The sequence below is a fragment of the Neorhizobium sp. DAR64860/K0K1 genome, assembly GCF_050500205.1.
Taxonomy (GTDB): Bacteria; Pseudomonadota; Alphaproteobacteria; order Rhizobiales; family Rhizobiaceae; genus Neorhizobium; species Neorhizobium soli.
Window position 1 is genome coordinate 3,292,501 of sequence record NZ_CP191459.1, and the last position, 215,814, is coordinate 3,508,314.

A 215,814-nucleotide genomic window follows, 5' to 3' on the forward strand; every position below is an offset into this window, starting at 1 on the left:
GGCGCTTGCGCTCGATGTCCAGTCGGCGCTGCGGGAAGACCTTCGCATCCTCGTGATGTCGGCAACGCTCGATGTGGAGCGCGTTGCCGGGCTTCTTTCCGATCCGCCTGTCATCGTCAGCGAGGGACGAGGCCATCCGATCGAGATTCGCCATCAGGACAGGCCTAGCGGCGAGCGGATCGAGGATACGGTCTCGCGCGCGATCATCGAAGCGCACCGTTCGGAAACCGGATCCATCCTTGCGTTTCTGCCGGGCCAGGCGGAAATCCTGCGCACGGCTGAGCGACTGCAAGGACGTTTCGGGCCTGAAACGCGGGTGGTGCCGCTTTACGGCAATCTTTCGCAGCGGGATCAGGATCTGGCGATCCGGCCCTGCCCGGCCGGACAGCGCAAGATCGTGCTTGCGACCTCGATCGCTGAAACGTCGATCACCATCGACGGGGTGCGTCTCGTGATCGACAGCGGTTTGCAGCGGCTGCCGGTGTTCGAGGCCTCGACGGGCATTACCAGACTGGAGAACGTGCGGGCCTCGCGCGCTTCGGCGGATCAGCGGGCCGGACGTGCCGGGCGAACCGAACCGGGTATCGCCATCCGTCTGTGGCATCCCGGCCAGACCGCGGCCCTGCCGGCATTCACGCCACCGCAGATCCTCGCGAGCGATCTCTCTAGCCTCGTCCTCGACCTTGCCCATTGGGGCGTGGAGGATCCGGCATCGCTGGCGTTTCTCGATCCGCCGCCTGCGGCCGCCTTCAAGGAAGCGAAAAGCCTTCTCACCCAGCTCGGGGCCTTCGATGAGCAGGGTCGGCTGACAGCGCGCGGCAAGACCATGCGCGACATGGCGCTGCCGCCGCGGCTTGCGGCGATGACGATTTCGGCGGCAGACGACGGCCATGGCCGTCAGGCTTGCCTGCTGGCAGTGCTCCTGACCGAACAGGGGCTTGGCGGATCGGATGTGGACCTCGACGAGAGGCTGCGACGTTTCCGCAATGAGAAAGGCGAGCGCGCCGACGCGGCAAGGCGGCTTGCGGACCGCATCGCTTCCGGCCTTCCCCGCAATGCGCAACCGGGTTTGCCAGCGACAGCCGGCCAGCTTCTGCTGCACGCCTATCCGGACCGGGTGGCGATCCAGCGCGGCGGGCGTGGCCGGTTCGTGATGGCAAACGGCCGCGGGGCGGAACTGCCCGAAACCGAGCGGCTTGCCGGTGCATCCATGCTTGTTATCGCCGATCTTTCCGGGCGGGCCGTCAAAGCGCGGATCCTTGCAGCAGCAGAAACCAGTCGTGCCGAGATCGAGGCCGAGCTCGACGATCTGATCGTGCGCCAGGATGAGACGGTATTTGACCGCCAGAGCCTGAAGCTGCGGGCCCGCAAGGTGACGCGGCTCGGTGCGATCGTGTTCGAGGAAAAGCCGCTGCCACGCAAGACGGGCGAAGCCGCAGCCTTGGCACTTGCCGAGGGTGTGCGGGAGCTGGGCCTTCAGGTCCTGCCGTTTTCCAAGGACGGCGCGCAGCTGCGCGAGAGGCTGGGCTTTCTTTACCGGACGATCGGGGCGCCCTGGCCTGACATGGATGACGCAGCACTCCTTGATCGGCTTGCCGAATGGTTCGTTCCGTTTCAGGGCCAGGCCTCCGGCATCGACGCGATCCAGCCCGGCAGTCTTTCAGAAGGGCTGCGCTCGCTTGTTCCCTACGACATCCTGCAGGATCTGGGACGCCTGGCGCCGACGCATTTCGAAGCGCCGACCGGGCAGCGCCATCCGATCCGCTATGATGGAGACGAGCCGACCCTGTCGATCCGGGTTCAGGAACTGTTCGGACTGAAGACCCATCCGGCCGTGGCCGGCGGGCGCCTGCCGCTGCTGCTCGAACTTACATCGCCGGCGCACCGGCCGATCCAGACGACAAGAGACCTGCCCGGTTTCTGGTCAGGATCGTGGAAGGATGTGCGCGCCGACATGCGCGGACGCTATCCGAAACATCCGTGGCCGGAAGATCCGGCAGAAGCTCTGCCGACGGCGCGGGCGAAACCGCGCGGGACATGATAGGCAGACGTGACAGAATGCCGCCTGCGACCAGGAGATGCGGCGCGCTATGAAAAGCGTCGTGACAGTCGAAGCGGAAAGCGGGACATAGAAGAGATGGCGACCAGAGACATGTCCGGCGACGAGATGGCGACCAGCGAAAGCGGCGTCATCGCCCTTTCCGATGCGGTGCGCAGCCGATCCAGCCGGCGGATGCGCCTGCAGACGCTGGTGCGGCTGCGCTGGCTTGCTGTTGCCGGACAGACGGCAACGGTGGTGATCGTCGCCTTCGTGCTGCAGTTCCCGCTGCCCCTGATGGAGGCGGCAATCCTGATCGCGGCGCTTGCCGTGGCAAACCTCACCCTCTCGGCCTGGTTTCCCGCGACGCATCGGCTCGGACCGCGGTCCGTCATTGCGCTTCTGGGCTTCGATCTTCTGCAGATGGCCTCGCTCCTGTTTATCACCGGTGGCCTTGCCAATCCCTTTGCGCCGCTGATCTGCGTGCCGGTGATCATTTCGTTTGCCTCGCAACCCTTGCGCCATTCGATCATGCTGATCGTGTTTGCCCTGATCTGCACCACCACCATCGCCTTTTCGCCGTTCGACGTGCCCTGGTATGCGGGCCAGACGCTGGAGACGCAGCCGGTGATGCAGATCGGCGTCTGGTGCGCGATCGCCTCGATGATGATGTTTGCCGCCTTTTATGCCTACCGCGTCTCGAGCGAGGCGGCGCTGCTGGCGGATGCGCTGGCCGCGACCGAACTGGTGCTGGAGCGGGAAAAGCACCTCTCGCAGCTCGACGGACTGGCGGCAGCGGCCGCGCACGAGCTTGGAACGCCGCTTGCCACGATCAGCGTCGTTGCCAAGGAAATGCTGCGCGACCTGCGCGAAGACGACCGGTTTCGCGAGGACGTGCTTTTGCTGCGCAGCCAGAGCGAGCGCTGCCGCGATATCCTGCGCCGGCTGACATCGCTGTCGACCGAAAGCGAGGAGCATATGCGCCGTCTGCCGCTGTCGTCGCTAATCGAAGAAGTGATTGCGCCGCATCGGCAATTCGGCATCGATGTGGAACTCGTCGAAAAAAGCGACATTGCCGGCGAGCCGGTCGGCAATCGCAACCCGGCAATTCTCTATGGTCTCGGCAACCTCGTCGAGAATGCCGTCGATTATGCCAGAGAGAAGGTCACGGTGACCACCGAACACACGGCGTCGCGGGTTGCCATCACGATCGAGGATGACGGGCCGGGTTACGCGCCGGATATTCTCGCCCATATCGGCGAGCCCTATATGACCACGCGGTCTCGCGAAGACGAAAGCGCGGGTGGGCTCGGGCTCGGGCTCTTCATCGCCAAGACGCTGCTGGAGCGATCGGGGGCATCGCTCAAGTTCGGCAACCGCGATGCCGGCAAGGCAGGCGCCCGGATCCGGATCGAATGGCCGCGCAGCCTGATGGACCGGCCGGCGATAAAATGAGTGGCCGCTTTGCCAACGCGACCCATATTGAAGTGCAGCAACGGACCGTTGTCCGTGGAGACAGACGATGGATACGAATTCTGAAAACATGCCCGCCCTCGACGATCCCCAGCTCGGAGACGATCCGTTCCTGCTGCTCGTCGATGACGATGGCCCGTTCCTGCGGCGTCTGGCGCGCGCCATGGAAAGCCGCGGCTTTATCGTGGATGCAGCGGAATCGGTCGCCGAAGGGATCGCCAAGGCCGAAGCCCGGCCGCCGAAATATGCCGTGGTCGATTTGCGGCTGGGTGACGGCAACGGTCTCGACGTGATCGAAGCCATCCAGAAGTCCGGTTCGGACACCAAGATCGTGGTGCTGACCGGCTATGGCAATATCGCGACCGCGGTGACAGCGGTTAAGCTTGGAGCGCTCGACTATCTGTCCAAGCCTGCGGATGCGGACGATGTGTTCAACGCCTTGATGCAGCGCCCGGGCGAAAAGGCGGATGTGCCCGAGAACCCGATGTCTGCCGATCGGGTGCGCTGGGAACATATCCAGCGCGTCTACGAGGCCTGCGAGCGCAATGTTTCGGAAACCGCAAGGCGGCTGAACATGCACCGGCGCACGCTGCAGCGGATACTTGCCAAGCGCGCACCGAAGTAAGTCTCGCCGGTCAGATGTCGTCGAAGCTTTTGCCGGTCGCCCATTCGGCCAGCATCAGCCTTCGCGCGGCGAGGCGGGAGAAATTCAGCATGATCGATTTGCGCGATGCGGGCGCCAGCTTGTGTTCCGGTGCCTCGCGCATCTGGTGGGCGCCGTAGCCATCGGACAGGAACAGGCCGCAATCTTCCGGAAAGATCTCGAGCGGAACGTCCTTGTGGGTGGCGAAGAACAGCCGGTCGCAGGAGGCGCGGTAATCAGGCCATTTGCGATCCACCCGGAAGTCCTCGATGGAAGTCTTGATCTCGATGATCCAGATCTCGCCCTTCTCCGACACTGTAATCAGATCGGCGCGGCGACCATTGGAAAGCGCCATTTCCGGAAGAATGGCATGCCGCATGTCATGGAGCAGGATCTGCATGCCGCGGCGGACCATCATGGCCCGCGACGACTGACGGCCGTCGACGAGCGGGTTATTATTGGCAATGTTCAATATCGTCATGCACTTGACCTGTCACAGCCCCTCCGGGGGGTTACGGATGTTGCAAAAAGGACATTGCCTTTTGCATTCGTGGAAGCGCGATCCCCTGGCTCACTGCTATCGCTTGCCAAGCGCTGCGCTATGGAAAATAACGGGTCCGAAGGCGCCTGAGCGCCCATTTCAATCGATTCGTACATCAAGAGAAATCCATGCGCTTTCGCAACAGCATGCTCGCACTCGGCCTGTTGGCAACCTCTGCCCTGGCCGGCTGCTCCACCACGTCCGACACACCCCGGACGGTCGCCCAGGCCGATGCTCCGGTCCGTATCGAGACGGCGCAGATCTTTACCGATTCGTATGGGTCGATCACCGATGCAGGTTACACCCTGCCGGCGATCCCAATCAACCGGGTGAAGCCTCAGTTCGTTCGCCAGGTCGTCAATTACGAGACGAATGAGCGGCCGGGAACGGTCATCGTCAACACCCGCGAGCGCCACCTCTATTTCATTCTGCCGGGTGGTCGTGCGATGCGCTACGGCATCGGCGTCGGCAAGCAGGGCTTTGCATGGTCGGGCACAGCCTATGTTGCCTGGAAGCAGGAATGGCCGAACTGGCATCCGCCGAAGGAGATGGCAGTGCGCAAGCCGGACATCGCCCGTTATGTCGAAAACGGCATGGGCCCCGGTCTGTCGAACCCGCTTGGTGCACGCGCCATGTATCTGTTCAACGAAAAGGGCCAGGACACACTGTTCCGCCTGCATGGAACGCCGGAATGGGCCTCGATCGGCACCGCCGCTTCGTCGGGCTGCATCCGTCTGATGAACCAGGACGTGATCGACCTCTACAGCCGCGTCCGTCCGGGCCGCAACACCAAGGTCGTCGTGATCCAGTAACGGTTCAACGCCTGCAAATGCAAAAGCCGCCGAGGATTTCCCGGCGGCTTTTTTGTTGTCTGAGCGACGGGCTGGATCAGCCGGCTTGCGCTTTCAGTTCCAGTCTGCGGCGATGGAGCACCGGTTCGGTATAACCGTTCGGCTGTTCGCGGCCCTTGAGGACCAGTTCGAGCGCTGCCTGGAAGGCGACCGAGGCTTCGAAGTCACGGGCCATCGGCGTATAGAGCGGATCGCCTTCGTTCTGGCCATCGACCACAGCCGCCATCCGCTTCAGCGTCTCGACGATCTGCTCTTCGGTGACGAGCTTGTGGTGCAGCCAGTTGGCCATATGCTGTGACGAGATGCGCAGCGTCGCCCGGTCTTCCATCAGTGCGATGTCGTTGATATCCGGCACCTTGGAGCAGCCGACGCCCTGGTCGATCCAGCGCACGACGTAGCCCAGAATGCCCTGCGCATTGTTGTCGAGTTCGCGCTGGATTTCTTCCGGCGTCCAGTTCGGCCGCGAGGCGACCGGCACCGACAGGATATCGGAGAGTTTGGCCCGGGTGCGGGTCTTCAACCCCTTCTGGACCTCGGCCACATCGACCTTGTGATAATGGGTGGCATGCAGGGTGGCGGCCGTCGGCGACGGGACCCAGGCGGTGTTGGCGCCCGCTTTCGGGTGACCGATCTTCTGCTCCAGCATCGCCGCCATCAGATCCGGCATGGCCCACATGCCCTTGCCGATCTGTGCATGGCCGGACAGCCCGCAGGCGAGACCGATATCGACATTCCAGTTCTCATAGGCCGCAATCCAAGCCGCCTGCTTCATGTCGCCCTTGCGGATCATCGGGCCGGCTTCCATCGAGGTGTGGATCTCGTCGCCGGTGCGGTCGAGGAAGCCGGTGTTGATGAAGACGACGCGCTCCTTCGCGGCGCGGATCGCCTCCTTGAGGTTGATCGTGGTGCGGCGCTCTTCGTCCATGATGCCCATCTTCATGGCATTGTCGGCAAGGCCGAGCGCCTGTTCGACACGGGTGAAGATCTCGGCTGCAAAGGCCACTTCCTCAGGACCGTGCATCTTCGGTTTGACCACATACATGGACCCAAGCTTCGAATTCTTGCGGCGGCCGGTGATGCCGCCATCCTTGCGACCGATGTCGTGGATGGCGATCAGCGCCGTGACGACAGCATCCATGATGCCTTCGGGCACTTCATGGCCGTCGCGGTCGAGAATGGCCGGGTTGGTCATGAGGTGGCCGACATTGCGGATGAGCATCAGCGAGCGGGCTTTGACCTCGACGGTTGCACCGTTCGGCGCCGTATAGTCGAAATCCGGGTTGAGCGTGCGCAGGAAGCTCTTGCCACCCTTGGCAACCTCTTCCGAGAGATCGCCCTTCATCAGGCCAAGCCAGTTGCGATAGACGGCGACCTTATCCTCGGCGTCGACAGCCGCGACCGAATCTTCGCAGTCCATGATTGTGGTGATCGCCGATTCGATTCGCACATCGGAAATATGGGCCGGATCGTCCTTGCCGATCGCCGTTGCCGGATCGATGACGATTTCGACATGCAGGTTGTTGCGGACGAGCAGGATCCGGTTCGGTTCGCCCAGGTAGCCGGCAAACTGGGTCGGATCGGTCAGGCCGGTCACCTCACCGTTCGACAGCGTCACGAACAGGGCGGCATCTTCCACCTTGAAGGAGGCTGCATCCTTCCAGCTGGCGCCGGAAAGCGGAGCCGACTGATCGAGGAAGTCGCGCACCCAGGTGATCACCTGCTTGCCGCGGACCGGATTGTAGCCCTTGCCCTTGTCGGCGCCGTCGTCTTCCGGGATGGCATCGGTGCCGTAGAGAGCATCGTAGAGCGAACCCCAGCGGGCATTGGCGGCATTCAATGCGTAGCGTGCATTCATCACGGGGACGACGAGCTGCGGGCCGGCGATCGCAGCGATCTCAGGATCGACGTTTTCCGTCGAGACGTGAAAGTCGGGACCTTCGGGCAAAAGATAGCCGATCTCCCGGAGGAAGGCCTCATAGGCGGCAAGGTCGTTCGGCGCGCCGTTCTTGCGGTACCACTCGTCGATCTCAAGCTGAAACGCATCGCGCTTGGAGAGAAGCGCCCGGTTCTTCGGCGCGAGGTCATGGACGATCGCGGAAAACTCGGCGAAGAAATGCTCGGCATCGACACCGGTCTCGGGAAGCGCTTCCGTGACCAGAAAGTCGTGCAGCTTCTGATCGATCTGCAGTCCATTTTTTTCGATGCGAGTCATGCCGCGCCTCCCGTATGATTTTTTGGTGACATGCAGATTGCCCGCAAGACCTTGTCTGTCAATCGCAGACGATGCCATCGACCAGGAAATCATTGACCGATATGGACCACCCTCAAGCGGTGTTTCACGTGGAGCGACGGACCACCTTCATCGGTATTCCGTCCTGCGGCTGGGTGGTGAGCTTCTGTACCGGCCAGACTTTGGTGCCCGGCACCACATCGAACCGGTAGCGCTTCATCAGCACGGCAAGCGCGATCACCGCTTCCTGCATGGCAAAGACGGCACCGATGCAGGTGCGTGGGCCCGCCCCGAACGGCAGGTACTGGAAGCGATTGATGGTGCCGCGGTTTTCCGGAAGGAAGCGTTCGGGCATGAAGGCACGCGGCTTTTCCCAGTAGAGTTCATGCCGATGCAGCGTCCATGGCATGACGAGAACTGTCACGCCGGCATCGATGGTCACGGTTTCGCCCGTTGGGCTGGTCCAGCGATCGTTCCGGATTGCCGCGCGGTTGATGGAAGGCGCCGGAGGATAGAGCCGCAACGCTTCCTCGAAAGCCGCCCTCACCCAGGGCATCCTGTCCAGCCAGTCCACCGGTTCGGCTCCTTCGCCGAGGACCAGGTCGATTTCGGCTTCCATCGCTTCGCGCACATGCGGCGACTGGCCAACGCAATACAGCGTCCAGGCGAGCGCCCTCGCCGTCGTTTCATGGCCGGCGCCGATGAAGGTCAGGATATTGTCTTCGATTTCGGCCATCGTCAGGCCTTCCGGCCCTTCAAGCTGCAGCAGCAGCGTCAGGAAATCCTGCGGTACGGCATCCGGCGTCTCGCGGATCCGCTTTTGCCGCTGGAGCATGGTATCGGAAACAACCTTGCGGAACTTGTCGAGCACCCGCTGGCCACCGACCCGCGTCAGGCGCGGCACCCATGGCGGGGCGCGCAGAAGATCCATCGGATCGACGCGGCCCATGCGATGCAGGAGGCTGTCGACGTCATCGGAGAATTTCGCGCTCTCGGTGACAATCTCACCGGAGAACAGCGTTTCGGAAAGGATCGCGAATGCAAGCTCCGTCATGTCGACGGAGATGTCGTGGACCCTGCCCGAAGGACCATCCGCCTCATACTTCTCGACATATTCTTCAGACTTCGCCAGCATCTGGCCGGCAAAGCCGCGGGAGTGGCGCGGTGTGAACACCGGCGCCATCGCCTTGCGCGAGCGCTTCCACACAGGGCCTTCCGCCGTCAGCAACCCGTCACGCAGGATCGGCCGCAGGATGAGCTGGCGGATCTCCGACATCTCGTAATTGGCGGAATTATCGACAAGAATGTGCCGGATAAGGCCCGGATCGTTGACGATGAGGGTGCGTTCCTTGAGGAACTTCGTCTCTATCCACGGAAGCGTGTAGGACGGCTTTCCCCACAGTTCGAGGGGATTGCGCATCACGGTGCGGATGACTTCCAGCCGCGACGGCGGGACGGTGCGCGGCTCCGGTGCCGGTGGCACGAAAGGTTCGGGGCGCATGTCCATATGAAGAGTCCTCATCTTTAAGAGATGAAGAACATATCAGAACTCAGAAGAGCGATTTCAACTCGGCGATCTTGTCGTTGACCAGCCAGCCGTAATAATTCTCTTCCGGCAAACCGCCGCGCGCCCTCAAGGCTGCCGCCCGTTGTGCCGAGCCGCCGGTGTTATAGAGAGTGGCTGTGATGCCGGGATTGCGGGAGATATCGACATTCGCAATCGTCTTGTAGTCGTCGATCGAACGGCGGATGTTCGCCGCCATGTAGGCGAGCGATTTGTCCGGGTCCATGATCGCGTCATAGACTTCCGATGCCTTGTTCTCGTCCAGCTTCGGGTAACCGGAAACGCGGGCGACGGTGTCTGAAAACATCATCGCCGTCAGCGGATTGAGCTGGCCGAGGCCGAAGGTCTGGCCGGCATAGAAGGGCTGGAAGAAGACCGCGCTGAAACGATTGTCCGGAAACGCCTTGCCATCGACCTTGCGGCCACGGAAAGCGTCTTCCCAGACATTTTCCCGGCAGGTCCAGAGACGGTAGGAGTCGAGCCCCGTGCTGCATTTTGCAAATTGCGGGCGGTCGAGAAAATCCTTGATCGATTCGTCGTCGTAGCCGAAGCGGAAACTGTTGCCGGCATAGGCGGCAGCCTTGATGTAATAGGTCTGCAACCGGTCATAGGCATCGACATTATAGGTGTGCTCGCCAACGATCGCGCCGACGATATGGATCGGATCGAAGCCGTAGGCCGCTGCCGCAGATCTGATCTTGCCGATCAGTTTCTTGTCGGTTGCGAGCAGATCGCGGATCTTTTCATACTTGTCGTCGAACGTGGTGCGACCGGCGCGGGTTCGGCGCACGGAGGCACCCGGCACTTTCGGCTGCACCGTATTGCGGTTGCCTTCCGGCACGATGGTCACCGCGGCCGCGTAGGTCGTGGAAGCGGCCGTCCATGCGACGGTCATCAGAAATGCAAGCAGGAGGCGTTTCAAAATTGTCGTGTCCCAATTACGGTCTGCACCGATAACGCTCCAGACGCCGAAACAGTCAGGCGGGGGAGAGCGGCGCATCACGAAAGCGCGTCACCCTTACGTGAAGAGATGCTGTAATGTCGAGAGAGTGGCATTCAAAATAGCGTCACTGCCAAGGCGAGCAGCAGCCGGTCGTTGCCCGGCTGCCACGAATTCAAGGTCAGAGGATGTAACGCGACAGGTCGGTATCGTTGGCGAGATCGCCGACATGCTTGCGGACATATTCGGCATCGATCGTGATCGCCGTGCCGCCCTGATCGGGCGCGGTGAAGGAAATCTCGTCCAGCACGCGCTCCATCACCGTCTGCAACCGGCGGGCACCGATATTTTCGACGGTGGAATTCAGATGCACCGCGACATCGGCGAGCGCGTCGAGCGCGTCATCGGTAAAGTCGAGAGCAAGATCTTCCGTGCCCATCAGCGCCTTGTACTGCCGGATCAAGCTTGCCTCGGTTTCCGTCAGGATGCGGCGGAAGTCTTCCTTGGTCAGCGGCTTCAGCTCGACGCGGATCGGCAGACGGCCCTGGAGTTCCGGCAAAAGGTCCGATGGCTTCGACACATGGAAGGCACCTGATGCGATGAACAGGATATGATCGGTCTTTACCGGTCCGTATTTGGTCGAGACCGTGGTGCCTTCGACGAGCGGCAACAGGTCGCGCTGCACGCCTTCACGTGAAACACCGGCACCCATGCCGCCGTCGCGGGCAGCGATCTTGTCGATCTCGTCGAGGAACACGATGCCGTCATTCTCGACCGAACGCACCGCTTCGCGCTGAATCACCTCGTTGTCGATCAGCTTGTCGGATTCGTCGCGCACCAGTTCGCCGTAGGACTTGGCAACCGTGGTTTTGACCTTCTTGGTGCGCCCACCCATCGCCTTGCCGAACATGTCGGAGAGGTTGAGAACGCCGATATTGCCGCCCGGCATGCCGGGAATGTCAAAGCCGGGCATGCCCGAACTGGTATCGGCCACCTCGATCTCGATTTCCTTCTCGTCAAGCTCGCCGCTGCGCAGGCGCTTGCGGAAACTGTCGCGGGTGGCAGGAGAGGCCGTCGATCCAACGAGCGCATCGAGCACGCGCTCCTCGGCGCTCGCCTGCGCCTTCGCCTGCACTTCGGTGCGTTTCTTCTCACGGATCAGGCCGATGCCGATCTCGACGAGATCGCGGATGATCTGTTCGACGTCACGCCCGACATAGCCGACCTCGGTGAACTTGGTGGCTTCCACCTTGATGAAGGGAGCGCCCGCGAGCTTTGCGAGGCGACGGGAAATTTCCGTCTTGCCGACGCCGGTCGGCCCGATCATCAGGATGTTCTTTGGCATGACTTCGTCGCGCAGGCTCTCATCGAGCTGGTGACGGCGCCAGCGGTTTCGAAGCGCGATGGCCACGGCGCGCTTGGCGTCGTGCTGGCCAATGATGTGGCGGTCGAGCTCGGAAACGATTTCCCGGGGAGAAAAATTGGTCATGAGTTCCTCTTGGCGTCCCTCGTCAACCGTCCTGTCAGGCCCGGCCCGTGAGAGATCCTCTGGCTTGGATGGCGTTATTCGGCGTCGAGCGTTTCGACGACGAGATTGTGATTGGTGTAGACGCAGATATCGGCCGCGATATCGAGCCCCTTGCGGGCAACCTCTTCGGCCGACATGTCCGTGTCCATCAGCGCGCGGGCAGCCGCATAGGCGTAGTTTCCGCCGGAGCCGATGGCGATCGTGCCGTGTTCGGGCTCCAGCACATCGCCGTTGCCGGTGACGGCGAGCGTGATCGACTTGTCGGCAACCAGCATCATCGCTTCGAGATTGCGCAGATACTTGTCGGTGCGCCAATCCTTGGCAAGTTCGACGGCGGCGCGCATCAGCTGGCCGGGATACTGCTCGAGCTTCTTTTCGAGGCGGTCGAGAAGCGTGAAGGCATCTGCCGTGGCGCCTGCGAAACCGGCAATCACATCGCCGGTCTTACCGATGCGGCGCACCTTGCGGGCATTGCCCTTCATCACCGTCTGGCCGAGGCTCACCTGACCGTCACCGGCCATTACCACCTTGCCGCCCTTTCGGACCGTAATAATCGTTGTCATTTCATCTACCTCTAAAAGCCCCTGGAGGGCGCCTTCGATTGCGAGCCCCAGCGACGTTCATGGCGGCTCCGTTGAGCCCTATGTAAGTGGGCATCCGCCGAATACAATCTTGCCGAAACGGCACAGCGTACCGGCCGCGCTTCGGCCGTGCTTTTGCTGGATATTTGATCTGCCGCCTGATATGGAGCGCGCAGAATAAGCATGGGTGACATGATGGTCGATACGACAGCCACACGCACGGGAAGCGTTTCCCGCAAGACCAACGAGACTTCCGTTTCGGTTTCCGTGAATCTCGACGGCACCGGCACGTCAAAGATTTCGACGGGCGTCGGGTTTTTCGACCATATGCTGGACCAGCTGTCGCGCCATTCGTTGATCGACATGGAAATCGACGTGAAGGGCGACCTGCATGTCGACGATCACCATACGGTGGAAGACACCGGCATCGCGATTGGCCAGGCCATTTCCAAGGCGCTCGGCGACCGGCGCGGCATTGCCCGCTATGCTTCGCTCGATCTCGCCATGGACGAAACGATGACGAAGGCTGCGGTCGACGTGTCGGGCCGGCCGTTCCTGGTCTGGAACGTTTCGTTCTCGGCCCCGAAGATCGGCACGTTCGATACGGAACTGGTGCGGGAATTCTTCAACGCGCTGGCCCAGAATGCCGGGATCACGCTGCATATCCTCAACCATTACGGCGCCAACAACCATCATATCGCCGAGACCTGCTTCAAATCCGTGGCGCGCGTGTTGCGCATCGCGACAGAAATCGATCCGCGGCAGGCCAATCGCGTTCCTTCGACCAAGGGTACGCTTGCCTGACGCTTCCAGGAGTTTCATCCTTGAGAAGCTATCTCGTTCTGACGCCGAAAAATGGCCCCGACAGGGAGCACCGTTCCACCATCATCATGCCGGACGGCTTTTCCTGGCCGGCATTCCTGCTTTCCTGGATCTGGCTGTTCTGGCACCGGATGTGGATCGCCGGCGCGGTCGCACTCGCCATCCAGACCGGCAGCGGCGTTCTTTCGACCATGCCGGGTTTCGCGATCGGCGGCTGGCTGCTCGGCTTTGCGATGAACCTCATCGTTGCGCTGGAAGGCCGGCATCTCTATTCGCAGTCGCTGCAGCGCCGGGGCTACACGCTCGAAACTGTCGTGTTTGCGCAGGACAGAAGCACGGCCGAGCAGATGTATTTCTCCAATCTGCCGCAGCCTGAACCGAGCGCAATGCCTACTCTTTCCGAATGGGCGCCACAGACGAACACCCCTTCCCCCGCCGCTGCCGGATGGCAGAGTTCCGGCGCCGGACTTTTCGATCACGGAGCACGCTGATGCGCGTCGCAATCATCGACTACGGATCGGGCAATCTCCGATCCGCCACCAAGGCTTTCGAACGCGCCGCCCGCGAGGCCGGCATCGACGCTGAAATCGACCTTACCGACAAGCCTGACGCCGTCGCCTCGGCTGACCGCGTCGTTCTTCCAGGCGTTGGCGCCTATGCCGATTGCCGGGCGGGGCTTGATGCCGTTTCGGGGATGCACGAGGCGCTGATCGAAGCCGTCGAGACAAAGGCGCGGCCCTTCCTCGGGGTCTGCGTCGGCATGCAGTTGATGTCCTCGCGCGGGCTCGAAAAGACCACCAGCGAAGGGTTCGGCTGGATCAAGGGCGACGTCGTCGAGATGACGCCGTCCGATCCCGGCTTGAAGATCCCGCAGATCGGCTGGAACACGCTGGAGCTCGTCAACCCGCATCCTCTGTTCGATGGCATTCCGACCGGACCGGACGGGCTGCACGCCTATTTCGTGCACTCCTACCATCTGGCCGCCGCCAACCCTTCCGACGTGATTGCCACAACCGAATACGGTGGCGCGATGACGGCATTCGTCGGACGCGACAACATGGTGGGGGCGCAATTCCATCCGGAAAAGAGCCAGACACTTGGCCTCGCCCTGATTTCCAACTTCCTGCGCTGGAAGCCCTGAACATGATTCTTTTCCCGGCTATCGATCTCAAGGACGGCCAGTGCGTGCGCCTCAAGCTTGGCGACATGGAGCAGGCAACCGTCTACAATCCGGACCCTGCGGACCAGGCCAAGGCCTTTGAGGACCAGGGTTTCGAGTGGCTGCACGTAGTGGACCTCAACGGCGCCTTTGCCGGCGAAAGCGTCAATGGCGCGGCCGTCGATGCGATCCTGAAGGCAACGAAGAACCCGGTGCAGCTCGGCGGCGGCATCCGGACGCTCGAGCATATCGAAGCGTGGCTTAGCCGCGGATTGGCGCGTGTCATTCTCGGCACTGTTGCGGTGCGCGATCCTGCCCTCGTCATCGAGGCATGCGAGAAGTTTCCGGGCCAGGTCGCCGTCGGCATCGATGCCAAGGGTGGCAAAGTGGCGGTGGAAGGCTGGGCTGAAGCGTCCGAGCTCGGTGTCATCGAGCTTGCCAAAAAATTCGAAGGCGCTGGTGTTTCGGCAATCATCTATACCGACATCGACCGCGACGGGATCCTCGCCGGCATCAACTGGTCCTCGACGCTGGAACTGGCAGATGCAGTTTCCATTCCCGTCATTGCGTCGGGCGGTCTCGCCTCGATGGACGATATCCACCGCATGCTGCAGGCGGACGCAACCCGCCTTGAGGGCGCGATTTCCGGGCGGGCGCTTTATGACGGCCGTATCGATCCTGACGAAGCGCTGTCGCTGATTCGTGCCGCGAGAGGAGAAGCCGCATGACGCTCAAGGCCCGTGTCATTCCCTGCCTCGACGTGAAGGACGGCCGTGTCGTCAAGGGCGTCAATTTCGTCGATCTGATCGATGCCGGCGATCCGGTCGAGGCCGCAAAGGCCTATGATGCTGCCGGTGCCGACGAACTCTGCTTCCTCGACATCACCGCTTCGTCAGACAACCGCGACACGATCTTCGATGTCGTCGCGCGCACCGCCGAACACTGCTTCATGCCGCTTACCGTTGGCGGCGGCGTTCGCGCCATTGCCGATATCCGCAAGCTGTTGCTGGCCGGGGCCGACAAGGTCTCGATCAACTCCGCTGCAGTGAACAATCCGGATTTCGTCTACGAAGCTGCCAACAAGTTCGGCAACCAGTGCATCGTCGTGTCGATCGATGCCAAGCGGGTGTCCGCATCAGGCGAGAGCGATCGCTGGGAGATCTTCACCCATGGCGGACGCACTGCGACCGGGATCGATGCTGTCGAGTTTGCGCGAAAGATGGTCGAGCGCGGCGCCGGCGAGTTGCTCGTGACCTCGATGGACCGCGACGGCACGAAGATCGGCTACGATCTGGCGCTGACCCGCACGATTGCCGATTCGGTTCGCGTTCCCGTCATCGCCTCGGGCGGCGTCGGCACGCTGGACGATCTCGTTGCGGGCGTGAAAGAGGGCCATGCGACCGCCGTTCTCGCCGCCTCGATTTTCCACTTCGGGACCTATTCGATTGGCGAGGCAAAGCGCTATATGGCCGACCATGGCATTGCCATGCGGCTCGACTGATATTCGGGACGGGAGGAGACGGTTTTGAGTGAATTCACCCTCGGCGATCTCGAGAAGATCGTTGCGCAGCGCGCGAAAGCCCCGCCTGAGGAATCCTGGACCGCCAAGCTCGTGGCGGCCGGGCAGACCAAGGCTGCCAAGAAGCTAGGCGAAGAGGCGGTGGAAACCGTGATCGCCGCGGTGGCGCAGGACCGGCACGATCTCGTGTCTGAAAGTGCGGACCTTCTCTATCATCTTATGGTCGTATTGAACATTGCCGACATCCCGTTGCAGGATGTGCTCGCCGAACTTCAGCGCAGGACAGGCCAGACAGGCCTGCAGGAAAAGGCGAGCCGAGCTCCTTCATGAACATCGTTTCGACGCCTGAAAAGCATGATGTGGATATCCCGGAGAGCGGTGTGAACGCGGAATACTACTCGCCCTACCACCACTTCACCGCCGAGGAATGGGCGAAGTTTCGGGCCGACACGCCACTGACGCTGAAGGCCGAGGAAATCGCCCGGCTGCGCTCGCTGGACGATCCGATCAACATCGACGAGGTCCGGCGCATCTATCTGTCGCTGTCGCGCCTTCTTTCGACCCATGTCGAGGCCTCGCAACGGCTTTACCGGCAGCGCAACCGCTTTTTGACCCTTCCGGATGTGTCAAAGACCCCGTTCATCATCGGCGTTGCCGGCTCGGTCGCGGTCGGCAAGTCGACCACCGCACGCGTGCTGAAGGAACTGCTTGCGCGCTGGCCGGCAAGTCCGAAGGTCGATCTCATCACGACCGACGGATTTCTTTATCCCAACGCGGTTCTCCAACGTGAAAACCTGATGCAGCGCAAGGGTTTTCCGGAGAGCTACGATATCGGCCAGATCCTGCGGTTTCTTTCGGCGATCAAGGCCGGCGAGAAAAACGTCAAGGCGCCGCGCTACTCGCATCTGACCTATGACGTGCTGCCCGGCGAATATACGCTGGTCGACCGTCCCGACATCCTAATCTTCGAAGGCATCAATGTGCTGCAGTCGCGCGCATTGCCTGTTGACGGCAAGATCGTGCCGATCGTGTCTGACTTCTTCGACTTCTCGATCTATATCGACGCCGACGAGGAGCAGATCCACCAGTGGTATGTCCAGCGGTTCATGAAACTGCGGCAGACGGCCTTTCGTGAGCCGACATCCTTCTTCAACAAGTATGCGGCGATCAGCGAAGCGGAGGCGATGGCCGTCGCAGAAGGGCTTTGGGAAAACATCAACCTCAAGAACCTGCGCCAGAACATCATCCCGACCCGGCCCCGCGCCGATATCATTCTGCGCAAGGGTCGCGACCACTTCATCGAGACGGTGGCTTTGAGAAAACTGTAGGCTGTCGATCGATACCCATTACACGATGGATCTTCAATCGTCAGCTATTGACCCTTCGCAGTGTCAGATTGATGCGACCACCGTTCTTGAGAAGCGTCGACGTGCCGGGATAGATCCGGTCGACCCCGTGAAACGCCAGCCGCCCTTCCCCACCCAGCACCACGATATCGCCGCTCGAGAGCTTGAAGGAGCCTGTCGGATCCTTCCGATCGACCCCACCGACCCGGAACAGGCAGGTATTGCCGAGCGAGATGGAAAGGACCGGCGCCTTCAGGTCTGATTCGTCCTTGTCCTGATGCAGGCCCATTTTCGCGTCGTCTGAATAGAAATTGACAAGGCATGCCTCCGGCGGCTTGTCGTAGCCGGCAAGGTTTTCCCAGAGATCCATCAGTTCTGACGGAATGGCTGGCCATGGTCGGCCGGTCTGCGGATGGACATCCTGGTAGCGGTAGCCACGCTCCTTGTCCGTTACCCAGCCGAGCGCGCCGCAATTCGTCATCCTGACTGACATCTGTTTGCCCGTGCCGGGCATAGCCGGGATATAGAGCGGTGCATCGGCAACAATGCCGCGGATGACCTCGACGAGCCGCTCCTGTGCGCTCCGGTCCAGATAGTCGGGCAGATGCCGGATGCCGTTTGCCAAAGTCGCCATATGATTCCCTCCGTGGACCTGCGCGGTCAGTCGCCGCTGGGCTTACCACGCATCTTCTTCACATCGGAGCGGCCGGCTTTTGCTTTCAGTCGCCGCTCGACCGAGCCTTTGGTGGGCTTGGTTTTCCTGCGCGGTGGTGGTGGCGGCTCGGCGGCCTTGAGGATGAGTTCCTTCAGCCGCTCGCGCGCATCCTCGCGGTTGCGCTCTTGGCTGCGAAACCGGTTGGCCTCGATCATCAGCACGCCGTCCTTGGATACCTTCCGGCCGGCGAGCTTGATCGCGGCTTCCTTGATCCGTTCGGGCAGCGACGGGGAATTGACGAGATCGAAGAACAGCTGGACCGCCGTCGAGACCTTGTTGACGTTCTGGCCGCCCGGACCGCCCGCCAGCACGAACTGCTCGGTGAGCTCCCATCCGGCGATGGTGATGCGGGTGTTGATCTCGAGAGGATTACTGGCCATGGCCGTATTTCCCACAAACCGGAGCAAAAGAAAACCGCCGGCTCAAGGAGAGCCGACGGCTATAATGTTCCACGTGAATCCTTAAGGTCCAGCTGGGACCAAAGGATTACTCGGCGGCGATCTTCAGGCCAGGTGCTGCGTCGCGGACCTTGCTATCGACATGGTCTTCGAACTTCTCAAAGCTCTTGATGAACATCGAGACCAGCTTGGCTGCCTGGTTGTCGTAGGCCTGGCCATCGGACCAGGTCGAACGCGGATCGAGAATGGACGTTTCGACGCCGTCGACGGCGACCGGAACGGCAAAGCCAAAATTGGCATCCGTGCGGAACTCGGCATCCTTGAGGCTGCCGTTCAGGGCTGCGGCCAGAAGCGCGCGCGTGGCCTTGATCGGCATACGACGACCGGTGCCGTATGCGCCGCCCGTCCAGCCGGTGTTGACCAGCCAGCAATCGACGCCGTGCTTGGCGATCAGGTCCTTCAGGAGGTTGCCGTATTCAGCCGGATGACGCGGCATGAACGGTGCGCCGAAGCAGGTCGAGAACGTGGCTTCCGGTTCCGTCACACCCTTTTCCGTACCGGCCACCTTGGCGGTGTAACCGGACAGGAAGTGGTACATGGCCTGTTCCGGGGTCAGCCTGGCAATCGGCGGCATCACGCCAAACGCATCTGCCGTCAGCATGATGATCGTCTTCGGATGCGGCGCAAGGCCGGTTTCCGACGCGTTCGGAATGAAATGCAGCGGATAGGCACTGCGGGTGTTTTCCGTCAGCGAATTGTCGTCGAAATCGGGAACGCGGTTGTCGTCGAGCACGACGTTTTCCAGGACCGTGCCGAAACGACGGGTTGCCGCGTAGATTTCGGGCTCAGCTTCGGCGGAAAGCTTGATCGCCTTGGCGTAGCAGCCGCCTTCGAAGTTGAAGACGCCGTTTTCGCCCCAGCCGTGCTCGTCGTCGCCGATCAGCGTGCGGCTCGGGTCGGCCGAAAGCGTGGTCTTGCCGGTGCCCGAGAGACCGAAGAACACAGCGGTATCGCCTTCGCTGCCAACATTGGCGGAGCAATGCATCGGCATCACGCCCTTGGCCGGCAGGAGATAGTTGAGAACGGTAAAGACCGACTTCTTGTTTTCGCCGGCATAGGACGTGCCGCCGATCAGCACGAGGCCGTTTTCCAGATCGCAGGCGATCACGGTTTCGGAGCGGCAGCCGTGACGGGCCGGATCGGCCTTGAAGCTCGGCAGGTTGATGATCGTCAGCTTCTGTTCGAAACCTTCCAACGTATCGCGCTTGGGGCGGATGAGGAGGTTGCGGATGAACAGCGCATGCCAGGCAAGCTCTGTGACGACGCGGGTCGGAAGCGCGTTTGCTTCATCGGCGCCGCCGATCAGATCCTGGACGAACAGGGTCTTGCCGCTGGCATGGGCCAGCATGTCAGCCTTCAGCACGGCAAAGTGCTCGGGCGACATCGGCTTGTTGTTGTCCCACCAGATCTTGTCTTCGGTACCCGCGTCGCGGACGACGAATTTGTCCTTGGGCGACCGTCCGGTATGCTGTCCGGTGCGAGCCCTCAACGCGCCGTCGATCGTCAGATCGGCTTCGCCCCGGCGAATCGCTTCTTCGTAAAGCTCGACTTCGCTGAGATTGTAATTCACACGCGATGCATTGCCGAGACCGATGTCTGCGAGCCCGTTCGATGGGTTGTGAAGTCCAAACTGCTCCATACGCGCGCTCCTTTTTGTGGATTGAACCTGCGCGGAACCTAGAGCGGGTTTTTAAAAAGGGCAAGATAATTCTGAAATAGCGTAATAATATCAGTTATTTAATCGATTTAAAAAATTTTATTCTCGATTAAATCGGTTTACGAGGGTTTTCTGTTCGCCGTTTCTGGGGGTCTTTCACGACCTGCATACTGTGTTTGGCTCATTGGGACAAAGGTCCCTACCGACCGTGCGCCTCTTGGCGTTGCCACAATTTGTTCCACCTTTATACTGAAGAAGCGCATGGCTTTCGCCAATTCTGGCTGGGGACATCCAGGAGATGCGCCTATATGACGATGGAGACGGAGAGAATGCAGACAATCGCGCTCGTAGATGACGACCGCAATATCCTGACTTCAGTGTCGATTGCACTGGAAGCCGAAGGGTATAAGGTCGAAACCTATACCGATGGCGCCTCCGCGCTCGACGGGCTGATCGCCCGCCCCCCGCACCTGGCCATCTTCGATATCAAAATGCCGCGCATGGACGGAATGGAGCTGTTGCGACGCCTGCGACAGAAATCCGATCTGCCTGTGATCTTCCTCACCTCCAAGGACGAAGAGATCGACGAGCTGTTCGGGCTCAAGATGGGCGCAGACGATTTCATCACCAAGCCGTTCTCGCAGCGATTGCTCGTCGAGCGCGTGAAGGCGATCCTGCGCCGCTCCAGCGCACGAGAAGCCCAGCAGGCAAGTGGCGGCGTCAAGCCGACCCCGGACCAGTTGGCGGCCCGCACACTGGAACGCGGCCAGCTGGCGATGGACCAGGAACGCCACACCTGCACCTGGAAGGGCGAAGCGGTAACCCTGACGGTCACGGAATTCCTGATCCTGCATTCGCTGGCGCAGCGCCCGGGCGTGGTGAAAAGCCGCGACGCGCTGATGGATGCCGCCTATGACGAACAGGTCTATGTGGACGACCGCACCATCGACAGCCACATCAAACGCCTGCGCAAGAAGTTCAAGATGGTTGACACGGATTTCGACATGATCGAGACGCTGTACGGCGTTGGCTACCGATTCCGCGAGGCTGCGTAACGGTTGCCAGCTCCGAGACCCGGGAGCCTCTAAAAATTCGATCGTGCGGATGCGTAACTTGAAGCCACCGCGGCACAGGGCTTAGACTGTAAGCTCTCTGGAAGGACTGCACGTGGCAGACCGATTGCATGAAACCGGAACGACCAGACCCGCGAGTGCCGGAATACGCCGCGCCTCACGGCGCTTCTGGTCGCGACCGTTCACGCTCATTCGCCGGGTGTTCGGCCACGCGGTGTTTTCCAGCCTCACCCGCCGCATCCTGTTCTTCAACATCGCGGCGACCGTCGTTCTCGTCGCCGGCATCCTCTATCTCAACCAGTTTCGCGAGGGGTTGATCGATGCCCGCGTCGAGAGCCTGCTGACCCAGGGTGAAATCATTGCCGGCGCAATCTCTGCCTCGGCCTCCGTCGATACCAATTCGATCACCATCGATCCGCAGAAGCTTCTCGAACTGCAGGCAGGCCAGAGCATCACGCCGGTGCCGAACGACGAGGACCTCGATTTCCCGATCGACCCCGAGCGGGTCGCGCCCGTGCTGCGGCGGCTGATCTCGCCGACCCGCACCCGCGCCCGACTGTTCGATGCAGACGCAAACCTGCTGCTGGACTCGCGCCACCTCTATTCGCGCGGCCAGGTGCTGCGCTTCGATCTGCCGCCGGTTGAAGATCAGTCGCAGACATGGAGCGAATGGGTTGCCGGCCTCTTCAACCGCATGCTGCAGCCCGGCAACCTGCCGACCTACAAGGAAGCGCCCGGCGGCGATGGCTCGATCTATCCGGAAGTGATGAACGCGCTGACCGGCGTGCGCGGGGCGGTGGTGCGCATTACCGAGCGCGGCGAACTGATCGTGTCCGTCGCGGTTCCGGTCCAGAGGTTCCGCGCCGTCCTGGGCGTCCTGCTTCTCTCGACCCAGGCCGGCGACATCGACAAGATCGTGCATGCGGAGCGGCTTGCGATCATGCGCGTCTTCGGCGTGGCGACCCTCGTCAACATTCTGCTATCGCTGCTTCTGTCGTCCACAATCGCCAATCCGCTGCGCCGGCTCGCTGCCGCTGCCGTTCGGGTGCGTCGCGGTGCCAAGCAGCGTGAAGAGATCCCGGATTTCTCCTATCGTCAGGACGAGATCGGCAACCTGTCGATCGCCGTTCGCGACATGACCAACGCGCTCTACGACCGGATCGACGCGATCGAAAGTTTTGCAGCCGACGTGAGCCATGAGCTGAAGAACCCGCTGACGTCGTTGCGCAGCGCCGTCGAGACGCTGCCGCTCGCCAAGTCCGAGGCCTCGAAACAGAAACTGACCGATATCATTTTCCACGACGTCCGCCGCCTCGACCGGCTGATCAGCGATATCTCCGATGCATCCCGGCTCGACGCGGAGCTTGCCCGGACCGATTCGGCACCTGTCGGCATGGATACGCTGCTCGGCAACCTCGTCGATATTTCCAGACAGATCCGCACCGGCCGCAAACCGGTCGAGATCGATCTGGTCATCGACGCGAAGGGCGGGCAGAAACCAAACTACCTCGTCAACGGCCACGATCTGCGGCTTGGCCAGATCATCACCAACCTTATCGAAAATGCCCGCTCCTTCGTGCCTGAAAAAGGTGGTCGCATTGCCATCCGCCTCGCCCGGGTCAAGGACAAGGTGGTCGTCACCGTGGATGACAACGGTCCGGGCATTCAGGCCGAAAACATCGATCGCATCTTCGAGCGGTTCTACACCGATCGCCCCGATGGCGAGAGCTTCGGCCAGAATTCGGGCCTGGGACTGTCGATCAGCCGTCAGATCGCCGTGGCGCATGGCGGCTCGCTGCAGGCGGAAAACCTTGTCGATCCCCAGACGGAGACGCTCAAGGGCGCGCGCTTCACGCTGTCGCTTCCTTCAGGCGAAGAGCCATGAGCGACACGCAACGGGTCAATATCCATGCAACGGCGATCGTCGTCGGGACCCGCGGCATCCTCTTCACCGGTCCTTCCGGCAGCGGTAAATCCATGCTGGCGTTTGCCTGTCTGAGTGCCGCCAGACGCCAGGGCGTCTTTTCGGCGCTGGTGGCCGACGACCAGGTGTTTGTCTCGCGCGAGAATGATCGCCTCGTCGCACACCGGCCGCAGACGATCGCCGGCCTCATCGAATTGCGCGGCAGTGGCATTATCGAAGTAGACTCCGCCCCGTCAGCTGCCCTCGATCTTGCCGTGCGCGTCCTGTCGTCTCCGAACGACGAACGGTATCCGCCGGACAACGAACGCTTCGCGCTTTCGGGTCTCGGAGACATTCCACTGGTGAGATTATGGTCGCTCTTTCCGGAGCCACTTTCCGCGCTTTCCGGCCTTTTCCCGGCATTTCGAGGGGAGCGACCCTTCTGACCCGATCCGGCTCGCGATTTTTTAACTTGAACTTGATGCGGACATGGCGAAGATGGCTCCCCACCGCTGGACGCCTTTATTGCGTTGCGATATTGGCCGCAAGTTTCCATAGCAGGGGGCAGTTTTCATGATCGGAATTGTGCTTGTCACTCATGGCAAGCTGGCTGAGGAATTTCGACAGGCCGTCGAGCACGTCGTCGGACCTCAGAAATTCATCGAAACCATTTGCATCGGCCCCGAAGACGATATGGACCAGCGGAGGCAGGATATCGTCGATGCGGTCGCCAAGGCCGATGACGGATACGGCGTCATCATCCTCACCGACATGTTCGGCGGTACGCCGTCGAACCTTTCGATCTCAGTGATGGAAAGCGGCAAGACGGAGGTCATCGCCGGCATGAACCTGCCGATGCTGATCAAGCTTGCCGGCGTCCGAAGCGACAACAACATGGAGCGCTCGCTGGTCGAGTCCTCCGAGGCCGGCCGCAAATATATCAACGTCGCAAGCCGCGTGCTCAGCGGAAAATAAGAAAGCACTGCAAACGTATGTCTCCCCTTGCCCCACGGCATTTCACAATCGTCAACAAGCGTGGTCTCCACGCGCGAGCATCGGCCAAGTTCGTGCAGATGGTGGAAAGTTTCGAAGCCGATGTGAGGGTTTCAAGGGATGGATCGACAGTCGGCGGCAATTCCATCATGGGCCTGATGATGCTAGCCGCCAGCACCGGCTGTTCGATCGAGGTTTCCGCAAGCGGCCCGCAGGCTGTTGAAGCGCTCGACGCTCTGGAGGCGCTGGTTGCCAACAAGTTCGGCGAAGAAGCTTGATAACCATAGCAACCGAACGGACATAAACATATAAAGACGTCTTTATGTGTTGGTTGCAAGTTAGCCCTAAGCCTGTTACACCGCTGGCGAGATTTTTCGTCGACGCCCGGATGAACGGAAATCCGTTCCCCTGCCTTCGACACACCACGCGGAGAGCTTTATGAGCACTGACAAGGATTACATCGTCGCGGATATCGAACTTGCTGCCTACGGCCGCAAGGAGCTCGACATCGCCGAAACCGAAATGCCGGGCCTGATGTCGTGCCGCGAGGAATTCGGTGCATCGCAGCCGCTCAAGGGCGCCCGCATCTCCGGTTCGCTGCACATGACGATCCAGACGGCGGTTCTGATCGAGACGCTGAAGGAACTCGGCGCCGACATTCGCTGGGCCTCCTGCAACATCTTCTCGACCCAGGATCATGCCGCTGCTGCCATTGCAGCGTCCGGCATCCCGGTATTTGCCGTGAAGGGTGAATCGCTCACCGAGTACTGGGAATACACCGACAAGATCTTTCAGTGGACGGATGGCGGCTTCTCCAACATGATCCTCGATGATGGTGGCGACGCCACCATGTACATCCTGCTCGGCGCCCGCGCCGAAGCCGGTGAGGACGTTCTTTCCGTGCCCACATCGGAAGAAGAAGAGATCCTGTTCGCGCAGATTAAGAAGCGTCTTGCCGCTTCGCCAGGCTGGTTCACCAAGCAGCGCGATGCGATCAAGGGTGTGACCGAAGAGACCACCACAGGCGTTCACCGCCTTTATGATCTTTCCAAGAAGGGCCTGCTGCCCTTCCCGGCCATCAACGTCAACGACTCCGTCACCAAGTCGAAGTTCGACAACAAGTACGGCTGCAAGGAATCGCTGGTCGACGGCATTCGCCGCGGCACCGACGTGATGATGGCCGGCAAGGTCGCCGTCGTCTGCGGTTACGGCGATGTCGGCAAGGGTTCGGCTGCTTCGCTCCAGGGCGCCGGTGCTCGCGTCAAGGTCACGGAAGTCGATCCGATCTGCGCCCTGCAGGCTGCCATGGACGGGTTTGAAGTTGTCGTGCTCGAAGACGTCGTTGCCTCGGCCGATATCTTCATCACCACTACCGGCAACAAGGACGTCATCCGCATCGAGCATATGCGCGAGATGAAGGATATGGCGATCGTCGGCAATATCGGCCATTTCGATAACGAGATCCAGGTTGCGGCGCTGAAGAACCTGAAGTGGACCAACGTGAAGCCGCAGGTCGACATGATCGAGTTCCCGAAGGGCAACCGGATGATCCTTCTGTCGGAAGGTCGCCTTCTCAACCTCGGAAATGCTACCGGCCATCCGTCCTTCGTCATGTCCGCCTCGTTCACCAACCAGACGCTGGCCCAGATCGAGCTGTTCACGAAGCAGGGCGAGTACAAGAACGAGGTCTATATCCTGCCCAAGCACCTCGACGAAAAAGTTGCCCGTCTTCACCTCGGAAGGCTCGGCGTGACGCTGACCAAACTTTCTGACGAACAGGCTGCTTATATCGGCGTCTCGTCGCAGGGTCCGTTCAAGGCTGAACACTACCGCTACTGATCCGTAGCCGAACAATCCACAACATCTTGTGGCCGCAGCCTTGACAAAGGCTGCGGCTTCTTTTTTGGCCCCGCGCCTTCCCGCTCTCTGCCGCGGCAGGTATTGTTACAGCTCTTGATTCGTACTCGTTCGAGCCTCCGGCTTCGGGCAAGGTGCGATGTGGTATGTCTTGTCGATAAGCGGCAATTGGACGGAGACAGACCGGTCATGTCGGTAAGAAAAACGAGCCTGCGAAAGCAGGCCGATCTCATTTGTGGCGTGGCGATGAGCTGCGGCCTGGACGCTTGTAAAGAGGCGGCAAATGGGCGGTGGAAGAAAGACCTTGCCCGGCTTGCGCCGGTGAGCTTGGCACGTTCGGCTGCAGCGTTCCTGGCGGGGACGGTGCTCTCAGGCGTGGCTGGGATGGCGCATGCACAGGAGGCCGGCACGGTCGGTCCGCACATGTTCTCGTCGACCCAGGTGATCTGGTCGTCGCTGCTGCTTGGCGCGCTGGGGGCTGCCCTGCTGTCGGCCGTCTGGCTGGTTCGCCAGCGCGGCAACATGGAAGCCGAAACCCAGGATATGCGCAGCGCGCTTTCGGATGCGCAGCAGCGGATTTCCAAGTACGAAGCGCTGATCGCCGACAAGAACCGCCGCATCGTGGTGTGGGAAAGCGGCTACTCCAAACCTGAGTTCCTGGGCCAGTTGCCGGCTGAAACCGGTGCGCCGCAGCAGGATCGCGATTTTCTCGCCTTCGGCCGCTGGCTGCGCTCTTCCTCGGCAATCGAGCTGGAAAAGGCGATCGACGCTCTGCGCGGCGAAGCCCGCAGCTTCGATCTGGTTCTTGAAACCAACCGCGACGAAATCCTTGAGGTGCAGGGCCGCGTTTCGGGCGGAAAGGCGTTTGTCCGCTTTATCGCGCTCAACAACCTGCGCGCCGAGCTTGCCGAACTGAAGATCGAACGCGAACGGCTGACCCACTCCATCTCGCTTTTCCACTCGCTGCTTGACACGATCGAACAGCCGGTCTGGCAGCGCGACGCACAGGGCAGGCTTGCCTGGGTCAACCACGCCTATAGCGATGCCGTGGAAGCCAAGGTTCCGACGCAGGCCGTTGACGAAAGCCGCGAATTCCTGGGCACGATCGCGCGTGAGAAAATCCGCGCCGTCGCAACAGCCAACTCGCCTTTCCACGACCGCATCTCCACTGTCGTGCGCGGCAATCGTACCGTGTTCGACGTTGTCGATGTCGTAGCAACGAACGGTTCCGTCGGCATTGCGATCGATGTGTCGGAAGCCGAATCGGTGCGCGAAGAGCTGAAGCGGACGCTCAACAGCCACGCCGAAACGCTGGACCATCTCGCGACACCCGTCGCCATCTTTGACGGCGAACGGCGGCTGCAATTCTACAACCAGGCTTTCGTCCAGCTGTGGGGCCTTTCCCTGCCCTTCCTCGAATCGCGGCCGGATAATTCCGAACTGCTCGACAAGCTGCGGGCCAACGGCAAGCTGCCGGAAGAGCTGAGCTGGCGCAACTGGAAGGAATCGGCGCTGTCGATCTACCAGGCGCTCGATACCAAGACCGATACCTGGCATCTGCCGAACGGCCAGACGCTGCGCGTCATCGCCACCGCGCACCCTCGCGGCGGCGCCACCTGGGTGTTCGAAAACCTCACCGAACAGGTCGATCTCGAAACCCGTTACAACACGCTGGTCAAGGTTCAGGGCGAAACGATCGACCACCTTGCAGAAGGCGTGGCCGTGTTCGGCCCGGACGGCCGAATCACACTGTCCAACCCCGCTTTCCGTGCGCTCTGGGGCGTGACCGCCGACGAGACAAAGCCGGGCACCCATATCAAGGCGATCGAGAAAGCCTGCGCGCCATCCTATGACGAGCCGGACGGCTGGCGTCATTTCGGGCAGATGCTGACCAATTTCGATGACGAACGGGCCTCGATACAGGGAACGTTCGAGCTCTATTCCGGCCTGATCCTTGATTATGCCGCGACGCCTTTGCCCAATGCCCAGACGATGTTCACCTTCGTCGACATGACGGCCAGCGCGCGCGCCGAGCGGGCACTCAAGGAAAAGAACGAGGCGCTGCAGAAGGCAGACGAGCTGAAGAACGATTTCGTCCAGCATGTTTCCTACGAGCTGCGCTCGCCGCTGACCAACATCATTGGCTTCACGGATCTCCTGAAGACGCCCGGCATGGGCGAATTGAACGAGCGGCAGGCCGAATATATCGACCACATCTCCACGTCCTCGTCGGTGCTTCTCACCATCGTCAACGATATCCTTGATCTCGCGACCGTCGATGCCGGCATCATGCAGCTGAACTATTCGCAGCTGGCCGTGGACGAGCTTTTGGACGACGTAGCGATGCAGATCGCCGACCGGCTCCACGAAAATACGGTGACGCTGGAAATCATCGCGCCGACGGCACTCGGAACCGTGTTTGCCGACGAGCAGCGGCTGAAGCAGATCCTGATCAAGCTTCTGATGAACGCCACAAATTTTGCGCCCGAGGGGTCCGCGATCTCGCTGAATTGCTGGCGCGACGAGAGCAACGTGTTCTTCTCGGTAACTGACAGAGGCCCCGGCATTCCTCCTGACATGCTGAAAACGGTGTTCGACCGGTTCAAGGCGAACGCCAAGGGCGGCAAGCGCAGCGGTGCAGGCCTTGGTCTTTCGATCGTCGAAAGCTTCGTCACCCTCCACAACGGCGACGTCTCGATCGACAGCCGGGCCGGACAGGGAACGGTGGTCACCTGCCGCATTCCGGTTGGATCGCGGGCTCGTTCGGTCGCTGCCGAATGATCGCTGCGCCTGGCGATAGCATTGTCGTGACACTGGCCGACGAGGCCGAGACAATTCTGTTCGGCGAGGATCTGGTGCTGGCGCTGAAGGCCGGCGACTGCCTGGCCCTTTCCGGCGATCTCGGCGCCGGCAAATCGACGCTGGCGCGTGCCTTCCTTCGGGCTATGGCAGACCAGGACGATCTGGAAGTACCGAGCCCCACCTTCACGCTGGCCCAGATATACGACCTGCGCGTTCCCGTGGTGCATTTCGATCTCTACCGGCTGGCCGATCCATCCGAGCTCGACGAGCTTGGTTTCGACGAAGCGCTTTCCTCCGGCATCTGCCTTGTCGAATGGCCGGAAATGGGCGGCGATCTCCTGCCCGCAGATCGCATCACGCTCACGCTCGAGCATGAGACCATTGGCCGGCGGGCGACGATCACGGCACCGGAAGCAGCCTTGGCCCGCATTCGCCGGGTGATCGCCATCCGCGAGTTTCTTCGCGCAAACGGCCACGCCAATGGCCGACGCCGGTTCCTGACCGGCGATGCCTCGATGCGGGCCTATGAAACGGTTCTGAGCGAATCAGGCGAAACGGTGATCCTGATGGACTGGCCGAAGCGGCCCGAGGGTCCGCCGGTTCTCGACGGCAAGCCGTATCCGAAAGTGGCGCATATCGCCGAGGATGCCTATCCGTTCGTGGCGATCTCCGATTACCTGCGCGGCATCGGCCTTTGCGCGCCTGAAGTTCTTGCCGTGGATTACGACCAGGGCATTCTTCTCATCGAGAACCTCGGTCAGGATGGCGTGCTCGACGAGGACGGACAGCCGATCGGCGAACGTTACCGCGAAAGCGTCGTGGCGCTGGCCTATCTGCATGGCCATGAGATCCTCCAGGATCTTCCCGTCGCCGGGTCCAGCACGCATCACATTCCGGATTTCGATCCGGTTGCGATGAAGATGGAAGCGCGGCTTCTGCTCGACTGGTATCTGCCGTGGAAGCGGGGCGGACAGGCTGGAGAGGACGAGCGAGAAGAGTATCTCTCGATCTGGGACGGGCTGATCGCAGAGCTCGGCTCTGCAGAGAAGAACCTGCTGCTGCGCGATTTCCATTCGCCCAACATCATCTGGCGTTCACAGGCGTCGGGCGTGCATCAGGTGGGCCTGATCGATTTTCAGGATGCGATGATCGGCCCGACGGCTTACGACCTCGCGTCGCTGGTCCAGGACGCCCGCGTCGATATTCCCAAGGTTCTGGCCGATCAGATGATGATCGACTACCTGACGCTGCGCCGCGCACTGGGCGGATTTGACGAAGCGGGTTTCCTGAAATCCTGGGCGATCATGGCGGCACAGCGCAACTGCAAGCTTGCCGGGCTCTGGGTTCGACTGCGGGAACGCGACGGCAAGCCGCACTATATGAAGCATATGTCGCGAACATTGCGCCATCTTTCGACGGCACTCGCGCATGAAGCACTCGCGCCCTTGCGCGATTGGTGCCACAGAGCTGGTATAGAGCTTCCCGAATCATAAATACGGTTGCATGGACATGACCAACGCCCCGATCACGCAGGCTATGGTGCTGGCGGCAGGGCTCGGTACCCGGCTTCGCCCGATCACCGATACGATGCCGAAGCCACTGGTATCCGTTTCCGGAAAGCCGATGATCGATTACGGGCTCGATGCCCTGGCAGACGTCGGCGTGACGCATGCGGTCGTCAACGTCCATCACTTCGCCGACCGGATGGAAGCGCATCTCGCCGCCTATCCGCGCCTTGAGATCATCGTGTCCGACGAGCGGGCGCAGCTGATGAATTCGGGTGGCGGACTGAAGCAGGGTCTGTCTCTGCTCATCCCCGGCTTTGTCTTCGTCATGAATGCCGACCTGTTCTGGATCGGCGAAAAGCCTGGCGAGCCCACCAATCTTGAGCGCCTGGCCGGGTTTTTCGATCCGCAATGCATGGATATGGCGCTGCTCTGCGTGCCGCTGGAGCGCACCACCGGACACAACGGCAAGAAGGATTTTCAGCTGTCCTCCGACGGCCGGCTTTCGCGTTACGTTGAAGGCGAAGATAACCCGGTCGTCTATGCGGGCGCGATCGTTATGCACACGTCCCTTCTCCACGACGCGCCTGACGATGCCTTCAATCTCAACATCTATTTCGACCGCGCGATCCAGAACGATCGGCTGTTCGGCCATGTGATGGATGGCGAATGGATCACCGTCGGCACGCCGGAAGCGCTTCCTGAAGCCGAAGCCGTGATCGCCCGCCACAAAGCGGGGGCCTGATCGATGTCGGATGTATCGCCGAACCACCTCTTCTCCATCCCGTCAGGTGGGCCTTTCCTGAAGACGCTAGCCGCAGCACTCTGCGACGGGCGGCTGAACGAGACGTTTCGCTACGATCCCCAAAATCCGCTGTCGCTGGCTGACGTCACAATTTTTGTGCCGACCCGCCGTTCGGCGCGTGTGCTGCGCTCGGAATTCGTCGATCTTCTCGGCGGTCGCGCCGCGATCCTGCCGGTCATCCGGCCGCTTGGCGAAACCGACGACGATCAGGGGTTTTTCGATCTCGTGGCGCCCGAGGAAATGGATCTGGCCCTCCCGATCGGCGGCACGGCGCGACTTCTCGAACTTGGCCGGCTGATCCTTGCCTGGCGCAACCAGCTGCCGAAGATCGTGCTGGATGTGCATTCGGAATCGCCGCTGGTGGCGCCCGCAAGCCCTGCGGATGCGATCTGGCTTGCCCGGGCGCTGGCGGAACTGATCGATGCGATCGAGACCGAGGAACGCGACTGGAAGGATCTCGACAATCTCCAGACCGGCGAACATGCGCTGTGGTGGCAGCTGACGGCCGAATTCCTGAAGATCGCCAGCGGTTTCTGGCCGACGCGGCTTGAAGAGCTGAAACGCTCTTCGCCGGCAAAGCATCGTGCTTCAATCCTGCGCGGAGAGGCGCGTCGGATTACCGAGCGGGAGCACAAGGGGCCCGTGATTGTTGCAGGATCCACAGGCTCTGTTCCGGCAGCGGCCGAGCTGATCGCGGCGATCTCCAGGCTTGCCGAAGGCACGGTTGTCCTGCCGGGCCTCGACATGACGATGCCGCAGGACCAGTGGGACATGGTCGGCGAGGAAACCTTCGACGGCAAGCCCGACCCTTCGAGCCGCAGCCATCCGCAATTCGGTTTGTCCCGCCTGTTGAAGAAGATCGGTGCCACGCGCGAGGATGTCACTGTCATCGGCGAGACGCAGGCCGATCTTGCCTTTCGCGCCGAGGCGATCTCGCAGGCGCTGGTGCCTGCAAAGGCGACGGATCGCTGGAGTACGTGGCGCCAGGACGCCGATGCTGAAAGACTGCGCGGCGCCTTTGCCGATGTGGCACTGATCGAAGCTGCAAACGAGCGCGAGGAAGCGGTGGCGATTGCCATCGCCTTGCGGCTGGCGCTGGAAAAACCCGGACGAAACGGTGGCGAGGCCCAGGCAGCGCTGATCACGCCCGACCGCGCGCTTGGCCGCCGCGTCACCGCAGAACTTGCCCGTTTCGGCATCCTCGCCGACGATTCGGCAGGTTCCGCCCTTTCCGGCACGCCGCAGGGCACGCTGACCCAGCTTCTGCTCGAAGCGACGCTTCGCCCGGGCGACCCTGTGGCAATCGTCGGCCTGCTCAAACATCCGCTGATCCGGCTCGGCCTTCCTCCGGCGGAGTTGCGCGCCGCGATCGATGCGCTGGAAGTGCTGGCACTCCGCGGTGGCGTCGGCGACATGGATATTTCAGCACTCGAGCCGCTTCTCGATGCGCAGCTGACCCTGATCCTTGAAGACCGGCACATGCCGCATTGGCGCAGCTCGTTGCCCGAAGGCGCGGTCGGTCAGGCAAAGGATATCGCAAAGCGGATATCGACAGCGGTCGAACCGCTGGTCAGCGCCTTTATCCGCCGCCGTCCCGATGGGCGCGGGCTGACGGCAAGACTGACGCTGTCTGATTGGGCGACCCGCACCGGGCGCGCGCTCGAAGCGCTGTGCATCGATGAGCGCGGTGATCTCTCGGCACTGTGGTCCGGAGAGCCGGGCGAACGTCTCTCGGGCCTGCTCGGCGAAGTCATCGAGACGGAAGGCCAGATCGAGGCCGACGGACCGCAGTGGATCGACATCGTCATGGCGCTGACGACAGGCGAAGCGGTGAAGCCGCGTTCGCTGGCGCATCCGCGCGTGTTTATCTTCGGCACGCTGGAAGCACGGTTGCAGAGCGTCGATACAATGATCCTCGGCGGTCTCAACGAGGGCTCCTGGCCGGGACAGACGGTCAACAATCCGTTCCTGTCGCGCTCGATGAAGACCGACATGGGGCTGGAACCGCCCGAGCGGCGGATCGGCCAGCTTGCGCACGATTTCGAAATGGCCTGCGGCACCCGCAACCTGATCTTTTCCCGCTCCACACGACAGGGATCGACGCCGACGGTTGCCTCCCGCTGGCTGCAGAGATTGTTGGCGCTGGGCGGCAAAAGCTTTGCCGACGAATTGAAGGCGCGCGGCAAGGATGTTCTGCATTGGGCGTCGCTGATCGATCGTGGCGACAACCAGCAGCAGGCCAGGCGCCCTGCCCCCAAACCGCCGGCGGAGCTGCAGCCGGTCAAATATTCGTTCAGCGAAGTCGGACGGCTGCGTCGCGACCCCTATTCGATCTATGCACGGCGTATCCTCAAACTCGATCCGCTGGCGCCGTTCAACGAAGATCCGGGTGCGGCACAGCGCGGCACGCTCTACCACGCCATTATCGACCGCTATACGCGCGAAAGCCACAAGCCCGGCACGCCGGTTTCACGTGAAGCAATGCAGCGCATCACGCGGGAGCTGTTCGACGCCGAACAGCTCCCGCCGCATATCGACCGGGTCTGGCGGCCGCGCTTCGTCGAGGTCGCGCGGGCGTTTCTCGACTGGGAAGAGCGTCGCGCACCGGAAGTCCGCAGCAGCGTTACGGAAGCCGGTGCCGGTTTCGAGGTTGAGAGTGCCGGCATCCGTGTCACCGGCATTGCGGACCGGATCGACATCAAGCGCTCCGGCGAGGCTGACATCATCGACTACAAGACCGGCCTCAACCCTTCCGTCCTACAGGCGCGGTCGCTGCTCGACCCGCAACTTGCCTTGGAGGCAGCGGCGCTGCAGGCAGGCGCCTTCAAGACGATGGGCATCCAGCGGCCCGGCGATCTTCTTTATGTCCGGCTTCGACCCGGCGACCGGTTCAAGGAAGACCGGATCAACAATGAGGGCGCAACCGCGAATGCCAAACGCCAGCCGAAATCGGCGATCGATCTGGCGCAGGAATCGATCGACCAGCTGACCAAGTTCGTCGTCAAGCTGCGTCAGGGCGATGCGGGGTTCGCCTCGCGGCTGGTCCCGTTTGCTCAGGGTGATTTCGGAGGTGAATACGATCACCTCGCCCGCGTTGCCGAGTGGTCGACCGCGGATGACGACGGAGAGGCAGACGCCGATGAGTGATCTTTTCACCGACCTTCCGGATAACCCGGCTTCGGACCTGCCGGATGGTGACGACCCGATCCACTGGATCGATTGGACCACGGTTCAGCAATCGCGTGCCTCGGACCCGGCCAGTTCCGCCTGGGTGTCGGCCAATGCCGGCTCCGGCAAGACGCATGTGCTAACCCAGCGGGTAATCCGGCTTCTGCTTGCCGGCTGCCGTCCCTCAGCCATCCTATGCCTCACTTATACAAAGGCCGCGGCATCGGAAATGTCGAACCGTGTGTTTCAGCGGTTGTCCGAGTGGACGGTTCTGTCCGACGCGGAGTTGCGGGCGAGGATTGCGGCTATCGAAGGTCGTGAGCCGGATTCCTCGACGATTTCCGAGGCGCGGCGCCTGTTTGCGAAGGCGCTGGAAACGCCGGGTGGTCTCAAAATCCAGACGATCCACGCCTTCTGCGAAGCTCTGCTGCACCAGTTTCCGCTGGAGGCCAATGTGGCAGGCCATTTTTCCGTGCTCGACGACCGCGCTGCCACCGCCCTTCTCTCCGAAGCGCGTCGTTCGCTGCTGACGGCCACATCCGCCGAAGATGATCCGGATCTGGCGGAAGCCTTTGCGCATGTTCTCGATCTCGGCGACGAGTTCGGGCTGGAAGCGCTGCTGTCCGACATCGTTGCAAGACGCACGGCGATCCGCAAATTTACGGCGCAGGCGGAGAAGAACGGCGGCATCGGCCCGGAACTGAAGCGGGTCCTGGGGCTCGATCCTGCCGATAGCGAAGACAGCATTGCCGCCACCTATTGGCCGCTGCCCCAGCTTTCCGGCATCACGCTCGACCTCTATCTGTCGCTTGCCGACCAGAAGGGCGGCTCGACCGTGCATGAGGTGGCCTATGGTTTGCGCCTGGTCGCCAAGGAGACGGATGTCTTCAAGCGTGCCGCCTATCTCGATTCCATCTTCCTCACGGCCAAGGGCACGGTGAAGGCGGATCGCAGCCTGATCGCCAGCGCCATGACCAAGATCGCGCCGGAGCTTGCCGGCGCGATCGATGCGGCGCGAGAGCATGTTCTGAGCTGCCGGAACCGTTTGCGGCTGTTTCGCCTGTTTGCCGCCACCAAGGCGGCGCTGACGCTCGCCGCACGTCTCACCGACGACTACGAGGACCTGAAACGGGGCCGCAGCCTTCTCGATTTCGAGGATCTGATTGCCCGCACCGCCGATCTCCTCACCCGCGATGGCGTCGGCGCCTGGGTGCACTACAAGCTCGACCAGGGCATCGACCACATCCTGGTCGACGAGGCGCAGGATACCAGCCCGATCCAGTGGACCGTGATCAAGTCGCTGGCGGAGGACTTTTATTCCGGCAACAGCGCGCGCGATACGCGCCGGACGATGTTTGCGGTCGGTGACGAGAAACAGTCGATCTACTCGTTCCAGGGCGCGCGGCCGGAGCGGTTTGCCGAGGAACGCAGCGCGACGCAGAGACAGGTCGCGGCCAGCGGTCAGCCGTTCCACGCCATTCGCCTGCCGCTGTCCTTCCGGTCGACAGCCGACATTCTTTCTGCCGTCGATCAGGTGTTCTCGATCGAGGAAAATGCCAAAGGACTGTCCGCGATCGGCGATCCGGTTCAGCACCGTTCCAACCGCATGGGTCATCCCGGCGCGGTCGATCTGTGGGACGTGGTGGCGCCCGAAGTGTCCGAACAGGAAGACGACTGGACCGCGCCGTTCGATTCGACCCCGGACAAGGCAACGGCCGCTATCCTTGCGTCGCGCATTGCCGCCCGGATCGGCGAGATGATCGGCCGCGAGACGGTCATCGAAAAGGGCGTGGAACGGCCGATCGAGCCGGGCGACATTCTCGTTCTCGTGAGAAAACGCGACGCCTTCGTCAACGCGCTGACGCGGGCGCTGAAACGCCGCGACAACATTCCCGTCGCCGGTGCCGACCGGTTGAAGCTGACGAGCCATATCGCGGTGCAGGATCTGCTGGCGCTCGGTCGTTTCCTGCTCCTACCGCAGGATGACTTGTCGCTCGCAGCGCTTCTCAAAAGCCCGCTATTCGATCTGGCCGAAGACGACGTGTTCGAGGTTGCGGCGCTCAGAGCCGAAAATGACAGCGCCTGGACACAGCTAAAGCGTCTTGCCGAAGAACAGCCACTACGGTTTAACGATGCCGCCGAGCGCCTGCAGCATCTGCTGATGCTGTCCCGTATGCTCAGCCCGCATGATCTCTATGCCCGCATTCTGGGACAATATGGCGGACGGCGGAAGTTTCTCGGACGGCTCGGCACCGAGGCTGGCGACATTCTGGACGAGTTCCTGACGTTCGCGCTCGATCACGAGACATCCGGCCTGCCCGGCCTGCAGGCTTTCGTATCCACGCTGGAGCTGGAAAGCCCCGAGGTGAAGCGCGAACAGGATGGTGGCCGCAACGAGGTGCGGATCATGACCGTACATGCTTCCAAGGGCCTCGAAGCGCCGGTCGTGTTCCTCGTCGACAGCAACTCGAAATCCTTCATTCCGTCGCATGTGCCGAAATTCCGGTTGCTGAAGACCGTCCATGGCGATGTTCCGGCCTGGCTTGCGGGCAAGACGCTGTCTAATCCGCTGACGGCGGCCGACGACGAACGGCTGAAGACCTCTGCCGAAGAAGAGTACCGGCGGCTTCTCTATGTGGGCATGACCCGCGCTGCCGATCATCTGGTGATTTGCGGCTATCGTGGCAGCCGCGACAACCCTGACAGCTGGCAGGCGATGATCGCGCGGGCCTTGTCGGCGAGCGGTCAGCATTGCAGCCCGACTACATTCTCCGGACCCGAGGGCGAGTGGAACGGCCTGTCCTGGCGTTTGCCCCAGGCGCCCGGCAAGGCTGCTGCCAAAGCGGACCACGCAGGTGCAGGCGGCTCGGAACGGGAGGCATTCGCCCCTACCCTGCCCACTGCCCTCTCCCGGCCGCTTCCCCCACGAAAAATCCTGCCGAGGCCACTTAGCCCGTCTGGTGCCGGCACGATGATCGATGACGACGATGATGATCTGATCGTCACATCGCCCCTGTTTGGAGAAAAGGCGACCGGCAGCCTGGCACTGCAAAAAGGCAAGCTGGTGCATCGGATGCTGCAGATGCTGACCGACTTTCCGGACGGTGAGCGCGAGGGTGCAGCCCGGCGTTATGCCGACCGCGCCGCCCGCTTCTGGCCGCCGGCTGAGCGACAGAAGCTAGTTGAGAGCGTCATGTCTGTTCTGTCCCTTCCCGAGCTCGCGCCGGTATTTTCTGCGCGCAGCCAGTCGGAGGTCTCGATCATGGGGACGCTGACGCTGGAGGGGCAGGACTATGCGATTTCCGGCCGGATTGACCGGCTGGTCGAGATGGAGGACCGCGTCATCATCCTCGATTACAAGACGAACCGCTTTCCGCCGGGCACTGCGGAAGACGTGCCATTGACCCACAGGGCACAGCTCTCCATCTACCGCGAAATCCTCACGCCTCTTTATCCGGGCAAAGCGATCGACTGCGTGCTCGTCTACACCGAGACAGCAAAGGTAATCCCGCTGGGTGTGGAGCTGATGTCCCGTTCGCTTGCAGAACTTAAGACAAAGTGACATGACGGACATTGAAAATAGTGAGTGCCGATCTCACATCTGGGTCAACAAGAATCGAAGGAGAGCCCAATGGCTACCGTGAAAGTCGATACAAACAATTTTCAGGCTGAAGTTCTGGACGCCGTAGAGCCGGTCGTCGTCGATTTCTGGGCTGAATGGTGCGGCCCGTGCAAGATGATCGCTCCGAGCCTTGAAGAGATTTCGACGGAACTCGCCGGCAAGGTGAAGGTCGTTAAGCTGAACATCGATGAGAACCCGGAACTGGCTGCCCAGTTTGGTGTGCGCTCGATCCCGACCCTTGCCATGTTCAAGGGCGGCGAAGTGGCCGACATCAAGGTTGGCGCTGCGCCAAAGACGGCTCTAGCAGCCTGGATCTCCAGCGCCGCTTAAGCTTCTGTTTCACGTGAATCCAAAAACCCGGCTGATCGATCAGCCGGGTTTTTTGTTATCTGCTGTTGATAGATCCTGTCCGTCATCAGACCGGTGGCGTGCCATTGTCGGCGAGTACATTGCCGGCGAAATAGAGCGAGCCGCCGATCAGGATACGGGGCGGCGGACTGCCGGGCAGCTGGCGGCGGGTGATTTCCTGCAAGGCTTCGATGGTGGAACCCGCGGGCTCGGCCACCAGACCAGCGTCGAACGCAGCATTGGCCAGCACAACTGGATCAAGGCCTGCCTCGCTATCGCGGATGCGGACGGTAAAGACGTGTTCGCCGAGATCCGCAAAGGCCCGGAAATAGCCGACGGGATCCTTCGTATTGATCATGCCAGTGACGAGATAGAGCGGCCGGGGCTGGCGTTCCTCGAAGGCGGCCATGGCTTCGGCAATCACTTCGCCTCCGGCCGGGTTGTGCCCGCCGTCCAGCCAGATTTCCGAACCCGGGGGCGCGAATTCGAGCAGTTTCCCTTCGACCAGCTTTTGCAGGCGGGCCGGCCATTCAACCATGCCCATCGCCTTTTCCATGGTCGCATCCGTTACCGTGAAACCGGCGGCCTTGACGGCGCGGATTGCAGCAGCGGCGTTGGCGAACTGGTGGCGGCCCGGAAGGCGCGGCAGCGGCAGGTCTTGCAGGCCGTCTTCGTCCTGGTAGATCAGCCGGCCGAATTCCTCATGAGCGGAGAAATCCTGGCCATAGATGGAGAGCTGACAGCCCAGCCGTTCGGCAGTCGCAACCAGAACCTCGCGGGCCGCGTCGAATTCCTGGGCGCCGACCACGACCGGGCGACGGCGCTTCATGATGCCGGCCTTTTCCGCTGCGATCAGTTCGACCTTGTCGCCCAGATAGGCCTGGTGATCGAGCGCGATCGGCATGATCACCGAGACGGCGGGGTCGGTGATGACGTTGGTCGCATCGAAGCGACCGCCCAAGCCCACTTCCAGCACTACGGCATCGGCGGGCTGTTCGGAAAAGATCAGGAAGGTTGCCGCTGTCAGGATCTCGAACACGGTGATCATCTGGCCGGCATTGGCATCGCCGACGCGGCGCAGCGCATCCGCCAGCAGGGCATCGTCGACAAGCTGGCCCCGGCCGCCCTTCACGCCGATGCGAAAGCGTTCGTGCCAGCGCACCAGATGCGGCGATGTGTGGACGTGCACGGCATAGCCACCCGCTTCGAGAAGCGCGCGGCAAAAGGCGGTGCAGGACCCCTTGCCGTTGGTGCCGGCCACATGAATGACCGGCGGCAGTTTCAGATGTGGATTGCCGAGCATCTCAAGGAGGCGGGTAATGCGCTCGAGCGACAGATCGAAACCCTTCGGGTGAAGGGTCATCAGCCGCTCGATTTCCTGCTCGGCCGCACTTGCCACGGGCTGGTTCATCGTCGTCATCCCGAAGCTCCGGCTCCGATCACGTTAGGTCAGAACCGGTGTTCAGGCGCTGACGGCGACAGGGGCGGGAAGGAATTCCTGATCAGGCTGTCTCATCAGCATCTTCAGGATCCGCGCCAGCGTTGCCGGGATATCGTGGCGCTTGACGACCATATCTACCATGCCATGCTCAAGCAGGTATTCTGCGGTCTGGAAGCCTTCCGGCAGCTTTTCGCGCAGGGTCTGTTCGATCACGCGCTTGCCGGCAAAGCCGATCTCGGCGCCCGGTTCGGCGATATGGACATCACCCAGCATGGCATAGGAAGCGGTCACGCCGCCGGTGGTCGGGTTGGTCAGCACACAAATATAGGGAAGGCCTGCTTCCTTCAGCATGTCGACGGCAACCGTGGTGCGGGGCAGCTGCATCAGCGACAGGATGCCTTCCTGCATGCGGGCGCCGCCAGAAGCCGGGAAGATCACCAGCGGGCACTTTTCCTTCAAGGCGCGCTCGGCCGCCTTGACGATCGCTTCGCCGGCCGCCATGCCGAGCGAACCGCCGATGAAGTTGAATTCGTGCACGACGGCGACGAGTTTAACGCCATGGACGGAACCGAGACCGGCGAGGATCGTGTCCTCCTGATCGGTCTTGATGCGGCTGTCCTTCAAGCGGTCAGCGTATTTCTTGGAATCGCGGAACTTGAGCGGATCCTGGGCGACCTTCGGCTGCACCAGCGATTCGAACTCGCCGTCGTCGAACAGGTCTCTCAGACGCGCCTTGGCCGGCATCTTCATGTGGAAGCCGGAGGCGGGGATGACCCACTTGTTCTCTTCGAGATCCTTGTGGAAGACCATTTCCCCGGTTTCCGGGCATTTGATCCAGAGATTTTCCGGAACGTCCCGATCGGGACGGCCGAGCATGGAGTTGATGCGCGGCCGGACGTAATTGGTGATCCAGTTCACTGGGCGTACTCCGAGTTTGGACTTGTCAGGCCTTATCTGGGCCAGTTATTCGGCGGCAACAAGGCGGGCGGAACGCACACCGGTGGCCAGGCCGCGGACGAAGGTGGAAACGGCAGATACCGTATCTGGCGTCGCAGCGCCATCCTTGGTGAGACTGCCGGCAACCTGCGCAACGATCGCGCTGCCGACGACGACACCGTCAGCCGCAGCGCCGATAGCTTGCGCATGGTCGGCAGTCTTGACGCCGAAGCCGACGCAGACCGGCAGGTCGGTATGACCCTTGATGCGGGAGACAGCGCCCGAGATCAGCGACAGATCCGGCAGAGCGGATCCGGTAATGCCGTTCATCGAAACGTAATAGACGAAGCCCGACGTGTTGTGCAAAACCGTCGGAAGGCGCTTTTCGTCCGTGGTCGGCGTGGTCAGCCGGATGAAGTTCAGCCCCTTGTCGATTGCCGGAATGCAGAGTTCGTCATCCATTTCCGGCGGCAGGTCGACGATGATCAGACCGTCGATACCGGCTTCCAACGCGTCATCGACGAACCTGTCGACGCCGTAGATATAGATCGGATTGTAGTAGCCCATCATGACGATCGGCGTTGCGGCATCGCTCTTGCGGAATTCGCGAGCGAGATCCAACGTCTTAGCAAGTGTCTGGCCGCCTTTCAGCGCGCGCTGCCCCGCCATCTGGATTGCCGGACCATCGGCCATCGGGTCGGAAAAGGGCATGCCGAGTTCGATCACGTCGGCGCCGGCATCCGGCAGGGCCTTCATGATGGCCAGCGACGTGGCAAAATCGGGATCGCCGCCCATGAAATAGGTGATCAGTGCCGGGCGGCCTTCAGCCTTCAGATCGGCAAAACGCTTGTCCATCCGTGCGGTCATGTTCAGAGCCCCATTCCAAGGATTTTGCCGACAGTGAAGATGTCCTTGTCGCCGCGACCGCACAGGTTCATGACGATGATTTCGTCCTTGGACATCTTTGGTGCGCGCTTCATGACTTCGGCCAGTGCGTGCGAGGGTTCGAGTGCGGGGATGATGCCCTCGGTGCGCGTCAGGAACTGGAAGGCTTCTAGCGCTTCGGTATCCATGATCGGGACGTATTCGACACGTCCCATGTCTTTCAGCCAGGAATGCTCCGGGCCGATGCCGGGATAATCGAGACCGGCCGAGATCGAATGACCTTCCTTGATCTGGCCGTCGCCATCCTGCAGCAGATAGGTGCGGTTGCCATGCAGAACGCCAGGCGATCCTGCCGTCAGCGAGGCGCAATGCTCCTCGCCGTTCAGGCCCTTGCCGCCGGCTTCGACGCCGACGATCCTGACGCTGGCATCATCGAGGAACGGATGGAATAGGCCGATCGCATTCGATCCACCGCCAACGGCTGCTACCAGCATGTCGGGCAGACGTCCCTCGGCTTCCAGCATCTGTTCCTTGGTTTCGCGACCGATGACCGACTGGAAGTCGCGGACCATTTCCGGATAGGGATGCGGACCGGCAGCGGTGCCGATCATGTAATAGGTGTCATCGACATTGGTGACCCAGTCGCGCAATGCCTCGTTCATGGCATCCTTGAGCGTGCCGTGGCCTGACGTGACCGGGATCACCTCGGCGCCCAAAAGCTTCATGCGGAAGACATTGGGTGCCTGGCGCTCGACATCTGTCGCGCCCATGTAGACGACGCAGGGCAGGCCGAAGCGGGCAGCGACCGTGGCCGAAGCGACGCCATGCTGGCCAGCACCGGTTTCAGCGATGATGCGGGTCTTGCCCATGCGCTTGGCAAGCAGGATCTGGCCAATGCAGTTGTTGATCTTGTGGGAGCCGGTATGATTGAGCTCGTCGCGCTTGAAATAGATCTTGGCGCCACCGAGTTCTGCCGTCATGCGCTCGGCGAAATAGAGCGGGCTGGGGCGGCCGACATAGTGTTTGCCGAGATCGGTGAGCTGCTTTTGAAATGCGGGATCGGTCTTCGCCTTTTCCCATTCGCCCTGCAGATCCAGGATCAGGGGCATCAGGGTTTCCGCGACAAAGCGGCCGCCGAAAATACCGAAGAGGCCGTCCTCGTCGGGACCGGAACGGAACGAATTCAGTTTTGGGGTCTCGTTCACTTTCAACTCCTTCAGCGTTTCGTAGCGGCGTCTGCCGCATCGAAGAACGCATCGATCATGCCCAGATCCTTGGCGCCTGGCGCGCTTTCGACACCGGACGATACATCTATGCCGCTTGCCCGCGTCGATGAGAGCGCAGTCGCGACATTATCCTTGTTCAGGCCCCCGGAAAGCATGTAATCCACGCTCTGGTCAAGCGACGCCATGGCCTTCCAGTCGAAGGAAATGCCGTTACCGCCCGGAAGATCGGAGCCAGCCGGTGCCTTCGCGTCGAACAGAAAACGGTCAGCCACACCTATATAGGCATCGACCCCTGCAAGATCATCCGCGGACTTGACAGAAAACGCCTTCATGACAGGCAGACCGTAAAGCGCCTTGACGTGCAAAATCCGTTCCGGGCTCTCGTGACCGTGAAGCTGAAGCATGTCCGGGCGAAGCAGCGAGACGATATCGTCCAGTTCCTCGTCATCGGCATCCACCGTGACCGCAACGATCTTAGCTCTGCCACGCACCCGGTCCGCCAGGTCTCCGGCGATCTCGGGCGCGATGTTACGCGGGCTCTTGGGGAAGAAGATAAAGCCGATATGGGTTGCGCCGCGCGTCACCGCACGATCGACCGCTTCTTCAGTCTTGAGGCCGCAGATCTTGATATCCGGTTTCATGTGCGCGGATTGGCACGAAACGCGCCCGGAGTCGAGCCCTTCAGCGGTTTGGTGGCGTGACAGTTCGGCACGGACTCCTCTTCTGCAGACCTCAGGCAATCTTCCGGGGTGTGATTCGGTTCTCCACCACGATCCTGCACGCGCAAGGACATGCTCGCCGACATCATCACAACCAGAACCTCTGGCAAAAGAGCAGGTTTTTCCGGGAAAATAGACGTTCTCGATTCAGGTTTGATTTATTAGGGTTTTGCCAGTAACTTATTCCACAGCAAATTGTTTCTTGAAATGTTTTCGCAGGGGGTAGTCATGGCGGCAAGAGGTGCGAACTTTGTGCGCGCTGCAATGTGCCTTGCCGCGGTGAGCGCTCTTTCAGCCTGCACTCAGACGACTGCGTCGCTCAATTCCAAGTCTTCGAAGACACGAACTGCCCAAGTCAATATGGGTTCGGCAAAGCAGGTCTACACCTATTCGTCCAGCGACCGCGAATGCCTCAAGCGCGCGATGTATTTCGAATCAAGGCGCAGCAGCCCCGATGGTTTCATGGCTGTCGGCAGCGTCATCATGAACCGCCTGACCTCAGGTCTTTACCCTGAGACGATCTGTGGTGTCGTGGGGCAGGAAAAGCAGTTCGCGCCGGGGGTGATGACCCGCAAGATGGACGAAAACACTGCGCCGCAGCTGAATGAAGCAGCGGAAGCCGTGCTGAAGGGCAAGCGCCACCCCGATGTGAAGGAAGCGATGTTCTTCCACACGAAGGGCCTGCGCTTCCCCTACAAGAACATGCATTACGTGGCTGATGCCGGCGGCAACGTGTTTTACGAAAAGCGCGACGAGGACGGCAACTTGCAGACGCCAGAGCCGAAGCCTGCCGGGGCCTATGTCATGATGGCTGAAGGGACGATCGTACCAACGCCGGGAGCGATGAGCATGATCGCACGGGCCGAGCCTGTTCGTGAACAGACACCAAGCCCCGTTGCGGTTGCGTCCGCAGCAACGCAGCAGCCCTTGCCGGGCGTTGCCTCGGTCACAACGGTTGCCGACACATCTTCCGCCGCTGTCGCAACAGTGCAGCCTGTTTCCCATTCGCCCAGCATGATGCAGGCCTACCAGGCCGGCGCTGGCATGGATGCGGCAAGTGCCGCCATTCTTTCGACTGAAGCCTTGCCCAATAGCGGGCCTCTGCCGAAACGGCGCCCGGCGGGTGCCAAGACCGACACAGCCGGCGACATGGTAATGGTCGCGCCGACTCCGCGTCAGTTCCCGGCTCGCACAGCTACACCTTGATCTCTTCGTCCAGTTTCCGTTTGTTTTAGCTGGGCTTCAGCTGAAATCCAGCGCGTGAAGCTGCGAGCCATTCTGCTTCAGCCATTTGCGCGCCTCTTCCATCCTCGGGCAAAGCTGGTGGCAGAGAGCCCAGAACTTTGGCCCGTGGTTCATCTCCTTCAGATGCGCCACTTCGTGGGCTGCGAGGTAATCGATCACCAGCGGCGGCGCCATGACGATGCGCCAGGAAAAGCTCAGATTTCCATCCCAGGAACAGGATCCCCACCGGCTTCTCGTGTCTTTCAGCGTGACTGATGCGACCGGCTTGCGGATCGATGCGGCATGGCGAAAGGCCAGCAGCTCCATATCTCGACGTGCTTCTTTTTTCAGAAATGTCGCGACCCGACGGCCGAGATGATCCTCCAGCCCGCTTACCCTTACCACCGGCACGCCATCGACCATGGCGATTTCCGTCAGGCCGCGAAGCGTTCCGGTATGGTCGATGCGGTGCTGAACGCCGCGAATCGGCACGAAGCCGCCTGAGCGGATGGGATTGTCGGTGGAGAATTTCGAGAGCTTCGTGAGCAGCCAACCCTGATGGCGCTCGAGAAATTCCTCGATCTCGCTTTTCCGAAGGCCTGCCGGCACAGTGAGATTAAGCGCGCGGCCGCCGGGCTCGATGCGCAGCGTGATACGAGTGGCGCGACTGTTTTCCTTGATCGTCAGCGGCAAAGCGCGGTTTCCAACTTCAAGCGTGCGCTTCACGGTTTCGAGCGGTTTCGAGCGGGCGCGAAGGGGCTTTTTGAGGAGCGCGAACATGTAGCCTTTCTAGCCGATTCGAGAGAACCGTTCTCATGAAAAAGCCGGCGTCGCAAGGACGCCGGCTCGTTACGCTTCCAGAAGATCCGTTTGACCGATCAGACGTCGACGACCGGGTTCTGGCCGGAAGCGTTGCTGTTACGGCGCTCGCGCATGAAACGATCGAACTCTTCCTGATCTTTGGCACGGCGAAGCTCGCGGGAATAGCTGTCGAACTCATCGCGCATTTCGTCGAGCTTGCGGCGTTCTTCATCCATGCGGTTGAGTTCGGCCTTGCGCCAATCGTCGAAGGCAACGTTGCCTGTCGAGAAATGCGTGTTGTAGCCAGCGGCGCGGCTTCTGGAAAACCATCGGCTGGTCTTGCCGGCCCATTCGTCGGCGCGATTATTGGCATCGCGCTTGAAGCCGCGAAGCCGATCCCCGAAGATGATATAGGCAAGCATGGCCAAGCCAAGAGGCCAGAAGACCACGAAACCGAGCACCATTAAACCAATGGTGGCCGGCGTCCATTCCGGACGAATCAATGCAGACTGGTTCATGGGTTACACCCTTCAGTTCGATGCGGAGTGGCCTGATGCCAGCCCGATGATATCCGATTTGGTGAGCCTCAGACCCGCCTTCAAGAAGACAGGTCGCTAAATCCAAGAACATGCTGAAATACCTTGGAGAAATCCAGATACCGGCATCGAACCGGATCCACTCTCAGGTCGGCGAATCACCCTTGGTATTACGCTTCCGGGATGCGGGCTTGGCAGTCTTGGTATCGGCAATGGCATGCTTGCGGGTGAATTCGATGATGCGGGGGGCGATTTCACTGCGGAAACGCGAGCCGTTGAAGACGCCGTAATGCCCGACATCGGGCTGCATGTAATGCTGGCGCTTGTCATCCGGGATATTCGGACAAATCGTGTGTGCCGCCTTTGTCTGGCCGACGCCGGAAATATCGTCGTTTTCGCCTTCCACCGTCAAAAGAGCGACGGAGCGGATCGCCTTCGTATCGACAGGCATCGCGCGATGCATCATCTCGCCCTTGGGCAAGGAATGACGGATAAAGACGGCATCGACGGTTTGCAGATAGAATTCTTCCGTCAGATCCATCACCGCGAGATATTCGTCGTAGAATTCGCGGTGTTTTTCGGCGGGCTCGCCATCGTTTTTGACGAGGTGCTCGTAGAACTCCTTGTGAGCGGTGACGTGGCGGTCAAGGTTCATCGACATGAAGCCTGACAGCTGCAGGAAGCCCGGATAGACGCGCCGCATGAAGCCCGGCTGCGGAAACGGCACGCTCATGATGACATTGTCGCGAAACCATTCGAGTGGGTGATCTCCGGCAAGTTTGTTGACGGCTGTCGGATTACTGCGGGTATCGATCGGTCCGCCCATCAGCGTCATCGAGGCGGGCGCCATCCGATCACCGCGGGTTTCCATCACCGCAACGGCGGCAAGCACAGGCACCGACGGCTGGCAGACGCCGACCACGTGGGTGCCGGGACCGATCTGATGCAGCATCTCGATCAGGTAGTCGATGTAATCGTCGAGATCGAAGCTGCCCTCGGTGACCGGAACCATGCGGGCATCGATCCAGTCGGTGATGTAGAGATCCGCATGCGGAAGCAACGCCTCGACCGTGCCACGCAGCAAGGTGGCATAGTGACCGGACATCGGCGCGACGAGCAGGATCTTCTGGTCGGCCGGGCGCGCGGCGGGCAGATCGCGGCGAAAATGCAGGAGATTGCAAAAGGGCTTTGCCCAGACGATCTCTTCGGTGACCATGACCGGCTTACCGTCGACCACCGTTTTCGGAAGATTGAAGCTTGGCTTTTCATAGCGTCGCGTCATCCGCTCGAACACTTCGAGACTGGCCGACATGGAGCGGCCAAGTGCTGTCTGGGCGAACGGGTTCATCGGATTGTCGGACATGAAGCGCATGGCATCCGCGGCGGCCCGGAACGGCGCCATGGCGGCATGGTTCAACTCATAGAGCTGGTAGAACATGAAATCGGGCTCTCCTCATCCCTGGTCCGATATCCGTCAAAGCGGTGGCGGGCAAAACGTTCCGCCATCGGAATGCAGCAAGGCTAGCACTTGTGGAGGGAGTTATGAAAGGGCGGCGGTTTACCACCGCCCTTCCCTCGCTGCAGCACGCCTTGCCGATGCCAGCGATCGATCAGATATCGGCGACGAATGTCTGTTTCTGGGTGCCGAGACCATCGATGCCGAGTTCGACAACGTCGCCGGCTTTCAGGAAGCGCGGGGGCTTGAGGCCAAGGCCGACGCCCGGAGGCGTACCCGTGGAGATGACGTCTCCCGGATGCAGCGACATGAACTGGCTGAGATAGGAGACGAGGAAGGCGACGCCGTAAACCATCGTCTTGGATGAGCCGTTCTGCATCTTTTTGCCGTTGACCGTCAGCCACATTCCAAGGTTCTGCGGATCCGCGACCTCGTCCTTGGTGACAAGCCATGGGCCAATCGGTCCGAACGTGTCGCAGGACTTGCCCTTGGTCCACTGGCCCGCGCGTTCTGTCTGGAAGGCGCGCTCGGAGACGTCGTTGGTGAGGCAGTAACCGGCAACGTATTCCAGCGCCTCGGCTTCCGACACGTATTTCGCGGTCTTTCCAATCACGACACCGAGTTCAACTTCCCAGTCGGTCTTTTCCGATGTGCGCGGAATGACGACGTCGTCGTTGGGTCCGACGATGGCGGAGGTGGCCTTCATGAAGATGATCGGTTCCGGCGGCACGGTGGCGCCGGTTTCGGCCGCGTGGTCGGAATAGTTGAGGCCGATGCAGATGAACTTGCCGGTGCCCGTCACGCAGGCGCCGATCCGATCGGCAGACAGTTCCGGCAATGTCGACGCGTCGATCGCGGCAATCTTCGTCAAACCCTCGGGCGAAATCGCCTCCCCGCCGATATCCGCGACATGGCCAGACAGATCACGGATCTTGCCATCCTGATCGAGCAATGCCGGCTTCTCCTGGCCCACAGGTCCTACACGCATCAATTTCAAGGTCTTATTCCTCCAGTTGTCAGACAAGTGTTTATGCAAAAAAGAGGCGCGATTGTCACCCCTCTTTCTGCCATCTGCGGTTCATTGCAAAGCAGCCCTAACTGCCTAGATTGGGTAAGACCCAAACTTGTGAGGACACTATGACGACCAGCAACAGCCGGACCTCGGAATTTCCAATCGACGCTTTCTTTCTCGATCGCTGGTCGCCGCGGGCCTTCGAGAAGGAAGCCATCGATCGGGAAACGATGCTGACCATTCTGGATGCCGCGCATTGGGCACCCTCTTCCGGCAACAGCCAGCCTTGGCGCTTTGTCTACGCGTTACATGGCACCGAGGATTTCACCAGACTTGCGGATCTACTCGTTCCGGGCAATCGGCGCTGGGCACAAAACGCGGGTGCGCTGGTCTTCTTCGTGTCGAAAACCTATCGCGTTTCCAAGGATGGCGAACGTCGTGAGGGCTATACGCATTCTTTCGACACGGGCGCCGCGTGGTTCTCAATCATCTGCCAGGCGATGAAGCTTGGGTATCATGCGCATGGCATGGAAGGGTTCGACAAGGAAAAGGCTGTTGGCGAACTTGGTTTGCCTGAGGGTTTCAGGGTGGAAGCCGCAGCGGCGATCGGGCGCATGGCAGCCAAGGACACGCTGCCGGAGGACTTGCGCGAGCGTGAGGTTCCAAGCCAGCGCAAGCCTGTATCGGAAGTCGCTTTCGAAGGAAGGTTTGCCGGCGAAGAATAATTGTTTCACGTGAATCGTCCATCCTCAGGTTAGATTCACGTGAAACAGATTTCTGCTGGACAAACAAAAACGGCGGCCGGGAGGCCGCCATTTTTGCACGATGAAAAGATTGCTAGATATCGAGGTTGGCGACATTCAGCGCGTTCTCTTGAATGAACTCGCGCCGAGGCTCGACCTCGTCGCCCATCAAACGCGAGAACAGGCCGTCTGCATCCGTCGCATCGGGAACCTTGACCTGAAGCAGCGAGCGAACGTTGGGATCAAGCGTTGTTTCCCACAGCTGCTCGGCATTCATTTCACCAAGTCCCTTATAGCGCTGCATGGACAGGCCCTTGCGTCCCGCCGCAAAGATCGTGTCGAGAAGGGCGCGTGGACCTGAAATATCCTGCTCGCTATCCTTGCGAGCGAGGACTGGCGACGTGCTGTAGATCTCCTGCAGACGCGACGACATCTGGTCGATATGGCGGGCATCGGCAGAGCCGATCAGGGCCACATCGATCACGGCGACTTCCTTGACGCCACGAACCATCCGCTCGAAGCGCATGCCGCCTTCGTCGGTGACGTGACCCGACCAGCCACGCTCGGTTTCCTCGGCGATCATATCGAGACGCTTGGCGACTTCGTTAGCCGTCTGCTGGGCCCGTTCGGGGTTATCCGTCAGATCTGGATGAAGCGCGCCGGCAATGGCTGCCTGCTCGATGATCGAGCGGTTGTAGCGAGAATGCAGTCCCTCGATGATCGAGCGGATGCGCAATGCATCCTGGATGACTTCGCGCATATCCTGGCCTGCACGGACTTCACCGGAGCCGAGGGTCAGGGTCGTATCTTCCAGCCCCATGCCGATCAGATACTCTTCCAGAGCCTGCTCGTTCTTCAGGTACTGGATCGACTTGCCTCGCGTCACCTTATAAAGCGGCGGCTGGGCAATGTAGATGTGGCCACGCTCGATCAGTTCCGGCATCTGACGGAAGAAGAAGGTCAGCAGCAGGGTTCTGATATGGGCGCCATCGACATCGGCGTCCGTCATGATGATGATCTTGTGATAACGCAGCTTATCAGCGTTGAACTCATCCTTGCCGATCGATGTACCCAGAGCGGTAATCAGCGTGCCGATTTCCTGGCTGGACAGCATCTTGTCGAAACGGGCGCGCTCGACGTTCAGAATCTTGCCGCGGAGCGGTAGGATAGCCTGGGTATCACGCGAACGGCCCTGCTTGGCGGAACCGCCGGCGGAGTCACCCTCGACGAGGAAAACTTCGGACTTGGCCGGATCGCGTTCGGAGCAATCGGCGAGCTTGCCGGGAAGCGAGGCGATATCGAGCACGCCCTTGCGGCGGGTGAGTTCACGAGCCTTGCGGGCCGCTTCGCGGGCAACGGCAGCTTCCACCACCTTGCCGACCAGGATCTTCGCTTCAGCCGGATGTTCTTCAAGCCAGGAGCTCAGCGCTTCGTTGACGAGGCTTTCGACAACCGGGCGCACTTCCGAGGACACGAGTTTGTCCTTGGTCTGCGACGAGAACTTCGGATCCGGCACCTTCACGGAAAGAACTGCGGTCAGGCCTTCTCGGCAGTCGTCACCCGTGAGCGAAACCTTTTCCTTTTTCATGATGCCGGACGAGTCCGCATAGGACGTGATCTGGCGAGTCAGCGCACCACGGAAGCCCGCCATATGAGTGCCTCCATCGCGCTGCGGAATGTTGTTGGTGAAGCAGAGAACGTTCTCGTGGTAGCTGTCATTCCACCACATCGCGACTTCAACCGTCATGCCATCCTTCTCGCCCTTGATGGCGACAGGCTTTTCGACGAGCGGCTTCTTGGAACGGTCGAGATATTTGACGAAAGCCTCGAGGCCGCCGTCATACAGCATTTCCTCTTCCTTCACGTCCGGCTTGCGCCGATCCGTGAGCCGGATTCGAACCCCGGAGTTGAGGAAGGCGAGTTCGCGAAGGCGGTGCTCGAGTGTGCCGTAATCGAACTCGGTCATAGTGAAGGTTTCGGTGCTGGCGAGGAAGGTAACTTCCGTGCCGGAGCGACCTTCATAATCCCCGATGACCTTCAGCGGCGCGTCGGCGACGCCGTGCGTGAACGATATCTCGTGAACCTTGCCTGAGCGACGGATCTTCAGCTTGAGCCAGACCGAAAGTGCATTGACGACCGAGACGCCAACGCCGTGCAGTCCGCCGGAGACCTTGTAGGAATTCTGGTCGAACTTACCGCCGGCGTGGAGCTGGGTCATGATGACCTCGGCTGCCGAGACGCCTTCGCCGGTATGGATATCCGTCGGAATGCCGCGACCGTTGTCGGTGACGCTGACCGAGCCATCCGCATTGAGCGTGACCGTGACGATATCGGCATGGCCGGCCAAGGCTTCGTCGATCGCGTTGTCGACGACTTCGTAGACCATGTGATGCAGACCCGAGCCGTCGTCTGTGTCGCCGATATACATGCCTGGGCGCTTTCGCACCGCATCCAGGCCCTTTAGAACCTTGATGGAATCGGCACCGTATTCGGCACTCGCGCCGTGATCGCTGACGGGTGTGTCGGTCATTCAGTCTCTTCCAGTTGGTTAAAATACCGGCGAGCGAATCACCGGAGTCTCCGCCTTGAATATAGGGAATTCAGGGCGGTTTCTAAAGGTTGGTGCCTCGCAAAATGCCTGGAAAGGCGTGGATGCGCAGAGATTTCCAGGGCAATTCAAGCCTTTTGCAGAAGTCTTCGCATTTCCTCTAGCACGTCCGGCGGCAAAGAGCGAATCCGTGCCGCCAAGGCGTTGGCAAATGCGGTGTATGCAGGCGCCAGGCCTGTCGTGTCGAGGACCACTTTCGGGCGCGAGGCTTCTGCGACCCGAAACAATTCTTCCGCTTCATCCCAGATGATGTTGAAATAGCCGGTGATACGCTGGAGCAGCTCGAATGTGGGCCGGCCCCGTTTGCCATGTTCCAAGGCCGACAGATAGGCAGGCGTAACCCCGATCGCCTCTGCCAGTTGCCTCTGGGTAACTCCCTTTTTGGCGCGCAGCTGTCGAAGCGCTTCACCAAAGGGCGTCACAGGACCGATCCCCGATAATCCGCACGGCTCTTTGAAAGCCGCACGTACATGGCGCCCTCGCCACCATGGTTTTGGGCTGCCCATTCGTAGGACGAGATCAGGAAACGAAATTCGGCCTTCGAGAACCACAGCGGCACCGCACGGCGCAGAACCCCCTCGCCGCCCACCGAGCGGCCCTTGCCGGTGATGACGAGAACATGGCGCAGACCGCGATCATGAGCACTGTAGAGAAAATCGAGCAGCAGATCGTGGGCGGCGTCCTGGTAGAGACCATGAAGATCGAGCCGCGCATCGATCGCAAGGCGACCCTTGGCGAGCTTCTTCCGGGTGGGTTTTTCCAGCGGATGATGAATGCCGGCAGGCTTTTTTACCTTCGGCGCGACTGCCGCGAAGGCATCGCTGACACGCTGGGTTGGCGGTACCGGGGGCTTGGAGACTTCATCCTCTGCCGCCAGTCGTGCCGCCATTTCCTCTTCGAAGGCAGCGATCTCTTTCATGCGCCCAGGCAGAGCACGGGCGGATTTCGCCACCTTGCCCCACAGGATGCGTTCATCTGAACTGAGTTTTCGATCCTTCATGCGCCATATCCTACCCGGCATAACGGCCGGCGGCCGCATTTGGGACAAGGATATAGAAATCCGCATCGTTTCGCACCGTGCCGGCAAGCTCGCCTGCGTGATAGCCGGAACCGGTGAAGATATCGCCCCTTGCAGGCCCAATAATGGCTGAACCCGTATCGAGCGCCAGCATCAGCCGCGCGAACGGCTTGCCGTCGTCGAGATGTGTCAGCCGTTCCGCATGGATGAAGAAGGGGTAGCCGAATGTGTGAATGGAGCGATCCACGGCGAGCGAGCGTCCCGCGATCAGCGGCACCTTGGCGGCAGCGATAGGACCGAGGTCAGGGTCGCTGACATCGGCCTCACGGAAGAAGATGTAGGACTTGTTGTGCCATAAGACTTCATCAACCTTAGCCGGATTCAACACTAGAGCTTCGGCAAGCCACGCCCGTATGCTCTGCATGGAAATATCTTCGCGAGCGATTTCGCCACGATCGATCAGAAGCTTGCCGATCGGCGAAAACGGATGGCCTGCCTTTGCTGCGTAGGTGATGCGACGGACGCGGCCATCGGGATAGACCAGCCGAGCTGCGCCCTGAACATGGGCAAAGAAAACGTCGATCCGCGACCGTGCGAAGGCTATCTCCAGCCCCCGCCCGTCGAGACAGCCGCGATCGATTTCACCGCGATCCGGATAAGCGACGATACCATCCGGCGTCTGACGGCCGAACATGTAGCCGGAGTCGAGATCCGCAGGGCGATTGCTTTCCTCGAGATCGACGAGATCGTCAGGCCGGAAATAGAAGGGATATTTGAAAAGACCTTCACTCACATCGGAGACGTCGACTTCCGGTTCGTAGAAGGCGGTGACGAATCCTTGTTCGTCATTGTGCTTCAGGATCCGGAAGGGTGTGCAGCGTTGCTCGAAGAAAGTGCGAGCCGCAGAGGCATCGGCAAATGGTGCGGCCTGCTCGAAGAGGTCCGCCAGTTCCATGGCCTCAAGGCCGAGAGAACCCTTGCGATAGGGCTTAACGTTGCGGATATGGGCCGCGCAAGCGCGCATCGCCTCATACAGCGGGCTCGGATCGTCGGCAGCCCAACCGGGGAGATCCGCGAAGTCGACCCTCTCGAGGCGGAAGTCAGAGAGGGTGGGAGACGCGGAAATCATTGTTCGGATTCGGTAGCGACCAGCTTCCAGTTCGGGTCGCGGGAGCCGATGTCGCGGGCAAAGGTCCAGATGTCGATGACGTCGGCTACGGTTTCCTGATCGCCGTCGATCAGCGTGCCGGCCTTGTCGAAGGTTGCGGAGATCAACTGGCTGACAATGCGGACGGTAACCTGGGATTCGCCATCCTTGATCGAAACCTGTGTCATGTCGCATTTGTCGATGCCGACAAATGTGGACTTGATCACCTCGCCCTTGGCCTCGCGCTCGGCGATTGCCGCTTCGAAACCGTCATAGACTTCATTGGAGAGAAGCCCTTTCAAGGTCTTCCGATCACCGTCGGCAAAAGCCATGACGATCATCTCGTACGCCATCCGCACGCCGTTGAGGAATTCCTTCGGGCGGAACGACGGATCTTCCTTCACGAGGGCACGAAGCGATGCGTTGAGCGGCGTATCAGGCTTTGCGACGGCATCGATATCGGCATTGCGTTGTTCCTCATCGACATTGTCGCGGCGAGGAAGCGTCACTACCTTGCTATCGTCCTCGACGGGACCGCGGGCAACATCGCGAGGGCTGACTGTCTCAGTCGGCGGCTTCTCATGTCCCGTGCGCCGGCCGAGAACGCTGCGCAATTGCAGGAATATCAGCACTGCTGCGACGAGGAAAAACAGTGTTATCAAGTCGTTCGAGCCCATTTTATCCCGCAATTGTCGTTTAAAAGTTCTATGCAGCTTTTCATATAGTCTCCTACCGCCCATCTTCAAATAGCAACGGCGTGAGATGAACCCATATCCGCCAATTAGATACAGGCAATGATTATGCGCTTACCATTTCTTCCGGTTGTTCTCCTGGCTTGGCCGCTGGCCGAAATCGCTGGTTTTGTTCTGGTCGGAAGAGCGATCGGACTCTGGGGAACGCTTGGCCTCGTCCTCGGAACGGGCCTCCTGGGCGCATTGATGATCCGCGGCCAGGGGATGACTATGCTGCGGCGGCTTTCGACAGAAGGGCGCGAAGGTCGGATGCCTGCAGCCGAACTGGTAAGCGGAGCGATGGTCGTGGTGGCTGGCATCCTGCTGATGCTGCCCGGGTTTCTGACCGACATCATTGGTCTCGCGCTGCTTGTGCCCTTTATCCGCAAGCTGATCTGGTCGGCCATCGGCAGCCGCGTGGTTGTCGTGAATTCGGGCGATCGCAGAAGCCCGGGCGGTTTTCGCGCCGGTCCCGGCCCTGGCCCCGGCCCTGCGCCTGTTCATCCGGTTGGATCCGGCCCGGTGGTCGATCTCGATGACGACGATTATCGCCGCGAACCGAACCCGTCCTCGCCTTGGGCGGACAAGGATAAGCGGATCGAACCTTAAGGCTAAGATCTCGCAGGGTTGTAAGCCCCGGAGCGAAATGTTAAGTGCCCCCAACGCTTTTCAGCCACCCTTTCCAGCCTTGAGGAATTTTTATGGCAGACGATAACGAACAGGCTTCCGCACCCTCGCTCAATATCCTGGCGCAGTACACCAAGGATCTTTCGTTCGAAAACCCCGGCGCGCCACGCTCGCTGCAGTCGCGCGACAAGGCTCCAGCGATCAACATCAGCGTCAACGTCAACGCCAATCCGCTTTCCGAAAACGACTTCGACGTCGTTCTGTCGCTGAGTGCCGAAGCCCGTGAAGACGACAAGATCGTGTTTGCGGCCGAGCTGGTTTACGGCGGCGTTTTCCGCATCACCGGTTTCCCGCAGGAGCACATGCTGCCGCTTCTGTTTATCGAATGCCCGCGTCTTCTCTTCCCGTTCGCACGCCAGATCATTTCCGACGTGACCCGCAACGGTGGCTTCCCGCCGCTGATGATCGATCCGATCGATTTCGGTCAGATGTTCTCGCAGCGTATGGCCGAAGAACAGACCAAGTCGCAGGTTCAGCCGCTCAACAGCTGAGCGAGCAACGGATAGAATATAAAAAGCCCGGTCACAGCCGGGCTTTTTTCATGTCTGGACTCAGCAGGAATCAGTCGGCTGCATATTTCAGCCAGACGGCCTTATCCTTAAGGCCGCTGACCATCGCGGCATGGGCGGCGATGTCGTCTTCGCTAATGCGCGGCGGCAGAGGGCGTGGCCGTGCGGCGATCGCGGTGACCACCACATCCTCGATCTCGATGACATTTCTCGGCTGATCAGCACCGACCAGACCAAGAGCCGCCTGCCGGCCGCCGGTCATCTCGATATAGACTTCCGCCAGGAGTTCGGAGTCGAGCAGCGCGCCGTGCTTGGTGCGATGGCCATTGTCGATGCCGTAGCGACGGCACAGTGCGTCGAGGGAGTTAGGACCCATCGGATGCTTTCGGCGGGCCATCGAAAGCGTATCGACCACGTTTTCCGGTGGGACCGGCGGCAGGCCTATGCGTTCAAATTCGGCATTTATAAAGCCGATATCGAAATTGGCATTGTGGGCGATCCACCGGGCGCCATCGAAGAAGTCGATGATCTGCTGCGCCACCTGGGCGAACGGCGGCTTGTCCTTCAGCGACTCATCGGTAATGCCATGGACAGCCAGCGCATCCGGATGAACCTTGCGATCGCCCGGGTTGATATAGAGGTGCAACGTTCTCCCCGTCGGGAAGTTGTTGATGAGCTCTATGCCGCCGATTTCGATAATCCGGTCGGCCTTGGATTCAAGGCCGGTGGTTTCGGTATCGAAGATGATTTCACGCATGGGTATTTCCGTTCCTGCTGCCGGCTTTGAGCGTGGCGATGATCTCGCGCACGCTTGATCTGGCTGTCTCCCGTCCGGCGCCGGTGTCGATGACGAAATCGGCACGCGCCCGCTTTTCGGCATCCGGAACCTGCCGCGCCAAGATCATCGACAACTTCTCCTCCGTCATGCCGGGCCGCGCAAGTACCCTCTGGCGCTGCACCTGTGGATCGCAGCTGACGACGACGACAAAATCGACCCTTTTCTCGCCGCCGGTCTCGAACAGCAAGGGAATGTCGAGCACGACGAGCGCTGCGCCGGCGCTTTTGTGTTTATCGAGAAATTCTGCTTCGCGTTTGCGCACCAGCGGGTGGACGATGGATTCCAGCAGTTTGAATTTTTCAGGTGCTACCGAAAGCTGGCGCGACAGTTCCTGTCGGTCGACGACACCGTCTCTGACCGCATTCGGGAACGCCTCCGCGATCGGATCGACCGCTTCACCGTGATAGAGATCGTGGACCACCTGGTCGGCATCGTTGACCGGGATACCCTCTTGCGCAAACATTTCTGCGGTGGTGGATTTCCCCATGCCGATGGAGCCGGTGAGGCCGATAACGATCATCCGTGAATATCCATATCTGCGATGACAAGATCCCGCAGCGTCTGATCGACGACAGGGCGGAGGCCGAACCATTTCTCGAAACCCGGCACGGCCTGATGCAGAAGCATGCCGAGACCATCCACGGTCACGAAGCCCTGCTCCTCCGCCTGTTTCAGAATGTCCGTTTGCAGCGGGATATAAACGATATCGGTAACGACTGCGTTCGTGAGCATGGTCGAGAAGTCGAACTGCGGTATCGGCGCGCCGTCCATGCCGAGCGATGTTGTATTCACAAAGAGACCTGCGCCGGACATGACCTCGCCCAGTGCTTCCATCGCATGCGCGTGCACGTTTTGTCCGAACCGGTCGGCAAGTTCCTGCGCACGCGCCACCGTCCGGTTGACGACGTGGATTTCTCCGACGCCCTGATCCCTGACGGCTTGAATGATAGCTCGGCTGGCACCGCCGGCACCGAGAATGACGGCGCGATCGACATTTCCCCAACCAGGCGATCGTTCGTCGAGGTTGGCGGTAAAGCCGTAGACATCGGAGTTCGAGGCGTGAAGAACACCGTCCTCCATCCACAGCGTGTTGGCGGCACCGAGTTCTTCGGCGATCGCATCTGGACGATCAGCGAGCGCAAAAGCCATTTCCTTGTGGGGAATGGTGACATTGCCGCCGCGATAGCCCGATGATCCGTCTTTGAGCTTGCTGATGAAAGCTGGAAAATCCCCAGGTGCCACCGCTTCACGTGTGTAGCGGCCAGCAATACCGAACTTAGCCAGCCAATGACCGTGGATGATCGGCGAACGCGAGTGCTTGATCGGCCACCCCGTTACGAAAGCGTTAACCAAAAGTGTTTCACGTGAATCAGCCATCGATCGCTCCGATCGCGCGCAAGGTGTCGAGAAGCGGCAGCATGGGGAGGCCGAGAATGGTGAAGTAATCTCCCTTGATCCGCGAGAAGAGCTGAATGCCCTCACCTTCCAACTGGTAGGCGCCGACGCTTCCGAACACCGTTTCGCCCACCCTATCCAGATAGCGATCCACGAATATCTCGCTGAGCGGTCTGACGGTAAGATCGGCGTGTGCAACATGCTCCCAAAGGGTTTCGCCATCGCGCATAAGAGCGACGGCGCTGTTCAGCCTATGCGTCCTGTCCGACAGAGAGAGCAGGCTTTCGCGCGCCTCTTCCCGTGATTTCGGCTTGTGATAAACGCGATGATCGAGCGACATGGTCTGATCCGACCCGATGACGATGGCGGAAGGATAGTGTCTGCTGACATCGAGCGCCTTGGCCTTTGCCAAGGTCAGCGCGACGATATCTGGGCTGGCGCCCACCAGTCCCGCCTCGATCTGACGTTCATCGATATCGGCGGCCCGGCTTTCGAAACTCAGCCCCGCATTTTCCATCAACATGCGTCTGAACTTGCTGGATGAGGCCAATATGAGTGGCCTTGAGTGAGACATTGTCACGGCAGATCTCCGGATGGAATTAGTGCCGAATTACCGTAGCTTCGGGCGGAGCGCAACGATGGCCGCCGCCGTCTCCTCGATCGACCGGCGGGTGACGTCGATGACCGGCCAGCCGTGGCGCGAGCAGAGCGCTCGTGCATATTTCAGTTCCTCGTTGATCGTTGCCCGATCCGTATAATGACCGCGATCGAAATTTTGCGTGGTTCCGAGTTCGCGGTGTTCGCGCACCTGTGAAATGCGGTCCGTCGTCGCGACCAGCCCGACGATCAGGGGCCGGGTTGCAGACAGAAGTGCATATGGAAGGTCGACGCCCGGCACGATCGGGATATTGGCCGTCTTGATACCGCGGTTGGCGAGATAGATGCTGGTCGGCGTTTTCGAGGTGCGGCTGATCCCGACCAGTACGACATCGGCCTCGTCGTACCCTTCGGGCATCTGGCCATCGTCATGATCCATGGTGAAGTTCAGCGCTTCGATGCGGGCGAAATATTCCGCGTTGAGCGCATGCTGCGCGCCGACGCGGTATTTAGACGGTGCTCCGAGATAGGTCTGGAATGTCGCCATAACCGGTTCCAGCACGTTGACGCACGGTGTTCCTATCTGACGGCAGCGGTCGTCCAGCAGTTTCGCAAGCTCGCGATCAACGATCGTATAGAGGACGATCCCCGGTTCACGATCGATCGCCTCCAGCACGGCGAGAACCTGCTTGCGGTTTCGCACCAGCGGATAGACGTGCTCGACGGCGAGCGAGGTCTGGAACTGGGCTGCCGCCGCGCGTCCTGTCGAGATCAGGGTCTCGCCGGTGGAGTCAGATATGAGGTGGAGATGGAAGAAGTTTTTTCTGTTCTCCACGTTGTTCTTCGTCCTCTGTTGATAACCGGGGAGAGACTGACCGCCTTTCGAGGGCCGAGCCAGACCCCTGGGATAACCTCCGAGTTGTCCACAATCGCGTATTTCGAGGAAGCCGTTTCAGGCCCCCTGTTCAAAGCGGGGATAACCGGATGAACCTATCGCTGGATTCACAAGATATCCACAAGAGAGCTTCACCAAGCGCCAGGCACAAGCAATTGATATCCCTGATCGAAATATGGTTATCCAGAAGCTCTGCCAAGAATGCCCGGAAGTTTTCCTTTTCAACGGTACGGAGCGGCAGATCGTCGCGTCTTCTGTGCAGGAGTTTTAATCCTTGCTACTCACCGACTCTAAGAAATAGAAGATCTTGAGAATCTTATTTTCTTTATTTGGAGAACCCATTGGCCGGTCCGACCAGGAAGATCGTTGAGGTGCTGAACGGCAGGACGATCACCCCACCGCCGATATGGCTTATGAGGCAGGCAGGTCGATATCTGCCCGAGTACCGCGAAGTCCGTGCGGCAGCCGGTTCGTTTCTCGATCTCTGTTATACGCCGGATCTGGCTGTCGAAGTGACGCTTCAGCCTATCCGGCGCTACCAGTTCGACGCAGCCATCCTGTTTTCCGATATCCTCGTCATTCCCGATGCCTTGAAGCGCAATGTTCGCTTCGTGCAGGGAGAGGGTCCAAGGATGGATCCGATCGACGAAGCAGGGATTGCAGCGCTCGATGGCAGTACGATGCTTTCCCACCTTGCACCGGTGCTGGAGACGGTTCGGAGGCTTCGGCTGGAGCTACCCCCTGAAACTGCCCTGATCGGCTTCTGCGGGGCTCCCTGGACCGTTGCGACCTATATGATCGCGGGTCAGGGAACACCGGACCAAGCGCCGGCACGTCTGTTCGCCTACCGCTACCCCGAGGCCTTTGAAAAACTGCTGGCTCTGCTGGCGGAGATGTCTGCCGAATATCTGATCGGTCAGATCGATGCGGGCGCAGATGTCGTCCAGATCTTCGATTCCTGGGCCGGCGTGCTCGGGGAGAAGGAATTCGAGGAATTCTCGATCAAGCCCGTGCGGCGGATCATCGATATCATCAAGGCAGCGCGACCTAACGCGAAGGTGATTGCTTTCGCCAAGGGTGCAGGCATGAACCTCAAACACTACCGGGCCCGGACGGGCGCAGATGCAATCGGGCTCGATTGGTCGGTGCCGATGTCGTTTGCGCAGGAGCTGCAGAAGGACGGGCCCGTCCAGGGCAATCTCGATCCAATGCGCGTGGTGGCAGGCGGAAAGTCCCTAGACGACGGGATCGACGCGATCCTGCAGGGGCTTGGACAAGGTCCGCTTATCTTCAACCTCGGCCACGGTATCACGCCACAAGCGGATCCGCAGACCGTTGCGCATCTTGTGAAACGGGTCAGAGGATCGGGCGTATGACGCCGGACGACCGCACCGGTGCCGGAAATGGGCGGCGTGTCGCGTTCCGGGCGGCGACGGCGCTTTCGGTTTTCGTCGTCGTGCTGTTTTTTATCTACTGGCTGCGGCCGGATGATTTCCTGCTCTACATCAAGGCGTTTCACGTCATCGCCGTGATTTCCTGGATGGCCGGGCTGCTCTACCTGCCCAGGCTTTTCATCTATCACACGGAAGCCGAGCCGGGTTCTGCCCAGTCGGAAACCTTCAAAGTGATGGAGGGGCGGCTCCTCAAAATCATCATGAACCCGGCGATGATGATCAGCTGGGCGCTTGGGCTTTATCTCGCCTGGGCGGTCTACGGTTTCCAGGGTGGCTGGCTTCATGCCAAGATCCTGTTTGTCCTGCTGCTCACCATGGCGCATATGCGGTTCAGTGCCGAAGTTCGGGCTTTTGCCATAGACGGGCCGCGCAAAACCGCCCGCTACTGGCGGTTGATGAACGAGATCCCGACGGTTTTGATGATTGCCATCGTAATCATGGTCATCGTTAAGCCATTTTGATGGTGTCTTGAGCTTTTTCTTAACTCCGCCTGCCCCTCCCCCTTGCAGGCGTGCTCGTGAACAGCTATTTTCCCAGCCATCTCATCTCGTGGCATGTGTGTAATCGTCTGTCCTACCCCGGTGTCTTCCGCGGTAGCGAATTTCACCGACACGCCTGTTTCCCCAAAAAATTCTGAATATGGTCCCCTCTTCATGGCTGAAATGAAGCTTCAAGAACTCAAGAGCAAATCGCCGACCGATTTGCTGACATTCGCCGAATCGCTGGAGGTGGAAAACGCCAGCACCATGCGCAAGCAGGAATTGATGTTTGCGATTCTCAAGATCCTGGCCAGCCAGGATGTCGAGATCATCGGCGAAGGTGTCGTTGAAGTTCTGCAGGATGGCTTCGGCTTTCTCCGTTCGGCCAACGCCAATTACCTGCCTGGCCCCGATGATATCTACATCTCTCCCTCGCAGATCCGCCGCTTCTCGCTGAAGACCGGCGACACCGTCGAGGGACCGATCCGCGGGCCGAAGGAAGGCGAGCGCTATTTCGCGCTGCTGAAGGTCAACACGATCAACTTCGACGACCCGGAAAAAATCCGCCACAAGGTGCATTTCGACAATCTGACACCGCTTTACCCGAATGAGCGCTTCAAGATGGAACTTGACGTCCCGACGTCGAAGGACAATTCGGCGCGCGTCATCGATCTCGTCGCACCACTCGGCAAGGGCCAGCGCGGCCTGATCGTCGCGCCGCCGCGTACGGGTAAGACCGTTCTCTTGCAGAACATCGCGCATTCGATCACGGCAAACCACCCCGAGTGCTATCTCATCGTTCTCCTGATCGACGAGCGGCCGGAAGAAGTGACGGACATGCAACGCTCGGTGAAGGGCGAAGTTGTTTCCTCGACCTTCGACGAACCCGCCATCCGCCACGTTCAGGTGGCTGAAATGGTCATCGAGAAGGCGAAGCGCCTCGTCGAACACGGCCGCGATGTCGTCATTCTGCTCGACTCTATCACCCGTCTTGGCCGCGCCTACAACACGGTCGTTCCGTCATCCGGCAAGGTTCTGACCGGTGGTGTGGATGCCAACGCCCTGCAGCGCCCGAAGCGCTTCTTCGGTGCCGCCCGTAATATTGAAGAAGGCGGATCGCTGACCATCATCGCTACGGCGCTGATCGATACGGGCAGCCGTATGGACGAAGTCATCTTTGAAGAGTTCAAGGGTACCGGCAACTCGGAAATCGTGCTCGACCGCAAGGTTGCAGACAAGCGCATCTTCCCGGCCATGGATATTCTGAAATCCGGCACGCGCAAGGAAGATCTTCTCGTCCAGCGCCAGGACCTGCAGAAGATCTTTGTTCTCCGTCGCATTCTCGCGCCGATGGGAACGACCGATGCAATCGAGTTCTTGATCGACAAGCTGAAGCAGACCAAGAGCAACAGCGACTTCTTCGACTCGATGAACACCTGATCCTTAGCCGGATTCACTGCTACCGAGAGGCGCTCGTCGTAAAGACGGGCGCTTTCGAGTTTCTGGGACACAGTCGGAAAGCCGCACCATGAACCCTGATACGATCTTTGCCCTTTCGAGTGGAGCACTGCCCGCAGGTCTCGCCGTTATCAGGCTAAGCGGCAACCAAGCCTTCACCGCGGCTGAGACGCTTGCTGGTCGTTTAGCGACAAACCGTAAAGCATCGCTCAGAACGATTCGCGGCCGAAACGGCGCGATCATCGATCAGGGACTGGTAGTCGGCTTCCCGGGGCCAAACTCGTTTACGGGTGAAGACTGCGTCGAACTGCATGTGCATGGCAGCCGCGCCGTTGTTGCAGCTCTCATCCTGGAGCTCGAGCAAATCGACGGACTGAGGTTGGCCGAGGCGGGAGAGTTTTCAAGGCGAGCGTTTGAGAACGGCAAGTTGGATCTCGTCGAGATTGAAGGTCTTGCGGATCTCATCTCTGCCGAAACGGAAATGCAGCGCCGTCTTGCGGTCGAGCAAAGCTTTGGCGGCCAGTCAGCGCTCTATATCGACTGGGCTGAGCGTCTGACGCGGTCGCGTGCTCTGATCGAGGCCGAGCTGGATTTCGCTGACGAGGACGACGTGCCGGGTTCCGTATCGGAGCGGGTCTGGAGCGAGGTGGGACAGATTTATCTGGAACTTCTCCAGCATCTGGAAACCGCAAAGTCTGGCGAGATCATCCGAGACGGCTACAAGATCGTCATCGCCGGGCCTCCGAATGCGGGCAAAAGCAGCCTTTTGAACGCGCTTGCGAACCGGGATGTTGCGATTGTGACGGAACGTGCTGGAACGACCCGGGATATCCTGCACGTCGATCTCGATATGTCGGGTTATCTCGTCCGGTTCTTCGATACGGCTGGCCTGCGGGAAAGCGACGATATTGTCGAAGTCGAAGGGATCCGTCGGGCCCGTGTTGCGATCGAGCAAGCCGACATGATCCTCTCTCTCAACGAGATCGATTCGCCGGCGTTACAAAACCATGAGTTTAGTCACGCTAACGTTCTAACTGTCGGAACGAAGCTGGATGCGCACGCACCTTCGGACGAATTCGACCTTTGCATCTCCACAAGGACCGGCGACGGGCTCGAGCTCCTCAGGGAGACCATCCTCCGAAAGATCACAGCGCTGTGGACCGGTTCGCTGGTTCCGAACAGAGCTCGCCAGGTCGACGCACTGAAAGATGCTTCCAATTTTATCGCAGAGGCGTTAAACGGCACGGAACTTGACTTGAGAGCCGAGAGCCTCCGAGCAGCCGCATCCGCCTTGGGGCGCATTACGGGCCGGGTCGATGTCGAGCAGTTGCTGGATGTTATCTTCTCGCAGTTCTGTATCGGAAAATGATTCACGTGAAACACTCGGCTGACGTGGGACAATGAATATGGACCAAAATTTCGATGTCATCGTCATTGGTGGTGGTCACGCGGGTTGCGAGGCCGCGAGCGCTGCAGCGCGGATGGGCGCGAGGACGGCCTTAATTACCCACAAACGTGAAACGATTGGTGTCATGTCCTGCAATCCCGCGATTGGCGGGCTGGGCAAAGGTCACCTCGTGCGCGAGGTCGATGCACTTGACGGTTTGATGGGCCGGGTCGCAGACGTTTCCGGAATCCAGTTCCGTTTGCTCAACCGGAAAAAGGGTCCCGCCGTTCGTGGTCCCCGTACGCAGGCCGACCGGCGCCTTTACCGTAAAGCGATGCAGAAGGAAATCTTCAATCACCTGAACCTCACTGTCATCGAGGGTGACGCATTCGACCTCATCACGGACACTGGTCGAGTGTCAGCTGTCATCATGAGGGATGGCCGTCGATTCGGATGCGGAACGGCTGTACTCACGACCGGTACGTTCCTGCGCGGGCTTATTCATATTGGGCATGAAAAGATACCAGCCGGTCGGGTGGGTGAGGAACCATCGCTCGGGCTATCAGCGACGCTTCTTGGACTTGGCGTTGCCTTGGGGCGCCTGAAAACCGGCACACCGGCACGGCTTGATGGGCGGACCATCGCCTGGGACAAGCTTGACAAGCAGGAAGCCGATGAGCAGCCAGTTCCATTCTCGTTCATGACCGATAAAATCGTAACGCCGCAAATCAGCTGTGGAGTGACCCGCACGAACGAGGCGACCCATCGGATCATCTCCGACAACATCCACCTGTCCGCAATGTATTCCGGCCAGATCGAGGGCGTGGGCCCGCGTTATTGTCCGTCAATCGAAGACAAGATCGTGCGGTTCGGTGAGCGCGACGGGCACCAGATCTTCCTAGAGCCCGAAGGGCTTGATGATCCAACTGTTTACCCAAACGGAATATCCACGTCCCTGCCCGCATCAGTCCAGGAGGCTTTTATCCGGACGATCTCGGGCCTCGAGCAGGTCGAGATTATTCAGCCCGGCTATGCGATCGAGTATGACTATGTTGATCCGCGGGAATTGACGCCCACGCTGGAAGTCAAGAAATTGCCAGGACTGTTCCTGGCTGGCCAGATCAACGGCACGACGGGTTACGAGGAAGCTGCCGCGCAAGGAATGGTCGCCGGCCTCTCAGCAGCGATCACGGCTTCGGGAGGCCAGCCGGAGCCGTTCAGCCGAGCCGAATCCTATATCGGTGTCATGGTCGATGACCTCACGTCGAAGGGCGTGACGGAACCTTATCGGATGTTTACATCACGTGCAGAATACCGCCTTTCGCTACGAGCCGACAACGCCGATGTCAGGCTCACTCAGAAGGGCATCGAACTGGGCTGCGTGGACGCTGATCGTGCAGCGAAGTTCGCGGCCTACTCCAAAGCAGTCGACGAAACCCGTGCGATGCTAAAATCCCTCTCGCTGACACCTAAACAGGGTGCAGCTCACGGATTGTCCCTCAACCAGGACGGCCAGCGGCGTACGGCGTACGAGCTGCTCGCCTACCCCAACCAATCGATGGCTGGTCTGGCCGGTGTCTGGGGAGAACTCCATGGGGTCAGTGCGAAGATAGCGGAAGCTCTCGAGATCGAGTCCACCTACTCTGTCTACATGAATAGACAGGCTGCAGATATTGGCTCAACGATCCGCGATGAGTCAAAAACCATCCCCCTGTCCTTCGATTATTCTACAGTGCCCGGTCTCTCAAACGAGCTACGAATAAAGCTCGCGAAGCATCAGCCCAGCAATATGGCGCAGGCCGCAAAAGTTGACGGTATGACGCCGGCAGCGTTGGCACTTATTCTTGCGCTTGTAAAAAAAGAAGCCGCGGTCGTGGATCGCGTAAAACGAGTCTCGGCATGATGTTGAACGGCAGAAGTGTTTCACGTGAAACGCAGGAGAGGCTTGAGCATTTTGCTACGCTCTTCTCCAAGTGGGCGAAAACAATCAACCTTGTCGCTCCCTCGACCCTGAACGAGATTTGGCAGCGTCATATCGCCGATAGCGCGCAGATCTTTCAACTATCCCCGGGGCCATCAAAATGGATCGATCTTGGCTCGGGCGGTGGCTTTCCAGGAATCGTGACTTCGATTTTCCTCGCCGAGCTTGAAGATGGTTGGGTTCACTTGGTCGAAAGCAACCATAAAAAGGCTGCTTTCCTCCGCGTCGCTCTAAACGAAACCGGAGCTCGGGGTTCGGTTCACCCGCTCCGGATCGAGCAGGCGGCACATGAATTGCCTGAATGCCAGCGCGTTTCCGCTCGCGCTCTGGCTGATCTCGACCAACTTCTATCCTATTCCTCCGATTGGATGGTCGAGACGGAAGCTAGAGGCTTCTTCCACAAAGGCCGGGATTATCGCCGTGAAGTCAGCGAAGCCCGTAGTCGCTGGGATTTCGATCTGCTAGAACACCAAAGCGTTGTCGAGCAGGACTCGGTTATTCTTGAGATCAGCAACCTCCGACGCAAGGACCCGTAAAGTCAGGTGCGATATGTTCGAAAAGAACCGTATTATTACCATCGCTAATCAAAAAGGCGGCGTCGGTAAGACGACGACAGCAATCAACCTTGCAACGGCGCTCGCCGCAATCGGCGAAAACGTCCTCATCATCGACCTTGATCCCCAGGGAAACGCCAGCACTGGCCTCGGTATTAACCGCAAGGATCGCGTTCATTCGTCTTATGACGTGCTGATGGGTGAAAGCGATATTGGCGAAACTGCCGTTCCGACTGCTGTTCCGAACCTGTCCATCGTTCCCTCCACCATGGATCTTCTCGGTTTCGAGATGGAGATTTCGCAGGCCACGGACCGCGCTTTCCGGTTAAAGCGGGCGCTGGATACTGATGTCGCGCGTGCATACACTTATATCCTCGTCGATTGCCCACCCTCTTTCAATCTCCTGACGATGAATGCGATGGCCGCAGCGCATTCGGTGCTCGTACCTCTGCAGTGCGAGTTCTTTGCGCTCGAGGGTTTGAGCCAGCTCCTCGAAACGGTTGACCAGGTCCGCCGGACGGTCAATCCGCTGCTCGATATCCAGGGCATCGTTCTGACGATGTTCGATGCGCGCAACAATCTGGCCCAACAGGTCGTCAGCGACGTCAGGACATATCTCGGTGATAAGGTGTACCACACGCTGATTCCGCGCAACGTTCGGGTATCCGAAGCGCCTTCATATGGTAAGCCGGCTATTCTTTACGATCTGAAATGCGCCGGGAGCCAGGCCTACCTTCAGCTCGCCTCCGAGGTGATCCAGCGGGAACGTCGGCGCAAGGCAGCTTGAAACCCTTCTTTGATTACACGAAATAACAGGTGACAGGATGAACGAAGATCCCTCGAAAAGGCGGCTGGGCCGCGGGCTTGCTGCGCTTATCGGTGAGATGGATCAGCCTGTGCAGGTCAATGCACCTGCGAAAAACGTCAATCCAGACCGTATGGTGCCGATCGAGCATGTTTCGCGCAGTCCGAAAAACCCCAGGCGCCATTTCGATGAGGCGGAGCTGCAGGATCTCGCCAGCTCGATCAGGCAGCATGGCATTGTCCAGCCGGTCGTTGTTCGGACAGTCGACGGTCGCCTTGAGATCATTGCCGGTGAGCGGCGGTGGCGTGCAGCGCAACTGGCGGGACTGACTGAGATCCCAGTCATCGTCCGCGACGTAGACGATCGGACCGCACTTGAAATCGCAATCGTTGAAAACGTTCAGCGGTCCGACCTCAATCCGCTCGAAGAGGCGCTCGGTTACGAGCAGTTGATTGCCGAACATGGCTATACCCAAAACGATCTGGGTGAAATCATCGGCAAGAGCCGCAGTCACGTCGCAAACAGCCTTCGCCTTCTGAAATTGCCGGACCCGGTTCGCGACATGCTGTCTGCCGGAAGCCTTTCGGCTGGTCACGCGCGTGCCTTGATCACCACGTCTGATCCCTCGTCCCTCGCGCGCACGATCGTGTCCAAAGGCATGTCGGTGCGCGATGCAGAGCGGCTTGCGCAAAACGATATCAAGTCCCAGGGGATGCCCCAGCTTGAAACCAAGTCGGTCGAAAAAGATTCCGATACGCTGGCCTTGGAGCGCACGTTGACCGATGCTCTCGGATTGGATGTGAAGATCAATCACCGCGGGGGCAGCGGCCAGGTTCGGATCAACTACCGCAATCTCGAGCAGCTTGAAGAGGTTTGCCGGTTGCTGGAGCGCCGCGGTTAGCGCCTTCCCAGATCGTCATCAGCGATATCGCGAAGACTGTATCGCGATTGCCATCAGGCTGTGGAAGGCGATGCTGGGCTCGAGACTTTGTCTTTGCCGGGACTGAAGGACGGCCGCCTGCAGGCGCTCGGTTTCCCGGGCAAGTGCCGGCGCGGTCCAGGATCGCAGCGCCTTTTCGATAATCGGCTTGCGCTTGAAATGGATATGCCGACCGAGCGTCATCATGACCTGTGCGGCCTGCAGCTTCTTGTCGTCCATTTCCGCCCGCATCACATCCAGCAACTGGAACTGTCTGAGGCAGGATTGCAGGATCAGGAAGATCGGCGTCTTGGATACAAGCACCTTCTGGAAAGCGCGCTGAAGAGACGCCACGTCTCCGGAGAGAATGGCGTCGACGGCCTCGTCCGCGGAGACGCTGCTCGCATCGCCGATGATTTCATCGACGTGATCTTCGGTAACAGTCCCCGCACCGCGACAATAGAGCGCAAGCTTCTTCACCTCATTGCGGGATGCGATTCGATCGCCGCCGAGAAGCTCCATCAGGCGCTGGCGGGCAGCGCCGCTGATGGTGAGGCCTTCGGCCGACAGTTCGGTATCGATCAGGCCGGCAAGCGCGCGTGCATCGTCCGCATAGCAGGGAATGACGGCGATGGAGCGGACCGGCTCCACCACCTTGCGAAGGCCGCTGCCCTTCTTCAGGTCACCAGCCTCGATGATTAAGATATTGGCGGGAGGCTCATCCTTGGCGAGCGCCTGCATGGTATCCAGCAGCGGCTTCTCGTTCATTGCGCCACGGAGCCAAACCAGTTTGGCGCCGCCGAAAAGGCCAAGTGAGTTGACCTCATCGAGAAGACGGCCGGGATCTCCCTGGAGATCGGACACATCAAGTTTGAGCATCGCGAATGGGTCGTCCTGCGCGACACCGGTCTTGGCTGCGATCTGCGCAGCCCGCTCGGAAACGAGCCCGCGATCGGGTCCATAGATGACGAAGATCTTGTAGAGGCCGACCGACTTGTCAAGAAACCGGTCGAACTCGTGGGATTTTATTTCTGCCATACGGGAGGCGACTGGGGCTCGCGGGCAAGGGCAATGGCGATCTCACCACGCAGGAACTCGGCTGTCTCGCGGGCAGCACGGTTTTCAGCGTCGCGGATTGCCCGCAGTTTTGCAAAGCTCTGTCCCGGGACATCGATCAAGGCGACGACTTCGCGCTTGGCCGTTTTCAGGATCTTGCTGTCGCTGATACGGGTCAGCGTATAGGTGACATCCACCTGAACGCGGCCGGCAACAGGGATGTTGCTGACAGAAACGGTGTCATCGTCGCTGGTAAGGTCGAGAATGCTCGAGGCGGAGCTCGTGGCCGTCATCTTGACTTCATAGAGCGGATGCGCCGTCTCGCCTGCACCGTGACCGGTGAGGAAGACGAGATTGTTGCGGATCACCTGCTCAATACGGGTCTTCGGATCCGCAAACTCCACGGATGCGAGCTTCTGACCGGTGCCTTCCTGTTCGGAATAGAGAGGCCGTGCCTGGCATCCCGCCAGAAGGGCAAGTCCGGCGATGCCAAGTGCGATGCCAAAGCGGCGGAATGAGCGATCAGGCAACAATGTTCACGATCCTCTGTGGGACGACGATGATCTTCTTCGGTGGCTTGCCACCGAGAGCGGCTTTTACCACGTCGAGTGCGAGGGCTGCAGCCTCGACGGCAGTTTGATCCGCGTCGCGCGCGATTGTCAATTCGGCGCGCTTCTTGCCGTTGATCTGGACCGGCATCGTGACGTCGTTTTCGACGACGAGTGCCTGGTCGAACTGTGGCCATGCGGTTCTCGATACCATCTCGCCATTGCCGAGCACGGCCCAGCATTCCTCGGCCAGATGCGGCGTCATTGGCGCGACGATCTGGATCAGGATTTCCGAGGCGTTGCGAACAGCGGCACGGTAGGCGGCGTCGCCCTTGCCGGCGGCAACATCGGTCAGCGGCGCGGCCAGCGCGTTGACCAGTTCGTAGATGCGAGCCACGGCCTTGTTGAAGGACAGCTTGTCGAGATCGCCCTGCACGGCCTGCAGCGTCTTGTGGGCCAGCTGCGAGATTGCCAGTCCATCGCCGTCCTTAGCCGGAGTCGGATCGACCGTCTTCAGGTTTTCGGCAGCTTCCGAGATCAGGCGCCACAGTCGCTGGGTAAAGCGGTAGGCACCTTCGACACCCGCTTCCGACCAGATCACGTCGCGATCCGGCGGGCTATCGGACAGAACGAAGAAGCGGGCCGTATCGGCGCCGTAGGATGCGATAATGTCATCGGGATCGACGACGTTCTTTTTCGACTTCGACATTTTTTCGATCGAGCCGATGGTGACGCCGGCGCCGCTTGTCAGCAGCGTCGCGGTACGCTTGCCGTCGACTTCCTCGATACGGATATCGGCAGGAGCAACCCATTCACCGTTTTGGCCGGACTCGCCGAGACGGTAGGTTTCGTGCACGACCATGCCCTGCGTGAACAGGCCCTTGAACGGTTCCTTCACCGCCACATGGCCGGTCTCGCGCATGGCACGGGTGAAGAAGCGCGAATAGAGCAGATGCAGGATGGCGTGCTCGATGCCGCCGATATACTGATCGACCGGCAGCCAGTGATCGGCAACGGCCGGGTTGGTCGGCTCGTTCAGCCAAGGGGCTGTGAAGCGCGTGAAATACCAGCTGGAATCGACAAACGTATCCATCGTGTCCGTCTCGCGACGGGCATCGTGGCCGCATTTCGGGCAGCTGACATGGCGCCAGGTCGGGTGGCGGTCGAGCGGGTTGCCCGGCAGGTCGAAGGTGACGTCGTCGGGCAACTGCACCGGCAGGTCCTTCTTCGGCACCGGCACGACGCCGCAGACTTCGCAATGGATGACAGGGATCGGGCAACCCCAGTAGCGCTGGCGGGAAATGCCCCAATCGCGCAGGCGGAAGTTCACCTTGCGCTCGCCCTGCGGTGCATTGCCGAGCGTCTGTTCGGACAGCCTATCGGCAATGATCTGAAACGCTTCGTCCGTGGACTTGCCGTCCAGGAAGCGGGAATTGATCATCACGCCGTCGTCGACGAAAGCGGTATCGCCGATCTCAAACGTGGCGGCATCACCATCCCTGGGCATCACCACGGCAACGACTGGAAGATTGTATTTGCGGGCAAAATCCAGGTCGCGCTGGTCGCCGGCCGGGCAGCCGAAGATTGCGCCTGTGCCGTATTCCATCAGCACGAAGTTCGCGACATAGACCGGCAGTTCCCACGAGGGATCGAGCGGATGCTTGACGCGGACGCCTGTGTCGATGCCCTTTTTCTCGGCCGTTTCCAGCGCAGCGAGAGACGTGCCCTGCCGCCGGCATTCCTCGGCGAAGGATTCGATCTCAGGGTTGTTCGCAGCCGCGGCCTTCGCCAGCGGATGGTCGGCAGCGATCGCCAGGAACGAGGCGCCGAACAGCGTGTCGGGACGGGTCGTATAGACCGTCACGTCCTTATCGACGCCGGCGGGTGCGGTGTCCGCGACGATTTCCCAGCGCAGGCTCATGCCTTCGGAGCGGCCGATCCAGTTCTTCTGCATCAGGCGGACCTTTTCAGGCCACTGATCCAGGTTGTCGAGTTCGTCGAGCAGATCCTGGCTGAAATCAGTGATCTTGAAGAACCACTGCACGAGCTCGCGCTGCTCGACGAGAGCGCCCGAACGCCAGCCGCGACCGTCGATTACCTGCTCGTTGGCCAGAACCGTCTGGTCGACCGGATCCCAGTTGACCTTGGATTGCTTGCGATAGACCAGGCCCTTTTCCATCATGTCGAGGAAGAGGTGCTGCTGCTGCTGGTAATATTCCACGTCGCAGGTGGCGAACTCGCGCGACCAGTCCAGCGAAAGGCCCATCGCCTTCAGCTGCTTCTTCATGGATTCGATGTTCTGGTAGGTCCAGGCCTTGGGATGGGTCTTGTTGTCACGCGCGGCGTTTTCGGCCGGCATGCCGAACGCGTCCCAGCCCATGGGATGCAGAACGTTGAAGCCGCGGGCGCGCTTGTAGCGGGCAACCACGTCACCCATCGCATAATTGCGCACGTGACCCATGTGAATGCGGCCGGACGGATAGGGGAACATCTCGAGGACGTAATACTTTTCCCGCGGATCGGCATTGTCGGTTTCGAAAACCTTCGCCTCGTTCCAGGTCTGCTGCCAACGGGGCTCGGCATCGCGCGGGTTGTAACGTTCAGTCGCCATCTGGATGATATTCCGGGAAATCAGGATATAGGAGTCGGGCAGACCTTCACCATGAATGGCCGCAATCGTCAAGTTTTTGAGGCCTGACACGTGCCAAACTTTGATGGGACATGCCCTTGGCAGAGCCTCATATGGGCTTTAATCGCTTGCATCACAAGAATAGCGAAAGGTGACGGACAATGAGCGTCGAACAACGGCTCCAGGAAGTCAGGACAAGGATCGGCAAGGCGGAAGAGACGGCCAATCGCTCCGCGGGCTCTGTCTCGCTCGTCGCTGTCTCCAAGACATTCGATGCCGGTGACATTAGGCCGGTCATCGCGTCGGGCCAGCGTGTGTTCGGCGAAAACCGGGTGCAGGAGAGCCAGGGCAAGTGGCCGGAGCTCAAGGCGGAGACGCCGGGCATCACGCTGCATCTGATCGGTCCGCTGCAATCCAACAAGGCGGCCGATGCGGTGGCTCTGTTCGACGTAATCGAGACGGTGGACCGCGAGAAGATTGCACGAGCCCTGGCAGACGAAATGGCCAAGCAGGGCAAGTCGCCGAAGCTCTATGTGCAGGTGAATACCGGACTCGAACCGCAAAAGGCAGGCATCGAGCCGAAAGAGACGGTGGCGTTCGTCGCGCTTTGCCGAAACGAACTGGGGCTCGCCGTCGAAGGGCTGATGTGCATTCCGCCCGCGGATGAAAATCCGGGACCGCATTTCGCGCTGCTGGCCAAGCTTGCCAAAGAATGCGGCGTGGAGAAGCTTTCCATGGGCATGTCCGGCGATTTCGAGACGGCGGTGGAATTTGGCGCCACCAGCGTGCGAGTCGGTTCGGCAATCTTCGGCGCGCGCTGAAGTCTAACCCGTTGGTCGGGCTTCCCGCCCGATCGTCCCTCCCCTACACTCGCCCGATCAGGCTATGCGGTTGTGTTGGGAGGTACAGATGCAAAGCCAATATTTCGAAGTCTACAGCAGCTGGGAAAACAACCCAGAGGCCTTCTGGAAGTCCGCGTCAGAGGCGATCGACTGGTTCAAAGAACCGGACGCGGTCTTTGATGCCAATGCCGGTGTCTATGGTCGGTGGTTCGTGGGGGGTGAAACCAACACCTGCTACAATTGCCTCGACCGCCATGTCGCGGCGGGTAACGGCGATCGGCTCGCCTTCATCCACGACAGCGCGATGACCGGTGCGCAACGGTCCTTCACCTATGCCGAGGTTCTGGCGGAGGTGAAGGCGATTGCAACTGTCATGCGCGATCTCGGCATCGGTCAGGGCGACCGGGTCGTCATCTACATGCCGATGGTGCCGGAAGCGATCTTCTCGATGCTCGCCTGCGCGCGGATCGGTGCTGTGCATTCCGTGGTGTTCGGCGGTTTCGCGGCACAGGAACTGGCAGCACGTCTCAACGATTCACAGGCGAAACTGGTTATCTCCGCGAGCTGCGGACTGGAGCCCGGTCGGGTCGTCGCCTACAAGCCGCTGCTCGACAAGGCAATCGAGCTCGCAACCGTGAAGCCGGAGCACTGCCTCATCGTGCAGAGGCCGGAATTGCAAGCCCAGCTCAGGCCGGAGAAGGGCGAGCTAGACTTTGCCGATCTGGTCGGCAAGGCGCTTGGGCGGGATATCGAATGCGTGGCGGTCAAATCAACCGATCCGCTCTACATTCTCTACACATCCGGTACGACGGGAAAGCCAAAGGGCGTGGTGCGCGACAACGGCGGTTACATGGTGGCGCTCGCCTGGAGCATGCCGAATATTTTCGGGATCAAGCCGGGCGAGGTGTTCTGGACCGCGTCCGATATCGGCTGGGTGGTCGGTCACTCCTATATCGTCTACGCGCCGCTGCTTGCCGGCAATACCAGCGTCATCTTCGAGGGAAAGCCCGTCGGAACACCGGATGCAGGGACCTTCTGGCGCGTCATCGCCGACCATGACGTCAAGGTCTTCTTCACGGCGCCAACGGCGTTCCGCGCTATCCGTCGGGAAGACCCGGACGGCGAGCTCATGGCGCATTACGATCTCAAGGGGCTGCGTGCTCTTTTTCTGGCCGGCGAAAGGGCGGATCCGGAAACGCTGAAATGGGCGGAACAGAAGCTGAAAGTGCCTGTGATCGACCACTGGTGGCAGACCGAGACCGGCTGGCCGATCGCCGCCAATCCGATGGGGCTGGGGCTGATGCCGTTCAAGCACGGATCTCCCACACGACCGATGCCCGGCTACGCCATCGATGTTCTTGATGATTCCGGACTGCCGGTGCCGGCGGGGACGCTCGGCAACCTCGCCATCCGGCTGCCGCTGCCGCCCGGATGCCTGCCGACCTTCTGGAGCGCAGATGAGCGTTTCCGCGAGACCTGTCTCAGCACCTTCCCTGGGTACTATACGACCGCAGATGCAGGCGTGATCGACGAGGACGGCTACGTCTTCGTGATGGCGCGCACGGATGACATCATCAACTGCGCCGGGCATCGCCTTTCGACCGGTTCGATGGAAGAGGTCTGTGCGAAACATCCTGATGTGGCGGAATGCGCCGTGATCGGCATCAGCGATACGGTGAAGGGGCAGATCCCCTGCGGCTTCCTTGTCCTGAAGCACAATGTTTCACGGGAAACGGATAAGATCTCGTCGGAAGTCGCAGAAATGGTGCGCTCGGAGATCGGCCCGGTTGCGGCGTTCAAGACGGTCATGATTGTGCCGAAACTGCCCAAAACACGCTCGGGCAAAATCCTGCGGGGCACGATGCAGAAAATCGCGGACGGGATGCCCTGGACCATGCCGGCAACGATCGAGGATCCGGGCGCACTGGATGCGGTGACAGCCGCGCTCACCGCGAAAGGCTATGGAGGAGGCATGCGGGCTGTATCGCGCACAGGCGACACCTAGGCTGGCGACTGAGCGCCCAAATAAAAAGCCCCGGGCTGTGGCCCAGGGCTTTCGTAAAATCGTATCTCGAAGATCGCGGCTTAGAAGCGGCCGTCGTCTTCTTCGTCGTCGTCCTTGCGGGTCGACTTGAGGGAGGAAAGCTTGGCGAACACGGCGTTCGCATCGATTTCCTTTTCCTTCTCTTCTTCGCGTTCGCTGCGGAAACCGCCGAAGCCGATGTTTTCGGCTTCTGCAGCCGGCTGCAGGGATGCACCGAGTTCGGCAGCGGTGGGCAGCGGGCGACCCTTCGAGGCCTTCTCGACTTCAAGGTCGAGATCGATCTGGCTGCAAAGGCCGAGCGTGACCGGGTCCATCGGCGCCAGGTTTGCGGCGTTCCAGTGGGTGCGCTCGCGGATCTGTTCGATGGTCGACTTGGTGGTGCCGACGAGGCGCGAAATCTGCGCGTCCTTCAGTTCTGCGTGATTGCGCACCAGCCAGAGAATGGCGTTGGGGCGATCCTGGCGCTTGGAGACCGGCGTGTAACGCGGGCCGCGGCGCTTGGATTCGGGAACGCGAACCTTCGGCTCGGAAAGCTTGAGCTTGTAGTTGATGTCTTTTTCAGCGCGCTCGATCTCGTCGCGCGACAGCTGGCCGGTGGCGATCGGGTCGAGGCCCTTGATACCCTGCGCTGCTTCGCCGTCTGCAATCGCCTTCACCTCGAGCGGGTGAAGTTTGCAGAACTGGGCGATCTGGTCGAACGAAAGCGCGGTGTTGTCGACGAGCCAGACGGCTGTCGCTTTCGGCATGAGCAGTGTTTGAGCCATAGATATAGTTCCTCTGTCCGTCCGCGCCGGTGTCGCGGGCGTGGGTATCAACCACAATTTCCGGGAATTTATTGCCCTATATTCGATTTGCGTCGGAATTGCAAATCGTCCAGCACCTTACCCTTTGTCTAATTGCGGCCCATGTTCCAGGTGTTAGATATGGGTCAAAGCAGGGAGGAGCACATGTCCGAAAAAATTTATCCGGTCGAGAAAGCCACCAAGGCAAAGGCGCTCATCGACAAGGACAAGTATGACAAGTGGTATGAGGAAAGCATCGAAAACCCGGACAAGTTCTGGGGCAAGCACGGCAAGCGGATCGACTGGTTCAAGCCTTTCACCAAGGTGAAAAACACGTCGTTCAAGGGCAAGGTTTCGATCAAGTGGTTCGAAGATGGCCAGACCAACGTTTCCTACAATTGCATCGATCGGCACCTGAAGACGCATGGCGAGCGCACTGCGATCATCTGGGAAGGCGACAACCCGTATATCGACAAGAAGATCACCTACAATCAGCTCTACGATCAGGTCTGCCGCATGGCGAACGTGCTGAAGAAGCACGGCGTCAAGAAGGGCGACCGTGTCACGATCTACATGCCGATGATCCCGGAGGCAGCCTATGCAATGCTGGCCTGCGCCCGCATCGGCGCGGTGCATTCCGTCGTGTTCGGCGGATTTTCGCCGGAAGCGCTGGCCGGCCGCATCATCGACTGCCAGTCGACATTCGTGATCACCTGTGACGAGGGCGTGCGCGGCGGCAAACCGGTGCCGCTCAAGGAAAATACCGATACCGCTATCCGCATCGCGGCCAAGCAGTATGTCACGGTCAACAAGGTTCTGGTTGTCCGCCGTACCGGCGGCAAGACGAACTGGGCGCCCGGTCGCGACCTCTGGTATCACCAGGAAATCGCCACCGTGAAAGAGCATTGCGAACCGGTGAAGATTAAGGCGGAAGACCCGCTGTTCATCCTCTACACGTCAGGTTCCACCGGAAAGCCGAAAGGCGTTCTGCACACGACCGGCGGCTATCTCGTCTATGCGGCCATGACGCACGAATACACGTTCGATTACCATGATGGCGACGTCTATTGGTGCACGGCCGATGTGGGCTGGGTGACCGGGCATTCCTATCTGGTCTACGGGCCGCTCGCGAACTGCGCGACAACGCTGATGTTCGAAGGCGTGCCGAATTTCCCCGATCAGGGCCGGTTCTGGGAAATCGTCGACAAGCACAAGGTCAACATCTTTTATACCGCGCCGACAGCGATCCGTTCGCTGATGGGCGCCGGCGACGAGTTCGTGACGCGGTCGTCGCGGGCCAGCCTGCGGTTACTCGGAACGGTCGGCGAGCCGATCAATCCGGAGGCCTGGAACTGGTATCACGAAGTGGTCGGCAACAAGCGCTGCCCGATCGTCGATACGTGGTGGCAGACGGAAACCGGCGGCCACATGATCACGCCGCTGCCGGGCGCCACGGCGCTCAAGCCGGGTTCGGCGACCAAACCCTTCTTCGGCGTGCAGCCGCAGCTGGTGGACAATGAAGGCAATGTTCTGGAAGGGGCTGCCGACGGCAATCTCTGCATCATCGACAGCTGGCCGGGCCAGATGCGCACGCTCTACGGCGATCACGACCGCTTCGTCGAGGCCTACTTCACCACCTACAAGGGCAAGTACTTCACCGGCGACGGCTGCCGGCGTGACGAGGACGGCTATTACTGGATCACGGGCCGCGTCGACGACGTGCTTAACGTCTCCGGCCATCGTCTCGGTACGGCGGAAGTGGAATCGGCGCTGGTGTCGCACAATCTCGTGTCGGAGGCTGCCGTGGTCGGCTATCCGCACAACATCAAGGGCCAGGGCATCTATTGCTACGTGACGCTGATGGCGGGCAACGAGGGGACGGAGGAGCTTCGCCAGCAGCTGGTCAAGCATGTGCGCCAGGAGATCGGCCCGATCGCGGCACCGGACAAGATCCAGTTCTCTCCGGGCCTGCCCAAGACCCGATCCGGCAAGATCATGCGACGCATTCTGCGCAAGATTGCCGAGGATGATTTCGGGGCACTGGGAGATACGTCGACACTCGCCGATCCAGGCGTTGTGGACGATCTGATCGCCAACCGCCAGAACAGGGCGGACTGATCCGATAACCCAGGTGGGATGTCAGCGTAGCCGGCATCCCACCTGGGACTGGATTTCTTGAACGTCTCTCAGCGAATGGCAGACGGTTTCGCACGGAATGCCGTCGCGATCCGCATCCGCCCGGCTATACCCCTCGCACCAGAGGATGACGGCCTCCTCGCAGCTTGAAACGTCCTTGCAGGTTTTCGCCTGCGCTGCTCCGGCAAGCAAAACCATCGCAACCAGTATTACAAATCTCTTCATTTCCACCCCCGAATGCGAGGGTATATCTGCATCCGTGCCCAATTCAACCGGGCGATGCAGGCTCAGTCATCACAGACCTGCGCCATTTTGCGGCCGCCGTCATAGGGCTGGACCAATCCGGCCAGAAGCAGGTCCGAGCCGGCGCTGCGGCCATCTGGCAGCACGACATCGGCGACGATGCGGCCGAAATACTTGTCTCCGGTAATGTTGACGAGCTGGATCGTGGCGGACGCCGCCGTCAGTGCCTCCAGCGCCTGTCGCGCGTTGCCACCGGCTTGACGGACGGATCCGCACTTCGACTTCAGCTCCGGCGCATCGATCCCGCGGATGCGGACATAGACCTCCACCGTCTGCTGTGGCCAGGGACGGGCCGCGACCAGGATCGTGTCGCCATCGATGACGCGCAGGATTTGGGCAGTAACCGGACCGGAGATTTCCTCGCGCGCTGTCGCCTCAGCCGCAGAGGCCGTGAAGAGAACAGCAATTAGCGCGAGATATCTGACCATGAAAGGAATAAATTCCGATCACGGCGCGAAGTCAATAGGAATATTTGCTTACGGCTTGCCGCTCAGAAATCGATGGCGCGGCCGTTGATTTCCCAGTCGCCGAAACGGGCCGGATCGGCGCCGCCGCGGCCGCCGAATTCTTCCGGCGTGGCCGTCTGGGCTGCTGCCTGCCGGCGCTCCTCGGCTTCCTTCAGCGCGCGCTGGGCAGCCGGCGACAGCGGTTTGCTTGGCGCTGCGGTCTCGATCTGCGTTTCGCTGTTGTCGTTGTCGGGCGTCTGCATTTCATTCACCGGATGGTTTATTGAAAGTCTGAGCGAATTCACCACATTATAGGGCGTTCTGAAGATTTCGAAAACCCTTACACGGGTTGAATTGGCAACGGGAGATATGACGATGAATGTGATGCGCACCGCCATGCTTCTGGCCTTCATGACGGCGTTGTTCATGGGCATAGGCTTCCTGATCGGCGGCAAGGGCGGGATGATGATCGCGCTGGTGATCGCGGCCGGCATGAACCTGTTTTCCTACTGGAACTCCGACAAGATGGTGCTGTCGGCCTATCATGCGCAGGAAGTGGATGCGCAGTCGGCGCCGGAATTTTACCTGATGGTGCAATCGCTTGCGGCCAATGCGGGCCTGCCGATGCCGAAGGTCTATATCTACGATAACCCGCAGCCGAATGCGTTTGCGACCGGCCGGAATCCGGAAAATGCTGCCGTGGCCGCCTCGACGGGTCTGTTGCAAAGCCTGACGCATGACGAAGTCGCCGGCGTCATGGCGCATGAGCTGGCGCATGTGCAAAACCGCGACACGCTGATCATGACAATCACCGCGACACTTGCCGGTGCAATTTCCATGCTCGGCAATTTTGCGTTTCTGTTCGGCGGAAATCGCGGTAACAACAGCAATCCGTTCGGTTTTATCGGTGTGATAGTCGCCATGGTTGTTGCGCCGTTTGCGGCGATGCTGGTGCAGATGGCGATCAGCAGGACGCGCGAATATTCGGCCGACCGTCGCGGCGCCGAGATCTGCGGCAAACCGCTGGCGCTTGCTTCCGCGCTCTCCAAGATTGCCGGCACGGCGCGGCAGGTTCCGAATTACGAAGCGGAGCGCAACCCGGCGACGGCGCATATGTTCATTATCAACCCGCTTTCGGGCGAGCGGATGGATAACCTGTTTTCGACCCATCCGAATACGGACAACCGGATCGCAGCACTTCAGCAGATGGCTGGTGAGTTCCGGGGGGACATCGGCGGCGGTGGCTCGACGGGGCAGTCTTCGGCTGCTAGACCGCAGCGAAGCGCGCGCTCCGTTCCGAATTCCGGCTCCGACAGCCGGTGGGGCCGCAGTTCGAACGAACCGCCCAAGGGTCCATGGTCTTGAACGACAAGAAAAACAACAAGCCTTCCAGATCAACTGGCGCGCGGGAAAACCCGACATCCCATGCGCCAGGCTCACGCCGTGAAGCCGGACCGGGAAAGCCTGGGCTCGAAGTCCGCATGACGGCCGCAAAGCTTTTGTCGGCGGCCATCGACAAGAAAATTTCGCTCGACGGGATGCTCGACCTGTCCCACGGCAACCCGGCCTACAAGGCATTGGGCGATGCCGACCGGGCGCTGACGCGTGCCATCCTGACCACCGCCCTTCGCCATCTGACCCGGCTCGAAGCAGCGATCTCCTCGATGATCGATACGCCGCTGCCGCATGGCGCGAAATCCCTGCATCACGTTCTGGTGGTTGCCGCTGCACAGATCCTGCATCTCGATGTCCCCTCGCATGCGGCAGTCGACTTGGCCGTCGAGCAGGCCAATCGCGATCCGCGCAACCGGCGCTTCGCCAAGCTGGTGAATGCCGTACTGCGCCGGATGGTGCGCGAAAAGGAAGAGATCCTCGCGGCGACCGCTTCGGTGTCGCCGGTGCCGGACTGGTTCCGTAAGCGTCTGGTTGCCGCCTATGGCGAGACCGAGGCAGACAAGATTGCCGAAGCGCAGCTGACGCCGGCCGCGATTGATCTGACAGTGAAAAGCGATGCCAAGGGCTGGGCGGAAAAGCTCGGCGGCAAGCTGTTGCCAACAGGCAGCATCCGCCTCCAGGCTTTCCAGGGATCGGTGACCGGTCTCGAGGGCTTCGAGGACGGTGAATGGTGGGTGCAGGACGTTGCCGCATCCATTCCGGCACAGTTGTTCGGTGACCTCACCGGCAAGCGCATCGCGGATCTGTGTGCCGCCCCCGGCGGCAAGACGGCGCAGCTGGTTGTGGCCGGCGCGCACGTGATTGCCGTCGAGCAATCCGCCAACCGGCTGGCGCGGCTGAAGGAAAACCTGGCACGGCTCGGTCTCGAAGCGGAGCTTTCGAGCGGCGATCTGTTCGAATTCAAACCGGACGAATTGCTTGATGGCGTGCTGCTTGATGCACCCTGCTCGTCCACCGGCACCACCCGCCGCCATCCCGATGTGCTCTGGACCAAGGGACCCGAGGATATCGGCAAGCTTGCCGTGCTGCAGGAACGCATGCTGCGGCATGCGGTGACGCTGGTAAAACCGGGCGGGCTCATCGTGTTTTCGAACTGCTCGCTCGATCCGCTGGAGGGCGAGAAGCTGGTGGCCAAGGTTCTGGCGGATACGCCGACACTGGAACGCCAGCCGGTCAGCCCGACCGATTGGCCGGGTCTGGAATCCGCGATTTCAGATCTCGGTGAATTCCGGACCACGCCGGCCATGCTGCCGGGGGATGAGACCTTTGCCGGTGGCATGGATGGCTTCTTCGCGAGCGTGCTTCGCGTCAGGTAAGTCTTTATTCACTATAACCTTACATAGTTTCGGTTGATCCATAATCGATTCCGGGCGCTCGGGGAGAGCACCCGGCCCTGCGGAGAATATCTCAAGTGACGATGCGGCTTGCCGATCGCCGAAGGATTCTTGCCTTCGGCATGCGGGAGATCTGGCGACGCATGTGTCGCCGGTCCGCCGGCATGCGCCTTGCTCTGACACCGCTGCCGGTGCCGGACAGGTTGATCGTGGCGCCCACCGACCTGCGATCGATCGATCCCTTCATTGCCGAGGAAATTCTCGAAGGACGCTATCCGCTGGCCGGCCGCGTTCTCGAAACCTTCGGTCATTCGCCGTTCCAGGTCGAGCTTCCGTCCAAGGCGTTTGCCGAGCGGCTGCATTCGTTTGCCTGGTTGCGGCATGTTCGCGCCAACAAGACGGAAGAGGCCTGCGACCACGCCCGTGACGTGGTGGCGGACTGGATCACGCTGCATGGCCGTCGGCAGAGGGGCATCGGCTGGGAACCGAGCGTGGTGGCCGAGCGCGTGGTCGCATGGCTGTCCCACTCGACCGTCCTCTTGCAGGGCGCGGAGGCCGGCTTCTACCGCCGCTTCATGAAGAGCCTGGCGTTTCAGGTTCGTTACCTGCGCAAGATCGCCGGCTGCATTCCCGCCGACGAGACCCGCCTTCGCATCCGCATCGCGCTCGCCATGGCGTCGGTTTCCATGCCCACACGGGCGGCCTTTATCCGCCGCGAAGGTGCGCGGCTCGACCGTGAACTGGAATTCCAGATCCTGGCCGATGGCGGCCATCTCTCGCGCAATCCGCGCTCGATGCTGGATGCGCTGCTCGATCTTCTGCCGCTGCGGCAGACCTATATCAATCTCGGCCATGATCTGCCGCAAAAGCTGATCCCGACGATCGACCGCATCTATCCGGCACTGCGCTTCTTCCGCCACCAGGATGGTGATCTGGCGCTGTTCAACGGTGCGACGGCGACACCGGCAAGCGAGCTGATGTCGGTGCTTCGGTATGACGAGAGCGGTGGCAAGCCGTTCAAGGCGCTCCCGCATATGAACTATCACCGGCTGACGGCCGAGGACACGACGCTGATCGTCGATACGGGCTGGTCGGAGCCGGAATTCTCGCGCACGGCGCATGCCGGTTGCCTCGCCTTCGAGCTCTCGTCGGGCCGCAACAGGTTTATCGTCAACTCGGGCTCACCGAAATTTTCAGGGCGCGGCCACCGCAAGATGGCGCGCTCGACGGCGGCGCATTCGACGCTGACGCTGTCTGAGACGTCATCGAGCCGGATCGCCAAGTCGAAGCTTGCCGGCCCCATCCTGCTTCCCGGCGTCTCAGATGTCACGATCGACCGACGCGACGATGCGCATGGCAACGACTGGCTGCGGGCGACCCATGACGGGTATCTCAAGGAGTTCGGCTATCTCTACCACCGCGAGATCGGCCTCAACACGACCGGCAACAAGATCAAGGGCCATGACCGGCTGTTCGTGCCCGATGGCGAGGAGCCGGGAGACGAGAGACTGGTGGCTGTGGTTCGCTTTCACATCCACCCGGCCATCCGGCTGGTGCGGCGCGACCCGGAAAGCGTCGTGATGCAGGCGAGTGACGGCGAGAAATGGCTGTTTTCGGCGCCGGGTCTCGATGTCATGATCGACGAGGACATCTTCTTTGCGGATGTTTCCGGCCCTCGCCCGAGCCAGCAGCTGGCGATCGAATTCATCCTGCCCGAGGTGACCGAAATCCGCTGGATGCTGCGTCGCGCCGACTAGCCTGGTTGGAATAGGGTTTCCCTGAAGGGGTAGCTGTGCTAACCGGCGGCCAATCCCTTTTAGCCCTTTCGGGGCACCCTCTTTCAGGAGAGACCGATGGCCGTCGCATCCAAGAAAATCCCAGCGCCCGACCGCGTCAAGATCCGCACAGCGCTTCTTTCCGTGTCCGACAAGGCCGGCATCATCGAGCTCGCCAAGGCGCTGACCGAACAGGGTGTAAAGCTTCTGTCCACCGGCGGCACGCACAAGGCGATCGCGGCCGCCGGTCTTGCCGTCACCGACGTCTCCGAAGTCACGGGTTTTCCTGAAATCATGGACGGTCGCGTCAAGACGCTGCATCCGACCGTGCATGGCGGCCTTCTCGCCATCCGCGACGACGAGGAGCATGTCGCCGCGATGCAGAAACACGGCATCGAGAGTATCGATCTTTCGGTCATCAACCTCTATCCGTTCGAGGAAGTGCGCGCGGCAGGCGGCGACTATCCGACGACGGTCGAGAATATCGATATCGGCGGCCCGGCGATGATCCGTGCGTCTGCCAAGAACCATGCCTATGTCACGATCGTCACCGATCCCTCTGATTACACTGCCCTGATCGAGGCGCTGCAGGCCAATGGCGGCGAGACGGACTATGCGTTTCGCCAGAAGCTTGCCGCCAAGGCCTATGCCCGCACCGCAGCCTATGACACGGCGATCTCCAACTGGTTTGCCGAAGCGCTCGAGATCGAGACGCCGAGCTATCGGACGATCGGCGGCTTGCTGAAGGAAGCCATGCGCTACGGCGAGAACCCGCACCAGAGCGCCGGCTTCTACGTGACTGGCGAGAACCGCCCCGGCGTTGCCACGGCGGTGCTGCTGCAGGGTAAGCAGCTGTCCTACAACAACATCAACGATACCGATGGCGCCTTCGAGCTGATCGGTGAATTTGCGGCCGATCAGGGACCGGCTTGTGCCATCATCAAGCACGCCAACCCCTGCGGCGTCGCAACCGGCTCGACGCTGAAGGACGCCTATCTGCGGGCGCTGGCCTGCGACAGCACATCAGCTTTCGGCGGCATCATCGCGCTCAACCAGCTGCTCGATGCCGAGACGGCGGAAGAGATCGTCAAGCTGTTTACCGAAGTGATCATCGCGCCCGAGGTTTCCGACGAGGCAAAGGCGATCATCGCGTCCAAGAAGAACCTGCGGCTGCTGGTGACGGGCGGCCTGCCGGACCCGCGTTCGCGCGGCATTACGGCAAAGACCGTTGCCGGCGGCCTTCTGGTGCAGAGCCGCGACAGCGGCGTCATTGAGGATGTCGATCTGAAGGTCGTGACCAAGCGTGCACCGACGCCGACCGAGCTTGAAGACATGAAGTTTGCCTACAAGGTGGCAAAGCACGTCAAGTCCAACGCCATCGTCTATGCCAAGGACGGCCAGACGGCGGGCATCGGCGCCGGCCAGATGAGCCGGATCGATTCCGCCCGAATCGCTGGTCTCAAGGCCGAAGATGCGGCAAAGGCGATGGGCTGGGCCGAGCCGATGACCAAGGGGTCAGCGGTCGCTTCGGAAGCCTTCTTCCCGTTTGCCGACGGTCTGCTTTCGGCGATCGCTGCCGGTGCCACCGCTGTCATCCAGCCCGGCGGGTCGATGCGCGATGCGGAAGTGATTGCGGCCGCCGACGAGCATGGTGTGGCGATGGTGTTTACCGGCATGCGTCACTTCCGGCACTAATCCAAGCCGAAAAGCTTCTATCCGGCCGGTCTATCGGCCGGATAGGGCACGGTCAGAAGCAGGATCAGGCCGGTGCCGAGAAAGACTGTCAGCGTCGCCATGCCGAGATGGGCCGAGCCCGTTGCATAGGTGACGATGGAAAACGACAGCGTGGCGAGGAAGCTCGTGGCGCGTCCCGACAGCGCGTAGATCCCGAAATAGCGGCCGGCCTCCGACACATCGATGCTGCGGGCAAGGTATGACCGCGACGAGGCCTGGACCGGGCCGAAGGCGGCACCGATCAGAAGCCCGAACAGAATGTAGGCCTTTTCCGCCGCGGTGCCGAACATACCGCCTGAATCCTCCATGGAAAGCGGCATCAGGCCGAAGAAGACCTCGCCCGGGCTGGTGGAAACGATGCCGACGGTTGCGATCAGCAGCAGGACAAGACTTGTGACCACCACCGTCTTTGATCCGAGCACCCGGTCGAGATGCCCGGCCGCAATGCAGCCAAAGATCGCCACGACATTCAGGATGATGCCGTAGATGCCGATCTCGATGGTCGCCCAGCCGAACATGGCCGCCGCAAACGTGCCGCCGAGAATGATGAGGCCGTTGACGCCATCCTGATAGAGCATGCGGGCAATCAGGAAGCGGACGATGTCGGGGCGATGCTTAAGTTCACGCAGCGTGCCTGCAAGTTCGCGGAAGCCGGAGCCGACGGCCTTTGCGAGAGGCAGGCCTTTCGGGGCGTCCGGCGTGAAGAAGAACATCGGCAGGATGAATAGAAGATACCAGATCGCCGCGATCGGGCCGGTGATGCGCGCGTCCTCGCCGAGCGCCGGATCAAGCCCGAAGAGCGGCGGAATGCCGAGGAGCGTCAGACCCGTTTCCGGATTGGCGGCAAGCAGCGCGACGACCGCGATCAGCACGGTCATGCCGCCGAGATAACCCAGACCCCAGGCGATGTTCGAAACCTTGCCGATATCGGCCTTGGATACGAGGCGCGGCATCATGGAATCGTTGAAGACGATGGAAAACTCCGCCGCGATCGAGGCAAGGATGATGCAGGTCACCGGCAGGGTGAGTGGCGAGCCGGGGGCGGCCTGCCAGAGCATGACGAGGCTTGCGACCTTGATCAGTGCAAAGCTTGCGATCCATGGCTTTCTGGCCCCCGACTGATCGGCGATCGATCCCAGGATCGGAGACAGGATGGCGATGACGACGGAGGATGCCGTCGCCATGTTGCTCCAGGTGGTCTGGGCGGAGATCGGGTCGTCGGTGAGGCGCGCGACGAAATACGGGCCGAAGATGAAGGTGATGACAACCGTGAAGAACGGCTGTGCCGCCCAGTCGAACAGCATCCAGCCCCAAATGCCGCGCCGGCCTGGTTTAGCCGGCGCCTCGTCAATTCCTGTCTCGGCCATCTTCTTTTCCCCGGAGCCCCTGCCCTCAAGTCGACCGTGCGTGTGCCAGATCTCCCAGCAGGCCGGCGGCGACGGAAATCTTCGAGAGGGTCAGATCGCCGCTTTCGCTGAGGCTCATCAGTTCAGCGCCGATGCGATTGACGCGCAGTCGATCGCCAGCGATCCAGGCCTCCACCGGCTTCTTGTCCTTGCGGTGCTCGGTCAGGACGGCAATGACGATGTCGCGGCGTGCCGATGCGAGCTGTTGCAGGCTGCGTGACAGTGCCAGGCTTTCGTAATGGTCGCTTGTGCCAATCCGCTCGCCGGCCACGATCAGCCGGTTGACGCGGAACGTTTCGGTGACGGCGAAATAGCTCTCGATGGCGCGCGCCATGCTTTCGCCGGTCCGGTCGGCAATCCGCATGATCTCCGGCACGATGACGAGGGCCGATAGCAGGCGTATTTCTTTCACGAGACCGGACGGCGCACCTTCGGCCTCAAGTTCTGCGGCAAGCGGGCCCGTTTCGGCGATGATATCGTCGGTCACGGTGGCGCGCAGCCCCTTGATGGCGGCCCTGAGCCTGGCGATGGCATCAGTCAGTTCCGTCGTGCCGATCTGCGTCTGGAGCGCGAGATAGGTGCCGATGCCGATGATGCGGGTAACCTGGGCGTAGAGATCATTCTGGACCCTGCCCGAGATCTTGCCATCCAGCTGGTCGATTTCGGCCCAGATGTTTTCGAGATCGAAGCCGTCGCGAACGAGGAAGAGCGCCTTTACGACATTGGCCGAGGTGGCCCCCGTCATGTCGCTCATCATGTGGATAAAGCCCGGACCGCCGCGGTTGATGGCTTCGTTTGCCAGCGCCGTCGCGACGATTTCGCGGTGCAGGCGGTGGCCGGCAATATCGGCGGCATAAGCCTTCTGCATCTTCGCCGGGAAATAGGCTTTCAGCACCGATGCGAAATACGGGTCGTCGGGGATGGTGCTGTCGATGAGTGCGTCAAACAGGACGATCTTCGAGTAGGAGACGAGCACGCCGATCTCCGGTCGTGTCAGCGGTCTCCCGCTGGCGTAGCGATCGGCAAGTTCGGCATCGTCGGGCAGAGTCTCGACCTTGCGGTTCAGCCGCCCTTCGGTTTCGAGCACCGACATCAGACGGGCGAGCTGCTCGCGATTGGCCGCACCCCTGCGCTCCACGAGCGAAATTGCGAGTGGCTGCAGGTAGTTGTTGCGCAAGACGAGATGCCCCACGTCTTCCGTCATGGATGCGAGCAGCGTGTTGCGCTTGGCGCGGGTCAGCCTGCCATCCTGCATGGCGGGATTGAGCGCGATCTTGATATTGACCTCGACGTCGGAAGAATTAACGCCCGCGGAATTGTCGATCGCGTCGGAATTGCAGCGCCCACCGGCCAGCGAATACGCGATGCGGCCCTTCTGGGTGACGCCGAGATTGGCGCCCTCGCCGATGACGCTAGCACCGACTTCTGCGGCCGTGATGCGGATCGGGTCATTGGCGCGGTCGCCCACTTCGGTGTCGGTTTCGGATGCGGCCTTGATATAGGTGCCGATGCCGCCGAACCAGAGAAGGTCGACCTTGCTTTTCAGGATCGCCGTCAGGATCTCGAAGGGCGAGGCCGTCATCTTGTCCAGGCCGATCGCCGCTGCCGCCTGCTTGGTCAGCTTCACGGATTTTTCCGTGCGCGAAATGATCATCGCGCCTTCAGACAGCGTCGAGCGGTCGTAATCCTGCCAGCTGGAGCGGGGAAGGGCGAACATGCGGCTGCGCTCGGCGAAGGATTTTTCGATATCCGGATCCGGATCGATAAAGATGTCGCGATGGTCGAAGGCGGCGATCAGGCGGATCTTTTCAGACAGCAGCATGCCGTTGCCGAAGACGTCGCCCGACATGTCGCCGACACCGGCGACGGAGAACGGCGTCGTCTGGATGTCGATGTCCTTTTCGCGGAAATGCCGCTTGACCGCTTCCCACGCGCCGCGGGCGGTAATGCCCATCTTCTTGTGGTCGTAGCCGGCCGAGCCGCCCGATGCGAAGGCATCATCCAGCCAGAAGCCGGCTTCCTGCGCCAGACCGTTCGCGGTGTCGGAGAAGGTTGCTGTGCCCTTGTCGGCGGCGACGACAAAGTAAGGATCGTCCTCATCGATGCGCAGCGTGTTTTCGGGCGGGACCACCTCTCCTTCGATGATGTTGTCGGTGACGGACAGAAGCGTGCGGATATAGGTCTTGTAAGCTTCCTTGCCGGCGTTGAAGAACGCGTCGCGCGAGGCGGCGGGGGGAAGCATTTTCGGGAAGAAGCCGCCCTTTGCGCCGACGGGAACGATGACGGCGTTCTTGACCTGCTGCGCCTTCACAAGGCCCAGTACCTCGGTGCGATAATCCTCGCCGCGGTCCGACCAGCGGATGCCGCCTCTAGCGACCTTGCCGAAGCGCAGGTGAACACCTTCGACTTCGGTGCCGTAGACGAAGATCTCGCGTAACGGGCGCGGCTCCGGCAGGCCGTCGAGTAAATCAGGATCGAGCTTGAACGCCAGCATCGGCTTTGCGCCGCCGTTCTCGTCCACCTGGAAGTAATTGGTGCGAAGCGTTGCGTCGATCGCGTTGACGAACCGGCGAAGCGTGCGGTCCTCGTCGAGGTTCGGGACGTTGCCGAGCGCTTCCTCGATCGTCTCGTGCAGCTCGGTCAGCTTCTTGATGCGGGTCTTTTCGGCAATCTTCGGATCGAACCCGTCGCGGAACAGGCGGAAGACGGCGGCGGAAATTTCCGGGTACTTGTTGAGCGTATCGGCGATGTAGGTCTGCGAGTAGACGATGCCGGCTTGGCGCAGATAGCGCGCATAGGCGCGCAGCACGGTCACTTCGCGGGCGGAAAGTCCGGCGAGCAGAACGAGGCGGTTGAAGCCGTCATTGTCGGTCAATCCCTCGAAGGCTTTGAGGAACGCGTCTTCGAGCCGCTGTCCCTCACGCGCAAGATCGATCTCGCGGGCACCGTCGAGCTGCAGTTCCATGTCGTGCAGGACGATGAGGTCCGCCTGCGGGCCGGCGTGGATTTCGAATGTCTGCTCGCTGACCACGTGAAAGCCGAGATTTTCGAGAAGCGGCACGCGGCGCGACAGGGAAAGATGCTGGTCGCGGTGGAAGATCTTTAGCGAAACGGTGTTCGCATCGTCACCGGGGCGCCGGTAGAAGTCGATGCGGATGGTCTCGCCGGCAGCGCAGGCGGCAATATCGGGCAGGTCGGCAAAGGTTTCTTCCGGAGAGAACGCTTCCTGGAAAGCGCGGGTGACGGAAAGGCGGGGGCCGTCTTCCGCAAGCAATGCGAACCTGTCTTCCCACGGCGTCGCGATAAGGCGCACAGCCTCCTCGAGCTTTGCCTGCGCGACGCGCGGCGTCTTGCCGCCGCTGCGGCCGATGATCATGTGGACGCGGGCAACGCGGGCTTCCGGAAACGCCGGGTAATAGGCCGAGACGTGGCCGTCGAAGATTTCGCAGAGATACGCGCCGACCTTTTCGCGGACGATCGAATTATAATCCTCGCGCGGCACGTAGACGATGACCGAAACGAAACGGTCGAAATGGTCGATACGCGGCAGCACGCGCACGCGCGGCCTCTCGCTCAGCTCCATGATCTGTTCGCAGAAGCTCGAGAGCACGTCGAGATCGATCTGGAAGAGATCGTCGCGCGGGTAGGATTCCAGCGTGTTTTCGAGCATGCGGCCCGAATGGCTTTCCGGATCGAACCCGAAATTCTTTTCAATACGGGCGATCTTTGCGCGCAGCAGCGGCACGTCGCGGACGGACTGGGTATAGGCAGTGGAGGTGAACAGGCCGACGATGCGCAGTTCTCCGACCACATTACCCTTTTCGTCGAAGCGCTTTACCCCGACGTAATCCATATAGGCGCGACGGTGCACGACGGATTTGACGTTGGCCTTGGCGACGATGAGGAAATCCGGGCCGTCGAGAAATTCGAGGATTTCTGGCGTCGTCGTGACCTGATCCTTGCCCTGTCGCAGCACGAGAACGTCCGGATCGGACAGGATGCCGAGGCCCCTGCCCTTGCCGCGCTCCACCTTGGCATCGGCGCCCTTGCCCGAATAGGTGTATTCGCGCATGCCGAGGAAGGTGAAATTGTCGTTCCTGAGCCAGTCGAGAAAAGCATACGCCTCGTCGGCATCGGCCTTCTTGCCTTTTTTCGCGTTGACGAGTTGGGCCTGGGCGTCTTTGAGAACGCCGAGCATCGCGGACCAGCCGGTAATGGCCTGGTGCACCTGGTTAAGAACAAAGCGGATTCGCTCGACCAGCCCGTCGGCTTGCTCGTCGTTGAGCTGGGGCACATGGATCTGGATCAGGCTGACATGATGGGCCGGGTCGCCGGGTCGCTCGCTCGAGTGAAGCGTCGGCTGCTTGCCCGGTTCGATGACGAGGATCGGATGGACGGCCATCGTGAGGTCGCGATAGGCCGTCGTCACTTCACCCATGACCGAATCGAACAGAAACGGCATGTTGCGATCAATCACCGTAATGATCGAAACCGGCATTCCATCGGGCTCGACACCATCAAGGGTTTCGATTGTGATGTCGGCCTTGATTCGCGTCCAGGCTTTCAGCCGTCTTGCGGCATGTCCCGCGCACAGGGCGAGCATTTCTGGGGTGTAGTTTTCGAGATCGTCACTGCTGGCGCGGCTGAAGATAAGGAAGGGATCGAGATGGTCCTCCATGCCGGAAGCGGCCGCAATCTTGCCAGCCTTCTCGATCTGCTTGTCCCGCTTTGGGTTTTGCCGGCCTGCCATCTGTCTCTCCCTAAATTTTTTCTCAACGTGCGATAAAACGCAGCCAATGTCATTATGCTTTGCCGCGGTGTCTCACCGGTGCTTGCGGCTGGAATTTGTCATAGGCGTGTCACGTCTTGTTGACATGCCGACACAGAGATCCGATCAACGGTTCGATAACGTCGAAAGCAAGCATCATGCAGGGTAATTCAGGCGCGGTCATCGTCATTTCCAGCCATGTGATCCGTGGCTCGGTCGGTAACCGGGCCGCCGTCTTCGCGCTCGAGACCCTGGGATATCCCGTCTGGGCCATGCCGACCGTCGTGCTGCCCTGGCATCCCGGGCACGGTCCTTCGACGCGCCTGACGTTTCCCGAATCGGATTTCGACAAGGCTATAGACGATCTCATCCGGGCGCCATGGCTCGGCGAAGTGAAGGCGGTGCTGACCGGGTATTTCGGAAATGCCGCGCAGCCGCGCGCCGTGGCACGACTGATCGAGGCGCTGCGGAAAAACAACTCGGACCTTATCTATGTCTGCGATCCCGTGATGGGCGATCTCGGCGGGCTCTATATCCCGCAACCGACAGCCGAAGCGATCCGCGACGAGCTTCTGCCGCTCGCCACCATCGCCACGCCGAACCGATACGAGCTTGCCTGGCTCTCCGGTGCGCCGCTTGATGACAACAATGCGATCATGGAAGCGGCGATCGCGCTCGGGCCGCCGCGGATGCTGGTGACCTCGGCCGTGCCGATGATGACGGGCAGTACCGGCAATCTCTATCTCACCGGCAATCATGCGCTGCTGGCTGAACACCGGCTGATCGACCACGCCCCGAACGGGCTCGGAGACCTGCTCTCAGCGGTTTTTCTCGCCCGCGTCATGTCCGGCATGGATGAAGAGAAAGCCCTGCAAACAACGACTGCCAGCGTGTTCGAAGTGCTGGCGCGTTCGGTAAAGCGCGGGGCCAACGAGCTGACGCTGGAAATGGATGCCGCCAGCCTCTCGACGCCGATGGCGATGGTCCAGATGCGCCGGCTCGTGCATCCCCTTAAGAGGCGCAAGCCGTAAGCTCAAAGAGCATGCGCATCCACACAATGGCCGTTGATTCTCGTCTGGCTGCACGATAATCGTGAGCCATGAGCGAATTTCCAGAAAAACTGCTTTCGGGCTACCGTAACTTCATGAGTGGTCGCTACAGCGACGAGCGGGAGCGCTACCGCGCGCTCGCCGATACCGGCCAGAAGCCGCATACGCTCCTGGTTGCCTGTTGCGACAGTCGCGCGGCGCCCGAGACGATCTTTGACTGCGGTCCGGGAGAACTCTTTGTGGTCCGCAACGTCGCCAACATGGTACCGCGCTACGAGCCCGACAGCCAGTTTCACGGGACATCGGCTGCGGTTGAATACGCGGTGCAGGTGCTCGAGATCCGCAATATCGTTGTCATGGGCCACGGCCGCTGCGGCGGTATCCAGGCAGCGCTCGACGCTTCCATGAAGCCGCTGTCGGAGGGGGATTTCATCGGCAAGTGGATGGGTTTGGTCAGGCCTGCGGCCACGCAGATCCAGAGCAACGACCTGATGACCCAGAGCGAGCGTCAGACAGCGCTCGAACGGGTGTCGATCCGCAATTCGATCGCCAATCTGCAGACCTTCCCCTTCGTCCGCAATCTCACGGAAAAGGGAGAACTCGACATTCACGGCGCCTGGTTCGATATCTCGACCGGCGAGTTGTGGGTGATGAACGAGAAGGGCGATTTCACCCGGCCAGACATCAGTGTACCGGCGATCGAGGCCGAGCAGAGCCCGGCCTGATCATTTCAACGGTGTAACGGCTCAGCCGCCGTCGATCTGGGCGCCCATGTATGCGATCGCCTGCTGGTAGACGGTTGCCGCGTTCCAGCCCTGGATGGCGACGAAATTCGGCTCACCCTGCTGGTAGCCGGCACCGGTCCGCCAGCCATGACCCTTGAGGAAGTTGGCGGTCGATGCCAGCGCATCGGCGCGCGAACGGACCATGTCGATATGGCCGTCACCGTCGCCATCGGCGCCGTAGCGGATGACGTTGAGCGGCAGGAACTGGGTCTGGCCGATTTCGCCATGCGCTGCACCCTTTGCAGTGGTGCTGAGATCACCGCGGGCAACGAGCTGCAGGGCTGCGTAAAGCTGTTCGGTAAAGTAGGCCGAGCGGCGGCAGTCATAGGAAAGCGTTGCGACGGCCGACAGCGTATGCTGGTCGCCCATGTAATTGCCGAAACCGGTTTCCATGCCCCAGATCGCCAGGATCGGACCGGCCGGAACGCCGTAGCGGCGCTCAATCGACGCAAACAGCGCTGCGTTGGATTTCTTCATGGACTTGCCGCGCGAGATGATCGTTGCGCCACCGCGCTTCTTCATGAACTCGTCGAAGGAAAGCTTGAAGCTTTTCTGGCCGCGGTCGGCGCGAATGGTCGGGCGGTTGTAGACGACGTTAGCAAAGGCGCGGTCGAGAACTGCAGGGCTGATACCCTTGGACGGTGCCTGCTGCTTGAAATCGGCGACCCAGCGGTCGAAACCGGCTCCATCATTGCCGCAGGCGGCGGCAAAGGCCGGGGCTGCGGTTGCAAGCGTTGCTGCTGCGATCAATCCTGCCAGAATAGTCTTCATCATGCGGTCAAACCCGTCGAAAGTCCGGATTGCTTGGCCGAAAGCTTCCGGAAGAATTGCGCTATATTCGGCCTTATGACCCCAGTGGCGGATAATCGCAATTCATCTTCCCATGAATAGTTCGTGAAGAGAGACGAATCGAAAAAACCCCGTCATTTCTGACGGGGCTTTCTAAGCGGATTTGCTTAATAAAGTACGTTACTTATCAAGCAGCAACCTTGCGTGGCTTGATGAGACCGCGATTGACCAGAAGTTCGGCGATCTGGATCGCGTTCAGCGCGGCACCCTTGCGCAGGTTGTCGGAGACGACCCAGATGTTGAGTCCGTTTTCGACGGTTGCGTCTTCGCGGATACGCGAAATGTAGGTCGCATCTTCACCGGCGCATTCGAGAGGCGTGATGTAACCGCCGTCTTCGTGCTTGTCGATGACAAGGCAACCCGGCGCTTCGCGCAGAATATCGCGGGCCTGATCGGCCGTGATCTCGTTTTCGAACTCGATGTTGACGGATTCGGAGTGGCCGATAAAGACCGGAACGCGCACGGCCGTGCAGGTAACGCGGATCTTCGGGTCGAGCATCTTCTTGGTCTCGGCCAGAACCTTCCACTCTTCCTTCGTGTAGCCGTCTTCCATGAAGCTATCGATATGCGGGATGACGTTGAAGGCAATACGCTTGGTGAACTTCTTCGATTCGACCGGATCGGCCACGAACACGGCGCGCGTCTGGGTGAAGAGTTCGTCCATGCCTTCCTTGCCGGCACCGGACACCGACTGGTAGGTGGAAACGACGACGCGCTTGATCTTGGCAAAGTCGTGCAGCGGCTTCAGCGCGACGACGAGCTGGGCCGTCGAGCAGTTCGGATTGGCAATGATGTTCTTCTTGGAGAATCCGACGATGGCGTCGGGGTTCACTTCCGGAACGATCAGCGGCACTTCCGAATCGTAGCGCCAGGCGGACGAGTTGTCGATGACGACGCAGCCCTGCGCACCGATCTTCGGCGACCACTTCTTGGAGGCATCGCCGCCGGCTGACATCAGGCAGATGTCGGTATCGGAGAAATCGTAGTTCTCGAGGTTGGACACCTTGAGCGTCTTGTCACCGAAGGAGACTTCCGTGCCCTGGCTGCGGGCGGAGGCGAGTGCGACGACTTCATCAGCCGGAAAACCACGTTCGGCCAGAATGTTCAGCATTTCCCTGCCGACATTGCCGGTTGCTCCGGCGACTGCGATCTTGAAACCCATTTCTTTGCTCTCTTTCTGTCTCTCCTCGGTTTTCTGAGGGGGAAGCCCGTGTCGTGCGCGACGCGGTGTTCCTTGTCCCCGGCCGTACCGGGGAGAGAGCGGTGGCCAGAGACGTCAGACGATAATTTTCGTCGTCGTTTTGGCCGTGGTTTTGTCGGAAACCGAAAGGGCAACATCCAGCCGCCCGGCAGATACTGCCAGGTCATAGCACGCAGCAAAGCGAAAGTCGCGGCGAAGCATGGACACTCCTTTTCCAACGCTGCTCATAAAAGATTTTGCCACAGAGTCAAGGTTGATGCGATCGGACATCGGCGCCGTTATCACGTTTCTGTCATTGCACTGTCATCGCATGGGGCTATCCCCGAACCTCTATGCGACGCAACGACGGGGGTTTTCCATGCGTATGCTTCTTGCTGCCTTTGCAGCCACCACAATTCTTTCCGGCGGCATTCAAGCCGCCCACGCCGCGAACGTCTTTCCGCTTGATCGGGCGACGATCCTGACCGGCTCTCCATTCGATTTCAAGGTCGAGTTCAGCTCGGTCGTGAAGCCTGAGGACGTCAAGATCACCGTCAACGGCCAGGACTACAAGTCTGTGTTCGGCAAGGATGTCGAGTTCGTTGCAGAAGAGAAGAACAAGGACAAGGTCCTCGGTTCCGCCGTCGTGCTGCGTGGCATGACGATCGCGAATGCCGGCGAATACAAGGTTGAAGTCTCTGCTGGTCCGGAAACCAAGAGCGTGACCTGGAACGTTTATGGCACCGCGGCGCAGCCAAAAGCCAAGAACGTGATCTTCCTGATCGGTGACGGTCTTTCCGTGGCGCATCGCACCGCTGCCCGCATCATGGCCAAGGGCATGACCGAGGGCAAAGCGAACGGTCGTCTCGCGATGGACGACATCCCGCCGGCAGCCTTTATCGGTACGTCCGCGACGGACGCTGTCGCCACCGACAGCGCCAACACGATGTCGGCCTATATGACCGGCCACAAGACAGCCGTGAACGCAATCGGCGTCTATGCCGACCGCACGCCTGACTCGATGGACGATCCGAAGGTTGAAACATACGCGGAAGCGGTCCGCCGCCAGACGAAGAAGTCGATCGGCATCGTCACGACCGCAGAAGTTCAGGACGCAACACCCGCAGCCGTCGTCGCCCATACCCGCAAGCGTGGCGACAAGGCGGAGATCAACGGCATGCTGTTCGACGTCAAGCCGGACGTCCTGCTCGGCGGCGGTTCCGCCTACTTCCTGCCCCAGGCGACGCCCGGATCCAAGCGCAAGGACGACAAGGACTATATCGCCCTGTTCAAGGATGCAGGCTACATGCTTGCGACCAGCAAGGCTGAACTGGCGACGGCCGCCGGCACCAATACCGGCAAGATCCTTGGCCTGTTCCACACCGGCAACATGGACACGACGCTTGACCGCGAATTCCTGAAAAAGGGCACGACGGCGAAGTTCCCGGATCAGCCGGGCCTCGTCGACATGACCAAGGTCGCGCTCGACTCGCTGTCGAAGAACCCGAACGGCTTCTTCCTGATGGTCGAAGCTGCTAATATCGACAAGATGTCCCATCCGCTGGACTGGGACCGCGCCGTCGTCGATACGATCGAATTCGACAAGGCAATCGCCGCAGCCCGCGAATTTGCCGACAAGAACCCCGACACGCTGATCATCGTCACCGGCGATCATACCCACGGTGTTTCGATCATCGGTACGGTCAACGATGAAAAGCCGGGCGACGACATGCGCGAAAAGGTCGGGACCTATGCCGAGGCAGGCTTCCCGAACTATATGGACGAGAACAAGGACGGTTATCCTGACAAGGTCGATGTTACCAAGCGCCTGTTCCTGAACGCCAATAACGGCCCTGATCATTACGAGACATTCCGTCCGAAGCTCGACAATCCCTTCGTTCCCGCCATCCAGAACGAGAAGAAGGAATATGTCGCCAACGAAGCCTACAAGGATATCCCGGGCGCTGTTCTCGTGACCGGCATCATTCCGAAAAGCGCCGACAGTGGCGTCCATGCGGTTGACGATGTCGTGCTTCAGGCTGCCGGCCCAGGTTCGGAAGGCTTCCGCGGCTACATGGAGCAGAGCGACGTCTACAAGGTTCTCGCGGAGACTTTCGCGCTGGGCGCCAAGCAGACCAACTGATCAGACCGACTGGGTCTGAACGACCATGGTTAAAGAGGGGGCATGTCCTGAGGCGTGCCCCTATCTACTTCAGATATCGCGGGACTTGAAGATATGCCTCAGCTGCAGGATGATGACGGCGCTCGACAAGGGAGAGCGATCATGGGAGCGCTCGAGATGGTCGACCGTCGCCAGATGCTCAAGACCTCGCTTGGCATCATTGCCGGCCTGCCGCTGCTGATATCAGGCGCAACCGCCCGCGCAGAAAATGGGCTTTCCTTCGACGAACTCTATGGCAAGGTCAGCGTTCTCGGTCTGGAATTTTCCGACAAGGTTAAGCGGCTGAACGGTCAGGAGATCGCCATGCGCGGTTTCATGGCGCCACCGCTGAAGGCGGAAGCCTCGTTCTTCGTTCTGACCGAAGTGCCGATGTCGATCTGCCCGTTCTGCTCCACCGATGCGGACTGGCCGGACAATATCGTCGTTGTCTATCTCGATGAGAAGCAGACATTCACCCAGCCAAGCCAGACGATCGAGGTGCGCGGCACGCTCGAGATGGGCTCGTGGACCGATCCGGACACCGGCTTCGTCAGCCTGCTGCGGATCCGACAGGCGGAATACGGTACGGTCTGAAGACATGATGCCTCTGAAGGTGCAATCTCTCGCCGTCTCGTTTCCCGGTCTGGCGACACCGGTTCTTTCCATCGCGAACCTTGAGATCGCCGCCGGTAGCCGCGTTGCGCTGACGGGCGGGTCGGGATCGGGCAAGAGCACGCTTCTCAATATCATTGCGGGGCTGGAGCGTGTCGGTAGCGGCCATGTGGTCTGGGGCGGGCATGATATCGCCAGACTGTCGGAAGGCCGGCGAGACCGTTGGCGGGCCGAAAATGTGGGCCTCGTAATGCAGGATTTCCATCTCTTTGCGGGTCTTTCGGCGCTGGATAACGTGCTGCTGCCGGCACGGCTTTCGCGGGTCTCGACCCCGAATCTGGTGAAAAGAGCGCATGAGCTGATCGAGACCGTGGGGTTGAAGCGACCCGGTCAGTCCGTCGAGACCATGTCGCGCGGCGAGATGCAGCGGGTGGCGATCGCCCGGGCGCTGCTGCGCAAGCCGGGTATCATCATTGCCGACGAGCCGACGGCAAGCCTCGATGTGGAAAACGGCGAGGCGGTGGGGGATCTGCTTTTGTCAGTCGCGGCCGGTGCCGGCAGCACGCTCGTTGTGGCGACGCACGACCAACGCATGATCGAACGCCTCGACCGGCGCATCGTGCTCAGGGGCGGGTGCATCGTCGGCGATGATGTTGTCGGGAAGGTGCCGGTATGATCCGTTTTATCATCGCCGACCTGCGGCGTCTCTGGCTGGGCTGCGCCGTCGTGGTGCTTCTGGTTGCCTTAGCTACGGCGCTCGGGGTTGCCGTGACCCTGCAGGAACGGTCGCTGCGTCTCGGCAGTGCCCGCGCCGCCGACAAGTTCGATCTGGTGATCGGCGCCTCCGGCAGCGAAACGCAGCTGATCCTCTCCTCGATCTTTCTCCAGCCCGCGCCGCTGCCGCTGGTCGATGGAGAGCTACTTTCGAAACTTGCCGCCGATCCGCGTGTCGCCTGGGCAGCTCCCGTCGGTTTCGGCGATTCCTTTGCCGGCTATCCGATCGTGGGAACGACGACGACGCTTGTGACCAGCACGACGCCGGGCTTTGGCGAGGGGCGTACGTTTGCCGCGGAAGGCGAAGCGGTTCTCGGCGCTTCCGTCATTCTTACGGTCGGCGCCGTCGTCAAGCCGATGCATGGAACAGCCGAAACCGGTGGTCCAACCCATACGGAGATCGCATACAAGGTCGTGGGTAAGCTGAAACCGACCGGCACGCCATGGGACCGCGCCATTCTCGTGCCGATCCAGGCCGTATGGCACGTTCATGGTTTAGGCGCTGAGCATGAGCACGAGGACGCAAGCACGGAGCCTGCGGCAGCTGTCGCCTCTACCACCCATGACGAAGACCATCATCACGGCGGCATCGATCCGGATGCGCCGCTCGTCGAGGATTTCGGGGCTGATACCCCCGGCCTTCCAGCGATTCTGGTCAAACCGAAGTCGATTGCCGATGCCTATCGCCTGCGTCAGGCCTATCGCGGCAATGGCACGGTGGCGGTCTTTCCCGGCGAGGTGCTGACCGGCCTTTATGCGACGCTTGGCGATGCGAAAATGGTGTTGAGCGCGGTCGCTGCGGGATCGCAGGCTCTTGTCGCGGCGGCACTGGTGCTGGTGACGGTGATCCATGTGGGGCAACGGCGCCGGCAGATCGGCGCGCTGCGCGCGTTCGGGGCACCGCGCGGCGCCGTCTTCCTGATCGTGTGGCTGGAGCTGCTTCTCCTGGTTGCGCTTGGCATCGGGCTCGGCTTCGTCTGCGGGCTACTGGCGGCGCAGTTCGGCGCCCATCTGTTTACCGCGAAAAGCGGGGTCATCCTGCCGGTCGGGTTCACGAGAGACGACGTACGTCTGGCACTTTTTCTGCTGGGCTTTGCAGCGGTCCTTTCGGCCGTGCCGGCACTTCTTGCCTATCGGCAGTCGCCCGCCCAGGCGCTTCGCTCCTGACCACTCCGGACTACGTCATTAGACGAAAGTCATAAGCCGAAAGCATGTCTCATCCGGCGTGCCAAATTCTGTCACTCTGCAACGATTGCGCTAACCTGTCTGGCCGAGGAGGAGAATGGCCGGACAGGAAGGCACGGAGTTCATCTTGTTGGGAGGACGACAATGGCACACGTCGCAACGGCAGCCCGGACGAAGGCTAGCCCCATGACGCGCGAGGAAAAGAAGGTCATCTTCGCCTCGTCGCTGGGTACCATTTTCGAATGGTATGATTTCTATCTCTACGGAACGCTTGCCGTCATCATCGGCCGGCAGTTCTTTTCGGCGTTTCCGCCCGCCACGCAGGCCATCTTTGCACTGCTGGCCTTTGCTGCAGGCTTTCTCGTCCGCCCCTTCGGCGCACTGGTCTTCGGACGGCTCGGCGATCTTGTCGGACGCAAATATACCTTCCTGGTCACGATCGTGATCATGGGCCTATCGACATTCTTTGTCGGTCTTCTGCCGAGCTACGAGCAGATTGGTGCAACGGCGCCCATCCTTCTCATCGCGCTGCGCATGTTGCAGGGCCTGGCGCTCGGTGGCGAATACGGTGGTGCTGCTGTCTATGTGGCGGAGCACGCCCCGCCCGGTCGCCGCGGATTTTACACGGCCTGGATTCAGACGACGGCGACGCTTGGCCTGTTGCTGTCGCTCGCCGTCATCGTGACGCTGCGCGTCAACATGGGTGAAGAAGCCTTTGCCACAAGCTATCCGGTCATATTCGGTCTGCTGGGCGGCTGGCGCATTCCGTTCCTCGGATCGGCACTGCTGCTTGCGGTCTCCATCTACATCCGCTTGCAGATGAACGAGTCCCCCGTCTTCCAGAAGATGAAGGAAGAAGGCACCCGTTCGAAGGCACCGCTGACGGAAGCCTTCGGCACCTGGAAGAACGGCAAGATCGTGCTGATAGCACTGTTCGGCCTTGTCGTCGGCCAGGCCGTCGTCTGGTATACCGGCCAGTTCTACGCGCTGTTCTTCCTGCAGAGCATCCTGAAAGTCGACCTTCTGACGGCGAACGTACTGATTGCCTGGTCGCTTCTTCTCGGCACACCATTCTTCCTCGTCTTCGGTGCGCTGTCTGACCGCGTGGGCCGCAAATGGGTCATTCTGGCAGGCTGCGCGCTCGCAGCGGTCACGTACTTCCCGCTGTTCCACGCATTGACCAATACCGCCAATCCGACCTACGCGGCAGCGATCAAAAACGTCCAGATCCAGGTTTCGGCGGATCCGGCCACATGCGGATCCCTGTTCGACCCTGTTGGTATCAGAACCTTCACGCAGCCATGCGACGTCGCGCGACGCACGCTGTCGCAGCAGGCGTTTACCTACACGCTGGTGCCAGCAGCCGCCGGTGCGCCAACCACGGTCAGCGTAGCGGGCACGGACGTTCCCGTTGCCAATGTGACGTTGCCGGACGGCAAGACCGAAACCTTCGCCCAGCGTCTCGGCCCGGCCAGCGTGGCAGCCGGCTACCCTGCCGCCAACGATGCTGCCAAGGTGCGTGTGGATGGCTTCTTCGCGGTGTTCGGCAATGCCCAGGCTTTGACTGTCATCGCCATTCTCTGGGTCATGGTCGTCTATGTGACGATCGTCTACGGCCCGATCGCCGCGGCGCTGGTGGAGTTTTTCCCGACACGCATCCGCTATACCGCCATGTCGCTGCCGTATCACATCGGCAACGGCTGGTTCGGCGGGCTGCTGCCGGCCACCTCCTTCGCGATCGTTGCCTCGACCGGGGATATCTATGCCGGCCTCTGGTACCCGGTCGGCTTTGCCGTTCTCACGATCATCATCGGCGCGGTCTTCGTGAAGGACCGGCGCAATATCGATCTCAACGACTGATCAGTCAGCAAAAAGAAGGGCCCGGCGGAAACGCCGGGCCCTTTTTCGTTTCAGGGAAGTGGTCCCCTCGCGGGATCCCTCAGGCCGAAAGACCGGAAAATTCCTTGAGGATGGCGTCGCCCATGTCGCCGGTGCCGACCTGGCGGCAGCCGTCAGCCATGATGTCGCCGGTGCGGATGCCCTGGTCGAGAACGTTGGCGATCGCCTTTTCCAGGTTGTCGGCTTCGGTGATCATGTTGAACGAATAACGCAGGCACATGGCAAAGGACGCGATCATGGCGATCGGGTTGGCGATGCCCTTGCCGGCAATATCCGGTGCCGAACCATGGACCGGCTCATAAAGCGCCTTGCGCTTGCCGGTCTTGCCATCGGGGGCGCCGAGGGACGCGGACGGCAGCATGCCGAGCGAACCCGTAAGCATGGCCGCAACGTCGGACAGCATGTCGCCGAACAGGTTGTCGGTGACGATGACGTCAAACTGTTTCGGGGCGCGAACCAGCTGCATGCCGCCGGCATCGGCCAGCATGTGGTCCAGCTTCACATCGGAATATTTCGCCTTGTGGATTTCGGTGACGACCTGGTTCCACAGCACGCCGGATTTCATCACGTTGCGCTTTTCCATCGAGCACACGGCATTCTTGCGGGTGCGCGCCAGTTCGAAAGCAACGCCTGCGATGCGTTCGATCTCGTAGGTGTCGTAGATCTGGGTATCGATGCCGCGCTTCTGGCCGTTGCCGAGATCGATGATTTCCTTCGGCTCACCGAAATAGACGCCGCCGGTCAGTTCGCGGATGATCAGGATGTCGAGCCCGTCCACCAGTTCGGGTTTCAGCGAAGAGGCGGCGGCAAGCGCCGGATAGCAGATGGCCGGACGCAGATTTGCGAAAAGCTCCATATCCTTGCGCAGACGCAGCAGGCCGGCTTCCGGGCGCACCTCATAGGGCACACTATCCCATTTCGGACCGCCGACGGCGCCGAACAGGACGGCATCGGCCGCCATCGCTTTTTCCATATCCGCGTCGGAAATGGCGGCGCCATGCGCATCATAGGCGCAGCCGCCGACCAGACCTTCGTCGGTGACGAAATCGGCACTCATGGCGTCGTTCATATGGGCGATGATCTTGCGCACTTCGCCCATGGCCTCTGGACCGATGCCATCACCGGGAAGCAGGAAAAGGTGTTTTGCCATTGTGCAGATGTCCTTGATTGTTCAGGCGGCGGTTGGGCAGCTGTTTCAGGAAGCGCCGGCACCGATGCGTGCGGTCACTTCGATCTCGATTTTCATTTCAGGGGTGGTGAGGCCGCAGACGATCATGGTCGCTGCCGGCCGAATCTGGGCAAATACCGATCCGACGACCTCGACCACGGCATCGTAGTCGGCCATGTCGACGAGATAATAGCGCACGCGGACCACGTCCTTCAGGCTGCTGCCGGCTTCGCCAAGCGCTTTTGCGATAGTGGCGAGCGCGTTGCGGGTCTGGTCAGCGACATCGTCAGGCATCACCATCAGGGCATAGTCATAGCCCGTCGTGCCCGAGACATAGACCATGTCACGGTCAACAACTGCGCGGGAATAGCCGATCCGCGCTTCGAAGGGTGATCCCGAGGAGATATGCGTGACCATCTGATGACCCTCAGAGCCAGGGGCGTTCCGTGCTGTTCTTGTCCTCGAAACTCGAGATCACGGCGTCGCTCTTTAATGTCGAAGCAATATCGTCGAGACCTTCCAAGAGGATCTGGCGTCGGCCGGGATCGATGTCAAAATGCAGCGAGCCGCCATCCGGACCTGTGATCTTCTGCGCTTCGAGATCGATCGAAATGACGGCATTGGAGCCGCGATCCGCATCGTCGAGCAGCTTTTCGAGATCTTCTGGAGACACGATGATCGGCAGGATGCCGTTCTTGAAACAGTTATTGTAGAAAATATCGGCAAAGCTGGTCGAGATCACGCAACGGATGCCGAAATCGAGAAGTGCCCAAGGCGCGTGCTCACGCGACGAGCCGCAGCCGAAATTGTCGCCAGCCACCAGGATCTTGGAATTGCGATAGGCCGGCTTGTTCAGGATGAAATTCGGGTTTTCCGAGCCATCCTGGTTGTAGCGGGATTCCGCAAACAATCCCTTGCCGAGACCGGTTCGCTTGATGGTCTTCAGGTAGTCCTTGGGAATGATCATGTCGGTGTCGATGTTGACGACCGGAAGCGGCGCTGCGACGCCTGTGAGTTGCGTGAACTTGTCCATGATCTGCCTCCAAGGGAGTTGTCGTGAAGGCCAAATAAAGCAATTTGCCGCCGATTTGAAGGGCATTATGCCTTCAACCGGTACTCCGCTGCGCCAGAGCGCGCAGGCGGAGCGAACATGATGACGCTAGAGGTCGATGATGGTACCGCGGCCGTCGTTCCACACACGGATATCGCGGCTGGCCGGCTTTGGTCCGAACGATTTCGCTCGCACGGGTACAGGGTTCAACCTGGTCGAGATCGCCCTACCAATTGAAAGAAGGACGAGGATTCCGGCAAATGCGACGGTCAGAGACGCTGTAAACAGCGCCGCCATGGCAAGCACCGCAATAGCTGAGGCGACGACGAAAAATGCACGAATGTTTTGCATGGATCATACCTTTCAACGTCTGAAATGTGGGACCGGCCGGCCCCGCTTACAAGTGGTTTCACGACCTCCTGTCTTGCCGAGGACCAAAAAGCTTGTCACAACCACGTTATGACTTTTCCCAATGATTACATGGTCCCGAAGCGATGGCCGCTTTGATCCGGCGCTCGCTCCTGAGCGTTCCCCCAAGCAACACCCGTGCGCTTTCGAAAATCCCGCAGCTCGACTGCGACGGCGTGATTTTCGATCTGGAGGATTCCGTGGCCTCCGGACAGAAGGCGGAAGCGCGGGATAACCTCCGCAGAAGCTTTGCCGAGCTGAATTCCGATGGTCTCGAGACGGCTATCCGGATCAATCCACTCACAAGCGAATTCGGTCCTGCGGATCTCGAGCTCATCGTCGAACTTCTGCCGGATGCGGTGGTCATTCCCAAGGTTGAGCATGCGGACGACGTTCGGGTGATCGCCGAGCGTCTTTCTCAGTCGGGCGTGCCGGAGAGGGTCTCTATCTGGGCGATGATCGAAACGCCCCTCGGCGTCCTCAACGCCGCCGAAATCTCGAGCGTGGGCGGACGGATCAAATGCCTCGTCGTGGGGCTCAACGATCTTCGCAAGGCAACGGGTGTTTTGCCGCAACCGGGGCGGGCCAATCTCATACCCTGGTTGATGCAGGTCGTGCTGGCGGGCAGGGCCTATGGTGTCGATGTGATCGACAGCGTGTTTAACGATTTCAAGGACGAAGCCGCGTTCGAAGCCGAGTGCGCCCAGGGCCGCGCCATGGGATTTTCAGGCAAGATGCTGATCCATCCGGCGCAGATCGACGCGGCCAACCGTCATTTCGGTCCTGATGATGATGCGCTTGAAGAGGCGCGCGCCATCATCGAGGCCTTCCGCCAGCCGGGAGCCGAAACGCTCAACGTCATCAACCTCGACGGTCGCATGGTCGAGCGTCTGCATCTCGAAGATGCGGAAAAGCTCGTCGCCAGCGCGGCGGTCATCGCCAACAGAAAGAGAAAGCCATGAAAGTATATCGTTTCATCACCGGTCCTGACGATGCCGCCTTTTGTCACCGGGTGACGGCGGCGCTGAACAAGGGCTGGGAACTCTCCGGTTCGCCAAGCTACGCCTTCAACGGCAAGACGGGCGAGATGCATTGCGGCCAGGCCGTGATGAAGACCGTAGAAGGCAAGGAATACAGCCCCGACATGAAGCTCGGCGAGCAGTAAAAAGCTAGGCCGAGGTGTGTCGGCCAGCGCTGGATCAGCGCTGGCTTGCTTCCTCGGCGCTCGCCTCGATGCGCTCCATGTCGTCGTCACTCAGGCCGAAGTGATGGCCGATCTCGTGGATAAGGACGTGGGTGATGATATCGCCCAGCGTTTCCTCATTCTCCGCCCAGTAATCGAGGATAGGCCGGCGATAGAGCCGGATGCGATTGGGCAGTTCGCCGGTTTCGACCGTAAACCGTTCCGAAATGCCACGTCCTTCGAACAGGCCCAGAAGGTCGAACGGCGTTTCCAGCGCCATGTCTTCGAAAACGTCGTCGTCCGGAAATTCTTCGACCTCAATGGTGAGGTTCGTTGTAAGTTTGCGGAATTCGTCCGGAAGGTGGCTGTAGGCTTCTAATGCCAGCGACTCGAACGTGCTGATCGTCGGCGCATGGCGATCCTGCCAATCATCGGTCTGGTCAATGCGGGCCATGGGATCTCCTTCCAACTCAGGCACATATAATACCTGAAGCAGCTATTTCGAGAAAAGAATCATTGCGATAGCTTTTAGAGGAAAAGATTCCTGATCGGCAGCTGTTGACTCTTTGCCACTTGTCTGGAATCCATAAGAACATAAAGCGAACATTATCGATGGAGTTAACGCCATGGCCAAAGGTGCCTGGGCGCGGGAGAGACTTTTGCCCTGCGCAAGCCGATCTCGGAGACGGAAAGCGGTTGGCGAGCTTGCTCCTGATGCTCTTGTCTGGTCTCGATTGGAACCCGCGTGACCGCCTGTTTTCGATCCCCTCTGGCGCATGGACAGAGGCGTATTCTGACACTCGTGTTCCCGCGTCTGTCAACAGACAGAATCGCGCGCCGCCGCTGGGGTATGGACTGGCGGTCTTCCCGCCATCACGACCATCCACCGATCGTCTTTGCCGGGCGCCACGCCAACAGGATGTGCCTGACAGTGCTCGACGCGGCCGCCGAACGCCTTAACCTGAAGCTGGGGCAGGGCGTTTCAGAAGCGCGAGCGATCTTTCCGGAGCTCGACGTGATGGACGAAGACGATGATGCCGACGCGGCGCTTCTGATGGCGCTCTCCGACTGGTGCGACCGATATACGCCACTGGTGACGCTAGAAGGGCGCAACGGGCTCTCTCTGGATATCACGGGCTGTGCGGATTACGGTGGCGGAGAGCAGGGCTTGCTCGGCAATGCCTCCCACAGACTCCGTCAGATGGGTTTCGACGTCAAAGGGACACTCGCATCTTTTCCGGGCGTGTGGAGCGATTCTGCTTCTGCCGCGGACGGAACTTATGGCGGCGCGTTGTTTCGATCGAGTGACGTCCGAGCCTTTTCAGAGATATCGCAGCGACACAGCAGCCGGTTAGGCATCACTGCCTCCGATCACGGATCGTTGATAAGGGGGTTATGATATGTCAATTACCGGGCTGGATTCTTTCTTGACATCGCTTGTCCTCTTTTGCAAAAAGTCTGTATCGAGGTCAATGTTCTCCAGGTCGATCCAAAATGCTGGTTTGCAGTTGCAATTACATCACCGAAAGGGAGATCAAGGATACGATCATCCAACTCCTCACTGAGGACTGTTGGCAGCTTATCGTTCCCGTCAAGGTCTACCATGCGATGGAAAAACGCGGCCGTTGCTGCGGTTGCTTTCCCAATGTCGTCGATCTGATCATCAAGACCACTGAGGAATATCACGCCCAGCGGCACTCGACGGAAGCTGACGTGATCGTCTATATGTCGCGCTTGAAACAACTCCACGAAGAAAACAGGAGAGCGGACATTGAAAGGCGACTTACAGGTCATCGAGCGGCTTAACGAGGCACTCTTCCTCGAACTTGGCGCTGTGAACCAATACTGGCTGCACTATCGTCTCCTGCATGATTGGGGTTTTACCAAGCTTGCCAAGAAGGAGAGGGCCGAATCCATCGAAGAGATGCAGCATGCCGATCGCCTGATCGACCGCATCATCTTTCTCGAGGGTCATCCGAACCTTCAGACGCTGGCACCGCTTCGCATCGGCCAGAACGTCAAGGAAGTTCTCGAAGCCGATCTGGCTGGCGAATACGATGCCCGCACCGCCTACAAGGCGTCGCGTGATATCTGTCACGCCGCCGGCGACTATGTCTCCATGAAGCTTTTCGAACAGCTGCTGATGGATGAGGAAGGTCATATCGACTTCCTGGAAACGCAGCTCGAACTTCTCTCGAAGATCGGCGAAGAGAGATACGGGCAGCTCAACGCGGAATCAGCCGACTCCGCTGAGTAAAGCTCAAATCATCGACACTCTATCGCTCGAGCCCGGTGGAAGATGCTTTCACCGGGCTTTGCTTTATCCGACCAGCGCTAACCGGACGTGCAATCAGCCTGCCGGCGCGAGGTGGGCAAATTCGGCGACGACCCTGTCATAGACCGCGCGCTTGAACGGCACGATCAGGCCGGGCAGATCCTGCATCGGCTTCCATTCCCAGGCATCGAATTCAGCCGTATGGCCGCCCGGCGGCGGGTTGATGGCGATCTCGCTTTCATCGCCGTCAAAGCGGAAGGCAAACCAGCGCTGCGTCTGGCCGCGATACTTTCCCTTCAGTCCGATACCGATCAGGTGTTCCGGAAGATCGTAATTGATCCACTCGCCGGCTTCGGCAAGCAGCGCGACGGAACGCATGCCCGTTTCTTCGTACAGTTCACGATAGGCGGCGGGCAGGGGATCTTCGCCCTTGTCGATCCCGCCCTGCGGCATCTGCCACAGTTGCGGAGACCCGTCGAATTCGCTGTTGCCGGCAGCAATGCGGCGTCCCGCCCAAACGAGGCCCTCGCTGTTGAGCACCATGACCCCGACGCAGGGACGATAGGGAAGATCGTCCGCTTTCACCGGTTTCTTGTGATCCTTGGCCATATCATTCCCCTTGCTTCAAGGTGCCACGCTCTCGCGGGCAAGCGTCGATACACCGACGATTTCAACACCGCGTTGCGAGGCTTCGTCGGCCCATTTGCGGATCGCCGCGATGCTCTCGTCGAAGGCGGAGGCGATGCCGATTGCCGTTCCCTTGCGTTGGGCTATCCGCTCCAGTTCGTCAAGTTTCTTGAGGATCGCGTCGGATTGAAGCTGACCGTCCAGGGTCAGGTCACCGAAGGCGTGCGGCAGTTGCATCGCCTTTGCCAGCACCTCCGTCTTCGACTGGGCCGAGGTGCCGTCATCGAGGAACAGCAGGCCGCGGGAGGCCATGTCGCGCAGGACAGGCTCAAGCGCCTTGACGTCGGAGAGATAGCGGCCGCCCTGGTAGTTTATGATCCCCGTATAGTTGGTGATCTCGCCCATCGCCACATGCAGTCGCTCAAGGTTCTTTGCCGCCGGATCCTTGACGAGAAGCGTGCCGGGTCCGGGGTCGTTGGCCGGGTAGTCGTAAGGCTCGAACGGGACCTGGATGAGGATTTCATGGCCCGCGCGGCGCGCTTCCTGCATCCAGCGCTGCAGACTGTTGCCGCTTGCGGCAAGGCCGAGCGTCACGCCTGATGGCAGTTGCTGGATGGCGCGCTGGGTGCCTGTCTGGCTGAGACCGAGGCCGCCGACCACGATTGCGATCCTTGTGCCGCGGGCACCGGACCAGGGACGTGCATACTGGTCCATGGGCCGGCTGCCGTCCTCGCCGAGGATCGGCAGTTTGCCGTATTCCGTGTCTTCCAGAAGAGACGTATTCGGCTCTGCCGCAAATCGCGGGTCCTGGCCAATTCTCTGGGCATTGATAAGGACGGGACCGTTTCCATCCCTTGCGCGCGGCGTGTATTTTGTCACGACCGAGCCGTCCGCCATCCGGTTCTGCTCAATGGTCGCGCCGGAATTCGGATTGGACCGGGGCATGCCGTTGGGGTTGGCATTTTCGGGAGAAACTGCATCATCGGCAGGTGTCTTGGGGGCGATCGCCGTGGAGGAGGGGGGCTCGCTCGAGGCGATGCGCTCAAGCTGAGGGTCGTTTCGCATCGCATAGATCGACAAGCCGACGACGGCAATCACGCCGATGCTTCCTAAAACGGCAACGGCCGACAGGCGACGCGCCGTTCGTCGCTTCGGCGGCCGGTTTTGACCGAGCGGTGCATGGAGATCGCTGCCCAAGGGATATGCCCGCGTCTGCGCTGCCGAAATGAATGCGGTCAGGCGGCTGTGATGAAACAGCCGCCTGACCGGTTTGCCTGATTAGTTCTTGACGGCGGCCGCAGCCTTGTCGGGGCTTGCCGGGAAGGACGGGTCTGTCTTTGTCCCATGCAGCAGGTCCATGGCATAGTTCAGCTGCAGGTCGTCCTTGGTTTCCGGCGGCACATAGGCAGCCGAACCGGAACCTTCGTCTGTTTCGGCCGCGCCCTGGATATGGCCCTTGAGGCTCGACTCGCCCTCGGCGCGGACCTTGCCCTGCAGTTCCGGCGGCAGCGGCTGTTCGACCTTGATGTCAGGCGTGATGCCCGTTCCCTGGATCGACTTGCCCGATGGCGTGTAATAGAGCGCCGTTGTCAGACGCAGCGCACCGGATTCGCCGAGCGGAATGATCGTCTGGACGGAGCCCTTGCCGAACGAGCGGGTCCCGACAACAGTCGCGCGCTTAAGGTCCTGAAGGGCACCGGCGACGATTTCAGACGCTGAAGCCGAGCCGCCGTTGACGAGCACAACCACCGGCTTGCCATCGGTCAGGTCGCCAGGGCCGGCATTGAAGCGGCGTGTCTCATCCGCATTGCGGCCGCGGGTGGAAACCACTTCGCCGCGTTCCAGGAAGGCGTCGGAGACGTTGATCGCCTGATCCAGCAGACCGCCCGGGTTGAGGCGCAGGTCAAGCACGAAGCCCTTCAGCTTGTCCGCAGGCACGTCGGCCTTGATCTTCTTGATCGCCTTTTCGAGATCGTCATAGGTCTTCTCGGTAAAGGAGATGACGCGCACATATCCGATGTCGCCGCCTTCGACGCGGGATTTCACGGCGCGCACGGCAATGATGTCGCGCATGACGGTGATGTCGAGTGGCTTGTCGGCACCCTGTCGGATGACCGTCAGCTTGATCGGCGTATTGACGGCGCCGCGCATCTTTTCGACGGCGTCCTCAAGTTTCAGGCCGCGAACAGCCTGGCCATCGATTTCAGTAATGAAGTCGCCGGCAAGAATGCCAGCCTTGGATGCCGGCGTGTCGTCGATCGGAGTGATGACCTTGACGAGCTCGTTCTCCATCGTCACTTCGATGCCAAGACCGCCGAATTCACCGCGCGTCTGGGTGCGCATGTCTTCGGCATCTTTGGAATTCATGAAGCTCGAATGCGGATCCAGCGAGCTCAGCATGCCATTGATGGCATTTTCGACCAGCTTGTTTTCATCCGGTGGCGTCACATACTGGGCGCGAACCCGCTCGAACACGTCGCCGAAGATCGACAGTTCCTTATAGGTGGAAGCCCCGGCGGCCTGAGCCGGGACACCGGCCGAATAAATGACGCTCATCGCGGTCGCACCCAACAGTGCTCCGACGATGACAAGAGAAGCCCTACGAATCATTTCGCGCCCTTCCAGTTTCTTTGCTGGCCCACCACGGTTTAGAATCAACCGGAGTGCCGTCTTTTCGGAATTCAATGTAAAGCGTCGGGCGATCCGTTTCCAGCGCCAACGCGGTCGCACTTGCTACTCTTTTCTCACCCATGGCAGCGATCGGTTCGCCAGCAAAGACAAACTTGCCCTGCCGCGCGTTGACCATGTCCATTCCTGCCAGAACAACATGATAGCCGTCGCCGGCGTTCAGGATGATCATCTGGCCATAGCTCCGGAATGCACCGGCAAACACGACCAGCCCATCGGCCGGTGCCGTCACCACTGCGCCGGGGTTGGAGGCCACGGTCATACCGCGTGCCGGGTGTCCCGTTCCGTCTGCATCGCCGAACGCACGCAATATTTCGCCGGCAACTGGAAGCTCCAGTTTTTGCCTGAGGCTTGAAAACGCGTATGCGGGCGCAATGCGGTTTTTGTCGGGCACGCCGCTTTCGGCCAATTGCCGGGCTTTCTCGCGTTCCTCTTCGGACATCTGCCGCCGACGCTCTTCCTCGGCACGGGCCAGATCCATGCCTTCGCGCACGGATGCGATCTGTCCCTCAAGCCCCTGAATAAGATCCTGAAGCGAGGTGGCGCGGCCGACAAGTTCTTGAGAACGCGCGCGTTCTGCGGCGAGCTGTCTTTCGTTCTCGGCGTTCAGCTTGGCGTTTTCAGCCAGCAGCAGGTTCATCCGCCGTTCTTCCTCGACGCCTGCCGTGATGGTTTGCGAAACGGTTTCCTTTTCCTTGGCCGCCTCTGCCTGAAGGCTCGCGAGATTTTGAAGATCCGTGACCAGCCTTTCGGCCTCCGCCCGCATGCCGGGCACGACGGCGCCGAGCAGGATGGCGCTTCTGACGGAACCCAGCGCATCATCGGGCGACACCAGCAGCGCCGGCGGCGGGCTACGGCCCATGCGTTCCAGAGCACCCAGCACCTCGGCGAGGATCGAGCGACGCCCCCTCAGGGCCACGCGGATCTTGTCTTCCTGCACTTTCAGCGAAGCGAGCTTGTCTTCGCTCACCTGGATCTTCGACTGCAGATCCTTGCGCCGCGCGGCTGAATCGATCAGCGCCTGGCGCATATCCGCAGACGTCTTCTTGATGCCGGAAATGCTGTGCTCGATCTGAGCGACCTTTTCCGACGAAAGGCTCATGCTTTTGGCCAGCACTTCCAGCTCGCCGCGGGTCTCATTGCGTCTCTTCTGAAGATCGGCGGTCGGATCCGCCAAGGCTTCGGTCGCGGGCGGGGAGGGTTGTGCCGCAGGCGGTGCCGCTTCCTGTGCTAAGGCAATCCAGTGAAAGGGCGGCAGACGGAGAGGCGCGAAGGCAAGCGCCGATGCCATCGCTGGCAGCGCAAGGCCCAGGGCTATGGCTCTCCTGATCGTCATTGCGTTCTCGAATCTGCAGCGGACCTGCGAAGGCTAGGCTGATTCGCCGGGGCCAGCCATAAACAACATCGTGTTTCGCAACATCGGCGCGGAAGGTAAACGAAGTCTAAACGCGGTGGTAGGGATGGCCTGAAAGGATGGTGACGGCGCGATACAGCTGTTCGGCGATGAGAATGCGGACCAGCTGATGCGGCCATGTCATAGAGCCGAGATTGAGGACGACATCAGCGCGTGCCCGAAGATCCGGGTCCAGCCCGTCGGCGCCGCCGATCGCGAGCATCATGTCGCGCTTGCCGCCGTCCTTGTACTTGTCGATCAGACCGGCAAACGCCTCGCTATCGAGCGCCTTGCCGCGTTCATCGAGCAGAACGAGGATGGCACCATCGGGAAGGGCCTTTTCGAGTGCGGCGGCCTCCTCGCGCTTTCGCGTTTCGGCATTGGAGGCGCGGCTTTCCGGCACTTCGATCATCCTGGCAAGTTCGAGCCCGATCGCGGGCCCGGCCTTTGAGAAACGGTCGAGATAACGGGACGCAAGATCCTTCTCCGGTCCGGCTTTGAGCCGTCCCACGGCAAAAAGGCTGATGCGCATGTCCTGATCCGTTGTTTTCAGAGCTCTCGGCTGCCACTGCGCCGCCACGTCGTCAACGCGCCGCCGTCAGCATGCAATCGTCGCCCCTTGTCGGCTCAGGAACGCCCCGGCCTGTTAGTGAAGCACTGTGCCTTCCTCGACATCCGGAGCGGCCCACATCTTTTCGATGTTGTAGAACTCACGGATTTCGGGACGGAACACATGGATGATGATATCACCAGTGTCAATCAGCACCCAATCACCCGTCTCCATGCCTTCGACACGGGCCCCGCCGAGGCCCTCTGCTTTCAGGTCGGTGATGAGGTGATCGCAGATCGCCATGACATGCCGGCTCGATCGTCCGGAGACGACGACCATGTAGTCTCCGAGAGCGGATTTTCCGGCAATATTGATGGTGACGATATCTTCTGCTTTGGAGTCCTCGAGGCTCGTGAGGACCTGATCGAGGGCATGGGCGGCGGCATCATCGCCACGTTCCAGGCTCTGCGGAATGACGGAGGCCGTCCTTCCCTTGGCGTGTACTGTTGTCAGGGTCGTTCCTTTCGTCCGGTAACAGCAACATCCTCTTCGCGCGAATCCCGTCTGATGACCGGCCGCATAAGGAAGGTGGCATTGAATGCTTTATCTTTCAAGTGATCGGAATGTTCCAGTTTTAGGAATCGGAAGTCTTTCCCGATGCCCGGATTGCCGTTGAACTGAGGGCCGAACGCGGACCGTGGATGAAGGTCCAAGCGGGCGGACGGCGCTTCCACAGCGTACCGGCATCTGTCTCGTCGACACGGGCATGCTGGAATGTGCGGGCCATCTTTGATGACAGTAAGGAAAGGGTGGCACCCGGCCGGTCTATCACGGCGATCGGGAAGGTAGAGACGATCTCCTGCCACTTCTGCCAATGGTGGAAGGTCCTGAGGCTGTCTGCACCCATGATCCAGATGAAATGGATATGCGGATTGCGCGCCTTGACGAAGGAGAGCGTATCGGCGGTATAGGCGCCGCCGAGTGCTTTCTCGAATGCGGTGACCTTGATGCGCGGATCCTGGATCAGCCGCTCGCTCATGGCGATGCGGTCGGGGAGGGACGCGAGTTCCGACCGGCTTTTCAGCGGATTGCCAGGTGTCACCATCCACCACAGCTGATCGAGTCCGAGCCGGCGAAGGGCGATTTCGGCGACCAGAAGGTGACCTTCATGTGGAGGGTTGAACGAACCGCCAAAAAGGCCGACGGCCATGCCCCGTTCCACATGCGGCATGGCGAGATGGCGTCTTTCGATCCGTTCTATCGTCACGTCAGGGCCGGATCTGGCCGGTGCCGTGCACCTTGTATTTGAACGAGGTCAGCTGTTCGACGCCAACAGGGCCGCGCGCATGCATCTTGCCCGTGGAAATGCCGATCTCGCCGCCCATGCCGAATTCACCGCCATCGGCAAACTGGGTAGACGCGTTGTGGAGCAGGATCGCCGAATCGATCTCGTTGAAGAAGCGCGCGACCACGGCCGGATCTTGCGCAATCACCGCTTCGGTGTGGTTGGACGAATAGGTGTTGATGTGGCGGATCGCACCGGAAATGCCATCGACGATCGCCACCGAAATGACGGCATCGAGATATTCCGTGCGCCAGTCTTCCTCGTTCGCAGGCTTGAAGCCCGGGTGAACCTTGAGCACGGCCGCCGAAGCGCGGATTTCGCAACCGGCTTGCGTCAGCGCCTCCAGCACCGGCATCAGGTGGGTCCCGATGGCAGCGCTGTCGACCAGCAGTGTTTCGGCCGCACCGCAGACGCCGGTGCGGCGCATCTTGGCGTTGACGACGATCGCCTTTGCCATTTCCAGATCCGCGGAGGCATCGACATAGATGTGGCAAAGGCCTTCCAGATGCGCAAAGACCGGCACGCGGGCTTCGGACTGGACGCGGGCGACCAGGCTTTTTCCGCCGCGGGGAACGATGACGTCGATAGCGCCGGAGAGGCCCGACAGCATGGCGCCGACGGCCGCCCGATCGGTCGTCGGCACGAGCTGGATCGCATGTTCGGGTAGACCCGCCTGCTTGAGGCCCGCCACCAGGCAGTGATGGATTGCCTGCGATGAATGGATTGAATCCGAGCCGCCGCGCAGGATCACCGCATTGCCGGCCTTGAGGCAAAGCGCGCCGGCGTCGGCCGTCACGTTCGGCCGGCTCTCGTAGATGACGCCGATCACGCCGAGCGGCGTGCGGACACGTTCGATATGAAGCCCGTTCGGGCGATCCCAGGCGGCGATCACTTCACCGACCGGATCCTTGATCGCGGCGATTTCCCGAAGAGCCTCCGCCATGCCGGCGATCGACTTTTCGGTGAGCGTCAGACGATCGATGAAGGAGGGAAGGAGCCCCTTGCCCTCGATGTTGCGGAGATCTTCGGCATTGGCGCTCAGGATCTCGGCGCTGTTGGCGAGAACCAGATCGGCCATGGCATTGAGCGCATCATTCTTCTGCTCGGTCGATGCCGTCGCCAATGCGCCGGCCGCAGCCTTTGCGTTGACGCCGATCGCATCCATGATTGCGGCAACGTCGGTCATCTGGACCTTATCCAACATGGACGGCATCCTCCTTGCGGGTGGTCGTGCGCCTGATCGCGCCTGTCATGACAAGGTCGTCGCGATGAACCATGGCGGCACGGCCGGCATAGCCCAGAATGGCTTCGATTTCCGTCGATTTGCGGCCTGTGATCTGGCGCGCTTCGTCGGCATCGTAGCTGACAAGACCGCGGGCGATCTCGCGGCCTTCCGCGCCGATGATCGCGACCGTATCACCCCGGTGGAAATTGCCCTCGATGCGGCGCACGCCGGCTGGTAGCAGACTTTTGCCAGATCCCAGCGCGCGTTCGGCCCCTTCGTCGACGACGAGTTCGCCAGCCGCCTGCAACTGTCCGGCAATCCAGGTCTTTCTTGCCGTCACCGGTGTGCCAGATGGGGCAAACCAGGAGGATCGCGCGCCGTGTTCGATGGCGCGCAGCGGATGATCCGGCTTGCCCGATGCGATGATCATGGCGCAGCCCGCAGTCGTCGCGATCTTGCCGGCGTCGATCTTGGTGCGCATGCCGCCGCGCGACAATTCAGATGCCGCACCGCCGGCCATCGCCTCGATCTCGGGTGTGATGACATTGATGATATCCAGAAACTGCGCATCCGGATCGAGATGCGGCGGTGCCGTGTAAAGACCGTCGATATCCGACAGCAGAACCAGAAGGTCGGCGCCAGTCATGGTGGCGACGCGCGCGGCAAGCCGGTCGTTGTCGCCGTAGCGGATTTCGGATGTGGCGACGGTGTCGTTTTCGTTGATGATCGGGACCGCGCCGATCTTCAGAAGCTGATTGATCGTGGCGCGGGCGTTGAGATAGCGGCGACGCTCTTCCGTATCGCCCAGCGTCAGCAGGATCTGTCCGGCGACGATCCCGTCATGCGACAGGCTTTCCGACCAGGCGCGGGCCAGCGCGATCTGGCCGACGGCTGCCGCTGCCTGGCTTTCCTCGAGCTTGAGGGCGCCGTGGGCCAAGTCGAGCACGGTGCGGCCGAGCGCGATTGCGCCTGACGAGACCACCAGAACCTCGATACCCTTGGCCCGAAGCTCTGCGATATCGGCGCAGATCGCGCCGAGCCACTGAGATTTCAGGCCGGTCTTGCGATCGACCAGCAGGGCTGAACCGATCTTGATGACGATCCGGCGATGGCCGGCGAGCGGCTTGCAGCCGCCATCACCTTGCCCGGCTAAGGACTGCTTTTGACCGATCTCGTGGCCTGGCGTCATTCGTCGACGTCCTCATCGGACTCCTGAACAGGAACGGAGCGGTTCGGCAGGGCCGTGTCTTCGCCGACGCTTGCCGCGACGATGACATCGCGGAGCGCGCGCAGAACATCGGTCATGCCCGTGCCGGTGATGGCGGAGATCAGGAAAGGTTTTTGGCCGCAGGCTTTCTCAAGCTCCTTGGCCTTCTTCTTCAGTTCCTTCTCGTCGAGCACATCGATCTGCGACAGCGCAACGATTTCGCGCTTGTCGGTCAGACCGCCACCATAGGCCTGAAGCTCGGTCTTGACCGTCTTGTAGGCCTTGCCGACTTCTTCCTCGATGGAAGACACGAGGTGCAGCAGAACGCGGGTGCGTTCCACATGGCCAAGAAAGCGATCGCCGATGCCAACGCCTTCATGAGCGCCTTCGATCAGGCCCGGAATATCGGCGAGAACAAACTCGCGGCCGTCGATCGTGGCGACACCGAGGTTCGGGTGCAGCGTGGTGAAGGGATAGTTTGCGATCTTCGGGCGGGCGCGGGTAACCGAGGCCAGGAAGGTGGATTTTCCGGCATTCGGAAGGCCGACAAGTCCTGCATCGGCAATCAGCTTCAGCCGCAGCCAGATGGTGGCTTCCTCGCCCTCAAGGCCAGGGTTTGCCCAGTTCGGTGCCTGGTTGGTGGCGTTCTTGAAATGCGTGTTGCCGAAGCCGCCATTGCCGCCCTTGGCAAGCCTGAACCGCTGACCCTCCTTGGTCATGTCGATGATCAGCGTTTCGTTGTCTTCCTCGAAGATCTGCGTGCCGACCGGAACCTTGAGCGTGACACTGTCGCCATTGGCGCCGGTGCGGTTGCGGCCCATGCCGTGGATGCCGACCTTTGCCTTGTAATGCTGCTGGAAACGGAAATCGATCAGCGTGTTGAGGCCATTGACGGCTTCGACCCACACGTCGCCACCACGGCCGCCATCGCCACCATCAGGTCCACCGAATTCGACGAACTTTTCCCGTCGGAACGAAACTGCGCCCGCGCCGCCGTCACCGGAGCGGATATAGACTTTTGCTTCGTCGAGAAATTTCATCGGTCTGGTAGTCCTGTTCTTGGTCGCTCCCGCTCTCCGGCGGGACGTACTTAAGGTTTTCGATACCGTCCGACAGGCTTTAGGTCAAAGCCTATCGACAGAATGCGCTGAAAACGGCCCCGGCGGACAAGGCATCCGCCGGGGCCGATCGTGATCAAGGCATGATCAGGCGCGATCATGCCGGGGAGCGGGGGCCAGAAGCCGGAAATCCTCCGGGGCAAGCTCCGTCTCGATATGCGGCACCATGACATTGCGGGCGCGGTTGAACACATCGCTTGCGCCTGTGATGCGGAAGCCGAGCTTTGTCTGCACATTGAGCGAACCGAGATTGTCGGCAAACGCGCCCGAATGGACGACAGTGTCCGGCATGCGGCGGAAGAAGCGGTCGAGGACCCCCGACGCTGCCTCGCTCATATAGCCGCGATCCCAATAGAGGCGGTTCAGCCAGTAACCGAGATGCCAGCGGCCGTGCCTGAGTTCCAGGCCGACAACGCCGATATGCACATCGTCGCCGGTGGTGATCGCCAGCTGCCAGTTCGGCAGGATGCCCGAAGTTTGCGGCACCAGCCAGTCGAGCGCATCCTGACGGTCATAAGGCTGCGGAACACGCGACAGCATGCGGCTGACCTTGAAATCGGAAAGCGTTTCGGCAATCGCTGACGCATCCGACAGGCGGTGCGGGCGAAGCGTCAGGCGCTGCGTGACGATTTCAGGGCAGGGGCCAGGCTGAGTGCGGACCGCCTTCGTCTTTTCCAGTACGGCGGCGTTCATCTCAGTTCTCCCCAGCTTCTGAGCGACATCCATGTCTTGCGGTCCAGCCGGAACCATTCGACGGCAACCATTCCGCTCAAGGCCAGGCATTCGATCATGCCTGTGCCCTGGAACTGGAAGCCACATTTCTGGATCACCCGCTTCGACGCGATGTTGGTGACCCGGCAACGGGCATCGATGTGATCGATATGGCTGCGGGTGCGGAAGGCCATGTCGATCAGTGCATGCGCCGCTTCCGTGGCATAGCCCTTGTTCCAGTGGGGTTCGCCCAGCCAGTAGCCGATTTCGAGGGTTCGTTCGTCGATCTGGGGTTCGAGTGCGCAGCAGCCGAGAAACTGGCCGTTGTCAGCTCGGGTCACGGCATAAACGCATTTGCCAATCTCGCCCGCATTCGTGCGTCGCACGAAATCGGCCGCGTCTTTAGACGTGTAGGGATGCGGCATGCGCGACACCATGGTCGCAATGTTCGCATTGTTGGCGAGATGGGCAAGTGCGTCAATATCGTCTTCGTGCGGTGCGCGCAGAACAAGGCTCTGCGACAGTAAGACGGGGCAATCGCTTCTCAGCCGGTCCGGCCTGAGCCGTTCCTCTGGTCTGGTTTCCGGCGGCCGTAATTGGCCAGCCCTTACTAATTCGCCTTGCATGGTTCAGTCTCCTTTGAGGGATAAAAGAAAAAGGGAAGATGGGTAGCGCCCCATCTCCCCTTTTTTTTGACTGAACCTTCAAACGTTCAACCGGGTCGATGAGACGCCGGTTGCTTAACGCTTGCCGGCTTTATTCTGCGGCTTCGGCTTTCGGCATAACGGACACGTATACGCGGCCATTAGCGCGCGTACGGTAATTCACGTTGCCTGCCGTCAGTGCGAAGATCGTGTGGTCTGTGCCGATGCCGACATTGGCGCCCGGATGCCACTGCGTGCCGCGCTGACGCACGATAATGTTGCCCGGAATGACGACTTCGCCACCGAACTTCTTCACGCCAAGGCGCTTGGACTGAGAATCGCGACCGTTACGCGACGAGCCGCCAGCTTTTTTATGTGCCATTGGTGTTCTCCTTTAACTTTCGAAAACCTGGATTAGCCGAGGATGTCCGTGATGCGGACGACCGTGTGATGCTGGCGATGACCGCGAATACGCTTGGAATTCTGGCGGCGACGCTTCTTGAAGGACAGAACCTTCTTGCCACGGTTATGCTCTACAACTTCAGCCTTGACCGTCGCACCCGAAACGAAGGGAGCGCCGAACTTGGCATCGGCGCCGACGCCGATAACCAGGATTTCGTTGAATTCTACGATTGCGCCAGCGTCTGCTTCCAGCTTTTCGATGGTGAGCACGTCGTTGGCGGCCACGCGGTACTGTTTACCGCCGGTCTTGATGACTGCGAACATTGGTTATCCTTTCATGTTCGTTCCGGCTCTATCCCCAAAAGGACGGCCGTCTTTTTCTCAGTCGGGCTTTAGCAGGGTTGCGAAAGAAGGATCTTCCAGAACGCATCTGCCGGTGATTTTCTGCGCGCCTTGGCGCGCAACGTCTGATCTGGACATTTTTCCACACTTCGACGCGTCCGGCCTTACGCGAGGCCCTAAAAACTGTCAAGGCGAAAGGATATGAAGACTTGCATTTCACCCCTTGCCAGCCCGATTTTTCGCCGCTATGAGACAGCCGCGCATCAAATGCGCCGACCAGCAAAGCGGAGAGGTGGCTGAGTGGTCGAAAGCACCGCACTCGAAATGCGGCATACGGGCAACCGTATCGTGGGTTCGAATCCCACCCTCTCCGCCATGGCCATTTTTAAGCTTTTGTTTTTACGAAATTTTTGCCGGCGCGAAAGTGGTCAGCCCACAACTCAACCCACATTTAGGCGTTGATGCTTTTAACGCTGCCCGGCCGTGACTGCGTCATGCACGATTTTCATGACTCGTCACGCACCACGCTTTTAGGTAGCAAGGCGTGTTCGCCGAGGGATTTAATCAAGATCGTCTGGATTTTTAGTCGTAGATCTGGGTCCTGGACCGCCAGGAACGAACCGCACGACCAGTGGTGCCTTAAATCAAAACCTCGTTTGATGATCCTTGACCCGAATGCGAACGTTCTTGCTCGACTTGCCCACGTAAACGGGCTGCTCGGTGATGTTCTAGAAGACATACACTCCGCTTGCATGTGGGACTGTTTCCAGATCGGTAGGGATGAAATCAACCCATTCGAAACCCGGTAGCGGCGTGGCGCTTTGTTAGGCGGCATAAATTTTTTGACAGATGTTTCTCGACAGTCACCATGCACGTTGAGAACGAGCAGCCAGCCCTAAGCTCCGGATTCGGTGCTATGCGGAGGGCGAGCGCGAAGCGTCTCATAGAGCTGCCCAGGACCTAACAGAACGTCCCTAAGGCCGTCTTGGACACGCTTCGATCCCAGCGCCTGCTGGCTCATGAGCTGGTGGGCATCCATTGCGTCGATCACAGCGTCCATTATGGCCCTGGCGAGGTCAGGGGAGCTTGAGAACTGCTGCTTGGTGTTGTTCGCGGCTTGCTGCGCCAGGGTGTCGGACTGCAGCAGCTTTCCCTTAAGGACGTTGTTCACATAGATGAGCTGGTCGCTATCAGAGACTTGACCCTGGAACAAATCGTTAACCTTCGCGATGATCTCGGCCAGCAGCGCCCGCTCCTTCTCCTGCACGCTACCCGAGCCGACCTCATAAATGGCCTGAAGCTTCTCTCCCATGCCGCCTAGGACAAGCGGGGTCTTACCCATGCTGGAGAGCTTATGATGGGTCAGCACGATCTTGGACGTGTCCACCGTCTCCCGCTGCCGACCGAACTCCAGCAGGGGAATGAGGCGGCGGAAGAAGATCGAACGCGCTTCGATGTCTGTGTTGCCGTAATCGAAAATCTGGGACAGGAAGGTGTAGAGCCGGACATAGGCGCCCATGTCGTTGCGGAACAGCAGGAGTGCGTCGAGTTCGTCCTGAGCGTCCTTGGCTGCCTTCTTGTCTTCGCGTCCCTTAGCATCCGCATGGCGCTTCTGGGCATCCCGATAGCTTCGCAGCAGGCGGTCTGCCACGGGCATGATGGCAGCCACCAGCTCGCTCTGCTTCGCGTTCGGGTTGAGTTCGGCGGTCACTACGCGGTTGACCTCATGGTCATCGTAGTAGCCCAGGGCGTCGAGCTTGGACCTGAGGTTGAAGACGAGATGCGGATCGGTGACATTCTCCAGCTCAGCGGTCTCATGATAGGTCTTGAAGGCCGCGAGGATGTCTTCGCCGCTATTGACGAAGTCGAGCACGAAGGTGGTGTCCTTGCCGGGGTGCGCCCGGTTGAGCCGCGAAAGCGTCTGGACGGCCTGGATACCCGCGAGACGCTTGTCCACGTACATGCCGCAAAGCAACGGCTGGTCGAAGCCGGTCTGGAACTTATTGGCCACCAGCAGGATGTGGTAGTCGGGCAGCTTGAAGGCCTCGCGGATGTCCCGCCCCTTCAGGTCCGGGTTCAGCTCCTTGCTGGCCTCCGAGAATGGCTCCTCTCCGCTCTCGGGGTCGGTAACGTCGCCTGAGAAGGCCACCAGCGTCCCAAGCTTGTAGCCCTGCTCGTTGATGTACTTCTGGATGGCCAGTTGCCAACGGACGGCCTCGACACGGCTGCCGACCACAACCATAGCCTTGGCCCTACCGTCGAGCAGCGGCTGGACGTTGGCGCGGTAGTGCTCAACGACGATTTGGACCTTCTGGGAAATGTTGTAGGGATGCAGCCGGACCCAGCGCATCAGCGTCTTGACCGCCTCGGAACGCTCGACCTCAGTGTCGTCCAGCTCCACGCCATCATTGGCCAGCTTGAAGGCCAGGCCGTAGGGCGTGTAGTTCTGCAGCACGTCGAGGATGAAGCTCTCCTCGATGGCCTGCCGCATGGAATAGACGTGGAAGGCCGTTGGGAGGTTCGTGGCGCTGGCGGGCTGGCTTCGGTCAGGTCGCCGCCCGAACAGCTCCAGGGTCTTGCCCTTGGGCGTTGCTGTGAAGGCGACGTAGGTCACCCCGGTGTCGGCAGCACGAGCTGCCATCTGGGCCGCCATGATGTCCTCGGCGCCCACCTCACCCCCATCGCCCAAGGTCGCCATTTCCTCTGGTGACAGAACGGCCTTGAGCTGGGCAGCGGTCGCGCCGGTCTGGCTGGAATGCGCCTCGTCCGCAATGACCGCGAACCGCTTGCCCTGGGTTGCGGTGAGCTCTTGGACCTCCTTCAGGGCGAAGGGAAAGGTCTGGATGGTGCAGACCACGATCTTCTTGCCATCAGCCAGCGCCTGGGCAAGTTGCCCGCTCTTGGCGCCTGCGTCGCTCTTAATGGTGGCCACCACCCCGGCGTTACGCTCGAAGCTAAAGATGGCCTCTTGGAGTTGGCTGTCGATGACGTTGCGGTCGGACACGACAAGCACGCTGTCGAAGACCTTGCGGTCCTGGTCGTCATGCAGATCAGCGAGGAAGTGGGCAGACCAGGCGATGGAATTGGTCTTGCCGGAGCCTGCCGAGTGCTGGATGAGATACTTGCCCCCAGCGCCTTCGGCAAGCACGGCTGCCCGGAGCTTGCGGGTCGCATCGAGCTGGTGGTAGCGCGGGAAGATGTAGCCGCTCAGGGCCTTCTTGGCATCGCGGACGCCAACGGTGTAGCGCCCCAGGATTTCAAGCCAGCTATCGCGCTGCCACACCTCTTCCCAGAGATAGGACGTCGGGTGCCCACTAGGGTTCGGTGGGTTACCCTTGCCCCCGTCATTGCCCTTGTTGAAGGGCAGAAAGGTGGTTAGCGGACCAATGAGCTTGGTCGCCATCATCACCTCGGCATTGCTTGCGGCGAAGTGCACCAGCGCGCCACCAGGGAAGGCCAGCAGCGGCTCTGGCGATTGCCCCTTGGGGGTGGGGTTCCGGTCATGCCTGTACTGGTCCACAGCGTCCTGAACGGACTGGGTGAAGTCGGTCTTGAGCTCGACAGTGGCCATCGGCAGACCATTGAGGAACAAGACGAGGTCGATGCTGTTCTCGTTGGCCAGCGAGTAGCGCACCTGGCGCACCACGCGGAGCCGATTGGCAGCGTAGCGGGCGAGGATGTCGCCATTCATCCCCAGCGCAGGCTTGAACTGGGCCAGGCTGAGGGGTGCCCGCAGGCCGAGCAGTTCTACACCATAGCGCAGCACATCCAGCGTCCCGCGCTCATCGAGCTGCTTGCGCACCCTGTCCAGCAGCATCACCTCGGCAGCGGTGCCATGGTTCTTGGCGAGCGTTGCCCAGGCTTGCGGCTGGGTGGCCTGGACCCAGGCAATGAGATCGGCGGGGAACAGGGCGCGGGCGCGGTCGTAGCCAGCGGCATCGCCATGGGCATGGAGCCAGCCATGGGCTGCCAGATGGTCGCAGACCTCGGTCTCGAAGCTGACTTCCTTGTGCAGGCTCATGATGACGCCCCCAGCTGTTCGGCTTCCCAGGCCTTATAGGTCTGCCCGCTGCCAACTACATGCCACTCGATGGTGCCGTTGGCTGGTCTACCGTTGACCACCGCCGCTGCCGCGCTGGTGCTCTTGAAGGCATAGGACTGGCTGAACACCGCGTGACCGTCCTGCGGTACCAATACGCCCATCCGCAGCAACTCAGCATGTAATTGCGCATACCCGCTGTCCTCGCTGCCTTGCCCTGACCACTGCGCTCGCGCCAGCGACCCGACATCTACGATAAAGTCCCCGTCCACCAAGCGCGCCTTCGCCTCAAGGCCATGACGCCTGTTGACCAGCTCGAAAACTGGCGAAGCGACCACGACTGGTGCTGCCGTTGCCACGTCCGGACGCGTGCTAGCTAGGAACATGTCAATGCGCAGCGCAGGCAAGACCATGAAGAGGTAATCGAGGAACGTCTCCATGTTCGACTGTGCGGCCTCGGATAGCGTGGGGCGCCCAGGCGCGGTGGCATTGTCCAACACCACGCGACCGACCGATCTCGCGACCTCGATCAACCGGGCTTCCAGGTATTGGACATGAGCCTTGTGCAGGTTGTTCGCAGCGGAAGTGACCAGTACGACGGTGGTCCACCAGTCCTTGTTGATGTCGTGGTTCTTGATGCGGTGGCTGATGTCGTCGCCTTCACCCAGGTAGGCCACCGGCTGGCCATCGCGCTCCCCCATCAACAGATAGACCCCGGTATGGCGGGCTTCTTTCCTGGTCAAAGCAGCGCTGATCTGCGTGCGAGGTGCCATGAGAATGTGGCCAGTCCAGTTGAAGACCTCCGCGGTCAACATGCCGTCCGGGCGCCCATCGATGAAGTATAGCTCCAGAGAGCGCCCCTCCGGCCTACCTGTCATTCTGCGTCCTCCTGGTTCGTCACCACTGCGCGAACGTCGATCTTGCAGGTGATGGCAGCGGCGATCAGAGCCGAGCGGCGCTCCTGAAGGAGATCAACGAGAACGCTACTTTCTGACATTAGCGCCTCTGCCTGCGCGTCCGCTGCGGCCATCACACGGGTGATATCGTTCTGCTCCTCCGGCGGCGGAAGGGCCACGGACATATCCTTGAACTCGTCCCAGTAAAGGCGAAGACGGAAGTCCGTAATCCCGCGTGACCGCCGTCGCATTTCTTCGACTGCCCTCGGTGTCCTGAGGAGCGCTTCGATGTAGATGGTGGAAAGTACCGTTTTGGGCCGGGCAACAACGTAGGCGGGGCTGACCATCCCGACTGCCTGGACTGAACCGAAACCGCCCTGCCAGGCTCGCATCATGTTGTAGACGAGGTCGCTAGGCTGGACCCGCTTGTACTTGGACCTATCGTCACTACGGCTGACCTTTCGATCAAGTTCTTCGTCATTGAGTTCTGTGTCGGACACGCCATGGTGGATGGACACACTGAAGATTGGCATGTCCCCATCTCCAGGCTCTGCGATCTCGCTGAATATGGCGCCAAGCCTGCGCACCTGCCAATGCTCCGGCACGTCCCCAAGCCACTCCACACCCGATGGCTTCATCCTGGCATGCGGGTCGAGGCCCTTGGTGACCGCGCGGGAGATGAGGGCCTGGCGCTGCTCCTTGAGCAGCTCGATCAGCCGCCGTTGCTCCTCCACCAGCGCGTCGATCTTGCGCGTCTCGCGGTCGAGGAATGCGGCTATGGCCCTAGCCTCACGTTCCGGAGGAACCGGTAGGGCAGTCTTCCCGAGACGTTCCGAGTTAAGTATTCGCAGCACGTTTCCTGTGGAAGCGACCTCCAGCTCAGTCCTTGCCGCGCTCAAAGCAAAGAACATGAACCTCTGGTTCCTGTAAAAGCTGGCGGCCGTGATCTGCTGGTTCGTGGCCACCTGCTCGGCCACAAAACCGATTTTGCCAATCGAACCGATACAACACACTAGTGACGAGCCAGCAGGGACTGGACGCACCAACGACCATCCGAGCGCAGACAAAGACCTTGATGCTGTTGTCGGCGCGCCTTTTTCGTCAAGGTCTTCTGGTCGGACCCAGGGATATCCCTCAGCGTCGTCAGCGTAGTTCTCTGGGCTGTCGGTGGGCGGAGTGATGCCCGTCGTTAGCCTTGCCAGGTGCTTTAGTGGCCTGCAGACCCAGTCAGCCGGAAGGTCGCCGATCCAGTCGACACCTGTCATTCGGACTTCGCGGTCGGGTGGGCTCACGAGAGCTCACCGATCATCGTCAAGATGCGCCTGGTGACCGCCTTCAAGTCGGAGTCGATCTCCTCCAGAGCGCGTGGCGGCTCAAACACATAAAAGTGCCGGTTGAATGGGATTTCGTAGCCCACCTTGGTCTTCTGGTGATCAATCCAGGCATCGGGCGCATGGGGCAGCACCTCGCGGGCAAAATAGGCGTGCACCTCTTCACCAAGCGGCACGTTCTCAGTGTCTCTGAGGGAACTGTCGGCCTGGGGCTTGCCCTTGGCCTTGCCGCGTTCACCCAGGACGAGCTTGCCGTTCTCGTCCCGCAGGGGACGTTCAACGGTGATGGTACGGTAGCCGAAGGCCTCGTTGGGGAAGATGCGCGAAAGCGGCGCCTGCTTGACCTTGCCACCCTCGGGTGCTGCTGGGGGCTGTTCACCGGCGCGAACGACAACCAGATCAACCTCTTTGCCAGCACCATCTAGCACGGTGGCGAGTTGGGCCTCGGCAAAGTCCCCGAATAGCCGTGTCACCGTCTGGATGTCGGCCTGCCCCATCTCCTTGCGCTTGGAACCCAGGCTTTTGCGCATCTTCTGCCAGAAGCCGGACGCATCGATGAGCTGGACCTTGCCCTTTCGATGGGCTGGCTTGCGGTTGGTCAGGACCCAGACATAGGTGGAGATGCCGGTGTTGTAGAACATATCTGTAGGCAGGGCGATGATCGCCTCCACCAGGTCGTTTTCCAGCACGTAGCGCCTGATCTCGCTCTCACCACTGCCTGCCCCGCCTGTGAACAGCGGCGAGCCGTTGAGCACGATGCCGAAGCGGCTGCCGCCATCCTTGGCAGGGCGCATCTTAGAGATGAGGTGCATGAGGAACAGCAGCGAGCCATCCGACACCCTGGGCAGCCCTGGGCCGAACCGACCGTTGTAGCCCTGCTGCTCAGCTTCCCGCCGGACTTCCTTCTCGACCTTTTTCCACTCCACCCCGAAGGGCGGGTTGGAAAGCATGTAGTCGAACTTCTCGTCCGCATGTCCATCCGCCGACAGGGTGTTGCCTGGGACGATCTTGGACACATCCTGACCCTTGATCAGCATGTCCGCCTTGCAGATGGCGTAGCTCTCGTCGTTCAGTTCCTGTCCGTGCATGACCAGCCGGGCTTGGTCATTGTGCTCGATGAGATACTCGCCAGCCACCGAAAGCATGCCGCCCGTGCCTGCAGTGGGGTCATAGATGGAACGCACCACGCCGGGCTTGGTCAGCACGTCGTCGTCTTCCACGAACAGCAGGTTGACCATGAGGCTGATCACCTCACGCGGGGTGAAGTGCTCCCCTGCGGTCTCGTTGCTCAGTTCGGCGAACTTACGGATGAGCTCCTCGAAGATCAGCCCCATCTGGTGGTTGTCCACCTTGTTGGGGTGGAGATCAACGCGAGCGAACTTCTCGGTCACCTGGTAGAGCAGCCCAGCCTTGGCCAAACGGTCCACCTGAGCGGCGAACTCGAACCGCTCGAAGATGTCCCGCACCTCCAGGGAGAAGGCCTGGATGTAGGTGTAGAGGTTCTGGGCAATGTTGTCCTGGTCACCGATCAACGTGGGCAGGTCGAGCTTGGCGGTGTTGTAGAAGGTCTGTCCGGCCTTGCGCAGGAGGAACGGCTCGACGTTGATGCCCTTGCCGTCCCGGGCCGCGAACTCGTCCAGCACGGCCTGCTTGGTCGGCTCCAGCACGCAATCGAGGCGCCGCAGCACGGTGAAGGGCAGGATGATCTTGCCGTAGTCCGCCTGCTTGAAGTCGCCTCGCAGCAGGTCCGCAACTGACCAGATGAGCGATGATAGTGCCTGCTGGTTCACCCGCAGTGTCCCCCCTTAAGTCTTTGGCGGACTTGAGCCTATCGCGGTATGGTTGGCAAGCGCTATTGCCGGACTGTCTGGCAGAAAATGCGAGGCGGAAACATCATAGGCAAAAATGAACGGTTAGCCGATGATCAGCAGTGCGAGATGTCGGTCGATGGCGCGCAGGAGCTAGTCGGCAGGGACATGATCATCAAGGCAGAGGTCGTAAAAAAAGCTGCACCGGAGCTGCCTGACATATCGTCGTGAATCATGGCGTCTGAGGGCCGACAACGCCAAGTTGCCCAACGGCATCGGCGGACAGCCGCCATTCACGGGACCACTGGTGGTGGTATGTCGACAGCGCTTAATCAGCCCTTTGCCTCTCTAATCTTCCTTGCCAGCCTTGAGAGCGTCGATGTTGAGACACCGGTAGCGGCGACGATACTACTCCACGTCTGGCCTTGCTCAAGCATGCTTATAAGGGCAGCGTTCCTTTCTTTGTTCTCAGGGCGGCCCCGGTACGTTCCCGCAGCCTTGGCTTTCTCAATCCCTTGTGACTGTCGTCTGCGTCGGTCCTCGTAGTCCTTGCGAGCAATGGCGGCCAGCATGTCGAGCATCATGCCGTTAATGGCGTCTAGCATGCGGGTCGAAAATTCATCTCCGCTTGTCTGGATCAACTGATGGGATGTCGGAAGATCGAGTGCAACCACTCGAACGCGCTTTGCACCTATCGAAGCCTTAAGCTTTTCCCAGTCGGTTGCATTGAGTCGGCTGAGGCGATCAACCTGCTCGACCAGCAGTACGTCTCCGGGGTGGCAATCATCGAGCAGGCGAAAGAGCTCAGGGCGCTGCAGAGACGCGCCACTTTCGTTTTCAATGTAAGATGCAGCAATCCGCAAATCGCGCTCGCCAACAAACCGGCCTAGGTCCGCCCTCGCTCGGCCTGCGTCTTGCTGCTTAGTGGAAGCGCGCAAATAGGCGCGTACATACATTAGGTGGCCTCGCTTCGCTTTGGGTAGCTTCGACAATATGACTTCGATTTAAGTTGTCAATATGGATTATCGAAGTGCGACCTAATGCGCGCCTGAATGCTTCGCCTAAGGTGTACCTTATTAAAGTGCCCTGAAAAAATTTGTTTGCGGCTGATCGTGGTGGGACCGTCCGCGACCGACCCTCTTGCCCCCTAGCGTTCTGGCATGAGGTATAGGCACCTTGCCACGGAGAAAGCTGCTCCATTTTCGCTGACGGAATTGAGATCACTTTCTTCATAGGAAATTCGGTTAACTGAATGACTTGTGGATTAGCGGCTAAGATTGTTGAAAAGCAGATGATGAAGGGCTGCCACGTAAATAGAGGCGTACGAGAGGACTTGCGCTCGAATCTGTGCCCGGTACAGCCAATTCTTGGCCTCCATCCCTTCAACTATCTTGGATATGTGACGTGCAGGAATGAACTCGTCAGCAAGCCGCTGGGCAAGCTAGGCGTCGTCAATAAGTCGAAGAAATCTAGATGCCATGCTTCATCTGCTATGTGTGCTCTCACGTACGCGTCTATTTTTGACGATCATTTTCCTCGAAAGCCATTGCTGTTCCTCTGATCAATTCCATGCCGGCAACCGGTTGTTCCGGTGTACGAGCCTGCCTTTATAAGTCACTGGGAGTCACTATTGGCTGAAAGGGGATCTCCTCATCAAGGTCTCGTGAAAACTCTCTTTTCGTCCTGGTAGAGCCCGGGACTGGCTTCGGTCCATTCTGTGCAGGCTTTGCCTCGTCGACGAACGGTGACGTCAGGCCACTCGCTGTCGTAATTTTTGCCGCCGGATCATAAGTCGCCTCCTTGCGCCGAAGATCGGCAATGCATTTGTTGAGTGCAGTCTTTATCGCATAGGCCTCATAACGATCTGGCGTAGAGAGCGGCCATGCTGCTTGAGGACGATGCAGTGGTGGGGTGACCTCCCCGACGAACTTCGGAAGCCAGTTGAATCTGTGGATGAAACATAAATCCATGACTAGCGGCTCACGTCATCGTTGATAAGCTGGCTGGGTGCACTTGACGGTTATGCCCGGAGAAGTTCAGTCTTGCTTACATTCGGGAGGCGAGATTCAGTATGGCAGTCGGTGAAGGCATAATACTTGGAGTAATCAGCTCAATTGTTTACGACGGACTAAAACGACCGTTCAAGGGAATGGCTGATCTGCTAAGCCGCCGCCGGCAGATTACGCGTGCACTTCAAACTGGAGGAGGGGTCGAGCCCCCTGAGCCTAGAGATGATAACCAAGCTACTTCTGATCTTATTCGTATAATTGCAAATGAGTACGGTCAATATACAGAGAATGTGGCGCGCTTTCTTACCGAGGTCGAGCGCAGCGTTGTGCCTGATGCGTTAAAGCAATTTATACTTTGCGGTAAGGAGCCGGTCGACGCGTTCCCGGCCTTTGATCTTATATACAAGGCGCATGCGCCTCTTCATTTCGAGAGCCAAACTTTGTTTGATGCGCTCACCGCTGCGGTGAGAGCCCGCATTGAGCAGGCAATCGACGAAAAGATGCTTTTCGAGGCGATTAAAGCACAAAATGGGGATTTAGCGGCACGTATCGACGGACTAGCGGCGTCGCTTCGTAGCGCAGCTGCGATCAATGATCTTCTATCGTCCGAGGCCATAAGCGAAATTCGATTGAAGATTGCCCGTGGCGTCGAGCAATCTAATAGGCAGGTAAACGTAGAGACTACGCAGGGAACAAGAAAGGTTAACGTCAAGAAGTTAGTAATTCCTGCGAGGTTGAAGCCTCTAGGAAGTAAGGACAAGATTCCGGCTCCACATCGAGATAGCGTCGGTGAAAAGCAGACTACAGTCGGCTATCTGCCTTTCCGAAGATCGTTTGACCGCGCGGTTATCTTGGGTGATCCGGGCGGTGGGAAATCCACGCTTACGCAGCTTCTTTGTTACGATCTAGCCAATCAAATAGTTCTGCAGGCAGCGAATCCTCAAGCATCCGGCTTTGATTCGCGCGATCAAAAACTGCCGATTCGCGTTATACTCAGGGCGCTTGAGAAGAGGCAGCGACAGGATCCTTCCTATCAGATCTTTGATTATCTGGTCGACGAAATCCGCGTCTATTGTGACAATGATTCTCAACTGGCGACGGCCTTTCTCCGTCAAACGCTTACGCTCGGGCAAGTTGTCATCTTATTCGATGGTCTCGACGAAATACTAGACGTCGGATCCCGTCGCACAATGACAGTACTCATTGAGCAATTTTCGAATGCCTATGCTTCTTGCCCATCGCTGGTAACATCTCGGATCGTCGGCTACGCGGATGCTCCGTTGACCGAAGACTATCAAATATTCACACTTTCAAGATTTAATAAAGACGAAGTAAGGAAATTTTCTGAATTCCTAATAAGAGCCGTTACGGGGACGAAAGTGCAAGAGGCCAAGGTAAAGGCCGATTTGTTTATTTCGCAAACAGAGAACGCTGCCGGAGATCTTCGAGAGAATCCACTTTTGCTCGGATTAATGGTTTACATATTTAACGTAAGGGGCGACGTTCCTAATAATCGCCCTGAAATTTATAAAGAGTGTTCGCTTCTTATGTTCGAGAAGTGGGATCAGCGACGCGATATCCTTTTCGAGTTGCCTACCGACTTTGACATGCTTGACCTTTTCGGCTTCTTGGCATCCGAGATCTTTGGAGAAGCCGAAACAGAAGATGGAGTTTCTGAAGAGTGGCTTGTGCAGCGGTTACGTACGTTCTTTAATAGCTGGTACGAGGATAAGGCGCGGTCGGTGGCGGCGGCACGCATCCTTGTAGACTTCATCACTGGGCGCGCCTGGGTTATGTGCGAGGTCGGTCCCGGTGTCTTCAAGTTCACCCACAGAACTTTCCTAGAATATTTCTTTGCGCGCCGATTAGAAGAAGAGGCCGGTAGCGTTACGGCGCTCATTCAAAACCATTTGCTCGCGAAGATCTCTCAGGCTCAGTGGGACGTTGTAAGTCACCTCGCCCTACAAATTGCGACGTTTCGAAGTGGACCAAAATCCATTCAAGCTATTGATGCGCTCTCTCGGTCCGCGGGGGAAATGAAATTGGCCCCCAATGAGGAGGTCAATTTCCTCAACTTTTGGGCCAAATCCCTCGAATATCTTACTATGCCTGAGGCAAGATTAAGGGAGGCGATAGAACACATTTTCCATCGTATAGTTCATTTGGGTGCGGTATATAGCCTTGATGCTGCTGACATTCTTCATGAGTTGATCGAGGCATGTGAGCGTAGGCAGGAATATGTGCAGAAGCTGATAAATTCTGTGTCTATGCCAATACTATCCGGACCGGCGAATGCAGAGCGAGATTTCCTAAACTACCTCCTTGGAATACGATTTTCTGGATATAGAACGAGGCGCGGGTCTAGTTATGTATTTCAGCACATTTGGCGTACTCTCGAGCAGAGTAGATCGTCAGTACGGAGCGATCAATGGAGCAGAGCTTGCGAAGACATTCACGAAGCAAGAATCTATATTTATGTTTACCGCGAAAAAATCGTAGAGCTTTATCGTCTTTACGGTGTTCAACTCATCTTTACGCCTTACTCCGCGCTGATTCCTGTTGAGATATACCGACTCCCATTTTATCTTTTATCCGAAGGGCTGCGAGTGGCTAGTGGCCGGGTAGGGCCACGTTTTTCTGATCTCCAGCTAAGCCGAGGTGACGCGGATGCGATTATCACGCTACTCTCTGACGACTTGCTGCAGATGCAGGGAGACGGGACAGTGGACACCGCGATATTTTCGGGCAATGAAGAAATGAGGCGAGTTTTTGCGTCTGAGATGATGCGCTATCTTGAGCACGTCCTGAGACGTTCACGCTTGCGACAGGCTGAGACTGTTTCCCGTTGTTTCTACATATTTATGCTGATGTTCTGGCAGGAGAACAAAGGAGATTGGCATGATAGGGACGGGGCACGGCGCGGCTCAAGTGTTTCTCAACGACTCGCGGACATGATTTCCATGGTAAGAGATGATAAGTTCTTAGAAGCCGCGCGCGGGATTTTAGGCATTGCTGAATCTCGCGCCTGATCGGTATCTTTATCACTCGAATGAAGATGCTTTTTGGTCAATGTTGCTCAGGTTTGTCTAAGGATGCGGTAAATTTGCATCCTTACACATCTGACTGTCTTTGCTATTCCCGATACAGTTGATCCTGCTGCGTGGATTAATCAAACCGAATCGTAGTCGAGTTGCTTTTTCCCGCCGACGTATGCTCCACGAAGCTTGGCAGCGACTATCCCGTCGCGTTGCCGTCCTTTGATGAATCGTTGCTCCATCTGCGCGACCATTCCCCGCGTGCTGTGAGTGACTGAGCTTCGTTCAAAATCGTTGCCGCTTACGCGCTGAACCAACCACTCCCCGAAAGCTGGTGAACACTGCAGCTCCTCAACTAGTAGAAGATCTATATCGCGGTTGGTCGCGTGGGTGAGCGTCAAGATGGTGTCGTCCGCCATACCTTAGTGCATTCGTCATTGGCACCGAGGCTTCGGTGCCGCCGATGCGGAAATAGGGTTGGCGACAAGTTGATTTTGGGGAAGATGCCGAGAAATTGAGGGCAGCTTCAAAACGGTAATGCAATTACAAGAAGCTGAACAGCCAACTAGCACCAGCAATCACACTGGAGATCGCAGTAACGACCGCCGTGACAGATACGATGAGCGTGATGATCGTGCTGTTCTCGATCCTTTTCGCAAGTTCCGTAGTTTTCTTGATTGCTAATAGAATTCTTGAGAGCCGTCCTGTCACACGAACGATTTCATCGTGGCCGTAGCCGTCTCTCCTGCTGACTTCGACGAGCTGTCCGCTGTAGTCTGTGAGGACAGCTATGTCCTCACGCATCTGCTCTTGTAGCGCACCTTCGGTGATGGCTTCGATAACAGGTGCGGCGTCCTGAATCGTCTGAATGACTTCAGGAGAAAGCTCAGGAACGTTCGTAGCCTGCAGAATTCGCCTGTTCTCAGCGATATCTGGATCCGTTCCTCGTATTCCTCGTGCGGCGTCTCGTAGGGCATCCAGAAGATTATGGATTTCGCCAGAACGTGGAAGCTCCTCGGTGCCGATTTTCGTCAGAATGCTATTGTGGACGGACGTAGCGTCCATCTCGATCATCTGAGGGTCATTCGCATACTTTGACAGCATACGACGAAGCTTTCGGACCTCGAGATCTTCTTCCCGCAGCCCATTTGAAGCTGACGCAAGGCAGTCTTCGAGAGCGTCCTCAACCTGACTCAGGGTAGATCGCAAGAAATTTGGCTTAACGGCGAGCTTTGCAACGATGTTGAAAGCGCCCGTTTCCTTATTCGAAACGATCCGTTCTGCGAGGGGAAGATGCCTGTCGAGCCGCTCTGCCAATCGGATGATGCGGTCATCAGACGGCTCCTCGCGATCCCGAGGTGACCATTCGTACGTGCCGTCTTCGTCCTCTATCGACTTAGCCACCACTTCGATGGCTTCGAAGCTATAGGTTCTGTCGAATTCCTCTTGTAGGGCTTCCAGGGGAGTGTAAGGGCCGCCGTTGATCCATTGGTACCCGCCGTCGCCAGACGAGTAAGGCAGGGAGTTTGCAGGATCCTCGTAGTTTTCAAAGAACCATTGGCGCATCTCATCGGCATCACCATTGGTGATAGATGCAGGCAGGGGGGCGACGACGTCATCCTCATCGGGCTCTTCTGGATCGACGTCAGGCGCGGAATAATCGATCTGGAAGTCGAAATCAGTCTCCAGTTCATGTCCGTTTACATCTGCTTCAGGTGTGCCTGAGATTGCGCCCTCTGGATACTCGGTAACCGACCATTCCAGTTCTCCCAGCACCGGATGATAGACGCGGGCAGTCCAGAGAACCTCGGGGCCCATGTCACGCTCATGACGGGAGACATCTTCCCAATCGAGCTCGTTGCTGGAGATCTGATAGACTTCGCGGGTATCGCGATGGCGGATAACGGCCGTTCCTGATGTCTGAATCATAAGTCACCGAAATGAATGCAATATCGGTGCTCGTATAGCCGCAGTTGCATCCTGACGAAAGCTGGATTCGCCTCTCGTAGCTAGTCTCATCATTTATTTGGCGGTGATATCGTCTGCACAAGCTCTTCGTAGAAGATGTCCATCATTTGGACTGCCTCTCGCTCCGCAATTTTTGGATATTCCTCCCTTGCGGCGAACATGCGTTTGAGCGCCTCCTTGGGGTCATCAGTGGGCGTACCTGGCAGTCGTTGAGAGACGTTAAACATGACTTTCATTAGCTGCTTGGTCATTTCCTCCGAGTTGTCTTTGTCAGCACCGACCATCATGAACATCCGTGCCGAAAACGCGTTCGAACAGGACAATATCGAGAAGGTGAGTGCGACGATGCGCGAGCTTTGCCGAACGCCGGTCGTGCGTGCAGCCGCGATCATGCCCGACGCCTGTCCCGCCGGCCCGGTCGGCACGATACCGGTTGGCGGCGTGGTGGCGTCGGAAGCGATCCACCCTGGTATGCATTCGGCCGATATCTGCTGCTCGATGGCGATCTCGATCTTCCCGGGTATCGAGCCTAAGGCCTTGCTTGATGCCGTCCACGCGGTGACCCATTTCGGTCCGGGCGGACGTCCGCGTGGCGCCCAGATTAAGCCTTCCGAGGCGACATTGTCGGCGTTCCAGGCAAACCCTTTGCTGAGGGAGATCCTCAGTGTGGGCATCGATCAATTCGCCACGCAGGGCGACGGCAATCATTTCGCCTATGTCGGCCAGATGAAATCAACCGGCGAGACGGCGCTCGTTACGCATCACGGATCGCGCGCTCCCGGCGCACGACTGTATGATCGCGGCATGAAGATCGCCAACCGGTTCAGGGAAGTGCTTTCGCCCGAAACGCATCGGGAGAATGCCTGGATTCCGGCCGAGAGCGAAGAGGGGGAAATGTACTGGTCGGCATTGCAGACGATCCGCCAGTGGACGAAGGAAAACCACTACGCCATCCATGACATGACGGCAGAAAAGCTGGCGGCGAAGGTGAGCGACCGTTTTTGGAACGAGCATAACTTCGTATTCCGCAAGTCCGACGGTTTGTTCTACCATGGTAAGGGTGCCACGCCAGCTTTCGACAACTGGGCGGACGACGCGACCGATCTGACGATCATCCCGCTCAACATGGCCGAACCGATCCTGATCGTGCGCGGCTCGAATGCGCCCCATGGCCTCGGCTTTTCGCCGCATGGCGCCGGCCGCAATTTCTCGCGTACGGCGCATATACGTCGCCTCGGCGAGGAATTCGGCGCCGATAACCGGGGTCTCAGCCCGAATAACATCGCGGCTGTCATGGAGAGGGAGACGTCGGGCCTCGACGCCCGCTTCTTCTCCGGCACGCCCGATATTTCGGAGCTGGCGAGCGCCTACAAGAACGCCGCCAATGTCCGGTCGCAGATCGAACATTACGGCCTTGCCGAAATTGTCGACGAGGTCATCCCATACGGGAGCATCATGGCCGGCGACTGGCAGAAGGACGCGCCATGGCGCAAGAAGCGCCGATAGTTGGAAAGTGAGGGCGGGATTTTCCGGCGGCCGACCGGCACGGACCGGCGCGCTTGTCTCCATGGCTCCGTCACATCACTCGATATACTCGCAGCCGGCTTCCTTCAGTACCTTGTCAACCCAGTCGCGGTTGACTGTACCAGCTTCGGTCTCGGCCATCTGCTTGGTTTCGGCGTCGTGCTTCTTGATCGTGGCCGTCAAAATATCATGCGCATCGACCTTCGGCACGCTGACGACGCCGTCGAGATCGCCAAGGATTAGGTCGCCCGGTTCGATGACGGTGCCGTTGATCGCAATCGGAAGACCGATTTCTCCAGGGCCGGTGCGATAGGGGCCTCGATGGGTCACGCCGACGGCGAAAGTTGGAATGTTCCGTTCCAAAAAGGCTTCGGCGTCGCGGATGGCGCCGTTCAGCACGAAGCCGGCCACGCCGCGCCGGATGGCATGGGCAAGCATCAGCTCGCCCATCAACGAATTGGCCAAATCCGCGGCAGCATCAACGACGATTACGTCGCCTGGCTGAGCCATGTCGATTGCCTTGTGCAGCATCAGGTTGTCACCCGGCCGGGTCCGGACGGTCAGCGCCGGACCTACAAGGTTGCCCGACTTATGCATCGGCCGCATTCCTGTGCCGAGCGCACAGATGCGCGACATAGAATCGCTTACATTGGCAACGGGAAGGCTTCGGAAGGACTGGACAAGAGCCGGCTCGATGCGATTCCAGTTCAGTTTGATGCGAAATCCGTACGTCATGAATACCTCAGGCAGAGAGTTCGGTTGGACGTGCAATCGAGCGTTCGTCCGGCGCATTGCCGTCGAGAACGCTGATAATGTGATGCGCGGCGATGATTGCCATCGCATCGGCGGAGCCGTATGTGACACCGCCAATGTGTGGCGTTGCAATCAGCGTGTTGAAGGCCCAAAGCGAGTTGTCGGCCGCCGGCGGCTCGGTGGCGAAACTGTCGAGAGCTGCCCCTGCGACAGTCCCAGCGCCGAGAGCCTCTGCAAGTGCCGCTTCGTTGACAATACCGCCGCGTGCGGTGTTCACCAGAACCGCGGAATTCTTCATCATCGCGAGCCTCCTCGCGTCGATCAGATCGCGTGTTGCCGCGGTCAGCGGGCAGTGAATGCTGAGAATGTCGAGCGCCGGCAGCATGGCGTCGATATCGTCTGAAGTTGCGAAACCATCGGCTTCTGCTGCGTCCGGCGCGAAGGGGTCATAGACCACGACTTCCATGCCAAGAGATTCGGCCATGCGTGCCGTCTCGCGACCGATCCCGCCGTAACCGACAAGACCTATTGTGGCGCCTAGGAAATCCTTGCCGATAAATGTCGGCTTCGGCCATTCACCGCTTTTCACGGCGCGATCGAGCGGCAGTATTTCCTTGATCAGACTGAGCACCAGCGCGATCGTGTGCTCGGCGACGGCACGCGAATTCGAGCCCATCGCCCGAAGCACGGGGATGCCGAGCTTGGCGGCTGCGGCGATATCGACATTGTCGACACCGACGCCATGCTTGGCGATGACCTTGAGATTGGGAGAAGCGGAAATCACCGCTTCGTCGATGCGGCCTTGGCGCACCATCAGTCCGTCAATCTTGAGATCGGCGGCGCGCTTGGCCACCACATCGGACGGATCGTAGGGTGGCGAGAAGAACACGTCGATATCATGCGCATTCAACAGTCTGATCGCCTTTTCAGCGATCTGGTTGTGGCTCACAAGGATGCGTCGGCCACGCATGCCGTGCTCGACCCCTTGGATGATGTCATGGATCATCAGCTAGCGCGTCCTTTCTGCGATTTGCGAATTAGATTTTCGGCGCGCGTGACGATCGGCGCGTCGATAAACTTGCCGTCCAGCATGAAGGCGCCTCGTCCAGCGGTCGCCTCTCTCTCGTTAGCGGCAACGACTTTCAGCGCCCAGGCGACCTCCTGCGGACTTGGCGCGAAACCTTCGTTGAGGATAGGAACGACGGAAGGGTGGATGCAGCTTGCCCCGTCAAAACCGAAGTCACGCGCCTCCAGTACGGCGGCGCGAAGGGCCTCCTTGTCGGCGAAATCCGCGATGGTTCTGAGAAGCCCGAGAGACAGCACGCCGGCCTCCTTGGCCGCGTAATGGATCATGAGCTTGGGATAACGCAGCACCTCCGGCGTCGGCTTCGCATTCATGGCGGTCGCAAGATCCTCGCCGCCGCAGGCAAGGGCCATGACGCGCGGCCCCTTGGCAATGGACCGAACCTCGAACAGGCCCCGCATGTCCTCTATCAGCGGCACAAAGGCGATCGGCGAGCGATCTTTTTCGTGGTTTTCGAGGCTCTTCGCCAAACGGACGAGAACATCGGGGCTGCAGACCTTCGGGACGTAAAGTCCGTCGGCACCGGCTTGCGTCGCGGCGATCGCGTCCTCGATCAGCCGCTCAGAGTGGTTGACGCGCACGAACACCCGGCCGCCGGCCTTCTTGATCGCCGGTACCCATCTCGCCAATCCATCTCGGGCTTCGGTCTTGGCTGCCTCGGGTAAGGCATCTTCAAGATCGACGATAACGGCATCGGCCCCGCGCTGACCGGCCTTTTCCAGAAAACGGGGCGCGTTGCCCGGTACGTAGAGGAGTGACGAGATCATGCCTTGTCCTCCAGGTCAGCCAAGGTCATGCCGATCTCGGCAAGGATTTCTTCGGTCTGTTCTCCGATGCCCGGTGCCGGATGACGAAAGCCCCCTGGAGTCGTCGAGAAGCGCGGAAAAATGTTGTGTTGCGGAATGCTGCCGAGATCGGCATCTTCCACATCCACGACGATTTCCCGCTCGGCAAAATGCGGGTCTGTGCTGATATCGGCAATGTCATAGACCGGACCAACGGTTGCGCCAGCGGCACGCATGGCTTTCAACGCATCGTCGCGGGTGCGGGTGACGAACCACGCGCCGAGTGCTTCATCCACCAGCTCGCGATGGCGGACACGTTCGACATTGGTCGAAAACCGCGGATCGTCCTTCATCTCCGGTCGGCCGACAATGTCGAAAATCCGCATCGCGATCACCTGGGTCGATCCCGAAAGCGCCACATATTTGCCGTCGCTGCACAGATAGACGTTGCGCGGTGAGACCGTATTGGAGCCTGAGCCGGAGCGCTGCTTGACCTTGCCAGTGACGCTATAGATCGATGCTTCCGGCCCGAGCGAGGCGAAGATCGGCTCCAGCAGGGAAAGATCGATCACCTGACCCTCGGCGTCACCGCGTTCGCGGGCAAACAGCGCCATCATTACGGCATTGGCACCCGTCAGTCCTGAGATCATGTCCGCCAGCGCCAGAGGTGGCAGTACCGGTTCGCGATCCGGAAAACCGGTGCGCGAGGCAAAGCCGCTCATCGCCTCGACCAACGTGCCGAAGCCGGGCAGCTTGGCATAGGGGCCGGTCTGGCCAAAGCCCGAGATCCGCACGATGATAAGCCCCGGGTTGATTTCCAGAAGGCTCTGCGGCGAAAGCCCTATTTCCTCCAGCGTGCCCGGCCGAAAGTTTTCGATGAAAACATCCGCCGTTTCCAGCAGCTTCTTCAGGGTTTTCAGCGCCTGCGGCTGACGCAGGTTGAGCGCGATCGAGCGCTTGTTGCGGCCATAGGTTTTCCAGTGAAGCGAATGGCCATGGTCGCGCCATTCGCGCAGCGCATCACCCTGTGGCGGCTCCACCTTGACGACGTCGGCGCCGAAATCGCCGAGCTGCAGCGACAGCATGTTTCCGGCAACCACGCGGCTGAGGTCAATGACCCGGATACCGTGCAGCGGGCCCTTTTGTTCCGGCTGAAACCGGACGGTTGTTTTCGTCTCTGCCATGAAAACCTCAATTCGCGCCGGGCTTGTCGGGGAAGACGGCGCAATGTTCCTGAGGAATGCGCACGAGGATCGAATCCTGCTTCAGCTCTGAAGGCGTCTGAACCCGGAACTCGATCGGGCCCGACCGGACCGCATATTGCCAGACCGAGCCGAGATAGGTCCGCTGATCGATCGACACCCGCATCGTGTTCGGGCCAGTCTCGTTCGTGAGCTCGATCTTTTCAGGGCGGATGGCAACGACGACGGAACCGTCCTTGCCTGCGGCACCGGGGGGCGTGACGAGCTCGCTGCCATCGGCCAAGCGGATGCGGGCTTTGTCGGCACCGTTCTCGACCATCGTTCCTTCGAAAAAGTTAGACGAGCCAATAAAGTCCGCGACAAAGCTGTCGGCTGGTCGCTCGTAGATTTCGCGCGGCGTGCCGAGCTGGCGCATCCGTCCCATGCTCATCACCGCAATCCGGTCGGAAACGGCCAGTGCCTCTGCCTGGTCGTGGGTGACGTAGATGGTGGTGACCTTCAATCGTTCCTGCAGCTCTCGGAGCCAGACGCGGGCACGCTCGCGCAGTTTGGCATCGAGGTTGGAAAGCGGCTCGTCGAGGAGCAGAAGCGGCGGGCGGTAGACGAGGGCTCGAGCAAGTGCGACGCGCTGCTGCTGGCCACCGGAAAGTTCGAACGGAAAGCGGTCCGCATAGGGAAGCATTTCCACGAGGCCGAGCGATTCCCGGATGCGCTCGTCACGCTCGGCTCTTCCAATCTTTCGGAGCGTCAGAGGAAAAGCGAGGTTCTCGGCAACGGTCTTGTGTGGCCACAGTGCGTAGGACTGGAATACCAGACCGATATTGCGCTTCTCCGGCGGTACCGTGTTTTTGGCGTTGCCATCGAACAGGATTCGGTCGCCGATGCGGATCGTTCCCGACGTAGCATGGTTGAGACCGGCGACCGCGAACAGCGAGGTCGACTTGCCGCAGCCGGACGGCCCGAGCAACGTCAGAAACTCTCCGGATTGAACATGGATGTTGAGGTTGTCGACAGCCGTGACGGCGCCGTACTTGATGGTCAGGTTCTGAAGGACGAGATCAGCCATAGATTTTGGCTCCCATGACGCGGCGAGCGATGATCACGAACGCGGCGGTAATGACGACTTGTATGGTTGCGAGGGCGGAGACCGGGCCGTTGTCACCTTGAGCGACAAGCTGCAGCATGGTGGTGCCGATGATTTCGGACCCCGGTTGATAGAGGAAGGCCGCCGTCACGTATTCCTTGAAGAAGTGGATGAACAGCAACGCATAGCAGCTGAACAGCGCGGGCTTGAGGATCGGCACAATGATGCGTGTCACGGTCGTCCACCAGTCGGCGCCGGAAATGCGCGCACCGCGGTCGAGTTCCTCACCGACCTGAGCAAGCGCCGGCGCGATGGCACCAAAGCCGACCGGAATATAGCGGATCATGAAAGCAAGGATCAGCACCGCGATCGTGCCGCGGATGACGTCTGCTCCGGGCAGCCAGATAACTGCGTAGAAGAACCCGAGGCCAGCGATGATGCCGGGAAGCGCGCGCGGGAAAAGCGCGATATATTCTAGCGCCCGGCTATGCTTGAAATCCGACCGGCGGGCGACCAACGCGATGACCAGAATGAAGAATGTGCCGATCGCAGCACCGATCGTCGCGACCAGAACGGAATTGACGATCGAGCGCACGTAGGTGGCCGAGCCAAGAACCTGCTCGAAATTGGCGGTCGTCATCACCTTCCAGACTGGTATGAGCGGTGTGAGGAAGCTCACCGCCGAGCGCAGAAAAATGCCTCCGAAGATTGAAATGATCGTCAGGAATGCGAATGCGAAGACGAACAGGAACGCCGGCCAGCGCCAGGCACCGAGATCGAGCGTCGAGGGACGGCTTGCCTTGCCGCGCACGGTGACGAAGCGGCCAGCGCCTTTCATCAGAAAGCCCTGTAACCAGACAAGCAAGGCAACGACGACCAGTAGGATGACGGCAGCCGCGCCCACAATTCCGTATTCTGGCCGTACCGCAGCGTTGATGCCGGCGTTATAGAGAAAGGTCGTGACCGTCTGAATTCCAGACGGACCGCCGAACAGCAGCGGGATGGCCAACATCTCGATGCCAACGACGAAGTTCAGCACGGCCGAATAGATGATCGCGGGACGGATCATTGGGATGGTGACCGAAAACAGGGCTCGGAAGGGACCAGCTCCGGTCGAGCGCGCCGCATCTTCGAGCAGCGGGTCGGCCTTTGTGACGGCGGCAAGACACATGAGATAGGTGAGCGGCGCCTGGCTGAGACCTGCGACGATACCCATGCCAGTGACACTGTAGAGATTCCAAGGCGCACCGCCGAGATAGGTTTTCGCCGCCAGCGTCATGAAGCCTGACGGTCCGTACATGGTGAACCAGCCGAAGGCGATGACGAGGTTCGAGACGAACAGCGGCCAGATAAAGATCTCGCCCAGCCACTTGCGACCCGGCAGGTTGGTACGACCGACGAGCACCGCCATGACAGCACCGAAGACCTGCGCGACGACCATCGTCAACGCACCGAAATAAAGGGTGTTGAAGAAGACGCCGGCTATGCCCGGTTCGCTAAACAGGCGGCTGAAATTGCCGACCGTCATGACAGCCGTATCGTCGTAGAGCGGCTTGTCGAGGAAGGCCTGGAAGACAATCGGGGTGATCGGACCGAATACGAGGATCGTCGTCAGCGCCGCAACGCCCCAGTAGATCGCACGCGATCGGTCTATCCCCCGTCCGGCCGTGCCGGGGTGGCTGATATCCGTCATCGATATTTCCTGTCAGGGTTGATGGAAGGGCCGACGACCAGTCGGCCCTTTGGCTCGGCTTACTTGCCGGCGATCGCAGCGTTCCACTTTGCGACGAAGGGACCGGCTTCCGTAATCAAGCGCTGGTCGAAACCGGCCGTGATCACATTATCCTTGCCGACGATTTCGCTTATCTTCTGAAACGTGTAGCGAACCTGGTCCTCTGGAACGTCCTCGCGATAAGGCACAAGACCGCCCTTGCCGACCTGAGTCTGGCCATCCTGGCTCAGCGCATAATCGACGAAGAGTTTTGCTGAGTTCGGATTAGCCGCGCCCTTCGGAATACCCATGCCGCGCAGCATCATGATCGTGCCGTCGTCTGGAAAGGCAAAGCCGAGGATTTCGCCACCCGGCTGTTCGAGGCGCGGGAAGATGGTGATGCCGGAAACGGCAATGCCCATGAGATATTCGCCGGTGGCGATCTTCTCGTTCATCGGACCGCCCGAGGTTTCGCCGCGGATCATCGGACCGATCTTGCGAAGTCCGGCCCAGCCGGCTTCACCTTTCTTGTCCATATAGGCCCACCATGCGGTAAGGCCGAAGCTGTTGCGGGCCGCATCGTAGGTGGTAATCTTTTCCTTGAACGTATCCGGATCGGCAACGGCGTCTTCAACCAGTGAGGCGAAACCTTTCGGGCGCTGATCTTCCGGCAGAAGAGCGGCATTGTACGTGATGACCAGCGGATCGGTGGAAAGCACATTCACGCCGGGATAGGGGTGGGCGAATTCCGGGAGCTTGGCGATCTCGGGGCTCTTGTAATCCTCCATCAGGCCGTCTTTGCCGTAGGATGCCCAGCGGTCGTTGGCGCCAGAGACCAGCACGTCGGCGGTGCGGGCGCTCGAGCCTTTTTCGGCTTCCCAGCGCGAATGGACAGTGCCTGACCCCAGATCGACAGTCTCGATCTTCACCCAAGGATACTTTGCGTTAAAGCCCTTGATGAGCGGCTGCCAGTTGTTGTCGGCCATGTTGGAATAGATCATCAGGCCCTTTTCGGAGCGCGAGCCTTCGATGATCTTCGAGTAATCAGCGGGATAACCGGCTGGGGCATCCTGAGCCTGCGCGAAACCGGCAATGCCGGCCAAAAGCCCGGCCACGGCCGAAAATGTTACGAATTTCATTCCTTACCTCCCTTTGGATAAACGACGACTGCGGCGCGCCAACTCCTCGGTAATCGCGACTGCAGTTTCCCTGACCACGTGACTGATGCGGTCGGAATTTTGAATGAAGCGCCCTTGCGGGCCAGATATATTGAAAGCAGCGATGGCTTTGCCATTTGCAGCAATGATCGGCGCTGCAGCACCGGCAGCACCTTCAACGACACCCATCGCATTGACGTAAAAACCTGATGCGCGCGCACTGGCGATGGCTTCTTGAAGTTTCGACTGCTCATCCTCGGACAGGGACGACGCTTCCGCATAGGCTTCCACATCCGCATCGCTGCCCGATGCCAAGAGAACGACGCCGCTCGCAACCTTGTGTGCTGGACGCGTCGGCACGATGTCGCGATCGTAAAGGATCTCTCGCTTGGGTAGCACTTTGTTGAGATAGCGGATCGATGGACCTTCCAGCACGGCGATGAACCCGCTCTCCCCCGTCTCTTGGACGGCATTCAAGAGATAAGGTGACACAAGCGCAATCAGCGCCCCGTAGTTTGGACCGTCTGCAGAGATCTCACCCGGGAGCCTGATGAGTTGGTACTCACCGCTGCCCAGTCGGTGTATGTAGCCGCGCTCGGCCAGCGATTGCAGCATGAGAAGCGCGCTCGATTTGGGCATGGCAAGTGCAGCCGCGATCTCTGAAAGGCTCGCGCCCTCCGGTGAAGCCGCAAACCACTCGATCATATCCAAAACACGCTCGACACCACGACCGCTCACGATAACCTCTATCTTCAAAAGTTCAGCATAATGAACAGATACAGAATAGTGAAAATTGACGAGGTAGTCAACACGCGACCATTTTGTTGCGTCTCTCCGTCTCGTGCTGCGGCATGCTGAGAGGCTTGAGTATCAGAGCCGGATACAGCAGCGGCGTGAAGGTTGGCGGCTCATTGACCAAAGCCGCAGTCCTGCGAATGGACGCGATCCAAGCCTGGCCTTGATCTGGCGATCCAGCGCGACAAATAGCTGTCTGATCGATGGGGAAATGCATCCGATGAAGACGCTCGCAAAGGCGGTTACCGCCTCGGTTCTGGTCCTGATCCTTCAGGGTTCGGTCCCATATCTTTTGGGGACATCCCCCGTACAGGCCCAGTCGCCACCCGATGCCACCGTATCTGACGCGGCGATGGGCAAGATGAACACGTACGTCGAGTTTCTCAACCAAACCCTGCGCGCGTCCGAGTCGCTACAGCGTTACGACAGTTGGGTCGACATGAAGAAGGGCCCGACCGGCAAGGAGCGCATCATCTATGGCATGTACTCTCTATACGACGTGAGAGAGTTGGCGGGCAAAGCCTTGGCTTCCGCTCAGGAAGAGCCAAAGCTGCCGGAGCTTGACGCTGCCATGACAGCCTATGTCGAGACCTACCAGCAACTGGCTCCCGTCATCGAGCGGGCGAACAAGTATTACGAGCGCCAGGACTATAAGTCGGACAAGATGGCAGACGGTAAGGCGTTCCATAAGGACATTGCTGCCCTATCGCCCGTCTATGAAGAACGCCGGAAGACAGTGGACGCCGCAATGAGGACCGAAAAGGTCAAGCTCGACCGCGCATCGCTACTCGCGCTCGAAAAGGCCGAGGGCAAGAAATCGCGCTGGCATGTGCGAAACGTCATGTTCCGGGCAGAGGCCGTGATGGACGTGATGCCGACAAACGAAAAGCCCGTGGTCGCCATGCCTGCATTCAGATCAGTGCTTGCCGACTACGCTCAGGCTGTCCGGGAGTTCGACGACTACGCTCTCCAGCATCCCAACTCATTCCACGTGTTTGAGTCCAGCCCGGCGTCGCTCCTGTCCAAGCTTCGCAATTTCGACGAAAAACTCGAAATGGCCAAAGGCGACGCCCGCAAAGGCGCGGGCGACGATCTCGAATGGCTTGTCTCTGACTACAACACGATGGTCTCTACCTCAGAGTCCGCTACGGTGTTTGCCAAGGACTGATATGCGTATGGCGATGATGGCGAAGGAGTGGCTGCATAGATGAGAACCCATCTCGAGAACGGAACCTAGGTCAACGAGCCTGCGAACTGGGAGGTCTCGGCCGATCGTCTTACCATGACGACCGACCAGAAGACCGACTTCTGGCAGAAGACGCATTACGGGTTCGAGCGGGATAGTGGACATTTTCTTGGAGTTTCGGTCAGCGAAGGATTCACAGCGCGGGTCCGGGTCCAGGGAGTTCCGATCCCTGTATGACCAGGCGGGTTTGATGTTGCGGATTGACGAGACACGCTGGATCAAGACCGGTGTCGAGTTTACGGACGGCGAGCGCTTTCTGTCAACGGTTGTCACCACCGGAAGCTCGGACTGGTCCGTCTCGCAGCCGTTTCAAGGATTGGAAGACTTCATCATACGGATCACGCTCAAAAACGGAGCGGCAAGGATACAGGCCTCGTCGGACGGCAAGGTATGGCCGCTTCTCCGCCTGGCGCCGTTCCCTTCCGCGGATCGCTATCTCATTGGACCGACCGCCTGTACGCCGGAGCGCGGCGGGCTGAACGTGCGCTTTTCAGACTTTGATGTGGGTGAGGCCATAAGGAGCGATCTCCACGATCTGTCGGTATGAGGCCAGCTTGGAGTGGTGAAAGACTGATGAGCGCTGCGTGGTTCAACCGCCACGGCTCTCTGCCCTCAGAACCAGTTCTTCAACTCAACGCCAGAAAGGCGGCAATCAGCGCCCTTAAGAATACAATAGGGATGCGAGAGAGGCTGTCCGTAAGCCGACGTTCGAAACCTTACAGACCAGAAAACCCGGGCTTTTTCGTACCTCGAAACGGCCAGCGGCATCGCGACGGCTCCTGCTATCAGGCTGGACACCGATAGAGCTGATCCTCAACGTCCTGCACTCAGTCCGGTGAGTCCGCGGGCGAGCCACCCGTTCGATCTTTCCGAAGGGGTTACCGGACGTTACGCCGAGCGACGCGAGGGGAGCACCGCATGCACGGCCGTTACGCCAATGACGACGATGGCGCCAAGGATGATGCCCAGCAAAGCCTGAAGCGAGGATGTCGTAAGCCACCCGACCACAGCCGGAGCAACCCCGATGGTAGTCGTCATGAAATGGGATGCCCCTTCTATGACATGCTCGGGTGTTGACAGCCCGAGCCCATCCAGCCCGTGGACGACGATACTGCCGCCGACCCAGAGCATGGCCGCAGTGCCCACGGCCGCCAGGATCTGTAGAAACACCGGCACACCCTTGACCAGGCTGCGGCCGATCACCCGTGCCGTGCCAGATCCCGCCTTTGCCATGTGCAATCCGATGTCATCGGCCTTTACGATGAAAGCCACGACGCCATAGACGGCAACCGTTATCAGCACTCCTACGGCAGCGAGCACCATAGCCTGGGTATAGATGCTGGAATCCGCAACATCGGCAAGCGTCAGGGCCATGATCTCTGCGGATAGGATGAAGTCCGTGCGGATAGCCCCGGCGACCTTCTGTTCTTCGAGCGCGACCGGGTCAACCGGTGTCGACGAGTCACCCACATCGTGCGCGTGGGGGGCCAGCAGACCGTATATTTTCTCAGCGCCTTCGAAGCACAGGTACAGGCCGCCGATCATCAACAGCGGGGTGATCAGCCAGTTGGCGAAGTAGCCGAGCAGGAGGCAGATGGGCAGGAGGAAGACCAGCTTGTTGCGCAGCGAGCCCAGAGCGATGCGCAAAATTATCGGCAGCTCCCGGGCCGGTGATAGCCCAACGACATAGGTCGGGGTTACAGCCGTGTCGTCGATAACAACGCCTGCAGCCTTGACGCTTGCTTTTGCAGTCTGGGCCGCAACATCGTCCAGCGACGTAGCAGCCAGCTTCGCTATTGCAGCGATATCGTCGAGTAGTGCTATCAGGCCTGTCGCCAACGAAATGCTCCGTTAATTTCCGATTGGACACTCACAACAGATCAATAGCACGTCAAGTTCCGTCATCTCTTTCCCTAGCTTTTTGAAGGTAGGGCACGCCTTTACCCCGCATTTTCGAAGCTAGGAACTAAGCTTAAACCCCCGTACTTCAATCACTCCAACCAGGGCAGGGTGCCCTTCGGCATGCTTGAGCCAATCAATGTCGCTCCCCCGGCAAGGCTCAACACGAGGAGGGTTGAGAGAACTGCGACTGCCGCTGCGCCAGTCGAGTTTCCTTCATACTGCAGGGCAAAAATCATCACACCTATGGTTTCCTTTCCCGACGACCAGAGCAGTGTCGAAAGCGTCAGCTCGTTGAGCGCCGTCATCACGACCAGAATCGCCCCGGCAGCCGCGGCCGGTAGCACGCCGGGCAAGAAGATGGACAGGATGCGGCGATTAAGACCGGCGCCGGTAATGCGAGCCGCCTCGTCCAGTGCGGGGTCGGCTGATTGCGCGGCGGCGGCCACGGGCCGGAGCACCAGCGGCAGGAAGCGCGAGAGATAGGCGATGACGAGGATCGCCATGGTCCCGTAGAGCGACAGCCCGATCAGCGGCAGCGGCTTGAGGAACGCGAGGATCATGCCGAGCGCGACAACAGTGCCGGGAACGACCCAGGGCCCCTCGATGACGAAATCAAGCAGCCGGAGCACAGGATTTGTACGGCGTTGAGAAAGAAAGGCCAGCGGTACGGCCACCAGCATCGAAATTGCGGCCGTGATCACGGCGAGCAGCAGCGAATTGGCAAAAGCCCTTCGCACGGTCGGATTGTCGAGCACGGCGCGGAACTGGTCGAGGCTTATCTTGTCGGGTCCGAAGGCCACCCCGATGGCCGGCAAGAGCGCAGTCATGGTCAGCGCCGCGAGCGGCACGAGCGACAGGATGAGCACCACGATCCACAGCAGGAACTCGATTACAGGCGCGCGGCGGGTAGGCACGAAGGGTGTCCCGGCCGGAAGCGGCACGGCGATGCGGGTCGTGACGATGTTGCGCAGGACGATGGCAAGCGCCGCCATGGCAGCGAGCATCAGCGCCAGTGTCGCCACTTGGCCGGCGGCGGCCGGGCCGAAGCCGTTCAGCCGTTGGTAGATCAACGTTGTCAGGACCGAGATGCGGCCCGGAATGCCAAGAAGTGCCGGCACGCCGAAATTGCCAATCGCCGCGGTGAACGCGATCAAGCTTCCAGCCAGCACCGAAGGCATGACGATGGGTAAGACGATTCCGAGGCCGATCCTGCCTGGCGAAATACCGAGGATGCGCGCGGCCTCGACAAGGTCGGCCGGCAGTGCCCGCAGCGCCGCCCGGACAGCAATGAAAACCAGCGGCATGTGTTCGATGCCCATCACAAGCGCGATCCCGCCAGTTGAATAAAGCGGGTTGGTGGAGCCCGGCGGTGGCGCAAGGCCGAGCGGTTTCAGGATCGGCGACTGCGCGCCAAAGAGTTCAATCCAGGCAAGCGCCATGGTTTGCGACGGCACGATCAGCGGGATCAGGATGAGAAAGGTCAGTGCGGCGCGGGTGCGGAGTTTCAAAAGGCTGACTGCAAAGGCGAGCGCCACGCCGATGACAGTCGACACGGCAACGGACAGAAGCGCGGTCTGCAGCGTTCCCGAGAGCGCCCTGAGTGCCGAGCGACTGGCGAGCGTGGTCAGCATCAGCCCGAGCGGCGTGCCGTCCTCGCCGGGTTGGAAGGCGGCGGAAAAGAGCCGCGCGAGCGGCCATAGCGTCGTGAAGGACACGTATAAAACGAGAAGGGAGACGAGCAGATGCTCGCCTCCCAAACGATGCGGCCGGCCCATAACGGGTCTGCGGATCATAGGGTCAACCGCCAAACAGTTCCGCGAACTTTTCCTTGGTTTCCTTGTCGGCCTTGAGCATGGCATCGCTATCGGCGGGCAGGATGTTCAGTGTGGTAAGCGCCGGGTACCCTTCCGGCTGCGCGACACCGGGCAGGATCGGGAAATAGCCCTGGGCGGCGGCCTGTACCTGGGCTGCCTTGGAGAGCTGCCAGGCGACGAAGGTCTTGGCTGCCTCGACCTGATCGGACCCCTTGAGCACGGCGACTGGCTGGGTGATCGAGCTTACACCTTCTGCGGGAAAGACGAAGTCGACGGGTGAACCCTTCTTCTTGGCGTTGAGGGCCATGTATTCGATGATGATGCCGTAGGCCTTTTCGCCGCGCGCAACGGCTTCGACAACCGTGCCATTGCCCTGGCCGGCAACGGCGCCGGCCTCGGCCAGCTTTTCGTAATACGCCCAGCCGAATTCAGGCTGCTGCGTTACCGTGCCGACATGGATGACGGCCGCACCGGAATAGAGCGGGCTTGGCATGATAAGGCTCTTGGCCGCATCGGCGGCAAGCAGGTCGTTCCAGCTCTTCGGGGCGGTCTTCACGAGGTTCGTGTTGTAGATGATCCCTGTGGTGATCACCTTGGTGCCGAAAAAGGTCTTGTCGGCATCGATGAAGGCCGGGTTTATGCCCGCAACCGGAGCGTCGGTAAAGGCCAGAATGCGGTCGTCGTTCTTCAACTGCGTCATCGCGACGGTATCAGCGATCAGGATGACGTCGGCCGGGCTGTTGCCAGCGGCATATTCAGCCTGCAGCTTGGCCATGACCTCGGTCGTGCCGGAACGGAAGAGTTCAACCTTGATCTCTGGATGGTCGGCGTTGAACGCCTCGATGACCTTGGTCATCTGATCCTGCGGCTGCGAGGTGTAAACGGTGATCGTGTCTGCGGCCGCGGCCTGGAAGGCGAGGCCGGCAAGAATGGTTGTGGCGACGAGCGTGCGGAAGAACATGAGAACCTCGTTGATAGGGCAGATTGTTTTGAACGCGGCCCCGCCCGGGCGATGGGGAGACGGCCACCGGTTCGGCAGGTGCTGTTTCGCCTAGCTCACAGAGATGACGGCAGAACGACAGGTTGACGATCGACCAGTGACACGGCCGGCCCAGGTTTGGCCTGTTCCGCCGTCGCCGATCACCCAGCCGCCCGTAAGGACGAGTTCGATCGATGTGCCGGGCGCTAACCGCTCCTCGAGCGGCAGGCTGACGACGTCGCCGTCAATCTCAGTCGGCAGACAGTGGCTGAGGAAGACGCCGTTCTGAAAGACCTGACCCAGGAGCTCGACCTTCAGGTGGCCGCCCTCAGGCACGCGCTTGAAATCGGAGGCATGACAGCACAGCCAGCCATAGCCTGTCGGGGCCTCGCCCGGCATGTCGAGGAGCTGCTGGCCGAGCATGACCTTCGTTCGACCCGCTCCGGACTCAACCACTTGCACCGGCAGCGTCCGTCCCCGACCGATGAAACGGGCAACCATGCTCGAAGACGGCTGGCGGTAAAGCTCTTCCGGCGTACCGAGCTGCTGTAGCCGGCCCCGGTCCAAGACGGCGACATGCGTCGCAACCGCCATCGCCTCGTCCTGATCATGGGTGACGAATACGAATGTGGCGCCGGTCAGACTATGGATACGGCGGAATTCCGCGAGCATGGCCTCACGCAAGTGAGAATCGAGATTGGCAAGCGGTTCATCGAGCAGGATGAGTTGCGGTCTGGTTGCGAGCGAGCGAGCAAGCGCTACCCTTTGACGCTGTCCACCCGACAGTTCGTGCGGTCGGCGGCCATCCAGCCCCCGAAGCCCGACGACGTCCAGAACCTCATCGATGCGTTGGTTTCGCTCCTGAACCGTGAGCCCGGCGACTTTCAAGCCGAACTCGATATTTTTTCGTACGGTCATCGTCGGCCAGAGCGCATACGACTGAAAGACCATGCCAACGCGACGCTTTTCCGGTGGGACAAAGACGGCATCACCGGCGACTAACTGATCGTCGAAACGGATCTCTCCTTGATCGGGATGCTCAAGCCCGGCGATCAGGCGCAGAAGAGTGGTCTTGCCGCAGCCTGAAGGTCCAAGCAAGGCGAGAAACGCTCCGTCGGGTATCGCGAGCGAGACGCTATCCAGCGCTGTGAACTGGTCGAAGTGCTTCGATATCGCGTTGAGGCATAGATACGGCACGTAATCGCCCTCCGATCGTCAAGATCAGATTCCACGAATATGTGACGTGTGGATGACGGTCAGGTGCGAGGCATAGCCAGTTCCGACTGGGTAGGGCAGTAGAACGAGGTCGATATTCTCGCTATCGAATTCGTACTGAAGGCCATCAAGCCCTTGGAAATTGCTGTGACGGACGTGCCCGATGGACGCTGAGTGCGTCGGATTGAGCGGTGCCTATCTGCACTCAATGGATGCCTTTAGACGGTTCCGGTAATGTCGCGTCCTCTCGAATGGCCGGAATAATCGAGACCGTGCTTTCGAGCCTGTTTCTCAGTTCCTGTGAAACAAGTGGAGCCGGACTGTTTTCGTCATCTGTCTCCTGAGTTTCTTCATCGACCCCCAGCGAGGACAGGCGATAGTCGATAGCAAGCGCGTAGATTGCCTCCAGCAGACCCCTCTCCTTGATGTCCGGGTCGGACAACGCAAACAGGGAGGCTTTGACAATGCGTTTGCTCGATGTCTTCGGGCATTCGTCTACGACATGAGCATAGAGTTCTTTGCCGGTTAGACCGTCGGCTGCGCCACTGACGAGCGCCTCGTAGACCTTGTTCAGTTTCTTGCCCATGAGGATGATTCCTTTTTCGGATGAAAGTTCGGTTCCGATGACGACGGTGTGCGAATGTCGTTCAGGGCAAATTGATCCTGACGACTGCCCGGCCTGGTGTCAAACTGGATCGGACAGACCTCGTGTCAGGATCGCACTCAATGCAGCCATCAGGACTCTTAAGCCCATCAGGTAACGCCCACGCAGGATTACGCAGACGACTGCTTGGCCAAGGCCATCTTATTCCTCAAGCCGCGTCACAAAACTGAAATAGACCAGGGATAGCTGGAGACAGCATTGTCGCTTCGGCGCGTGTTGCGTTGATCGAGAGTGTTACCTGGAGACCCGGTCGTTGAGAACCCATCTCGAAGTTGTGCATGCTCTATCGGATCTATTGCGACGATTGCGGCTGAGGCCGCCGTCGCAGATCCGGTTTCGCACGATCGCAAACACGCCGACGACAGTGAAGTTTTCCAGGCACGAGCTACTCAACGCTCTCTATGCCCTTGAATACGAGGGTGTTATCGCACTCCACAATGATCACAGCTTCAGTGTGCTGAAGCCCTCTTCCGCAATCTAGCCGAGGGGGCAAGTGAGCTGCGCCGCACCGGCACGCACGCGGTTATGTCACAGTAAATTCACACTCCGTAGACATTTGCTTAAGAGCCGAAGGGCATTGATGCCGCTGTTTTCTTGCCTTTGAGGTCTAAGCCTTTGCTCTTCGCCAATCTTCGAATCTCGCAGCGCGTCATGCTCCTGGCGGCGATGGCGCTCGTCGGTATCATCACGATCTGCGCCATCTTTATCGGTCAGCGCCACGTCGAGCACGGATATCGTGCCGCTGCAGATGCGCTTGCCGAGAGCAAAGCCGACGTTGCAAGCCTGTCGGCCAGCGTGAGCGCCAGCTACATGTTCCAGCAGGCATTCCTGCTCGAAAAAGAGATGGCCAGCACGGACAAGTTCAAGGCAGCCGTTTCCGAAGGTCGTGGCGTGCTGGCGAGCCTTCGTCGTTCCGCCACTCCTGAACTCGCAGCCCAACTCGACCAACTGAGCATTGGCCTGACTGCCTACGAAGCAGCGTTTGATACGCTTGTGAAGAACAATCAGGACCTTGGTCTCGATCAGGACAATGGCTTGCAGGGCGCCATGCGCTCGGCGGTTCATTCGATCGAGGGACGTCTGGACTCCGTCGACGATACCGCTATTCGCGCCAGCATGTTGATGCTGCGGCGTCATGAGAAAGACTTCATACTGCGTGGCGATGCCTCATATCTGCAAAAACACACAGAGGAGGCTGAGACATTCGCGACGCTTGTGAAGAACGCCTTCCGCCCAGGCGCGCAGCGCAGCCGGGTGCTCGATGGCCTGGAAATTTACCGATCGGCATTTCGCTTTTACGCCGAAGCCAGCATTGGGGAAGCAGAGACCCGCAAGGATGTTGCAGCTGCCTACCTTGCGTTAGAGCCGCAGGTGCAGGCTGTCAGCACAGCTTACGAAACGGAGCGCGAGACTATCCTCGTGGAAAATGAAAGAGTCGCGTCTCGCAACCTTACCGTCGTCGCCGGCCTGGTTCTGCTGGCGATCGTCGGGCTTGGTGGCGGCGTCTGGATTATCGGCCGGTCCATTACGCGGCCAGTCGCGGCGATGACCGGTGCCATGGGTAAACTCGCCGAGGGACAGACGGATCTTGCGATCCCGTCGTTTGGATCTCGCAGCGAATTCGGTGCCATGGCCGGCGCGCTGCACACGTTTCGGGAGGCGGCGATCGCCAACCGTCGTTTGGAAGAAGAAGCAGCGACCGTACGGGCCAACGCGGAAGGTGAACGCGTCCGCCTGCAACGGGAAGCAGAGACCGAGGCAAGGGCACGATTGAGCCATGCAACCGGAGGTCTCGCCGAAGGGCTGCGGCGTTTGGCAAGCGGCGATCTCGCTTTCGAACTGACCGAGCCATTTGCGCCGGACTTCGAAAATCTACGCCGCGATCTCAATGCAACAGTCGCCCAGTTGGCCGATGTCATGAGCTCGATCGCCCATGCAAGCATTTCCATCGAGGGGGGAAGCCGCGAGATCGCCTCGAGCGCTGACGATCTGTCCCGCCGTACCGAGCAGCAGGCCGCATCGCTCGAAGAGACCGCGGCAGCGCTCGAACAGATCACTGCCAATGTCGGCAACGCGTCGCGCCGATCGCAAGACGCCCATCGTATTGCCAGCGAAACCAATGCCGCGAGTGAAAGCACAGCTGTGCTCGTTTCAAATGCGTTGAAAGCCATGGCACGCATCGAGATCTCGTCGACCAAAATCGGCGGAATCATCGGCGTGATCGACGAGATCGCCTTCCAGACCAATCTTCTGGCTCTCAACGCCGGGGTCGAGGCGGCAAGAGCGGGGGAGGCAGGACGAGGATTTGCGGTGGTTGCCCAGGAGGTCCGCGCTCTGGCAGGACGGTCGGCGGAAGCCGCACGAGAAATCAAGCAACTGATCCAGACGTCTGACCGAGAAGTTCTAGACGGCGTTCGCTGCGTCCGTGAGACCGGCGAAGGACTGACCGAAATCACCGGCCGCGTGAAAGCGATCACCACGCAAGTCGAAGCGATTGCCCTTTCGGCTCGCGAACAATCCGTCGGCCTCAACGAGATCAACACGGCCGTCAACATGCTCGATCACGGAACACAGCAAAATGCCGCGATGGTCGAGGAAAATAATGCGGCAAGCGCACTGCTCATGAACGAGGCGCAACGCCTACGCGGTCTTGTGGGCATGTTCCAGCTCGCGCAGGGACCATCAACATGCGACACTCACGCGAGTGGAGTGGACCACGCTGCTTAATTTCAGCGAGGTTTCTGGAGCTGGCCCCTCGATAAACGGAGAGCAGCAGCTTCACATTGAGATGACTACGTGTCGGTGACGGGCGACGATCAAAGCGACCGCTCTCGTGGGAGACCCGGACCTCGCGACCGCGAGGAAGGTTGCGCGTCGTTGCGAAACCGTAATTAGTCCCGAACAACGCGTCTGAATGCACCGGACGAATCGAAGCGGCACTCGAACGTGGTGACCCGCGATCCCTCGGGTGGGAACTGGCCGTAGACAGTAAACCCGCCCCCCGTGCGCTCCACCGGGAGAGTAAGGATTTCCTGAGGCCTGCGGCCGAACGTGGCTGATGCTTCTCCCTGGCAGAATTTACCCATGCTTCCGATGGAGACCCTCTGCCGCGACTTCGTTTCGATGTCGCGTTCCGGCGGCGGTGAATACGTGTTGCCGCGGAACGGGAAGTCCGGCTTGTCGCCACGGGAGTTCGGACATTCGTAGCTCATGGAGTACCAGGTCACCGGTCCTGGAACGCTGTCGCCGAGGAGCCCTCCGGCGTGGCTTTCACTGAAAAGAACGTGGTATTCACCACCGCAGACGCGCTGGGCTTCCTGGATGCATGCTCCGCTGTTGCCCTTGCACTTCGTCTGGTGAACGTCGTTTGCGGACGCGGGGAGGGCCGACAGCAGGACCATGCCCATGAGAGATTTCGCTACGAGACGCATTCCAAGTCCTTTCGTTCGAACGTTGCGGCACGAAGGCCATGAGGTGGATTTCTTAGCGACCACTGGCCTTCGAGGTTCACTCCACTGCGTTGATCGGCACGTGGCCGAACTCCAACATGAAGACAAATCCAGTCCAGTCATTGATGATATGGGCGCCCGCGGAGACCCAGAGATTTCTCGTGACGATATAGGCGAGCGTGAGTATCAGGCGGGCAAAACCGATGCCGATGAGAGACTGTGCAAAGTGCCAGTCATAGGTCGGCAGATGCGCCGCGCCGAAGAGCAGAGACGAAACGACAACGGCGATAACGATCCCCAACCTTCGTGACAGGTGCAAACGCTGTACGCACAGCCACAAAACAGCGAGGAAAGGCAGTATTCCGAAAAGCTCTTCCCCTACCAACTGGATGCCGGTCACGAGAAGCGTGGCACTCACCTGGGTTGCCGACATCGCGGCGATCGCATCCGCGACGGGATTGGAGTAAAGTTCGAAAAACTGTTGCAGGACCAAGCCCATCGCCATGGATCCCAGCAGCGTAGCAACCCCGAACAGCACCATCAGCCCCACGGATCGAAATCCGACAGGACGGAACAGGCAGTTCCAGTGTGGCCCGGCTACCTTGCGAAGCGCCAACACGGGGACTGCGACGAACAGCAGCGCCGGAATGAGATTGTAGGGGAAGGTGCGAAGGGGAACGAGGGTGAGCACAAGCAGAGCGCTCGCCAACGATACAATGACAAGGAGCCAGCCCGGTCCATCAATTTCGACGGGCTTGCCGTTGTAGAACGGGAAATCGCGATCGGTTGAAATCACCCTTCGAACCTCGACATTTCCGGACGACCGTGTCGCACGCGGTTCGGATGACTACTCGACGTAGAGCGTGAGATCGTAACTCGCGGTCTCATTGCGCCTTGCGGCATTGCGCATCAGATAGACGTCGATGAGGTACTTGCCGCTGGACGGAATCGTGATGCTGGTGCCGTTTCCATCGATCGAGCTGTTGTACATCGCCGCATCGGCGCCCGGAGCGGTCACATTGAAGTAGAGGCTTGTATTGCGGGAATCGAGCTGGACGCTCATCTTCTGGCCGGCCGTAACCGACAGCGCGTACTGAACCGTCTGGTAGCCTTTGACCGACGATTTGATGGTTGAGCTCGAGGATCCCGTAGCAAAACGAACCGTCTCGCGCCGCATTTCGTCGGCGACAGAGGGCACGGCTGCCATCATGACGACCCCGAATATCAGGCTTTTCATCATCTTCATCGACTGGCTCCTCCCGTTCGATCTACGAGCAAAGTCTCTCGCACGGCTTGGCGCCTTGGCGAAGTTGTTCGGGTTCATGCGACGACCTCACGGTGTCTATGTCAAAAATCTACATTAGCTGAAATGGCATGGGAAGCCTGTTCGGCCAAGTCCTTCACGGTGGCAGCTGCCCGCCTGCGCGCAGAGACAGGGCACTGCACAGTGACGTCTGGTGCCGACGCTGGTAAGAGGGTGCAACCTCACGCAGGCATCAACGGGAAGGACTGGCACGTGGACTTCATGAAACTGCTGAAGTCGCTCGAAGAGCTCCTCTACGAGCTCGTGTCGTGGCTGGTCTTTTATCCCGTTACTATGTGGCGTGCCGTCGTCAGGCCACTCAGCATGATGCGCTACGCAGACATCGAACTCGCCGACGAGCCGGAAGAACAGTATCAGGACACGCTTAGCCCGCCCCTGTTCCTGCTCATTACGCTGCTTCTCTCACAGGCGCTGTCCGGAGCACTGCCATCGGTCTACGATCCGACGGAAGCTGCCCGCGAGCTCGGATCGGGCTCCAATCTTCTGATCGCAAGAGGGGTGATCTTCGGTATCTTTCCGCTCTGCATGGCGGTGACGCTGCTGCGATCGAAAAGGGTCAGGATCACCCGAAATTCTCTCCGCCCGCCCTTCTTCAGCCAGTGCTATGTCGCGGCACCCTTCGCCTTCTTTCTCGTGCTGGGCCTCGATTTCTTCAGCATGCCGCAGGAGCAAGGAAACCTTGCCGGCGTCGTCGCAATGGCGGTTGCCACCATCTGGTACGCGCAGGCGCAGGTCCGCTGGTTCAGGCACGACCTTGGAGTGGGCGCGCTGAAAGCCATCGCTATTTTCGTTGGAGCATTCCTGTTTGCCACCATCGCGGCGTTTACCGTTGCAGCGGTGATCACTCTCGACGCCAAGAGCATCGCTCCCGGCCCTGGTTGATTAACTGGCGGAGAAGAGCGACCGGTGGTGCCATGACGTCATTTTCGTCCGTGACGGATGATCAGCCACATGGGGATGAAAACTTCGATGACGGCCCAGAGAACTACGGAGGCACCGAAGTGAAGTCTTCCTGTTTCGGCAAGTGATATGCCGAGGACAATGGCCGCTACGGTTGTCACAAAGACTGTGACGGACATGATGATCCAGAAAAGCATAGTCATTCCATGATGATGTGGTCGGCACGGTACTTCACAGGACCATCCCAGCCGACGGGGGTCACGCCGGCCTCGGCGCAGATAGAATCTCAGACGGGCTCTCGCGATCAAAACGCGTGCGCCGTTTTGACGGCCTTGCAGCCTCAGGGCCTCTGTGTGACGATCCAACACTCAGGAGGGACCTCATGAACCGCGGCGAAGATTTTGCCCACATCGTCTACACGCTTCTCGTGGTGGAGAAGCAGATGTCGGTTGAGGAAGCGGCGGCCGCCTTGGGGATGAGCTACGCCTCGCTTCACTCGCGACTGATTGCTCGCAGCCCTTTTTCCGCCGACGAGATCCAGGCTCTGATCAGACTGTTACCGGACCCGAGACTGGTGTCTTATCTTCTGGACGGAAGCGTCTTTGTGGCAGCAGAGCGTATAATGCCTCCGGTCGAGGGACGCCTTGCCAACGAAGCGGTACAAAGGGGAGCGACAAAGGTCGTTGTCGAAGCGGCCGATATCCTTGAGCTTGTGGACGCTGTGTTGGCAGGCGGCGGGCTGGACCACCGTCACAAGAGGCTTCTACTGAAGGATATCGTTGAGGCCGAACGAGCGCTTGCAACACTTCGGTTGCAGATTTCGGAGGACTGATGGGATGCTGTTGCGTTTGAGAAATCTGCTTTGCGGAACTCAAGCTCGATCGCCGCGTCGTCCAGTACTGCTATAAGCTCGTAGTGCCTGTCAGACTCTTCAATCGCAAAATGACGGGCGGCTGCTTCGTTGACGAAGATGCCACCGACCAGCCCGAGGCGGTCGTTTACGATCCAACCACCCCGACGATTTCTGCCAATCAGGAATCTTGGTCCAGCGAAAGCTGTGTTGCCCGGGAGGGGAATCTTCTCATTCGCGGACTGTTTTTCGATCATCATTTGTTTCTCCTTTTGCTCAAGACGCATTCAAAAGCGGCAAAAGAAAAATAAGTCTGAGGGCATGTCGAAATCGATGTGGCTTCGCGACAAAGAAATATAGACGGCGTAGTTTTCAGGCTGGGGCGTGGTCAACGGTCGCTCCTCAAGAACTCCGCGCATACGGTGCGAAGGACGATTTCTTCGTCCCGCTCGAGCGGCATCAACGGCAACCGAACGTCGGTGGGAAAGGGGCGATCCAACGAGACGGCAACCTTCAGCCCCGCGACATCACACGTATCCAGTTGCGGTGTGGACCTTGCATCAAAGGACCAGTTCGGTGACGTTACCGGTGCTGGGCGGATGTTGTTCAGCGCAGATATCACGCCCGATCCACCAAGTGCGAGGAAGGAAGACAGGGAGTGGTCGTCCCGGGACAAGTGCTTGAACCGGTTGCGCAACGAGGCCCTGATATTGGCGAAGTGGGCAAGACGTGCGGGGCCGTGGCAAATACCGACGACCTGAGCGAGGTCAGCAAGCTCGACAAGCATCTCTTCCCCGAAATCTCGCGCCGTCCTTGACGGATCGTCGTCGATCAGGATGGGAAGCCGGACCGCAGCGTCGATCTGTCGGAAATGATCGACTACGCCTTTCAGGGTTGGCTTCGTGTAATAGGGCACCGTCAGCAGCAAGGCCTTTGCCCCCAGTTCCTGCGCCCTCAGCGAACGTTCAATCGTCTTCGCCGTACAGTTCGATCCTGTCGCGGCGATGACAGTCAGTTGGCTATCCGCACAGCGGACGGCCGTTCTCAAAAGCAGGTCCTGTTCCCTCTGCTCAAGCGCGCAGCTCTCCCCGATGACATCGTGGACGACGATACCGTCGATTCCCGCCGCGACTTGGTGGCGGACTTCAGCCTCGAAGACTGCGATATCGACGCTGGTGGCTGAGAACGGCGTCAGCATCGCTGTGATAGAAAAAGGCCCTGGCCCCCGAAAGAACGTCATGGTGATTTCCCGTTGAGACGAGACCGACGTCGAACTGATCGCCGATCTTCCAGATGTCGATGGGTCGGACGAACTCGTCAGCTTTCCGTGTGCAAGGATGGCGTCACGCTGTCAGGATTGCATAAACCTGGTCACCGGTCCTGGCCGCCCGTAGCCCTCGAACAGCGTCGCCCTCTCTAAAGCGCCTGGCGACGCATGACAGGACATTGAGGGCTTCCGTCCGTGCGGAAGCGGGTGTCAGAAGCAGAATGACGATGTCGACGGGCTCGCCGTCCACGGCCTCGAAGTCGATCGGGTGCGCCAGAAGAACCACAAGGCAAAATACGGATTCCAGTCCAGCGACTGCAGCATGCGGAAGGGCCACACCGCCCCCGATACCCGTAGAGCCCAGGACCTCGCGGTCGGATAGTGCTTTGGCGATTATACGGTAAGGAACCGAGGTCGCTTCGCCAGCCTTCTCAGATATCTGCCGCAGGAGGTGTTGTTTTGACGATGAACTCAACCCAACGAAGACGTTCTCCGCCAGGAGAAAATCGTGGACCAACATTTTCTCTCCTCCGTTAAATTCCGAAGCCTGGTTCGTCTCTGAACGAGCTGCACCACCAGCTGCGGGGTTTGCCCTTGTTCGGAAGTCGTACTGCGTCATCGTGCCCAACACGATGACGCAGCACGACGGGCTTGCCCTGTTGTTTCCGACATTTCAGTTGACGGATGCAATGTTGGTGATGACCTTCGCCACGAACATGACCGAGCCAAGTGCGCAAACAATTCCGAAGATAACGTTGGAGCCACAACATGCCATCCTTGCGTTCCGGCGGGGAAAGACGGCGTTGCGAACAAAGCGGGCGAACATCACGAAACGCACTGAAGCCGCTCCTGACACCACTGCATGTGGGCAAGACAAGCCTCGAAAAGGATCGTCGAAGCTCCGAACAATCTGTAGTCGAACATCATGTCGCACCTTTTTCGGGTCGATGCCCAGGCGCAGGTTGGCGTGGGTCTCCGTCTTTATGGATCGGATACGCATAGGGATTCGAGACGGGGAGCAGGACTAGAATATAGAAAATGCATAGTGATTTTTGACACTTCGCGCCAGGTCACTAGCCCGCCCAACACACCTCCATCTGCCTTAACGCAGTCACAGCGTTTCCACGTCGGAGCGGCGTTCCTGAATGACGTCTTGTCTGTTCTTCGGGCGCTCTGACCTGTGCGCTATTCGGAAGTCTTCCTCGCCAAATCGCCACTCGTCGCCATTGCATCTCCGCATGTCGTTGTCGCGGCAGTCGAATGGGAATGATGGTGGTCTGCTGCTGGGGTTGAGGTACATTGTTTTGCTCGCCTGATCTTTTCGAGGAGGAAGAGATCAGGGAATGCGGCGGAAGTGCCGCTTCTAGCGAACTGCCGGCGAGCAGCATTGGCTTTCCGTCTAACCCAGAGGAGGAATGGGCATGAGCAGGAACAGAGGTGTCGTGTATTTGCGGCCGGGCAAGGTCGAGGTGAGGGATATCGACGACGCCAAGCTTGAGGCGCCGGATGGACGCCGGATCGAGCATGGCGTTATCCTGAAAGTGATTTCCACCAATATCTGCGGGTCAGACCAGCATATGGTGCGCGGGCGCACGACGGCCTTGCCGGGTCTCGTGCTTGGCCACGAAATTACCGGCGAGGTCATCGAAAAGGGCGTCGATGTCGAGATGCTTGAGATCGGTGATATCGTTTCCGTGCCCTTCAACGTCGCCTGTGGCCGCTGCCGCTGCTGCAAGTCGCAGGATACGGGCGTCTGCCTCACCGTCAATCCGTCGCGCGCGGGCGGCGCCTATGGTTATGTCGATATGGGCGGCTGGATCGGCGGCCAGGCGCGTTATGTCACTGTTCCCTATGCCGATTTCAATCTTTTGAAATTCCCGGATCGCGACCGGGCGATGTCGAAGGTCCGCGATCTGACGATGCTGTCGGATATCCTGCCGACCGGTTTTCACGGCGCGGTCAAGGCAGGCGTCGGGGTCGGATCGACGGTCTATGTTGCGGGCGCCGGTCCGGTCGGTCTTGCGGCTGCTGCGTCGGCGCGCATTCTCGGTGCAGCGGTCGTGATGATCGGAGACTTCAACAAGGATCGTCTTGCCCACGCCGCCAAGGTCGGCTTCGAGCCGATCGATCTGTCGAAAAGCGACCGGCTCGGGGACATGATCGCCGAGGTGGTTGGCACCGACGAGGTCGATAGCGCCATCGATGCCGTCGGTTTCGAAGCGCGCGGACATTCGGGTGGCGAACAGCCGGCTATCGTTTTGAACCAGATGATGGAGATTACCCGCGCGGCGGGCTCGATCGGTATTCCCGGCCTTTACGTGACGGAAGATCCCGGTGCGGTGGATGACGCCGCCAAACAGGGCAGCCTGTCGCTTCGGCTGGGTCTCGGCTGGGCGAAGGCCCAGTCCTTCCACACGGGCCAGACGCCGGTGCTGAAATACAATCGTCAGCTCATGCAAGCCATCCTTCACGACCGACTGCCGATCGCCGACATCGTCAACGCCAAGATCATTTCGCTTGATGAAGCGGCGCAAGGCTATGAAAGCTTCGACCAGGGGGCTGCGGTCAAATACGTGCTGGATCCTCATGGAGACCTGACGAAAGCCGCGTGATCACGCCGGCCGAGTTGCAGCCCGCTACCCTTGTCCGGCGCCGTATTGGTGCCGGACAAGCAGTTCGCCGCCTCAACGCTGCCAAGTCCTCACGCCACATGCTTCCAGAAGCCGCGCTTGTTTGCGTGCAGGCGCTTCAGGGTTGCGACATAGGCGTCGTGGGATTTCAGGGTGCCTTGATCGAGGATGTGGGGTGAAAGCGCTTGCGCTGTGGCCAGGTGCCGGGCTGCGTGCTTGTAGCGGCTGGCTTTTCCATGATCGAGCGAGAAGTCGATCATGCTGCGCAGGATCAGCGTTGCGGCGAGCGGATGATGGGGGGCGAGCATCTCGGCAGCTGATGTCATCAGTTCGTAGAGATCGCCATTCAGTTCTGCCGTCCTGGTTGTCACGAGTCGTGCTGCCTGGGTGAGTGCCGGCCAGCGCAGGAAGAAGGCGAGGGCCTGGTGAACATCCGGGGAAGTCTGGGCATAGGCAAACGCTCTTTCCTCGGCGTCCATATCGTCGAAGTCCGGCAGGCGTTTCAAGAATGCGCGCAGGTGAATGTCGCTGAGCGACTGTTCGAACCATCGCCAGCGATCGGCCTGGGCTTCCTCGGTGCGTCCCAGGGTTTCCAGCGTCTCGGCGCGGGCGAGCTGCCATTCGATCTCGCGGTCTGGCGAACCGGTTATTTCGGCGCCATCGAGCGCCTGCAGCGCTTCTTCGGCGCGCCCTGCGGAGAGGAGACGGCGAGCTATTTCGGCAGCGATTGCCGGTATTCGTCGGGTTTTCTCCGGCTGTTCGCCAATGTAGGCATCCACATCTCCTGTGGCATCGGCGATTGCCTGAAGCGCGATACGCACTGTCGTCTCATCATGCCGGTCGTGCCTCGGTGAGGTGGTGCCGATGCTTTCCCGGGCGCTTTCGTCGGGCTCGTTCAACCACTGCACAAGCAGCGATTTCAGGCGGTCGAGGCCTTGAGTGCCGAGGGCCGGGGCCATGGCTGGAATGAACGGGTCGAATTGGCCGTGGCCATTGTTCTGAACCGCCGCCAGAACCCTGTCGGCAAGAATATCGGGGTCGATGCCTGATGCGCTGGCGATGATGCCAGCATCGCTGCAGGCCTGATGGAAACTCGCAAGCAGCACGCCGCTCGCATCGTCCGTTCTTTCGAAAATCGGCTCACCGAGGGAAAGGAACTGACAGATCAGCTCGAAGCCTTCGCCTGGATCGTCCGGTGCCACGGTCTCGACGATCGTCTTGCGCTGGGTTTCGAGGTCGGCCTTCGTCGATTTTACCCGTCTCCAGCTGATGACGGTTCGGGCGCGAGCGATGCTGCCGAGCCGTTTGCGAACTTCGCGCGCCACTTCTTCGCTGCTGTGGCTGCCGGCCAGTTCCATGCGAAGCTTGCGCTTGTTTGCGGCGCTGCCCATGCTGATCTCAATCAGCAACTCGGCAAGTCGTTGCGAGCCGAGCGCTTCCAGGTTCTTCGCGTTGAGGGTCGTCTTCGTGGCCATGGCGATGTCGATACGGTCTTGCGTGAGGTGTCGGGAGCGACAGTTCAGAACCGGACCGGGATTTGCAAGTGTTTCGGCCCGCATTTCGCCATCGGGTTGCTGCCGAGCGCTGTCGAGGACCTTTCACCCTAACGGAATCATTGGTAGATGGTCGCCATGAACGCGCTTTCCGATGCCGATCCGATCTATAACCCGCCGCAGGATCCCTATCTTTCGCTGCTGCATCGCGATGCGCATCTGCTTGTGTTCAACAAGCCGAGCGGCTTGCTGTCGGTGCCTGGGCGGCATCCGGCGCTCTCGGACAGTCTTTTGACGCGGGTGCAGAAAGAGTATCCGGAGGCGCTGATCGTGCACCGTCTGGACAAGGATACATCCGGTGTCGTGGTGATGTCGCTCAACCGCCAGGCACATGCGCTTATCGCTGCGCAGTTCGAAGGTCGCACCACGCGAAAATCCTATGTGGCCGAGGTCTGGGGAAGGCTCGAGCAGGCGGAAGGCTTGGTCGACCTGCCGTTGGCGATCGATCCTGACAACAAGCCGCGCCACCGCGTCGATCCTGACCATGGCAAGCCGGCCCAGACGCGTTGGCAGGTGATGGGATACGGCGAGAACAGGACGCGGCTGCGATTGTTTCCGCTGACGGGCCGCACCCATCAGCTGCGTGTTCATATGAAAGCGCTGGGCCACGTTATTCTCGGGGACGAGTTCTATGCGGATGGCGATGCGCTTCTGGCCGCGAACCGTTTGCTTCTCCATGCCGAAGAACTAAGCTTCCGTCATCCTGCCGGTTCGGACGTCACGTTCACCGCACCAACTCCCTTCTGAGATCGGACATTGGCACAAAACCTCGAGAAAACGCCGCTGATCGTCGATTTTGTCGGCGGCGCGGTCGGCCACCGTTTCCGCTCCGGCGAGGGCCGCAAACAAGACCTGCCGAAGGCCGTTGGGTTTTCGAGCGGCACGATCCCTGACGTCGTCGATGCGACGGCAGGCCTCGGCCGGGATGCGTTTCTGCTGGCATCGCTCGGCGCGCGGGTCACGCTGATCGAGCGATCCGAGACGATGCATGAGCTACTTCTGGAAGGGCTCGAACGGGCGCGGGCGGAAGGCGGGCGGCATGCGGAGACGGTCTCCCGGATGACGCTGGTGCACGGGGATTCCTGTGTTCTCCTTCCGCAGATGAAGCCGCAGGTGATCCTGATCGATCCCATGCATCCGCCACGCGACAAAACGGCTCTCGTCAAGAAAGAGATGCGGCTGATCCGGGATATCGTCGGGACCGATGCGGATTCCGTACAGCTCATGCAAGTCGCGCTGGAGGCGGCCCAAAACCGGGTCGTGCTGAAATGGCCGTTGCGCGCCGAGCCGATGGCGGGCGTGCGCAAACCGTCCCACCAGATATTGGGGAAGAGCACGCGGTACGATGTCTTCGTGAAGGCGAAGATCACCGGCGAGTAGTTGGGTGACGGTACTGCCATTGTTGCCCTGTGGCGGAGATTGCGCATAGTATCCCGCATTCTTTGGGAGTGCCTTGCCGATGTCAGAGAGTGACCAGAAGTCCGGCCCGTTTCCGGAAGAGCCCGGGATCCTCGAATTTCTCGATATCTGCGATCGCTTTTATCCCGCCGACGCCGTGGATGCGCCGATCGCGCAGCAGCGGGACTGGTATGATGCGCTCTGCGCCCGCTTCGACCAGCCGCTGCCGCAGGGCCTGACGTTTCAGGAAGAGATGCTCGTCGTGCCGATCCGGCGTTACCGACCCGCGACGATCAGCAGCGAAACCGTTCTTCTTTACCTGCATGGCGGCGGGTTCGTCGTCGGGTCGCTGGATAGCCACCACGCTATCTGTGCGGAGATTGCCGATTTCGCGCAGGCGGAACTGGTCTCGGTCGATTACCGGCTTGCGCCCGAACATCTCTGGCCGGCCCAGACGGACGATTGTTTCGGTGTGATGAAGCAGCTTTTAGGGGAGGGCCGAAAGGTCGTGCTGATCGGCGACAGCGCCGGCGGCAATCTTGCGGCGGGGCTTGCGTTACGGGCGCGGGACGAAAGACTTTCGGGGATTGCCGGCCAGGTACTGATCTATCCAGCACTTGGCGGCGATCTTGTGTCTGGCTCTTACCGTGAGATGGCCTATGCGCCGGGGCTTACCACGGCCGATGTCGCTTATTACCGGGCAGTCCTCAAGGCGCCAGAAATTGAACCCGTCGCGCATCCGCTTCTGGCCCGCGACCTATCCGGCCTGCCGCCGGCCTATATCACCGTTGCGCATTTCGATCCATTGCGAGACGATGGCGAACTCTATGCGCGACGGTTGCGAGAGGCGGGCGTCGAGGCGACGTTCCGCGAGGAGCCGCAGATGGTGCATGCCTGGCTGCGTGCCCGCCACATGAGTGCTGGCGCGCGCAGCGGTTTCGAGGCGCTTTGCGAGGCTGTGCGGCGGATGGCAGTTAGCGACTGACCTAGCTCTTAGCCTTGGACACCAGAACCGGATCGGCGCGGAAGGCAGTCGGGAAGATCGCCTTCAGATTATCGATCTTCGGCATGTCGTTATAGACGATATAGGGATAGCTGGGGTTCAGCGTCAGAAAGTCCTGGTGATACTTCTCGGCCGGATAAAAGGCGGAAAGCCTGGAGATTTTCGTGACGATAGCGGCTGGATAGAGTTTCGTCGCATCAAGCTGGGCGATATAGGCCTCGGCCACCTTCTTCTGCTCGTCGCTCGTGGTGAAGATCGCGGATCGGTACTGCGGGCCGCGGTCAGGACCCTGGTAGTTCAGCTGGGTCGGATTGTGGGCGACGGAAAAGAAGATCTGCAGCAGTTTGCCGTAGCTTACCTGCTTCGGATCGAAGGTGATCTCGACGGCCTCCGCATGGCCCGATCTGCCCGAGCTGACCGTCTCATAGGTAGCAGTTTTCTGGTCGCCGCCGGAATAGCCGGAAACGGCGTTGCTCACGCCCTTCACATGCTGGAAGACGCCCTGAACGCCCCAGAAGCAGCCGCCGGCGAAGATGGCCTTCTCGACATTGCCCTTCGCGGCTTCGTCGATCGTCGGTGCAGGAATGGCAACGGCCGCCTCCTGCGCACGCAGCGCCGATGCGGGGAACGCCATCACGACGGCGGTCAGCATTGCCGCCGCCAGACGATTTGCGAAGACTGCCATGAGAACTCCTCCTGTTCGCATGTACTGTCTCAGGGATCCAGGCTCGCCGTCAAATCACATCGGCGTACACAGCCGGCCACGGCACCGCTTACATGTGATCGCGCGGGATGGCCTTCTCGAAAGTCTTTTCGAAGATCTTTCTGTCGCCGTCATAGGTAAGGACTGAGGCGCTGATCAGCCAGTCGGTCGCCGTGCAGGCGAGTTTTGCCGTGGAGACGGTGCGGACGGACCACCGGTCACGCTTCATATCGCAGGTCCAGACCGAAGTGCCCGTCATCGACAGCGGATCGGTCGGGTCGATCGCCCAGGTCTCCTCGCGCAACTGCCGTGTGGAAAGGCCGGTGCCGGGATGTTCGAAAAGGCCGGTGTCTTCGGCCACCTCGTAGCGCGTCTGGTTGGCACTGAGGTCACGGGTGACGGTGCGGCGCGTGGAGGACGGCGCGTGCTCGATATACTTCGGCAGCGGATCCGGGTTCGCCGGCTGCTTCATCTCGAATGTCTCGTGATCGCCGAGAAGCGGCATGGCAAGGCCAAGCGAAGCGATATCGATCGTCAGGCCGGGATCGACCGGCGGCGGCAGGATCATCGGCCAGTAGGCGGTCGAGAGCGATAGCCGGATTCGGTGACCCTCGCCGAACCGGTAGCCGCAGGCATCGAGATCAAGACGGATCTCGACCGGCTGGCCGGGAGTAAGCGGCTGCGGATCCTCGTTGCCGTCGCGATGAGCAAGGTTGATCACGCCGAAGGAGACGCGGGTCGCCGTGCCATCGGGATGGATATCGACGATCCGGGCGCAAAGATTGGCGAGCTCGGCATCGGCGCGCAGCGTCAAGGTGATGCTCGGACGTCCGAGAAAGGTTTTGGCCTCGGCAAGCGGCGGTGTCTGGAAGGTCAGCGATCCCGCATCGTCGCTGCGCTGGTCGCCGGCAAGTTCCCCGTCGGGCTTCAATGTAAACCATTCGCCGGCCGCGGTTCCGGTGTCGAGCGGCGACTTGAGGTAGAGCTCGTGAGCCGGTGCATGCGGGATCGGAATCCCCTCCAGCAGCGTGCCGAACTGGTCGACATAGAAGCACTCGCTTTCCGGCGCGCTCCAGTGAGGCTTGGATACCCAGAAGCCCGGATCGACATCGCGCCGTACCGCCGGTTTCGGGCCGTCGAGAATATAGGCGCGAACCTGGGCTAGGTTTTCGATCCCGTTCTCCTCGCCCCGCAGCCAGCGGTTCCAGAAGGCGATTGCCTCGCCATGAAAATCGGCGCGCGGTTTCGGCCAGGCGAAATGCGGATATTTGTGTACCCAAGGCCCGAGCAAAGCCTTCGCCTTGTCGCCCAGGCCTTCGACGGCCAGCAGCGGCGTGTTGCGATACCCGTCCGCCCAGCCGGCAATGACGAGCGCCGGAATTTCGATAGCCGCATAATCTTCGCAGATGGAGCCGTGTTTCCAGAACCCGTCGCGGCGCTGGTGGGAAAGCCATTCCTCCAGGAAGAAGGGTTCGTTTTCCAGCCGCTCCATCCACATCTCAAGCCAGCGATCGCCGACGATATCGGGATCCGGCGAGCGCGACTGGTAGGCGAGCATGGTGGCGGCCCAGGAGAGCTGGGCCGACAGGTGGCAGCCATTCTTGTAATGGATGTCGTCATTGTAGCGGTCGGTGGTCGAGGCGATCGAGATCACGGCCTTGAGCGCTGGTGGTCGAAGCGCCGCCACCTGCAGGCAGTTGAAGCCGCCCCAGGAAATGCCCATCATGCCAACGCTGCCGTTCGACCAGGGCTGTTCTGCGATCCAGGCGATCAGCTCGCAGGCATTGGCAAGCTCCAGCTCGGTATATTCACCGTCGATGACGCCGTCGGATTCCCCGGAGCCGCGAATATCGACGCGAACGCCGGCGATGCCTGCTGCCGCAAACACCGGATAGGTGGATTCGTCGCGCGGGCTGGTTCCATCCCGTTTGCGATAGGGCAGGAATTCGAACACGGCCGGCACCGGATCGGCGTCCGCATTGTCAGGCATCCAGATGCGGGCGGCAAGACGCGTTCCGTCCTTCAGCCTGATCCACTGGTTTTCGATGACGGTGAAGGAACGGTCAGTCATGCTCATGCGCTCTCAAATATCGATCTTCAATTCCCGGCACTCGCCATCCGCCGCGTTGCAAGCACCTTCTCCAGCCAGCCGAGCTGCATCTCGGGCACGGATTTGAGGAGAAGGTCGGTATAGTCGTCGAACGGAGGCGACAGCGCCTGGGATTTCGGGCCGAAGCGGACGAGTTTGCCGCGATGCATGACGGCGACGGAGTCGGCGATTGCCTTCACGATGGCGATGTCATGGGTGATGAACAGATAAGACAGCTGCTGTTCTTCCTGCAGCTTCATCAGCAGCTTCAGGATCCCTTCCGCCACCAGCGGATCGAGCGCCGATGTGGGTTCGTCGCACAAGATGAGCTCGGGCCTTGCGGCAAGGGCGCGGGCAATTGCCACGCGCTGCTTCTGGCCGCCGGAAAGCTCAGCCGGATAGCGATCGATAAAGCCGGTGCCCATCTCGATCTGGTCGAGCAGTTCCTTGACGCGTGCGGTCTTGGCCGAGCCACGCAGGCCGTCATAGAAGGTCAGCGGACGGCCGATGATGTCGCGCACCGTCTGGCGCGGGTTCATGGCCGTATCGGCCATCTGGTAGATCAGCTGGATGCGGCGCAGGTCGTCTCTCGGCCGGCTTTTCAGCAACGGCGTCAGCGGCCGGCCCTCGAAGGTGATCGCGCCGCTGCTAGGCGCCAACAGGCCGGTGATGACGCGCGCCAGCGTCGACTTACCCGAGCCGGATTCGCCGACGACCGCAAGCGTCTGGCCCTTGCACAGATGCAGGGAAACATCGTGCAGCACCTTGAACCCGTTCGAATACTGGGCGCTGACATGATCGACCCTGAGAACCGCTTCGGTCTGGTCAACTGCCTCCTCGCGGGCTGCCTGGCGCACATTGACCAGCGCACGGGTGTAATCCTGTCTCGGTGCCTCGATGATCTGCTGCACGGGACCGTATTCGACCATCTTGCCGTGGCGCAGCACCATGATGTCGTCGGAGATCTGCGCGACGACGGCCAGATCGTGGGTGATGTAGAGCGCTGCCGTATCGGTTTCCTCGATCGCGTGCTTGATCGCCGCGAGAACGTCGATCTGGGTCGTCACGTCGAGCGCGGTCGTCGGTTCGTCGAACACGATCAGGTCGGGTTTGGAGCAAAGCGCCATCGCCGTCATGGCGCGTTGCAACTGGCCGCCGGAAACCTGGTGCGGAAAGCGATCGCCGAAAGTTTCGGGGTTCGGCAGACCGAGAACCTGGAACAGGTAGAGAGCGCGCTCGCGAGCATCTTCCTTGCTCATCAGGCGATGCTTGACAGTCGCCTCGATAACCTGGTCGCCGAGCTTGTGGGCGGGGTTGAATGCGGCAGCTGCCGATTGCGCGACATAGCAGACGCGGGCGCCGCGCAGCTTGCGGATGCCACTCTTCCCCAGTTGCAGGATGTCGGTGCCGTCAAGTTTCACTTCGCCGCCGGTGATTTCGGCGCCGCCGCGGCCGTAGCCGAGCGCCGCGAGCCCGATCGTTGACTTGCCGGCACCGGATTCGCCGATCAGGCCTAAAACCTTGCCCTTGGCGAGATCGAAGGAGACGTCGTCGACAATGGTGATCCGCTTTGGCTGCTCGCCGGGCGGATAGCTTGTCGCCTCGATCTTGAGGTTACGGACGGACAGGAGATGGGATGAAGCTTCACGCATCGCCGCGGCCTCCCTTCAGGCTGGAGGTTCGCTTCAGGAGCCAGTCGACCACAAGGTTGACGCAGACGGCGAGAGCCGCAATCGCCGTTCCAGGCACAAGCGCTGCGGGAATGCCGAAGATGATGCCGTCCTTGTTGTCCTTCACCATGCCGCCCCAGTCGGCGGTCGGCGGCTGGATGCCGAGCCCAAGGAAGGAGAGGGTGGAGAGAAATAGGATCGCAAACGCGAAACGCAGGCCGAATTCGGCCAGCAGCGGCGAGAGCGTATTGGGCAGAATTTCGCGAAAGATGATCCAGATCTTGCCTTCACCGCGGAGCTTCGCAGCTTCCACGAATTCCATCACGGCGACATCCAGCGCCACGGCCCGGCCAAGCCGGTAGACGCGGGTGGAATCAAGGATCGCCATCACCAGGATCAGCACGATCAGGTGTTGCGGCAGAACGGCCAGCACCACGAGCGCGAAGATCAGCGTCGGAATCGACATCATCAGGTCGTTGAAGCGGGAAAACACCGTATCGACGAGGCCACCTGAAACGGCGGCGGTAAAGCTCAGGATGATCCCGAGCGAAAAGGAAATCACGGTTGCCGCCAAAGCGACAATCAGCGTCGTGCGCGCACCGAAGATCAGGCGCGACAGGATATCGCGGCCGAGATTGTCGAGGCCGAAGAAGAATTGCGCATCGGCCTCCTGCCAGACATTGCCGACGACTTCGGTCTCGCCGTAAGGGGAAATCCAGGGCGCGAACAGGGCGCAGAAAACAGCGAGCGCGATGCCGAACAGGCCGACCCAGGCGGTGATGGGGATTTCTCTCAATCTCATCGTGGATGCCTCAGACGGGGGTTGGCGATGATCGCGAGAATGTCCGCCACCATGTTGAGGAGGATGTAGACGGCCGCAAAGATCAGGCCGCAGGCCTGGACGACCGGCATGTCGCGCACCGTTACCGCGTCGACCATGTACTGGCCCATGCCGGGATAGACGAACACGACCTCGACTACCACGACGCCAACCACGAGATAGGCAAGGTTGAGCGCCACGACGTTGATGATCGGGGCGAGCGCATTGGGTGCCGCATGCTTGACGATCGCGCGCCAGCCGGACAGGCCCTTGAGCTCGGCGGTTTCCATATAGGCCGAGGACATGACGGAGAGGATCGCCGCCCGCGTCATGCGCATCATGTGGGCGAGCACGACGAGAACGAGTGTCGCGGTCGGCAGGGCGATCGTCTGGAGGCGCTCCAGAAAGCCCATGCCCTGATAAACGGTGGCCGGAAAGGTGGCGATGCCGAAATTGACGGCGAAATAGAGGATCAGCAGGTAGCCGACGAAGAATTCCGGAAGCGAGATGGCCGCGAGCGAGATCACGTTGATGATCTTGTCGGGAATACGATCGCGGAAATGCACCGAGAGCATGCCGAGACAGATCGCCAGCGGCACGGCGATGACGGCCGCAAAGGCCGCGAGGAAAAGCGAATTGCCCAACCGGTTGCCGACCTGTTCGGAGACCGAATTGCGGCTTGCCCAGGATGTGCCGAAATCGCCCTGCAGGACGCCGCCCAGCCAGTCGAAATAGCGGGTGACAAGGGGCCGGTCGAGGCCGAGTTCCGCGGTGATGTTGGCCACAGCCTCCGGCGTCGCGGACTGGCCGAGATAGGTGGAGGCGAAATCGCCGGGCAGCGCTTCGACGCCGCCGAAAATCAGGGCCGACACTGCCAGAAGCAGAATCAGCGAAAGCACCATGCGCTGGGCGATAATGCTCAGCAGCGGAAAGCGCTCTCTCAAGCTGCGGGCCGGCGAGCCGCCAGCCTCTGTGGAATTGGACATGTGGCGCGATCCCGTATCCGAAATGAAGGGTTCAGACCGCAGGTTTTCCTGCGGTCCATATTCATCGGCGGGGCTGGACAAGCCCCTGTCGGGTATCAGGCGTCGAGCCAGACGCGGGTCGCGACATAGCCGTTCGACATGTCGTTGCCGATGTCCTTGACGTAACCCTGAAGCTTCTTCGACGCCGCGTTCACGAAGTCGTTGAACATCGGCAGGATCGTGCCGCCTTCGTCGCGCACCAGCACCGCCATCTCGCGGTACATTTCACGGCGTTTGGCTTCATCCAGTTCACCGCGGGCGGTGATCAGCAGCTTGTCGAACTTCTCGTTCTTGAAACGGGTGTCGTTCCAGTCTGCAGACGACAGATAGGCGCCGGAATAGAACTGGTCCTGCGTGGCGCGGCTGCCCCAATAGGAGGCCGAGAACGGTTGCACGTTCCAGACGTTCGACCAGTAGCCGTCACCCGGCTCGCGCTTGATCTCGATATCGATACCGGCCTTCTTCGCGCTCTGCTGGAAGAGAACCGATGCATCGACAGCGCCCGGGAAGGCAACTTCCGACGTGCGCAGAAGCACCGAGCCGCTATGGCCTGATTTCTTGAAGTGGAACTTCGCCTTGTCCGGATCGTAGGAGCGTTGCTCGATGCCCTCGGGGAAGAGCGCATAGGTATCGTTGATCGGGAAGTCGTTGCCGACCTTGCCGTAGCCGCCCAAGATGCGCTTGACCATTTCCTCGCGGTCGATGGACAGTTTCAGGGCCATGCGCAGATCGTTGTTGTCGAACGGCGCCTTGTCGCAATGCATGATGAAAACGTAGTGGCCGCCGCCGGACGTGGTCAGAAGCTGCACCGTCGGGGCGCGGGTCAGAAGCGGCACGGTCTTTGGATCGACGCGGTTGATGAACTGCACCTGGCCGGACGACAAGGCCGCGATGCGGGCGGTTGCGTCGTTCATGGTGATGATTTCGACTGTCTCGACATGACCGCGGTCGGAACGCCAGTCGCTAGTGTTCTTCTCGAAGGTCATGCGAACGCCAGGCTCGAAGCTCTTGACCTTGTAGGCACCGGTGCCGATGCCGGCATTCGGCGCGTCGACACCGCCGTTCGGCTGGATGACGAGATGGTAGTCGGTGAAGATCGCGGGAAGGTCGGCGTTGCCGCTGTCGAGCGTCACGACCAGATCGCCGCTCTTGTTTTCGATCGACTTGATGGATTTCAGAACGCCGGCTGCACCGGATTCGGTCTTGCTATCGCTATGGCGCTTCAGGGTCGCGACCACGTCGTCGGTGGTCATCTCCTTGCCGTCGTGGAACTGCACGCCCTTGCGGATCTTGAAGGTCCAGGTCTTGGCGTCCGGCGATGGCGACCAGGATTCGGCAAGCGATGGAACCGGTGCGCGGGTTTCAGGATGGGTTTCGACCAGCGTATCGCCCCAGGTGCGGACCGCGGTGAACATCACCTGCGAGGTTGCCTTGGCGGGATCGATGCTGTCGGTCGCTGCACCGCCCTCGAGGCCGAGCTTTAGGTTGCCGCCCTTCTTGGGGGCCTGCGCAGAGGCGCTGGTTGCGTAAAGCTGGCTTGCTGCAGCCAGTGTCACGCCCGCTGCCATGGCGCGGCCCATGAATTCGCGGCGGTTCATGCCACCTGTCGTGACACGGCCAGCGAGGTATTTCGTAATATCGTTCATTTCCCTGTTCCCTTTTATTCGATGCAGTTTTCTGCGTTCTTTATCTGCGCTGTCTCGCCGGGTTTCCTCTTCCACAGCGGTTTGCGCATTATTCCGTCGATCGTGGGAAATGGTTCGGTTGCGGCCGACATAACTTCCTTTCTGATGCAGTCCCCGGCTCTTATCGTGCGAGCTCTATGCCTCGGGAAATAGTCTGCTTAGCGATCGAAGGCCCGTTGAGGCGTGATGGAGATTACGGTCGCGTTGCCGCGTGGGTGAGCCTTCGCTACGACATTAAGTGCCTTCGATGCGACACATTTAGCAACCCCCCATGGGTTGCGAAAATTAGGCGCCTGTCGAAAGGGATGCAAATCCTGCTAATCGCGCGCTATCGCATGGAAAAACGCGCCGGTCACCCTTCCCCGGAAACCGCCCGACGGACCTATTTCGTCGCCTCGACCATCTGCAATCATAGCGAGAGGTTGGTCGGTTCCGGCTTCGATCACTCGAGCATAATGGAATTCGTGGCCCCGCACCACGTCGCCTATTTTACCAATGGCACTTTCTCTCATCAGGCGCGCCTGGCGGTAGCCAAGGTTCATCTTACGCTTGGAAAAGCTCGTGGAATGGGAAAGCAGGCCGGTCATGGTGTGGCTGACGCCGTCGGCATCCTCCAGCCTTTCGCCAAGCACCATGTAACCACCGCATTCGCCGTGAACCGGCTTGGTCTGCGAGAAGGTCTTCAGCCCCGTCTTGAACGTGTCAGCCGCTGCAAGCCGCCCCGCGTGCAGTTCGGGATAACCGCCCGGCAGCCAGCAGACGTCGCAGTCGGCAGGCGGTGCCTCGTCGGCAAGCGGCGAGAAGCGGATGATCTCTGCCCCCATCGCCTGCCATTCCCGCTTGATATGCGGGTAGAGAAAGGTAAAGGCGGCGTCTTCGGCGAGAGCGATCCGCTGTCCCGGCGGAGGCAATGCCTTTTCGGTCGTACCGGATGGGATATCGAACGGACGTGCTGCCTCGAAAATCGCGTCGAGATCCAGCGACTGTTCCATCGCATCGGCCAGCCGATCGATATGCGCGTCCATCTGCGGATGTTCGCTTGCCTGCACGAGGCCGAGATGGCGCTCGGGCAGCGTCAGCGTGGGGTTGCGCAAAATCGTGCCGACAACCGGAAGCCCGATCGCGGAGATGGCGTCGCCCGAGAGTTTTCTGTGGCGCTCGCTTCCGGCCCGGTTGAGCACGCAGGCCGCCATTTTCACGGTCGGATCATAATGCATGAAGCCGCAGGCGACGGCCGCCGCCGTCTGGCTCTGTCCCGACACGTCGAGCACCAGCAGAACCGGCAGGCCGAAAAGGCGCGCGAGATCGGACGCGGCACCTGAGCGACCGGGTTCGCCTAGAATGCCGTCGAAAAGACCCATGGCGCTTTCGATCAGAATCAGGTCCGCATCCTCTGCCTGGCCGCGTGCCAGATGCCGCAGAAGATCGGGGGCCATGGCCCAGCTGTCGAGATTGAGCCCGGGCAGGCGGGTTGCCGCTTCGTGGAAACCCGGATCGATATAATCAGGCCCGGTCTTGATGCCGCGCACCCTGATGCCCCGCCGCTGGAAGGCGCGCAACAGGCCGATGGTGACGCTGGTCTTGCCGGAGCCGGAGCGCGGTGCGCCGATGATCAGGGCGCGGGCCGTCATGATGCAGGTCCCGAAAGGACGGCCTGCATATCGACGATCCTGCCGATCACGATCAGCGCCGGCGCCTGGAAATCCTGGCGCTGCACTTCTGCTTCAACGGTTGCAAGCGTCGCAGTCATCGACCTCTCCTGGGGTGTGGTTGCCGCCATCAGAACCGCGACGGGTGTATCGCCTGCCAATCCGCCCTCCATCAGAAGCCGCGCGATCGTGCCGATCGTGCTTACACCCATATAGACGACGATCGGTTCGCCCGTCTTTGCCAAAGCTTTCCAGTCGAGATCGCCAGGCGTGCCGGCGGCATGTCCGGTTGCAAGCGTGATCGAGCGGCTGATGCCGCGCGTCGTCGCCGGAATGTTGGCACAGGCGAGTGCCGCAAGGGCAGAGGTCATGCCGGGCAGAATCCGGAAGGGGATATCGGCCTTCACCAACGCCTCCGCCTCTTCGCCACCGCGACCGAAGATAAACGGGTCTCCGCCCTTCAGACGCAGCACGCGTTTGGCCGATCTGGCGAGTTCGATCAGCCGTGCGGTAATATCGTCCTGCGCCACCGAAGGCTTGCCGCCCCGCTTTCCGACAAAGATCATGTCGTGTGTCTGCGCCAATGCCAGCACGGCGTCGGAGACCAGCGCGTCATGCACGATCACGTCGGCCTTTTGCAGCGCATCGGCGACTTCCAGCGTCAGATAGCGCGGATGACCGGGGCCGGAGCCGGCCAGCCAGACATGGCCGGGCTCGAATTCCGGTGCTTCGACGATGGTTTCGATCAACTCATTCATGGGCATGGAGTGCAAACCTTTTGCCGGCCGGTGAAGGCCGGGCTATAGAAACGACCATGGAAGCCGCCATCGATATTGACAGCAAGACCCTGCGACGTGGCTGGACCACGGGAACCTGCGCTGCGGCGGCCACGAAGGCTGCCTGTCTGGCGCTGATGACAGGCGAATTTCCGGCGCTGGTGGAGGTGACCCTGCCCGGCGGCCAACGGCCGGGTTTTGCGCTGGCCATCGAAGAGGTGGGCGAGGGTTTCGCCAAGGCTGGCATCATCAAGGATGCCGGCGACGACCCAGATGTCACCCATGGCGCGCTGATCATCAGCACGGTGCGGCGCGGCGCGGCGAAAAGCGGCATCACGTTCAGGGCAGGACCTGGCGTCGGTACGGTGACGCGGCCCGGTCTGCCGCTGCCACCCGGCGAACCCTCGATCAACCCGGTGCCACGGCAGATGATTGCGCAGGCGATAACAGAGGTTGCCGGCGAGGGCGCCGATTTCGAGGTGGAGATCTCGGTGCCCGACGGCGAAAAGATCGCCGAGAAGACGCTTAACGGTCGGCTCGGCATCGTCGGCGGAATATCGATCCTCGGCACGACCGGGATCGTCATTCCGTATTCCTGCTCGGCCTGGATCCATTCCATATGGCGCGGCATAGATGTGGCCCGCGCGGCCGGCCTCGATCACATTTCCGGCGCCACCGGCAATACGTCCGAAAAGGCGGCGCAGGCCTATCATGACCTCTGCGATGTCGCGCTGATCGACATGGGTGATTTCGTCGGCGGCATGCTGAAATATATCCGCAGCCATCCGGTGCCGAAGGTAACCGTTGCCGGCGGTGTCGCCAAGATGACCAAGCTCGCCCAGGGCATGCTCGACGTGCATTCCAAGCGCGGGCTTGCCGATCTCGAAGCCCTTGCCAAGGTGGCTGAAGACGCTGGCGCCGATGCCGATCTCGTAGCGCGAATCATCGCTGCAAACACCGTCGCGCAGGCGTTCGAGATGGCCGGCGCGCGTGGTCTGAAGCTCGGTGACCGCATTGCCGCGCTTGCCTGGAAGACCGCCGCAAAGTCGCTCGGCGACCCTAAGATCGCGCTGGAGATCCTGGTGTTCGACCGGCACGGCCAGCTTGCCGGACGAACGGAATTCACGCCGTCCGATCATTCCGGGTCCTTGGCGCCGGAGAGCTGATCCCAGCCGGGGCGGAAGCGCCGTACATAGTCTGCATTGTATAGCTGGCTCTCGACGAAATCCGTCGCTCCCAGCCCTTTGCCGACGAAGATAAGCGCGGTGCGCTCCGCCGGTTCTGCGGCAAGCTTTGCTACGATATCGGCAAGCGTGCCGGTGATGATGCGCTCCTCCGGCCATGAGGCGCGCACGACGATCGCGACCGGGCATTCGGGGCCGTAAAGCGGTGTCAGTTCCTCGACGATCCTGTCCAGTGCATGGATAGCAAGATGGATAGCAAGCGTTGCACCTGTTGCGCCAAAGGCTTTCAGCGTTTCTCCCTCGGGCATTTTCGAGGCGCGACCGGAGACGCGTGTGAGGACCAGACTTTGCGCCACTTCGGGAATTGTCAGCTCCCGCCGCAACGCAGCTGCGGCGGCGGCAAACGATGGAACGCCAGGGGTCAGCGTATAGTCGATCCCGTGCTTTTCCAGCCGGCGGATCTGCTCGGCCACAGCGCTCCAGACCGAAAGATCGCCCGAATGCAGGCGGGCGACATCCTTGCCGGCCCGGTGAGCGGCAACATATTCGGCCTCGATATCATCGAGCGACAGGGAACCGGTATCGACGATCCTTGCATCGGCCGGGCAATAGTCCAGTAGTTCCTTCGGCATGATCGAGCCTGCATAAAGGCAGACCGGCGAGTGGCTGAGGATATCGCGGCCGCGGACGGTGATCAGATCCGCGGCACCGGGGCCGGCGCCGATGAAGTGGACGGTCATGAATAGTCTTTCGTTTGCGCCAAGGCGCAGGTGGCGCCCTGGGATATCAACCGCGGTACGATGATTTCGGACCATTCTCCCGCAGCCGCAAGCGCCGCACCTTCGGAGAGGCTTGATGACGACGTCTGGGCAAGGCTGTGGCGGGAAACGGTCTTGGTTCTCGGCTCGGCCGCCAGCAACGCCTGGTCGCTGACGATGTGAAGCGGAATGCCCAGCGTTTCGGCCAGTTGCAGAATCCCCGGTTCTTTCCGCTTGATCTCTCCGGTGGCCAGCGCCCCAATCGATCCCCTGATGATACCGGCCTCCGTGCAGGCCGCATCGAGAGCGGAAAGAAGGTCTGCGCGCGTGGTGCCCTTGCGGCAACCCAAACCGGCGACGATCATGGTTCTGTTCCTTTTGTCCACGTCCACTGCGTGACCGGCATGGCCGGCTTCCAGCCCTGCATCGACCCTACGGGCGAGGCCCGCGAGACATCCATTCGGATGAGGCTGCCGCCGAGCGTGGCTTTTGCGGTCAGCAGCACCGCTTCCATCTCCAGCGTCACGGCGTTGGCAACGAGCCTGCCGCCTGATTTCAGCGCTGCAGCGGCCGTCTCGAAGACACCAGGTTCGCTGCCGCCGCCGCCGATAAAGATCGCATCCGGTGGGGGGAGGCCATTGAGCGCCGACGGTGCTTCGCCCTCGACCACGACGAGGCCCGGCACGCCGAAGCGTGCGGCATTGCGCTTGATGCGAGCGGCGCGCTCGGGATGGGCTTCAACGCCGATCGCCTTCATCGACGGATCGGCCAGCATCCATTCGATGCCGATCGAACCGGAGCCGGCTCCGATATCCCAGAGCAGCTCGCCGCGCCGGGGCGACAGAGCCGACAGCGTCAAGGCCCGGATCTCGCGTTTGGTGATCTGACCGTCATGCTCGAACAGGGCATCATCAAGGCCGAAGCCCAGCGGCAGAATGCGCGCCGGACCGTTTGCAGCAACGTCGATCGCGACGACGTTCAGCACGTTGATATCCTGCAATGCAAATCCGTCCGCCTGCACCACGCGGATTCGCTCCGCTTGGCCGCCGAGCGCTTCCAGCACGGTCAGCTGCGACTTCCCGAAACCGCTCTCCGTCACGAGAGCCGCCAGTTCCGCGGGGCCCCGCTCATCCGAGGTCAGCGCGATCACGCGCCGGCCTGGGTGCAGAAGCGGGCGGATGAGATCCAGAGGACGGCCATGCAGCGAGACCGTCTCGATCTCCTGCAGCGGCCAGCCGAGACGCGATGCTGCGAGCGAAAATGCAGACGAGGACGGATAGGCGATGAATTCATCCGCCGGGACATGGCGTGACAGCGTTGCACCGACGCCGAACAGGAAGGGATCGCCGGAGGCAAGCACACAGACGTTGCGTCCACGCAGCGCGACGACATCGCGCATCGCTGGATCGAAGGGCGTCGGCCATGGCCGCGCTTCGCCAGTGATGAGGGGTGCGGCGAGCTCCAGATGTCGCCTTCCGCCGAAAACAACGGCGGCGGCGGCGATCGCGTCGCGGGCATTATCGCCGAGACCGTTCACGCCATCCTCGCCGATGCCGACGATGGACAGCCAGCGGCTTTGGTTTAAAGCTCTCACTTCTGATTCAGGAGGCAACTTGACTTACTCCATCCTCATTCTGGGCGGTACGACCGAGGCGAAGGCCTTGGCCGGCCGGTTGGCGACCGATCCGGAATACCAGATCCTTGTTTCGCTTGCAGGCCGCACCAAAGCGCCGGCGGAACAGCCAGTGCCCGTGCGGATCGGCGGGTTCGGCGGTGCTGTCGGCCTCGATGCCTTCATCCGTGAGAAGGGCGTGGATCTGCTGATCGACGCGACGCATCCGTTCGCGGCGCAGATTTCCCGCAATGCGGCCGAGGCCGCGGCGTCCTCGGGTGTGGAGATCCTGGCTTTGCGACGGCCCGCCTGGTTGCGTCAGGACGGAGATCGGTGGCAGGAGGTCGGCAGTATCGAGGCCGCGGTTGCCGCGCTTGATATCGCCCCGCGCAAGGTTTTCCTGACGCTCGGCCGGCAGGAACTTCTGCCTTTCGAAGTGAGAAAACAGCATCGATACCTGGTGCGCAGCGTCGATCCGGTCGATCCGCCGCTGGACCTGCCGGATGTGACCTACATCACTGCCCGTGGGCCGTTTTCCGAGGGTGACGAGATCCGGCTGCTCGAGGAGCACGGCATCGACCTGATCGTCTCGAAAAACAGTGGCGGTCGCGCCAGTGTGGCCAAGATCAGCGCTGCACGGCGCCTCGGAATCGACGTCATCCTGATCGAACGGCCCGAGCTGCCGGATGTGCCGTCTGCCACAAGCGTGGACGTGCTGGTCGACCGGGTGCGTCACTGGACGCTCTCCCGCAGGAAACGCGGCGAATAGACGATCGGTCGGTTGCCGGTTCTTTCGATCAGCTTGGTCTCTGTCGTGCCGACGATCACGCAGGTCGCCATGTCGGCCATGTCGCCCTGAGCTTCCGCCAAGGGCACGATCCGGATCGCCTCGTCAGGCCGGCCGGCGGCGCGGCCGAAGATCACCGGCACCGTGCCCGGCAGGTTGGCGCGCAGGATCTCGAAGGCTTCATCCAGCTGATGCGGCCGCGCCTTGCTGATCGGATTGTAAAAGGCCATGACGAAGCCGGCCGTTGCCGCGGCGACGAGACGCTTTTCGATGATGGCCCAGGGTTTCAGGTTGTTCGACAGCGAAATCGCGCAGAAATCATGGCCGAGAGGTGCTCCAGCCTTTGCCGCAACCGCCAGCATGGCGGTGACGCCTGGCACGATGGAAAGATCGATATCGCGCCATTCTGCCGGACCTTCGTCGATCGCTTCACAGACGGCTGCCGCCATCGCGAAGACGCCGGGATCTCCACCCGAGACGACGCAGACTTTGCCGCCTCTCGCTGCCATGTCGATCGCCGCCTTGGCGCGTGCCAGCTCCTCGCGATTGTCAGAGGCATGGCGGCGCTGGTCCGGTCGCAGGTTCAGCCTGTCGATATAGGGAAAGTAGCCGAAGAAATCGGTTGCCGACGCAACCGCCGACAGTGCTTCCGGGGTGATCTGGTCCGGACTTCCGGGGCCAAGCCCGACGACCGTCAGCGATCCCGTCATTCTGCCGCTCCATGATCGGGCCCCGGACGATTGGTCCATCCGGGAACGAGCACGAGGGAGAAATAGGGCGCCGGGCTTTCGTCGCGGGTTTCCAGCCGCTCCGAGGCGCCGTTGGCCATGGTGCCGCGTTCGACATAGAGCGCGCCTGAAAGCTTGCCGACTGCAGCCAGCGCCCGGCGGATCTTCGGCAGGTTGCGCCCGACCTTCATGATCACGGCGCCATCGGTATCGGCGAGACGCTCGATCAGCTTTTCTTCGGACAGTGTGCCGGGAAGCACGCTCAGGATATCGTCTCCCTGCACCAGCGGCAGGCCGGTCATCGACCAGCAGCCGGACATCGCGGTGACACCGGCAATCACATCCACCTCGTAGCGATCCTTCAGCCGGACATGCAGATGCATGTAGGACCCGTAAAACAGCGGGTCTCCTTCGCTCAGAACCGCGACGGTCTTTCCGGCATCGAGGTAAGCTGCGACTTCTTCGGCCGACCGATCGAAGAAATCGTTGATCGGCGTCTTGTAGTCGGCTTCGTCCTTGTGGGTCTCGACCGTGACCGGATAGACGAGCGGCAGCTCGATCGTGCCCGGGCGGATATGCGCGTCGACGATGGTGCGGCCGTTGCCGGAGGAGCCCTTCTTGCAGAAGAAAGCCAGCACATCCGCTTCATGGATGGCACGCACGGCCTTCAGCGTCATCAGTTCCGGATCACCCGGCCCGGTGCCGACGCCGATCAGTCTGCCCTTTATACTTTTGGGGTTCAAAGGCCTGTCCTCGCCAGCGCGTTGACGGCGGCCGCCGTCATGGCCGAGCCGCCCATGCGGCCGCGCACCACGGCATAGGGAATGCCATGCGTCGATTCCATCAGGGCTTCCTTGGATTCGGCTGCACCGACGAAGCCGACCGGCATGCCGATGATCGCGGCGGGGCGTGGTGCACCGGCATCCAGCAGTTCCAGCAGGTGAAACAGGGCCGTCGGCGCATTGCCGATGGCGACCACCGAACCTTCCATCGCGTCCCACAGATCCAGTGCCGCTGCCGATCTCGTGTTGCCGATCGTTTTGGCGAGTTCAATCGTGCGGCTGTCGCGCAACGTGCAGATCACCTCGTTGTCGGCCGGAAGCCTTGCCCGGGTTACCCCCTGCGCCACCATGAACGCGTCGCAATAGATGGGCTTGCCGGCCAGCAGCGCATTGCGGGCTGCAGAAACGAAGTCGTCGGAGAAGCGGAAATGTTCGGCCGCCTCGACCAGGCCGCAGGCGTGGATCATGCGGACTGCGACATCCGCCTGCTCTTCCGAAAATGCGGAAAGGTCGGCTTCCTCGCGTATGATCGCAAAGGACTTCAGATAGATCGCATCGCCTTCGTGGATATAGTCGTAACTGGTCATGGTCATCCTGGTATGGCCGCCTGGCAAAGCCGGTCCGGACCGATCCGGGCAAGGCAGGCAGCGGAATTTTCCCCCGAGCGCCGTTCCGATCGAACGAGAGCGGCAAGGCGGCGAAGCGTGGCGTTGGTATCGGCAAACGCGATGGAAGCAAAGGGTTGGCCGCTCGCTTTCGCCGAGGCAAGCAGCGAAACGTGATCCGGCATACCGCACAGCGTCAGTGCCGTTGCTTGCGGATGGGCGCAGCCCTTAGGGCAGCCGCTCACATGCAGCTTGAACGAGCCGTCCAGCAGATCGGCGCATTCTGTGGCAGCGCGCGTGGCGATCTCGTGGGTGGCAATGGTGCCGGAACGGCAGGCCGGGCGTCCGGTGCAGGCAGCGATATGACCGCGCGGATCGGCAGCCGACGTCACGAAACCGGTGTCTGCGGCAAATGCCGTCAATGTGCGGCACGCGGTCTCGCTGCCGAAGAACAGGAGCGAATGATCGAGCGCCGGTTTGACGGTGCGGATGTCCAGGCGTGTGGCTTCCGTGCAGAGGGCAATCATGTTTCCGGCATGGGTCTGGCCGAATGCCGGGCCTAGGCCGGTCGCGAACGTGCCGTTTGAAAGGGCATGCAGCGTGAAAGGGGAGATGGTTGCGGCAGTAAAATCGTTGGCAGGTAGACCTGAAGCGAGGTCACGACCGCGGGCATCGCTTCCAAGCGAGGCGAGCTTTTCGAGAAGAGAGACGGTCGCCTCGATGGCCTCTGTTTCACGTAAAACGTTGAAAACACGCCCGGAAGCTTCGGTGCCGCCGAGCAGGATCTTCCAGAGGATTTCGCTATCCGCCTCCACGGCGACCAGCCTTATATCAGCGATCAGCCCGGACAGTGTCAGGCGACCCGTACCATCGACGATGACAGATGTCTTTGGCGCAAGGCCTTGGATGTCGCGGTCGCGGTCTCTGATTGCGTCTGCCAGCGGGCGCGGATCGGCGATCTCGGTGGCGTCCTCACCGGCAAGCGGCGGCACGTCGACGGCAAGGCCATCGCGCAGCGGCAGGTCCAGCGCCCGGACCTCGGCCTCGAGCTGCGGCGCGGAGGTTTCGCTCAAGCCGCGGATCTGCAGGTTGCCACGGGCGGAAATGTCGATCATGCCGTTGCCGTGGCGCATTGCCAGGCGGCAGAGATCTGCCAGTTGTTCCGGCGCAATTGCAGCGGTCAGCGGCACGCGCGCAAGCAGGCCGTCGCCCGTCATCATCGGCGCAGACAGGGCAGGGCAGGCGCCGCGTCTCATGTCCAGATCGGCCCGGTCGCGTGCGAATACTGTCATGCGACCAGCCTTTCGCAGTCTTCGGCCAGCATTTCCAGCTCGGCATTCACCGCGTTGCGGCGCGGATGCCAGAGACCGCGATCGAGCGCCGCGCGGAACCGCAGGCCCATGTAGCGGGCGCCTTCGGGGTTCTGGGACAGCAGGAAGTCGCGGACTTTCTCGTCGCCCAGATAGGCGTCATAGGTCGCGTCGATCAGCGATTGCGGAACGGCATGGGTGGTCTCGGCAAAGCCGATCAAGCGGTCGACGGCTTCGACCAGTTCGGCTGCACCGCGGGGACCGTGGCGCATCTGGCCGGCAATGAAGCGCGGATTGACGGCACGGGCGCGCACGACGCGGGTCAGGGCCTCGGAAATGGAGCGGGCTTTCGGCTTTTGCGGATCGGTCGTATCGAGCGCGATCACATCCGCCTTGCCGCCAAGTGCCGCGACGGCTGCGGAAAAGCCGCCGATGAAGGCAACGTCGGCGGACCCGTCGAGAAGATCGCGGCCGGGATCGTCGCCGGTATGGACAAGCAGGTTGGCGCTGCCGATCCGCTCGGCAAACCCGCCGGGAACGTGGACGCCGTCGCCATCAGCGCCGCCGAACGCGTGGCTGGTGGCTTCGAGATAGAGACGGCCGAGTTCCTCGCGTTCGCCCCAGCTGCCGTCGGCAAGCTTTTCCTCGATGCCGGAACCGTAGGTACCGGGGGCCGAGCCGAAGATGCGCGGGGGCACATGGCCGAGCGTCTGCGCATCCTCTGCCAGCGGATTGTCGCCCGGTGCTTCCTCGCGCGCGGCAATCGCCCGCATGGCGGCATCAAGAAGCGCGATCAGTGCCGGAAACATGTCGCGGAACAGGCCTGAAATTCGAAGGCTCACATCGATACGCGGGCGTCCGAGTGTGGCAGGCGCCAGAACCTCGATACCGGTGACGCGGCCGGTTGCGGCGTCCTGGACGGGTCTGGCACCCATCAGCGCCAGAACCTGCGCCACTTCCTCGCCGCCGCTTCGAAGCGAAGCGCTGCCCCAGAGATCGAAGACGAGGCTTTTCGGCCAGTCGCCATGGTCCTGCAGGTATCGGCGCAAAATCTCGTCGGCGGCGCGCTTGCCCAGTTCGAACGCGGTCGGTGTCGGCAGGGTGCGCGGATCGCTGGCGTAGAGATTGCGGCCGGTCGGCATCACGTCGCGGCGGCCCCGTGCCGGCGCGCCCGATGGTCCGGGGCGGATATGCTGGCCATCGAGAGCATCGAGCAGTGCCTGCATTTCGGTGCCGGCACTGGCGATGCGCAGCGGATCGTCATCGCCGGCGGCGATTTCGCCGAACACGTGCTGGCCGTCCTTGATGGCGAAGTCCTTGAGGTCGCAGAGAAACGCGTCGATTCGGCTGAGCGCGGTATCGGGGTCGTCGTCCCCTGTGATCCCGGCCTCGGATGCCAATCCGCAGTCGCTCGCGGTCTCGACGATCAGTTTCGCCAGCCGGTCGCGTCGGCGCCGGTCCAGCCCGTCGGCCTGCGCGTATTCGTCAACCAGCAGCTCGAGTTTCGTCTGCTCAACCGAAAGGCCTGCACCGGCCAGAACCGGCGGCAGGTGACCGATGGTGACTGCGGAAATGCGCCGCTTGGCAACCGCCGCCTCGCCGGGATTGGAGACGATGAAGGGATAGATGACCGGCAGGCCGCCGGTCACAAGCTCCGGAAAGCAGTCTTTCGACAGCGCCACTGTCTTTCCCGGCAGCCATTCCAGCGTGCCATGGGCGCCGACATGAACGATCGCATGGGCGCCAACGCCATCACGCATCCATTGACCGAAGGCATTCAGGGCGTGGCGCGGCGGCAGGTCGGGGCTGTGATAGTCAGTGCGCCGGTCGGCATCGCGACCACGTTCCGGGGCAAGCGCCACCGTGACGTTCCCAAATTGCGCGGCACGGAAACGGTAGGCGCCGTCTTCCAGATCCGCGTCCATCGCGGGTTCGCCCCAGGCGGAATCAATGCCAGCTGAAGGGCTGTAGGTTGCCAGCGGATATTGCGCCGTCCTGGCGGCAAGGAGATCCAGTAGCGCGCGCGGGGTTTGCGGGATATCCGAAATAGAATAGCCGGCTGTCAATAGCGTGCTGAGGATCGTCAGAACGCTTTGCGGCACATCGAGACCGACGGCATAACCGGTGCGGCCCGGCGCACTCGGATAATCCGGCATCAGGATCACGAGCTTTCGCTCGGCCCGGGACACGGTCTTCATCGCCAGGAAGGCGGCGATCCGGTCTGCGACGTGTTCGATACGGTCCGGTTCGGGCTGGTTGACGAGGTCGGCCGTCTTGTCGCCCGCCTTGAACGAGATCGCGCCGGCAAGGATGCGGCCGTCCAGTTCCGGCAGCACGACATGCATGGCAAGGTCGGAAGGGTTGAGGCCGCGGCGGCCTTCCATCCATCCGTCCCGCCGTGTCGTTGCGGTGACCAGCTGGAAGACGGGAATCCCTGAGCGGTCGAAAATCGTGTCGCCGTTGTCGTCGGTCGCACTTGCAAAGGCGGTCGTGGTGAGAATGGCGGCCGGATCGAGCTCTGCGATCGCTTGTTCGACAAAGCCGATGGTGTCCGCATCCTTCAGGCCGCCGACGAACATCGGCATCGGTGCGAACCCGCGGGCGGCCAGCGCCTCGTACATCGCGTCGATCGGGGCCGCATCATTGGCAAGCAAGGTGGAGCGGTAGAACAGGATCGGCAGCCGCTGCGCATCGGGCGGGAAGCCAGCAGTAAGCTCATCTGCGGTCGAGATGCCGTGGCCGGGCTTGTAGAAGCCCCGTTTCGGCATCGGCGTCGCGGTTGGCAAGCTTTGCGTATCGCCGCTTGCCAGCGCATCCAGGCGGCGCGCCAGAAGCTGCATATTGTCCGGCCCGCCTTCGCGGAAGAAGGCGAGAACGTCCATCAGCGTTGCATCGGGCACGGTCGAGGCAGCGGCCAGGCGGTCATCGCTGATGCTGCATTCGCCCGGCAGCATTGCGAGCGGGATCTTCTTGCGCTTCGCCAGCCGCGACAACTGATCGGCGCCATAGGCCCAGCGATCATAGCCGCCGAGAATGCGCACCAGGATAAAGCGCGCGTGGGCGGCGGTCTTTTCGAGCCACAGATCGACGGACATCGGATGGCGCAGGTCGGAGATATTGGTGAGGCAGAGGCTCGCCTTGCCATCGCTCCAACCCGCTGCAATGCCGTTCAGGTCACTGCCGGAAAAAGACAGCACCACCACATCCGCCGGCGACTGGTTAAGGTCGACCGGCTCGATCAGGTCGTCGAGCGACGACGAAGTGGTGGCGAGAATATGCATCCTTTTCCTTCTACAGCCCTCTTATGCTGCCAGCATCTTTTCGATCGCCGCCCGGTCCATCCCCTTTTCACCGATCACGACGAGGCGGCTCTGGCGGGTCTCGCCGGGGCCCCAGGCGCGGTCAAAGTAATGATTCACGCGCGAACCGACCGCCTGGACCTGAAGGCGCATAGGCTTGTTGGCAACGTCGACAAAACCCTTGATGCGCAGCACGTTTTCCGCTTCCGCCGTGGCGGAAATGCGGGCAGCGAGTTCGTCCGCATCGGCAACGGCTGGAATATCGATGACGAAACTGTCGAAATCGTCGTGATCGTGATCCAGCTCGTCGTCATGATGGGTCTTGCGGTTTTCAATATCGTCCTCGACGGCAAGGCCGAGACCGATCAGCACGCTCGGATCGACGGCGCCGTTTGCAGCCGGCACGATCTTGACCGCGCGCGGCAAATGCGCCTGGACGCGGCCCTTGGCTGCGGCAAGCGAAGCCTGGTCGAGAAGGTCGGTCTTGGTCAGCACAATCATGTCGGCGCAGGCGATCTGGTCCTCGAACACTTCCTCGACCGGGTCGTCGTGGTCGATCGAGCTGTCCTCGATGCGCTGGGCTTCCAACGCTTCGTGATCGTCGGCAACGCGACCTTGTGCAAGCGCCAGACCGTCCACCACGGCAATGACGGCATCCACGGTGACGCGGGCCTTCACATCCGGCCACTGGAAGGCCTGGACGAGCGGCTTCGGCAGGGCAAGGCCGGAGGTTTCGATCAGGATATGGTCGACGCGCGGTTCGCGGGCCAGGATCTGGTCGATCGCCGGAACGAAATCGTCGGCGACGGTGCAGCAGATGCAGCCGTTGGCAAGCTCGATAATGTTATCGTCAGGGCAGCTTTCGATGCCGCAGCTCTTCAACACGTCGCCATCGATGCCGACATCGCCGAACTCGTTGACGATGATCGCGAGCCGCTTGCCCTTGAGGTTTTCGATCAGGTGACGGATCAGCGTTGTCTTGCCGGCACCGAGAAACCCGGTGATCACGGTGCAGGGAACGCGGTCGAATGAAACGCTCATGAAGGCAGGTCCTCGTGGTGCTGGAATGGGGGAATGCGGGCCGTCATGCCCTTGCCGCGAAGGCAGGTGGGTCGGCCGCGAAGGGGAAGTAGGCCGCGCTCGTCGTCAGCCAGCATCATCGCGCCGATCACGATGTCCTCGACCGTGTCGAGCGACAGATGACCAAAGACATAGGACCAGCCGGAGCGATGGTTGAAGGCAGCACTTGGGCCTTTTTCGCAGTTGGCAAGGCAGGTTACGGGTTTGACGGAAAGCGGCTTGCCGACGGCAGCTTTGCGGAGGGCGTCCATCAGGCCGATGCCCGGGCGCGCCTGGCTATCGGATGCCTCGCGACAATTGGTGCAGACGAAAATCGTCACATCCGGCTCGCCGGCAAGGCCGTCTGCGGACGCGTCGCGCTCGTCTTTTCGTTCGTCAATCGCCATCGTGTCGCACTACCGCCCAAGTCAATAACATCGGGGTGCACGACAGGAAGGCAAGCCTATCCTGCAGAGTGAAAGAAGCGTTACCGGAGCACCCCGCCCGGAAAGGCATGTTTTCGAACGGCAGGTCTCCTGGCTCGCGGGTCGTCACCATCCGCCTGCCTTCCCGGATTTCTCCAGTGGCTCTCGTGGCAGGATGGCTCGCCGCTTACAGTTGCGGGGGCAGCCGCGGCATTGAACCATGGGATCTCAAAGACGATCCCGGGCTCGCACCGCATTCTCTCTTAGCCCCTACCGTTGCCGGCAAGGGACCGTATCGCAGTCACCTAAGCCTTGTCGCAGGGCAGTGTCAATGTCGCAAAGGCGATTGCCCGTATGGGGAAACCGTCTATAGTGATCACGTCTTTGGTGCCCGAGAGGGCTCATCGAAGGGAATGCGGTGCGACGACATCTTGGCGTCAAACCCGCGGCTGCCCCCGCAACTGTAAGCGGAAAGTCTCTGCTCAACATGCCACTGGAGACATCCGGGAAGGCGGGTCAGAGGCGTTCGATCCGCGAGCCAGGAGACCTGCCGGAGACGATAGGCACAGTGAAAGCCCTCGGGTGGAGGGCAGAAAGACGACGTCCATGGTTACGAACTCTGCTGCCGGTGCAGCCAGCGTTTCCGCATCGAAAATCATTCCTCTTGGCATGACGGCCATACTCGGCCTGTTCATCGTCGGCTTTGTCGGCTTTTCGCATATCGAGGCCGTGCATAACGCAGCCCACGATACGCGCCACTCGCTGGCCTTTCCCTGCCACTAAGAGGAATTTCCCCAATGTCGCTGTTTCGTAACATCGTCCTCACGGCGGTGATCGCAGGGCTTTTGTCCGGGATCCTGATGACCGTGATGCAGAGCTTTTCGGTCGTGCCGCTTATCATCGCGGCAGAGACGTATGAACATGCCGGCAGCAACGGTGCCGGACATAGCCATGCTGCCGCTCCAACCGCCAGCGTTCCAGCACCAACTGCCGCTCAGCATAATCATGCCGAAGAGGCATGGGCGCCGGCTGACGGGATCGAGCGCTTTGCCTACACGGCTGCGGCCAATGCGCTTTCTGCCATCGGTTTTGCGCTGGTTGCCATCGCCATTGCCGAAGCACTCGGCGGGTTTGGCGGATGGCGCGGCGGGTTGATGTTCGGCATTGCCGGCTTCCTCACCGTCAGTCTCGCACCCGGCCTCGGCCTGCCGCCGGAACTTCCCGGGATGCCTGTCGCCGAACTCGGACCGCGGCAGATCTGGTGGATCGCGACGGCCGTCTGCACCGCCCTGGCCCTCGGCCTGCTTGCCTATACCCGTTCCGCTCTTCTTGCGGCTCTGGCGGTCGTCCTGCTGGTTGCTCCGCACATCATCGGCGCACCGCTGCCGCCGACCCATGAAACCGCGGTGCCGATGGAACTGCATGCGCGGTTCGTCAACGCCGTCTACGCGACGAACCTCGTCTTCTGGGCCGTTCTCGGCGCGCTTTCCGGCGTCATCCGCGAGCGTTTCCGTGCCGGTGAGGAAATCTCGACCACGTCCAAGGAGCTTTCAGTCCGTTGAAGGAAATCGATCAGACCACCGAGCAGCGCCACCGCGCCAAGATGGAAAACCGCAAGGCGGTTCAGGATGCCGAAGTCGCGGAGAAGACCGTCGAGAAGGGGCTCCTCATGGTTCATACCGGCTCCGGCAAGGGCAAGTCTACGGCGGCCTTCGGGCTGGCCTTGCGGACGCTCGGCCACAACCGCCGCGTCGGCATCGTGCAGTTCATCAAGGGCGCATGGTCAACCGGCGAGCAGCCGGCGCTTGCTGTGTTCGGTGACCGCATTGCCTGGCACACGATGGGCGAGGGCTTTACCTGGGAAACCCAGGATCTCAAACGCGACATCGCCGCTGCCGAGAAGGCCTGGGGCATGGCACTCGAACTGATGGCGGATGAAACGATCGGCCTCGTCATTCTCGACGAACTCAATATCGCGTTGCGTTACGATTATCTCGATCTCGAAACGGTCGTTGCCCAGTTACAGGCGCGCCGGGCGGATCTGCACGTGGTCGTCACCGGCCGTAATGCAAAACCGGCTCTGATCGAGGCGGCGGATCTGGTGACCGAGATGACGCTCGTCAAGCATCACTTCAAGGCCGGCGTCAAAGCCCAGGCCGGCATCGAGTTCTGACGGGTGGTGGCGCGCGCTCTCATGTTTCAGGGGACAGGCTCGGATGTGGGCAAGTCGCTGGTCGTTGCCGGGCTTGCCCGCGTCTTCACGCTGCGGGGCTTGAGTGTCCTGCCCTTCAAGCCGCAGAACATGTCCAACAATGCTGCGGTCACTGCCGATGGCGGCGAGATCGGCCGGGCGCAAGCCCTGCAGGCGAGGGCGGCCAGCGTGCCGCTCAGCGTCCATATGAACCCGGTTCTGTTGAAGCCCCAAAGCGAAGTCGGCGCCCAAGTGGTGGTGCAGGGCAGGGTCGAGGGCAATGCCAAGGCGGCCGAATACCAGCTTCTGAAGCCGAGGCTGCTTTCGCGGGTACTTGAGAGCTTCGAGATCCTGAAAGCGAAGGCAGACCTCGTCCTCGTCGAAGGGGCTGGCAGCGCGTCCGAAATCAACCTTCGCCAGAACGACATTGCCAATATGGGTTTTGCCCGCGCTGCCGATGTCCCGGTGGTTCTGATCGGCGATATCGACCGGGGCGGCGTGATTGCGAGCCTCGCCGGCACCAAACTCGTCATCGATGCTGAGGATGCTGACATGATCCACGGCTTTATCGTCAACCGTTTTCGCGGCGATCCCGCCTTGTTTGCCGAGGGCATGCGGATGATCGGTTCGTTTACCGGCTGGCAATCGATCGGACTGTTGCCGCATTTCGCCGATGCAGCACTTCTGCCGGCAGAAGATGCGCTCGGCCTTACCCAGTCGTTTGCGCGCAAGCCCGACGCGAAACTGCGCATCGCGGTGCCGATCCTGCCGCATATTTCCAATTTCGACGATCTCGATCCGCTGGAAGCGGAGCCGGATGTCGAGCTCATCCGTGTCAGGCGCGGCGAGGCTATCCCTGGAGACTGCGATCTCGTGCTGCTGGTCGGCTCGAAGGCGACGATCGCGGATCTGGCTGCGCTTAGGGAGGCCGGCTTCGATACCGATATCGCAGCTCACTACAGGCGCGGCGGGCGCGTTCTCGGGCTGTGCGGCGGGTACCAGATGCTCGGCAGACGGATATCGGATCCGGAGGGATCGGAGGGCCCTCCCGGTTCGGCGGAAGGGCTGGGGCTTCTCGATGTCGAAACCGTGCTGTCGGCGTCAAAGCGGCTGGAGGCTGTCGAGGGTGTCAGCTCCGACGGGATATCCTTTGCCGGCTACGAAATGCATACGGGTCATACCACCGGCGCCGACTGTTCACGTCCGTTTTCGAGCATTGCCGGCACTTCGGAAGGTGCGTCGTCTCGGGATGGCAGGGTGGTCGGCACCTATGTGCACGGATTGTTTTGCGACGATCGCCAGCGTTCGGCCTGGCTGTCGCGTCTCGGCGGTACGGTGTCCGGCCTGAATTACGAAGCGAATGTCGATGCCATTCTCGATCGCCTTGCCGCGCATATGGAGCAGCATCTCGATATCGACGGACTGCTCAAAATTGCCAGATGAGCAGCGCCAGTATGCCGAACAGGCCGATCAGCAGCGCATCCGCCACGCGCGCAAGCTTGAGGGCGCGGGTGATGTCGTCGAAATTCAGGTTGGTCCGGTTGCCGTCGCCCATGTAGCGGGCTTCGATCATCTGGCCGCCGTAACTGCGGGGACCAGCCAGCGCGATGCCAAGCGCACCCGCCATCGCTGCTTCCGGCCAGCCGGCATTCGGCGAACGATGATGTTTCGCGTCCCGGCGGATCGCACGCATGGCATCGCGGGGCGAGGCGTCCTTGACGAACACAGCGGCCAAAACGAACAGCGCCGCCGTCAGCCGCGACGCCGGCAGATTGATCAGGTCGTCGAACCGGGCCGCAGCCCAGCCGAACGCTTCATGACGCGGAGACCGGTGGCCGATCATGCTGTCGGCGGTATTGGCAGCCTTGTAGGCCGCCCCGCCCGAGAGGTCGCCGATGCCGAGCCAGAAGGCAGGGGCGACGACGCCATCGGAAAAATTCTCGGCCAGGCTTTCGATCGCCGCGCGGCAAACCGCGGCGTCATCGAGCTTTTCCGGATCACGGCCGACAATCATCGAGACGGCCTTGCGTCCAGCGTCGAGCCCGTTGTAGCGCAAGGCGGTTGCCACGGCTTCCACATGGGTCTCGAGGCTTTTCTGGGCCGGCAGGCTGGCTGCGGCAAGAACGAGAAGGATCGGTCCGAAGGGCAAAAGCATGAGAACGGCGGCAATCGCCAGCGCGGCGGCGACGGTACAGCCGATGAGGACGATGAGCGCGAGAATGCCCATGCGTTTGCGGCTGGCGAAATCATCGCCCTCGCGGTTCCATCGACTGTCGAGTGCCGATATCAGCCGGCCGATCCAGGTGACAGGATGGCCGATGCGTTTGAACAGCCAGTCCGGATAGCCGACGATGCGCTCAGTGATCAGTGCGAAGAATGCGAGAAGGAACATGACGTTGGCGATCTCTGATTTGGGCAGTCCGATACAGCATGGCGGCAACCTTGCCATGGCGCGTGCGCTGTTTCCTCAGGCGCCAGAGCCGTGGATCGATCTGTCGACCGGCATCAACCCGCATTCCTATCCGCATACGCCGATCCCCGGCAATGTTTTTGCACGTCTGCCGGAGCCTTCTTCGCTCGAGAGGTTGAAGACGGTTGCGGCTGCGGCGTATCGGGCTCCGTCAGCCGCTCATATCGCGGCCGGGCCGGGCACGCAGATCCTGCTGCCGATCATCGCCGGCCTTGTCGGAGGTGACGGAAAGGCGGCCGTTCTGTCGCCCACCTATGCGGAACATGCGCGTGCCGCGAGAATGGCGGGCTCAGAGGTTCTGGAGACGGATGATCTCGACCAACTCTCGACAGCCAGTCTCGTGGTCATCGTCAATCCGAACAATCCGACCGGCCGTATCGTGTCGACGGATGACATTCTGGCGCTGGCTGAGATCATGCGCGCGAAGGGCGGGCTGCTCGTTGTGGACGAAGCTTTCATGGATGTGTCGCAAGCCCAGAGTGTTGCCGGCGATGTGGGCGGGGGCGGGCTGATCGTGTTGCGCTCCTTCGGCAAGTTCTATGGCATGGCCGGACTGCGGCTGGGATTTGCGATCGGCCAAGCCGATCTCATGGCAAGGATCGAGGAGAGGCTCGGGCCCTGGGCGGTCTCCGGTCCCGCTTTGCACGTGGCATCCGAGGCGCTGGCTGACGCCGATTGGCAGGCCGCGATGCGCGTCAGGCTCGGCGCGGATGCTGCAAGGCTGGACGCGGCTCTGTCTGCTGCCGGCATTCCGGTCTTCGGCGGCACGTCATTGTTTCGTTTCATACGGGACAGGCGTGCTCAAGGTCTCTTCCAGCATCTCGGCGAACACGGGATCATGACTCGACGCTTTAGCGAGCGTCCGGACGATCTACGGCTGGGGATGCCTGAAGAGAAGGACTGGTCGCGGCTGGAAGATGCCCTTGCGTGCTTCTAGCCGCCGAATCTGTCTCGCCAGGCCGGTTGGGCGTTGGCGTTTGGCAGCGCAACAGCCTCGTAGACACCGCGCGCAACGGCTCTAGCTGTCACGAGGGTTGCGAGATGGCAGAGTTCGGCGAAGGCGCCCATTTCGTCCATCGGGATCTTTCCGGTGGCTGCCGAAAAGATCGTGTCGCCGTCCGCCGGAAGATGAGCCGGCAAGACGGCACGTGCCAGTCCGTCATGGGCCATGATCGACAGTCGGTGCGCCTGCGCCTTGGTCAGAACTGCATCCGTGACGATTACGCCGATCGTGGTTGCCTTCAACGTCACGCCCTTCATTCGCAGGGCCGTGTGGTCGGCCGTGAATGTCGCCGGAAGGCCGAGACCACCGAATTCATCATTCTCTTCGAACGGTGCCGACCAGAAATGCTTGGTATCACCGACCGTTGCGGCGCCCATGGCATTGACGGCCATGAGGACGGCAATCGTGTGCCCCGACGACGTCTTTGCGCTTGCCGAACCGATGCCGCCCTTGACAGTCGCGGTCGTGGCGCCGGTTCCGGCCCCGACTGTGCCGAGCGCGAAAACGCCTTTCTGGGCGGCGCAGAAGGCGTCGTAGCCCATGTCGCGATAGGGCGAATGGAGGCCCCAGTCCTTGTTGCCGCCGTTCAGAAGATCCATCAGAATCGCCTGCGGCACGATCGGCACCCTGACAGAACCGACGGGAAAACCGCGGCCGATCTGGCGCAGGCCCGCCTGCACCCCGCCGGCTGCGTCCAGCCCGAAGGCCGAGCCGCCCGAGAGAACGAAGGCATCGACTGTCTGTACCGTCATGGACGGGTCAAGAAGGGCGGTCTCGCGCCCGCCCGGTGCACCGCCGAGAACCGAGCCGGAGGCGACCGCCGGCTCGTCGAAGATGATCGCGGTGACGCCCGAGCCAAGCTGCAGATCGGTCGCGTGGCCAACGGCCACGCCTTCGATATCGGTGAGAAGGTTCAATGGCGCCACCATACGAGTATCAGTCGATATCGAACTTGACGCCCTGCGCGAGCGGCAGGGTGCGGCCATAGTTCACGGTGTTGGTGGCGCGGCGCATATAGGCGCGCCACGCATCGGAGCCCGATTCGCGTCCGCCGCCGGTTTCTTTTTCGCCGCCGAAAGCGCCGCCGATTTCAGCGCCCGACGGACCGATATTCACATTGGCAATGCCGCAATCGGATCCGCGCGCAGATACGAAGGCTTCGGCTTCCCGGATGTCGTTGGTGAAGATCGAGGAGGACAGGCCCTGGGGCACGTCGTTGTGCAGAGCAATCGCTTCGTCGAAGTCCTGATATCTGATGACGTAGAGGATCGGTGCGAAGGTTTCGTCTCTGACCGGGCCGGTCTGATCAGGCATTTCAACGATGGCCGGGCGCACGTAATAGGCATCAGCCGCTTCGCCATCCAGCACGCGTTCACCGCCAACGACCGTGCCGCCGGCGGCCTTGGCTGCCTCAAGTGCCGCCTTCATCTTGTCGAAAGCTGCCTGATCGATCAGCGGGCCGACGAGATTGCCGTCCTGCAGCGGAGAACCGATGGTGACCGACTGGAAGGCCTTGGCAAGACGAGGCACGAGCGCATCATAGACGCTGTCATGGACGAAGAGGCGTCGCAGCGTCGTGCAGCGCTGTCCGGCCGTGCCCATTGCGGAGAAGGCGACACCGCGCAGGGTCAGATCAAGATCGGCCGTCGCGGTGACGATCGCGGCATTGTTGCCGCCAAGTTCGAGGATGGAGCGGGCAAAGCGCTGCGCCAGCCGCGGACCGACTTCGCGGCCCATGCGGGTCGAGCCGGTCGCCGAGACCAGCGGCACCTTGTCATGGTCGACAAGAAGCTCGCCGATGTCGCGGCCGCCGATCAGCAGGGTCGAGAGGTTTTGTGGGGCTTTTCCACCGTCGGCGACATAGCGCGACAGTGCCTTTTCGAAGATCGCCTGGGTGGCGAGTGCGGTGAGCGGGGTCTTTTCCGAAGGCTTCCAGATGGTGGAATTGCCGCAGACGAGGGCAAGCGCTGCATTCCACGACCAGACGGCGACGGGGAAGTTGAAGGCGGAGATGATGCCGACGGGGCCAAGCGGATGCCAGGTTTCCATCATCCGGTGCTCGGAACGCTCGGTAGCGATCGTCAGGCCGTAGAGCTGGCGCGACAGGCCGACTGCGAAATCGCAGATGTCGATCATTTCCTGGACTTCGCCAAGACCTTCGGATGTGACCTTGCCGACTTCGATCGACACGAGGCGACCGAGGGAGGTCTTCGCGGCACGCAGTTCCTCGCCGAGGAGACGGATCAGTTCGCCGCGCTTGGGCGCCGGCACAAGGCGCCATTCGAGGAAGGCCTGATGCGCGGCGTCGATCGCCTTCGTGGCATCGTCTGCTGTCACTTCCGGCAGCTTGCCGATTTCCGTGCCCGTGATCGGCGAGCGGACGGTGAGCGTCCCGCCCTTGTACTGGTCGGCTGTGACGCCGAGATCAGCAAAGATCTTGTCCACTTCGGCGACGAGGTCGAGTTTGGCGAGCGTCATGTCGGTCTCCGGATATCGAAATTTGGGGTCAATCTACAAATCGGGGCCGGTTTGACAACAGGTCCGCCGATATTCGTTCTGGGTCAGAAGCGTTCGCCAGTGAAATGAGCGATCTGGGCGCCGGCCTCGTAATAGGCTTCCTTGATGGTGCGAAAGCCTGGTTCGGTGATGCCGGTCAGCGGCAGCGGCAGGTCTTCCTCGGTGATCTCGCCAAGGATATGGCGGGCAAGAACCTTGCCGAAATTGGTGCCCGGCGAGATGCCGCGACCATTATAGCCGGAAAATCCGATGACGTTGCGGCCAAACTTATGGAATCGCGGCAGGGCGTTGTCGGTCATGCCGATCTTGCCGTGCCACTCGGCCTCGAATTCGACATCGCCAAGCTGCGGGAAAAGCCGCTTCAGCGATCGCCGCGCCCAGGACGTGTGAATGTCGATGCCCGTGCCCCGCAAGGCACCGACGGAACCAAACACGAGGCGGCCGGCCTTGTCCATCCGGAAGGAAGACAGGACTTCCTTCGTATCCCAGCAACCTTCGGAGTTCGGCAGAACCGATCCGCGCAGGTTGGCGGAAAGGGGCTTTGTCGCCAGGTTGAAATAGGGCAGGTGCACCTGTTCGCGCCGTATCTGCGCCCACGGGCCGGTGCTGTAGGCATCCGTTGATACGATGATCCAGTCGGCGTGAACCGCGCCGTCAGCAGTCTTGACGATCTTCTTGCCATCGGCCTCGGACGTCTCGATGACGGCGCTGCCGGTGTGGATTTTCGCCCCGGCCTTGATGGCCGCATGGGCGAGGCCCCGGGCATAGGCCAGCGGCTGAAGCGTGCCGGCACGCATGTCGAGAAGGGCGCCCGAATAGGCGTTTGTACCGATCCGGCGTTCGGTCTCTGCCGCATCCAGCATGGTAACCGGGGCACCGCGCTTCTGCCATTGGCGCGCGCGTTCCTCCAGTTCCCGCAGTCCCTTGTCACCGACAGCGCAGTGGAGCGTGCCATTGGTTTCGAGCTCGCAGGCGATGTCATGCTTTTCGATCAGTTCGCGGACGAGGTAGGGGCCGTTGCCGAGCAGATCGAGCGCCCGCTCGCCGTAGTGATCGCCGAGTTCCTTCGGAAAATCGTCGGGCATGACCCACATGCCGGCATTGATCAGCCCGACATTGCGGCCGGCACCGCCAAAGCCGATCTCGGCTGCTTCCAAAAGGACGACGTCGACGCCGCGTTCCGCCAGATGCAGCGCCGCGGAGAGACCGGTATAACCGCCGCCGACGATCACCACGTCCGACGACGTTGATCCCCTCAGAGGAAGAGTGGAAGGAGCCGCAGGAGCAGTTCTTTCCCAGAGGCCGTGAGAGCGCTGGTCGTCGAGCATCGAAAGTTCCCGAACTTTATGTTTTGCAGACTTTACAGAACCGGTTTCCCGATGAATATCGACATAATCTCAACAGGTCATTCGCGGGAGGAATGACAATGCTCCCGCCAAGACGGTTTCTTCCATCATTTTCGCTTCTTGCCGCCTTCGAGGCGGCGGCTCGCAGTGGCAGCGTCACTGCGGCAGCGAACGAACTCGGCCTGACCCAGAGCGCCGTCAGCCGCCAGATATCCGCGCTGGAGAAGCAGCTGGGCGTAGCGCTGTTCCTGCGCGAGCGGCAAACGATCCGGCTGACGCTTGCCGGAGATGCCTATGCGCGCGAGGTGCGTGAAGCGCTGCGGCGGATATCCAATGCCTCGCTGAACCTTCGGGCCAATCCGTCCGGTGGAACCCTCAATCTCGGCATCCTGCCGTTTTTTGGAGCGCGCTGGCTCACTCCAAGGATCGGCAGGTTTCTCGATCTTCACCCAGGCGTCGTCGTCAACCTGACCACCCGGCTGGAGCCGTTCGACTTCCGGTTCGATACGCTGGATGCGGCGATCCATTTCGGCTCGGCGCGCTGGCCGGGTGCTGCCCTGACATTCCTGATGGACGAGGATGTGATCCCGGCCTGCAGCCCGGATTTCCTAAGGAAGCACGCCATTCGGGCACCCGGTGATCTGGTGCATGCGCCGCTGCTTCACCTCAACAGCCGGCCGGATGCCTGGGAGACGTGGTTCCGCACAGCGACAACCGAGTTCGACGCACTGCACGGCATGCTGTTTGACCAGTTCGCGACCATGGTTGAGGCGGCCGTCGCAGGTCTCGGCACGGCGCTGCTGCCGCGCTTCCTGATCGAACGCGAATTGCAGCAGGGGCTGCTGGTGGGGGCGGTTGCCGGGGGATCGATGGGGACGGGCCAGTATTATCTCGCCTATCCACCCGACCGCGCAACCTACCCGCCGCTTGCCGTGTTTCGCGACTGGATCTCGCGCGAGATCGAGGCGGATCACTTGCGATCACCGGCGCTATCGGCCAATAGTCCGTGAGATTGTTATTGTTTTGACCGACCGACGGGAAGACCCTGATGAAACCGATATTCGTCCAGCTTCGCTGCAAGCCCGGCAAGACCTACGAGGTCGCCGATGCGATCTACAAGACCGAGCTGGCTTCCGAACTCTATTCCACCAGCGGCGACTGGGACCTGCTTCTGAAAGTTTATATCAGCGGCGACGATGAAATCGGCCGCTTCGTCAACGAGAAGATTGCCTCGATCCCCGGTATCGAGCGGTCGCTGACGACGATGACGTTCACGGCGTTCTGATCCGTGATGCCTTACATAGAAAAGCCGCCTCAAGGGCGGCTTTTCTGTCTCGACGATCGGGTTTGATCAGGCAAGCGCCGTCGGCGCATTCGCGCGTGCACGCACCAACTCGCGAATGGCCGTTTTCACTTCGTCGGGCGAATTGAAACGCTGCTCATCGAGATCGATGACGTGAAACTTCACGGCAATGAATTTCAACCGGTCTTCATCCGGGATAACGATACCGACGGGCTCGCCGCCGAATTCTATAACTTGCTTCTGCATGGCATGCTCCCGCGTTTGCTGCCTAAAGCGCAGCACTGGCGAATGGATTTTCAGGAACGAAAGAACTGAAAGGTCTACATTCGACAGCACGGAAGGGAGCTACGCTCCGTGCCTAGCATCTTATACGCGAACCGACCGTAGGCGGCGACGTAAGCAGGTTTAATCATGTCACTCTCCCTCATGGCGTTGCGTAAAATGCCGACGGAAAACGTCCGTCGATCGAAAGTGGACTTTAGGTGACTCGCAGAACGCGATCAACGAAAATCCTTTTAAAGGAAATATTTTTCTGTCTGATGACAGTATCGCGGCGGAAATGTGAAATTTCATTCGCGATGGCCTGTCCTTCGACAAGCCAGGAAATAGGTGCGGGCCTCGTCTGCGACAAGATGAGACCGGCTAAAGTTATTGTGACACGTTGTTATCCGGCGCTGCGCCGACCGTCGGTAAACCGACAGTCGGATCAAAGCATTAGATGACTCGGATGGATTACCCCATACGCTCGGAGGCGTAGGAGCCGGGGCTCGGCGGGAAGACCACCGTGCGATTGCCGTTGATGAAGGTGCGGTGGTGGATATGCGCATGGATCGCGCGGGCCAGAACCTGGCTTTCCACATCACGGCCAAGCGAGACATAATCGTCGGGCGATTGCGCGTGGGTAATGCGCACCGTGTCCTGCTCGATGATCGGGCCTTCGTCGAGATCGGCAGTGACGTAATGGGCTGTCGCCCCAATCAGCTTCACGCCGCGCTGATACGCCTGCTTGTAAGGGTTTGCACCCTTGAAGCTGGGCAGGAAGGAGTGGTGGATGTTGATGATCTTGCCCGACATTTTCTGGCACAGCTGATCCGACAGAACCTGCATGTAACGGGCCAGAACCACCAGTTCGGCACCGCTTGCCTCCACGACCTCAAGCAACTGCGCCTCTGCCTGCGGCTTGTTTTCCTTCGTCACCTTGATGTGGTGGAAGGGGATATCGTTGTTGACCACCTGCTTCTGGTATTCAAAGTGGTTGGAGACGACGCCGACGATATCGATCGGCAGCGCGCCGATCTTCCAGCGGTAGAGAAGGTCGTTGAGGCAATGGCCGAATCGCGACACCATCAGAAGCACCTTCATGCGTTCTTCGGTATCGAAGATGTCCCATTCCATCTCGAACTTATCCGCGACGGGCTTGAGACCTTCGGAAAGTGCGGAGCGTCCGACGCCTTCTTCCGAGATGAACGATACCCGCATGAAGAAGCGTCCGGTATCCAGATCGTCGAACTGCGAGCTGTCGATGATGTTGCAGCCCTGTTCCGCCAGAAAGCCGGAAAGCGCAGCAACAATGCCGCGCGTGGAACGGCAGGTGACGGTCAGTACATAGCTTTTCATCGATAACCCCTTGGTCTGCACTTGGCGGAAATCCTTGTAGACATAACCACGCCGGCGGACCATATCCGATGGCGTAGGAAACAACAGAAATACGGAGGCGTTTTTCCGTTCCGGCTCAAAGCAATGGAACGTTCCACCCTTACAAACAGCAGCTTAGGCAAGGACGTCAAAAATTCCGGTCCTTTTGCGCCTTTCACGCGTTGATCACCGTCGCGGCGCTTGGTCCGCCGCGCATTTGTCATTCAATATTTTCGAATATTTATTTCGTCGGATTTTGTAAGATACGGGAGGAATGCTGGTGGCTAGATATGCGGGGCGGTCTCAGGGTAAGGCCTGGTTGGGTAGAAACCTCAGAAGCATTGCCTTGAGGGGAATCGCCTTGATCGGTGCGGCCAGTCTCGCGACGCAGCCGGTTTCCGCTGCCACGACCTGTATGCGGGGCATCAATCTCGCCGGTGCCGAATTCGGCAAGGTTGGCGATGCCTACGGTAAAGGCTACACTTACCCTTCCGCCGAAACGATCCGCTATTTTGCAAGCAAGGGCTTCACAGCCGTTCGGCTGCCATTTCTATGGGAAAGGCTGCAGCCCAAGCTCTATGCGTCGTTCGATCGGGCTGAGGCCAAGCGGCTTGCGGCTACTGTCGAGCTTGTACGCAAAGCCGGGATGGTCGTTATTCTCGATCCGCACAACTACGCTCGCTACAAGGGTGATCTGATCGGGACGGACAACGTTCCGCAAAGCGCGTTCGCCGACTTTTGGCGCAGGCTTTCGGTACGGTTTGGCACAGAGGCAGACATTGCGTTCGGTCTGATGAACGAACCGCATGGTATTGCAGCCGAAGACTGGGTGTCCGCCGCCAACGGTGCGATCGCAGCCATCCGGCAGGCCGGGTCCGCCAGTCTGATCCTTGTTCCCGGCACGGCCTGGACCGGCGCCCATAGCTGGTCTGCCGGGGATTACGGCACCACCAACGCCGCGGCGATGTCGGCGATCGTCGACCCGCAGAACAATTACGTTTTCGAGGTGCACCAGTATCTTGACCAGGATTTCTCCGGCAAGAATGACGAATGCTCGCGTGCCGCTGATGCGGTCAAGGCGCTCTCCGACGTCGGCACCTGGTTGAAGCAGAACAACCGGCGTGGCCTGCTGGGTGAGTTTGCCGTTCCGCGCCAGCCGGAATGCCAGTCGGCATTGGTCGATATGGTCAAGGTCGTCGAGAGCAACCCGGATGCGTGGCTGGGCTGGGCCTATTGGGCAGCCGGTGACTGGTGGCCGGAAGACGAGATCCTCAACATCCAGCCGGTTCGCACGGTCGACAAGCCGCAGATGGCAACGCTTCTGAAAGCGATGTCGGAAAATGCTTCCTGCGGGCGGTAAGCCGTCAATATTTCACGTGAATCACCGAACGTGGACTCAATTCACGTCGGTGGATAGGTGTGTTCGTTGCCGCGAAAATCGCGGACGGAGTAGCAGCCGCCTTCAGGGCGCGCAGCGCTTTCGCCGATGACCGCCTTGCCGTGGCCGCCTGGAATATCGAGCACGTAAGTCGGCTGGCAAAGTCCGGAAATGGTGCCGCGCAGAGCCGAAACGATTCGCTGGCCCTCGGCGATATCGATCCGGAAATGGCCTGTGCCTGGCGCCAGGTCCGGATGGTGCAGGTAATAGGGTTTGATGCGCGTTTCGACGAAAGCCTTCATCAGGTCGCCGAGCACTTTCGGATCGTCGTTGATGCCTTTGAGCAGGACCGTCTGGCTGACCATCGCAAAGCCGGCGTCAATCAGCCTTGCGCAGGCAGCCCGCGCGTCCTCAGTCATTTCGCGGGGATGGTTGGCGTGGAGCGCCACATAGATTGTCTTGCCGCTTTCCTTCAGCGCCGCAATCATCGGCGCATCCACCCGCTCGGGCTCGACCGCCGGCACGCGCGTATGAAAGCGCACGATTTTAACATGCTCGATTTCAGCCAATCCAACCATGATCACGGAAAGCCGGCGCGGAGACAGGACAAGCGGATCGCCGCCGGTCAGGATGACTTCCCAAATTTCCTCATGAGTGCGGATGTAGTCGAGCGCGGCCGTTAGTTCGTCCGGCGAAAGCGTTCCATCGCCCTGCGGGCCAACCATTTCACGGCGAAAGCAGAAACGGCAATAAACAGGACAGATGTGCACGGCCTTCAGAAGGACGCGGTCCGGGTAGCGGTGGACGATGCCTTTGACCGGACTATGCGCCGCGTCGCCGATCGGATCGGCCCGTTCGTCCGGTGTGCTGACAAGCTCGGCTGCGTCGGGCACGAACTGTCGCGCAATCGGATCGGCGTCATCGGTTGGGTCGATCAGCGAAACGACCGTCGGCGTCAGCGCGATCGCGTAACTGCCGGCGACGGCACGGATGCCGTCGAGACGGTCTTGCGCAATCAGACCTGCATCGGCCAGTTCCTCGGGCGTTTTCAAGGTACGCGCCACGCTCACGGCAGAACCTCGGCGACGGGCGCCCACAGGACCTGGTCGATACGGGTCGCGCCGGTTGCGAGCATCGCCAGGCGATCAAAGCCCAGCGCTGCGCCGCTTGCCTGCGGCATGATCGAAAGCGCTGACAGGAAATCCTCGTCGATCGGATAGGTCTCGCCGTAGATGCGCGCTTTCTCCGCCATGTCGTGCTCGAACCGGCGGCGCTGTTCCGCCGCATCGGTCAGTTCGCCGAAAGCATTCGCCAGTTCCACGCCGCATGCGTAGAGCTCGAAGCGTTCGGCAACGCGGGGATCGCGGGCCGAGGGTCGGGCGAGGGCTGCTTCCGAGATGGGATACTCGCAGAGGATCGTCGCCCGGCCCTGACCGAGATGCGGTTCGATCTTTTCGACGAGAACCTTGCTGAACAGATCCGCCCAGGTATCGTCATCCGAAACCCGATGGCCGGTGCGGGTCAGTTCGGCTGCGAGCGCGTCGCGATCGGTCGCGCCATCGGTTCGCACGGACGAAAGCAGGTCGATCCCGGCGTAGCGGAGAAACGCCTCCGCCAGCGTCACGATCTCAGGTTCGGCAAAGGGGTCGGTTTGCATGCCGCGAAACGAAAATTGCTTCGTTCCCGTGGTCTCGGCGGCAAGCTTCAGCATGTCGGCACAATCGGCCATCAGCTGCTCGTAGTTTTCACCAACCCGGTACCATTCCAGCATGGTGAATTCCGGGTGGTGCAGCGGTCCGCGCTCCCGGTTGCGATAGACATGCGCGAAGGTGAATATGCGCTTCTCGCCGGCCGCAAGCAGCTTCTTTGCAGCAAATTCCGGCGAAGTGTGCAGGTAGAGTGGCGTTGCGCGGCCGTCGATCGTCAGCGCTTGCGTCGCGAAAGCATGAAGGTGGGTTTCGTTGCCGGGCGATACCTGCAAGGTCGCTGTGTCGACCTCGATAAAATCCGCTTTGCCGAAGAAACCCCGCAGCGCCGTTTGAAGCGCGTTGCGGCCCATCAGGAAAGGACGCCGGTCGGCGTGACTTTCCGGTGTCCACCACGGGGCAGATCGGGCTTCGGAGTGAAACAGGCTCATTTCGGCTTTCTTCGCGGGTTCTTGCCCGCAAGGCTTCCACTTTGCGCGTTTTTGCGGTAGTTGCCCGGAAAACAGATCATCCGTCCTTCAGGCCGGTTATCGCCCGGTCCTCTACGACGCATTCCCGGCAGTTACAAGCCGGCACGCCAACAAGGAATTCAAATGGTCAAGGTCATCGCATCTTCCGTCCGCAAGGGTAACGTCATCGACGTCGACGGCAAGCTCTATGTGGTTCTCACCGCCGAGAACTTCCATCCCGGCAAGGGCACTCCGGTGACCCAGGTCAACATGCGTCGCATCGTTGACGGCGTGAAGGTTTCGGAACGCTGGCGCACCACGGAACAGGTCGAGCGCGCCTTCGTCGAAGACGTCAACTTCCAGTTCCTCTATGAAGACGGCGAAGGCTTCCACTTCATGAACCCGGAAAACTACGACCAGATCGTCGTGGACGTGGATACGATGGGCGACCAGAAGGCGTATCTGCAGGAAGGCATGACCTGCGTCCTATCTATGCATGAAGGCATCGCGCTCGCGCTGCAGCTGCCGCGTCACGTCACGCTCGAGATCGTCGAGACCGAGCCGGTCACGAAGGGACAGACAGCATCGTCCTCCTACAAGCCGGCGATCCTGTCGAACGGCATCCGCACGGCCGTTCCGCCGCATGTTGATACCGGCACCCGCGTCGTCATCGCCACGGAAGACAATTCCTACGTCGAGCGCGCCAAGAACTGATCGAAGCATCAGGCTTCATTCGAGCATAAAAAAACCTCCGAGCCGCAGGCTTCGGAGGTTTTTTGTTGTCTGGCGATCCTGCGAGAAGAAAAGGGCCGGCGAACCGGCCCGTCCATCCTGTTTCGCTGTTTAGTTTTTCAGAACCAGCTTGGCGGAGGCCACCTGTGCCGTCGGTGATCCGAAGGCATAACCGCCACCGAGTGCGACGTTGAGCGAGACATAGTCCTGCGCCATCTGCTGTACGGCCTGGGCCAGGCTTGCCTGGGCGGTGGAGACTTCGCGCTGTGCGTCGAGAACGTCGAGCAGCGAGGAGGCGCCATCACGATAGCTGGCGGTCGCGAGCTGCAGCGCTTCCTCGTAGGATTTCACGGTCGCACGGAGCGCTGCCACGGTGCGGCCATCGCGGGCAACGGCGGCAAGCGCGTTCTCGACTTCCTCAACGGCATCGAGAACCGTCTGCTTCCAGGACAGATAGGCTTCGCGGGCTGACGATTCGGACGACTTGACGTTGGCACGCAGGGCGCCGCCGTCGAAGATCGGAAGAGACAAGGCCGGACCGAAGGACCAGGACAGGATGCCACTTTCGCCGCTTCCTGCTACGCGGGTGTAGGATGGCGAAATGGAGCCACCGAGCGTAATCGCCGGATAGAGCTGTGCTTCGGCAACGCCGATCTGCGCAACGGCTGCGGCAAGCTGCCGTTCGGACGCACGAATGTCAGGTCGATTGCGGATCAGGTCGGCGGGAATGCCGGTCTTGGTGCTGTAGCGGGCGACCGGCTGGCGGGCACCTCGCTGCAGTTCAGGAAGCAGTGTGGACGCCGGCATGCCGAGAAGCGTCGCGATGCGATGCGCGGCGGTGCGATACTGGGTCTCGAGACCTGGCAGCTCTGAAAGTGTCGAGTTCACAAGACCTTCGGCCTGAACAACATCCAGTCTGGAGGCAGCACCGGCTTCCAGCTGAAGCTTGGTGAGATCAAGCGTTTCACGGCGAGAACCGAGGTTCTTTTTGGTGATCGCGATACGCTCCTGATAGTAGCGAACATCGATATAGGCTGCGGCAACCTGCGAAAGCAGGCTCAGGCGCGCAACGTCGACGCTTGCATAGGCGGCGTCGAGACTGGCAAGAGCCGATTCCTTGCTGCGGCGGTAAAGGCCGAAAAGATCCAGGAACCAGGACGCGCTGGCTCCACCGACGGCGGATGATTGCGGAGCGGTCGATGTTGGACCGAGCCGCCCGCCGATGTCCTTCGTGCCGCTACGCTCGCCCTGCGCATCGATATCGAGCGACGGAAGACCGCCGGCGCCGGCACTGACGACGGACGCCTGGGCCTGATTGATGCGTTCCAGGGCCTGAAGAACGCTGAGGTTCTGCGACAGGCCCGTCTGCATGTAGCCGTTCAGGCGCGTGTCGGAAAACGCCGTCCACCAAGCCTTCATGGAAACGTCGCCATTGCTCGTCTGCGCACCCTCGGCAAACTTCGAAGGGAGGGACACTTCCGGCGCCTGATGGTTCGGTCCGACCACGCAGCCGGAAAGGAGGAGCATGACGAGAGGGGCGGCTACGCGAATGGATGTCATATCTTTGTCCCGAAACGCTTAAGAATGGGGCCCCGCGAACAGCGGAGCAAATCACTGCACAGCCTCCCGCTCAGACGAGCGGCGATTCGATGCGGGCAATCCGTTAACAGATTCACACTGTCTTCACTTGTTTTTCACGCTTTGATAACCGGCGCACAACAACAAAGAAGGACGGAACGAAGAAAATTCCGAGCAGTGTTGCAGAAAGCATACCACCCAGCACGCCGATGCCGATGGCGTTCTGAGCGGCAGAGCCGGCACCCGTTGCGATCGCAAGTGGTACCACGCCGAGAATGAATGCGAGCGACGTCATGATGATCGGACGGAGGCGCAATCTTGCGGCCTCGAGGGTCGCTTCGAGCACGCCCATACCTGTCTCCTGACGATCCTTGGCGAATTCGACGATCAGGATGGCGTTCTTCGCCGCCAATCCGATCGTCGTCAAAAGACCGACCTTGAAGTAGACGTCGTTCGACTGGCCAAGGAGATAGGCTGCAGCCAATGCGCCAAGGACACCAATCGGAACCGCGAGAATGACCGAGAACGGAATCGACCAGCTTTCATAAAGTGCCGCAAGGCAGAGGAATACGATCAGAACGGACAGGCCGTAAAGCATGGGAGCCTGGGAGCCAGACAGCCGTTCCTGATAGGAGATGCCCTGCCAGGCCACGGAGTAGCCACCCGGCAATGCCGCAGTCAGCTTCTCCATCTCGTCCATGGACTGACCGGTGCTGACGCCGGCGCCGGTAGCGCCGTCAAGCGATATGGCACTGACGCCGTTGAACCGCGCAAGCTGCGGCGTGCCCGTGTTCCACTGGACGGTGCTGAAGGACGAAAACGGGACCATCTCGCCGCCGGTGTTGCGGGCAAACCAGTATTTGAGGTCCTCCGGCTGCATGCGGTAAGGCGCATCACCCTGCACATAGACGGGCTTCAGCTTGTTCTCGAGCGTGAAGTCATTGACGTCGCGACCGGCAAAGATGGTCGTCAGCATCGAATTGACCGAAGCGAGGTCGACACCCATCGCACCCAGCTTCTCCTGGTCGAGCAGGATCTGCAGCTGCGTTTCAGTTCTCTGCGAGTTGCTGCGCAGCGAGCCGATATTGCGGTTGCTGCCGGCGATCTGCATCAGCTGCTGCGATGCGCTCGTCAAAGCGGGATTGCCGTTGTTGCCGCTGTCGACAAGGTACATCGAAAAGCCGCTGGAATTGCCGAGGCCCTGGATTGCTGGTGGCAGAAGCGCAAACACCTGCGCGTCACGCAGTCCGAAGAAATGGCGCTGAGCCCGCTGCACAACGGCGGCCGCTTCCTGCTGCGGCTCGGTGCGAACGTCGAAATCCTTGAGCTTGGCAAAGATCATCGCATTGTTCTGGCCGGTGCCGTTGAAGCTGAAGCCCATCGCACCGAACACCGAAGCGACACTGTCCTTCTCGTCGTTGAGGAAGAAGGACTCGATCTGCTTGACCACCTCCTCGGTTCTGGCGGTCGTCGAACCGTTCGGAGTCTGGACGAGCACCATCAGAACGCCCTGGTCTTCCTGAGGAAGGAAGGAGCTGGGGAGCCTTGAAAACAACAGACCGCAACCGCCGACAATCAGTGCGAAAAGAAGCATGACGCGCAGCGGCCGCTTCAGAAGATACCCGATCGATCCGACATAGCCGTTTGTCGTCTTGTCGAAGCCGCGGTTGAACCAGGCGCCGATACCCTTGTTCTTCTTCTCGTGATTGACCGGCTTCAGGATCGTCGCGCAAAGCGCCGGCGTCAGCACGATCGCGACCACGGCCGAAAGCAGCATCGCGGAGACGATCGTGATCGAGAACTGGCGATAGATGATGCCCGTCGACCCACCGAAGAAGGCCATCGGAATAAACACGGCCGTCAGAACCAGCGCGATGCCGATGATGGCACCGGTAATTTCGTGCATGGACTTTTCGGTCGCCTCGAGCGGAGACAAACCTTCCTCGTCCATGATGCGCTCGACGTTTTCGACGACGACGATCGCGTCATCCACGAGAAGGCCGATCGCCAGCACCATGGCGAACATGGTGAGAGTGTTGATCGAATAGCCCGTCAGCGCCAGGATGCCGAAGGTCCCGAGCAGCACCACCGGAACGGCGACCATGGGGATCAGCGTTGCCCGCAGGTTCTGAAGGAAGACCAGAAGCACCACGAACACCAGAACGATCGCTTCGATCAGCGTGTGAATGACCTTTTCGATCGACAGCTCGACGAACGGCGTCGTGTCGTAGGGATAGGTGATGCTGACATTTTCGGGAAGCGTCGGCTCGACCCGGTTGAGGGCGGTTTTTACCCTTTCGGCGGTATCAAGCGCATTGGCGCCTGTCGCAAGGTTGACCGCAAAGCCCGCCGCCGGCTTGCCGTTAAAGCGGGAGCTGCCTCCGTAGCTTTCCTGGCCGATCTCGACACGGCCAATATCCGATATCCTAACCGTGGCGCCGTCCTGTCCGACTTTGAGGATGATCCGTTCAAAGTCGTCGACGGTGGTCAGCTGGCTCTGGGCTGTCATGGTGACGGTCAGCTGCTGACCTTCCGACACGGGCTGCGCCCCGAGCGAACCAACGGACACCTGGGTATTCTGCGCTTCGATCGCGGATGTGACGTCGGCCGACGTCAACTGGTATTTCTGCAGCTTGAAGGGATCGAGCCAGACGCGCATTGCGTAGCCTGAGCCGAAGATATTGATGCTACCGACGCCTTCCAGGCGCTTCACCTGATCTTCGATCTGGGTCGAGAACACGTCGCCGAGATCGACCGAACTGCGTTTGCCGTCCGACGACACAAGCGCGCCGACCATCAGGATACTGGAGGTGGAGCGCGAGACTTCGATGCCGGACTGCTGCACGACGTCAGGCAGCTGCGACTGTACCAGCTGCAACTTGTTCTGCACCTGAACCTGGGCGATATCAGGCATGATCGAGTTGCCGAATGTCAGCGTGACGGTCGCGCGTCCCGTTGACGACGACGAGTTCATGTAGGTGAGATCGTCGAGACCGGTCATACCGTCTTCGATGATCGTTGTGACCGATTTCTCGACGGTTTCGGCGCTGGCGCCGTTATAGCTGGCAGAAATGCGCACCGTGGTCGGGGCGATATCCGGATATTGCGAGATCGACAGCGTGGTGATGGCAAGCGCACCACCGAGCATGATCACGATCGCAATAACCCAGGCGAAGACGGGCCGCCGGATGAAGTAATGGGCCATTCACTTGTTCCTTGCCGTATTCGGGGCGGCGTTCTTCGCGTTGTTGCGGGATGCGGACCTCAACCTCTACGGCTTCGGCGCATCAACCTTCGGCTTCTCGACAGTAAATCCCTGCTCGTTGACCGTGACTTCGACGGGCTGGACGGCGGCGGCGTCGGCAATCCACTGGAACCCGTCGACGATCAGGCGATCGCCATCCGCGATGCCGTCGGTGACCAGCCAGTTGTTGCCGGATGTGGTGCTGACCGTGAAGGTCCGCGTTTCCACCTTGTTATCCGCGCCAACGAATTTCGCCGTCAGTTCACCACGGGCATTGCGGGTCGCGGCACGCTGCGGGATCAGATAGCCGTTTTCGTTGCCAAGCGTCACCGTCGCACGCACATACATGCCGGGCAGAACGATGTTGTCCGGGTTGGGGAACACGGCACGGATCTGAAACGTGCCGGTGGTTTCGCTGACAGCCATTTCCGACATGTCGAGCTTGCCGGCAGGTTCGTAAGCCTTACCGTCCTCCAGCCGCAAGCGGATCTCGGCGTTGCGCGGATCGCCGGTGACCCGTCCGGACGCGAAGGCTGCACGAAGCTCCAGGAGATTGGTGCTGGAATCGATGAGATCGATATAGATTGGATCGAGCTTGCGCAGTGTCGACAGCGCGTCGGTCTGGTTGGCGGTGACGATATTGCCGAGGCTGACATTGGAGATGGTCGTGACGCCATCGAAGGGCGCCCTGATCTTGGTCAGGTCGAGATCGATCTCGGCCGATTGCAGAGCGGCCTGCGCCTGCGCCACATCGGCCTGGGCCTGAAGCAGGGTGACCTTGGCATTTTCATATTCGATCTGCGTCGCACCGCTGTTGACCAGCCGCTCGTAGCGGGTGAGGTTTGCCTGCGCGGCCGGGATGCTGACCTCGGCCTTGGAAAGGCTCGCTCTCGCCTGCGCGACGGTCGCCTCGTAAAGATTGTCCTCGATCTGATAGAGGATGTCGCCCGCCTTGACTTCGCTTCCTTCCTTGAAGCTGATCTCACGAATGGCGCCGGTCACACGCGGCCTGATCTGGGTCGTCTGGAATGCAACGGCGCGGCCCGGCAAAATCGAGGTAATCGGCCGCTCGGCCTTTTGCATGACGACGACACTGACGGCCTGCGGCGGCTTCTGAGGTGCGCCGCCGGCTGGAGCGTTTGCGGTCTGCTGATCGGAATCGCTGCAGGAGGCGAGCAAGACCGTGAAAAGGAGGGGGAGAAGCAGTTTGCGACGGGTCATCGTTGGATCCAGGGCCGGTCGTTGCGCATTCCGAAGAACCGGATTTCCTCGGGAGGGACAGGTTAACCCACAAGAAGCGGGAGGAAGCATGGCAAGGGGCGGAACCGCCACAGCCCAGCCTCGAAGTGACGTAATTCACTTATCGTCACTTTGCAAGCGGGCTTTGCAGTGCAGCATTCACGAGTTCGACAAGTCCGTCGCAGCGGGCATGCAGCTCCGCCTCGTCGGCATGTATAAGAAAGACATGGTGGAGGACCCCTGCAAAGCAAGGGGCAACGCTCCGCCCGATGGTACTTTCCGGTGCGGACTTGTAGACCCCGGTTTCGAAGCCGTGGCGAACGACGCTTTCGAAAAGATCCTCGATGAGCTTTCGATAATGCCGGCCGCTGGGCAGGTCGGTACTTGCCATCATGGCCAGCATTTCGAAAAACAGCGGATTATCCCTGATATCGGCCAAATGCGCGTCCATCAGGCGGCGCGCGACAAGCCCCAGCCTCGCCGGCGCCGGGACGGAATCGTCCTTCGCGTCGAAGCGACCGATCATCCTGGTAGTGTGCCGGTCGCAGATTGCATCCGCAAGCACCGTCTTGGATTGAAAGTGCTTGAAGACATTGGCGGGCGACATCTGCAATTCGGCTGCAAGGTCGGCGATCGAAAAGCCGGCAAAACCCTTCTTCCTGAGCAACGCTTCGGCGGCTGTCAGGATATCCGCTTTTGTCTCTTCCGCCTTGCGCCTTGGTCTTCGCACGATGTCCTCAAGTGTGTGCCGCCGATACCGGCCGGAGACTGCTGCTGATCAAGTACCGAAATACGGCTCGAGGTTCTTGCGAATGCGCGCCAGCACCGTCTCGCCGCTCTCATCGGGCACGAAACGCGCGCCCGTGATCGTTTCATACGCGGTTCGGTAAACTTTGGCCGTTTCCTCGATCAGATCGGCCGGGATTTCCGGAATATCGTCCTTGTAGGGATCGCAGCGTTCGACCACCCAAGAGCGGATGAAATCCTTGTCGAAGCTTTTTGGACGGCCGCCGGTTGAAAAGGCGTCGTCATAGCTGTCGGCAATCCAGTAACGACTGCTGTCGGGCGTGTGGATTTCGTCGGCGAGAATGATTGTACCATCCGTGTCGGTGCCGAACTCGTATTTCGTATCAACCAGTATGAGGCCGCGTTTTGCCGCAAGCTCCTGGCCGCGGGCAAACAATGCCAGCGCATAGCGCGACAGCGTTTCCCACTGTTGGGCCGTCAGCAGTCCCTGCGCAATGATATCATCCGGCGTCAGCGGTTCGTCATGACCGCCGTCGAATGCCTTGCTGGTGGGGGTGATCACCGGATACGGCAGGACCTGGTTGTCCCTCAGCCCGTCGGGCAGCTCGAGACCATACATGCGGCGCTGACCCTTCTTATAGAGTGTCAGAAGCGATGTGCCGGTCGTGCCGGCGAGGTAGCCGCGCACGACGATCTCGACGGGCAGGATATCCAGCCGCTTGCCGATGACGACATTCGGGTCCGGATAGGAGATGACGTGGTTGGGGCAGATATCGGCCGTTGCATCGAACCAGTAGCGGGCAGTCTGCGTCAGCACGTGCCCCTTATCCGGGATTGCCGTTAGGATCCGATCGAAAGCACTGATCCGGTCGGTCGAGATGATGATGCGCGAACCGTCAGGCAGATCGTAATTATCGCGCACCTTGCCGCGATAGTAGTTTGGCAGTTCCGCAATGAAGGCTTCGTCTAATACGCGCACGGTCATGGCTCTCTCTATATAGAGGCGGCTTGCAAGGCCTCGATGATATCAATCCGAGCTGTGGCTATGCCATGTTTTTCCGCGCCGGCACAAGGCGATTGCCGGGATGGAGATGCGTCGCAGGAGGTGAGGAAGCCGGAACCAGCGATCGGTGGTCGGCAAGGAGAGCGACAGACGGACTGGAGTTCGGGAAACCGGGTCCTGACGGCCTCCTTGCGCTTTAAAAGGCGAATTATCATGTTAATCCAACGCCTTGCATTTTTCTTGAAGTTTTTGCGACTAGGC

193 protein-coding genes, 1 tRNA gene, 1 pseudogene and 2 riboswitches (1 of these 197 only partly in view) are annotated in these 215,814 nt (G+C 60.5%); of the genes and pseudogenes, 78 read left to right on the top strand and 117 right to left on the bottom strand.

Annotation, left to right across the window (positions count from 1 at the left end; all coding sequences use genetic code 11):
- The 3 genes from hrpB to ACQY1J_RS20590 all read left to right on the top strand — a co-directional run.
- Positions 1-2,041: the 3' portion of an ATP-dependent helicase HrpB gene (gene hrpB, locus ACQY1J_RS20580; protein WP_430250719.1), read on the top strand. Its footprint begins 458 nt before the window's first position; only the last 2,041 of its 2,499 coding nucleotides appear in the window; its start codon lies off the left edge, out of view; the stop codon is at positions 2,039-2,041.
- A 126-nt stretch (positions 2,042-2,167) separates the two neighbouring features.
- Entirely contained in the window at positions 2,168-3,493 is a 1,326-nt protein-coding gene (locus ACQY1J_RS20585) for an ActS/PrrB/RegB family redox-sensitive histidine kinase (protein ID WP_209903605.1), read from the top strand.
- A 67-nt stretch (positions 3,494-3,560) separates the two neighbouring features.
- Positions 3,561-4,136, top strand: a complete 576-nt coding sequence (locus tag ACQY1J_RS20590; RefSeq protein ID WP_113109941.1) for an ActR/PrrA/RegA family redox response regulator transcription factor — start codon at positions 3,561-3,563, stop codon at positions 4,134-4,136.
- A gap of 10 nt (positions 4,137-4,146) precedes the next feature.
- Here the strand turns inward: ACQY1J_RS20590 and ACQY1J_RS20595 are convergent, their stop codons facing one another.
- The gene (locus tag ACQY1J_RS20595; RefSeq protein WP_430250720.1) at positions 4,147-4,635 is read right to left on the bottom strand and encodes an MmcB family DNA repair protein; all 489 of its coding nucleotides are present in this window, start codon (positions 4,633-4,635) and stop codon (positions 4,147-4,149) included.
- A 188-nt stretch (positions 4,636-4,823) separates the two neighbouring features.
- On the opposite strand from ACQY1J_RS20595, the gene ACQY1J_RS20600 reads away from it, so the two are divergent.
- The gene (locus tag ACQY1J_RS20600) at positions 4,824-5,507 is read left to right on the top strand and encodes a L,D-transpeptidase (RefSeq protein WP_062577163.1); all 684 of its coding nucleotides are present in this window, start codon (positions 4,824-4,826) and stop codon (positions 5,505-5,507) included.
- A 76-nt stretch (positions 5,508-5,583) separates the two neighbouring features.
- Here the strand turns inward: ACQY1J_RS20600 and ACQY1J_RS20605 are convergent, their stop codons facing one another.
- The 5 genes from ACQY1J_RS20605 to hslV all read right to left on the bottom strand — a co-directional run bounded on the left by ACQY1J_RS20605 (position 5,584) and on the right by hslV (position 12,371).
- Positions 5,584-7,758 carry a malate synthase G gene (locus tag ACQY1J_RS20605; RefSeq protein WP_430250721.1) on the bottom strand — a complete coding sequence of 725 codons (2,175 nt, stop codon included), beginning with the start codon at positions 7,756-7,758 and terminating at the stop codon, positions 5,584-5,586.
- Positions 7,759-7,882: 124 nt separating this feature from the next.
- Positions 7,883-9,283 (bottom strand): cytochrome P450, encoded by a 1,401-nt coding sequence (locus ACQY1J_RS20610; protein ID WP_430250722.1) that lies wholly within the window; start codon positions 9,281-9,283, stop codon positions 7,883-7,885.
- A 43-nt stretch (positions 9,284-9,326) separates the two neighbouring features.
- Positions 9,327-10,262: a DUF1402 family protein gene (locus tag ACQY1J_RS20615; protein ID WP_062463019.1), complete on the bottom strand. Its 936-nt coding sequence runs from the start codon at positions 10,260-10,262 to the stop codon at positions 9,327-9,329.
- Between the two features lie 199 nt (positions 10,263-10,461).
- Entirely contained in the window at positions 10,462-11,769 is a 1,308-nt protein-coding gene (hslU, locus tag ACQY1J_RS20620; RefSeq protein WP_062577159.1) for an ATP-dependent protease ATPase subunit HslU, read from the bottom strand.
- A 74-nt stretch (positions 11,770-11,843) separates the two neighbouring features.
- A complete protein-coding gene (gene hslV, locus ACQY1J_RS20625; RefSeq protein WP_062463013.1) occupies positions 11,844-12,371 on the bottom strand; it encodes an ATP-dependent protease subunit HslV in 528 nt (175 codons plus the stop codon).
- 213 nt (positions 12,372-12,584) lie between these two features.
- On the opposite strand from hslV, the gene hisB reads away from it, so the two are divergent.
- Genes hisB through coaA form a run of 7 tightly spaced genes read left to right on the top strand, consistent with a single transcriptional unit; the run spans position 12,585 to position 17,217 of the window.
- Positions 12,585-13,193, top strand: a complete 609-nt coding sequence (hisB, locus tag ACQY1J_RS20630) for an imidazoleglycerol-phosphate dehydratase HisB (RefSeq protein ID WP_113110002.1) — start codon at positions 12,585-12,587, stop codon at positions 13,191-13,193.
- A gap of 20 nt (positions 13,194-13,213) precedes the next feature.
- A complete protein-coding gene (locus ACQY1J_RS20635) occupies positions 13,214-13,702 on the top strand; it encodes a DUF2628 domain-containing protein (RefSeq protein WP_430250723.1) in 489 nt (162 codons plus the stop codon).
- Entirely contained in the window at positions 13,702-14,352 is a 651-nt protein-coding gene (gene hisH / locus ACQY1J_RS20640) for an imidazole glycerol phosphate synthase subunit HisH (RefSeq protein ID WP_062463007.1), read from the top strand. Before ACQY1J_RS20635 ends, hisH begins: the two co-directional genes overlap by 1 nt.
- A gap of 2 nt (positions 14,353-14,354) precedes the next feature.
- Entirely contained in the window at positions 14,355-15,098 is a 744-nt protein-coding gene (hisA, locus tag ACQY1J_RS20645; protein ID WP_430250724.1) for a 1-(5-phosphoribosyl)-5-[(5-phosphoribosylamino)methylideneamino]imidazole-4-carboxamide isomerase, read from the top strand.
- On the top strand, positions 15,095-15,871 hold the full coding sequence (gene hisF, locus ACQY1J_RS20650) for an imidazole glycerol phosphate synthase subunit HisF (RefSeq protein ID WP_062577152.1): 777 nt from the start codon (positions 15,095-15,097) through the stop codon (positions 15,869-15,871). Before hisA ends, hisF begins: the two co-directional genes overlap by 4 nt.
- 24 nt (positions 15,872-15,895) lie before the next feature.
- Positions 15,896-16,219: a phosphoribosyl-ATP diphosphatase gene (locus tag ACQY1J_RS20655; protein WP_092665224.1), complete on the top strand. Its 324-nt coding sequence runs from the start codon at positions 15,896-15,898 to the stop codon at positions 16,217-16,219.
- The gene (gene coaA, locus ACQY1J_RS20660) at positions 16,216-17,217 is read left to right on the top strand and encodes a type I pantothenate kinase (RefSeq protein ID WP_062577147.1); all 1,002 of its coding nucleotides are present in this window, start codon (positions 16,216-16,218) and stop codon (positions 17,215-17,217) included. Before ACQY1J_RS20655 ends, coaA begins: the two co-directional genes overlap by 4 nt.
- Positions 17,218-17,257: 40 nt before the next feature.
- Here the strand turns inward: coaA and ACQY1J_RS20665 are convergent, their stop codons facing one another.
- From ACQY1J_RS20665 to ACQY1J_RS20675, 3 genes are all read right to left on the bottom strand, one after another.
- Complete coding sequence (locus ACQY1J_RS20665; RefSeq protein WP_430250725.1) at positions 17,258-17,869, bottom strand: alpha-ketoglutarate-dependent dioxygenase AlkB; 612 nt, start codon at positions 17,867-17,869, stop codon at positions 17,258-17,260.
- Positions 17,870-17,895: 26 nt separating this feature from the next.
- Positions 17,896-18,330 carry an alternative ribosome rescue aminoacyl-tRNA hydrolase ArfB gene (gene arfB, locus ACQY1J_RS20670; RefSeq protein WP_430250726.1) on the bottom strand — a complete coding sequence of 145 codons (435 nt, stop codon included), beginning with the start codon at positions 18,328-18,330 and terminating at the stop codon, positions 17,896-17,898.
- 106 nt (positions 18,331-18,436) lie between these two features.
- On the bottom strand, positions 18,437-20,047 hold the full coding sequence (locus tag ACQY1J_RS20675) for a phosphoenolpyruvate carboxykinase (protein ID WP_430250727.1): 1,611 nt from the start codon (positions 20,045-20,047) through the stop codon (positions 18,437-18,439).
- A 347-nt stretch (positions 20,048-20,394) separates the two neighbouring features.
- Here ACQY1J_RS20675 and ACQY1J_RS20680 point away from each other — a divergent pair, with 347 nt between their 5' ends.
- The 12 genes from ACQY1J_RS20680 to trxA all read left to right on the top strand — a co-directional run bounded on the left by ACQY1J_RS20680 (position 20,395) and on the right by trxA (position 38,123).
- Positions 20,395-21,120, top strand: a complete 726-nt coding sequence (locus ACQY1J_RS20680) for a response regulator transcription factor (RefSeq protein ID WP_092665285.1) — start codon at positions 20,395-20,397, stop codon at positions 21,118-21,120.
- Between the two features lie 112 nt (positions 21,121-21,232).
- The gene (locus ACQY1J_RS20685; protein ID WP_430250728.1) at positions 21,233-23,023 is read left to right on the top strand and encodes a stimulus-sensing domain-containing protein; all 1,791 of its coding nucleotides are present in this window, start codon (positions 21,233-21,235) and stop codon (positions 23,021-23,023) included.
- Positions 23,020-23,487, top strand: a complete 468-nt coding sequence (locus ACQY1J_RS20690; RefSeq protein ID WP_062577137.1) for an HPr kinase/phosphorylase — start codon at positions 23,020-23,022, stop codon at positions 23,485-23,487. Before ACQY1J_RS20685 ends, ACQY1J_RS20690 begins: the two co-directional genes overlap by 4 nt.
- A 127-nt stretch (positions 23,488-23,614) precedes the next feature.
- On the top strand, positions 23,615-24,016 hold the full coding sequence (locus tag ACQY1J_RS20695) for a PTS sugar transporter subunit IIA (RefSeq protein ID WP_062462977.1): 402 nt from the start codon (positions 23,615-23,617) through the stop codon (positions 24,014-24,016).
- Between the two features lie 17 nt (positions 24,017-24,033).
- Complete coding sequence (locus tag ACQY1J_RS20700; RefSeq protein ID WP_062577136.1) at positions 24,034-24,312, top strand: HPr family phosphocarrier protein; 279 nt, start codon at positions 24,034-24,036, stop codon at positions 24,310-24,312.
- Positions 24,313-24,472: 160 nt separating this feature from the next.
- Positions 24,473-25,873, top strand: a complete 1,401-nt coding sequence (ahcY, locus tag ACQY1J_RS20705; RefSeq protein WP_062462971.1) for an adenosylhomocysteinase — start codon at positions 24,473-24,475, stop codon at positions 25,871-25,873.
- 207 nt (positions 25,874-26,080) lie between these two features.
- Positions 26,081-28,672: an ATP-binding protein gene (locus tag ACQY1J_RS20710; RefSeq protein ID WP_430250729.1), complete on the top strand. Its 2,592-nt coding sequence runs from the start codon at positions 26,081-26,083 to the stop codon at positions 28,670-28,672.
- Positions 28,669-30,186 (top strand): tRNA (adenosine(37)-N6)-threonylcarbamoyltransferase complex ATPase subunit type 1 TsaE, encoded by a 1,518-nt coding sequence (gene tsaE / locus ACQY1J_RS20715; protein WP_430250730.1) that lies wholly within the window; start codon positions 28,669-28,671, stop codon positions 30,184-30,186. The genes ACQY1J_RS20710 and tsaE overlap by 4 nt, the downstream gene beginning before the upstream one ends.
- A 16-nt stretch (positions 30,187-30,202) precedes the next feature.
- Positions 30,203-30,943, top strand: coding sequence for a nucleotidyltransferase family protein (locus tag ACQY1J_RS20720; protein ID WP_430250731.1), 741 nt, complete (start codon positions 30,203-30,205; stop codon positions 30,941-30,943).
- A gap of 3 nt (positions 30,944-30,946) precedes the next feature.
- The gene (gene addB, locus ACQY1J_RS20725) at positions 30,947-34,150 is read left to right on the top strand and encodes a double-strand break repair protein AddB (RefSeq protein ID WP_430250732.1); all 3,204 of its coding nucleotides are present in this window, start codon (positions 30,947-30,949) and stop codon (positions 34,148-34,150) included.
- Positions 34,143-37,733 carry a double-strand break repair helicase AddA gene (gene addA / locus ACQY1J_RS20730; protein ID WP_430250733.1) on the top strand — a complete coding sequence of 1,197 codons (3,591 nt, stop codon included), beginning with the start codon at positions 34,143-34,145 and terminating at the stop codon, positions 37,731-37,733. Before addB ends, addA begins: the two co-directional genes overlap by 8 nt.
- A gap of 69 nt (positions 37,734-37,802) precedes the next feature.
- The gene (trxA, locus tag ACQY1J_RS20735) at positions 37,803-38,123 is read left to right on the top strand and encodes a thioredoxin (protein WP_062462956.1); all 321 of its coding nucleotides are present in this window, start codon (positions 37,803-37,805) and stop codon (positions 38,121-38,123) included.
- An 85-nt stretch (positions 38,124-38,208) separates the two neighbouring features.
- Here trxA and ACQY1J_RS20740 read toward each other — a convergent pair whose 3' ends face one another.
- The 5 genes from ACQY1J_RS20740 to ACQY1J_RS20760 are packed head-to-tail and all read right to left on the bottom strand — an operon-like array spanning position 38,209 to position 43,270.
- On the bottom strand, positions 38,209-39,561 hold the full coding sequence (locus ACQY1J_RS20740; protein WP_430250734.1) for a bifunctional folylpolyglutamate synthase/dihydrofolate synthase: 1,353 nt from the start codon (positions 39,559-39,561) through the stop codon (positions 38,209-38,211).
- 42 nt (positions 39,562-39,603) lie between these two features.
- On the bottom strand, positions 39,604-40,500 hold the full coding sequence (accD, locus tag ACQY1J_RS20745) for an acetyl-CoA carboxylase, carboxyltransferase subunit beta (protein WP_430250735.1): 897 nt from the start codon (positions 40,498-40,500) through the stop codon (positions 39,604-39,606).
- A gap of 45 nt (positions 40,501-40,545) precedes the next feature.
- Positions 40,546-41,385, bottom strand: coding sequence for a tryptophan synthase subunit alpha (trpA, locus tag ACQY1J_RS20750; RefSeq protein WP_430250736.1), 840 nt, complete (start codon positions 41,383-41,385; stop codon positions 40,546-40,548).
- Between the two features lie 2 nt (positions 41,386-41,387).
- The gene (trpB, locus tag ACQY1J_RS20755; RefSeq protein WP_062577199.1) at positions 41,388-42,608 is read right to left on the bottom strand and encodes a tryptophan synthase subunit beta; all 1,221 of its coding nucleotides are present in this window, start codon (positions 42,606-42,608) and stop codon (positions 41,388-41,390) included.
- An 11-nt stretch (positions 42,609-42,619) separates the two neighbouring features.
- Positions 42,620-43,270, bottom strand: coding sequence for a phosphoribosylanthranilate isomerase (locus ACQY1J_RS20760; protein ID WP_113167242.1), 651 nt, complete (start codon positions 43,268-43,270; stop codon positions 42,620-42,622).
- 306 nt (positions 43,271-43,576) lie between these two features.
- Between ACQY1J_RS20760 and ACQY1J_RS20765 the strand changes: the two genes are divergently transcribed.
- On the top strand, positions 43,577-44,554 hold the full coding sequence (locus tag ACQY1J_RS20765; protein ID WP_430250737.1) for a cell wall hydrolase: 978 nt from the start codon (positions 43,577-43,579) through the stop codon (positions 44,552-44,554).
- A gap of 36 nt (positions 44,555-44,590) precedes the next feature.
- Here the strand turns inward: ACQY1J_RS20765 and ACQY1J_RS20770 are convergent, their stop codons facing one another.
- From ACQY1J_RS20770 to ACQY1J_RS20785, 4 genes are all read right to left on the bottom strand, one after another.
- Positions 44,591-45,352: a M48 family metallopeptidase gene (locus tag ACQY1J_RS20770; protein WP_062577118.1), complete on the bottom strand. Its 762-nt coding sequence runs from the start codon at positions 45,350-45,352 to the stop codon at positions 44,591-44,593.
- A 98-nt stretch (positions 45,353-45,450) separates the two neighbouring features.
- Positions 45,451-45,891, bottom strand: a complete 441-nt coding sequence (locus tag ACQY1J_RS20775; RefSeq protein WP_113109957.1) for a DUF2852 domain-containing protein — start codon at positions 45,889-45,891, stop codon at positions 45,451-45,453.
- A gap of 163 nt (positions 45,892-46,054) precedes the next feature.
- Positions 46,055-47,347 (bottom strand): polyhydroxyalkanoate depolymerase, encoded by a 1,293-nt coding sequence (locus tag ACQY1J_RS20780; RefSeq protein ID WP_430250738.1) that lies wholly within the window; start codon positions 47,345-47,347, stop codon positions 46,055-46,057.
- Between the two features lie 172 nt (positions 47,348-47,519).
- Positions 47,520-48,362 (bottom strand): fumarylacetoacetate hydrolase family protein, encoded by an 843-nt coding sequence (locus tag ACQY1J_RS20785; protein ID WP_430250739.1) that lies wholly within the window; start codon positions 48,360-48,362, stop codon positions 47,520-47,522.
- 140 nt (positions 48,363-48,502) lie between these two features.
- On the opposite strand from ACQY1J_RS20785, the gene ACQY1J_RS20790 reads away from it, so the two are divergent.
- Complete coding sequence (locus tag ACQY1J_RS20790) at positions 48,503-49,102, top strand: nitroreductase family protein (RefSeq protein ID WP_430250740.1); 600 nt, start codon at positions 48,503-48,505, stop codon at positions 49,100-49,102.
- Positions 49,103-49,214: 112 nt separating this feature from the next.
- On the opposite strand, the gene gyrB is transcribed toward ACQY1J_RS20790, so the two are convergent.
- The 5 genes from gyrB to ACQY1J_RS20815 form a co-directional block, all read right to left on the bottom strand.
- Entirely contained in the window at positions 49,215-51,650 is a 2,436-nt protein-coding gene (gene gyrB, locus ACQY1J_RS20795) for a DNA topoisomerase (ATP-hydrolyzing) subunit B (protein WP_062577110.1), read from the bottom strand.
- A gap of 146 nt (positions 51,651-51,796) precedes the next feature.
- Positions 51,797-52,150 carry a helix-turn-helix domain-containing protein gene (locus tag ACQY1J_RS20800; protein WP_092665195.1) on the bottom strand — a complete coding sequence of 118 codons (354 nt, stop codon included), beginning with the start codon at positions 52,148-52,150 and terminating at the stop codon, positions 51,797-51,799.
- The gene (locus ACQY1J_RS20805) at positions 52,147-52,728 is read right to left on the bottom strand and encodes a Smr/MutS family protein (RefSeq protein ID WP_082471708.1); all 582 of its coding nucleotides are present in this window, start codon (positions 52,726-52,728) and stop codon (positions 52,147-52,149) included. The genes ACQY1J_RS20800 and ACQY1J_RS20805 overlap by 4 nt, the downstream gene beginning before the upstream one ends.
- A gap of 10 nt (positions 52,729-52,738) precedes the next feature.
- Complete coding sequence (gene mltA, locus ACQY1J_RS20810) at positions 52,739-53,875, bottom strand: murein transglycosylase A (protein WP_430250741.1); 1,137 nt, start codon at positions 53,873-53,875, stop codon at positions 52,739-52,741.
- Positions 53,872-54,570 carry a Tim44/TimA family putative adaptor protein gene (locus ACQY1J_RS20815; protein ID WP_062462907.1) on the bottom strand — a complete coding sequence of 233 codons (699 nt, stop codon included), beginning with the start codon at positions 54,568-54,570 and terminating at the stop codon, positions 53,872-53,874. The genes mltA and ACQY1J_RS20815 overlap by 4 nt, the downstream gene beginning before the upstream one ends.
- Before the next feature lie 123 nt (positions 54,571-54,693).
- Here ACQY1J_RS20815 and ACQY1J_RS20820 point away from each other — a divergent pair, with 123 nt between their 5' ends.
- Together ACQY1J_RS20820 and secB are read left to right on the top strand one after the other, a co-directional pair.
- Positions 54,694-55,233: an FxsA family protein gene (locus ACQY1J_RS20820; protein ID WP_062577198.1), complete on the top strand. Its 540-nt coding sequence runs from the start codon at positions 54,694-54,696 to the stop codon at positions 55,231-55,233.
- Between the two features lie 92 nt (positions 55,234-55,325).
- Positions 55,326-55,802 carry a protein-export chaperone SecB gene (gene secB, locus ACQY1J_RS20825; protein WP_062462904.1) on the top strand — a complete coding sequence of 159 codons (477 nt, stop codon included), beginning with the start codon at positions 55,326-55,328 and terminating at the stop codon, positions 55,800-55,802.
- A gap of 70 nt (positions 55,803-55,872) precedes the next feature.
- Here secB and dnaQ read toward each other — a convergent pair whose 3' ends face one another.
- From dnaQ to ACQY1J_RS20850, 5 genes are read right to left on the bottom strand one after another with little or no spacing between them, the layout of a single operon-like run.
- Entirely contained in the window at positions 55,873-56,577 is a 705-nt protein-coding gene (gene dnaQ, locus ACQY1J_RS20830) for a DNA polymerase III subunit epsilon (protein WP_092665189.1), read from the bottom strand.
- Positions 56,570-57,178 (bottom strand): dephospho-CoA kinase, encoded by a 609-nt coding sequence (gene coaE / locus ACQY1J_RS20835; protein ID WP_092665186.1) that lies wholly within the window; start codon positions 57,176-57,178, stop codon positions 56,570-56,572. The genes dnaQ and coaE overlap by 8 nt, the downstream gene beginning before the upstream one ends.
- Positions 57,175-58,035 (bottom strand): shikimate dehydrogenase, encoded by an 861-nt coding sequence (locus ACQY1J_RS20840; RefSeq protein WP_430250742.1) that lies wholly within the window; start codon positions 58,033-58,035, stop codon positions 57,175-57,177. Before ACQY1J_RS20840 ends, coaE begins: the two co-directional genes overlap by 4 nt.
- A complete protein-coding gene (locus ACQY1J_RS20845) occupies positions 58,028-58,627 on the bottom strand; it encodes a Maf-like protein (protein WP_062577095.1) in 600 nt (199 codons plus the stop codon). The genes ACQY1J_RS20840 and ACQY1J_RS20845 overlap by 8 nt, the downstream gene beginning before the upstream one ends.
- A 36-nt stretch (positions 58,628-58,663) precedes the next feature.
- Positions 58,664-59,485 (bottom strand): pyruvate, water dikinase regulatory protein, encoded by an 822-nt coding sequence (locus ACQY1J_RS20850; RefSeq protein ID WP_430250743.1) that lies wholly within the window; start codon positions 59,483-59,485, stop codon positions 58,664-58,666.
- A gap of 401 nt (positions 59,486-59,886) precedes the next feature.
- Between ACQY1J_RS20850 and hemE the strand changes: the two genes are divergently transcribed.
- The 8 genes from hemE (at position 59,887) to ACQY1J_RS20890 (ending at position 68,564) form a co-directional block, all read left to right on the top strand.
- The gene (hemE, locus tag ACQY1J_RS20855; RefSeq protein WP_430250744.1) at positions 59,887-60,921 is read left to right on the top strand and encodes a uroporphyrinogen decarboxylase; all 1,035 of its coding nucleotides are present in this window, start codon (positions 59,887-59,889) and stop codon (positions 60,919-60,921) included.
- The gene (gene hemJ, locus ACQY1J_RS20860) at positions 60,918-61,460 is read left to right on the top strand and encodes a protoporphyrinogen oxidase HemJ (protein WP_113109970.1); all 543 of its coding nucleotides are present in this window, start codon (positions 60,918-60,920) and stop codon (positions 61,458-61,460) included. The genes hemE and hemJ overlap by 4 nt, the downstream gene beginning before the upstream one ends.
- 192 nt (positions 61,461-61,652) lie before the next feature.
- Positions 61,653-62,918: a transcription termination factor Rho gene (rho, locus tag ACQY1J_RS20865; protein ID WP_092665173.1), complete on the top strand. Its 1,266-nt coding sequence runs from the start codon at positions 61,653-61,655 to the stop codon at positions 62,916-62,918.
- A gap of 88 nt (positions 62,919-63,006) precedes the next feature.
- Positions 63,007-64,305, top strand: a complete 1,299-nt coding sequence (gene mnmE, locus ACQY1J_RS20870; RefSeq protein ID WP_430250745.1) for a tRNA uridine-5-carboxymethylaminomethyl(34) synthesis GTPase MnmE — start codon at positions 63,007-63,009, stop codon at positions 64,303-64,305.
- Between the two features lie 37 nt (positions 64,306-64,342).
- Positions 64,343-66,226: a tRNA uridine-5-carboxymethylaminomethyl(34) synthesis enzyme MnmG gene (gene mnmG, locus ACQY1J_RS20875; protein WP_430250746.1), complete on the top strand. Its 1,884-nt coding sequence runs from the start codon at positions 64,343-64,345 to the stop codon at positions 66,224-66,226.
- Entirely contained in the window at positions 66,223-66,840 is a 618-nt protein-coding gene (gene rsmG / locus ACQY1J_RS20880) for a 16S rRNA (guanine(527)-N(7))-methyltransferase RsmG (protein ID WP_184655569.1), read from the top strand. Before mnmG ends, rsmG begins: the two co-directional genes overlap by 4 nt.
- Positions 66,841-66,853: 13 nt before the next feature.
- Positions 66,854-67,645, top strand: a complete 792-nt coding sequence (locus ACQY1J_RS20885) for a ParA family protein (RefSeq protein ID WP_430250747.1) — start codon at positions 66,854-66,856, stop codon at positions 67,643-67,645.
- Positions 67,646-67,682: 37 nt separating this feature from the next.
- Positions 67,683-68,564, top strand: a complete 882-nt coding sequence (locus tag ACQY1J_RS20890) for a ParB/RepB/Spo0J family partition protein (protein WP_174197310.1) — start codon at positions 67,683-67,685, stop codon at positions 68,562-68,564.
- 18 nt (positions 68,565-68,582) lie between these two features.
- Here ACQY1J_RS20890 and holA read toward each other — a convergent pair whose 3' ends face one another.
- From holA to leuS, 3 genes are read right to left on the bottom strand one after another with little or no spacing between them, the layout of a single operon-like run.
- Positions 68,583-69,620: a DNA polymerase III subunit delta gene (holA, locus tag ACQY1J_RS20895; protein WP_430250748.1), complete on the bottom strand. Its 1,038-nt coding sequence runs from the start codon at positions 69,618-69,620 to the stop codon at positions 68,583-68,585.
- The gene (locus tag ACQY1J_RS20900; RefSeq protein ID WP_430250749.1) at positions 69,608-70,168 is read right to left on the bottom strand and encodes a hypothetical protein; all 561 of its coding nucleotides are present in this window, start codon (positions 70,166-70,168) and stop codon (positions 69,608-69,610) included. Before ACQY1J_RS20900 ends, holA begins: the two co-directional genes overlap by 13 nt.
- Positions 70,161-72,797: a leucine--tRNA ligase gene (gene leuS, locus ACQY1J_RS20905; RefSeq protein ID WP_430250750.1), complete on the bottom strand. Its 2,637-nt coding sequence runs from the start codon at positions 72,795-72,797 to the stop codon at positions 70,161-70,163. The genes ACQY1J_RS20900 and leuS overlap by 8 nt, the downstream gene beginning before the upstream one ends.
- Before the next feature lie 179 nt (positions 72,798-72,976).
- Between leuS and ACQY1J_RS20910 the strand changes: the two genes are divergently transcribed.
- Positions 72,977-73,636, top strand: a complete 660-nt coding sequence (locus ACQY1J_RS20910; RefSeq protein ID WP_430250751.1) for a YggS family pyridoxal phosphate-dependent enzyme — start codon at positions 72,977-72,979, stop codon at positions 73,634-73,636.
- Positions 73,637-73,724: 88 nt separating this feature from the next.
- Positions 73,725-75,662 (top strand): propionyl-CoA synthetase, encoded by a 1,938-nt coding sequence (locus ACQY1J_RS20915; protein WP_430250752.1) that lies wholly within the window; start codon positions 73,725-73,727, stop codon positions 75,660-75,662.
- An 80-nt stretch (positions 75,663-75,742) separates the two neighbouring features.
- Here the strand turns inward: ACQY1J_RS20915 and ACQY1J_RS20920 are convergent, their stop codons facing one another.
- Positions 75,743-76,465, bottom strand: a complete 723-nt coding sequence (locus ACQY1J_RS20920) for a DUF1013 domain-containing protein (RefSeq protein WP_062462856.1) — start codon at positions 76,463-76,465, stop codon at positions 75,743-75,745.
- A gap of 183 nt (positions 76,466-76,648) precedes the next feature.
- On the opposite strand from ACQY1J_RS20920, the gene acs reads away from it, so the two are divergent.
- Entirely contained in the window at positions 76,649-78,601 is a 1,953-nt protein-coding gene (acs, locus tag ACQY1J_RS20925; protein WP_430250753.1) for an acetate--CoA ligase, read from the top strand.
- 21 nt (positions 78,602-78,622) lie between these two features.
- Here acs and ACQY1J_RS20930 read toward each other — a convergent pair whose 3' ends face one another.
- From ACQY1J_RS20930 to ACQY1J_RS20940, 3 genes are all read right to left on the bottom strand, one after another.
- Positions 78,623-78,844 carry an excalibur calcium-binding domain-containing protein gene (locus ACQY1J_RS20930; protein ID WP_430250754.1) on the bottom strand — a complete coding sequence of 74 codons (222 nt, stop codon included), beginning with the start codon at positions 78,842-78,844 and terminating at the stop codon, positions 78,623-78,625.
- Positions 78,845-78,906: 62 nt separating this feature from the next.
- On the bottom strand, positions 78,907-79,350 hold the full coding sequence (locus tag ACQY1J_RS20935) for a thermonuclease family protein (RefSeq protein ID WP_430250755.1): 444 nt from the start codon (positions 79,348-79,350) through the stop codon (positions 78,907-78,909).
- A 62-nt stretch (positions 79,351-79,412) separates the two neighbouring features.
- Positions 79,413-79,631 carry a DUF1674 domain-containing protein gene (locus tag ACQY1J_RS20940; protein ID WP_113167260.1) on the bottom strand — a complete coding sequence of 73 codons (219 nt, stop codon included), beginning with the start codon at positions 79,629-79,631 and terminating at the stop codon, positions 79,413-79,415.
- 112 nt (positions 79,632-79,743) lie between these two features.
- Here ACQY1J_RS20940 and htpX point away from each other — a divergent pair, with 112 nt between their 5' ends.
- From htpX to purH, 4 genes are all read left to right on the top strand, one after another.
- The gene (gene htpX, locus ACQY1J_RS20945) at positions 79,744-80,733 is read left to right on the top strand and encodes a zinc metalloprotease HtpX (protein WP_113167277.1); all 990 of its coding nucleotides are present in this window, start codon (positions 79,744-79,746) and stop codon (positions 80,731-80,733) included.
- Positions 80,724-82,139 carry an RsmB/NOP family class I SAM-dependent RNA methyltransferase gene (locus ACQY1J_RS20950; protein WP_430250756.1) on the top strand — a complete coding sequence of 472 codons (1,416 nt, stop codon included), beginning with the start codon at positions 80,724-80,726 and terminating at the stop codon, positions 82,137-82,139. The genes htpX and ACQY1J_RS20950 overlap by 10 nt, the downstream gene beginning before the upstream one ends.
- Positions 82,140-82,240: 101 nt before the next feature.
- Complete coding sequence (locus tag ACQY1J_RS20955; RefSeq protein ID WP_430252021.1) at positions 82,241-83,914, top strand: heparinase II/III family protein; 1,674 nt, start codon at positions 82,241-82,243, stop codon at positions 83,912-83,914.
- A gap of 96 nt (positions 83,915-84,010) precedes the next feature.
- Positions 84,011-85,627, top strand: coding sequence for a bifunctional phosphoribosylaminoimidazolecarboxamide formyltransferase/IMP cyclohydrolase (gene purH / locus ACQY1J_RS20960; RefSeq protein WP_430250757.1), 1,617 nt, complete (start codon positions 84,011-84,013; stop codon positions 85,625-85,627).
- Positions 85,628-85,644: 17 nt separating this feature from the next.
- Here the strand turns inward: purH and ACQY1J_RS20965 are convergent, their stop codons facing one another.
- Complete coding sequence (locus ACQY1J_RS20965; protein WP_430250758.1) at positions 85,645-87,033, bottom strand: MFS transporter; 1,389 nt, start codon at positions 87,031-87,033, stop codon at positions 85,645-85,647.
- A gap of 25 nt (positions 87,034-87,058) precedes the next feature.
- Positions 87,059-91,822, bottom strand: a complete 4,764-nt coding sequence (locus ACQY1J_RS20970) for an NAD-glutamate dehydrogenase (RefSeq protein ID WP_430250759.1) — start codon at positions 91,820-91,822, stop codon at positions 87,059-87,061.
- A 176-nt stretch (positions 91,823-91,998) separates the two neighbouring features.
- Between ACQY1J_RS20970 and pdxY the strand changes: the two genes are divergently transcribed.
- Positions 91,999-92,871, top strand: coding sequence for a pyridoxal kinase PdxY (pdxY, locus tag ACQY1J_RS20975; protein ID WP_430250760.1), 873 nt, complete (start codon positions 91,999-92,001; stop codon positions 92,869-92,871).
- 68 nt (positions 92,872-92,939) lie between these two features.
- Complete coding sequence (locus tag ACQY1J_RS20980; protein WP_062462828.1) at positions 92,940-93,614, top strand: carbonic anhydrase; 675 nt, start codon at positions 92,940-92,942, stop codon at positions 93,612-93,614.
- 21 nt (positions 93,615-93,635) lie between these two features.
- On the opposite strand, the gene ACQY1J_RS20985 is transcribed toward ACQY1J_RS20980, so the two are convergent.
- From ACQY1J_RS20985 to ACQY1J_RS20995, 3 genes are all read right to left on the bottom strand, one after another.
- Positions 93,636-94,448 carry a lytic murein transglycosylase gene (locus ACQY1J_RS20985; RefSeq protein ID WP_062462825.1) on the bottom strand — a complete coding sequence of 271 codons (813 nt, stop codon included), beginning with the start codon at positions 94,446-94,448 and terminating at the stop codon, positions 93,636-93,638.
- 202 nt (positions 94,449-94,650) lie between these two features.
- On the bottom strand, positions 94,651-95,685 hold the full coding sequence (locus ACQY1J_RS20990; protein ID WP_062577062.1) for an aspartate-semialdehyde dehydrogenase: 1,035 nt from the start codon (positions 95,683-95,685) through the stop codon (positions 94,651-94,653).
- Positions 95,686-95,799: 114 nt separating this feature from the next.
- Positions 95,800-95,925 carry a hypothetical protein gene (locus tag ACQY1J_RS20995; RefSeq protein ID WP_274604908.1) on the bottom strand — a complete coding sequence of 42 codons (126 nt, stop codon included), beginning with the start codon at positions 95,923-95,925 and terminating at the stop codon, positions 95,800-95,802.
- A 157-nt stretch (positions 95,926-96,082) separates the two neighbouring features.
- Between ACQY1J_RS20995 and ACQY1J_RS21000 the strand changes: the two genes are divergently transcribed.
- From ACQY1J_RS21000 to ACQY1J_RS21020, 5 genes are all read left to right on the top strand, one after another.
- Positions 96,083-97,846, top strand: a complete 1,764-nt coding sequence (locus ACQY1J_RS21000; RefSeq protein ID WP_430250761.1) for an alkaline phosphatase — start codon at positions 96,083-96,085, stop codon at positions 97,844-97,846.
- 141 nt (positions 97,847-97,987) lie between these two features.
- Complete coding sequence (locus ACQY1J_RS21005; protein WP_430250762.1) at positions 97,988-98,458, top strand: hypothetical protein; 471 nt, start codon at positions 97,988-97,990, stop codon at positions 98,456-98,458.
- Between the two features lie 4 nt (positions 98,459-98,462).
- A complete protein-coding gene (locus ACQY1J_RS21010; RefSeq protein ID WP_430250763.1) occupies positions 98,463-99,152 on the top strand; it encodes an ABC transporter ATP-binding protein in 690 nt (229 codons plus the stop codon).
- Positions 99,149-100,417 (top strand): FtsX-like permease family protein, encoded by a 1,269-nt coding sequence (locus ACQY1J_RS21015; RefSeq protein ID WP_430250764.1) that lies wholly within the window; start codon positions 99,149-99,151, stop codon positions 100,415-100,417. Before ACQY1J_RS21010 ends, ACQY1J_RS21015 begins: the two co-directional genes overlap by 4 nt.
- A 162-nt stretch (positions 100,418-100,579) precedes the next feature.
- On the top strand, positions 100,580-102,295 hold the full coding sequence (locus ACQY1J_RS21020) for an MFS transporter (protein ID WP_062462807.1): 1,716 nt from the start codon (positions 100,580-100,582) through the stop codon (positions 102,293-102,295).
- A 79-nt stretch (positions 102,296-102,374) separates the two neighbouring features.
- Here the strand turns inward: ACQY1J_RS21020 and leuB are convergent, their stop codons facing one another.
- The 4 genes from leuB to ACQY1J_RS21040 form a co-directional block, all read right to left on the bottom strand.
- A complete protein-coding gene (gene leuB, locus ACQY1J_RS21025; RefSeq protein ID WP_430250765.1) occupies positions 102,375-103,484 on the bottom strand; it encodes a 3-isopropylmalate dehydrogenase in 1,110 nt (369 codons plus the stop codon).
- A 45-nt stretch (positions 103,485-103,529) separates the two neighbouring features.
- Complete coding sequence (locus ACQY1J_RS21030; protein ID WP_184655582.1) at positions 103,530-103,919, bottom strand: RidA family protein; 390 nt, start codon at positions 103,917-103,919, stop codon at positions 103,530-103,532.
- Between the two features lie 10 nt (positions 103,920-103,929).
- Entirely contained in the window at positions 103,930-104,535 is a 606-nt protein-coding gene (gene leuD / locus ACQY1J_RS21035; RefSeq protein ID WP_430250766.1) for a 3-isopropylmalate dehydratase small subunit, read from the bottom strand.
- A 126-nt stretch (positions 104,536-104,661) separates the two neighbouring features.
- Complete coding sequence (locus ACQY1J_RS21040; RefSeq protein ID WP_062462792.1) at positions 104,662-104,904, bottom strand: hypothetical protein; 243 nt, start codon at positions 104,902-104,904, stop codon at positions 104,662-104,664.
- 143 nt (positions 104,905-105,047) lie between these two features.
- Between ACQY1J_RS21040 and ACQY1J_RS21045 the strand changes: the two genes are divergently transcribed.
- Positions 105,048-105,923, top strand: a complete 876-nt coding sequence (locus tag ACQY1J_RS21045) for an HpcH/HpaI aldolase/citrate lyase family protein (RefSeq protein WP_430250767.1) — start codon at positions 105,048-105,050, stop codon at positions 105,921-105,923.
- Positions 105,920-106,126 carry a DUF1737 domain-containing protein gene (locus ACQY1J_RS21050; protein WP_062462785.1) on the top strand — a complete coding sequence of 69 codons (207 nt, stop codon included), beginning with the start codon at positions 105,920-105,922 and terminating at the stop codon, positions 106,124-106,126. The genes ACQY1J_RS21045 and ACQY1J_RS21050 overlap by 4 nt, the downstream gene beginning before the upstream one ends.
- A 34-nt stretch (positions 106,127-106,160) precedes the next feature.
- Here the strand turns inward: ACQY1J_RS21050 and ACQY1J_RS21055 are convergent, their stop codons facing one another.
- On the bottom strand, positions 106,161-106,598 hold the full coding sequence (locus ACQY1J_RS21055) for a metallopeptidase family protein (RefSeq protein ID WP_062462782.1): 438 nt from the start codon (positions 106,596-106,598) through the stop codon (positions 106,161-106,163).
- Positions 106,599-107,075: 477 nt separating this feature from the next.
- Between ACQY1J_RS21055 and ACQY1J_RS21060 the strand changes: the two genes are divergently transcribed.
- The 3 genes from ACQY1J_RS21060 (at position 107,076) to bfr (ending at position 108,401) form a co-directional block, all read left to right on the top strand.
- Positions 107,076-107,543: a hypothetical protein gene (locus ACQY1J_RS21060; protein WP_139283918.1), complete on the top strand. Its 468-nt coding sequence runs from the start codon at positions 107,076-107,078 to the stop codon at positions 107,541-107,543.
- Between the two features lie 95 nt (positions 107,544-107,638).
- Positions 107,639-107,950, top strand: coding sequence for a (2Fe-2S)-binding protein (locus ACQY1J_RS21065; RefSeq protein WP_062462776.1), 312 nt, complete (start codon positions 107,639-107,641; stop codon positions 107,948-107,950).
- Positions 107,916-108,401 carry a bacterioferritin gene (bfr, locus tag ACQY1J_RS21070; RefSeq protein ID WP_062462773.1) on the top strand — a complete coding sequence of 162 codons (486 nt, stop codon included), beginning with the start codon at positions 107,916-107,918 and terminating at the stop codon, positions 108,399-108,401. Before ACQY1J_RS21065 ends, bfr begins: the two co-directional genes overlap by 35 nt.
- A 93-nt stretch (positions 108,402-108,494) precedes the next feature.
- Here the strand turns inward: bfr and ACQY1J_RS21075 are convergent, their stop codons facing one another.
- The 14 genes from ACQY1J_RS21075 to rplU all read right to left on the bottom strand — a co-directional run bounded on the left by ACQY1J_RS21075 (position 108,495) and on the right by rplU (position 120,653).
- Positions 108,495-109,028 (bottom strand): RNA pyrophosphohydrolase, encoded by a 534-nt coding sequence (locus ACQY1J_RS21075; RefSeq protein WP_062577041.1) that lies wholly within the window; start codon positions 109,026-109,028, stop codon positions 108,495-108,497.
- A 15-nt stretch (positions 109,029-109,043) separates the two neighbouring features.
- On the bottom strand, positions 109,044-110,243 hold the full coding sequence (locus ACQY1J_RS21080) for a divergent polysaccharide deacetylase family protein (protein ID WP_430250768.1): 1,200 nt from the start codon (positions 110,241-110,243) through the stop codon (positions 109,044-109,046).
- An 81-nt stretch (positions 110,244-110,324) separates the two neighbouring features.
- Positions 110,325-111,656, bottom strand: a complete 1,332-nt coding sequence (locus ACQY1J_RS21085) for a S41 family peptidase (RefSeq protein ID WP_062462763.1) — start codon at positions 111,654-111,656, stop codon at positions 110,325-110,327.
- Entirely contained in the window at positions 111,646-113,070 is a 1,425-nt protein-coding gene (locus ACQY1J_RS21090; RefSeq protein WP_430250769.1) for a murein hydrolase activator EnvC family protein, read from the bottom strand. Before ACQY1J_RS21090 ends, ACQY1J_RS21085 begins: the two co-directional genes overlap by 11 nt.
- Positions 113,071-113,176: 106 nt before the next feature.
- Positions 113,177-113,659, bottom strand: coding sequence for a 23S rRNA (pseudouridine(1915)-N(3))-methyltransferase RlmH (gene rlmH, locus ACQY1J_RS21095; RefSeq protein ID WP_062463039.1), 483 nt, complete (start codon positions 113,657-113,659; stop codon positions 113,177-113,179).
- A gap of 114 nt (positions 113,660-113,773) precedes the next feature.
- The gene (rsfS, locus tag ACQY1J_RS21100) at positions 113,774-114,190 is read right to left on the bottom strand and encodes a ribosome silencing factor (RefSeq protein ID WP_062577032.1); all 417 of its coding nucleotides are present in this window, start codon (positions 114,188-114,190) and stop codon (positions 113,774-113,776) included.
- A 121-nt stretch (positions 114,191-114,311) separates the two neighbouring features.
- Positions 114,312-114,908, bottom strand: a complete 597-nt coding sequence (locus ACQY1J_RS21105; RefSeq protein WP_430252023.1) for a nicotinate-nucleotide adenylyltransferase — start codon at positions 114,906-114,908, stop codon at positions 114,312-114,314.
- A 37-nt stretch (positions 114,909-114,945) separates the two neighbouring features.
- Positions 114,946-116,226 (bottom strand): glutamate-5-semialdehyde dehydrogenase, encoded by a 1,281-nt coding sequence (locus ACQY1J_RS21110; protein ID WP_430250770.1) that lies wholly within the window; start codon positions 116,224-116,226, stop codon positions 114,946-114,948.
- The gene (proB, locus tag ACQY1J_RS21115) at positions 116,216-117,436 is read right to left on the bottom strand and encodes a glutamate 5-kinase (RefSeq protein WP_430250771.1); all 1,221 of its coding nucleotides are present in this window, start codon (positions 117,434-117,436) and stop codon (positions 116,216-116,218) included. Before proB ends, ACQY1J_RS21110 begins: the two co-directional genes overlap by 11 nt.
- Positions 117,433-118,494, bottom strand: coding sequence for a GTPase ObgE (obgE, locus tag ACQY1J_RS21120; RefSeq protein ID WP_430250772.1), 1,062 nt, complete (start codon positions 118,492-118,494; stop codon positions 117,433-117,435). The genes proB and obgE overlap by 4 nt, the downstream gene beginning before the upstream one ends.
- Positions 118,495-118,659: 165 nt before the next feature.
- Entirely contained in the window at positions 118,660-119,265 is a 606-nt protein-coding gene (locus ACQY1J_RS21125; protein ID WP_162759451.1) for a GNAT family N-acetyltransferase, read from the bottom strand.
- Entirely contained in the window at positions 119,262-119,909 is a 648-nt protein-coding gene (locus ACQY1J_RS21130) for a GNAT family N-acetyltransferase (RefSeq protein WP_430250773.1), read from the bottom strand. Before ACQY1J_RS21130 ends, ACQY1J_RS21125 begins: the two co-directional genes overlap by 4 nt.
- 130 nt (positions 119,910-120,039) lie before the next feature.
- Complete coding sequence (gene rpmA / locus ACQY1J_RS21135; protein ID WP_062462735.1) at positions 120,040-120,309, bottom strand: 50S ribosomal protein L27; 270 nt, start codon at positions 120,307-120,309, stop codon at positions 120,040-120,042.
- Positions 120,310-120,341: 32 nt separating this feature from the next.
- Positions 120,342-120,653 carry a 50S ribosomal protein L21 gene (gene rplU, locus ACQY1J_RS21140; protein ID WP_092665082.1) on the bottom strand — a complete coding sequence of 104 codons (312 nt, stop codon included), beginning with the start codon at positions 120,651-120,653 and terminating at the stop codon, positions 120,342-120,344.
- Between the two features lie 304 nt (positions 120,654-120,957).
- On the opposite strand from rplU, the gene ACQY1J_RS21145 reads away from it, so the two are divergent.
- Positions 120,958-121,047 (top strand) — tRNA-Ser (locus tag ACQY1J_RS21145).
- A gap of 519 nt (positions 121,048-121,566) precedes the next feature.
- Here ACQY1J_RS21145 and ACQY1J_RS21150 read toward each other — a convergent pair.
- The 5 genes from ACQY1J_RS21150 to ACQY1J_RS21170 form a co-directional block, all read right to left on the bottom strand.
- On the bottom strand, positions 121,567-124,692 hold the full coding sequence (locus tag ACQY1J_RS21150; protein ID WP_430250774.1) for a type I restriction endonuclease subunit R: 3,126 nt from the start codon (positions 124,690-124,692) through the stop codon (positions 121,567-121,569).
- Positions 124,689-125,588: a GIY-YIG nuclease family protein gene (locus ACQY1J_RS21155; RefSeq protein WP_430250775.1), complete on the bottom strand. Its 900-nt coding sequence runs from the start codon at positions 125,586-125,588 to the stop codon at positions 124,689-124,691. Before ACQY1J_RS21155 ends, ACQY1J_RS21150 begins: the two co-directional genes overlap by 4 nt.
- Entirely contained in the window at positions 125,585-126,871 is a 1,287-nt protein-coding gene (locus tag ACQY1J_RS21160) for a restriction endonuclease subunit S (RefSeq protein WP_430250776.1), read from the bottom strand. The genes ACQY1J_RS21155 and ACQY1J_RS21160 overlap by 4 nt, the downstream gene beginning before the upstream one ends.
- A 23-nt stretch (positions 126,872-126,894) precedes the next feature.
- On the bottom strand, positions 126,895-128,727 hold the full coding sequence (locus ACQY1J_RS21165) for a type I restriction-modification system subunit M (RefSeq protein WP_430250777.1): 1,833 nt from the start codon (positions 128,725-128,727) through the stop codon (positions 126,895-126,897).
- Positions 128,728-129,077: 350 nt separating this feature from the next.
- Positions 129,078-129,701 (bottom strand): recombinase family protein, encoded by a 624-nt coding sequence (locus ACQY1J_RS21170; protein ID WP_430250778.1) that lies wholly within the window; start codon positions 129,699-129,701, stop codon positions 129,078-129,080.
- 1,115 nt (positions 129,702-130,816) lie between these two features.
- Between ACQY1J_RS21170 and ACQY1J_RS21175 the strand changes: the two genes are divergently transcribed.
- A complete protein-coding gene (locus ACQY1J_RS21175) occupies positions 130,817-133,783 on the top strand; it encodes an NACHT domain-containing protein (RefSeq protein WP_430250779.1) in 2,967 nt (988 codons plus the stop codon).
- 140 nt (positions 133,784-133,923) lie between these two features.
- Here ACQY1J_RS21175 and ACQY1J_RS21180 read toward each other — a convergent pair whose 3' ends face one another.
- From ACQY1J_RS21180 to ACQY1J_RS21190, 3 genes are all read right to left on the bottom strand, one after another.
- Positions 133,924-134,208: a hypothetical protein gene (locus ACQY1J_RS21180; protein ID WP_430250780.1), complete on the bottom strand. Its 285-nt coding sequence runs from the start codon at positions 134,206-134,208 to the stop codon at positions 133,924-133,926.
- 124 nt (positions 134,209-134,332) lie between these two features.
- Entirely contained in the window at positions 134,333-135,718 is a 1,386-nt protein-coding gene (locus ACQY1J_RS21185) for a hypothetical protein (protein ID WP_430250782.1), read from the bottom strand.
- Positions 135,719-135,807: 89 nt separating this feature from the next.
- Positions 135,808-136,044, bottom strand: a complete 237-nt coding sequence (locus ACQY1J_RS21190) for a hypothetical protein (RefSeq protein ID WP_430250783.1) — start codon at positions 136,042-136,044, stop codon at positions 135,808-135,810.
- Here ACQY1J_RS21190 and ACQY1J_RS21195 point away from each other — a divergent pair.
- Positions 136,043-137,263 (top strand): RtcB family protein, encoded by a 1,221-nt coding sequence (locus tag ACQY1J_RS21195; RefSeq protein WP_430250784.1) that lies wholly within the window; start codon positions 136,043-136,045, stop codon positions 137,261-137,263. The genes ACQY1J_RS21190 and ACQY1J_RS21195 overlap by 2 nt on opposite strands.
- A 75-nt stretch (positions 137,264-137,338) precedes the next feature.
- Here the strand turns inward: ACQY1J_RS21195 and ACQY1J_RS21200 are convergent, their stop codons facing one another.
- From ACQY1J_RS21200 to ACQY1J_RS21235, 8 genes are read right to left on the bottom strand one after another with little or no spacing between them, the layout of a single operon-like run.
- On the bottom strand, positions 137,339-138,016 hold the full coding sequence (locus ACQY1J_RS21200; protein WP_062576988.1) for an RraA family protein: 678 nt from the start codon (positions 138,014-138,016) through the stop codon (positions 137,339-137,341).
- A 7-nt stretch (positions 138,017-138,023) separates the two neighbouring features.
- A complete protein-coding gene (locus ACQY1J_RS21205) occupies positions 138,024-139,040 on the bottom strand; it encodes a hydroxyacid dehydrogenase (RefSeq protein ID WP_430250785.1) in 1,017 nt (338 codons plus the stop codon).
- Positions 139,040-139,885 carry an HpcH/HpaI aldolase/citrate lyase family protein gene (locus ACQY1J_RS21210; RefSeq protein ID WP_430250786.1) on the bottom strand — a complete coding sequence of 282 codons (846 nt, stop codon included), beginning with the start codon at positions 139,883-139,885 and terminating at the stop codon, positions 139,040-139,042. The genes ACQY1J_RS21205 and ACQY1J_RS21210 overlap by 1 nt, the downstream gene beginning before the upstream one ends.
- Positions 139,882-141,087 carry a CaiB/BaiF CoA transferase family protein gene (locus tag ACQY1J_RS21215; RefSeq protein ID WP_430250787.1) on the bottom strand — a complete coding sequence of 402 codons (1,206 nt, stop codon included), beginning with the start codon at positions 141,085-141,087 and terminating at the stop codon, positions 139,882-139,884. The genes ACQY1J_RS21210 and ACQY1J_RS21215 overlap by 4 nt, the downstream gene beginning before the upstream one ends.
- Positions 141,088-141,094: 7 nt before the next feature.
- Positions 141,095-142,171 (bottom strand): ABC transporter ATP-binding protein, encoded by a 1,077-nt coding sequence (locus ACQY1J_RS21220; RefSeq protein ID WP_430250788.1) that lies wholly within the window; start codon positions 142,169-142,171, stop codon positions 141,095-141,097.
- A complete protein-coding gene (locus ACQY1J_RS21225) occupies positions 142,164-143,882 on the bottom strand; it encodes an ABC transporter permease (RefSeq protein ID WP_062576981.1) in 1,719 nt (572 codons plus the stop codon). The genes ACQY1J_RS21220 and ACQY1J_RS21225 overlap by 8 nt, the downstream gene beginning before the upstream one ends.
- 59 nt (positions 143,883-143,941) lie before the next feature.
- Positions 143,942-145,039 carry an ABC transporter substrate-binding protein gene (locus ACQY1J_RS21230; protein WP_113166359.1) on the bottom strand — a complete coding sequence of 366 codons (1,098 nt, stop codon included), beginning with the start codon at positions 145,037-145,039 and terminating at the stop codon, positions 143,942-143,944.
- Positions 145,040-145,042: 3 nt separating this feature from the next.
- On the bottom strand, positions 145,043-145,795 hold the full coding sequence (locus ACQY1J_RS21235; RefSeq protein WP_430250789.1) for an IclR family transcriptional regulator: 753 nt from the start codon (positions 145,793-145,795) through the stop codon (positions 145,043-145,045).
- Positions 145,796-146,072: 277 nt separating this feature from the next.
- Between ACQY1J_RS21235 and ACQY1J_RS21240 the strand changes: the two genes are divergently transcribed.
- Complete coding sequence (locus tag ACQY1J_RS21240) at positions 146,073-147,020, top strand: YiiG family protein (protein ID WP_430250790.1); 948 nt, start codon at positions 146,073-146,075, stop codon at positions 147,018-147,020.
- A gap of 69 nt (positions 147,021-147,089) precedes the next feature.
- A pseudogene (locus ACQY1J_RS21245) lies at positions 147,090-147,645 on the top strand (DUF1349 domain-containing protein); the annotation flags it as partial.
- A gap of 341 nt (positions 147,646-147,986) precedes the next feature.
- On the opposite strand, the gene ACQY1J_RS21250 reads toward ACQY1J_RS21245, so the two are convergent.
- From ACQY1J_RS21250 to ACQY1J_RS21270, 5 genes are all read right to left on the bottom strand, one after another.
- Positions 147,987-148,937, bottom strand: a complete 951-nt coding sequence (locus ACQY1J_RS21250; RefSeq protein WP_092665391.1) for a DUF808 domain-containing protein — start codon at positions 148,935-148,937, stop codon at positions 147,987-147,989.
- A 152-nt stretch (positions 148,938-149,089) separates the two neighbouring features.
- Complete coding sequence (locus ACQY1J_RS21255; protein WP_430250791.1) at positions 149,090-150,793, bottom strand: ABC transporter permease; 1,704 nt, start codon at positions 150,791-150,793, stop codon at positions 149,090-149,092.
- Between the two features lie 4 nt (positions 150,794-150,797).
- Positions 150,798-151,775: an ABC transporter substrate-binding protein gene (locus ACQY1J_RS21260; protein WP_430250792.1), complete on the bottom strand. Its 978-nt coding sequence runs from the start codon at positions 151,773-151,775 to the stop codon at positions 150,798-150,800.
- A 90-nt stretch (positions 151,776-151,865) separates the two neighbouring features.
- The gene (locus tag ACQY1J_RS21265; protein ID WP_082476353.1) at positions 151,866-152,990 is read right to left on the bottom strand and encodes an ABC transporter ATP-binding protein; all 1,125 of its coding nucleotides are present in this window, start codon (positions 152,988-152,990) and stop codon (positions 151,866-151,868) included.
- A gap of 223 nt (positions 152,991-153,213) precedes the next feature.
- Positions 153,214-153,594, bottom strand: coding sequence for a hypothetical protein (locus ACQY1J_RS21270; RefSeq protein ID WP_174197535.1), 381 nt, complete (start codon positions 153,592-153,594; stop codon positions 153,214-153,216).
- A 729-nt stretch (positions 153,595-154,323) separates the two neighbouring features.
- On the opposite strand from ACQY1J_RS21270, the gene ACQY1J_RS21275 reads away from it, so the two are divergent.
- Complete coding sequence (locus tag ACQY1J_RS21275; protein WP_430250793.1) at positions 154,324-156,399, top strand: methyl-accepting chemotaxis protein; 2,076 nt, start codon at positions 154,324-154,326, stop codon at positions 156,397-156,399.
- Positions 156,400-156,563: 164 nt separating this feature from the next.
- On the opposite strand, the gene ACQY1J_RS21280 is transcribed toward ACQY1J_RS21275, so the two are convergent.
- From ACQY1J_RS21280 to ACQY1J_RS21290, 3 genes are all read right to left on the bottom strand, one after another.
- Entirely contained in the window at positions 156,564-157,103 is a 540-nt protein-coding gene (locus tag ACQY1J_RS21280) for a hypothetical protein (RefSeq protein WP_156466544.1), read from the bottom strand.
- 76 nt (positions 157,104-157,179) lie between these two features.
- On the bottom strand, positions 157,180-157,917 hold the full coding sequence (locus ACQY1J_RS21285) for a CPBP family intramembrane glutamic endopeptidase (protein WP_200933918.1): 738 nt from the start codon (positions 157,915-157,917) through the stop codon (positions 157,180-157,182).
- 51 nt (positions 157,918-157,968) lie between these two features.
- Entirely contained in the window at positions 157,969-158,367 is a 399-nt protein-coding gene (locus ACQY1J_RS21290) for a DNA breaking-rejoining protein (RefSeq protein WP_113166278.1), read from the bottom strand.
- A 270-nt stretch (positions 158,368-158,637) separates the two neighbouring features.
- On the opposite strand from ACQY1J_RS21290, the gene ACQY1J_RS21295 reads away from it, so the two are divergent.
- The 3 genes from ACQY1J_RS21295 (at position 158,638) to ACQY1J_RS21305 (ending at position 160,506) form a co-directional block, all read left to right on the top strand.
- Complete coding sequence (locus tag ACQY1J_RS21295) at positions 158,638-159,327, top strand: permease (RefSeq protein ID WP_092665381.1); 690 nt, start codon at positions 158,638-158,640, stop codon at positions 159,325-159,327.
- A 400-nt stretch (positions 159,328-159,727) separates the two neighbouring features.
- On the top strand, positions 159,728-160,177 hold the full coding sequence (locus ACQY1J_RS21300) for a phage regulatory CII family protein (protein ID WP_430250794.1): 450 nt from the start codon (positions 159,728-159,730) through the stop codon (positions 160,175-160,177).
- 83 nt (positions 160,178-160,260) lie between these two features.
- Positions 160,261-160,506 (top strand): hypothetical protein, encoded by a 246-nt coding sequence (locus ACQY1J_RS21305; RefSeq protein ID WP_156461718.1) that lies wholly within the window; start codon positions 160,261-160,263, stop codon positions 160,504-160,506.
- Positions 160,507-160,583: 77 nt separating this feature from the next.
- On the opposite strand, the gene ACQY1J_RS21310 is transcribed toward ACQY1J_RS21305, so the two are convergent.
- Both ACQY1J_RS21310 and ACQY1J_RS21315 read right to left on the bottom strand, forming a co-directional pair.
- The gene (locus ACQY1J_RS21310; RefSeq protein WP_430250795.1) at positions 160,584-161,435 is read right to left on the bottom strand and encodes a dihydrodipicolinate synthase family protein; all 852 of its coding nucleotides are present in this window, start codon (positions 161,433-161,435) and stop codon (positions 160,584-160,586) included.
- A 103-nt stretch (positions 161,436-161,538) separates the two neighbouring features.
- On the bottom strand, positions 161,539-161,982 hold the full coding sequence (locus tag ACQY1J_RS21315; protein WP_062576960.1) for a PTS sugar transporter subunit IIA: 444 nt from the start codon (positions 161,980-161,982) through the stop codon (positions 161,539-161,541).
- 901 nt (positions 161,983-162,883) lie between these two features.
- Between ACQY1J_RS21315 and fdhA the strand changes: the two genes are divergently transcribed.
- Positions 162,884-164,074, top strand: coding sequence for a formaldehyde dehydrogenase, glutathione-independent (gene fdhA / locus ACQY1J_RS21320; protein ID WP_430250796.1), 1,191 nt, complete (start codon positions 162,884-162,886; stop codon positions 164,072-164,074).
- Between the two features lie 89 nt (positions 164,075-164,163).
- Here fdhA and ACQY1J_RS21325 read toward each other — a convergent pair whose 3' ends face one another.
- Positions 164,164-165,567 (bottom strand): DUF6880 family protein, encoded by a 1,404-nt coding sequence (locus ACQY1J_RS21325; protein WP_430252025.1) that lies wholly within the window; start codon positions 165,565-165,567, stop codon positions 164,164-164,166.
- Between the two features lie 147 nt (positions 165,568-165,714).
- On the opposite strand from ACQY1J_RS21325, the gene ACQY1J_RS21330 reads away from it, so the two are divergent.
- From ACQY1J_RS21330 to ACQY1J_RS21340, 3 genes are all read left to right on the top strand, one after another.
- On the top strand, positions 165,715-166,392 hold the full coding sequence (locus ACQY1J_RS21330) for a pseudouridine synthase (RefSeq protein ID WP_430250797.1): 678 nt from the start codon (positions 165,715-165,717) through the stop codon (positions 166,390-166,392).
- 9 nt (positions 166,393-166,401) lie between these two features.
- The gene (locus tag ACQY1J_RS21335) at positions 166,402-167,025 is read left to right on the top strand and encodes a class I SAM-dependent methyltransferase (RefSeq protein ID WP_192078850.1); all 624 of its coding nucleotides are present in this window, start codon (positions 166,402-166,404) and stop codon (positions 167,023-167,025) included.
- Between the two features lie 79 nt (positions 167,026-167,104).
- Positions 167,105-168,028 (top strand): alpha/beta hydrolase, encoded by a 924-nt coding sequence (locus ACQY1J_RS21340; RefSeq protein ID WP_430250798.1) that lies wholly within the window; start codon positions 167,105-167,107, stop codon positions 168,026-168,028.
- 1 nt (position 168,029) lies between these two features.
- On the opposite strand, the gene msrA is transcribed toward ACQY1J_RS21340, so the two are convergent.
- The 8 genes from msrA to cobA all read right to left on the bottom strand — a co-directional run bounded on the left by msrA (position 168,030) and on the right by cobA (position 178,451).
- A complete protein-coding gene (msrA, locus tag ACQY1J_RS21345) occupies positions 168,030-168,731 on the bottom strand; it encodes a peptide-methionine (S)-S-oxide reductase MsrA (RefSeq protein WP_430250799.1) in 702 nt (233 codons plus the stop codon).
- A gap of 88 nt (positions 168,732-168,819) precedes the next feature.
- Positions 168,820-170,826, bottom strand: coding sequence for a CocE/NonD family hydrolase (locus tag ACQY1J_RS21350; RefSeq protein WP_430250800.1), 2,007 nt, complete (start codon positions 170,824-170,826; stop codon positions 168,820-168,822).
- Between the two features lie 20 nt (positions 170,827-170,846).
- The gene (locus ACQY1J_RS21355) at positions 170,847-172,490 is read right to left on the bottom strand and encodes an ABC transporter ATP-binding protein (RefSeq protein ID WP_430250801.1); all 1,644 of its coding nucleotides are present in this window, start codon (positions 172,488-172,490) and stop codon (positions 170,847-170,849) included.
- Positions 172,483-173,310, bottom strand: coding sequence for an ABC transporter permease (locus tag ACQY1J_RS21360; protein WP_113165455.1), 828 nt, complete (start codon positions 173,308-173,310; stop codon positions 172,483-172,485). Before ACQY1J_RS21360 ends, ACQY1J_RS21355 begins: the two co-directional genes overlap by 8 nt.
- On the bottom strand, positions 173,307-174,314 hold the full coding sequence (locus tag ACQY1J_RS21365) for an ABC transporter permease (RefSeq protein ID WP_062576949.1): 1,008 nt from the start codon (positions 174,312-174,314) through the stop codon (positions 173,307-173,309). Before ACQY1J_RS21365 ends, ACQY1J_RS21360 begins: the two co-directional genes overlap by 4 nt.
- Before the next feature lie 95 nt (positions 174,315-174,409).
- Positions 174,410-175,999, bottom strand: coding sequence for an ABC transporter substrate-binding protein (locus tag ACQY1J_RS21370; RefSeq protein WP_209902515.1), 1,590 nt, complete (start codon positions 175,997-175,999; stop codon positions 174,410-174,412).
- A 356-nt stretch (positions 176,000-176,355) separates the two neighbouring features.
- The gene (locus tag ACQY1J_RS21375; protein WP_430250802.1) at positions 176,356-177,669 is read right to left on the bottom strand and encodes a cobyrinate a,c-diamide synthase; all 1,314 of its coding nucleotides are present in this window, start codon (positions 177,667-177,669) and stop codon (positions 176,356-176,358) included.
- On the bottom strand, positions 177,666-178,451 hold the full coding sequence (gene cobA, locus ACQY1J_RS21380; RefSeq protein WP_430250803.1) for a uroporphyrinogen-III C-methyltransferase: 786 nt from the start codon (positions 178,449-178,451) through the stop codon (positions 177,666-177,668). The genes ACQY1J_RS21375 and cobA overlap by 4 nt, the downstream gene beginning before the upstream one ends.
- Positions 178,452-178,513: 62 nt before the next feature.
- On the opposite strand from cobA, the gene ACQY1J_RS21385 reads away from it, so the two are divergent.
- Positions 178,514-179,629, top strand: coding sequence for a cobalt-precorrin-5B (C(1))-methyltransferase (locus ACQY1J_RS21385; protein ID WP_430252027.1), 1,116 nt, complete (start codon positions 178,514-178,516; stop codon positions 179,627-179,629).
- Here the strand turns inward: ACQY1J_RS21385 and cobM are convergent.
- From cobM to cbiE, 3 genes are read right to left on the bottom strand one after another with little or no spacing between them, the layout of a single operon-like run.
- Positions 179,599-180,387, bottom strand: coding sequence for a precorrin-4 C(11)-methyltransferase (cobM, locus tag ACQY1J_RS21390; protein WP_430250804.1), 789 nt, complete (start codon positions 180,385-180,387; stop codon positions 179,599-179,601). The two genes, ACQY1J_RS21385 and cobM, sit on opposite strands and share 31 nt — an antisense overlap.
- A complete protein-coding gene (locus tag ACQY1J_RS21395; protein ID WP_430250805.1) occupies positions 180,384-180,770 on the bottom strand; it encodes a cobalamin biosynthesis protein in 387 nt (128 codons plus the stop codon). Before ACQY1J_RS21395 ends, cobM begins: the two co-directional genes overlap by 4 nt.
- Entirely contained in the window at positions 180,767-181,999 is a 1,233-nt protein-coding gene (gene cbiE / locus ACQY1J_RS21400; RefSeq protein WP_430250806.1) for a precorrin-6y C5,15-methyltransferase (decarboxylating) subunit CbiE, read from the bottom strand. The genes ACQY1J_RS21395 and cbiE overlap by 4 nt, the downstream gene beginning before the upstream one ends.
- 19 nt (positions 182,000-182,018) lie before the next feature.
- On the opposite strand from cbiE, the gene ACQY1J_RS21405 reads away from it, so the two are divergent.
- On the top strand, positions 182,019-182,786 hold the full coding sequence (locus ACQY1J_RS21405; RefSeq protein WP_430250807.1) for a cobalt-precorrin-6A reductase: 768 nt from the start codon (positions 182,019-182,021) through the stop codon (positions 182,784-182,786).
- Here the strand turns inward: ACQY1J_RS21405 and ACQY1J_RS21410 are convergent.
- From ACQY1J_RS21410 to ACQY1J_RS21440, 7 genes are read right to left on the bottom strand one after another with little or no spacing between them, the layout of a single operon-like run.
- A complete protein-coding gene (locus ACQY1J_RS21410; RefSeq protein ID WP_192088363.1) occupies positions 182,750-183,514 on the bottom strand; it encodes a precorrin-3B C(17)-methyltransferase in 765 nt (254 codons plus the stop codon). The genes ACQY1J_RS21405 and ACQY1J_RS21410 overlap by 37 nt on opposite strands.
- Positions 183,511-184,275 (bottom strand): precorrin-2 C(20)-methyltransferase, encoded by a 765-nt coding sequence (locus ACQY1J_RS21415; RefSeq protein ID WP_430250808.1) that lies wholly within the window; start codon positions 184,273-184,275, stop codon positions 183,511-183,513. Before ACQY1J_RS21415 ends, ACQY1J_RS21410 begins: the two co-directional genes overlap by 4 nt.
- A complete protein-coding gene (locus ACQY1J_RS21420) occupies positions 184,272-184,901 on the bottom strand; it encodes a precorrin-8X methylmutase (protein ID WP_062576932.1) in 630 nt (209 codons plus the stop codon). The genes ACQY1J_RS21415 and ACQY1J_RS21420 overlap by 4 nt, the downstream gene beginning before the upstream one ends.
- A 2-nt stretch (positions 184,902-184,903) precedes the next feature.
- Entirely contained in the window at positions 184,904-186,211 is a 1,308-nt protein-coding gene (cobG, locus tag ACQY1J_RS21425; RefSeq protein ID WP_430250810.1) for a precorrin-3B synthase, read from the bottom strand.
- The gene (gene cobN, locus ACQY1J_RS21430; RefSeq protein WP_430250811.1) at positions 186,208-189,510 is read right to left on the bottom strand and encodes a cobaltochelatase subunit CobN; all 3,303 of its coding nucleotides are present in this window, start codon (positions 189,508-189,510) and stop codon (positions 186,208-186,210) included. Before cobN ends, cobG begins: the two co-directional genes overlap by 4 nt.
- Before the next feature lie 21 nt (positions 189,511-189,531).
- Positions 189,532-190,569, bottom strand: a complete 1,038-nt coding sequence (gene cobW, locus ACQY1J_RS21435; protein ID WP_430250812.1) for a cobalamin biosynthesis protein CobW — start codon at positions 190,567-190,569, stop codon at positions 189,532-189,534.
- Positions 190,566-190,994 carry a DUF1636 family protein gene (locus ACQY1J_RS21440; RefSeq protein WP_430250813.1) on the bottom strand — a complete coding sequence of 143 codons (429 nt, stop codon included), beginning with the start codon at positions 190,992-190,994 and terminating at the stop codon, positions 190,566-190,568. The genes cobW and ACQY1J_RS21440 overlap by 4 nt, the downstream gene beginning before the upstream one ends.
- 102 nt (positions 190,995-191,096) lie before the next feature.
- Positions 191,097-191,323, bottom strand: a riboswitch (cobalamin riboswitch).
- Between the two features lie 57 nt (positions 191,324-191,380).
- Positions 191,381-191,581, top strand: a riboswitch (cobalamin riboswitch).
- A 37-nt stretch (positions 191,582-191,618) separates the two neighbouring features.
- On the opposite strand from ACQY1J_RS21440, the gene ACQY1J_RS21445 reads away from it, so the two are divergent.
- From ACQY1J_RS21445 to ACQY1J_RS21460, 4 genes are read left to right on the top strand one after another with little or no spacing between them, the layout of a single operon-like run.
- Positions 191,619-191,795, top strand: a complete 177-nt coding sequence (locus ACQY1J_RS21445; protein WP_062576923.1) for a CbtB domain-containing protein — start codon at positions 191,619-191,621, stop codon at positions 191,793-191,795.
- 14 nt (positions 191,796-191,809) lie between these two features.
- Positions 191,810-192,574 carry a CbtA family protein gene (locus ACQY1J_RS21450; RefSeq protein ID WP_430250814.1) on the top strand — a complete coding sequence of 255 codons (765 nt, stop codon included), beginning with the start codon at positions 191,810-191,812 and terminating at the stop codon, positions 192,572-192,574.
- The gene (gene cobO / locus ACQY1J_RS21455; protein WP_113112114.1) at positions 192,571-193,185 is read left to right on the top strand and encodes a cob(I)yrinic acid a,c-diamide adenosyltransferase; all 615 of its coding nucleotides are present in this window, start codon (positions 192,571-192,573) and stop codon (positions 193,183-193,185) included. Before ACQY1J_RS21450 ends, cobO begins: the two co-directional genes overlap by 4 nt.
- A 3-nt stretch (positions 193,186-193,188) precedes the next feature.
- On the top strand, positions 193,189-194,646 hold the full coding sequence (locus ACQY1J_RS21460) for a cobyric acid synthase (protein ID WP_430250815.1): 1,458 nt from the start codon (positions 193,189-193,191) through the stop codon (positions 194,644-194,646).
- On the opposite strand, the gene cbiB is transcribed toward ACQY1J_RS21460, so the two are convergent.
- Positions 194,630-195,595 (bottom strand): adenosylcobinamide-phosphate synthase CbiB, encoded by a 966-nt coding sequence (gene cbiB / locus ACQY1J_RS21465; RefSeq protein WP_430250816.1) that lies wholly within the window; start codon positions 195,593-195,595, stop codon positions 194,630-194,632. The two genes, ACQY1J_RS21460 and cbiB, sit on opposite strands and share 17 nt — an antisense overlap.
- 55 nt (positions 195,596-195,650) lie before the next feature.
- Here cbiB and cobD point away from each other — a divergent pair, with 55 nt between their 5' ends.
- Positions 195,651-196,610 carry a threonine-phosphate decarboxylase CobD gene (gene cobD, locus ACQY1J_RS21470; RefSeq protein ID WP_430252029.1) on the top strand — a complete coding sequence of 320 codons (960 nt, stop codon included), beginning with the start codon at positions 195,651-195,653 and terminating at the stop codon, positions 196,608-196,610.
- Here the strand turns inward: cobD and ACQY1J_RS21475 are convergent.
- The 3 genes from ACQY1J_RS21475 to ACQY1J_RS21485 form a co-directional block, all read right to left on the bottom strand.
- Positions 196,607-197,605 (bottom strand): P1 family peptidase, encoded by a 999-nt coding sequence (locus ACQY1J_RS21475; protein ID WP_430250817.1) that lies wholly within the window; start codon positions 197,603-197,605, stop codon positions 196,607-196,609. The two genes, cobD and ACQY1J_RS21475, sit on opposite strands and share 4 nt — an antisense overlap.
- 7 nt (positions 197,606-197,612) lie before the next feature.
- The gene (gene amaB / locus ACQY1J_RS21480) at positions 197,613-199,154 is read right to left on the bottom strand and encodes an L-piperidine-6-carboxylate dehydrogenase (protein WP_430250818.1); all 1,542 of its coding nucleotides are present in this window, start codon (positions 199,152-199,154) and stop codon (positions 197,613-197,615) included.
- A gap of 83 nt (positions 199,155-199,237) precedes the next feature.
- A complete protein-coding gene (locus tag ACQY1J_RS21485; RefSeq protein ID WP_430250819.1) occupies positions 199,238-200,521 on the bottom strand; it encodes an NAD(P)/FAD-dependent oxidoreductase in 1,284 nt (427 codons plus the stop codon).
- A 92-nt stretch (positions 200,522-200,613) separates the two neighbouring features.
- Between ACQY1J_RS21485 and ACQY1J_RS21490 the strand changes: the two genes are divergently transcribed.
- Both ACQY1J_RS21490 and ACQY1J_RS21495 read left to right on the top strand, forming a co-directional pair.
- Complete coding sequence (locus ACQY1J_RS21490) at positions 200,614-201,549, top strand: LysR family transcriptional regulator (protein WP_430250820.1); 936 nt, start codon at positions 200,614-200,616, stop codon at positions 201,547-201,549.
- Positions 201,550-201,587: 38 nt separating this feature from the next.
- Positions 201,588-201,824 carry an Lrp/AsnC ligand binding domain-containing protein gene (locus tag ACQY1J_RS21495; protein ID WP_062463623.1) on the top strand — a complete coding sequence of 79 codons (237 nt, stop codon included), beginning with the start codon at positions 201,588-201,590 and terminating at the stop codon, positions 201,822-201,824.
- Positions 201,825-201,890: 66 nt separating this feature from the next.
- On the opposite strand, the gene ACQY1J_RS21500 is transcribed toward ACQY1J_RS21495, so the two are convergent.
- Both ACQY1J_RS21500 and purU read right to left on the bottom strand, forming a co-directional pair.
- Entirely contained in the window at positions 201,891-202,088 is a 198-nt protein-coding gene (locus ACQY1J_RS21500; RefSeq protein WP_062463626.1) for a hypothetical protein, read from the bottom strand.
- A gap of 486 nt (positions 202,089-202,574) precedes the next feature.
- Entirely contained in the window at positions 202,575-203,459 is an 885-nt protein-coding gene (gene purU, locus ACQY1J_RS21505) for a formyltetrahydrofolate deformylase (RefSeq protein WP_184655637.1), read from the bottom strand.
- Positions 203,460-203,823: 364 nt separating this feature from the next.
- On the opposite strand from purU, the gene ACQY1J_RS21510 reads away from it, so the two are divergent.
- Entirely contained in the window at positions 203,824-204,837 is a 1,014-nt protein-coding gene (locus ACQY1J_RS21510; RefSeq protein ID WP_244476271.1) for a glycoside hydrolase family 5 protein, read from the top strand.
- Between the two features lie 41 nt (positions 204,838-204,878).
- Here ACQY1J_RS21510 and ACQY1J_RS21515 read toward each other — a convergent pair whose 3' ends face one another.
- Together ACQY1J_RS21515 and epmA are read right to left on the bottom strand one after the other, a co-directional pair.
- On the bottom strand, positions 204,879-205,925 hold the full coding sequence (locus ACQY1J_RS21515; protein WP_430250821.1) for a lysine-2,3-aminomutase-like protein: 1,047 nt from the start codon (positions 205,923-205,925) through the stop codon (positions 204,879-204,881).
- A complete protein-coding gene (epmA, locus tag ACQY1J_RS21520; protein ID WP_174197250.1) occupies positions 205,922-206,992 on the bottom strand; it encodes an EF-P lysine aminoacylase EpmA in 1,071 nt (356 codons plus the stop codon). The genes ACQY1J_RS21515 and epmA overlap by 4 nt, the downstream gene beginning before the upstream one ends.
- Positions 206,993-207,154: 162 nt before the next feature.
- Here epmA and efp point away from each other — a divergent pair, with 162 nt between their 5' ends.
- Positions 207,155-207,724, top strand: a complete 570-nt coding sequence (gene efp / locus ACQY1J_RS21525) for an elongation factor P (protein WP_062463637.1) — start codon at positions 207,155-207,157, stop codon at positions 207,722-207,724.
- Between the two features lie 129 nt (positions 207,725-207,853).
- On the opposite strand, the gene ACQY1J_RS21530 is transcribed toward efp, so the two are convergent.
- The 5 genes from ACQY1J_RS21530 to ACQY1J_RS21550 form a co-directional block, all read right to left on the bottom strand.
- Complete coding sequence (locus tag ACQY1J_RS21530) at positions 207,854-209,302, bottom strand: efflux transporter outer membrane subunit (RefSeq protein WP_062463641.1); 1,449 nt, start codon at positions 209,300-209,302, stop codon at positions 207,854-207,856.
- A 112-nt stretch (positions 209,303-209,414) separates the two neighbouring features.
- Complete coding sequence (locus tag ACQY1J_RS21535; RefSeq protein WP_062463643.1) at positions 209,415-212,525, bottom strand: efflux RND transporter permease subunit; 3,111 nt, start codon at positions 212,523-212,525, stop codon at positions 209,415-209,417.
- Between the two features lie 66 nt (positions 212,526-212,591).
- Complete coding sequence (locus ACQY1J_RS21540; protein WP_062463646.1) at positions 212,592-213,785, bottom strand: efflux RND transporter periplasmic adaptor subunit; 1,194 nt, start codon at positions 213,783-213,785, stop codon at positions 212,592-212,594.
- Between the two features lie 145 nt (positions 213,786-213,930).
- The gene (locus ACQY1J_RS21545) at positions 213,931-214,533 is read right to left on the bottom strand and encodes a TetR/AcrR family transcriptional regulator (RefSeq protein ID WP_062463649.1); all 603 of its coding nucleotides are present in this window, start codon (positions 214,531-214,533) and stop codon (positions 213,931-213,933) included.
- Positions 214,534-214,581: 48 nt separating this feature from the next.
- Positions 214,582-215,529 carry a phosphoribosylaminoimidazolesuccinocarboxamide synthase gene (locus tag ACQY1J_RS21550; RefSeq protein ID WP_062463670.1) on the bottom strand — a complete coding sequence of 316 codons (948 nt, stop codon included), beginning with the start codon at positions 215,527-215,529 and terminating at the stop codon, positions 214,582-214,584.
- Positions 215,530-215,814: the final 285 nt, after the last annotated feature.

What these genes read in the sequence shown, in the direction of transcription:
- hisH (WP_062463007.1), top strand. Translation starts at nt 13,702, where the DNA reads ATGCGCGTCGCAATCATCGACTACGGATCGGGCAATCTCCGATCCGCC.
- ACQY1J_RS21280 (WP_156466544.1), bottom strand. Translation starts at nt 157,103, where the DNA reads ATGCGTCTCGTAGCGAAATCTCTCATGGGCATGGTCCTGCTGTCGGCC.
- ACQY1J_RS20985 (WP_062462825.1), bottom strand. Translation starts at nt 94,448, where the DNA reads ATGATGAAGACTATTCTGGCAGGATTGATCGCAGCAGCAACGCTTGCA.
- ACQY1J_RS20910 (WP_430250751.1), top strand. Translation starts at nt 72,977, where the DNA reads ATGAGCGTCGAACAACGGCTCCAGGAAGTCAGGACAAGGATCGGCAAG.
- ACQY1J_RS20590 (WP_113109941.1), top strand. Translation starts at nt 3,561, where the DNA reads ATGGATACGAATTCTGAAAACATGCCCGCCCTCGACGATCCCCAGCTC.
- ACQY1J_RS21030 (WP_184655582.1), bottom strand. Translation starts at nt 103,919, where the DNA reads ATGGTCACGCATATCTCCTCGGGATCACCCTTCGAAGCGCGGATCGGC.
- cobA (WP_430250803.1), bottom strand. Translation starts at nt 178,451, where the DNA reads ATGCCCATGAATGAGTTGATCGAAACCATCGTCGAAGCACCGGAATTC.
- ACQY1J_RS20940 (WP_113167260.1), bottom strand. Translation starts at nt 79,631, where the DNA reads ATGCAGACGCCCGACAACGACAACAGCGAAACGCAGATCGAGACCGCA.
- hisA (WP_430250724.1), top strand. Translation starts at nt 14,355, where the DNA reads ATGATTCTTTTCCCGGCTATCGATCTCAAGGACGGCCAGTGCGTGCGC.
- ACQY1J_RS21040 (WP_062462792.1), bottom strand. Translation starts at nt 104,904, where the DNA reads ATGCAAAACATTCGTGCATTTTTCGTCGTCGCCTCAGCTATTGCGGTG.
- ACQY1J_RS21315 (WP_062576960.1), bottom strand. Translation starts at nt 161,982, where the DNA reads ATGTTGGTCCACGATTTTCTCCTGGCGGAGAACGTCTTCGTTGGGTTG.
- ACQY1J_RS20760 (WP_113167242.1), bottom strand. Translation starts at nt 43,270, where the DNA reads ATGAAACCGGATATCAAGATCTGCGGCCTCAAGACTGAAGAAGCGGTC.
- trxA (WP_062462956.1), top strand. Translation starts at nt 37,803, where the DNA reads ATGGCTACCGTGAAAGTCGATACAAACAATTTTCAGGCTGAAGTTCTG.
- ACQY1J_RS20770 (WP_062577118.1), bottom strand. Translation starts at nt 45,352, where the DNA reads ATGTTCGCGCTCCTCAAAAAGCCCCTTCGCGCCCGCTCGAAACCGCTC.
- ACQY1J_RS21160 (WP_430250776.1), bottom strand. Translation starts at nt 126,871, where the DNA reads ATGACAGGTGTCGACTGGATCGGCGACCTTCCGGCTGACTGGGTCTGC.
- ACQY1J_RS21050 (WP_062462785.1), top strand. Translation starts at nt 105,920, where the DNA reads ATGAAAGTATATCGTTTCATCACCGGTCCTGACGATGCCGCCTTTTGT.
- ACQY1J_RS20815 (WP_062462907.1), bottom strand. Translation starts at nt 54,570, where the DNA reads ATGGGCTCGAACGACTTGATAACACTGTTTTTCCTCGTCGCAGCAGTG.
- ACQY1J_RS21270 (WP_174197535.1), bottom strand. Translation starts at nt 153,594, where the DNA reads ATGGGCAAGAAACTGAACAAGGTCTACGAGGCGCTCGTCAGTGGCGCA.
- ACQY1J_RS21410 (WP_192088363.1), bottom strand. Translation starts at nt 183,514, where the DNA reads ATGACGGGATCGCTGACGGTCGTCGGGCTTGGCCCCGGAAGTCCGGAC.
- cobG (WP_430250810.1), bottom strand. Translation starts at nt 186,211, where the DNA reads ATGACAGTATTCGCACGCGACCGGGCCGATCTGGACATGAGACGCGGC.
- ACQY1J_RS20845 (WP_062577095.1), bottom strand. Translation starts at nt 58,627, where the DNA reads ATGTCTCACTCAAGGCCACTCATATTGGCCTCATCCAGCAAGTTCAGA.
- ACQY1J_RS20890 (WP_174197310.1), top strand. Translation starts at nt 67,683, where the DNA reads ATGAACGAAGATCCCTCGAAAAGGCGGCTGGGCCGCGGGCTTGCTGCG.
- gyrB (WP_062577110.1), bottom strand. Translation starts at nt 51,650, where the DNA reads ATGACCGACACACCCGTCAGCGATCACGGCGCGAGTGCCGAATACGGT.
- ACQY1J_RS21485 (WP_430250819.1), bottom strand. Translation starts at nt 200,521, where the DNA reads ATGCTCGACGACCAGCGCTCTCACGGCCTCTGGGAAAGAACTGCTCCT.
- ACQY1J_RS21255 (WP_430250791.1), bottom strand. Translation starts at nt 150,793, where the DNA reads ATGATCCGCAGACCCGTTATGGGCCGGCCGCATCGTTTGGGAGGCGAG.
- ACQY1J_RS21195 (WP_430250784.1), top strand. Translation starts at nt 136,043, where the DNA reads ATGAACATCCGTGCCGAAAACGCGTTCGAACAGGACAATATCGAGAAG.
- mnmG (WP_430250746.1), top strand. Translation starts at nt 64,343, where the DNA reads ATGGACCAAAATTTCGATGTCATCGTCATTGGTGGTGGTCACGCGGGT.
- ACQY1J_RS20720 (WP_430250731.1), top strand. Translation starts at nt 30,203, where the DNA reads ATGACCAACGCCCCGATCACGCAGGCTATGGTGCTGGCGGCAGGGCTC.
- proB (WP_430250771.1), bottom strand. Translation starts at nt 117,436, where the DNA reads ATGACGCCAGGCCACGAGATCGGTCAAAAGCAGTCCTTAGCCGGGCAA.
- ACQY1J_RS21360 (WP_113165455.1), bottom strand. Translation starts at nt 173,310, where the DNA reads ATGAGATTGAGAGAAATCCCCATCACCGCCTGGGTCGGCCTGTTCGGC.
- ACQY1J_RS20585 (WP_209903605.1), top strand. Translation starts at nt 2,168, where the DNA reads ATGGCGACCAGCGAAAGCGGCGTCATCGCCCTTTCCGATGCGGTGCGC.
- ACQY1J_RS20950 (WP_430250756.1), top strand. Translation starts at nt 80,724, where the DNA reads ATGGTCTTGAACGACAAGAAAAACAACAAGCCTTCCAGATCAACTGGC.
- holA (WP_430250748.1), bottom strand. Translation starts at nt 69,620, where the DNA reads ATGGCAGAAATAAAATCCCACGAGTTCGACCGGTTTCTTGACAAGTCG.
- ACQY1J_RS21420 (WP_062576932.1), bottom strand. Translation starts at nt 184,901, where the DNA reads ATGACCAGTTACGACTATATCCACGAAGGCGATGCGATCTATCTGAAG.
- rsmG (WP_184655569.1), top strand. Translation starts at nt 66,223, where the DNA reads ATGATGTTGAACGGCAGAAGTGTTTCACGTGAAACGCAGGAGAGGCTT.
- cbiB (WP_430250816.1), bottom strand. Translation starts at nt 195,595, where the DNA reads ATGTTCCTTCTCGCATTCTTCGCACTGATCACTGAGCGCATCGTCGGC.
- ACQY1J_RS21150 (WP_430250774.1), bottom strand. Translation starts at nt 124,692, where the DNA reads ATGAGCCTGCACAAGGAAGTCAGCTTCGAGACCGAGGTCTGCGACCAT.
- ACQY1J_RS20605 (WP_430250721.1), bottom strand. Translation starts at nt 7,758, where the DNA reads ATGACTCGCATCGAAAAAAATGGACTGCAGATCGATCAGAAGCTGCAC.
- msrA (WP_430250799.1), bottom strand. Translation starts at nt 168,731, where the DNA reads ATGGCAGTCTTCGCAAATCGTCTGGCGGCGGCAATGCTGACCGCCGTC.
- ACQY1J_RS20965 (WP_430250758.1), bottom strand. Translation starts at nt 87,033, where the DNA reads ATGGCCGAGACAGGAATTGACGAGGCGCCGGCTAAACCAGGCCGGCGC.
- ACQY1J_RS21020 (WP_062462807.1), top strand. Translation starts at nt 100,580, where the DNA reads ATGGCACACGTCGCAACGGCAGCCCGGACGAAGGCTAGCCCCATGACG.
- ACQY1J_RS21440 (WP_430250813.1), bottom strand. Translation starts at nt 190,994, where the DNA reads ATGGCGATTGACGAACGAAAAGACGAGCGCGACGCGTCCGCAGACGGC.
- ACQY1J_RS21230 (WP_113166359.1), bottom strand. Translation starts at nt 145,039, where the DNA reads ATGAAATTCGTAACATTTTCGGCCGTGGCCGGGCTTTTGGCCGGCATT.
- ACQY1J_RS21200 (WP_062576988.1), bottom strand. Translation starts at nt 138,016, where the DNA reads ATGACGTACGGATTTCGCATCAAACTGAACTGGAATCGCATCGAGCCG.
- epmA (WP_174197250.1), bottom strand. Translation starts at nt 206,992, where the DNA reads ATGAGCCTGTTTCACTCCGAAGCCCGATCTGCCCCGTGGTGGACACCG.
- ACQY1J_RS20840 (WP_430250742.1), bottom strand. Translation starts at nt 58,035, where the DNA reads ATGGCTGATTCACGTGAAACACTTTTGGTTAACGCTTTCGTAACGGGG.
- ACQY1J_RS20780 (WP_430250738.1), bottom strand. Translation starts at nt 47,347, where the DNA reads ATGTTCTACCAGCTCTATGAGTTGAACCATGCCGCCATGGCGCCGTTC.
- fdhA (WP_430250796.1), top strand. Translation starts at nt 162,884, where the DNA reads ATGAGCAGGAACAGAGGTGTCGTGTATTTGCGGCCGGGCAAGGTCGAG.
- ACQY1J_RS21445 (WP_062576923.1), top strand. Translation starts at nt 191,619, where the DNA reads ATGGTTACGAACTCTGCTGCCGGTGCAGCCAGCGTTTCCGCATCGAAA.
- ACQY1J_RS21365 (WP_062576949.1), bottom strand. Translation starts at nt 174,314, where the DNA reads ATGTCCAATTCCACAGAGGCTGGCGGCTCGCCGGCCCGCAGCTTGAGA.
- mnmE (WP_430250745.1), top strand. Translation starts at nt 63,007, where the DNA reads ATGAACCCTGATACGATCTTTGCCCTTTCGAGTGGAGCACTGCCCGCA.
- ACQY1J_RS20775 (WP_113109957.1), bottom strand. Translation starts at nt 45,891, where the DNA reads ATGAACCAGTCTGCATTGATTCGTCCGGAATGGACGCCGGCCACCATT.
- acs (WP_430250753.1), top strand. Translation starts at nt 76,649, where the DNA reads ATGTCCGAAAAAATTTATCCGGTCGAGAAAGCCACCAAGGCAAAGGCG.
- ACQY1J_RS21370 (WP_209902515.1), bottom strand. Translation starts at nt 175,999, where the DNA reads ATGAACGATATTACGAAATACCTCGCTGGCCGTGTCACGACAGGTGGC.
- hisB (WP_113110002.1), top strand. Translation starts at nt 12,585, where the DNA reads ATGGTCGATACGACAGCCACACGCACGGGAAGCGTTTCCCGCAAGACC.
- addB (WP_430250732.1), top strand. Translation starts at nt 30,947, where the DNA reads ATGTCGGATGTATCGCCGAACCACCTCTTCTCCATCCCGTCAGGTGGG.
- ACQY1J_RS20930 (WP_430250754.1), bottom strand. Translation starts at nt 78,844, where the DNA reads ATGAAGAGATTTGTAATACTGGTTGCGATGGTTTTGCTTGCCGGAGCA.
- ACQY1J_RS21085 (WP_062462763.1), bottom strand. Translation starts at nt 111,656, where the DNA reads ATGATTCGTAGGGCTTCTCTTGTCATCGTCGGAGCACTGTTGGGTGCG.
- purU (WP_184655637.1), bottom strand. Translation starts at nt 203,459, where the DNA reads ATGAAAAGCTATGTACTGACCGTCACCTGCCGTTCCACGCGCGGCATT.
- ACQY1J_RS21215 (WP_430250787.1), bottom strand. Translation starts at nt 141,087, where the DNA reads ATGGCAGAGACGAAAACAACCGTCCGGTTTCAGCCGGAACAAAAGGGC.
- ACQY1J_RS21275 (WP_430250793.1), top strand. Translation starts at nt 154,324, where the DNA reads ATGCTCCTGGCGGCGATGGCGCTCGTCGGTATCATCACGATCTGCGCC.
- ACQY1J_RS21290 (WP_113166278.1), bottom strand. Translation starts at nt 158,367, where the DNA reads ATGAAGATGATGAAAAGCCTGATATTCGGGGTCGTCATGATGGCAGCC.
- ACQY1J_RS20935 (WP_430250755.1), bottom strand. Translation starts at nt 79,350, where the DNA reads ATGGTCAGATATCTCGCGCTAATTGCTGTTCTCTTCACGGCCTCTGCG.
- ACQY1J_RS20955 (WP_430252021.1), top strand. Translation starts at nt 82,241, where the DNA reads ATGCGGCTTGCCGATCGCCGAAGGATTCTTGCCTTCGGCATGCGGGAG.
- ACQY1J_RS21175 (WP_430250779.1), top strand. Translation starts at nt 130,817, where the DNA reads ATGGCAGTCGGTGAAGGCATAATACTTGGAGTAATCAGCTCAATTGTT.
- ACQY1J_RS21535 (WP_062463643.1), bottom strand. Translation starts at nt 212,525, where the DNA reads ATGGCCCATTACTTCATCCGGCGGCCCGTCTTCGCCTGGGTTATTGCG.
- ACQY1J_RS20765 (WP_430250737.1), top strand. Translation starts at nt 43,577, where the DNA reads ATGGCGGCAAGAGGTGCGAACTTTGTGCGCGCTGCAATGTGCCTTGCC.
- ACQY1J_RS20790 (WP_430250740.1), top strand. Translation starts at nt 48,503, where the DNA reads ATGACGACCAGCAACAGCCGGACCTCGGAATTTCCAATCGACGCTTTC.
- ACQY1J_RS20700 (WP_062577136.1), top strand. Translation starts at nt 24,034, where the DNA reads ATGTCTCCCCTTGCCCCACGGCATTTCACAATCGTCAACAAGCGTGGT.
- ACQY1J_RS21185 (WP_430250782.1), bottom strand. Translation starts at nt 135,718, where the DNA reads ATGATTCAGACATCAGGAACGGCCGTTATCCGCCATCGCGATACCCGC.
- ACQY1J_RS20695 (WP_062462977.1), top strand. Translation starts at nt 23,615, where the DNA reads ATGATCGGAATTGTGCTTGTCACTCATGGCAAGCTGGCTGAGGAATTT.
- ACQY1J_RS21210 (WP_430250786.1), bottom strand. Translation starts at nt 139,885, where the DNA reads ATGATCTCGTCACTCCTCTACGTACCGGGCAACGCGCCCCGTTTTCTG.
- ACQY1J_RS21010 (WP_430250763.1), top strand. Translation starts at nt 98,463, where the DNA reads ATGATGCCTCTGAAGGTGCAATCTCTCGCCGTCTCGTTTCCCGGTCTG.
- ACQY1J_RS20885 (WP_430250747.1), top strand. Translation starts at nt 66,854, where the DNA reads ATGTTCGAAAAGAACCGTATTATTACCATCGCTAATCAAAAAGGCGGC.
- pdxY (WP_430250760.1), top strand. Translation starts at nt 91,999, where the DNA reads ATGCAGGGTAATTCAGGCGCGGTCATCGTCATTTCCAGCCATGTGATC.
- ACQY1J_RS20995 (WP_274604908.1), bottom strand. Translation starts at nt 95,925, where the DNA reads ATGCTTCGCCGCGACTTTCGCTTTGCTGCGTGCTATGACCTGGCAGTA.
- ACQY1J_RS21055 (WP_062462782.1), bottom strand. Translation starts at nt 106,598, where the DNA reads ATGGCCCGCATTGACCAGACCGATGATTGGCAGGATCGCCATGCGCCG.
- rplU (WP_092665082.1), bottom strand. Translation starts at nt 120,653, where the DNA reads ATGTTCGCAGTCATCAAGACCGGCGGTAAACAGTACCGCGTGGCCGCC.
- ACQY1J_RS21205 (WP_430250785.1), bottom strand. Translation starts at nt 139,040, where the DNA reads ATGATCCATGACATCATCCAAGGGGTCGAGCACGGCATGCGTGGCCGA.
- amaB (WP_430250818.1), bottom strand. Translation starts at nt 199,154, where the DNA reads ATGACGCTCGCCAAACTCGACCTCGTCGCCGAAGTGGACAAGATCTTT.
- ACQY1J_RS21180 (WP_430250780.1), bottom strand. Translation starts at nt 134,208, where the DNA reads ATGGCGGACGACACCATCTTGACGCTCACCCACGCGACCAACCGCGAT.
- ACQY1J_RS21130 (WP_430250773.1), bottom strand. Translation starts at nt 119,909, where the DNA reads ATGCAAGGCGAATTAGTAAGGGCTGGCCAATTACGGCCGCCGGAAACC.
- ACQY1J_RS21110 (WP_430250770.1), bottom strand. Translation starts at nt 116,226, where the DNA reads ATGTTGGATAAGGTCCAGATGACCGACGTTGCCGCAATCATGGATGCG.
- ACQY1J_RS21260 (WP_430250792.1), bottom strand. Translation starts at nt 151,775, where the DNA reads ATGTTCTTCCGCACGCTCGTCGCCACAACCATTCTTGCCGGCCTCGCC.
- ACQY1J_RS21530 (WP_062463641.1), bottom strand. Translation starts at nt 209,302, where the DNA reads ATGACATCCATTCGCGTAGCCGCCCCTCTCGTCATGCTCCTCCTTTCC.
- ACQY1J_RS21355 (WP_430250801.1), bottom strand. Translation starts at nt 172,490, where the DNA reads ATGCGTGAAGCTTCATCCCATCTCCTGTCCGTCCGTAACCTCAAGATC.
- ACQY1J_RS21045 (WP_430250767.1), top strand. Translation starts at nt 105,048, where the DNA reads ATGGCCGCTTTGATCCGGCGCTCGCTCCTGAGCGTTCCCCCAAGCAAC.
- ACQY1J_RS20920 (WP_062462856.1), bottom strand. Translation starts at nt 76,465, where the DNA reads ATGGCTCAAACACTGCTCATGCCGAAAGCGACAGCCGTCTGGCTCGTC.
- hslV (WP_062463013.1), bottom strand. Translation starts at nt 12,371, where the DNA reads ATGACAACGATTATTACGGTCCGAAAGGGCGGCAAGGTGGTAATGGCC.
- ACQY1J_RS20675 (WP_430250727.1), bottom strand. Translation starts at nt 20,047, where the DNA reads ATGGAGCAGTTTGGACTTCACAACCCATCGAACGGGCTCGCAGACATC.
- ACQY1J_RS20820 (WP_062577198.1), top strand. Translation starts at nt 54,694, where the DNA reads ATGCGCTTACCATTTCTTCCGGTTGTTCTCCTGGCTTGGCCGCTGGCC.
- obgE (WP_430250772.1), bottom strand. Translation starts at nt 118,494, where the DNA reads ATGAAATTTCTCGACGAAGCAAAAGTCTATATCCGCTCCGGTGACGGC.
- ACQY1J_RS21310 (WP_430250795.1), bottom strand. Translation starts at nt 161,435, where the DNA reads ATGACGTTCTTTCGGGGGCCAGGGCCTTTTTCTATCACAGCGATGCTG.
- rho (WP_092665173.1), top strand. Translation starts at nt 61,653, where the DNA reads ATGGCTGAAATGAAGCTTCAAGAACTCAAGAGCAAATCGCCGACCGAT.
- ACQY1J_RS21000 (WP_430250761.1), top strand. Translation starts at nt 96,083, where the DNA reads ATGCGTATGCTTCTTGCTGCCTTTGCAGCCACCACAATTCTTTCCGGC.
- cobN (WP_430250811.1), bottom strand. Translation starts at nt 189,510, where the DNA reads ATGCATATTCTCGCCACCACTTCGTCGTCGCTCGACGACCTGATCGAG.
- ACQY1J_RS21155 (WP_430250775.1), bottom strand. Translation starts at nt 125,588, where the DNA reads ATGACAGGTAGGCCGGAGGGGCGCTCTCTGGAGCTATACTTCATCGAT.
- tsaE (WP_430250730.1), top strand. Translation starts at nt 28,669, where the DNA reads ATGATCGCTGCGCCTGGCGATAGCATTGTCGTGACACTGGCCGACGAG.
- ACQY1J_RS20680 (WP_092665285.1), top strand. Translation starts at nt 20,395, where the DNA reads ATGCAGACAATCGCGCTCGTAGATGACGACCGCAATATCCTGACTTCA.
- ACQY1J_RS21015 (WP_430250764.1), top strand. Translation starts at nt 99,149, where the DNA reads ATGATCCGTTTTATCATCGCCGACCTGCGGCGTCTCTGGCTGGGCTGC.
- rpmA (WP_062462735.1), bottom strand. Translation starts at nt 120,309, where the DNA reads ATGGCACATAAAAAAGCTGGCGGCTCGTCGCGTAACGGTCGCGATTCT.
- ACQY1J_RS20990 (WP_062577062.1), bottom strand. Translation starts at nt 95,685, where the DNA reads ATGGGTTTCAAGATCGCAGTCGCCGGAGCAACCGGCAATGTCGGCAGG.
- ACQY1J_RS20690 (WP_062577137.1), top strand. Translation starts at nt 23,020, where the DNA reads ATGAGCGACACGCAACGGGTCAATATCCATGCAACGGCGATCGTCGTC.
- ACQY1J_RS21330 (WP_430250797.1), top strand. Translation starts at nt 165,715, where the DNA reads ATGGTCGCCATGAACGCGCTTTCCGATGCCGATCCGATCTATAACCCG.
- hisF (WP_062577152.1), top strand. Translation starts at nt 15,095, where the DNA reads ATGACGCTCAAGGCCCGTGTCATTCCCTGCCTCGACGTGAAGGACGGC.
- arfB (WP_430250726.1), bottom strand. Translation starts at nt 18,330, where the DNA reads ATGGCCAGTAATCCTCTCGAGATCAACACCCGCATCACCATCGCCGGA.
- ACQY1J_RS21475 (WP_430250817.1), bottom strand. Translation starts at nt 197,605, where the DNA reads ATGGTGGCGCCATTGAACCTTCTCACCGATATCGAAGGCGTGGCCGTT.
- ACQY1J_RS21300 (WP_430250794.1), top strand. Translation starts at nt 159,728, where the DNA reads ATGAACCGCGGCGAAGATTTTGCCCACATCGTCTACACGCTTCTCGTG.
- trpA (WP_430250736.1), bottom strand. Translation starts at nt 41,385, where the DNA reads ATGACCGCACGGATGGACAAGCGTTTTGCCGATCTGAAGGCTGAAGGC.
- cobD (WP_430252029.1), top strand. Translation starts at nt 195,651, where the DNA reads ATGGCGCGTGCGCTGTTTCCTCAGGCGCCAGAGCCGTGGATCGATCTG.
- ACQY1J_RS21170 (WP_430250778.1), bottom strand. Translation starts at nt 129,701, where the DNA reads ATGTATGTACGCGCCTATTTGCGCGCTTCCACTAAGCAGCAAGACGCA.
- ACQY1J_RS21225 (WP_062576981.1), bottom strand. Translation starts at nt 143,882, where the DNA reads ATGACGGATATCAGCCACCCCGGCACGGCCGGACGGGGGATAGACCGA.
- coaA (WP_062577147.1), top strand. Translation starts at nt 16,216, where the DNA reads ATGAACATCGTTTCGACGCCTGAAAAGCATGATGTGGATATCCCGGAG.
- ACQY1J_RS21065 (WP_062462776.1), top strand. Translation starts at nt 107,639, where the DNA reads ATGCTGGTTTGCAGTTGCAATTACATCACCGAAAGGGAGATCAAGGAT.
- ACQY1J_RS20665 (WP_430250725.1), bottom strand. Translation starts at nt 17,869, where the DNA reads ATGGCGACTTTGGCAAACGGCATCCGGCATCTGCCCGACTATCTGGAC.
- addA (WP_430250733.1), top strand. Translation starts at nt 34,143, where the DNA reads ATGAGTGATCTTTTCACCGACCTTCCGGATAACCCGGCTTCGGACCTG.
- mltA (WP_430250741.1), bottom strand. Translation starts at nt 53,875, where the DNA reads ATGATTTCCGCGTCTCCCACCCTCTCTGACTTCCGCCTCGAGAGGGTC.
- htpX (WP_113167277.1), top strand. Translation starts at nt 79,744, where the DNA reads ATGAATGTGATGCGCACCGCCATGCTTCTGGCCTTCATGACGGCGTTG.
- ACQY1J_RS20915 (WP_430250752.1), top strand. Translation starts at nt 73,725, where the DNA reads ATGCAAAGCCAATATTTCGAAGTCTACAGCAGCTGGGAAAACAACCCA.
- leuD (WP_430250766.1), bottom strand. Translation starts at nt 104,535, where the DNA reads ATGGACAAGTTCACGCAACTCACAGGCGTCGCAGCGCCGCTTCCGGTC.
- ACQY1J_RS20980 (WP_062462828.1), top strand. Translation starts at nt 92,940, where the DNA reads ATGAGCGAATTTCCAGAAAAACTGCTTTCGGGCTACCGTAACTTCATG.
- ACQY1J_RS21075 (WP_062577041.1), bottom strand. Translation starts at nt 109,028, where the DNA reads ATGGCCAAGGATCACAAGAAACCGGTGAAAGCGGACGATCTTCCCTAT.
- ACQY1J_RS21540 (WP_062463646.1), bottom strand. Translation starts at nt 213,785, where the DNA reads ATGACCCGTCGCAAACTGCTTCTCCCCCTCCTTTTCACGGTCTTGCTC.
- ahcY (WP_062462971.1), top strand. Translation starts at nt 24,473, where the DNA reads ATGAGCACTGACAAGGATTACATCGTCGCGGATATCGAACTTGCTGCC.
- secB (WP_062462904.1), top strand. Translation starts at nt 55,326, where the DNA reads ATGGCAGACGATAACGAACAGGCTTCCGCACCCTCGCTCAATATCCTG.
- ACQY1J_RS20595 (WP_430250720.1), bottom strand. Translation starts at nt 4,635, where the DNA reads ATGACGATATTGAACATTGCCAATAATAACCCGCTCGTCGACGGCCGT.
- ACQY1J_RS21500 (WP_062463626.1), bottom strand. Translation starts at nt 202,088, where the DNA reads ATGCAGAAGCAAGTTATAGAATTCGGCGGCGAGCCCGTCGGTATCGTT.
- ACQY1J_RS21105 (WP_430252023.1), bottom strand. Translation starts at nt 114,908, where the DNA reads ATGCCGCATGTGGAACGGGGCATGGCCGTCGGCCTTTTTGGCGGTTCG.
- leuB (WP_430250765.1), bottom strand. Translation starts at nt 103,484, where the DNA reads ATGGCAAAACACCTTTTCCTGCTTCCCGGTGATGGCATCGGTCCAGAG.
- ACQY1J_RS21495 (WP_062463623.1), top strand. Translation starts at nt 201,588, where the DNA reads ATGAAACCGATATTCGTCCAGCTTCGCTGCAAGCCCGGCAAGACCTAC.
- ACQY1J_RS21450 (WP_430250814.1), top strand. Translation starts at nt 191,810, where the DNA reads ATGTCGCTGTTTCGTAACATCGTCCTCACGGCGGTGATCGCAGGGCTT.
- ACQY1J_RS21490 (WP_430250820.1), top strand. Translation starts at nt 200,614, where the DNA reads ATGACAATGCTCCCGCCAAGACGGTTTCTTCCATCATTTTCGCTTCTT.
- ACQY1J_RS21125 (WP_162759451.1), bottom strand. Translation starts at nt 119,265, where the DNA reads ATGAACGCCGCCGTACTGGAAAAGACGAAGGCGGTCCGCACTCAGCCT.
- purH (WP_430250757.1), top strand. Translation starts at nt 84,011, where the DNA reads ATGGCCGTCGCATCCAAGAAAATCCCAGCGCCCGACCGCGTCAAGATC.
- ACQY1J_RS21220 (WP_430250788.1), bottom strand. Translation starts at nt 142,171, where the DNA reads ATGGCTGATCTCGTCCTTCAGAACCTGACCATCAAGTACGGCGCCGTC.
- ACQY1J_RS20740 (WP_430250734.1), bottom strand. Translation starts at nt 39,561, where the DNA reads ATGACGACGATGAACCAGCCCGTGGCAAGTGCGGCCGAGCAGGAAATC.
- dnaQ (WP_092665189.1), bottom strand. Translation starts at nt 56,577, where the DNA reads ATGCGTGAAATCATCTTCGATACCGAAACCACCGGCCTTGAATCCAAG.
- coaE (WP_092665186.1), bottom strand. Translation starts at nt 57,178, where the DNA reads ATGATCGTTATCGGCCTCACCGGCTCCATCGGCATGGGGAAATCCACC.
- ACQY1J_RS21190 (WP_430250783.1), bottom strand. Translation starts at nt 136,044, where the DNA reads ATGATGGTCGGTGCTGACAAAGACAACTCGGAGGAAATGACCAAGCAG.
- ACQY1J_RS21090 (WP_430250769.1), bottom strand. Translation starts at nt 113,070, where the DNA reads ATGACGATCAGGAGAGCCATAGCCCTGGGCCTTGCGCTGCCAGCGATG.
- ACQY1J_RS21350 (WP_430250800.1), bottom strand. Translation starts at nt 170,826, where the DNA reads ATGAGCATGACTGACCGTTCCTTCACCGTCATCGAAAACCAGTGGATC.
- ACQY1J_RS20600 (WP_062577163.1), top strand. Translation starts at nt 4,824, where the DNA reads ATGCGCTTTCGCAACAGCATGCTCGCACTCGGCCTGTTGGCAACCTCT.
- hemJ (WP_113109970.1), top strand. Translation starts at nt 60,918, where the DNA reads ATGACGCCGGACGACCGCACCGGTGCCGGAAATGGGCGGCGTGTCGCG.
- ACQY1J_RS21395 (WP_430250805.1), bottom strand. Translation starts at nt 180,770, where the DNA reads ATGATCGTCGCCGGTTTGGGTTGCCGCAAGGGCACCACGCGCGCAGAC.
- ACQY1J_RS21240 (WP_430250790.1), top strand. Translation starts at nt 146,073, where the DNA reads ATGAAGACGCTCGCAAAGGCGGTTACCGCCTCGGTTCTGGTCCTGATC.
- ACQY1J_RS21005 (WP_430250762.1), top strand. Translation starts at nt 97,988, where the DNA reads ATGGGAGCGCTCGAGATGGTCGACCGTCGCCAGATGCTCAAGACCTCG.
- leuS (WP_430250750.1), bottom strand. Translation starts at nt 72,797, where the DNA reads ATGGCGACTGAACGTTACAACCCGCGCGATGCCGAGCCCCGTTGGCAG.
- ACQY1J_RS21375 (WP_430250802.1), bottom strand. Translation starts at nt 177,669, where the DNA reads ATGACGGCCCGCGCCCTGATCATCGGCGCACCGCGCTCCGGCTCCGGC.
- rlmH (WP_062463039.1), bottom strand. Translation starts at nt 113,659, where the DNA reads ATGCGCATCAGCCTTTTTGCCGTGGGACGGCTCAAAGCCGGACCGGAG.
- cobW (WP_430250812.1), bottom strand. Translation starts at nt 190,569, where the DNA reads ATGAGCGTTTCATTCGACCGCGTTCCCTGCACCGTGATCACCGGGTTT.
- ACQY1J_RS20970 (WP_430250759.1), bottom strand. Translation starts at nt 91,822, where the DNA reads ATGGCAGGCCGGCAAAACCCAAAGCGGGACAAGCAGATCGAGAAGGCT.
- ACQY1J_RS21325 (WP_430252025.1), bottom strand. Translation starts at nt 165,567, where the DNA reads ATGGCCACGAAGACGACCCTCAACGCGAAGAACCTGGAAGCGCTCGGC.
- ACQY1J_RS21340 (WP_430250798.1), top strand. Translation starts at nt 167,105, where the DNA reads ATGTCAGAGAGTGACCAGAAGTCCGGCCCGTTTCCGGAAGAGCCCGGG.
- hslU (WP_062577159.1), bottom strand. Translation starts at nt 11,769, where the DNA reads ATGACCAATTTTTCTCCCCGGGAAATCGTTTCCGAGCTCGACCGCCAC.
- ACQY1J_RS20610 (WP_430250722.1), bottom strand. Translation starts at nt 9,283, where the DNA reads ATGGACATGCGCCCCGAACCTTTCGTGCCACCGGCACCGGAGCCGCGC.
- efp (WP_062463637.1), top strand. Translation starts at nt 207,155, where the DNA reads ATGGTCAAGGTCATCGCATCTTCCGTCCGCAAGGGTAACGTCATCGAC.
- ACQY1J_RS20710 (WP_430250729.1), top strand. Translation starts at nt 26,081, where the DNA reads ATGTCGGTAAGAAAAACGAGCCTGCGAAAGCAGGCCGATCTCATTTGT.
- cobM (WP_430250804.1), bottom strand. Translation starts at nt 180,387, where the DNA reads ATGACCGTCCACTTCATCGGCGCCGGCCCCGGTGCCGCGGATCTGATC.
- ACQY1J_RS20805 (WP_082471708.1), bottom strand. Translation starts at nt 52,728, where the DNA reads ATGAAGGATCGAAAACTCAGTTCAGATGAACGCATCCTGTGGGGCAAG.